151 protein-coding genes, 1 tRNA gene, 8 pseudogenes and 1 riboswitch are annotated in these 167726 nt (G+C 61.4%); of the genes and pseudogenes, 70 read left to right on the top strand and 90 right to left on the bottom strand.

What is annotated here, in order from left to right:
• Positions 1 to 298: 298 nt before the first annotated feature.
• Positions 299 to 487, top strand: coding sequence for a CsbD family protein (locus FVF58_RS26590; protein WP_149672816.1), 189 nt, complete (start codon positions 299 to 301; stop codon positions 485 to 487).
• A gap of 325 nt (positions 488 to 812) precedes the next feature.
• On the opposite strand, the gene FVF58_RS26600 is transcribed toward FVF58_RS26590, so the two are convergent.
• A complete protein-coding gene (locus FVF58_RS26600; RefSeq protein WP_149672818.1) occupies positions 813 to 1412 on the bottom strand; it encodes a short chain dehydrogenase in 600 nt (199 codons plus the stop codon).
• A gap of 559 nt (positions 1413 to 1971) precedes the next feature.
• On the opposite strand from FVF58_RS26600, the gene FVF58_RS26605 reads away from it, so the two are divergent.
• Both FVF58_RS26605 and FVF58_RS26610 read left to right on the top strand, forming a co-directional pair.
• Complete coding sequence (locus FVF58_RS26605; protein ID WP_149672819.1) at positions 1972 to 2499, top strand: Uma2 family endonuclease; 528 nt, start codon at positions 1972 to 1974, stop codon at positions 2497 to 2499.
• A 247-nt stretch (positions 2500 to 2746) separates the two neighbouring features.
• The gene (locus tag FVF58_RS26610) at positions 2747 to 3160 is read left to right on the top strand and encodes a hypothetical protein (protein ID WP_149672820.1); all 414 of its coding nucleotides are present in this window, start codon (positions 2747 to 2749) and stop codon (positions 3158 to 3160) included.
• Positions 3161 to 4251: 1091 nt separating this feature from the next.
• Here FVF58_RS26610 and FVF58_RS26615 read toward each other — a convergent pair.
• The gene (locus tag FVF58_RS26615) at positions 4252 to 4716 is read right to left on the bottom strand and encodes a hypothetical protein (protein WP_149672821.1); all 465 of its coding nucleotides are present in this window, start codon (positions 4714 to 4716) and stop codon (positions 4252 to 4254) included.
• Between the two features lie 692 nt (positions 4717 to 5408).
• Here FVF58_RS26615 and FVF58_RS26620 point away from each other — a divergent pair.
• Positions 5409 to 5606 (top strand): hypothetical protein, encoded by a 198-nt coding sequence (locus FVF58_RS26620; protein ID WP_149672822.1) that lies wholly within the window; start codon positions 5409 to 5411, stop codon positions 5604 to 5606.
• Between the two features lie 231 nt (positions 5607 to 5837).
• On the opposite strand, the gene phaP is transcribed toward FVF58_RS26620, so the two are convergent.
• The 9 genes and pseudogenes from phaP to merR form a co-directional block, all read right to left on the bottom strand.
• Complete coding sequence (gene phaP, locus FVF58_RS26625) at positions 5838 to 6410, bottom strand: TIGR01841 family phasin (RefSeq protein ID WP_149672823.1); 573 nt, start codon at positions 6408 to 6410, stop codon at positions 5838 to 5840.
• Between the two features lie 650 nt (positions 6411 to 7060).
• A complete protein-coding gene (locus FVF58_RS26630) occupies positions 7061 to 7279 on the bottom strand; it encodes a hypothetical protein (protein WP_149672956.1) in 219 nt (72 codons plus the stop codon).
• 211 nt (positions 7280 to 7490) lie between these two features.
• Positions 7491 to 8021, bottom strand: coding sequence for a phasin family protein (locus FVF58_RS26635; protein ID WP_149672824.1), 531 nt, complete (start codon positions 8019 to 8021; stop codon positions 7491 to 7493).
• 164 nt (positions 8022 to 8185) lie between these two features.
• The gene (locus tag FVF58_RS26640; protein ID WP_149672825.1) at positions 8186 to 8392 is read right to left on the bottom strand and encodes a cold-shock protein; all 207 of its coding nucleotides are present in this window, start codon (positions 8390 to 8392) and stop codon (positions 8186 to 8188) included.
• A 1835-nt stretch (positions 8393 to 10227) separates the two neighbouring features.
• A pseudogene (locus tag FVF58_RS53040) lies at positions 10228 to 10472 on the bottom strand (hypothetical protein).
• 7 nt (positions 10473 to 10479) lie between these two features.
• Positions 10480 to 10800, bottom strand: coding sequence for a hypothetical protein (locus tag FVF58_RS53045; protein WP_246217209.1), 321 nt, complete (start codon positions 10798 to 10800; stop codon positions 10480 to 10482).
• Between the two features lie 212 nt (positions 10801 to 11012).
• Entirely contained in the window at positions 11013 to 11741 is a 729-nt protein-coding gene (locus tag FVF58_RS26665; RefSeq protein ID WP_149672828.1) for a cytochrome c biogenesis CcdA family protein, read from the bottom strand.
• Positions 11741 to 12127 (bottom strand): thioredoxin family protein, encoded by a 387-nt coding sequence (locus FVF58_RS26670; protein ID WP_149672829.1) that lies wholly within the window; start codon positions 12125 to 12127, stop codon positions 11741 to 11743. The genes FVF58_RS26665 and FVF58_RS26670 overlap by 1 nt, the downstream gene beginning before the upstream one ends.
• A 34-nt stretch (positions 12128 to 12161) precedes the next feature.
• Entirely contained in the window at positions 12162 to 12728 is a 567-nt protein-coding gene (gene merR, locus FVF58_RS26675) for a mercury resistance transcriptional regulator MerR (protein WP_149672830.1), read from the bottom strand.
• A gap of 67 nt (positions 12729 to 12795) precedes the next feature.
• Between merR and FVF58_RS26680 the strand changes: the two genes are divergently transcribed.
• Genes FVF58_RS26680 through FVF58_RS53050 form a run of 3 tightly spaced genes read left to right on the top strand, consistent with a single transcriptional unit; the run spans position 12796 to position 13655 of the window.
• Positions 12796 to 13146, top strand: a complete 351-nt coding sequence (locus tag FVF58_RS26680) for a mercuric transporter MerT family protein (RefSeq protein WP_149672831.1) — start codon at positions 12796 to 12798, stop codon at positions 13144 to 13146.
• Positions 13147 to 13155: 9 nt separating this feature from the next.
• Positions 13156 to 13443 (top strand): mercury resistance system periplasmic binding protein MerP, encoded by a 288-nt coding sequence (gene merP, locus FVF58_RS26685; RefSeq protein ID WP_149672832.1) that lies wholly within the window; start codon positions 13156 to 13158, stop codon positions 13441 to 13443.
• A complete protein-coding gene (locus FVF58_RS53050) occupies positions 13443 to 13655 on the top strand; it encodes a GDCCVxC domain-containing (seleno)protein (RefSeq protein WP_149672833.1) in 213 nt (70 codons plus the stop codon). Before merP ends, FVF58_RS53050 begins: the two co-directional genes overlap by 1 nt.
• A gap of 52 nt (positions 13656 to 13707) precedes the next feature.
• On the opposite strand, the gene FVF58_RS26695 is transcribed toward FVF58_RS53050, so the two are convergent.
• The gene (locus FVF58_RS26695) at positions 13708 to 14322 is read right to left on the bottom strand and encodes a class I SAM-dependent methyltransferase (protein WP_149672834.1); all 615 of its coding nucleotides are present in this window, start codon (positions 14320 to 14322) and stop codon (positions 13708 to 13710) included.
• A gap of 219 nt (positions 14323 to 14541) precedes the next feature.
• On the opposite strand from FVF58_RS26695, the gene FVF58_RS26700 reads away from it, so the two are divergent.
• From FVF58_RS26700 to FVF58_RS26755, 10 genes and pseudogenes are all read left to right on the top strand, one after another.
• A complete protein-coding gene (locus tag FVF58_RS26700) occupies positions 14542 to 14817 on the top strand; it encodes a metal/formaldehyde-sensitive transcriptional repressor (RefSeq protein ID WP_149672835.1) in 276 nt (91 codons plus the stop codon).
• Positions 14818 to 14825: 8 nt separating this feature from the next.
• Positions 14826 to 16121: a CDF family Co(II)/Ni(II) efflux transporter DmeF gene (dmeF, locus tag FVF58_RS26705; RefSeq protein ID WP_149672836.1), complete on the top strand. Its 1296-nt coding sequence runs from the start codon at positions 14826 to 14828 to the stop codon at positions 16119 to 16121.
• A 3-nt stretch (positions 16122 to 16124) separates the two neighbouring features.
• Positions 16125 to 16343, top strand: a complete 219-nt coding sequence (locus tag FVF58_RS26710) for a DUF1289 domain-containing protein (protein ID WP_149672837.1) — start codon at positions 16125 to 16127, stop codon at positions 16341 to 16343.
• A gap of 172 nt (positions 16344 to 16515) precedes the next feature.
• A pseudogene (locus tag FVF58_RS26715) lies at positions 16516 to 16948 on the top strand (MFS transporter); the annotation flags it as partial.
• Between the two features lie 757 nt (positions 16949 to 17705).
• Positions 17706 to 18401 (top strand): glycine zipper 2TM domain-containing protein, encoded by a 696-nt coding sequence (locus FVF58_RS26725; protein WP_149672838.1) that lies wholly within the window; start codon positions 17706 to 17708, stop codon positions 18399 to 18401.
• 150 nt (positions 18402 to 18551) lie between these two features.
• Positions 18552 to 18836, top strand: coding sequence for a hypothetical protein (locus FVF58_RS53055; protein WP_149672839.1), 285 nt, complete (start codon positions 18552 to 18554; stop codon positions 18834 to 18836).
• A gap of 196 nt (positions 18837 to 19032) precedes the next feature.
• On the top strand, positions 19033 to 19320 hold the full coding sequence (locus FVF58_RS53060) for a hypothetical protein (protein ID WP_246217210.1): 288 nt from the start codon (positions 19033 to 19035) through the stop codon (positions 19318 to 19320).
• A gap of 912 nt (positions 19321 to 20232) precedes the next feature.
• Positions 20233 to 21927 (top strand): hypothetical protein, encoded by a 1695-nt coding sequence (locus tag FVF58_RS26745; protein ID WP_149672840.1) that lies wholly within the window; start codon positions 20233 to 20235, stop codon positions 21925 to 21927.
• 123 nt (positions 21928 to 22050) lie between these two features.
• Positions 22051 to 22212, top strand: coding sequence for an H-NS family nucleoid-associated regulatory protein (locus tag FVF58_RS54465; protein WP_342802414.1), 162 nt, complete (start codon positions 22051 to 22053; stop codon positions 22210 to 22212).
• The gene (locus tag FVF58_RS26755) at positions 22139 to 22642 is read left to right on the top strand and encodes an H-NS family nucleoid-associated regulatory protein (protein WP_149672841.1); all 504 of its coding nucleotides are present in this window, start codon (positions 22139 to 22141) and stop codon (positions 22640 to 22642) included. Before FVF58_RS54465 ends, FVF58_RS26755 begins: the two co-directional genes overlap by 74 nt.
• A gap of 70 nt (positions 22643 to 22712) precedes the next feature.
• On the opposite strand, the gene FVF58_RS53065 is transcribed toward FVF58_RS26755, so the two are convergent.
• Together FVF58_RS53065 and FVF58_RS26765 are read right to left on the bottom strand one after the other, a co-directional pair.
• On the bottom strand, positions 22713 to 22961 hold the full coding sequence (locus tag FVF58_RS53065; RefSeq protein WP_149672842.1) for a hypothetical protein: 249 nt from the start codon (positions 22959 to 22961) through the stop codon (positions 22713 to 22715).
• A gap of 53 nt (positions 22962 to 23014) precedes the next feature.
• Positions 23015 to 23326: a hypothetical protein gene (locus FVF58_RS26765; RefSeq protein WP_149672843.1), complete on the bottom strand. Its 312-nt coding sequence runs from the start codon at positions 23324 to 23326 to the stop codon at positions 23015 to 23017.
• A gap of 326 nt (positions 23327 to 23652) precedes the next feature.
• Here FVF58_RS26765 and arsN2 point away from each other — a divergent pair, with 326 nt between their 5' ends.
• Positions 23653 to 24120: an arsenic resistance N-acetyltransferase ArsN2 gene (arsN2, locus tag FVF58_RS26770; RefSeq protein WP_149672844.1), complete on the top strand. Its 468-nt coding sequence runs from the start codon at positions 23653 to 23655 to the stop codon at positions 24118 to 24120.
• 9 nt (positions 24121 to 24129) lie between these two features.
• Here the strand turns inward: arsN2 and FVF58_RS26775 are convergent, their stop codons facing one another.
• The 3 genes from FVF58_RS26775 to FVF58_RS26785 all read right to left on the bottom strand — a co-directional run bounded on the left by FVF58_RS26775 (position 24130) and on the right by FVF58_RS26785 (position 25035).
• Positions 24130 to 24330 (bottom strand): glycoside hydrolase family 32 protein, encoded by a 201-nt coding sequence (locus tag FVF58_RS26775; protein ID WP_149672845.1) that lies wholly within the window; start codon positions 24328 to 24330, stop codon positions 24130 to 24132.
• A gap of 31 nt (positions 24331 to 24361) precedes the next feature.
• Positions 24362 to 24643 carry a hypothetical protein gene (locus tag FVF58_RS26780; RefSeq protein ID WP_149672846.1) on the bottom strand — a complete coding sequence of 94 codons (282 nt, stop codon included), beginning with the start codon at positions 24641 to 24643 and terminating at the stop codon, positions 24362 to 24364.
• A gap of 74 nt (positions 24644 to 24717) precedes the next feature.
• Entirely contained in the window at positions 24718 to 25035 is a 318-nt protein-coding gene (locus tag FVF58_RS26785; RefSeq protein WP_149672847.1) for a hypothetical protein, read from the bottom strand.
• An 800-nt stretch (positions 25036 to 25835) separates the two neighbouring features.
• On the opposite strand from FVF58_RS26785, the gene FVF58_RS26790 reads away from it, so the two are divergent.
• Both FVF58_RS26790 and FVF58_RS26795 read left to right on the top strand, forming a co-directional pair.
• Positions 25836 to 26921 (top strand): helix-turn-helix domain-containing protein, encoded by a 1086-nt coding sequence (locus tag FVF58_RS26790; protein WP_149672848.1) that lies wholly within the window; start codon positions 25836 to 25838, stop codon positions 26919 to 26921.
• A 710-nt stretch (positions 26922 to 27631) separates the two neighbouring features.
• A complete protein-coding gene (locus FVF58_RS26795) occupies positions 27632 to 28579 on the top strand; it encodes an NHL repeat-containing protein (RefSeq protein WP_188130936.1) in 948 nt (315 codons plus the stop codon).
• 1501 nt (positions 28580 to 30080) lie between these two features.
• Here FVF58_RS26795 and FVF58_RS53070 read toward each other — a convergent pair.
• Both FVF58_RS53070 and FVF58_RS26805 read right to left on the bottom strand, forming a co-directional pair.
• Positions 30081 to 30282 (bottom strand): annotated as a pseudogene (locus tag FVF58_RS53070) (hypothetical protein).
• 73 nt (positions 30283 to 30355) lie between these two features.
• On the bottom strand, positions 30356 to 30574 hold the full coding sequence (locus tag FVF58_RS26805; protein ID WP_246217211.1) for a hypothetical protein: 219 nt from the start codon (positions 30572 to 30574) through the stop codon (positions 30356 to 30358).
• Positions 30575 to 31772: 1198 nt separating this feature from the next.
• Between FVF58_RS26805 and FVF58_RS26825 the strand changes: the two are divergent.
• Both FVF58_RS26825 and FVF58_RS26830 read left to right on the top strand, forming a co-directional pair.
• Positions 31773 to 32219, top strand: a pseudogene (locus FVF58_RS26825) (SOS response-associated peptidase family protein); the annotation flags it as partial.
• A gap of 78 nt (positions 32220 to 32297) precedes the next feature.
• Positions 32298 to 32681 carry a PRC-barrel domain-containing protein gene (locus FVF58_RS26830; protein ID WP_149672851.1) on the top strand — a complete coding sequence of 128 codons (384 nt, stop codon included), beginning with the start codon at positions 32298 to 32300 and terminating at the stop codon, positions 32679 to 32681.
• Between the two features lie 203 nt (positions 32682 to 32884).
• Here the strand turns inward: FVF58_RS26830 and FVF58_RS26835 are convergent, their stop codons facing one another.
• Positions 32885 to 33598: a TetR/AcrR family transcriptional regulator gene (locus FVF58_RS26835; protein WP_149672958.1), complete on the bottom strand. Its 714-nt coding sequence runs from the start codon at positions 33596 to 33598 to the stop codon at positions 32885 to 32887.
• A 112-nt stretch (positions 33599 to 33710) separates the two neighbouring features.
• Between FVF58_RS26835 and FVF58_RS26840 the strand changes: the two genes are divergently transcribed.
• From FVF58_RS26840 to FVF58_RS26850, 3 genes are all read left to right on the top strand, one after another.
• On the top strand, positions 33711 to 33983 hold the full coding sequence (locus FVF58_RS26840; protein WP_149672852.1) for a hypothetical protein: 273 nt from the start codon (positions 33711 to 33713) through the stop codon (positions 33981 to 33983).
• Positions 33984 to 34932: 949 nt separating this feature from the next.
• Positions 34933 to 35331, top strand: coding sequence for a hypothetical protein (locus FVF58_RS26845; RefSeq protein WP_149672853.1), 399 nt, complete (start codon positions 34933 to 34935; stop codon positions 35329 to 35331).
• Between the two features lie 53 nt (positions 35332 to 35384).
• On the top strand, positions 35385 to 35678 hold the full coding sequence (locus FVF58_RS26850; protein ID WP_149672854.1) for a GYD domain-containing protein: 294 nt from the start codon (positions 35385 to 35387) through the stop codon (positions 35676 to 35678).
• 117 nt (positions 35679 to 35795) lie between these two features.
• Here FVF58_RS26850 and FVF58_RS26855 read toward each other — a convergent pair whose 3' ends face one another.
• Together FVF58_RS26855 and FVF58_RS26860 are read right to left on the bottom strand one after the other, a co-directional pair.
• Positions 35796 to 36251 (bottom strand): hypothetical protein, encoded by a 456-nt coding sequence (locus FVF58_RS26855; RefSeq protein WP_149672855.1) that lies wholly within the window; start codon positions 36249 to 36251, stop codon positions 35796 to 35798.
• 296 nt (positions 36252 to 36547) lie between these two features.
• A complete protein-coding gene (locus FVF58_RS26860; protein WP_246217212.1) occupies positions 36548 to 37045 on the bottom strand; it encodes a hypothetical protein in 498 nt (165 codons plus the stop codon).
• Between the two features lie 237 nt (positions 37046 to 37282).
• Between FVF58_RS26860 and FVF58_RS26865 the strand changes: the two genes are divergently transcribed.
• A complete protein-coding gene (locus tag FVF58_RS26865; protein ID WP_188130937.1) occupies positions 37283 to 39187 on the top strand; it encodes a sensor domain-containing diguanylate cyclase in 1905 nt (634 codons plus the stop codon).
• A 440-nt stretch (positions 39188 to 39627) separates the two neighbouring features.
• Here FVF58_RS26865 and FVF58_RS26870 read toward each other — a convergent pair whose 3' ends face one another.
• The 3 genes from FVF58_RS26870 to FVF58_RS26880 all read right to left on the bottom strand — a co-directional run bounded on the left by FVF58_RS26870 (position 39628) and on the right by FVF58_RS26880 (position 41316).
• Positions 39628 to 39879: a hypothetical protein gene (locus FVF58_RS26870; protein WP_149672857.1), complete on the bottom strand. Its 252-nt coding sequence runs from the start codon at positions 39877 to 39879 to the stop codon at positions 39628 to 39630.
• An 846-nt stretch (positions 39880 to 40725) separates the two neighbouring features.
• A complete protein-coding gene (locus tag FVF58_RS26875) occupies positions 40726 to 40956 on the bottom strand; it encodes a hypothetical protein (protein ID WP_149672858.1) in 231 nt (76 codons plus the stop codon).
• Between the two features lie 90 nt (positions 40957 to 41046).
• On the bottom strand, positions 41047 to 41316 hold the full coding sequence (locus FVF58_RS26880; RefSeq protein ID WP_149672859.1) for a DUF1488 family protein: 270 nt from the start codon (positions 41314 to 41316) through the stop codon (positions 41047 to 41049).
• A gap of 857 nt (positions 41317 to 42173) precedes the next feature.
• Between FVF58_RS26880 and FVF58_RS26885 the strand changes: the two genes are divergently transcribed.
• The 6 genes and pseudogenes from FVF58_RS26885 to FVF58_RS26910 all read left to right on the top strand — a co-directional run bounded on the left by FVF58_RS26885 (position 42174) and on the right by FVF58_RS26910 (position 48272).
• Positions 42174 to 42926, top strand: coding sequence for an RDD family protein (locus FVF58_RS26885; RefSeq protein ID WP_246217215.1), 753 nt, complete (start codon positions 42174 to 42176; stop codon positions 42924 to 42926).
• Between the two features lie 180 nt (positions 42927 to 43106).
• The gene (locus FVF58_RS54250; protein WP_188130939.1) at positions 43107 to 44525 is read left to right on the top strand and encodes a DUF2339 domain-containing protein; all 1419 of its coding nucleotides are present in this window, start codon (positions 43107 to 43109) and stop codon (positions 44523 to 44525) included.
• A complete protein-coding gene (locus FVF58_RS54255; RefSeq protein ID WP_149672862.1) occupies positions 44432 to 45562 on the top strand; it encodes a DUF2339 domain-containing protein in 1131 nt (376 codons plus the stop codon). Before FVF58_RS54250 ends, FVF58_RS54255 begins: the two co-directional genes overlap by 94 nt.
• 170 nt (positions 45563 to 45732) lie before the next feature.
• Positions 45733 to 46044 carry a hypothetical protein gene (locus FVF58_RS26900; RefSeq protein WP_149672863.1) on the top strand — a complete coding sequence of 104 codons (312 nt, stop codon included), beginning with the start codon at positions 45733 to 45735 and terminating at the stop codon, positions 46042 to 46044.
• Positions 46045 to 46335: 291 nt separating this feature from the next.
• Positions 46336 to 46512: pseudogene (locus FVF58_RS54835) on the top strand (SOS response-associated peptidase family protein); the annotation flags it as partial.
• A gap of 1022 nt (positions 46513 to 47534) precedes the next feature.
• A complete protein-coding gene (locus FVF58_RS26910) occupies positions 47535 to 48272 on the top strand; it encodes an H-NS family nucleoid-associated regulatory protein (RefSeq protein WP_149672865.1) in 738 nt (245 codons plus the stop codon).
• Positions 48273 to 48589: 317 nt separating this feature from the next.
• Here FVF58_RS26910 and FVF58_RS26915 read toward each other — a convergent pair whose 3' ends face one another.
• The 3 genes from FVF58_RS26915 to FVF58_RS26925 all read right to left on the bottom strand — a co-directional run bounded on the left by FVF58_RS26915 (position 48590) and on the right by FVF58_RS26925 (position 51681).
• Positions 48590 to 49462: an HNH endonuclease gene (locus FVF58_RS26915; protein ID WP_149672866.1), complete on the bottom strand. Its 873-nt coding sequence runs from the start codon at positions 49460 to 49462 to the stop codon at positions 48590 to 48592.
• Positions 49459 to 51072 (bottom strand): AAA family ATPase, encoded by a 1614-nt coding sequence (locus FVF58_RS26920; protein WP_149672867.1) that lies wholly within the window; start codon positions 51070 to 51072, stop codon positions 49459 to 49461. The genes FVF58_RS26915 and FVF58_RS26920 overlap by 4 nt, the downstream gene beginning before the upstream one ends.
• Before the next feature lie 165 nt (positions 51073 to 51237).
• A complete protein-coding gene (locus FVF58_RS26925; protein WP_149672868.1) occupies positions 51238 to 51681 on the bottom strand; it encodes a site-specific integrase in 444 nt (147 codons plus the stop codon).
• Between the two features lie 778 nt (positions 51682 to 52459).
• Between FVF58_RS26925 and FVF58_RS26930 the strand changes: the two genes are divergently transcribed.
• The 5 genes from FVF58_RS26930 (at position 52460) to FVF58_RS26950 (ending at position 60911) form a co-directional block, all read left to right on the top strand.
• Entirely contained in the window at positions 52460 to 54298 is a 1839-nt protein-coding gene (locus FVF58_RS26930) for a type I restriction-modification system subunit M (RefSeq protein ID WP_149672869.1), read from the top strand.
• Entirely contained in the window at positions 54295 to 55635 is a 1341-nt protein-coding gene (locus FVF58_RS26935; protein WP_149672870.1) for a restriction endonuclease subunit S, read from the top strand. Before FVF58_RS26930 ends, FVF58_RS26935 begins: the two co-directional genes overlap by 4 nt.
• 100 nt (positions 55636 to 55735) lie before the next feature.
• Positions 55736 to 58855: a type I restriction endonuclease subunit R gene (locus FVF58_RS26940; protein ID WP_149672871.1), complete on the top strand. Its 3120-nt coding sequence runs from the start codon at positions 55736 to 55738 to the stop codon at positions 58853 to 58855.
• 335 nt (positions 58856 to 59190) lie between these two features.
• Positions 59191 to 59997 carry a HipA family kinase gene (locus tag FVF58_RS26945; protein WP_149672872.1) on the top strand — a complete coding sequence of 269 codons (807 nt, stop codon included), beginning with the start codon at positions 59191 to 59193 and terminating at the stop codon, positions 59995 to 59997.
• On the top strand, positions 59994 to 60911 hold the full coding sequence (locus tag FVF58_RS26950; protein WP_149672873.1) for a hypothetical protein: 918 nt from the start codon (positions 59994 to 59996) through the stop codon (positions 60909 to 60911). The genes FVF58_RS26945 and FVF58_RS26950 overlap by 4 nt, the downstream gene beginning before the upstream one ends.
• A gap of 126 nt (positions 60912 to 61037) precedes the next feature.
• Here FVF58_RS26950 and FVF58_RS26955 read toward each other — a convergent pair whose 3' ends face one another.
• Both FVF58_RS26955 and FVF58_RS26960 read right to left on the bottom strand, forming a co-directional pair.
• On the bottom strand, positions 61038 to 61556 hold the full coding sequence (locus FVF58_RS26955; protein WP_149672874.1) for an ImmA/IrrE family metallo-endopeptidase: 519 nt from the start codon (positions 61554 to 61556) through the stop codon (positions 61038 to 61040).
• Positions 61557 to 61559: 3 nt separating this feature from the next.
• The gene (locus FVF58_RS26960; RefSeq protein WP_149672875.1) at positions 61560 to 61910 is read right to left on the bottom strand and encodes a helix-turn-helix domain-containing protein; all 351 of its coding nucleotides are present in this window, start codon (positions 61908 to 61910) and stop codon (positions 61560 to 61562) included.
• Positions 61911 to 62076: 166 nt separating this feature from the next.
• On the opposite strand from FVF58_RS26960, the gene FVF58_RS51620 reads away from it, so the two are divergent.
• The 3 genes from FVF58_RS51620 to FVF58_RS26975 all read left to right on the top strand — a co-directional run bounded on the left by FVF58_RS51620 (position 62077) and on the right by FVF58_RS26975 (position 64121).
• Positions 62077 to 62481, top strand: coding sequence for a hypothetical protein (locus FVF58_RS51620; RefSeq protein WP_188130941.1), 405 nt, complete (start codon positions 62077 to 62079; stop codon positions 62479 to 62481).
• Complete coding sequence (locus FVF58_RS26970; protein WP_246217216.1) at positions 62481 to 62834, top strand: hypothetical protein; 354 nt, start codon at positions 62481 to 62483, stop codon at positions 62832 to 62834. Before FVF58_RS51620 ends, FVF58_RS26970 begins: the two co-directional genes overlap by 1 nt.
• 489 nt (positions 62835 to 63323) lie before the next feature.
• Positions 63324 to 64121: a HesA/MoeB/ThiF family protein gene (locus tag FVF58_RS26975; RefSeq protein ID WP_149672876.1), complete on the top strand. Its 798-nt coding sequence runs from the start codon at positions 63324 to 63326 to the stop codon at positions 64119 to 64121.
• A gap of 284 nt (positions 64122 to 64405) precedes the next feature.
• Here FVF58_RS26975 and FVF58_RS26980 read toward each other — a convergent pair whose 3' ends face one another.
• From FVF58_RS26980 to FVF58_RS27015, 8 genes and pseudogenes are all read right to left on the bottom strand, one after another.
• Positions 64406 to 66664, bottom strand: coding sequence for an ATP-dependent DNA helicase (locus FVF58_RS26980; protein ID WP_149672877.1), 2259 nt, complete (start codon positions 66662 to 66664; stop codon positions 64406 to 64408).
• Entirely contained in the window at positions 66661 to 67104 is a 444-nt protein-coding gene (locus FVF58_RS54840) for a VPA1267 family protein (RefSeq protein WP_149672878.1), read from the bottom strand. The genes FVF58_RS26980 and FVF58_RS54840 overlap by 4 nt, the downstream gene beginning before the upstream one ends.
• A gap of 35 nt (positions 67105 to 67139) precedes the next feature.
• On the bottom strand, positions 67140 to 67805 hold the full coding sequence (locus FVF58_RS26990; RefSeq protein ID WP_149672879.1) for a hypothetical protein: 666 nt from the start codon (positions 67803 to 67805) through the stop codon (positions 67140 to 67142).
• Complete coding sequence (locus FVF58_RS26995) at positions 67802 to 71125, bottom strand: VPA1269 family protein (protein WP_149672880.1); 3324 nt, start codon at positions 71123 to 71125, stop codon at positions 67802 to 67804. The genes FVF58_RS26990 and FVF58_RS26995 overlap by 4 nt, the downstream gene beginning before the upstream one ends.
• Entirely contained in the window at positions 71122 to 72513 is a 1392-nt protein-coding gene (locus FVF58_RS27000; protein ID WP_188130942.1) for a site-specific integrase, read from the bottom strand. The genes FVF58_RS26995 and FVF58_RS27000 overlap by 4 nt, the downstream gene beginning before the upstream one ends.
• A 306-nt stretch (positions 72514 to 72819) precedes the next feature.
• Positions 72820 to 74058 (bottom strand): annotated as a pseudogene (locus FVF58_RS27005) (FMN-binding glutamate synthase family protein); the annotation flags it as partial.
• Positions 74059 to 74338: 280 nt separating this feature from the next.
• Positions 74339 to 75499 carry a tRNA 2-thiouridine(34) synthase MnmA gene (mnmA, locus tag FVF58_RS27010; protein ID WP_149672882.1) on the bottom strand — a complete coding sequence of 387 codons (1161 nt, stop codon included), beginning with the start codon at positions 75497 to 75499 and terminating at the stop codon, positions 74339 to 74341.
• 78 nt (positions 75500 to 75577) lie between these two features.
• Positions 75578 to 76069, bottom strand: a complete 492-nt coding sequence (locus FVF58_RS27015) for an NUDIX hydrolase (protein ID WP_149672883.1) — start codon at positions 76067 to 76069, stop codon at positions 75578 to 75580.
• Positions 76070 to 76272: 203 nt separating this feature from the next.
• Between FVF58_RS27015 and FVF58_RS27020 the strand changes: the two genes are divergently transcribed.
• The 3 genes from FVF58_RS27020 to FVF58_RS27030 are packed head-to-tail and all read left to right on the top strand — an operon-like array spanning position 76273 to position 79223.
• Positions 76273 to 77415 (top strand): Re/Si-specific NAD(P)(+) transhydrogenase subunit alpha, encoded by a 1143-nt coding sequence (locus FVF58_RS27020; protein WP_149672884.1) that lies wholly within the window; start codon positions 76273 to 76275, stop codon positions 77413 to 77415.
• A 27-nt stretch (positions 77416 to 77442) separates the two neighbouring features.
• Entirely contained in the window at positions 77443 to 77769 is a 327-nt protein-coding gene (locus tag FVF58_RS27025) for an NAD(P) transhydrogenase subunit alpha part 2 (RefSeq protein ID WP_149672885.1), read from the top strand.
• Positions 77769 to 79223, top strand: coding sequence for an NAD(P)(+) transhydrogenase (Re/Si-specific) subunit beta (locus tag FVF58_RS27030; RefSeq protein WP_149672886.1), 1455 nt, complete (start codon positions 77769 to 77771; stop codon positions 79221 to 79223). The genes FVF58_RS27025 and FVF58_RS27030 overlap by 1 nt, the downstream gene beginning before the upstream one ends.
• A 70-nt stretch (positions 79224 to 79293) precedes the next feature.
• Here the strand turns inward: FVF58_RS27030 and FVF58_RS27035 are convergent, their stop codons facing one another.
• From FVF58_RS27035 to FVF58_RS27070, 8 genes are all read right to left on the bottom strand, one after another.
• Positions 79294 to 80034, bottom strand: a complete 741-nt coding sequence (locus FVF58_RS27035) for a helix-turn-helix transcriptional regulator (protein ID WP_149672887.1) — start codon at positions 80032 to 80034, stop codon at positions 79294 to 79296.
• A gap of 97 nt (positions 80035 to 80131) precedes the next feature.
• Complete coding sequence (locus FVF58_RS27040; protein WP_149672888.1) at positions 80132 to 80515, bottom strand: VOC family protein; 384 nt, start codon at positions 80513 to 80515, stop codon at positions 80132 to 80134.
• A gap of 215 nt (positions 80516 to 80730) precedes the next feature.
• Complete coding sequence (locus FVF58_RS27045) at positions 80731 to 82026, bottom strand: THUMP domain-containing class I SAM-dependent RNA methyltransferase (RefSeq protein WP_149672889.1); 1296 nt, start codon at positions 82024 to 82026, stop codon at positions 80731 to 80733.
• A gap of 118 nt (positions 82027 to 82144) precedes the next feature.
• Entirely contained in the window at positions 82145 to 84295 is a 2151-nt protein-coding gene (locus FVF58_RS27050; RefSeq protein WP_149672890.1) for a site-specific recombinase, read from the bottom strand.
• Positions 84296 to 84828: 533 nt separating this feature from the next.
• Positions 84829 to 85560 (bottom strand): PqiC family protein, encoded by a 732-nt coding sequence (locus FVF58_RS27055; protein ID WP_149672891.1) that lies wholly within the window; start codon positions 85558 to 85560, stop codon positions 84829 to 84831.
• The gene (locus FVF58_RS27060) at positions 85557 to 87218 is read right to left on the bottom strand and encodes a PqiB family protein (RefSeq protein ID WP_149672892.1); all 1662 of its coding nucleotides are present in this window, start codon (positions 87216 to 87218) and stop codon (positions 85557 to 85559) included. Before FVF58_RS27060 ends, FVF58_RS27055 begins: the two co-directional genes overlap by 4 nt.
• Entirely contained in the window at positions 87211 to 87861 is a 651-nt protein-coding gene (locus FVF58_RS27065; protein WP_149672893.1) for a paraquat-inducible protein A, read from the bottom strand. The genes FVF58_RS27060 and FVF58_RS27065 overlap by 8 nt, the downstream gene beginning before the upstream one ends.
• A 7-nt stretch (positions 87862 to 87868) precedes the next feature.
• On the bottom strand, positions 87869 to 88660 hold the full coding sequence (locus FVF58_RS27070) for a paraquat-inducible protein A (protein WP_149672894.1): 792 nt from the start codon (positions 88658 to 88660) through the stop codon (positions 87869 to 87871).
• A gap of 432 nt (positions 88661 to 89092) precedes the next feature.
• Between FVF58_RS27070 and FVF58_RS27075 the strand changes: the two genes are divergently transcribed.
• The 4 genes from FVF58_RS27075 (at position 89093) to FVF58_RS27090 (ending at position 92446) form a co-directional block, all read left to right on the top strand.
• A complete protein-coding gene (locus FVF58_RS27075) occupies positions 89093 to 89653 on the top strand; it encodes a cytochrome b (protein ID WP_149672895.1) in 561 nt (186 codons plus the stop codon).
• 8 nt (positions 89654 to 89661) lie between these two features.
• Positions 89662 to 90225, top strand: a complete 564-nt coding sequence (locus FVF58_RS27080; RefSeq protein WP_149672896.1) for a YceI family protein — start codon at positions 89662 to 89664, stop codon at positions 90223 to 90225.
• Between the two features lie 85 nt (positions 90226 to 90310).
• Entirely contained in the window at positions 90311 to 90877 is a 567-nt protein-coding gene (locus tag FVF58_RS27085) for a YceI family protein (RefSeq protein WP_149672960.1), read from the top strand.
• A gap of 291 nt (positions 90878 to 91168) precedes the next feature.
• On the top strand, positions 91169 to 92446 hold the full coding sequence (locus tag FVF58_RS27090; RefSeq protein ID WP_149672897.1) for an MFS transporter: 1278 nt from the start codon (positions 91169 to 91171) through the stop codon (positions 92444 to 92446).
• Between the two features lie 87 nt (positions 92447 to 92533).
• Here FVF58_RS27090 and secF read toward each other — a convergent pair whose 3' ends face one another.
• The 5 genes from secF to queA all read right to left on the bottom strand — a co-directional run bounded on the left by secF (position 92534) and on the right by queA (position 98571).
• On the bottom strand, positions 92534 to 93484 hold the full coding sequence (secF, locus tag FVF58_RS27095) for a protein translocase subunit SecF (RefSeq protein ID WP_149672898.1): 951 nt from the start codon (positions 93482 to 93484) through the stop codon (positions 92534 to 92536).
• A gap of 18 nt (positions 93485 to 93502) precedes the next feature.
• Entirely contained in the window at positions 93503 to 95563 is a 2061-nt protein-coding gene (gene secD / locus FVF58_RS27100) for a protein translocase subunit SecD (protein ID WP_149672899.1), read from the bottom strand.
• Between the two features lie 118 nt (positions 95564 to 95681).
• Positions 95682 to 96011: a preprotein translocase subunit YajC gene (gene yajC, locus FVF58_RS27105; RefSeq protein WP_149672900.1), complete on the bottom strand. Its 330-nt coding sequence runs from the start codon at positions 96009 to 96011 to the stop codon at positions 95682 to 95684.
• Between the two features lie 197 nt (positions 96012 to 96208).
• On the bottom strand, positions 96209 to 97402 hold the full coding sequence (tgt, locus tag FVF58_RS27110) for a tRNA guanosine(34) transglycosylase Tgt (protein WP_149672901.1): 1194 nt from the start codon (positions 97400 to 97402) through the stop codon (positions 96209 to 96211).
• 113 nt (positions 97403 to 97515) lie between these two features.
• Positions 97516 to 98571 (bottom strand): tRNA preQ1(34) S-adenosylmethionine ribosyltransferase-isomerase QueA, encoded by a 1056-nt coding sequence (gene queA, locus FVF58_RS27115; RefSeq protein ID WP_149672902.1) that lies wholly within the window; start codon positions 98569 to 98571, stop codon positions 97516 to 97518.
• 148 nt (positions 98572 to 98719) lie between these two features.
• Between queA and recG the strand changes: the two genes are divergently transcribed.
• The 7 genes from recG to ubiA all read left to right on the top strand — a co-directional run bounded on the left by recG (position 98720) and on the right by ubiA (position 106098).
• The gene (gene recG, locus FVF58_RS27120) at positions 98720 to 101092 is read left to right on the top strand and encodes an ATP-dependent DNA helicase RecG (protein ID WP_149672903.1); all 2373 of its coding nucleotides are present in this window, start codon (positions 98720 to 98722) and stop codon (positions 101090 to 101092) included.
• 150 nt (positions 101093 to 101242) lie between these two features.
• Complete coding sequence (locus FVF58_RS27125; RefSeq protein WP_149672904.1) at positions 101243 to 102202, top strand: LysR substrate-binding domain-containing protein; 960 nt, start codon at positions 101243 to 101245, stop codon at positions 102200 to 102202.
• 199 nt (positions 102203 to 102401) lie between these two features.
• The gene (locus FVF58_RS51625; protein ID WP_188130943.1) at positions 102402 to 102542 is read left to right on the top strand and encodes a hypothetical protein; all 141 of its coding nucleotides are present in this window, start codon (positions 102402 to 102404) and stop codon (positions 102540 to 102542) included.
• 85 nt (positions 102543 to 102627) lie between these two features.
• Entirely contained in the window at positions 102628 to 104082 is a 1455-nt protein-coding gene (locus FVF58_RS27130) for a catalase (protein WP_149672905.1), read from the top strand.
• A 100-nt stretch (positions 104083 to 104182) separates the two neighbouring features.
• Complete coding sequence (locus tag FVF58_RS51630; RefSeq protein ID WP_188130944.1) at positions 104183 to 104344, top strand: hypothetical protein; 162 nt, start codon at positions 104183 to 104185, stop codon at positions 104342 to 104344.
• A 153-nt stretch (positions 104345 to 104497) separates the two neighbouring features.
• A complete protein-coding gene (locus tag FVF58_RS27135; protein ID WP_149672906.1) occupies positions 104498 to 104992 on the top strand; it encodes a Dps family protein in 495 nt (164 codons plus the stop codon).
• A 242-nt stretch (positions 104993 to 105234) separates the two neighbouring features.
• On the top strand, positions 105235 to 106098 hold the full coding sequence (ubiA, locus tag FVF58_RS27140) for a 4-hydroxybenzoate octaprenyltransferase (protein WP_149672907.1): 864 nt from the start codon (positions 105235 to 105237) through the stop codon (positions 106096 to 106098).
• A gap of 231 nt (positions 106099 to 106329) precedes the next feature.
• Here ubiA and proC read toward each other — a convergent pair whose 3' ends face one another.
• The 6 genes from proC to FVF58_RS27170 form a co-directional block, all read right to left on the bottom strand.
• Positions 106330 to 107145 carry a pyrroline-5-carboxylate reductase gene (proC, locus tag FVF58_RS27145; RefSeq protein WP_149672908.1) on the bottom strand — a complete coding sequence of 272 codons (816 nt, stop codon included), beginning with the start codon at positions 107143 to 107145 and terminating at the stop codon, positions 106330 to 106332.
• A 48-nt stretch (positions 107146 to 107193) separates the two neighbouring features.
• A complete protein-coding gene (locus FVF58_RS27150; RefSeq protein WP_149672909.1) occupies positions 107194 to 107892 on the bottom strand; it encodes a YggS family pyridoxal phosphate-dependent enzyme in 699 nt (232 codons plus the stop codon).
• A gap of 39 nt (positions 107893 to 107931) precedes the next feature.
• The gene (glcF, locus tag FVF58_RS27155; RefSeq protein ID WP_149672910.1) at positions 107932 to 109158 is read right to left on the bottom strand and encodes a glycolate oxidase subunit GlcF; all 1227 of its coding nucleotides are present in this window, start codon (positions 109156 to 109158) and stop codon (positions 107932 to 107934) included.
• A gap of 8 nt (positions 109159 to 109166) precedes the next feature.
• A complete protein-coding gene (gene glcE, locus FVF58_RS27160; protein ID WP_149672911.1) occupies positions 109167 to 110255 on the bottom strand; it encodes a glycolate oxidase subunit GlcE in 1089 nt (362 codons plus the stop codon).
• A gap of 138 nt (positions 110256 to 110393) precedes the next feature.
• On the bottom strand, positions 110394 to 111887 hold the full coding sequence (locus FVF58_RS27165) for an FAD-linked oxidase C-terminal domain-containing protein (protein ID WP_149672912.1): 1494 nt from the start codon (positions 111885 to 111887) through the stop codon (positions 110394 to 110396).
• Between the two features lie 117 nt (positions 111888 to 112004).
• Positions 112005 to 113420 carry an FAD-linked oxidase C-terminal domain-containing protein gene (locus FVF58_RS27170; protein ID WP_149672913.1) on the bottom strand — a complete coding sequence of 472 codons (1416 nt, stop codon included), beginning with the start codon at positions 113418 to 113420 and terminating at the stop codon, positions 112005 to 112007.
• Positions 113421 to 113646: 226 nt separating this feature from the next.
• On the opposite strand from FVF58_RS27170, the gene FVF58_RS27175 reads away from it, so the two are divergent.
• Complete coding sequence (locus FVF58_RS27175; protein ID WP_149672914.1) at positions 113647 to 114201, top strand: cob(I)yrinic acid a,c-diamide adenosyltransferase; 555 nt, start codon at positions 113647 to 113649, stop codon at positions 114199 to 114201.
• 38 nt (positions 114202 to 114239) lie between these two features.
• Here FVF58_RS27175 and FVF58_RS27180 read toward each other — a convergent pair whose 3' ends face one another.
• The 6 genes from FVF58_RS27180 to FVF58_RS27210 all read right to left on the bottom strand — a co-directional run bounded on the left by FVF58_RS27180 (position 114240) and on the right by FVF58_RS27210 (position 123346).
• Positions 114240 to 114572 (bottom strand): helix-turn-helix domain-containing protein, encoded by a 333-nt coding sequence (locus FVF58_RS27180; RefSeq protein ID WP_149672915.1) that lies wholly within the window; start codon positions 114570 to 114572, stop codon positions 114240 to 114242.
• Positions 114573 to 114575: 3 nt separating this feature from the next.
• Entirely contained in the window at positions 114576 to 114914 is a 339-nt protein-coding gene (locus FVF58_RS27185; RefSeq protein WP_149672916.1) for a type II toxin-antitoxin system RelE/ParE family toxin, read from the bottom strand.
• Positions 114915 to 115109: 195 nt separating this feature from the next.
• On the bottom strand, positions 115110 to 116183 hold the full coding sequence (gene aroG, locus FVF58_RS27190) for a 3-deoxy-7-phosphoheptulonate synthase AroG (protein WP_149672917.1): 1074 nt from the start codon (positions 116181 to 116183) through the stop codon (positions 115110 to 115112).
• A gap of 403 nt (positions 116184 to 116586) precedes the next feature.
• Positions 116587 to 118053: a metalloprotease TldD gene (gene tldD, locus FVF58_RS27200; protein WP_149672918.1), complete on the bottom strand. Its 1467-nt coding sequence runs from the start codon at positions 118051 to 118053 to the stop codon at positions 116587 to 116589.
• A gap of 89 nt (positions 118054 to 118142) precedes the next feature.
• Entirely contained in the window at positions 118143 to 119006 is an 864-nt protein-coding gene (locus FVF58_RS27205) for a carbon-nitrogen hydrolase family protein (protein WP_149672919.1), read from the bottom strand.
• Positions 119007 to 119149: 143 nt separating this feature from the next.
• Positions 119150 to 123346 (bottom strand): YhdP family protein, encoded by a 4197-nt coding sequence (locus tag FVF58_RS27210; RefSeq protein WP_246217213.1) that lies wholly within the window; start codon positions 123344 to 123346, stop codon positions 119150 to 119152.
• 132 nt (positions 123347 to 123478) lie between these two features.
• Here FVF58_RS27210 and glnE point away from each other — a divergent pair, with 132 nt between their 5' ends.
• A complete protein-coding gene (gene glnE / locus FVF58_RS27215; protein WP_149672921.1) occupies positions 123479 to 126328 on the top strand; it encodes a bifunctional [glutamate--ammonia ligase]-adenylyl-L-tyrosine phosphorylase/[glutamate--ammonia-ligase] adenylyltransferase in 2850 nt (949 codons plus the stop codon).
• Positions 126329 to 126448: 120 nt separating this feature from the next.
• Here glnE and recN read toward each other — a convergent pair whose 3' ends face one another.
• Positions 126449 to 128119, bottom strand: coding sequence for a DNA repair protein RecN (gene recN, locus FVF58_RS27220; RefSeq protein WP_149672922.1), 1671 nt, complete (start codon positions 128117 to 128119; stop codon positions 126449 to 126451).
• A gap of 80 nt (positions 128120 to 128199) precedes the next feature.
• On the bottom strand, positions 128200 to 129186 hold the full coding sequence (locus FVF58_RS27225) for an NAD kinase (protein WP_342802413.1): 987 nt from the start codon (positions 129184 to 129186) through the stop codon (positions 128200 to 128202).
• Between the two features lie 261 nt (positions 129187 to 129447).
• Between FVF58_RS27225 and hrcA the strand changes: the two genes are divergently transcribed.
• The 8 genes and pseudogenes from hrcA (at position 129448) to FVF58_RS27265 (ending at position 139189) form a co-directional block, all read left to right on the top strand.
• Entirely contained in the window at positions 129448 to 130467 is a 1020-nt protein-coding gene (hrcA, locus tag FVF58_RS27230) for a heat-inducible transcriptional repressor HrcA (protein ID WP_149672924.1), read from the top strand.
• A 173-nt stretch (positions 130468 to 130640) separates the two neighbouring features.
• Entirely contained in the window at positions 130641 to 131711 is a 1071-nt protein-coding gene (gene hemH / locus FVF58_RS27235; protein ID WP_149672925.1) for a ferrochelatase, read from the top strand.
• An 8-nt stretch (positions 131712 to 131719) separates the two neighbouring features.
• A complete protein-coding gene (locus FVF58_RS27240; RefSeq protein WP_149672926.1) occupies positions 131720 to 132127 on the top strand; it encodes an RNA-binding S4 domain-containing protein in 408 nt (135 codons plus the stop codon).
• 509 nt (positions 132128 to 132636) lie between these two features.
• Positions 132637 to 133218, top strand: coding sequence for a nucleotide exchange factor GrpE (gene grpE / locus FVF58_RS27245; protein WP_149672927.1), 582 nt, complete (start codon positions 132637 to 132639; stop codon positions 133216 to 133218).
• Positions 133219 to 133271: 53 nt separating this feature from the next.
• Positions 133272 to 133624: pseudogene (locus FVF58_RS27250) on the top strand (YbbN family protein).
• 213 nt (positions 133625 to 133837) lie between these two features.
• The gene (dnaK, locus tag FVF58_RS27255) at positions 133838 to 135790 is read left to right on the top strand and encodes a molecular chaperone DnaK (RefSeq protein WP_149672928.1); all 1953 of its coding nucleotides are present in this window, start codon (positions 133838 to 133840) and stop codon (positions 135788 to 135790) included.
• 269 nt (positions 135791 to 136059) lie between these two features.
• Positions 136060 to 137199, top strand: coding sequence for a molecular chaperone DnaJ (gene dnaJ, locus FVF58_RS27260; RefSeq protein ID WP_149672929.1), 1140 nt, complete (start codon positions 136060 to 136062; stop codon positions 137197 to 137199).
• 25 nt (positions 137200 to 137224) lie between these two features.
• Positions 137225 to 139189: a chorismate-binding protein gene (locus tag FVF58_RS27265; protein WP_149672930.1), complete on the top strand. Its 1965-nt coding sequence runs from the start codon at positions 137225 to 137227 to the stop codon at positions 139187 to 139189.
• Between the two features lie 101 nt (positions 139190 to 139290).
• On the opposite strand, the gene panB is transcribed toward FVF58_RS27265, so the two are convergent.
• The 7 genes from panB to FVF58_RS27300 form a co-directional block, all read right to left on the bottom strand.
• Positions 139291 to 140106 carry a 3-methyl-2-oxobutanoate hydroxymethyltransferase gene (gene panB, locus FVF58_RS27270; RefSeq protein ID WP_149672931.1) on the bottom strand — a complete coding sequence of 272 codons (816 nt, stop codon included), beginning with the start codon at positions 140104 to 140106 and terminating at the stop codon, positions 139291 to 139293.
• A gap of 36 nt (positions 140107 to 140142) precedes the next feature.
• A complete protein-coding gene (locus FVF58_RS27275) occupies positions 140143 to 140823 on the bottom strand; it encodes a deoxynucleoside kinase (protein ID WP_149672932.1) in 681 nt (226 codons plus the stop codon).
• The gene (gene folK, locus FVF58_RS27280) at positions 140820 to 141362 is read right to left on the bottom strand and encodes a 2-amino-4-hydroxy-6-hydroxymethyldihydropteridine diphosphokinase (protein ID WP_149672933.1); all 543 of its coding nucleotides are present in this window, start codon (positions 141360 to 141362) and stop codon (positions 140820 to 140822) included. The genes FVF58_RS27275 and folK overlap by 4 nt, the downstream gene beginning before the upstream one ends.
• A gap of 48 nt (positions 141363 to 141410) precedes the next feature.
• A complete protein-coding gene (gene pcnB, locus FVF58_RS27285; protein WP_149672934.1) occupies positions 141411 to 143009 on the bottom strand; it encodes a polynucleotide adenylyltransferase PcnB in 1599 nt (532 codons plus the stop codon).
• Complete coding sequence (locus FVF58_RS27290; RefSeq protein WP_149672935.1) at positions 143006 to 143692, bottom strand: histidinol-phosphatase; 687 nt, start codon at positions 143690 to 143692, stop codon at positions 143006 to 143008. Before FVF58_RS27290 ends, pcnB begins: the two co-directional genes overlap by 4 nt.
• Positions 143685 to 144467, bottom strand: a complete 783-nt coding sequence (gene hda / locus FVF58_RS27295; RefSeq protein ID WP_149672936.1) for a DnaA regulatory inactivator Hda — start codon at positions 144465 to 144467, stop codon at positions 143685 to 143687. The genes FVF58_RS27290 and hda overlap by 8 nt, the downstream gene beginning before the upstream one ends.
• 74 nt (positions 144468 to 144541) lie before the next feature.
• Complete coding sequence (locus FVF58_RS27300; protein WP_149672937.1) at positions 144542 to 145618, bottom strand: AI-2E family transporter; 1077 nt, start codon at positions 145616 to 145618, stop codon at positions 144542 to 144544.
• A gap of 95 nt (positions 145619 to 145713) precedes the next feature.
• Here FVF58_RS27300 and purM point away from each other — a divergent pair, with 95 nt between their 5' ends.
• Positions 145714 to 146769 carry a phosphoribosylformylglycinamidine cyclo-ligase gene (purM, locus tag FVF58_RS27305; RefSeq protein ID WP_149672938.1) on the top strand — a complete coding sequence of 352 codons (1056 nt, stop codon included), beginning with the start codon at positions 145714 to 145716 and terminating at the stop codon, positions 146767 to 146769.
• Between the two features lie 91 nt (positions 146770 to 146860).
• Here the strand turns inward: purM and miaA are convergent, their stop codons facing one another.
• Entirely contained in the window at positions 146861 to 147811 is a 951-nt protein-coding gene (miaA, locus tag FVF58_RS27310; RefSeq protein WP_149672939.1) for a tRNA (adenosine(37)-N6)-dimethylallyltransferase MiaA, read from the bottom strand.
• A gap of 43 nt (positions 147812 to 147854) precedes the next feature.
• The gene (gene mutL / locus FVF58_RS27315) at positions 147855 to 149927 is read right to left on the bottom strand and encodes a DNA mismatch repair endonuclease MutL (protein ID WP_149672940.1); all 2073 of its coding nucleotides are present in this window, start codon (positions 149925 to 149927) and stop codon (positions 147855 to 147857) included.
• Positions 149928 to 150132: 205 nt separating this feature from the next.
• Between mutL and FVF58_RS27320 the strand changes: the two genes are divergently transcribed.
• Entirely contained in the window at positions 150133 to 150804 is a 672-nt protein-coding gene (locus FVF58_RS27320; RefSeq protein WP_149672941.1) for a VTT domain-containing protein, read from the top strand.
• Positions 150805 to 150975: 171 nt separating this feature from the next.
• Here FVF58_RS27320 and FVF58_RS27325 read toward each other — a convergent pair whose 3' ends face one another.
• The 6 genes and pseudogenes from FVF58_RS27325 to FVF58_RS27350 form a co-directional block, all read right to left on the bottom strand.
• Positions 150976 to 151788: a mechanosensitive ion channel family protein gene (locus FVF58_RS27325; protein WP_149672942.1), complete on the bottom strand. Its 813-nt coding sequence runs from the start codon at positions 151786 to 151788 to the stop codon at positions 150976 to 150978.
• A gap of 318 nt (positions 151789 to 152106) precedes the next feature.
• Positions 152107 to 152481, bottom strand: a complete 375-nt coding sequence (locus FVF58_RS27330) for a hypothetical protein (protein WP_149672943.1) — start codon at positions 152479 to 152481, stop codon at positions 152107 to 152109.
• A gap of 516 nt (positions 152482 to 152997) precedes the next feature.
• A pseudogene (locus FVF58_RS54845) lies at positions 152998 to 153192 on the bottom strand (hypothetical protein); the annotation flags it as partial.
• A gap of 1216 nt (positions 153193 to 154408) precedes the next feature.
• On the bottom strand, positions 154409 to 155335 hold the full coding sequence (locus FVF58_RS27340) for a methyltransferase domain-containing protein (RefSeq protein WP_188130945.1): 927 nt from the start codon (positions 155333 to 155335) through the stop codon (positions 154409 to 154411).
• A 306-nt stretch (positions 155336 to 155641) separates the two neighbouring features.
• Entirely contained in the window at positions 155642 to 156022 is a 381-nt protein-coding gene (locus FVF58_RS27345; RefSeq protein ID WP_223191176.1) for a DUF1353 domain-containing protein, read from the bottom strand.
• The gene (locus FVF58_RS27350) at positions 156019 to 156447 is read right to left on the bottom strand and encodes a hypothetical protein (RefSeq protein WP_149672946.1); all 429 of its coding nucleotides are present in this window, start codon (positions 156445 to 156447) and stop codon (positions 156019 to 156021) included. The genes FVF58_RS27345 and FVF58_RS27350 overlap by 4 nt, the downstream gene beginning before the upstream one ends.
• Positions 156448 to 157111: 664 nt before the next feature.
• On the opposite strand from FVF58_RS27350, the gene FVF58_RS27355 reads away from it, so the two are divergent.
• Positions 157112 to 157588: a hypothetical protein gene (locus FVF58_RS27355; RefSeq protein WP_149672947.1), complete on the top strand. Its 477-nt coding sequence runs from the start codon at positions 157112 to 157114 to the stop codon at positions 157586 to 157588.
• Positions 157589 to 157796: 208 nt separating this feature from the next.
• On the opposite strand, the gene FVF58_RS27360 is transcribed toward FVF58_RS27355, so the two are convergent.
• The 9 genes from FVF58_RS27360 to ydfG all read right to left on the bottom strand — a co-directional run bounded on the left by FVF58_RS27360 (position 157797) and on the right by ydfG (position 164378).
• A tRNA-Lys gene (locus FVF58_RS27360) sits at positions 157797 to 157872 on the bottom strand.
• 181 nt (positions 157873 to 158053) lie between these two features.
• Positions 158054 to 158803: a tol-pal system protein YbgF gene (ybgF, locus tag FVF58_RS27365; RefSeq protein WP_149672948.1), complete on the bottom strand. Its 750-nt coding sequence runs from the start codon at positions 158801 to 158803 to the stop codon at positions 158054 to 158056.
• Positions 158804 to 158823: 20 nt separating this feature from the next.
• On the bottom strand, positions 158824 to 159333 hold the full coding sequence (pal, locus tag FVF58_RS27370; RefSeq protein WP_149672949.1) for a peptidoglycan-associated lipoprotein Pal: 510 nt from the start codon (positions 159331 to 159333) through the stop codon (positions 158824 to 158826).
• A 32-nt stretch (positions 159334 to 159365) separates the two neighbouring features.
• A complete protein-coding gene (gene tolB / locus FVF58_RS27375; RefSeq protein ID WP_149672950.1) occupies positions 159366 to 160658 on the bottom strand; it encodes a Tol-Pal system beta propeller repeat protein TolB in 1293 nt (430 codons plus the stop codon).
• Between the two features lie 139 nt (positions 160659 to 160797).
• The gene (tolA, locus tag FVF58_RS27380) at positions 160798 to 161805 is read right to left on the bottom strand and encodes a cell envelope integrity protein TolA (protein ID WP_149672951.1); all 1008 of its coding nucleotides are present in this window, start codon (positions 161803 to 161805) and stop codon (positions 160798 to 160800) included.
• Complete coding sequence (gene tolR / locus FVF58_RS27385) at positions 161802 to 162248, bottom strand: protein TolR (RefSeq protein WP_149672952.1); 447 nt, start codon at positions 162246 to 162248, stop codon at positions 161802 to 161804. Before tolR ends, tolA begins: the two co-directional genes overlap by 4 nt.
• A 10-nt stretch (positions 162249 to 162258) precedes the next feature.
• Positions 162259 to 162936 (bottom strand): protein TolQ, encoded by a 678-nt coding sequence (gene tolQ / locus FVF58_RS27390; RefSeq protein WP_007179119.1) that lies wholly within the window; start codon positions 162934 to 162936, stop codon positions 162259 to 162261.
• A 157-nt stretch (positions 162937 to 163093) separates the two neighbouring features.
• A complete protein-coding gene (gene ybgC / locus FVF58_RS27395; RefSeq protein WP_149672953.1) occupies positions 163094 to 163573 on the bottom strand; it encodes a tol-pal system-associated acyl-CoA thioesterase in 480 nt (159 codons plus the stop codon).
• Positions 163574 to 163631: 58 nt separating this feature from the next.
• Positions 163632 to 164378 (bottom strand): bifunctional NADP-dependent 3-hydroxy acid dehydrogenase/3-hydroxypropionate dehydrogenase YdfG, encoded by a 747-nt coding sequence (ydfG, locus tag FVF58_RS27400; RefSeq protein WP_149672954.1) that lies wholly within the window; start codon positions 164376 to 164378, stop codon positions 163632 to 163634.
• A 247-nt stretch (positions 164379 to 164625) separates the two neighbouring features.
• Positions 164626 to 164734: riboswitch (ZMP/ZTP riboswitch) on the top strand.
• A gap of 166 nt (positions 164735 to 164900) precedes the next feature.
• Between ydfG and glyA the strand changes: the two genes are divergently transcribed.
• The 3 genes from glyA to FVF58_RS27420 all read left to right on the top strand — a co-directional run bounded on the left by glyA (position 164901) and on the right by FVF58_RS27420 (position 167374).
• Positions 164901 to 166148: a serine hydroxymethyltransferase gene (gene glyA / locus FVF58_RS27410; protein WP_149672955.1), complete on the top strand. Its 1248-nt coding sequence runs from the start codon at positions 164901 to 164903 to the stop codon at positions 166146 to 166148.
• A 6-nt stretch (positions 166149 to 166154) separates the two neighbouring features.
• Positions 166155 to 166637 (top strand): transcriptional regulator NrdR, encoded by a 483-nt coding sequence (nrdR, locus tag FVF58_RS27415; RefSeq protein ID WP_091796645.1) that lies wholly within the window; start codon positions 166155 to 166157, stop codon positions 166635 to 166637.
• A 197-nt stretch (positions 166638 to 166834) separates the two neighbouring features.
• Complete coding sequence (locus FVF58_RS27420; protein ID WP_425468974.1) at positions 166835 to 167374, top strand: GspH/FimT family pseudopilin; 540 nt, start codon at positions 166835 to 166837, stop codon at positions 167372 to 167374.
• Between the two features lie 9 nt (positions 167375 to 167383).
• On the opposite strand, the gene FVF58_RS27425 is transcribed toward FVF58_RS27420, so the two are convergent.
• On the bottom strand, positions 167384 to 167726 hold a 343-nt coding region (locus FVF58_RS27425), incomplete at its 5' end, for an IS4 family transposase (protein WP_281291289.1).

The following is a 167726-nucleotide window of genomic DNA, read 5'->3' on the forward strand; positions in this document are numbered from 1 at the left end:
GGCGGAACAGCGCAGGCGTTGTGTTGGTGAAGGGGCGCGCGGCGCGACGGCAGGGCTTGGCGCGTCTCGCGTTTATGGAGCGCACCTAGAACGTCATATTGCTTCAACCGCCCGGCGTCCCCAATACGCATGTCGCAAGCGCTAGCTTCCGGGCGTCGTGTCGCCGGCGATTTACCATACGCGAATCGTGCAACCTGGCTCGTTCGCGCCCTCTGCTTCATGAAGACCCCGCTTTTCCTATACTGTTTTTGTCGCAATCTGGTAACGCGACGCGGTCGCATACTTGGAGGAAGGCATCATGAACAAGGACCAGGTCAAAGGCGTTGCTCAAAAGATGAAGGGCAAGTTTAACGAGGCCATGGGCAAGGTCACGGGCAGGCCGGCCCGGGAACTGAAAGGCGATGTTGAGCAAGCCGCGGGACAAGCCAGGAAAGACGTCGGGGACGCCAGGGAAGCGACGAAGGACCGCACGACGCGTCACCATTAACCGCATGCCTCTGGGGCTGGGTCAATGCATTGACCCAGCCCCAGAGGCCTTATCAGGCGGCCGACTGGGGAAGTTGGTCGCCGGTGCCGGCGGTGGATGGGGGCCTCATTGCGCCCGGCGCAACCCCGACCTGATTCGCTTCCTCCGCGGCATCGTGCAACGGCTCGGCCTCCGCATCCCTCGGTATCGAGCAGTTCCTTTGGCCACACGAAGAACGCGCTGGCGACGCGTGCACTGAGGTCGGCCACCGTCATCTTGGGGGCAAGCGCCCGGAGGTACCCGGAGTCCTGCAACGATTCCTGTTGCGTCGCAAGTTGCCCTGCTTTCACGACTTCTTGACTGGAATGACCTGTCCCGTGATGTGCTCGACGAGGCTTCGCTTGTACGCTTGGGCCACCACCGCGGCGGGAGTACCTGCCGAATAGGCCTGCCCCATCGCGGCAAGTGTTTCTGAAACCCATCCTGGGCTGACGACGTTAACCCGTGCCTTGCCCCGCAATTCGAGAGCTGCGGACCGGACGAACGCCTCGACCCCTGCATTCACGATACCCACTACGGCACTCCCTGTGACCGGATGCAGGGAGAGAATGCCGCTGGTTAGCGTCAGGGACCCGCCTTGTGCGATGTGACCGACCGAGCACCGGACGAGATTGACCTGTCCCATCAGCTTGTTCGTCAGACTGAACGCAAAGTCTTCGTCGGTCAGCAATTCAAGCGGTGCAAATTTCGCAGCACCTGCGACGCAAATCACGGCATCAACGGTTCCGAGTTGCCGGTACATTGACACGATGGACGCCTTGTCTGCGAGTTCCACTGACAGGTCCGGGCCATTGCGGCTCGCGCCAATGACCTGGTGGTCGGACGAGAGCAGGCGAACGATTTCCTTGCCGAGCAGTCCGGTTGCGCCAACTATCAGCACGCGCATAGGTCCTCCTTATCCGGAAGGGTCACGCCACCGCGGAGCGACGCATCACGCTCGGCGTGCAGACGAGCGAATATCGTACTACCGTTCGAGTGGGGGAGAGTCGACTGGATGACGCTGACCGAGCTACGAGCTATGCCTTGAGTTCAACCCCTCCTACGCTGATGCGCATCGTAGCCTTGCCTGCTTCAGGACAAACCTGGTGACAAGCAGGGCTTCGTGTGTCATTTGGGCGCCGTTCGGCGGCTGAGCAGCTGACCATCCCATGCTCGTCGTGGGACCGTACGGTCTTGGATGAGCGCGCGCGGCCAACCGGCATGCTCACCCGCCGTCGCGAAGTGTAACGGTGTTCGCCGATGGTCTGACGCTGGCGGCTGTGGGCTCAGCGAGGTACCCCCTGTATCCGATGAGCGCCACGTTCATATGGGGCCGGTGCCCGTTGGCCGTTGGAGTGGACGCTGCACTCTGGTCGTCCGGGTATCCGCAACGTTGAGGCAGTCGACCTGGACTCAATGCTTCCGCGAGGGTATACACTGGGCTTGTCTCTTTGGCGGAGAGCATCATGAAAGCGCAAAATCTCTCGGGCCCAGACAGGCTGTTGGCAGCATGGCGAAACCTGAATGCTCAAGCGGCCAGCGACGGACGGGTCGGATACGAAGTCGACCAGCTGGGACGAGTCGTCGACCATCGACGGGTGTGTCCCTGGCATCAACTCCTGGTCACCGACATGTTCTGCCAGCTAGCCTCGCAGTTGGGGCCTCGCGTGGCGATGCGTCAGCCGGTATCAACCCGGTCGTTCGGTATCCGCATTGCCGACGTCGTGTGGATGCCCGAGGAGAAGTGGCCGGAAATCGATTCGGACGCCCCGTTACCTTCCGTTCCCGACCTGTGCATCGAGGTGCTCGGGGACGACAATGACGCCGACCAGGTTGAGCGCAAGGCTGACGCCTACCTCAACAGCGGTGCGCAGGAAGTCATCATCGTCGGCCCCCTCGGGAAGGTTGAATTTCGAGGGCTAGACGGTCCGCGTGCGTCATCCTTGTTCCGCGTGACCCTCGAACCGGACCCGATGTTTTTCGCGTGGGCGTGACGTACATCGGCATTGCTCGAAACATCTCTCCTGAAAGCAGCGGTGAAAATCGGACCTGGTTTCAGAGGCGGTACCGGTCAAAGTTGTCGAAATTTCGATTAGCGAGGAGTTTCTGACCTCGCGGCGCTGCATGTGCTGACGCCAACACAATATTGACCCGCTCGCCAACATTAGACTGACCAGCCAGGTTGGGTAGCGAGTTGTCGATGGCGGAGTTGTTTTCCCAATTGTCAAGCTGGTCAGTTCGATGTTTGCCCTCGTGCTCTCTTCTCGCCGGTACCAGTTTCACCCAATGTTGGAAGCAGCGTTGGACAGTGTGCACGCGGCGTTGATGGGCTTTGCAGTCCAGCACGACGCGCTCTTTTCGCTGTTGCTGGTCGCTCCTGCGGCCGTCGCCTGTTTTTTCGCATATTTAATCGTCCGCTACCATGTGCGGGTTGCCCCTGCCTTCAGGCACGGGCGCACGGCTGTGTCGACTGGACTCTTCGCGTTGTTCCTCACGGCCTGTGACCAGTATGCATTGCCGCGTGTACTGCGCGCACTCTCGTTCGACGCGATGTGCGCCGCCATTCCGTTCATGATGCTAGTCCTTGGCGCGTGCTGGGGCGTATTCCTGGCAAGCGTCATGGCGTGGTGGCGTACCCGACTGGTTGCCCACTGAATCAGGTTCTAAAAAGTCCAACTGACAACTTGAACCCGCTCCCTGCAATGCTGAAGAAGGTACTCCGGTCGCCTTCGTTCATGGCGCGTGGGCGATTGGCGTAGACCGAATCCCGCTGCGCGAAGCGTCTGCGAGAATCGTTACGCTCCAGGCCGGGCTTATCGTCGACGCCTGAACAGGCCGGTCGGCTGTCGCGACTGATACCCGACATTTTCTCGTTTTGGCTGACGTGAGCGTGGTTCGAGCGCCAACCTGCGAGCTTCGTCTGCCTGCGGCGAACTTTCCGACAACTCGTCGTTGTTCCACATTCAGAGGGGCAGAACTGTAATGACAGCGCAGTTAGCGATGTCCTGCACGACGACATAACAGCGGTCGTCGACTTTACTGTAGATGAGGTAGCAGCGCCGGTTGGGCGGAACCTCCCCAAGTGACACGCATCGACCTGCGTCCACGATTTCTCGAACAGAGGTTGCCGACAAAGTAGACCGTTGACTCACTCGTTCCTTTGCGTGAGGTGCGACCCACGACCGTCGATTGCTGGACCGTCTCTTCGAGAAATGCATCTTCGCCTCCCACGCATTGCTGCGGCAGTCCGGCAATCCTATTCCGTGTCGGGGCGCATCGCAACGCGGCAATGGATGTTCTGACGAGCTGGTCCGCGGATGCGCTGCGCCACTCGGTAGCGGCGACCGGCCATGCTGCTTGACGCTATCTATGAAGGCTGCAACGAAATCCAGGAACGTCTTGACGACCAGGGCTACAAGGTCACGGCACTTGGCAACATGTGTAGAGCGAAGCGCGCACCGCCGTGCTCGAAAACATCACGCTCGCCGCGCTTGACCGTTACTTCGAGATGAATGAGAAGGAATCTGAGACCGTCTCACAGGTAAACGCATCAAGCCTGGTTTGACACAGCGAGCACGTACGAGACTTCAGCCAAATCCGATTCGAAGCCCCACCGCGCTTATGCCTAGTGCAGCCTTCTTGTTGGCCGGCTCACGCACCTGCGCGCGGTTCGAGGGCGGGAAGAATCCTAAAACAAGGCTTGTCGGCAAGGTTCGAGAGACCCGAAAACATGTTTCTGGCTCTCCTTAATCGTCTTCGTTCTTAGGTATCGGGGGATTTTTCGGCGGTATCTGATTGGACTCGCCAGGGAGTCCGGTGTCGATAGTCGGCGCGCTTGCAGGCGGCCCGAGGTCACGGAGCCGGAAGTCAGCCTCTTGCTCTGGTGTAAGTGGCCCGCCGAAGATGTCGTCAAACGGGCCGCCAGGACTATTGCGCAAGAGGAAAATCGCGGCCTGAATCTCTTTTACCGCTCTCTCAAAATCTCCGCATGCCTCCAGGCGCTGGGCGTTCATGCCAGCCGTAGCCAGCAACATTCGGTCGCGGTCTCGAAGCAAATCGTAACCCCATGAGCGAAGGCGCTTCTTTGTATCGTGGAGCGCCCAGCCGCACTTGAATGCCTGGGTTTTGAATGGCTCCGGCGCATTGTTCCAGATGCTTTCCGTCGCGCGTTCAAGTTGCTCCATCGCCTGCAGATATTGAGAAACGTTCATCTGCCGCTCCTTGGTCTGTCCCGCAACCACGAGCCTCAAGGGCCGCCAGTTTGCTGACGCGCTCACGCGTAGGCGGCAGCCCCCATCGGCGCAATCAGCGAACGGTGCCAACCCTCAAATTGGTCCCTGCGCACGCATGTCCATTGGCGCGTACACCTTTGAGAATCCGAGCAGAGAAGGAAGAAGAAACTCCACATCGCGCGTCGTCCGCGAATTTGAGATGTCCGGAAATTGGCTTCTGGTTCTCTTCAGGCGTCCTCTTTCTTCGGCATAGGAGGTGTTTTCGTCGGTATTTGATTGGACTCGCCAGGCCGTCCGGTGTTCATCGTCGGCGCGCTTTTCGCTGACGTCGGTGACGCAACGTCGGAAGCAACCGCTCGGACAAAACGACGGCGCACGAATCGCGCCGCCATGCCACCTCTACGAGCGAACACGGGTGCCGCGCAGGGTCCAGAAAAACCGTTCTTGCGAGCAGTAACGAACGAACGTCCGCATTTCCTCCTGCCACAGTGGGGGCGCGGCGAATATGCTCTGGCTGCTTCTGGCCCTGTTCGACGCGCCGACCCATTAGTCTTGCAAGCGCGTGAGTGTCTTGCTTCGACAGTCCTGCGGAGCCGGCTTACTGGCAACGCAGAGGGGATGGTAGGTACACGCCTCCACATTCGCTGAAGGGAGATGTTTCGTGGCTCGGTGTGAGTCTGCCGTTGGTGACGGCTGGCGAGGAGGTGCGTGCTGATTTGACTGATGGCGACCCCGAAAGCGTGCAGGCGAACGAGGTTGCGGCCGCGGGCGATGTCGAGCGCAATGGCGGACAAGCTGCGGACCATCCGGAGAGTGTTGAAACCATCGAACTTATTGACCCCGTGGCGTGTAAGTCGCGAGGCCGGTGAAGTCAGCAAGTACAGCGCACCGTCTGCTCGCAAGACTCAATGGTTCGATGCCGAAGCTGAACAACCGTGCCGGGTAACAGAGGGCGAAGTGGCGGACATGGCGTGCGCCGGATAGAACGACCAGCGCACACGACAGGTGGACTTGTCCGGTGGCGGCCACATCGCCGCGTGGCCAAACGCGTCGGCTTGCCACGCTGGGCCACCACGCGGGTTCAGCACTCCTTCAAATGATTACTTCACCGCCTTCGACTTCGTCGCATTCTCGACTGCCTGGTCAGATGCCTTGGTCAACTCTGATGCGGCCTTCGTTGCGACGTCCAGGTTAGTTTGCGCGACTTCGACTGCCTGCTTTGTACCCTTTTGCACGCTTTCCTGAGCGGTGTTGGCCAGCGTGATAACCTGTTTCAGAAATGCGATTGCGGCTTCCGAGCCGACCGGGGCGTTTTGCGCGAGATTCTCGGCGAACGATTGAACCTCGCGGCTGACCTCCTGGTACCGGGTATTGACGACCTCGGCCAGCTGCGCTTGCGTAGCCGACGCAATCTCGGCAACCTGGCGTTCGTACGTCAGGACCTTCTCGGTCGGCAGCGCCAGCGCGTCTCGCAAATCACCAACTTCCAGCCTGTCCTTTTTCGCCATCCCGTCCTGCACGCGTTGGTACCAATCGGCAAACGTCGTTTTCGTCATATCCAGATTCAGTCGGACGAGCTTTTCCTCGCCTTCCAGCATCTTGCCGGCCAGGCCAAAGAAGAAGTCAAGATTTGCCCGTTGGGCTACCGCGGCTTGCTCCTGAAAATCAGTCATGTTCGCCTCCTGAAGACGTATGTCCAACGCTCACCATGTTCGGCAACGGTGACCAGGTGATGAAGCGCGTCGTCTGGAAGTCACCGTGTCGGCGTACATTTTCGAACCCGCCTCCGCAGGCGTGTTGGTCGCAGCCGCGATTGCCTGTCCAACTTCCTCAGCGCTGGGCTGCGCGATGGTGCTCGCCGAGCGTCGACAGCTGTAGGGGCTGCAAAACGATGAAGGTTCAATTACAGGACGGTGACGGTCGGGATACCATTGAATCGGCCTATCACGGAGCACTTTGTGAAGAAACATTTTTTTCCTCGCGGCGACCCACTGGATTCGTTTGCGCCCTCACTGCGACCATAACGAATCGGTGTCCTGCAACGCAGGTGACACGCACAATCCGGAGTCAATGCGCTTTTGCTAAATTTTAGGTTTCGGTCCGGGTAAAGTAGTTAGCTAGATATGTCTTTACTTCGTCTTCAATCCAAGAGTTTCTTCGACATATAAAGCCATAAGTTGGATGAGACTCTTTTTGCGCAAGACGCCCGCAAGAGTGCAGGTCTTCGGACGGATACGTCACAGGGGAATGAAGCGCTATGCGCCACGGAGACCCGTATAAGGAAACTTTCGAAGCATCCGGGCTTCCGCCGACTTGGTTCTGACTACCCATGACTATCTATCCACGCGTGTGCCCACGCAAGTCCAGCGACCTGGGCATCTTCTTCGGTCTCAAAGCTTCCAAGAACACCTGAGGCTTCGACGAATTTTGAGCCTATTGTGATTGTCCCGCTGCCAGCATATCGCTCCGACTGCAGGATATCTCCATGCTCTCGGATGGCGTGCCCCCAGATGGCATACCCTTTGTAGACTTCAGCTTCCATGCGCGCCTTGCAACGATAGTGGAACGACGCGCCAAAAATCTGTAGCACCGGGATATCTGCGCCAGCTTTCTGCAGCGGGCGCATCTGGGATGCGTCCGCATTTCAGTCTCTTCGCCTCGGATTGCAATTTCCCGGATGTCCGGTCGAGTCGGCCATCTGCGGACGGGACAATGACTGCGCTCCTCTCCGCACATGAGAGGTGCCTGGCGCTTTAAGCCTTGGCCACCGACTTGCGGGCTTTGTCGATGACGTCCACAGCCTCCTTCGCCGCAGCCTTGGTCTGCTCATGCCATGCGTTACCTGCGTCCCACATTGCCCCAAAGCCCTTCGACCAGAAAGCGATAATCGCTTCATTTCCCGCCGGCAGGTTTTGGGCGAGACTATCGATGATTACCTGAGTCCCACGAACGTACTCGCCGGCCAGCTTTTCATTTGACGCTAGCAGTTGATTTCGCGTCTCTGCGGCAATCTCATTCACATGTTGCCAGTAGGCTTGCGCCTTCTTCGTGGCCGCTTGCGACTGCCGGGACTGCAGTTCGAAGAATGACTGAGGGTCACTGGTGGAAAGGGCAAGGGCCTCCGATGCGAGGGCCTCGTTCTCAAGTATTGAAGCTTTCGTTGCCTGCAGGTTCAATGCGACGAGCCTTTCGTAAGTCGCAAAACCAGTACTAAAAAATCCGTAAAGGGCCTCAACGCAGACCTTCTGTGCAGTAGCTACCTGCTCGGGAACTTGCGTGTTCATCGGTTTCAACTCCAGTGTAAATAGAGGCGTTTCGACTGATTCGGCCGGTCTTGAGCCGTGTCCTGCCCGTCGGCTGGATTACGTGGGCCTGGATGCGAGAAGCGAAACTTGTTGCGGAGCGTGACTTTTCATGCCGCACGCAGCGTGCGGCATGAACGAGCATGTTAATAGAGCGGCTGGATACTTGCGGCCTGCTTGCCCTTTGGTCCCAGCTTGACCTCGAAGCTGACCTTTTGCCCATCGCTAAGGGACTTGAAGCCTTCCGACTTCACTTCGGAAAAATGGGCAAACAGGTCTTCTCCACCATCGTCCGGCGCGATGAAACCGAAGCCCTTTGCATCGTTGAACCACTTCACTGTGCCCGTCTGCATCATCTGATTCCAAGGAGGTTAAAAAGAGTCATTGACCCGCCGTAAAAACTCTAAAACTTGCGCTGAAGGCGCTGTTGCACGCGTGCGAAGGCCTGCGGAAAAGACTATTACCGATTCCCGGTAAAACAGTATCTGGGCTTGCGAAGGGTTATTCGGTTTGCAAGCAAGTCCGCCGCTCTAAGCCTGTGTCCGTCAGATGCCCGCTAGGTGAGGGAGTAGTCTCGGGCGGCCTGCATCCGACGTCTCGAGTCTGCGGGAGCGTTGGCGACACGGTCGAGCAATCGCTGTAGCCGCTCCCGTTGTCGTTGCAAGAGTCCGTTCGTCGCATACGCTTGAAGAACCCGACCGCGCCAGTAAGTCTGGGCGAACAACGAATCGGCACCTTCTGCGCACAGGACCCGCTCAAGATGTGTAACTGCAGCGTCAAGGTTTTGAGGCGTGTAGGGGCTCACCCAAGTGCCTGCTTTGGTGGCAACGTTCACTGTGTTCTCTCTCAGTCATATAGCTTTCTGACTAACGGCAACCTGCACAAGGTGCATCGGACTCTCTGCCCACAATGCTATTAGTCAGATGTTTATTACGTTTTGCTAACGTAATGAAAAAGATACAGGAAACATGGCCCCCCATAAACCGGGTTTACCCGTCAATGCGCAAACCTCTTGCCATTCAAAGTCTGGCGCCACATTTATTTGATGTATCGAGGCCTCTACCGTCGCTGGAAACGAGTCTGGCAATTGGCTTCTGGTTCGTACGACATTCGACGTCATTGTGGCTGCCAGACGACGAAGATTCCATTACAGGACGGTAGTGGTCGAGGTGGCAATTGAATCGGCCTAGCTGAAGCATCCTTGAAGAAGTGTTTTTCTCTCGCCGCCCCCCACTGCGTCTGCGCCCCTTATTGCAATGGCGCTTTCGCCGACCATCATCGCGATGTGTGACAAGGGTCGTGGAACAGCACGTCGCCCGTTTCCACGCAAGTCGATATTCCGCCAGTGGAACTTCCCGGGCCCGCTGGCGACAAAAGCGGGTGATGCCAAACAGGACTTTCGAACACGTTTTCAACAGACTATTTGTCGTATGGGAGTTTTCATTGCGCTCCTGCTTAGATAGCGACGGAGTGACTTCGGGATAGCGAAAACGGCATCCGTGTTGATTAAACCGCGCATTTAAAAGACGCGGACGACATGCCAGCCCGGGTGATGGCGTTCAACTGCAACCATCAGCATCGAAGTCGTGTCACACCTTCGTAGCTTGAATTACATAGGTTTGGTCAGGATGAATTACACGGAGCGTTGCACGCCATGCATAGTCGTCTGAGTCTTGATGTACATTTGCGAAGCACTCTCGAACACAACGGCTCCAGGCGGGCCTTTGCAGCTCGGCTGGACATGACCATCAAGCGCGCAAAGGTGACCTCCGGTCGGGTGGCCAGGTCACTCGGCGTCCCCGAACACGAGGTGACCCTTTGGCGCGCGGGAGTAACCGTTCCGAAGAGTGCGGATTGTGAGCGTCTTTCACAACTTCTCGACGTGGACGTCGCCTGGCTATGCGCAGGTCAAGCGTAAGCCACAGCATGTCATCGCAGTTCTCTTCGGACGCGGCCTCGCAAGTGGTTCGGCTTGTCGCCATTCACGGCCACCTCACAGGGCGAGAGCATTAATTTTTTCGAAGCCTCACGCACTTCGAGGACCGGGGCGCAGTGGTCGTCTTCGCTCCTGCATAGACTCAGAAAGGCAAGCCGGACACATACCGGATGCTTATGGCAGAGCGGCGGCAGACTGGCGGCGGGCCGATGTGCTCGGTGAACCCGTTCTACGGGGCGGCATAGGTGACGTTCAAGTCGGGTAGCCATGGTTATCGACCCACGCGCGAGCCCATGCGAGGCCAGCCAATTCCGCTCCTCTTCGGTGTCGAACGCGCCGAGCACGCCGGAGGCTTCAACGACTTTCGTATCCCTGATGATTGTGCCGCTCGCTGCGTATCGCTCGGCCTGCAGAATGCCTTCCTGCTGGAGGATAGCGTGACCGCAAAGGACATAACTTCTGTACTTTTCGCTCTGCTCAGCGTTCGACGTCGACACAGCTATCTCATGTCCGGCAGGGAGAGTGCAGCACCAAAGAGGACGATGCGTCTCCTGAAAGGGTGACGGTGGTCACCGGCCCGAGAGAGTGCCCTACGGTCGACTTCCGCCTGTCGGAAGTAGGCGGGAACACGGACCAACTGCCGTCATCGTGCCTGAAGAAGAACAACGCGCGCACTCCGGCTGGTGACGACGTCTCGACGCACACATAGCGATGCCCGCCCGACCCTGTGCGACTGAATCTGGTCACATGAACCGGTGTCGCCGGAGCTGGTGCGAGCCACTTTTCCACCTGCCAGCGCAGGGACTGGTCGTTCCTGTTTTTCATGGTCCGCTCCAGCTAGTTTCGCGTTCGGGCGATGGGGTGGCTTGACGCCGTACATCTCCTCAACGTCGCAGACGCCGGGATGGATGACCATGGATTCGTGAATTCTGCAACCGAAAATTACGGCTTGAATGGGCTTCAGATTATTGCGGAGGTGGAAAGGTGAAGGCGAAGTCCGCTCCGTGCGCGGACCATTGAAAACCGCCTCTGGTTGCTCAAAGCGACGTTGTGAATGTCGTCAACCACGCCGGGCTCGCAGACAGCAGCGCCGTCTCCAGCGTCTTGTCCAGCCCCGTGAGCACCAGCAGGCCGATGGCGACGAACACCGTCCCCAGAACAGCTTTCCCGGTGGTTCCCGCAGAGCGCAGTCGACCTCGAAGCCGTAATATCGAGGCACGCGAAAGGGAGCCGAATAGGGCCAGCGGAAGGCTCGCCCCGATGCCGAAGATGCCCATCAGCATTGCAATATTGCCGAGATTCCGGCCTTGAGCGGCGAGCGTGGTTGCGGCGCCCAGTGTCGGGCCGACGCAGGGGCTCCAGACGGCTCCCAGAAGCAGTCCGACCGCGAACTGGCCAGACAGGGTGTTGTCCTTTATCCGGCTCAGCCAGCGCTGGCTGGGACCACCTATCCCAGCGGCCACGCGATTGAAAGCGGCCTGCAGCCGTTGGGAAAACATCGCGAGCCCAAAGAGAATCATCAGCACGGCCGCCACGCGACGAAACACGTCGTTATCCAGTCCCAACGACATACCTACTGCCGCTACAAAAATGCCGATACCCGAGAAGGACACACCCAATCCAGCGGCAAGTGCAACAACCCCCAGCCGATGTGTTGCCAGTGCCGACGCAACGAGTATGGGAATGAGTGCGAGTGCGCACGGTGACAGCGTCGTCAGGGCTCCCGCCAGGAACCCGAGCGCGTACGTACCCGGAGTGAAATCCATTACAGGGCTTTGGCAAACGTGTTCTTGATGTCCTGCTCGCGCGTCTGCCCCGTTGAACGCGCGACCTCGTGGCCGCCCTTGAACACGACGAAGGTCGACTGCTGGGTCACTTTCATCGCCCGCTTCAGGGCAACTTCCTTGTCGTAGTCGGCCACGAAAATGGTCACGTCTTTCATTTCCGGGCTCGCTGCCAGGCGGTCCACAATGGGTTGCTGGACCTTGCAGGTGGGGCACCAGGTCGCATGAAAGTAGACGATGTTCGGCCTCCCGTCGGCGTTCAGCCTGTCAAACTGGGCCTGATTGAACGCCTGTTCGCCGGCGAAGGCGCTACCGACGGTCAGTAACAGGCTTGAAGCGAGCAGATATCTGCGAATGAGTTTCAGCATTGCGTTCTACCCGGAGATAAGTGCAGCCTTGTTGTTAGACGTCCCGGTGACGAAAAGATTGCACCTCACGCGTCGCGGTTGCCGGTATGGCTCGGGCGGGCTGCTGAGCGCCAAACTCGTTACACTCGTTTGCTCTATCCCGGTTGTGTGGCGCAGGCGTGTGCTGCGCCGGCACACCCGGACTGATGTGTTCACGGGTCAGCTCACCGCCGTCCATGAGCGTATCGATGAGCGGGCACGACATCTTTCCTTTCGATGTCGAACAGCGGTGCACCAGGGTCGTCAGAGCGGCCTCCAGCCTCGACAAATCCTGCATGCGCTGGCGCACGTCGGCGAGCCTGTGTTCCGCGATTGCGCGTGCAGCCCTGCACGTCTGACCGTCGTGCAGGGACAACAGCGCTTCCACCTCATCCAGCGAAAAGCCGAGGGGCTGCGACCGCTTGATGAAGCGCAGTCGCCTCAGCACATGTGCCGGATATTGCCGGATGCCGCCGGTGGGACGGCGCGGCACCGGCAGTAACCCTCGGCGTTGGTAGTACCTCACGGTTTCGACATTGACCTCTGCCGCTTCGGCCAGCCGTCCGATGGTCATTTCCTGCATGGTGCGCTTGACTCCGTACTTAGGTACGCACCTAGACTAGACTCAACCAGTCCGAAACGGAAGTGCCATGCGACCCCGCTGGACCACCACCGGCTCCCTGCTCGCGGGAGCGGCTGCCGCGCTCGGAGCATCCGCGTGCTGTGCGGGCCCCTTGTTCCTTGTCGTGCTGGGAGTGGGCGGCGCCTGGAGTTCGCGCCTGGTCGCGCTGCGGCCATTGCAACCCCTATTTGTCGCCATATCCATTGCCTTTTTCGCGGTCGCTTTCCGCAGGCTCTGCGCCAGGTCCGAAGAATGTACGGTGGGCGAAGCCTGTGCGGCGCCATCGGTGCGGCACAGCCAGCGCGTCGTTTTCTGGGTTGTTGTGCCGGCCGGGCTCGCCTTGATGTCGTTCCCGCTGTATGCGCCGCTCTTCTATTGAGACTCTGTCATGAAGAAACTGATTACAGCGTTCGTTGCGACGGCGCTGACAGCGTCCTCGGCATTAGCCGAGGGGTTTCGCACGGTCACCCTTGATGTCACAAACATGGATTGCGCCGTGTGTCCGATTACGGTTCGCAAGGCACTTGAAAAAATACCCGGCGTGACCTCGGCCAAGGTCGACTTCGCAAGCAAACGCGCGGAGGTGGTATTTGACCCGAAGATGGCTTCGGTCGACGAGTTGACGAACGCCACGGCGGACGCTGGCTATCAGTCTCACGTAAAGCAGGTGCAGTGATGGCTGCAGTCGTGCTGGATTCGAGTATCACGTGTCCGGCGTGCGGGCACAGGAAAGAAGAGACGATGCCCACCGACGCCTGTGTGTGGTTTTACGAATGCGAGCATTGCAAGACTGTGCTCAGTCCAAAATCCGGGGATTGCTGCGTGTACTGCTCGTACGGCACGAACAGATGCCCGCCGATGCAGCAGTCCGGTTCCTGCTGCGCCTGACCAGGCTCACGTAATAGGCGAGGCGCGACGCCGAGTCGGGGCAACCCGACAGTCACAGTTTCCGGAAACTGCAGTAAAGAAACTGCTGGCTGGAACCAGCCGGCGTGTTGTGGTCCTCGAGTGTGCTGGTGACCAGTTCAAAACCTGGACCAAACTCGTCGGAGAGCTGCTGAACGTCGTATCGCATTACGTCCAGCCCGCTGCACCTGTTTGGTCCCAGTGGTCCGAATGTGGCAATTACAACGCGGCCGTCCGGCTTGAGTGTTCTCGTCAGCAGGCGGGTGTAGGCGTCTCGTTGCGATGGTTCCGTCAGGAAGTGGAAGACGGCGCGGTCATGCCACACGTCGTATCGATGCTCAGGCAGGTCGACCACGATAATATCGGATTCGACCCACGTTACCTGCCCGGCGATAGAGCCCAAACGCTGTTTCGTCGTATCGAGAGCGACGGCGGACACATCGAGAACGGTCAGGCTTCGATATCCACGCTGAAGTAAATCATCGACCAGCGTCGATTCTCCTCCACCCACATCAATAATGGCTGCGTTCCGGTCCGACACGGCTTCGCAAATCAGCGTCAGCGAGATGTCAAGGTGCGGGCGATACCAGCTGACTGCGTTCGCCGCCTTATTGCGATACACGCCTTCCCAATGCTCTTTGCCGTCCATTTTTGCGTCCGCGGTTCTGCACTGTATGCAGTTTCATGGTAGGGCAAGTTTTGATGCCCGGCACGAAGGTGCGAGCTAGACGCAGTATCGGCGTTCGACCGTCAGTTTATCCAGTGAAATCCGCGAGCGAGGAGAGTTTTGCGTAACCGGTTATACCCCCGCCCCCTATGGTAGACTACGAACTTATTGTATACCCGGTGGGGGTATGTGGAGAACGCGATGAGTCACACGGTTCAGGAAAAACAGAAGCTTCTCAACAGGATTCGCCGTATCAAGGGGCAGGTTGAGGCCATTGAGCGTGCACTCGAGGAAGAGCACGGCTGCTCAGACGTCCTGCAACGAATCACGAGCTGCCGCGGGGCGATGAATGGCCTGCTCGCCGTCGTTCTGGAGGACCACATCAGGAATCATCTTGTCGATGCGGAGAGCGGCGAAGAGCCGGGTGACAGCGCGACCGAACAGCTCATCGAGGTTGTTCACAGCTATTTCAAGTAGAGTCAAAAATGAGTGAGTTCAAAGACGCCGCGTTCGGCGCAGGGCATGACCACATTTTTCTGGGTGCCGGTCACGAAAAGAACGAGCGCAAGACGTGGGCCGTGATTGCGCTGTGCAGCGCAATGATGCTGATTGAAATCGTCGGCGGCAGTATGTTCGGGTCGCTCGCACTCGTCGCCGACGGCCTGCATATGTCGACGCACGCTGGAGCAATGCTGATTGCGGCCCTCGCGTACACATACGCGCGCAAGCACGCCACGGACGCACGCTTCGTGTTCGGTACCGGCAAGCTCGGTGACCTCGCAGGGTTTTCGAGTGCCATCGTGCTTGCGATGATTGCGGTGTTGATTGGCTACGAGGCAGTTTCGCGCTTTCTGTCGCCGGTACCGATTCACTTCGGCGAAGCGATTCCTATCGCGGTGGTCGGCCTGCTGGTCAACCTGGTAAGCGTGTGGCTGCTGAGCGGCGGTGACCACAGCCATAGTCATGGTCATGGTCATAGCCATGGACACGGACACGGACACGGACACGGACACGGTAACCATGCTCATGAAGACGAGGTGCAGAAGATTTTCGCGCCGTCCGGTGTGTTTGCCGTTTCCATCTTCGAGGATGGGGTTCCCCCCGTTTTCCGGATTACGCCGGCGACGGAGGGTTCGCGACTGGACGCTTCAGCGGTGTCCGTTACGACGCTGCGACCCGATGGGACGCAGCAGGTATTCGCGCTGGCTGACCGTGGCACCTATCTGGAATCGAAGGAAGACATTCCTGAGCCGCACGCCTTCAAAGCCATCGTGCGGATGCCGGACGGCGAGCACGAAGTCGAATTCGAAGAACATGAGCACCACGACGACGCGCATGAAGCAGCGACCCGGGACCACAACATCCGGTCCGCGTACATTCACGTGATGGCTGATGCGGCTGTCTCCGTGTTGGCTATCATCGGTCTCTTGCTGGCACGCGCATTTGGCTGGCTATGGATGGACCCGCTCGCAGGTGTCATCGGCGCGCTGGTGATTGCAAACTGGTCGTACGGCTTGATGCGGGACACCGGTGCAATCCTGCTCGACATGAATCCCGACCGGCGCATGGCAGAGAACGTCCGCCATGCTATCGAGGACCGTGGCGACAAGGTTGTCGACCTGCACGTATGGCGGGTGGGTCCGGGTCACATGAGCGCCGTGGTGTCGGTGGCAACAGGTGAACCCCAGCGTGACTCGCGCTTCTATCACGCAGTGCTCAGGCGCTTCAAGGGGCTGTCGCATGTCACCGTTGAAGTGCAACCTTCACACGCGGCAGCCTGAACCATGGCAGTCAAGTCACCGTGCATCGATGTCTGTGCCTTCGATGGCAAGACCAAGCTTTGCGTCGGGTGTTTTCGGACGCTCGACGAAATTCGGGCGTGGAAGAAGATGACCGACCACCGGCGCCATCAGGTGATTAACGACCGGGCGCGGCGGCAGGCCAAGTTGCACCGTGAATCGCCAGCGTTGTCGACCGGGCAACCGCGAACGCCGGACACCTGAATCGATAAGGAGCGCCGTCACCGCTTCATTCTGGTGACTGGCTTCAATCCCCTGCGCGACAGAATCGCGCCGGCTCATTGGGGAGTATGGATTCCATGCGTACCGACAGCGAGTCAGCCTTCTACGGCAAATTCCACACAGCGTCTGGGTGCTCGGCTGCGTCAGCCTGTTCATGGATATCTCATCCGAAATCATCCATAGCCCGTTGCCCATGTTCCTCATGGCAAGTCTCGGTGCCAGTGCAACGACGATTGGCCTAATCGAAGGCATCGCCGAGGCGACAGCCCCCATCGTCAAGGTGTTCCCCGGGACCCTCAGCGACAACCTTGGCAATCGCAAGTGGCTTGCAGTCGCCGGGTACGGGCTGGGTGCGCTAAGCAAACCGTTATTTGCCGTGGCGCCGACCACCGGTATCGTGGTGACGGCGCGCATCATGGACCGGGTGGGTAAAGGCATCAGGGGAGCGCCGCGCGATGCGCGTGGCTGATGTCACGCCACCACATCTGCGAGGTGTTGCATTCGGACTTCGTCAGTCTCTGGACATCGTTGGCGCGTTCCTTGAGCCACTGCTTGCCGTTGTCATCATGCTGGTGTGGGCAGATAGCCGCTCTTGTGCTGGTCGCGTTGTTGTGCACTTCGTCTGTCGGTAGCGTACGTTCAGGTCGCTGGCGCTCGTCGCCGGTGGACTGCATATGTCAACGCACCTCGGCGCATGCTGATTGCAGCGCTCGCCAACGCTTACGCCCGCAAATCTAAAGCCAACCCTTTATCTCTGCAATCCGCCAAAGCACAAACATCAACAGCGCCACTGATGCAGTGGTCGAAAGAAAGACATCTATCGGGCGCATAAAGTTTGTGTCAGAGCTGTCTGAGGCGACCGTCTAAGCGAGAAATGCAAGTCCTTGTGCCTCGCCTCCTGAATTTGCCAAGCCTGGCAAGCCGTTACGAAGGAACAACCCATTGGCCAAGTTTGGCGAAGCTTAGAGGGTCGCCTAACGCCTTACCTTGGGCACAAGTTTTCCGACCGTCTGCCGACAAGAGCTGTCCACATTCTTGCGGCGATTATCTTTGTCGAACTCGGTGGATTGGCCCTGAGAACGGCGCTTTATCCGGCTGCGCATCCGATGTTTTAACCGGACGGCTGGGTGGAGGCACTTATTCCGGCGTCGCCTTAGCTTCGAGCCTAACCAGCGGACGCTCGGCACATCCATCGTCACTGTCATGTTCTGTGGGCGTCTGAGCTTTCAGGCGCGCCGGATTGCGAGGCCAGGACGGTACAAATGCTTACAAAGCATTGTGCTTGCCGGTGCACCATCCTCGCTGCTGTGACGTTATTGCATGTACATCCCAGTGGAGCTCGCAATGAACACGAACGTCGCCTCGAACATGCCGCCGCGCGGTCGCATCCATCCCCTGGTCGCGGGTGCGGCCGTGGCCGTTATCCTCGCCAGTGCGACCGGCATTGCGGCGATGACGACCGGAATGCTGCCCACTTCACGCGCTGTTACGACGCCTCCGACGCAAGCTATTGCGGCCGCCGCCCCCGTCGCCAGCGCGCCGGTCACGTCGCCGCAGTCGTACGTCGAACAACGTGCGGCGCAGGAGGCACCAGCCCAGCCGCGCGTCCATCACCACCGTAGCGCTCCGGTTGAGCAGGCTCCGAGGTATGCGAACAACGATACCTATCAACGCCAGGCTCAACCCGCTCCAAGGCCAGTAGCAGTTGACCCGAATGCCGGGGAGGTTGTCGCCGTCAACGCTGTCCAGGAACCCGAGCCGACGACGGGGCTCGGAGCCGTAGGCGGCGCTGTCGCTGGCGGGCTGTTGGGAAATCAGGTCGGTGGAGGACGTGGTCGTGTTCTGGCAACGATTGCTGGCGCGATTGGTGGCGGGTTTGCCGGCAATGGCATCGAGCATGCGGTGCGCAAGGCTACGACCTACCAGGTGCAGGTCAGAATGCAGGACGGCAGCTACCGGAATTTCGCCTACACGACACAGCCTCAGGTTCAGGTCGGTGAACGTGTCCGTGTCTCGGGCGACTCCCTGACCGCGTCGTAGGCATGGTCGGTACTGGCAGCATCACAGCGGGTTACTGCCGGATACAGTTTTGACATTTCCTCCGCACCTGCTTCCGCGCGCCACCCCTAAAATCCGCGTCGTTCGCCATCGTTTGGCGCTCGCCGGAAACGAGCAGGACAGGAGAACTCCATGAAACACGCTACCCTTTTTCTGGCAGTGGGACTTTCCGCTGCGTGCGCATCCAGCGCGGCTCTCGCCCACGCTGACATCGGAGTTTATCTGGGGGTGCCAGGGCCCGTCTATGTCGCGCCACCCCCAGTCGTATACGAGGCTCCCCCACCGGTGGTCTACGCACCCGCTCCGGTCTACGGCTACGGTTACCGCTATGAAGGGGATTATGACGAGCGCAGGTGGCATGACCACGGTCGCCACCGTGGATGGGAACGGCATCATCATGGCGACGATGACGACTGATTCACCGATGGCTGCGTCCGATAGCGACTGAATGCTCGCGGACGTGATTCGACGCACCCCAAATCGGGGGTTCATCCGGGTCAGCCCAAGCTCTAGCGCGTTCGAATCCCCCTTGATGTGCGTTCGGCGCCGTTGACACAGGCAGTCACTTCCAGCCGTGTTTCGCCTGCAATCTCGGGACAAAACCGATTCCGTCGTGCCAGGCGTCAATGATGTTTTTGGCCAGCCGCTTCAGCTCGGAAAGTCATGCGGGCGCAACGTACCTGTTTCTGCTGTCTGCCGCCGCACGCAAGCGAATACCAAAAAGCTACCTCGGCGCGTGGAGAGACAGGTCGACACCGTGCTGCATGATGATGTGTATCGTGGCACTGACGACAAACGCGATGAACGACGCTATACCGAGGGAGGAGGTGTCTCTCTGATTTTCATCGCCAATGTGATGAAGCACACCCGCTATCGCTATCCATGCCACGCCGAAGCTTAGGCCCACGAGCACGTCTGAGAACCAGTGAGCGCCCAGGTAAATCGTCGCAACTGTCTGACCGGCCAGCAGGATGTGCAACTGGGAAAAAAGCTGCGCCGGCGTGATGTCGTGGAGCGCAAGGCCGTCAGGATTGGGTGTAATTCGCAGTTCGGTGATGGGACAAAGGGTGCGGTCAAGAAGGCGTCGAAGGCGGAGGGTGCGCCCTCTGGCAAGGGCCAGCGGAAAGGTGACGCTTTACCGGAGCATTCTCTTAACCTACACAGTGCAGGTCATTAGGAATGGTGCGCGAGGTCTTCAGCCAATAGCTCGACGAATGCCACAACGTGCATGGTAATTCGGAGATGACGGGAACAGGTGACGCCAAGGTTGGCGCTCGCGGCCCGATATTCCGGCAATACAACGACGCGGCATTTAAATTTTAGACGCCGGGTCGGCTAGACGCACAAGAAGACGTTCCGAATCGTTGACTCCTTCGGCGGTGGAAATGTCAAACACTCCCTTGTATGTCTCCACGACTTCCTCCACGTTACCTTCAGACATCTCAGTTGAATCACAAACCTTCGACTGCCGCCAGCGAAGGAGTCGTTAAGTATCCTGTCGGGGAGTCGATACTTCGCAACAGAGAAGCCATCCACAGCGCCGCGGGACGAACCCCGGGGGCTCTCTCAAAACGGGCGCGATACCATGCGTCGAACTTGTCGTCCTCCGGGACTACGTATCGAGAACGGCAATAAGTGGTTTGAGGTCGGAAACGTCTATATGGTTGACGGGTGCTGACGGGTGCTCCACGCTGATGTCCGCACTTTTACCGTGGGTTATCACACAGACGGCTGGTACCTACGAGCGTAGACCATCTGCACAAACTTGCGCTTTATTTGCTTGTCGGTTCCTTTTGGCCGATTGGAGACAACTATGAAGGCAGTCTCGGTTTTATTGGCTCTTCTAGTCGTCTGCGCCCCGAACGCTCGTGCCGATGGTGCCACACCGCCTGCGGGCGCAAGCGAAGCCACGCCTAAACTTGGGGCGCTCGTACCGGCTGACACGGGGCGCGGGAAGCAAGTCAATCTCGACGGCGAGAATCTGCCTGTTATTGCAACCGTCGAATTATGCGAGGACATCGACGAAAAATGTGGCAGGCCCCACGCAGTCTTCACCGAGGAGTCGACAAGTAAGTCTGTGAAGTTTTTCGTGCCTGCCACCCTCACGCCCGGGTCGTATCGAGTGCGACTCACCGCCGACAGGAAAACCTATTTCTACTCGACGTCAGAGCTTGTAGTTAGGCGGGCCGCTCCCGTCATAACGACGCTATCAAAGTCCGCACTTTACCCGGAAGGGAAGGACACTTACGCTGCCCTTCAGATATACGGGACTGGATTCGCGAGGAGCGCCGGGACGCCTGCAGCGATTAGCGAGCAACCCGCCGAAGAGAATGTAATTCGCGTCGATGGGGTTCCACTTAGCAACTGCGACCCCGACAAAAGTCGCTACTGTGCTCCGAAGCTCTCTATCTCTGGGACTGAAACTACTATTACGGTCGAGGGGCTACCGCAAGCTCTATCTGGCAAGGTGAAGTTGGATGTGCAAGTGGAGAACGTGGTTTCCAACCCAGTGACCTTGTTGATGTCCCCCTTTGGAAGGTGGACGCCGCGCACATTCGCGCTGGCCGTACTCGCGGTCGTGCTTGGCATTTCCTACTTCGGCAATAGGAAACAGGTCGATGTGCCGTCCACTCCGACTGAGAGAATTCGTGGATGGAGAACCATTTACATCGACTTCGACTCAAATACCTACAGCTTGTCCCGGCTTCAACTTGTAATCTGGACCTTTGTCGCATTATTCGGGTGGGTGTATCTCAGCGTCGCCCGTAGTTTGATTCAGGGTATGGCGACATTTTCGGATATCCCCAACGGCCTGCCGGGCGTTCTTCTAATCTCCGTCGGGACGAGTGTCGCCGCCGGAGGTGTAGCCGCGGTGAAGGGAGGCAAATCGGCTGGCCCTTTTTCTCCTTCCTTCCGCGACTTTTATTCTGTGGGAGGCATCGTTGCTCCGGAGCGCGCCCAGTTCTTCTTGTGGACGCTAGTCGGCGCGGTGGGCTTCATCGTGTACACCCTTGCGCTTGACCCTGCAACGATTGAAACGCTGCCGAAATTGCCCGAGGGATTCCTTCAGTTAGCGGGAATCAGCGCTGCGGGTTATGTCGGCGGGAAGATAGTCCGCAAGACTGGTCCCGTGTTGACCGACGTAAAAGCCGAATTCTCAACCGTGAAAAATGAGGCTACGTGGACCCTTACAGGGAGCGGCCTTGCGAAAAATGCAACCTTTTCCTTCAAAGAAGGAGATGGTACGCAGGTGCCCACGGAAAGCCCCCTTGTTGGCGCGACCGCAGAAGCAGCCTCGGCTGACCAAGACGGAGACGCTACGCTCTTTAAAAAATTGACTGTGAAAATGCTAAATGCGCCGAAAGAAGCTTTCGCACCAGCGGCACCACCCCCACCGGCCTCGGCTGGTGCGGGTGGTGCCGCTGGTGCGGCGGGACAACCAACGTTTCACAAGCGCCTGTTCGTCATCGTAAATCCCGACGGTCAGAGAGCGGAGTGGCCTTACTGAGCCGGCTATGCTTGCGTCGGCAAGTGTCGCGAAGAAACTGCGGCCGCGTATCGGCTTCTCACCACATACGGCGGCCCGGCCGCCGCCCTCGCAGGGGGAAGGCACCGCTGTCTGCCCAAATACATCAATCCCAAAACTGGCGAAACGTGGAGCGGTCACGCCCGCCCGCCGGCTTGGATTAAAGACGTCAAAGACCGCAGTAAATTTTTGATTGCAAGCAGCGCTGAAGGCGACCGGTGCGGCGAACGCAGGCGTTGTGAGCAAGGCGAAGACTGCGGCCAATAAGACGGCGAAAGCGGTGGGCGCAACCAGCGGCAAGGGGCAGCGGAAAGGGCCACAGCCGTCGCTTTATCTTGACCCCAAGACCGGTGCGACATGGAGCGGTCGTGGGCGGGCTCCGGCGTGGTTGGCTAGTGCCAAGGACCGGACAAAGTTTCTGATTGATGGCGCCAGTGCGGCGGCCGATGTGAGTGCTTCGACCGAGACGAAGCCTTCGACCAAAAAGGCAGTTGCCAAGAAAGCCGTCGTCAATAAGGTCGCAGCGACAAAGACCGCACCGACGAAGAAGGTTGCGGTCAAGAGAGTGGTTGCTAGGAAGGCCGTGAGCGCGAAGGTGCCGGCTAAGAAGAGGCCGACGAGAAAAGCGCCGCGCAAGAGCGCGGCCGTGCCCGCTCCGGTGGCCACAGTCGAGTCTGGCGCCGAGTTGACGACCTGAACGTAGTTGTCAGGTGCCCGGTGGACCAGCGATTTTCCGGTTCCACCGGGTACACCAGGCCGACGACGTTTTATTGCGCCTGTAATGCTTGACGTTGGGCAGCTTGCTGTTGAGCCTGCTCTTGAGCGTGCTGCTTCGCAAGGTGCCTGCCGACCATGCAGCCACCGACAGCACCAACGACAGCGTGGTGCCCCGCGTAATGCCCAGCGACCCCGCCTACCACCGCGCCCTTGAGGCAGCCTGCGGCGTTAGCCGTGCCTGCCGTTGCAAAGACCAGCGTCGTTGTAATCAAGGCGATTCGTATCGGGCTAGCTTTCATTCAAAGATACTCTGCGGTTGGATTTCTCGGATGTGGCGCTTTCCGGCGTCGGTTCAATACCCGCGCCAATCACGATGCTCGCGCCACTCGTGCTCACGCCATTCCTGCCGGCGCCATTCACGTTCACGCCACTCGCGACGTTCGCGCCATTCGCGGGCTCGCCAGTCGTCATCACCGCCGTACGCGACGGCGACAGGTGCGGGAGCGTACATGACGGGAGGTGGCGGTGCGTACACTGGCTCTGCCGGCGCATACACGGCGCCGGGGATGCCCAATCCGATGGCGACGTCGACGTGTGCCGATGCTGCCGTTGATGCTGCCAGTACTGCCAGACCGAGCGCTGCACCGAGAATCTTCTTGTTCATCTTCGCTACTCCTCACACATTGAGTGCAATGTCAGTGACTACGGCTCGGAGTGTAGGAGGGGATGTAAGACACAGGTGAAACGACGGTGCGAGATTGGTAACACGACATTACTGGCGTCGGCGCCACGCGTGCGGTGAACTCCGTGCTCGTAGCCAACCATGACGCTCTTCGGGCTGGCTCGGGCTGCCGCTTGAGCTGCTGGCTCACTTTCGACGAACGGTTGATGTAAGTAGGAGTTGTTTGTAGCTGTTTGTGGTAGCCGCTACGAGCGGACTAGCGTAGCCTGCTATTTCCTTCCGCCGGGTCCAGCACTCATACATTCGCCATGAAGATACGTTCCGCACGAAGTGATGACCTTGATGCCATCAAAGCATTGCTCGCAGAGAACGGGCTGCTGGCGGTCGACATCACCGCCCTTGCACTCAACGACTTCTTGGTCGCAGAGGACGCAAACGGAGATTTCATCGGCTGCGTTGGTCTCGACAAATTCGGGACAAGTGCGCTGCTGCGGTCACTGGTAGTAGCGAACAACGCTCGCGAGAAAGGGTTGGGTCGCCAATTACTGGCTTACGCCGAGAACGTTGCGCGGGCCGATGACATTTCTGAATTGTGGTTGCTGACGACGACCGCCGCTGAGTTCTTTCAACGGGCCGGCTATGTCGTGTCAGACCGGACCACTGCGCCAGCTGAAATCCGAGCAAGTACACAGTTTGCAATGTTGTGCCCAGCATCGGCGAATTGCCTGAGGCGCGTGCTGGAAAGTGTTCCTACAGAGCGCGTCACGCGCTCTTAAAACTGAAGGTTAGCCGTGGGTGTCCACCCACGCGCGCGCCCAATTGACGCCAATGCTTCGTGCTTCATCTTCTGTTCTACACGCCGCGAGCACACCCGAGCTCTCGACGAGCTTCGTACCCTTCGTGATGGTTCCGCTCGCCGCATAGCCGTCATGCTGAGGAATCGCGTGGCCCCAAATGCTGTATCCCTTGTATGTGTCCGTTTCCATATTCGGTCTGTGCTTGGAACGAATCCGCGCGTCAATTTGAGACTGCACTGTTACATCGCCTCCAGATTTTGGCAACAACGGGAGATGCGTATTGAACCGTCATTGCAGAAGTGAAAAGCTGCTCGGGCCGCGCATCCCCTTCATCCTTGAGTTCATGCTCTACGACCGCGCGAGCGATTTCACGCGCCTCGGCGACAACTTCAATCCGCTCCAGCCAGCTTGCCGTCAACGCGTTCCGTTGCAGCCAGATACGGGTGGACTCCACAAGCTGGTCATTGCTGAGCCAGTCCCCTTGCAGCGAAAGGGCTGCCACGTCGCTGACTGCGAGGTAGCAGCGAAGCACTCCTTCGTCATACCGGCATTGTCGAAAAAAACAGCGTCGATGTTTCAGTGCAGCAGTCTACGGGTGTTCGTTAAGCCCAGTTGCTGTGCGCGTTCGGCCTTTGGAATATAGACCGATACGATACGTCGACGAAATGAGTCGGCTTTTTCGTGCCTCATTTCAATCTCGTAGCCTACGACCGCTCCAGTACGCCGGGACACAGCAAACATGACAGTTGCGAAAACGTTCTGCCGCTTGCCACCAATCATTGCAGCCACTGGAATCTTGGCAATGAAGCCATTGACGTCGACCACTTCGAGGTTGAAGCCGAATGTCATCCAGCTCGCATGACCAGTTCTCGACTTCGCGTATTGCTGCGTCAAACGCGGTCCATACCTTTTTCGCTCAGCATCATTTTTCTAACGAAGATGCTTCTGCAGTAGTACAAAAACTGATGCTCGCCAGGAAGTAGTCTTTTGGGGTTGTATGCGAGAGCATGGGGCAAAACGATTGCATGCGTCTCAGCATGAGGGAGGCCAATCGATGTCGAACCAGCTTCCGACCACGTTGGAACTCCCGCGCAACCCCTCGCATTCAAAAACAGCTTCCGGGAAATGCTGAAGGTCTGAATCGGCCTGGCTTGCTCAAAAAACGGCCGCTGGAACACTGCAATTAAAGAGGTTGCTAACGAAAAGGCTGCTGCGGTGGACGATAAGATGGTCCAAGCCGAAATTCTGTCCGATGCCCGGTACTGGTGCGCTTCTCAGCCGCCGCCCAGTCCCGCCTGTGGGGCCAAGGTTGGGAAGAAGCAAACGAGCAGATGATAAGTAAATGTGCCGGCGGTGGAAGCCGAACCTAGAACAGTAACGGCCGACGGCGGTAAGAGGGCGGCAAGGTGAGGCGAAACACGCCGAACGGCTGCTGGGTCAATAATCGGCCTGGCAAAGGTTGCGGTCTCGGGACGTGGCAACCCGGGGGAGATGCTGCGCTCGGCAAGCATCCGGCTAGTGGGACCGCTCCGCGAAGGATGTGTATAGAGATGAATTCGCCGTCTGTTCCATCGGCGCGAGCGCGCGGTGGACGAAAAACGCGCTCTGTGCGGTAGATAACACGGAGAATCATTGTTTGTTTGTTGTAATCTGTAAGCAAAATCCCATGTCCCCTCTGACCGTCGAGGTGGTACTTGAATAAAAGAGCTGCTTTCAGGAATGCAATGGAGGTAGTCCAGCACCTCGGCGATGAAACACCACCGTGGGAAGCGTTTCTCCAGTCCTCGCGGACCCTGCTGGGGGCGGACGCGGCTGCTTTTTTGATGTTTGACGGAGCGCAAAATCTCGACGAGCTAAGGCATTCCGACATCGACAGCTCGGCCGCGCGTGAATACCTAGAGCACTTTTCCAAAGACGACGCTATCGCGCAGTCCTCCCGCACGAGCCCGGCCGGAAAGTGGTGGGACAGTGTCGAGCTCGCCAGCGCGCCGGACGCTCAAAGACTGCCCTTCTACGCCGACTTCATGCCCCGACACAGATTGGGCCAGGTTATTGCGCTGATTCTGCTAGCACAGCCGGGCAGACAGATGGCAGTGAGCTTTCACCGAACTTCGGCTCGAGCGAACGCTATCGAAGAATTCTCACAGGGTAACGTCCGCGTGTTCACAGAATGCCTTTTGCGTGCCGTCGGCGCCCGAGTGGCCCATGCGGAGATGCGTATTGGAGCGGTCGAGGCGGCGTTAGCTAGTATTAACGAGGCCGCCTTCCTGACCAACCGCACGGGCGAGTTAGTTCACTGTTCGATGGTCGCATACAAACTCCTTGGCGAAGCACAAATGCTAACGCGGTCTCAGCGCGCACTGAGCCACCCATGTCCACAAATCATCCAAGGATTGCTGCAAGCAATCACCTTGGTTCTCTCGTCGAATCGACCTCGGCAATACTGCGTGCCGCTTTCTTGGGGAGAAGGTGTCCGCTTTGACATTACCATCGCACCTCAGAACCTTCGAATGGCGAACGAGTCGCTCCTGTTAGTCCGCGCCCGAAAGACATCTGCGTTTGATGTCCCTGGAGTCGCGGAACTGGGAACATTCTTCGGTCTGTCTGTGGCGGAATCCCGGGTCCTCCTCTTGCTCATCGAAGGTCGCTCACCCAAGGAGGTCGCGATTGCCAACAACGTTGCAGAACGAACTGTCCGAAATCAAGTCGTCGCCCTCATGAGGAAAATGTCGTGCACTAGACTGTCGGAATTGGTCCGATTGGGGTCCCTTCTCAGGTAGTCCTGACCCTCGTCGGAATCCACCGAACTAACTATCTTTCTCGCTAACGCAACCAGTCCCCTACAACTTCGTCGCTAGGGTTTGTCTCAAAGTACCCGACTAGCACACGCAGTTCCATAGTAATTCTTTACTATGGATTTGTGCGGACCTCGTTCCTACCATCTCCGATACAAAACACTGTTTTGCGCGAGCTGACGCCGAGTGTTGGAAGCATCAACGCCCTGTCGTTTTCGGAGACCAGCATGCACAACCACTTGGATAGGGTGGCTCTGAGAAGAGTCCGAATCGCCGGTTTGTGGGCGGCTCTCATGTTATCGGCATGCGGAGGCAGTGGCGGAGGCTCTGACAACACCCCCGGCACGAGCACGGCGTCGACACCCCCTACGATAAGTAACCAGCCTGCCGACACTACAGTAGCTGCCGACAGCACGGCTCGACTCTTCGTCGTTGCATCAGGCAATGGCCCTTATATCTATCAATGGCGCAAGAATGGCGCTCCAATCGCAGGGGCTACGTCATCGACGCTGACGACAACTCCTGTGGCTGTTGCAGACACCGGAGCAAGATTCGATGTCATCGTGACGAACGCGGGGGGCTCTGTCACAAGCCGGAGCGCGACCCTTGACGTTACATTGCATGCGGGGGCGAACCGGCTCGTTGGACAGCCCAACGATGCAGGCACTACAGATGGCGCGGGTGCGGACGAAGCCTTGTTCAATCAACCTCACGGATTAGCGGTAAATAGAAGTGGCGAAATCTATGTGGGAGATACAAACAACTTCACTGTCCGCAAGGTTGCTAAAGACTATTCGGTGAGTCTGCTCGCTGGCGTCCCTGGGACATCTGGGTACGAGGACGGGCCCGGCGTCACAGCACTCTTTGGAGGTGTGGGAAAGACGGTTTCTCTCCTGCAGCCAGCCACACCAGGTGCTCCCGTTGAATACACAACAGACGCTTTCGTCAGTGGGCCTTCGTCGCTCGCGCTTGACTCGGCCGGCAACATTGTGCTGACCGACCATGCTAACAATGTCATTCGCAAAATTACTCCACAAGGTGTTGTAAGCACCCTGTTTGGCAAGGCAAGAACACCGGGCATGCTGGCGGGACCACCAGCCACCGCGCTAATTAACCGAACCTCTGTCTTGACAGTAGAAAAGGTCAGCGGTTGGGTGTACTTCGATGACTTTCAGTACCCTCAAAGCTTCATCAGGCGAGCCTCGTCATTCGACGTCGACTCAGGACGCCCCACGTCGTCATCAACCGTCGACCCACTCGTATCTGGACTCGCCGTCGACAGCCAAGAGAACGTCTTTTTTATTACACAGAGCTCGAATCAGCTTCTGAAACTCGCCGTCGATGGCAGCACCACTATCGTGGCCGGCTCAGGCATCTCGGAGTCCGTCGACGGCCAAGGGAGAGCGGCATCACTTTGTCACCCCAGTGCGCTTGTGAGAAATGAGGACGGTTCTTTCTTTGTGTATGACGGCTGCTCACGAAGAATCCGGAAGGTTAGCGCGACAGGGGCCGTTACCACGGTGGTTGATTTAACGGAGACGCTAGGCATAGAGAGCCCCGTTCTCGGCATGGACATCTATGCAGCCGGTCAGACGTTGGTCATCTCTGCAAGAAATGCCCTTTACTTAGTCCCAGTCAATTGAGCTAACCAAAACGCAGAGGCTGTCGAGTTTCATCCCTAGACGTCCTTTTCCATCCGTCTTCGACTAAAACGTTCGACGAGATGATTTTTGAGGCTCGCAACTCATCAAGAAGTCACCGACCGAGAGGGAACATCATGCTCACCGTGAACGAAAACAGAGGTCAAAATTCTCTGCTCTGCTGCATCGTTAGCGCTGCCATAGAATCTACCGTGGTCGGGAGCCGTGGGATAGGCTCGTCCGACGAAACAACCGATACCGGGACGCCTACTGTCGGCTTCGTGGTGACTGGCGACGTACTGGATAACAACGAAAATGGCAGGGCGGCCGCAGGTGTTGGAGTGACTATGCGCTCCGCGAGTATGAAGGCCGATATTTCTATAATTTCGAGGGCCGCCTTGCATTCGGTTCCGAACGTGAAGGACGGCCTAACTCTTCAGGACGACAGGATGGAGACAGCGCAAAAGTGCCCACGTCACAAGCTGTTCTTCTTCACGATTGCAGTTTGCGCCGCCGCGCTGTCCGGGTGCGGGGGTGGTAGCGACGGGTCAAGTGGACCTGCGCAGTCGACATCTAATGCTCCGACACCTGCGAGCTCTCCCGCCCCTGCATCCGGTACGACGGTCAGCGGAAGCAATAGTCATATCGACAATTCATACGCCGCAATTCAGTGCGTTAGTCTCACTGGCCCTGGCGATACGACTAAGGACATTCTTGCCACCAACACCTGTTCGGCTCCTATATATATTTCATGGTGCTCCGCCGACGCAGACAGCAGCGGATATGCCGGACGCCAGTGCAGTGCAGTGGCACAAGACTGGAGCCCTACCGGATTTATCTATGAGAAGTCCGCCTGGACTCTACAGCCAGGCGAATCAAAAGGGCTTAGTTCTTCTTCGGGAAGCGGCAATAAGGTATTTGTCGCCGCCTGCGCGCAACCAGCAGACGCCCATATCGCGAAATTCGATACAGCAACGATTGGAATCAATTCCCATTCCTCATTCTTTTGCTATAAAGGCTAAAAAACTGTTGCCAATTTTGAGTTTAAGATTTCGCGCCAAAACTTGTTGCCTCGTGCGGAATCTAAGCGCGTATCGCCGGGTCGTTGGCTGACGCCTCCGCGGGAGCAACACGCTACCAGCTGAAAAGACCGATGTTGACCGGGCGGGCTGAAGCCGGCGCTTGCGAAGATTCCTTTGGGTCGCATCGCCTAGCTAGGGAGCGTAGGATGGTTCCAGAGCTCATCCGAGACACCCGGTCACGAGTCTCAGTAGTTTTCGATAGTAAGTGCCGACGCGCTGAAGAGCCATTCCCGCGGGATGTATAAGGCTTGGTACCTAATTAGTTAAAAAAAAGAAATTAATTTTGGTCTACTCAGGCTTTGTCAAAAACAAAAGAAAGAAGCCACTTATCGACAAGCGGGTGGGTGCGTCCTTGCATCGGAGTCATCTGTCACTCACAGTGTGCTCGCGATAGTTGTATTAGCCGAGCGTGACGCACTGCGCTACCCGTGGCTATCGACCCAGGTACGACACCACGAAAGGCCCGCCAGCTCGGCTTCTTCACCGGTATCAAAGCTCCCGAGGACCCCAGACACTTCCACAACCTTCGAGTCGCGCATGGAACCGTTCCGATTGCGGGATGTCTTCCTGCTGCAGGATGGAATGACCCCACAGCGTGTATCCACGATATTTCTCAGTTTGCATCTGCTGACCTCTAAAGGTCCTCCACATCGATTCCCATCAATAGTTGCCTCGACTTGAGCGCCTCGACAAGTTTCTACTGCTTGAAGCGCCGGGTGTCGATTCCAGCCATCTTCAACGTGGCGTCGAGCATTTTCAACTCCTGCTCGAAATCGAGTGGCCATTCCTCGCCGTCACAGCGCACGGTCATGCCGTTGTGCATCGAAATCAGATTGCGCGCCTTGTACCAGGCGTCGACAAGCTTTGATTCCCGTTCGGCTTGGTGCTTAGCTATATCGGGCTGTCTTTGGACCACGTGCTTCGGGTGAACACGCAGAAAACCGCAGATGCGTTGTGGTCAGCGGAGCGAATTCTTCGGGCCGGGACTTGCGGTGCGCTGATTTTTTGGGCGCAATATGTCCAGCCTTCGTCGTTGCGTCGCCTGCATCTGACAGCCTGTCGTCGCAGAGCTTCTTCGTCATGGTGCGTCCAATGGTGACTGCGCAGGATGCATCTCCCGTAGTACCCCGTAGTACCGCGGCTCGCGCTGCGGCCGTCGAGTGATGGACTGACTGTCGATGTCGTTAAGCGACGGGCCTGTTATGCGCGCAGGATTCATGCTACGCAGCGAGGCGCTCCAGGGTCATCTCTGGCAACGTCGGAGCAGGAGGAAAAACCCTCCAGCAGCCATCGTCGTGACGAAAGAAGAACAGCGCGACCTTCTCACTGTCGTGAGTGGTCTCAACGCAGACGTAGCGGCTTCCCTCCGAGAGCGTACGGCCACACGCAGTGACCCTTGCGGCGCTGAGGGCGTTGAACTCAAGCCATTTCTCCGCTACGACACGTAAGGATTGCTCTCCGGTCCTGGCCATTTTTGTCCTCTCGGTCCAGTGAAAAGGCGCACTCAGATTTGCCGCCCCTCGTTGCGCTTACCGACGCAACGTGCGTGCCAGCGACTTTTCCTGAAAAGAGGTGCAAAGGCGGAGTGCCGCCGGTTTGCTTTGCAGCTCTTTGCAAGCTACGGCCGAAAAGCTCCCCCAGTCAGACCTGAGCAACCTGATTGGCGCCTCACGGCAGGTGCGCTTGCCGACAAGCACAAATGACTGACATGGAACTAGGGGCTCCCGTACCAGCGCCGCGCAGATGAGGCGCCGGAACTACGGCGAGCAGAAATTTTTGCCACCCCGGCACTATGATGAGACCGGCGCCTCAAAACGATTCGGCGCTCGCCTCAAGCGCGGAAGCAGATGGCCCGCTGATTACTTCGTCCCGCCGTGCCGGTGCTCTCGATGAGTTGCGTGTTCTGTCAGCAGCCGCCGCATTGTGGTCAGTAAAATTTGCCCATCCACGGGCTTGCGAAGGAAACCATCGTAGCAGACGAACGCGGGTGGGCTTGGCTCTCCTGCAATCAGTAGAAGACAACATCGGCTAGTCCAGGGAGAGTACGCGGTTGGTGGCAGAGTTCGCTTCCCCCCGAAATCACCGGCATGCGCCAGTCGGCAACCACAATGGTCAAATATCCTGGCACATATAACGCAAGGCGCGACAATTTAGAGGACTTTTGGAAACCTCTGTTTGGGTACACGCATGGCATCATGCTTGTCGACGTCTTCTACGAAAATGTGAGCAGAGCCAAGATGGAGGGAACGCTACTCGAGACACACGAGCGTGACGAAAATGTTGTGCTGGAGTTTCGCCCGAGTTACGGCGAGCTGATGCATGTCGCATGCTTGTGGTCGCGCTGGTCAGCGCCGGGAGAACCAGACTTGCTCTCATTCGCGGCCATTACGGACGAATCGCCGCCGGAGGTTGCAGCGGCAGGTCACGACCGGTGCATCATTCCAATCAAGGAAGAACACGTGGATGCATGGCTGAATCCGGATGCTTCTGATTTGGCGGCACAGTACGCGATACTTGATGACAGGGACGGGCCGTACTACGAGCATCGACTGGCTGCGTGACCGCTCGCTGTGATAGAGCCGTTATCATGGAAGAATGGTTTGTAGGGAGTCAGGCACAGGGGTTGCGCGGGGCCCGGACTGGCGGTGCTGGCAGCGACCACGCTCAATGGCGACAGGGTCGTGTCATCCGACGGCGAACACGTGGGCAAGATAGCCGACATCATGCTGGACGTGCGAAGCGGACGGATTGCCTATGCCGTCCTCTCCACCGGGGGATTCCTCGGCATCGGGGATACGCTGCACGCCATCCCGTGGAGCGCACTGACACTGGATGCAATTGACCGGTGTTTCGTCGTGGACATCCCGGCCCAGCGGCTCAAGGATGAGCCGGGGTTCGACAAGGACCACTGGCCTTCGATGGCGGACGAGAAATGGGGCGCCACGGTCCATACCTATTACAACCGCGAACCATATTGGACCGCCACCCGTGACATCAGCGAACGACGCGAGACCGACATCTAGTCGGCCACCACGTGAAAACTAAGGGCATGCGAAGCGTGGGGGAGATGATGGCCGACGGCAACGAAAGCTCGAACGGCACGGCACCGATAGCATGACCGCCGGTGACGGCAATCTCCCTGTCACGGGAGTGTTTTAACGACCGGGCACCGACCAATGGTTATGGTCGACTACGTGCATAAGCCCTGCCGACCCAAGCACAACCTTTATGGCGTGCTCCTCGACAAACGGAGTCCGCTTGCTGCCTGGAAGCCTTCAGCGCTCGCAGCATAGAGTGGTGTGGCTGCCGATGCTGGCCTCAAAAACGAAAGCAGCATCTCGACATGCATCGTGGACACTGCCTCGATGACAGCTGGCTGCGAGTAGTCTCGCCCGACGAACGCTTTGAGCGTGAACCGATTGGACACGACGTAATAGCCCATGCCGACCAGGGTCACATAGAAATCCTGCGCGTCCACATCGGCCCGGAATTCTCCGGCAGCTGCGCCACGCGCCAAGGTCGCGCTCAACAGGCTAATCACCGGGGAAATGGCCTCTCGCAGTTTTGGCGAGCGTGCGAGATATTGCCCTTCGTGCAGATTTTCGTTGTTGATGAGGCTCAGCCACCGGGGATTTGCCCTCAGGTAATCCCATACGGAGCGCGCGAGCGCACGAATGGCGTCTGCGGGTTGCAGTCCCGACAGGTCCAGGCTCACTTCATGATTCGCGAACTCCACGTACATGGCCTCGAGGACGGCGACGTACAGCCCTTCCTTGCTCTCGAAATAGTAATAAAGCATCCGCTCGTTCGTGCCGGCGGCGGTGGCAATTGCGTCAACGCGCGCCCCAGCGAGCCCGAGCGTTGAGAACTGTTGCGTCGCGGCCTCCAGAATGCGCCGGCGCGTGCCCTCGGGGTCTCTTTTCAATTTGGGTTCGTTCATTGTCGGCGGCTCCATCTTTGAGTGGAAAGCTTCAGTGACGCCGCCATTATGCGCGTCTCCCGTCGTCGATTTCCACGGACGGTAAAATGTCGCTTTCGAGGAGAGAGCGCCAATGGACAAACGGAATTACGCTAGCCACGCAGACGCGGTCTTCACGGTGTTCGAGATGCTGCGGAAGGAGCTTGCGGCAGAGTGTGATGACTCGGCTGTGCTGGGCCGGTTGCATGAGATTGCTTCGCTTCCAGCGGCCGACTTCTTCGCCGCGCCTGGTGACCTGGCAGCAGGCCTGCCTACCCAGGCTGACCCATCAGTCGCCCTGTCACGCTGCGTTCCGCTGCCGTGCGCATTCGCGAAGCCGTTAGCCATTCCGCGAGCAGCACGCTGACTCAGTCATGGAGCAATGGCGCGCTAGCGGTGTGAAACGCTGGCTGCGAGTTACCCAGCTCGGCGAACGCGCTTCTACTGGAGAAACACAAATGTCGCGGTCCTTAAGCGTTTCTTAAGGACTGCGACCAGTTACATTGCCCAAACCAGTTCCTTGAACTACATCAATCACTGTTTCAACGCGTGCGACCTGCTCATGGGCGAAAGCGGTCGGCCGGTTTCATCAAGAGCCAGCGATTCTGTCATATGCCCTCGAGAAATTTATATGCCTCGTGGGTTGCAAACAACCAGCCCCTGCCCTAGGCTTTAGCCAGATATTGAAAGAATACCCCTCGCCTCATCGTAGGCTTGTTGTGGTGTCCGGGGCGATGTAGTGAATCAAGACGAATTGGCGACTATGGACACTGACTTCCAGCACGTACTCACGATACCCCGTCAGTAGCGCGCTGGCGCGCCCTTTCCGGTGTACGCGTGCGCTTGTCTCTGTGACTGATTAACAAAGAGCGTGGGCGATTACGTTCGCTCGCTTCTGGTCCCTCCGGAGACGGACGTCGCATGGCGCGACGTGTGAAGTCCGTTGTCACTCATCAATTCGCCTCAATAGCTGTTTCCCAACTTCTGCGGCCAACTTGTTGCGCCATTGCCGTCCGGCATCGCGTTGGCCGTTGCCCGTCGCCATTCGAACCGACCACGCGATTCCGGCCCACCCGGAAACACGCCTGGGCCCATCGGAGGTCACATGAAAAACATCGCCTCACTCATCAAGAGAGCAATGCAGGCATCAAGCATCACAGCAGTCGGGAACGCGTTAGCCGGTATAACCTCGCAAGGCAGAATCATAAGCATGCGCAGGGTCGCAGTGTTGCTCTCCATCTGCTGCGTGGCACTGCTTGCAAGCCCGGCCGCGTGGTCACAGGCTGCGCAGCGGACGAATATAGCCTTCGAAGTGCATGAGCAGAATTCGAACTACACCCAGCAACACGATACGGCTTTTCGAGCTTCATCGAACTTTTCCGGACGACCCGCCTGCCTTTGCTGGTGTGGCAATTAAAGACTACTGGTCTCGCGGCGAAAGTGAGAGCTTGGGTGGCAATGGCCCGGTTTTCACTTACTCAGTCTTCAACATGGCCAATGGGGACAAGATATTTGGCCGGTTTGACGGCGTAGCGCAGGCAACGGCCGGTCAATCGGCCGACAAGAGGACGGTCGTGGGTAACCTCGTGCTCACGGGCGGGACGGGAAAGATGCGGGGCATCCGAGGCACGTTGCACGTTTTGACCAACGTCGACCTGTCAAAAGGTTTGAATGACACTTGGTACGAAGGCGAAAACTGGATGGAAAAAGATTGACACCCTGCGCATTTGGCGCGGGAAGCAACCAACTGTGGAATAGGAGATACATCATGGCAACCTATATCAGCCTGTGGAATTTCACGGACCAGGGCATCCGCACGGTGAAGGACACCACGAAGCGAGCCGACATAGTGAAAGAGACGGCGCAGAAAGCCGGCGTGACCGTGAAAGACATCTATTGGACTTTGGGAGCCTACGACGGCGTGTCCCTTTTCGAGGCCCCGAACGACGAAGCCATTGCCGCTCTTGGACTGGCGGTTGGCGCGCTGGGCAGCGTGCGCACGCAAATTATGCGTGCTTTCTCTCTTGACGAAATAAAGGGCGTCCTTAGCAAACTGCCTTGAGCGCAATATTGGGGCGCGTCGGATGACGGGGCGTGCGGACGTCGCTCGCACGGGGCGAGCCACACCAGCGGTTCTGCGACTGGCTGGGACGGAATGCGTTGCGAAGCACCTGTTTCGCTAGCGGCCTATCAGCAGGCGCAGCCATGAACCGCGAGGCGCGCGGGTCGCGTGCTTGTAGGCCGCCCATAGCCTGGGTGACGGCCAGGTCGAGGTCGCCGGGAGCAGCTCGAGCATGGCCGCACGGATATGAGGCATGTCGTTGAGCGCCCACTGCTCGGCGAAATCGCCAAACCATTCGTCCATCGTGTAGGTGCTGTCGTACCCGCGCAGGTTGACGGTTCCCGTGTAGCCGTCGCGGGCTAAGTCGAGGACGTCCGGCAGTTCGTTGAGCGTCTGCTGATAGGCGGTTTCCAGGTCGAGGACCGGCCAGCGCTCCTGGATGGGATAGCTTACGCAGAACACGCGAACGCGCGCGTCGACGCTTGCCCGCACCGCCGACGTGTCCACGAGCGGACTGACTTTTTGCGCCCGGAGTGCATCAAAGAACTCCTGCACCGTCAACCGGTCGGCCATCGGTTGCCCCTATAAAAGAGCCGCGCGCCCAGTTCCGTCAGCATGTCCTTTGGGATGTCCCGCAGGTGGAAGAGGAACTGGAATTGCACTGGCATCCTGACTCTTCACATGGTCCGGTGATTTCATCGGTGAACCCCTCGGGGCCAGCCCGCATCAACCCTTTCCCAGGAGCCCACCTTCCGCGAACCGTGTAAATCTTCTTTTCGCGCTCGGCATGGTCTGCGCCCCCATACGGACGATAGTACTGCGACGAGTGCCATATGGCAGCTTTCGCGCCGTTCGCATGTGCGGTGGCCTCATCCCGGCCGCGCCTGCTGCAGGAATGCAGGAGGGGGCGGCAATACATCAGGGTGACTAATCGGAGTGAGTGCCCGACGCCTCGCGTTTGCGGGCGGCGGAGCCGAGGCATCCGCGGAGGCCGGTTCCGAGGATGCAGGTGCGCATTCTCGCACCAGCATCCAGCACGCGGCCTCGTCGAGGTCGGCTTCGAAGTCGGGCGCATCGGCTTTATCGAAGTGGCTCAGCGCGGCGGCCACACAACTCTCCGCGGCATTGAAGGCCCGGCGGTCCAGCGGCCGGCCGTGCAGCTTCGTGTGCGCGAGGTCGGCTGCATCGAACTTCCAGTCCACGCCCGCCGGCTTGCCGGCGTGCCGCAGCGCCTCGCCCAGTACCCGTTCGGCCGCGCTGGCCAGGGTGATGGCCGAGGCGAAGCGATGGCGCTCAAGGAACGCGACGAGCGCCATCTCCAGCTGCTCGCGCGCAAGGTCGATGCGGTTGCAGGTACGCGAGGTCATGCCCCGGACTCCGGGACGGATGTTGAGGTTCCAGTCTATCGCCGCCGTGGCGCGTGCAAGAGAAATACTGCTGCGTCCGCCGCCACACCGTAAAGTTTCCGCGCCCCGGAGCTGATAAACAACCTCGTAGGGCGGCAAGGCGCCCTTGTTCGACGCGCCATCGAAGCGATGCCCGCGGTGCGGGACTCTTCCGGCCGGCAGGTTGCACTGGCAAATAACCAGATAACTGAGAGAAAAATGGAGAATCCGGCTGCTCACCGCTCGCCCAGATTGCGAGCAGCCTCACTGTCATTGTGCCTCACCGCGGGGGATGTCTGGCACCTGTTGCTTGCGCTCATGGTTACGACGCTGACCTGCCTCGCCAGCGGCGCGTTGAAAACGATGGCGGGCGAAATCACGCCGATATGGCTGACCAACGCGGTGCTGCTGTCACAGCTGATGGCCGCACCGCGACGGCAACGATACTGGGTCTTCGCTGGCGGGGTCCTCGGGAATCTGGCGGCCAATCTCTATGTGGGCGAAAGCCTCGGGGTATCGGCTTCGTACTCGTCGGCCGATATCGTCGAGGTCCTGATTGCGTTCGCCTTTACACCACGCGTCTCGACTGTCTCCGAGCTGGTCCGACTGAAACCGCTGGTGAGATTCGTGACGGGCGGCGTGCTGCTTGCGCCCGCCGTATCCGGGGTCCTCGCCACGACGCTGCTGCGCGGGCAGCTGAACTGGCATCTGCTGCCCAGCCTGGCCAACTGGTATGTGTCGGATGCGCTGAGCCTCGCCATCTTCACGCCCGCCGCCCTGGTGTTCTGGACCGGCGAGGTCGCGCATCTCCTGCGTGCTGGCCAACTCCGGAAGACCGCCTTCCTGTTGCTGCTGGTTTGCATTGTCACGGCAGGCGTATTTGGTCAAAGCCGGCTTCCGCTCCTGTACTGGGCGCTGCCGCCCATCGTGCTGCTGGCGTTTCAGGCGGACCTCGCGGGCGTCATGGTCGGGCTGCTGCTGTGTCTCGGCATCGCCGTGTCGTTCACAATGCGCGGGTCCGGGCCGCTCTGGGTTTTTCCCTACGAAACCATGCAAGGCCGCATCTTCGGCCTGCAGCTCTTTCTGGTTGCCGCACTCGGCATTGCCGTGCCCATCAGTGCCGCCCAGGCGCTGCGAAACCGGCTGTTCAGGCTGCTGCGCGATGGTGAACGGCGATATCGTGTGCTCGCGGAAAACGCGAGCGATATCGTCATGAGCCTGGGGCTCGACGGCCGGCTCACCTATGTATCGCCGCGGATTACCGCATTGCTGGGCCACACCGTCGACCAGGTGATGGGCTTGTACCTGCCCGACCTGGCGCTGTCCGACGACCGCGGTGCCCTGGCGGTGGCCCTGGAAAAAGTGGCGTCGGGCGAATCTGAAGCTTCCCAGACCAGTCGCCTCCTGCACAGGAACGGTGGTGCCGTCTGGATGGAGACGCACCTGCGCTGCGTCATCGACCCGTACTCGGGCAATCCGGACTCCCTGACCGCCACCATGCGCAACATTACGGAGCAAAAGCTGGCGGACGAGCGTGCCGCCCACGAGCGCGCGGAGTTGCAGGGGCTCGCTTTCCGCGACGGGCTGAGGGGGCTCTTCAACCGGCGTCATTTCGACCGCGAGCTGGGACGTCACTGGCAACAGACGTCCCGGGCCGACAAGCGCGGGAATCTGGCGGTCATCATGGCCGACGTGGACGCCTACAAGAGCTATAACGACTGGTTTGGCCACCAGCGGGGTGACGAATGCCTGCGCACCGTTGCCGCAGCAATTTCGTCTGCCGCTTCGCGTGCGACTGATACGGTAGCCCGGTATGGCGGGGAAGAGTTTGCCCTCATATTGCCGGGTATGGACGGCGCGGGCGCGCTGATTGTGGCCGAGCGAATCCGGCGGGCTGTGGAGTGCCTTGGCATTCCACACGAGGCAACCAGTCCGGGCATCGTCACGATTAGCGTGGGCGTCGCTGCGACGCAGGCCGGACAGGACAGCGACCCTGCAATGCTCGTCGGAGCCGCCGACCGCGCACTGTATGCTGCCAAACAGCAGGGCCCGAATTGTATATGCGTTGCAGACGTCGATGAGCAGGAGCCGACAGAGCCTGAATTGCGCGTCATGCGAGGCTAATCGTCGTCGACCGCGAACGGGACAGCGGTCACCACCTCCCCATTCACCTCTACGGCCCCTCAACGTGGGGTTGAGGCGTGATGGTGAGCGTCGCACTGACTGATTTTGTGGCGTCGCCCCAGGCCATCGCTGTGCCGTTCAACACGATGTATCCGCCCAGCGTGCCAATGTTTTTGAACACAATTGCAGGTCGTAGCCTGGCGTCGATAGCGAGGCGTTGAATGCCTATAGTTCGAATCCCGTCGTCGACAGGTTAATGCTGTTTGCAGTGTACGAGAAGTTATCAATGCAGCGTGTCTGCTTAGGGCCGTCGTTGTTATAAATTGGGACGACCCTCGGGGGCTTCCCGCCGACACGATAACTGATAGTGCTTCAGGGAGCCGGCGGCCTGGAGCACCTACAGGTCTACTTGATGAGACGATGCACAGCGCAGAAATCGCTCAGCTACCGAAGAAGATATTGCATTGCGGGTCCAACCTGCACTTCTCTGCGGCGCGCCTGCCGCTTTGTGTGTTTGTGGCGGGCACTCCACCATACGACTGCGAGTTTATGTCAGAGGACGCGGCCGGAGTAGTGGGGCTCTGCTGCTGCTGCTGGGCCTGCGGCGCCGGCATCGTGTCCTGGGCGTTTGCGAGCCCCGGCATGACCAGCAATCCGCCAGCAGCAAGCACGACCATCAACTGTGATTTCATGATTCACTCCTTGCAACCACCTTCTGTCTTCCCCGAGGGTTTGCGTTATTCGCGCACCCTGCCATCGCACTCGCGCCCTGGGAGGCATCGAATACGGTTGGTGCGGACGCTATCTGGAAAATGACGCGCGGTGCGCCGAGCCGGGGTACGGAGCGCAGCTCATCGGGGCGAAATCGCGATATCGATGGAGCTTGTGAACCCGCCGATGCATCTCGCACCTTTGGGCTTTGTTATAGGGCGCGGGGCTGACAAACCGCCTGCTACACAGGGTGTACTGCGAAAATACCTTGCACTGCCCGGCCCGAACGACGGCGGGATAACCGGCCCGGAACCGATATGTAACTGGCTACCGGCTACCTGCGGCTGAAAGGTGTCGCGCTGGTCGCCAACCAGGAAGGCGCTCAAAACATCAGGTCCTTCGTGGAAGCGATAAGGCGGAGCGAGTCGATGTTATACGAAAGAAGACGCTTCGGTTCACCCGTTTGCGCCGAACGGGCTGGCTGAGAATTGCGTGCAGGAAGTCTTGAATTCGTCCGCTATTGTGCAACCGTCAAGTGGCGACGCCGCCGCGGTCGGCGAGCGTCACTTCGTGATTACTTTCGAGGATTCGACGTTTGAATGCATCGCCGCGGATTGCGTCGTTGCGGGCATATACGGTGGGAGCGACGTCGCGGCTCGTGAGGCGTTCATGCTCTGCCAGTACCGGCCGACGAAAGATGTGCGACTGGCTCAACCGTAGCGAAACCGACCGCAGTCGGCGCTCGCCAGCGAAAGTCTGGGACCCAAGGCGCGAAGGCTGCAAAAGCATTGCGCGAGGCCCATCGCAGACGGGCGCATGGGACTCACTTAGGACTGTGGTGAGTCTCTTTTCTCGAGCAATGCATCGAAAGCTTCCCGCGCATCCTTCAGTTCCTGCATGGCAGCAGCAAACCGCGCCAACTCGAGTGTCGACGGTTGTTCATTGGGAGCCTGCGCGTAGTGCACTTCCAGCCGTTGCGATGCTGCCTGTACTTCGCGCGCGGCGCTCACCACGCGCTCAAGGGCCGATGCTTCGGCCGAGACCTTCTTTTCCTTCATCTGCGTTCCTGCGAACAAACACACTGCAAACCTACGTTGAGTTCGGTCACTACACAACCTCGCGGGTCGTGTGCGGCGACAGTTGCATCATTACCTCGCAAACTCCGCTGCCGTCAAGGCTACCGCCACCCCGGCCGACCTGAGCGTCCGCCGTTCTGCCGCGGCCGAAATGCGCCGTCGCCCGTCGGCGAATGCCTTCAATGTGCGCGCGTCAATCGCGCCGGCCGGCAACCAGAAATGCCGCTCGAGAGCCTCGCGGTTGATTGAACTCTGCACCGACTGGTTGCGGGCAGAAATAACGACGAGGACGAGCTTTCCATCGGCGGAAAGGTTGACGTCGGCGGCGAAGGTGGAGTCCATGGTTCGTGCGCTGCAAGGGTACGGTGATGCCGACGGTACGAATGGGGATATCGTCTCGCGTTGTGCGCTCGCCTGATAATAAGTGAGAGCGCGCTAACAGGTGTCCCACGCCGCCTGTTGTGCGGCCTATCGTGTTGGCATACCGGCGATTGTGGTTCGATGGTGGCTGCACAATCAATTCTTTCTGATTGGGCCCAACGACGCTTCTGGACCCGGCGAGCCTGGTTGCGGCGATGAAGGACAGCGAAAAGAGGGGCAGCGGGGACACAGCCAGGCTCCGAGGTCGACAACTTCAGCGGTTTCAACGGGCGCACACGAACTGAGCGGGCGGAAATGTACTGGTTGACGAAAAGGAACAAACTTGTGCGCCTGGGCTCGATAACTCGCACAGTCTAACGCGGTACGTCAGTAACCACATACTCTCTGAAAGAATGCGCCAAGCTGCACGGCAAGTATCTTTGGCGCCGGCGACAAGCGAAGGACTCGACTCGTCACTTGCGATGCTGCATCGAGACCACCTACGTCTAGTATCCGCAATCGTTTGCTCACTGTGCGTTTGGGTGATATCACACACAAGTCCGCTGGACGGTCACAATCGGCGGCAGTAAAGTCGGGAATACTTCTGACAGAATACGGGGGGCGACATGACTCACGGGTCATGGACCGTCAGGGCACTTGCTGTGCCATCTGCAATCTGGCTGGCATTCGGCTGCGGCTTGGCGGCACATACTCTCAATCCGCTATACGCGCTGTTAGCAATCGCGATTTTCCCACTCGCCATGCTATGGGGCATTTTCTGGCTCGGCGCCACTCTTCTCAGGAAGGACCGGGACCCGCCCGTTCGCGCACCTACGACCATGTCCGGATTGGAGCCATCGGCTGGCAATGCAACGGGGACAGACACCGGTGAACTGCAGCAGTCTCACATAACGGAAAGCAATGCTCTCCTTGGTGCTCCCGGGTCATGGAGGCGTTACGCGGCGCGAAGCCTGGACCTGATACTGTGGAGTTTCGTTCTCGGATTGGCAGTGAGTATTGTCAACGCAACAACGGGTGCCCACCTGATGCAATTCCGGTGGAGTCACTTTGTTTCGGTGACGGTATCGACTTCCATTTACCTGCCTCTCGCAATGTTCGTCGACGCCGTTGTGTGTGCCGCGTGCGGAAATAGTGTAGGTAAGGCAATTCTCGGCGTTCGAGTGATTGAATGCGACGGCACCCGTCCGTCGTTCCGCCGCTACTTGAAAAGAAACTGCGCCATATGGGCACGCGGTCTTGCGTTTGGGTTTCCTGTCGCCCGGCAACTGACGATGATTGTGAGTTGTATGGTCCTGAAGCGGGAGGGTGTGACCGCGTGGGATGCGAAGCTCAAGTTTCGTGTTGTCAGAGAGACTTGCACCATTGCGCATTACGTAGTGGCGGTCCTGCTTGCGCTTGCTCTTTTGTCGGTGAATGCGTATCAGCACGCGAGGCATTCTCGCATCGACAGAATTTCTCCGGCTGTAAGCAACCAACGAGAAGCGAATCGTGCGGCAGCATCGCCAGCGGCCCATTGGCAGAAGGATTCCGACTCAAAAATAGCAAACTCGCACAGTGGCGGAATTTCCTAGATATGTCCTTTCGCGAACAAGGCAGCCGAGGTTGACAGGGATGGCAGTAGACAGTGCTGGAACTGGCAACGCGGGCGTGCCATTCCAACCTGGCTGCCGTTTTCCGCTATGGCCTGGCAACTCGGACGCCGGGTAGCGGACGAAACCGCCGCTGCATGGCAAAACTTTGGGTGGCCTCGCATGTTCACACTCGTCCTGCTTCTTTTGCTACTTGGTATCGGCGGCTACGCGCTGAGCCTCCAATCAGAGCTTCGCCGCCTCTCCGGCCTGTTTGCACAGTTGCAAGCCCGCGTCGCGAAGCTTGAGGCGTCGCCAACCACATCGGCCACGGAGGCACCCGGTGCAGGCCTTCTGCCACCGGCAAATGCAAGTGCAAGCGCCGAGCCCGTGGCGGTGAGTCCCCCAGCCGCTGCCGGTATGCCAGAGATTCAATCCGTCTCAAAGAACGCCGAAGTTCAGGCAACCAGCACTGGGCTCGAGCCTGCGATGTCGCCAAAGTACACACCGGAGCCCGTTGCTTTGCCGCCGATTGCCGACAAGTTGTGGACGGTGCTCAAGCAAAACTCATTTGCGGCCGTGGGCGTGGCCCTCGTATTGCTCGGATGTTCGTTCCTCTTCCCCATGCTGGTGCTGCACGGTCTGTTTCCGCCGGCGCTGCGACTCGCGCTCGCTGCATTGCTTGGCGTCGGCCTGATGACGGCTGGGCTGAGACTGTCGAATCGCAAGCCCGACTATGCTCACGTACTGCAGGGAGGCGGCGCGGGCGTGCTCTATTTGACCACCTATGCCGCCATGGCCTTCTATGAACTTATCGCGGCGTGGTCGGCATTCGCCATCTTCGCGGTATTTTCCGCGGTAGTGGTCGCACTGAGTCTTCGGCAGGCCGCCAAGCCGCTCGCTTTCCTCGGCTTTGCCGGCGCTTACCTGGCACCGGTTCTGACGGTCCGAGGCACGGTCCATCTCGACGTCGTGCTCGTCTTTGGGCTGCTCGTCCACAGCGTCAGCCTGTATGTCGGTTTGCGTCAGCGCTGGATAGAGATGGGCCTCCAGGCGTTCATCTGGTCGTTGCTGCTCGGATTCGGGGTGTACACGGGCCACGCACAGGCGTTGCCCCTCTGGATGCAGCACACATTTCTCGCTGCGTATTTTGCGCTCTTCGCGTCTTATTCCCTGCTGTACGTGAACGGTGGGGAATCGACGCGGGCAGACGCCTTCAGCTTGCAGATGATGACCGGACTGCTAACGCCAGTGGTACTCGGCCTGGAATACTGGATAGGGGGCAAGACGGGTTTGACGGTCGCGGCGTCGCTCGCTGCTTTGGTTCACTTTGGACTGTACTTTGTGCTCTGGAAAGACGCTCCAGGGTTTTATGCCGTGCACGCCGCGTTGGCGATTCTGTCCGCAATGGTCGCCATTCTGGCTCCAGGCCTCGGTTCAGCGCTGACCCCGTTGCTCGCCGGTGCGGTGGCGGTCTGTGCATACCTGAGCCTACCCGGCCGACTGCGATGGTTGGGGACAGTGCCGGGAGCGGCGGCACTGGGCATCGGCCTCTCGCCACTCGACGCACCGCCGCATTGGTGGCAACCGCCCTGGCTGTAGTCGTTGGGTACGTTGCGGTGATGCGTCGGAATGCAGCGGATGCCTGGGTCATCCACATGCTGTCGGCTGTGCTCTCGTTGGTCTCGGGCTACGCACTGTTTCGTCATGAGCCGGGCGGGTCCGTGTTCGCTTATACGTTGCCGGGTACGCTTGCCTTGGCAACTGGGCTTGGGTGGTGGTATCGCCGCGAGGGTAATTTCAGCGCACTCGTGTGCCACTCAGCGGCCGTTGCAACGGTGATGCTCTTGTCCTTGCTCGTCCCACCCGTCGGAGTTGCCGCAGAGATAGTGCAGGTGGCTGGCGTCATTACAGCGTGCGCGCTGAGTGGTATCCTGGTGCACGTCTATGCGACTCCGGTTGGCGTGAATAGCCGTCTTGTCTTTCTCATCACGGCGCCCGTGATTCTGGGTGCGCTGGCGCATCAGCATGTGCCCATGGCAGACTCATTCGCCAACCAGTGCGCGCTGGCTGGCTGGGTCGTACTCTGCATCGCTGCGGTCCTCAACGCGTCCCCGTTGCAGTCGTGGATTCCCGATACGCCCGCGCTTCCAATGGTTCGCAACTGTGCCACCCGGCTCGTCTTGCCCTCCGCGTTTGCGATTCAATGGCTGTACTCGGTCGTATTCAAGGCGTACCCGGGCTCGACCGCTTTGCAGGCGCTTTGGATGACGTTCGCCGTCGTACTGGTCGCGCATGCCACCGCGCGTCCGTTTGCCCGAGCGGTCGTTGCTGTCGGCATCGCGTTGCTGGTTGCGTATCTTCTGGCGCTCACTGACCTGCGTGCGGCCATCACGCTCGCGTGGGCAGTAACCGCATTGGCTGCGCTGGTGGTTGGCTCCCGGGTGAATGACCGGGCCCTTTGGATAGTTGGGGCCGTTATCAGTGCGTTTGTCGTGGCGAAGCTGATTTTGCTGGATATGAGCGCCGCGAGCCCTATCTGGCGCGTACTCTCCTTTATCGGCAGCGGCTTGCTGTTTGTGCTGGCGGGCTACCTGGCTCCGGCGCCGACCAGGCGTGGGGAGGGGGTGGGGCTGTAGCGAGTGGAAAGTAACGACCGATGCTGGGACGTATGCCGTACCCACTCAAGACCGTGCGCAATAACGCAGTGTCTTTGGCAAACGCGTGAAACATGACGCGCCGTTAGCACGAGGGCTCGGGCCTTTCGCTTTGCTGCTATGAGGACAATAGTGCGGGCGGCGATAGCGCGTTGGACTTTTCCGTCTGCTGGCCCACAACTCAAACACAATTCGGCAGTCTTAACGGCCATCTGAATTGTGATTTACGTTTGACGGAAAAAGCTGGGGGAGTGAATGGTTACCTTGGAACAAGTACAGAGCCGAATCACCAAGTTGCAAAAGCAGGTGGAAGAAATCCTCCGGAAGAAGAATGCCTCCTCATCGCCAATATCAAAGCTCTGCTTGCAGAACACGGTCTGACGACTGAAGCCGTCGACTCCTATACCGGCGCGGCGAAAGGGACACTGGAAAAATTCTGTACTGCACCAGTTTCCGAATGCTGACGGTGTCGTACAGGATTTGATGGACGAGATGTTCAAGCAGACCGGCGAACCCACTGCTGTTAGGACCAAAGCGGCTTCGAACTAGAAGGTTCAAGCAGGGTGTGACGCCGGATGAAGCGCCTGCCCTGCCTGCAGCCAAAGAGCAAAGCCCAAGTCCCTCAAGTACTTGCGACGAATGCAAGCGGGTTGTCCACAACCTTGCTAACAAAATCTGTGGACAAGCCGGCTGCCGAGGGCGCGGGAACTTCCGGGCCATTAGGGTCGAGCTCAACGCTGTCACTTTTGGGTTGCATTACGGACGAGCCACCGCCGGAGGTCGCCGCTGCTGGACACGACCGCTGCATTGTTCCCATAAAGCGTGAAAACATTGACGCTTGGTTGAGTCCAGACGCGTCTGACCTGACGACATTGCACGCGATACTTGATGACAGGGACAGGCCGTTTTATGAGCGCAGGTTGGCGGCCTAACGGGTAATGTTGCCCCCCAGCTGAAGGGACTTAGCTGCGGGACCGCGTAAAAGAAAACTCTATCGCCGTAACCTGTGACCGCTCGCGGAGCATCTGGGTCATCCCGCGGCTTACTTTTCGGCATGTGAAATTGATGATTGGCCCAGGGTATGAGAGACTTAAGCTCAAACTGACTCAACGATGACGCAGATACACTCACGCAGACAGACTTGAGGAGCTGACACCTTGGCGCAACTTGTACAGTCGTTGTCGGAGCTGGCGTATCTTATTGTGCACCTATTCAGCAGGTAGTCGTGGCTCATTCTGCTGGTCGAAGATGCCTGCGATTCCTACGTAGCTCGTCACGTCGAGTTCAGCATTGCCCAGCTTTCTGAGGGCATTGTGGTGACGGTCGTTGGGCCATCGGTCACCGCCCGCGTCTCGTAGGACATGGCGGAACGCGCGCATCTTCCTTACTTGCAAACAACTGTTCGACGTATTGCTCTGCATCGAGTCTCCCCGCTTCAGAGGCCGCCGCCATGCTATCCAGCTCCCAATGGAGCGCGGGGTTGTGGGGCATTGTCAACAGCTGGGCCACTCTGATTGGCGTCAGAGATTTGTTCTTCGAGACACCCGCTCGCCATTCGTCGTCCTTCTTCAGATTCAAACATAAGTGGGGTGACCTGCGGGATGTATCCGCTAACCGTTGCCATCAAAGTCCTCGATTTCAATGGTTGTTTTCTACCGGACTGAGCGGCCGGCTAGCGTTGATTACGGCATCAACGTAGCGGTCCTTGAGCGACAAACGTGAATGGCGGTTTCTATGCCTGGAATGCGCCGTGCAAAGCATCGACTTGGATGCATCACAAGTCATAGCGCCTGCGAAACTATCTCGTCCAGTTGGGGACGTTGCGTGCGTCGACCCTTGAAGACAGTTCCGCTATTTGAACCTTCCGCCAATGCTCCTCAAGACGTAATCGACAACAGCTAGCGGACGGCCGATACGCATGGCATAGTGCGGACATCTCAAAGGGAGAGAAAAAATGACAACTTTGGAATCTATGCAGGCAAAAATTAAAAAGCTTGAGCAGCAAGCCGAGGCTCTGATTGCGAAACAGTCATCGGGTGTCATCGAGAAAATTCGCAAGCTGATGGCAGAACACGGCCTGAAGGCTGCGGATATTGAGGGGCATGCTAGCGGCAAGCGAGGTGCGAAGAAGGTTGGAGCGAAGACTGCCGATAAGACGCGTGATGCCGCTGCGAAATACCGTGACCCAAAGAGCGGAGCTACGTGGTCAGGCCGTGGCCGCGCCCCCGGTTGGATTGCGACGGCAAAGAATCGCGACAGGTTCTTGGTTGACGGAAATACAGCAGCGGCGAAGGTAACTCCCGTCAGCAAAGGGAAGACTGCTGGCAATTACGTCCGCGGCCCGCAGCCGGCGATGTACCAGGACCCAAAGTCGGGCGCGACGTGGAGTGGACGCGGCCGCGCACCGGCGTGGATTGCCGAAACCAAAGACAGGAGTAAGTTCCTGATTGCAGGCGGTGCTGAAGCGACTGTTGCGGCGAACGCGGGTGTTGTGGGTGCTGCGAGCAAGGCGAAGACTGCGGTCAAGAAGACTTCGAAGTCGGTTAAAGCGACTGCGGGCATGGGACAGCGGAAAGGACCGCAACCGGCGATGTACCGCGACCCGAAGAGTGGTGCGACTTGGAGCGGTCGCGGGCGCGCGCCGGGGTGGTTGGCAGCAGTGAGTGACCGCAAGAAGTTTTTGATAGATTGAGCGGGGGCTGCGCCGACAGCGGTAGTGCCGACTGCAGCCATCGAGAAGGTACGCGAGGTCTTTTGAACGTGCCATCATGGCGTTGCCCAGACCAACAATGCGAGCGGTCTGGGCAATTGTCAGTGACCGCATAAGTGCATTGCGATAGGACCTCTCAAAAGCCATACCGCCGACCATCGAGCCATCCACCGCTTCTACAACCGAGAAGTCACGCATCGTTGTCAGCAGCGACAAAGTCGTCTTAAAGCTCGAGAGACCGGAGCGGCTTCATGGAGATACCGCTACTTGCTGGCAAGCATCTGACAATGCAGCAAGCGTCAGAGCATCTCTGTTTCGCCGCTTCGCCGGGCGTTTACCCGACGGAGGATATAGGCGGTAGCTCCTTCGTAAAGCTGTATCCCCCAGAGGAACATGGAATACCAATTGTTTGACGTTTCGTACTCGGCATCTACGGCTTTGCATCGTGCGCGGATTGCGTCACGGATGTCATGCTCATTTAGCTCGCTCTGGGGAAGGCTGAACAATATCGATTCGGGGTCTCTCTGAAACTTCGCCCATTTTTTCGAAGCCCAGACCAAGAGAGCTGTCTTCGCCAGAACCGTATCGATGTGAAACTTCAGCGACGGATAGATATTATTCGCGATACCATCATGTGTTACCTCAATGCGGGTAGTCGGATTATCGAAATTCCCGCCAAAGCGAACGTATACGAGTCGTTTCCCCAAGCTGCTGTCAAAATAGGGGTGAAGGGTTCGAGCATCGCCGGATTTACCTTGATAGCGCTCACCTCTTAGTGAATTGCAGCTGCACGCCGGTACAAGATTGCGGCTAAAGAGCGCGAACTCTGGATAGACGCTCTTCGGCAAGACATGGTCCAAAGTGCTCGTTCCAAAGCTGCCGCACATTGGACACACGTCTGGCGACGCTTTGTAGCGCATATGCGCAATGAATTCCAAGCCTGTTGGGGCTGTGTCGTAGTGAGCGCGCATGGCGTCACCAAGCGTGGGCGGAAGGGGAAGCGGGCCGCCCAATGCCCATGGATTGCCGGCGGACTCCGTATATTCGCCATAGCGCTTCGTGATAGCGCTAAGATGCGAGGATAGTAGTGGATAGCTCTTTAATCGGTGATTGACCGATAGAACGTGCGCGGCGGCGGCGTCGTCATGCAATGGTAGGTCCAATTTCTTCATTGTAGACGCCCGCTACGTCTCTCGATTTCCCGGCGCAGATGCATTGTCGCCTCGGTGGACAGTTCTTCCTTCACACTTTCGAGCCACCGGATTGCGGCATCGGTGCTCTTATCGAGCTCGGCTTCAAGGTCATTTATTAGCCGGTTGACGATGCTGTCACCAAAAACGAACTGTGAAATTGCGCCAACGTCCGCGCCGAAAGTCTTCAGACGTGGCTGCACTACTGTCACCCGCCCAGGGTCGCTTATACTCACAATGTGAACCTGACTTCGCGTAACCTCGCGCACTAGATATGCCGAATGCGTTGCCGCGATTGCGATGGAGCCGCTCAGGTATAGTATTCGGTCGATAATAGCCACCAAATCTGTTATCAGATTTGGATGTAAATGCGTTTCCGGCTCGTCGAGTAGTACGAGTGTGCCGTTTTCAATGAAAAGGCTCATCTGGGCTGCCAGCCGGATGAATGAGATTTGTCCGCTGCTTAGTGGTACCGGATTGCCGTCAATCAGTCGATAAAGCGTGCCGGTAGAGTCGACCATCTGAATGCTATTCGCGCTGGCTTGTTCCCCCCTGGAACGTAGGTGTCGAAGTGGTACCACGCCAGACGAGGCGAGTGAATCAATTCGGGCTTTCAGGCACAGGTCGTCAAAAGGGAGCACTTTCTCCACAGCGTCTTCGAAGATAGACCAACGCTGCATTGTCCCGAGATTCTCACGGTCCCGGGAAAGCCGGATGAGAATGTTTGGTAAAGAGTCTTCACTTCGGGTCTCTAGCGCGGCCAGTCGATAGTACGGCGTCGTCTGACCTGGCGAATAGGCTTGAGGGAAAGTGTGCTCAGCTTCCCCCGGAGTACCGATGGCGAGGAGACGGCTAATTTGTGGACGACCACCTCGACCGTCATGCAAGGTGCGCCTGTCTTCGAGCACGGAGGACGCAATTTCGTGTAGAGCGCGGCTCTTGCCGACTCCATTATTCCCGATAACGACAGCAAATCGTTTGGCCGGGCTCGAGTCGGACGAAAATCTGAAGTTGAAAATATGCGGCGACGGGAAGCCTGCGAGCTCGAAGCTAAGTGTTAGTGCGCTGGGCGCTGTCTGGAAGCTCTCGTACTCTAATCCGTCGAGTACCGGTGCCGCATGGTAGTAGGCAAAAAAAGTATCGGACGCCCGAAGGAAGGACTTGTGAAAATGTTCACTGCCCAATGCTGCATCAAGCCACTTTGGTGCGGGGGAGGTTCTGTTAAGAGCTACGAGGTCATGCAAGTTGCTCAAAAGCTCCTTCGCGCCGCTGGGACCGCGTTCCTGGACTATGCTCCTATATCTTTCCATTCCCGTCTGAATAGAAAAGAAAGGCGAAAACTGGGAGGCGGGAGCAGCGTTACCAGATTTGACTTGTCTCGCGATGTCTTCGTGTACTTCCTCGCCACCATTAACGAATGCGAGGCGAAAGGTTCCGCTCGTCGTCTTACCCTGTTCAGAAAGCACATATTCACATAGCGTTTTAAAACCAAAATCATTCCAGCTATCGGTAGACGGATACACAAGAATGGAGCCTTCTGGAACCATCCGTGCAGCATCGGGACCAAGCCCGAAATAAACGCGTTCTGACAAGCTACACCTCAATGTTGTTTTTTGCCGGCGCGACGGGACATATGGTCGTCCCTATAGTGGAACTTAGGCCGTATCTGTCGCATATTTGACCACGCGCTACCAGGCGGGTCAGAGCGCCCGCGTCCACGTGCGATTACAACCATGACCGAGGTCATGCAAGTATCTCTAGAGATGTCTAGACCACGGCTTATCGGCAACAAATTGCGTGACTTTAGGATGCGGGTCATACATCGCGCCAAATTTTGCCTCCTCGAGGCGCATACCTATGAATAGAGCAAGCTGGGGCAGCCAGAACGCGGCATCGCAACCGCCTTTTGCTGGGCGCAGTCCACCCAAGTGCACGGGGTCATCGAATAACGCCTGTAGTTGATTGATAGAGAACGGCTGGTACGAGCAGACGGCCTTCTCCGACACCTCAATTTTCACCGATTCAAACGCGAGACTTACGCCAAGCGGTATCCGGTTTTCGGCCGCAGCAGTCTTCAGTATCGACCGGACTAACGAGAAGCTCGACTTGGCCCGCGCGCGCGATAGCTGAGCGAGTAGCGTGGACCGAAACAGCATTCCATCTGTGAGCGTAAGGTCGCACGGCTTTTGTCGCCAGTGCATTCGCGTAATCTTTTTACTGCAAGGGCGGCCTCGTATCGGCTAGCAGGCTTGGGTAGGCGCGCCGCTTCCCATGTTGCTTGCATAACGGCCCATTCGTCGTCGTCCAGAGCGCCGGCGGGCACCTTGGGAAACGGGATATCGGCGCCGTTCAGCCGAGCTTGCCTAATCCGCATGAGGTCAAGCTCTTCGCGAAGCAAGCGCTCTACGAACGACACCATTATGGGCACTGATGTTTGCGACCAGTCGACGCTTTCCTTTTGCAGTAGCGTGCATGCAGCGGCCCACGCGCTTCCGAGATTGTTCAAGGCGATTTGGTCAATGAGAGCCTGCTCGGGGTTCACGAGGTCGGTTCTACTCAGAGCGAGGGTGTCCGGCTCCAGTGTGCGGCGCCATGCATCATCGCGTGCGAGCACGGCAGCTCGATGCCGACCAAGCGGGCGGGCAGCCATTGATGGCGCAAGATATAGCGCGTGCGGCTTGAGTTTCTGGCAGGCGCACCATCTCTCACGACGCGTGGCTGCTCGAACTCATTTTACCTGCGCGGAAGGGGTGACCGCATGGCCGGGTCGTTGTTTGCGCCACCGAGGGTGCCACGTCCCGGAATCGCCGCGACTGACCAAACCGTTCTCGCAACAGCCTGTGCGATATCTGCCTTCAGTTTGCCAGGTCGGGATGTAAAATCTCCGACGTTCTGTGCCGATAGATACGGCAACGCCAAAAGCACCGTCCCAGTCGGGCGGCCGGTAAGCAATTTGTAGCGGGTATAGGCTCCGAAAAAATGAACCACCAAACCCTCTCATCCTTCATCTGGTCCGTAGCTGATTTGCTACGTGGGGATTACAAGCAGTCGGAGTACGGACGCGTCATCCTGCCATTCACCGTGCTGCGCCGCCTCGATTGCGTACTGGAGCCGACCAAGTCAGCGGTACTTGCTGAATTTGATGCCAAGACCAAAGCGGGGCTGAACCCAGACCCCTTCCTCACCCGAAAAGCCGGGCAGTCGTTCTACAACACATCACCGCTTGACCTCGTCAAGCTGCTCGGCGACCAGGACCATATTCGGCAGAACCTTTACGCATATATCCAGGCGTTTTCCCCTGCTGCACGCGACATCTTCGAGCGCTTCGATTTCTACACGCAGGTGGAACGACTAGCGAAAGCCAGCCTGCTTTACCTGGTCACAGAGAAGTTCGCAAACATCGACCTGCATCCGTCTGCTGTCGACAACGCGCAGATGGGTCTGGTGTTTGAGGAGCTCATTCGCAAATTCGCGGAAATCTCAAATGAGACCGCCGGGGAGCATTTCACCCCGCGCGAGGTCATCCGGCTGATGGTAAACCTGCTCTTCATTGAAGACGACGACGTGTTGACGTCTGGCAACGCCGTGGTGCGGACCATCTATGACCCGACCGCAGGCACTGGCGGCATGCTCTCGGTGGCGGGCGAATATCTGCTTGAACACAATCCGGCCGCGCGGCTCACCATGTTCGGGCAGGAGTTGAACGACGAATCGTACGCCATCTGTAAGGCGGACATGCTCATTAAGGGGCAGGATGTCGCCAATATTATCGTCGGCAACACGCTCTCGGACGACGGTCATGGTGGCCGGAAATTTGACTACATGCTGTCCAATCCTCCGTTTGGCGTCGAATGGAAGAAGGTCGAAAAAGCTGTTCGCAAGGAGCATGAAGAGAAGGGCTTCGATGGCCGCTTCGGGCCCGGCTTGCCGCGCGTCTCGGACGGCTCCATGCTGTTCCTGATGCACCTGCTTTCAAAGATGCGCCCAGCCGCAGACGGTGGGAGCCGCTTCGGTATCGTGCTGAATGGGTCGCCGCTCTTCACCGGCGGTGCCGGGTCGGGTGAATCCGAAATCCGCCGTTACGTGCTGGAGAACGACCTGGTTGAAGCTATCATCGGGTTGCCGACCGACATGTTCTACAACACCGGCATCGCGACCTACGTGTGGATTCTGTCGAACAAGAAGCCGAAAAACCGCAAGGGTTATGTGCAGCTTATCGACGCGTCCGGTTTCTGGCAGAAGATGCGCAAGAGTCTGGGCAGCAAGCGCAAGGAAATGTCGGACGAGCAAATCGCGACCGTTACGCGGCTCTTCGGGGATTTTGTCGAGGCCGAAATGTCGACGGTGTTCGATGCTGATGGGAAAGAGCTTTCCCGCTGGGTTGTACCTGCAGGCGGCCATGCGCCGGAAGTACCTGCTGGCGGCAAGTTGAAGTCCGTACCGATTTCACGCGTCTTCCGGAACGAGGAGTTTGGCTATACCACCATCACAGTAGAACGGCCGCTGCGCGACGAGCTAGGCGAGATTGTGAAGGTCCAGAAAGGCAAGCAGAAGGGGTCGCCGCAGCCCGACAGCGCGTCGCGCGACACGGAAAACGTACCGCTGACCGACGACATTCAGGCTTACTTTGAGCGGGAGGTACTGCCGCACGCTCCAGATGCGTGGATAGACCTCGACAAGAGCAAAGTCGGCTACGAAATTCCGTTTAACCGCCATTTCTATGTGTTCGAGCCACCGCGTGACCTGCACGCCATCGACGAGGACTTGAAAGCGGTCGCCGCGAACATCATGAGCATGCTCGGGGAGCTGGCGGAATGAGCTTGCGGCGCTATTCAAAATACAAAGAAAGTGGAGTGGAGTGGCTGGGCAAGGTGCCGAGCCATTGGACAGTGATGGCTATCAAACTGCTCTCGCCAGTCCAGCGCGGGGCCTCACCACGTCCTATCGACGACGCGAAGTTCTTTGACGACGAGGGTCAATATGCATGGGTGCGTATTGCCGACGTTTCAGCTTCAAACGGAACGCTTAGGGAAACCACTCAGCGTATGTCCGAGTTGGGTTCCAGCCTAAGCGTAAAAATTGAACCTGGAGAGTTGTTCGTAAGCATTGCCGGAACTGTCGGTAAGCCGTGTATTTCTTCCATCAAAGCATGCATTCACGACGGTTTCGTTTATTTTCCGCGCTTAAGAATTCCCCCGGAGTTCTTATACCGAGTCTTCGAAGCTGGTCAATGCTACGCAGGACTTGGGAAATGGGGAACACAACTGAACCTAAATACCGACACAATCGGTTCAATTCGTATCGCCGTTCCACCTTCTGATGACCTGTCAGGCATTCTGAATTTTCTCGACCGTGAGACCGGCAAGATTGATTCGCTGATTGCCGAGCAGGAAAAGCTCCTCATCTTGCTGGCAGAAAAGCGACAGGCCACCATTTCGCAAGCTGTGACTCGTGGCCTCAATCCGGACGCGCCGATGAAAGATTCGGGCGTCGCCTGGCTGGGTGAGGTGCCGGCGCGATGGCGAGTCATGCCGGTCAGATATGTGGCAAAGATAGGGAATGGTTCCACGCCAAATCGCGACAACCCCGGATATTGGACAGAAGGGATATACCCTTGGTTGAACAGTTCGGTAGTTAACCAAGACGTAGTGCTGGAGTCCGAGCAATTTGTAACGGCTTCTGCGTTGCAAGAGTGTCATTTGCCAATCATCGAGCCACCAGCGGTCTTGTTGGGGATAACGGGGCAAGGGCGTACACGCGGGATGGCCGCGACGCTGATGTTTGAAGCGACGATAAATCAGCACGTCGCCTACATTAAGCCCGAGGAGAGGATTGTTCGCGTCGAATTTCTGAGGCGCGTCTTTGATATGGCATATCAGTATCTGCGGACGGAGAGCGACGGTGGTGGCAGTACCAAGGGCGCTATCACTTGCGAACAGGTAGGTCGGTTGTCAATTCCGATTCCGGAAATCGATGAGCAGTTGGCTATCACGGCTTTTCTCCACGCTGAAACTAACAAGCTGGACATCCTTAAAGCCGAATCCGAACGCGCCATCGACCTGCTAAAAGAGCGCCGTAGCGCCCTGATTGCCGCCGCCGTTACCGGGAAAATCGATGTGCGTGAACGCTCGTCCGTGATGGAAGCCGCAGCGTGAGAGATGGTGGCCAGTCTTGCCTTCCAGGCAACGTCGAGCCGACGACTCGCGAGGTTTGCTAGCCCATTGCAGAAGACCAACAGACCAATTCGGGTATCGCATGAGCAACCTGCACCAGGAACACCACTTCGAAGCGGAAATGTGCCAGCACCTGGGCGCCAACGGCTGGCTGTACGCCGAAGGCGATTCCGCGCACTACGACCGCGTCAACGCGCTCTTCCTGCCCGACCTGCTGGCATGGATTGAATCGACGCAGCCCGACACCTGGCAGCGCCTGACCAAGACCCACGGCTCCGCGCTCAACGACCGTCTGGCCGAACGGGTACGCAAGAGCCTGAACGAGCGTGGCACCCTTGACGTGTTACGCCGTGGCGTGGAAATGCTGGGGCTCAAGGAGCCGCTCTCCCTGGTGCAGTTCAAACCCGTGCTGGCCATCAATCCGGTCATCCTGCAACACTACGCCTCCAACCGGCTGCGCGTGGTCCGCCAGGTGCGGCATTCGCCAAACCACCTGCAAGACGCACTGGACCTAGTGCTGTTCGTCAACGGCATCCCGGTCGCCACGGCCGAATTGAAATCGGACTTCACGCAGGGTGTGCAGGACGCGGTCGACCAGTATCGCTTTGACCGCCATCCCGAGCCAAAGGGCGGGCAGGCAGAGCCGCTCCTCAGCTTCCCCGGCGGTGCCCTCGTGCACTTCGCGGTGAGCCAGACCGAAGTCATGATGACCACGCGGCTCGCAGGTCCTGCTACCCAGTTCCTGCCGTTCAACCGTGGCAACCACGGTGCGGCGGGCAACGCGCCGAATCCGGATGGCTTCGCCACAGCTTATTTGTGGGAAGAGGCGTGGGCGCGAGACAGCTGGCTCGACATCGTGCACCGCTACCTGATTGGCAAGCGTGACGACAAGAAGCAGCTCAAGGCCGTCATCTTTCCGCGATACCATCAGCTCGACGCGACACGGAAGCTGGTTGCTGATGTCCTGGCGCAGGGTCCCGGACAGCGGTACCTGATTCAGCACTCGGCAGGTTCGGGCAAGACCAATTCCATTGCCTGGACGGCGCACTTCCTCGCCGACCTGCACGACGCCGACCATCGCAAAATGTTCGATAGCGTGCTCGTCGTGTCCGACCGGACCGTGCTCGATTCGCAGTTGCAGGAGGCCATCTTCGACTTCGAGCGTACGACAGGCGTCGTGGCTACCATCACCAACGAGCACGGGAGCAAAAGCGCGCAGTTGGGGCAAGCCCTCAAGGACGGAAAGAAAATCATCGTCTGCACCATCCAGACGTTCCCGTTTGCCCTGCAGGCAGTGCAAGAACTTGCGGCAACGGAAGGCAAACGCTTTGCGGTCATAGCCGATGAGGCGCACAGCTCACAGACGGGTGAGGCGGCGGCCAAGCTCAAGCAACTGCTGTCGGCCGAAGAATGGGCAGAACTGCAAGATGGTGGGGAACTTGATACCGAAGTGCTGCTCGCCGCGCAGATGGGCGCACGCACCGGCCGCGAAGGGCTGACCTACGTGGCGTTTACCGCGACGCCCAAGCAGAAGACGCTGGAACTGTTCGGTCGCCCCGGTCCCGACGGTCTGCCGCAACCTTTCCATGTTTACAGCATGCGCCAAGCCATCGAGGAGGGTTTCATCCTCGACGTGCTAAAGAATTACACGACCTACAAGCTTGCGTTCCGGCTCGCTAACAACGGTCAGGAATACGACGAGAAGGAGGTTGAACGCAGTGCGGCGATGAAAGGCATTATGCAATGGGTCCGCCTGCATCCGTACAACATCTCGCAGAAGGTGCGCATCGTCGTCGAGCACTATCGTGAGAACGTGCAGCCGCTTCTGGATGGCAGGGCGAAGGCCATGGTCGTTGTCGGCAGTCGTAAGGAGGCCGTGCGCTGGCAAAAGGCTATTCGCGCGTACATCGAAAAGCAGAACTATCCGCTCGGGGTACTGGTTGCGTTCTCCGGGGAAATCGACGACGCGGAGAGCTTTCCGACGCCCGTTACGGAAACCAGTAAGGAACTGAATCCTGGCCTGAAGGGGCGTGATATCCGCGACGCATTTGCCGAGCCGAACTATCACCTGCTGCTGGTTGCCAACAAATTCCAGACGGGTTTCGACCAGCCCTTGCTGTGCGGAATGTACGTGGACAAGATGCTCGGGGGCATCCAGGCGGTGCAAACGCTGTCTCGTCTGAACCGCGCCCACCCCGGCAAGGATACGACCTACATCCTTGATTTTGTCAACGATGCCGCCGAGGTTCTGAAGGCGTTCAAGACCTACTACGAGACCGCCGAGCTCGAAGCCACCACCGACCCGCACCACGTCTTCGACCTGCGCGCCAAGCTTGACACCAGTGGCCACTATGACGACTTTGAGGTCGACCGCGTGGCCAAGGTTGAGATGGACCCGAAGGGGACGCAGGCGCAACTGAGCGCAGCGATTGCGCCCGTCGCAGATAGACTCCTCAAACGGTACAAGGCTGCGCAGCAAGAGAAGATAACGGCCGAAGCACAGCATGACGACAAGGCCGCGCAGGCAGCGAAAGATGCGCTCGACGCCCTCGCGCTCTTCAAAAACGATATGGGTGCATTCATCCGCCTGTACGCATTCCTGTCGCAGATTTTCGATTACGGCAACACGGACATCGAAAAACGCTTCCTGTTCTTCAAGCGGCTGATACCGTTGTTGGAGTTCGGCCGCGAGCGCGATACTGTCGACCTGTCGAAGGTTGTTTTGACGCACCACAACCTGAGAAACATCGGCCGACAAACATTGAGCCTCGGTCAGGGTGACGCGCCGAAGTTGCCGCCAATGGATGCAGTAGGTAGCGGCACCGTTCAGGAAAAGGAAAAGGCACTTCTGGAACAAATTATCCAGAAGGTCAATGGGCTCTTCGAGGGAGAGCTATCGGACGAGGACCAGCTTGTGTACGTGAACGGGGTGCTGAAGGGCAAGCTACTGGAAAATGACACACTCATGCAACAGGCGATGAGTAACAGCAAGGAACAGTTTGCGAACTCACCAGACCTGCGGCAAGCACTCGTGCATGCAATCATGGACGCGTTCGAGGCGCATAGCGCAATGAGTACGCAGGCACTTGGTTCGGAGCGCGTGCAGGAAGGCCTGACAGAAATCCTGCTGGGGCCGGCACAGCTATATGAAGCGCTGCGGGCGCGGTCGGGCGGACGCGATTCAGCGAATTCGTCGAGATAAATGACAGTAGTCGCCGTTTAGTGCAGACGGTCTGGTTCTTTTGGTGTCGAGCATCATCCGTCCTGTTGTCGCAAGCGTGCTGCTAAATTGGGAAAAAAATGCCGGACAACCCGATTTGGTCAGATGCACTGAAGGTGCAGCGGTGGTGAGACGGAGGGCGATGCTCGCCGCAGTTGACGGATGTACAATTCCATGCGCAGAGCGATGGTTCCGCCAAAGCCGGGACGGCGCCCCAAAGGGCGCAGCACAAAGTCGGCGTGGGGACACCTGCTATAAAGAGTCGGCGGCAGCAGCCGTAATCTGCAGAGAAGAACAAAAGAGACTGAGGGCACTACATGATTCCAATTCTGCCGGCTGATGCCTGGCGGGAGTTCCGTGGCGCGGCCGCCAACAAGGGGCAGAACCACACTACCCACCAAGCGGTCATCGCCGACGCAAACGGGAGCTTGCATAAATGCTTTGTCAAAGCTGCCCCGCTCGGCAACCCCATGGTGCTCACAGAGAGCATTGCATGGATGATAGCTGCTGCCCTCGACCTGCCTCGGCCGGAGTTCGCAGCAGTTGTTCTGCTTCCCGTTAGCAGGCTTCGTCAGAGCATGCCGCTGGACCAGCATTGGATGAAGTACAAAGAGGTACCAGCCTTCTGCACCTCAGCTGTTTCTGGCAAGCACATCTCCGCGCGGTGGAAGTGGCTCCAAGCAGCTCGAAAGGCAACTGCGTTCAAGCATCGCGACATCGCCAGAATCGCGGCCTTCGACCACTGGGTCGAAAATCAGGACCGCCATACTGGGAATTTCCTCCGCACGAATGGTGGCGACTATATCCCCATCGACAATGAACTGATTCTCTATACGTTAATCTGGGTAGCAAGTGGCCTCCAATATGCGCACAATAGTTTGCGAAAGGAGGCCCGGAACCTCCTTAAACAGGCAGGCTATACGAAGTTTGAAGCGTCGATGGCGGTGGCATCCTTGCAGCATGAACAGGCTCTCGTGCAGGTCGCGCCTTCACTGGAGCAGTTCATTTCAAAGGTGATTTCCGACTCGACGGAGGCCGCAACGTTGACAGCAAACGTCCTGCAGTTCTTGGGGCAACGCGCTCAACGCGATTGGCTAGCCGATGAATTGGGGTGCATCGTATGAAGACCTTATTCATGTCGACGGACACAGACCCTCTTGCGCATGTTAGACGCCATGCGCTCGCTGTGCCTGCAGCTGAGTTCGAGGGCGTCTGGGCCACCATCGAACTGCAACCGGATGCTTTCGCGCCTCAACGTTACACCATTGGGGTGATTGTCGGCACACCAGGCGGACCGTTCAGCTTCCGTTTGCTCGATGACCTTTCAAAGTTTGAGTGTATCTATGGCCGAGATGACCTCGGTCAAATTCGCGAACTCATGGACGCGGCCGAGCAGGGCATGCTGCGTGCGCAGAAGAATGTCGTCGGCCTCGACGACGTACCATTCGAGACTGACGCTATCTCAATCGGAAGTCAATGGGCCACGTCAGGTGTGTCGGTTGATGCTGTTTTGAGCCGACTCTATCACGACGTTGTCCCTCTAGTTCCTCGCGAAGAGAGGAAGACCCGCGAGTTCGTCACTCTCGACAACGCCGCAGTGCGCCGTCTTGTCGATGATGAGCTGAAAAGAATTGCCGGATTGTCGTTTGAGAGAATCAGTACTGAACCACAACGAGCGCTCCTCGATGAATCGACCGGCCAGTCTCATTGGCTGGATTTCAATCTTGCACCTACAGGCAAGGCTGGAAGTGTCATCTCAGCCGTGTATAAGACTCCGACCAGCGTTGAGCTGAATTTCCTGCGAGCTTCGCGAGACCTGACTACTTATGCTCGGGTGAACCGGCTTCAGGACCGAGGTCTCGGGCTTTTCGTCATGACACCGGCAACCGACAGCATGCCCGCGCTTGACCGTGAGAGGATTGAGAATATCCTTGGCGAGCAAAGTTGGAGCCTCGAACAACAGGGCTTCGTCGTATCAGCTCATGATGACCCCGCCCCATTGGCACGCGACGTCTATGAATGGGCGTCGGTCGATTGAGAAGTCTATCTGACAGCTCACGCGATTGAGATGTGCCGAGAACCTGACGAGGAAGGCGAGCCTGGCGGCCGCTAGTATGTTTTGATGCGCCAAGACCTCGCACGGTCTTGCGTGGCGGGTCTATATCTAGTCAGGGATAAGGCACCCTAGGTTTGCTAACCGGATACCCATAGCTTGTGGGCTGACTTCAAATTGGGCCGCAAGTGCAGTTGTCATTTCTTCCGCAGAGCCGTTGGGGGACTGTTTCCGGTTTTCAGCCAACTTCTCATAAACCCAGTCGGAAGGCATTAACAATGCGGCTGCAAACTGGTTGGCTGCAATTTCCTGTGGGTCTATTGCTCGGCCGCTGTTCTCGTCTCTGCGAAGGACCGTCCCGTCAACGAACATGTCTCCTTTGTGCTGTAGGACGAGATGCCCGAGCTCGTGCGCAATCGTAAATCGTTGGCGAGTCTTGCTTTGATTAGAGTTGACTCCAATCAGACAGTTTCCTGGCTTATTTACGAGAAGTCCCGATAAGTCAGATTTCAAGGTCTGAAACATCACCTTGCAGCCCATTTTTTCCGCGACAAGTTCGACGTTAACTGGCGCTTCAGTCACACCAGCTGTCTCAAGTGTCTCTTTTGCTGTCTTTTCTGGGTTTGCCATGTTTTAGCGTTTGGCCTCGAGAGAAGCGAGAACCTCAGGCGAGTCTAAGAATTCTCGAGCCCACTGTCTTTCCGTCTCATCATCAAGCTTGGCCAGCGAACTTTCCAATTCTGCAGGAAGCTCCGACTTCTCCTTGGCCTCAATCCTTGAAGGTAGGAGAGATGAGGGTTCTGCGTCAACGGCATCAGCCAGTTGATAAAGCATGTGTAAAGAGACTTGTTGTCGTCCCTTCTCGATATTTGTGACGGACGTGCGCCCAAGCCCCACCTTCGACGCCACGTCATCCTGCGTCAGGTTGGCTTTAATTCGGCGCTCTCGCAGCGCCCGCCCGAACTCTTCATAGAACTTGTCCATGTTCGGCAGTATAACTTGTGCCTCGTATATGTCAATATTGATGACTTGTCAAGATGGCTGACGTTTACCCGAAAAGTCATCACAGTTGACATATCGATTCCTCTGAAGGACAATTTGGCTGACATTGAATGGTTCGATGTCATTGGTGCAAACTTTAGAGGTAATCATGCACAACCCTGAGCAAACCCCGGGCAGACACGCCCACAGCGACCATGGCGAGCAGCCGGGCCACTCCCTGACGGGCCATGAAGGTCATGGTGGGCAGCATGCGCATCCTGAGCCGAATGGCCGCCACGAGCAGCACGGCCACCACGAGCATCATGGCCATCACCACGACCACCATCCGGCGCCGCATCTCGTCACCGTCAAAATCGACAATAACCCGGTCGAGATTGAGGCCGGGACGTATCTGGTCGCCGAGCTGAAGAAGAAATTGGGTGTTCCGGCCGACAAGGTCCTCGAAAAGGTCCTGGGCCCCGGTGACTTTCCGCCGCTCGACGATAACTCGCACATTCACGTCATTGGCGGCGAAGAGTTTCTCAGTGCAGTCCGCACCGGGAGCTCGTCGTGATGGAGGGGATTGACGACGAACGACTGCGGCCGTTGCTGGCCGTAGTCCCTGGCGCCAAGGCTTTCATGGATGGACCAGACGTTTTCATTTATCTGCCATCACTGCGGCTCCAGGTCGGGGACAAGAACTACACCCTTGATGGGCTCCTGGCGCCGAACGGAGTCGGGGGCTATGCGAGCCGTCTTTATCTGTCTCAGCGGATTGCCGAACGCGAGCAGATTGCCGGCCAGCCGGCAAACTGGACGGACCGAACAGTCGCAGGTCGCGTATGGTACGTCTGGTCCTGGCAGGGTGTTCCGCCATCGTTGCCACTACTGGACATGCTGGGTGCACACATGGTGGCGCTTAAATGACATCCATCACGATAAGTCCGTCGCTGGTCGCCGAGCTTCACCGCGACCTCGACCGCCCACATGCGTTTGCCGCGGAACGGGTGGGGTTTCTCGTCTGCGAATCGACGACGGCAAACGGCACGTGGTCCATCACGGCGAAGCGGTACATCGCGATTCCGGACGATGAGTACGAGAACAATCCGAGGGTTGGGGCGTGTGTTTCTTCGAGCGCCTTTCGTCGCTTGCGCGCAGCGGCGCACATGAGCCCCGTGAGCATCTTCCACGTGCACCGGCATGACCACCACGGCACGCCCGGGTTCAGCACGGTAGATGCGCGCGAAAACGGGCGCTTCATCCCTGATTTTGTCAACGTTCGCCCTGAGCTACCTCACGGTGCGATTGTCTTCAGCCTTGATTCCGCGAGCGCGGTTTCTCTGGTGCCGGGACAGGCGCAGCTCGCAAAGGCTGGCGTAAATCTGCAGCAACCTCTCTCGCAAACGGAGTTGCATCATGGACAACCGACACAGTCGTCAAAGCTTCCTCGGGGAAACGTCGGAAGCGACCATCAAGAAAGCGGCCGTAGCAGTCATTGGATTATGCGGTGGTGGCTCGCATGTGTCGCAGCAGTTGGCGCATATTGGCGTCGGTAAGCAAGTCCTGGTCGACTGTGACTTTGCGGAGGACTCCAACCGCAACCGCATGGTCGGCCTGACCTATGCCGAAGCGCAGGCAGAAGCGCGCAAGGTCGACGTCATCAGCGCACGCGTAGCAGCGGTCAGCCCTGAGACGCAAATCGTCAAGCACGACGGCCCGTGGAACCGCGCTCTCGACGACCTGAAAAAGGTTGACTACATCTTCGGATGTGTTGACACGATGGGCGCGCGCGACGAGCTCGAACGGTTCGCGCGTCGCTATCGCATTCCGTACATCGACGTCGGAATGGACGTCCACGGCGAAGAAGGGCGCTACTTCATCAGCGGTCAGGTCATCGCTTCGCTCCCGGGTCAGCCGTGCATGCGTTGCATGGGGTTCATCACGGATGCTGCTCTGGCTGCAGAGAATGCGCGTTACGGCGCTGCCGGGGGCCGCCCTCAAGTCGTCTGGCCAAACGGCTTACTCGCCTCGACTGCCGTCGGAATATTCATGGCGCTGCTTACCCCGTGGAACGACACGACGCCCCCGCCGATTTATGTCGAGTACGACGGCAACCGGTGCATGACCGCGCCGAGCCCGAAATTGCGCTACCTGTCGTCCGGGCTCTGTCGCCACATGGATGGAACCGAAGGTGCGGGCGACATCTTCTTCTAGAGGCGATTGCATCGTGGACTTGCGCCGTTCAATTCCTGTCTCGTTCAAAGCAGCCACGATGAGGTACGTGAGGCGCGTCAGCAATCGCGCCCGCGGCGGAGCGCATGCCTGTGTTGCTCATAGGGGGGGCGCCAATTGTCGTCGACGTCGCGTGCAAGCCGCGCGTTGGCTCGATACGCGGCAACTCTCCGAGGAAGGCATAAATCAACGACGCCCTCGAACGCCGATTTCCGCGATGGTTCATATGTCCCATCGTCTAACCGAGGCTTGGCGTCGTTGATGCCTCAAGCGAGCGCACGTGCCAGATTTGCGGCCAACCCCGTGTTTCTGGAGTTCGCGCGCGGAGCCGACAGTACAGCGCGGCGAGCCGCATCCTCATCTCCTACAAGAATGACCTGACGTCGCGCTCGAGTGAGCGCGGTATAGAGAAGCGTCCTGTCGAGGAGGCGGTGTCTGGTAACTGGAATAATGATTCGCTCCCACTGCGAACCCTGCGCCTTGTGAACGGTGAGGGCGTACGCGAGTTGCAGGTCGTCGAGGAGACTTTCGAAAACCGGACGGATTTCGCCGTCATCCCATTCAATCCATGCGATAGCATGACCAGCAAGATTGCCGTTCCGGTCAAAGACTGCGCGCGGTTCGCGTTCAACCCCCGTCAGTCGTCCGAGTGACCCGTTCTGCAATCCGGTATCCCACAGGTTCCGGGTACATACGACCGGGTCGCCCAGTCGGAGGCCAGTGTCAATTTGACATTGAAACTCTTCGCTCCGGACAATGAGCTTTTGCGCGTCTGCTGCGAGTGTCGTCTGACAGAGGGCATTTAGCGCATTGACGCCAGTGGGACCGGCTTTTCTGGGAGACAGAATCTGGCTGCAGTCGGGCGCAAGTCGGTACAGCCGCAGCACCGTTTCTGCCAAAGGGTCCTCTGCGTAGCGGCTGGCGTCCCGCAACGGCCGGTGACGAATGAATGCGACCGGCGCTGTCTCGTCTTCGGGCATCGCCGGCCAATCTCCCTCGCGTATGGCGGCAGCAGCGAAAGCGATTTCGCTACCGAACCTCTTCGCTACCTTCAGATGGATGCGGGGAATCCGCGGTTCATCGACCACAGCGTGCAGTACCAAGCCTGGACCCACAGGCATCAGTTGCAAAGGGTCTCCGACAAGGACGAGTCGGACGTGAGATGGGAGTAACGTGCACAAGCCGTACATCGTGATGATGTCGACCATGCTCGCTTCGTCGACTACCATCACACACGGCTCTTCGAACTGCGCTGGAGAGGAGCTTTTCAGCAACGTCGCCAGCGTTCGCGAGGGCTTCCCGGTTGCCTCTTGCATGTGCTTCGCGGCGCGGCCGGACAGCGCCGCCTGGACCACAAGGAGCCCTGCGCGGTCATACATTTTGCGGAGAGCCTTCAGCACTGTGGTCTTGCCAACACCGGCTCCTCCGGTTATCACCACGAGTCGGCGGCTTGCTGCGGCCCGAATCGCGTTGCGCTGCTCGTCATTGAGTGAAATCTGCTCGGCTTCCTCGTACGATTCGACGATGTTCTCGATGTCCTTCTGGTCGAGCAAAAAGTGTCCATCAAGTTCGTCTTGTCGCAGTCTGCTGGCAAACGCGGATGCGACCGCTGTCTCCATAACGTAGGCACCGAGCGGTTGAATCAGGTCGTCCACTTGGACGTGGCTACCGTTAACCAAACCACTATCAAGTGCTGCCGTTGCAAGTGAGCGCCACGGCGACTCGCTTTCGTCGTCAAACAGGACGGAGGAGAGGCGGGTCATGGCCATCGCTCTGGTCGCCGCTGTGTGGCCGTCCGCGAACAGGCGGTACAGGGCTTCCTCTATCGCGCCCTGAAGGCGTCTCGGGTCGTCGTCAGCAACATTGAATTGTCCTCGCGCGAGCTGGTCAGTTGTACTCCAACTGGCGCAGAAGCTGAGCAATCTGTACGGGTCGCTTTCGATGGCCTGCGGCGTCTGCGCGCCAAAAAACGCAAGTAGCCTCTTTCCGAGCGCCACGTCAATGCCTTGCGTGTGCAGCCAATGAAGGGTTCGCGTGTCTCCGAACTGTCGCCAGCCTGATAGCAAGGATTCGGCGCTATCGTGAGACACGACCGTGGTGAGCGTTGACATGTCGCCTTCGTCAAGGATGCTATAAAGGCGCTCGCCAAACGTCTCCCACAATCTTCTTGCTTTCACGACGCCGATGCCGTGAAAGGCGTCGTTCTCGGCAAAGAGTGAGACCAGGTGCTCGCCTGAAGGCAGGACGAGTTCAAGCGCCTCGGCGTTCACCTGCTGTTCCGTGACTCTATAGCCGTTGATATCCCGGACTCTAGGCTGTGCGTCTCCCAACACTCTCCACCATTGGCCAATTTCGACAGCAACTGCGCCAAGCGCGGAGCCTGGCGCTTTGACAACGAAATGCTCCTTTGCGTCTAATACGTCACCGGTGCTGTCGATTTCTGGACCGTAGAAGATGCACCCACCGAACCCGTGCGGGTTGTCGCTGCGTATCGAAGACACGCGTATCAGATGAACTTCGCTCATCGCGGCACTCTACCTGTTAGCAACAGCGCGGTGTGCAAACTCTCATACTTGGAGAGACGCTGCTTCAGCAAGTCGTTTTCAGCCTTGAGCGAAGCATTCTCGATTTCGAGTAGACGGCGGTCAGGGTCAGTGTCTGTGCTGTGGCGCTTTCGCTGCGACAACACCGGCATCTGATTGTTATCGGTGGAGTCACTGTCGACCAACGCAATCGGTGGTAGGACCCCTCGGTCTCGAAGACCGTCCTCGAGCACCCGAAGCGCTTCCTTGACTCGGGGGTTCTGTGCTAGAACCGATTTAGCAAACTGGCACTCGCGTGCAATCTCCGTCCTCGATAGAACACCACGTCCGACTAGCTGACGAAAGTCGGAGTCTGTCTTCGAGGCCGACCAGTTTGAGAAAATCGAAAAATTGCGGTCTGACGGGCTTTCACTGTTCGACATGTTGGTTGCTCAACTAGGATTCGCGTAGTGAACATTCAGGAGTCGACCTCATCTTTTGCTACCTCATCGAGGAACTTTCGGATGGCTTCAACTTGGGATTTTTCCAACAACACACTCTTACTGATAATGGCGCGCACTCGGTCTCGGTAAAGTTGCAGCCCGCAACTGGCCAGATGAGCCTCATCTAACAGGTTAGACATAGCAAACCGCAAGTCATTATTCGGATGGCGAGGGGCCTTGACTTGCTTGTTCGGCGTAGCAGTGAAGCCAATGCGGATAATCTCGTCGAGGCTTACTCCAGGGATTGTTCGCAGCGCGGCTTCAATGCGGTGGCGCGCCGCGATAGCCAAATCCCGTTCCTGCTCGATGAGCGCTACATACGCGCGCAGCGTTTCGTCGGCGATGGCTGGCTTGTATTCCTTACGCGGCGATGCCCGGTCCACCGTTTGATTGGCTTGTCGGCGTAGGAGGTATCGGTACAGGACATCCCGCGAATTGCGAATGGATTGTCCCTTCGGACCTTCCCACTGATGGTCGAGGCAGTATCGTTCAACTGTCGTCGGCGAAATCTTTAGGCCGTTCTGTTCCAGATAGTCGCATGCTCGTTTCAGGCGAGTAAGTGATTCTCTCTCTCGCGAGTTCCTGGAGGCCTCATAGAGTCGGTCGAACTCATCGTCTGGCTGTTTCGGGGCCGTCGTCATGCGAAAGCCCCCTCGCCTTGAGAGGTACCTCTATGCGCTGACCTCATTGTATTCAGGAGCTTCGCAAGCTTGGCAGACAAGAACGGCGCGTCGTCAGTGCTGGAGTTCGCTTCGTCGGCCATCATGTTGATAGCTCCGGAAAGTGCCGGATAGTCGGAGAGAGGTCGATGTCCGGTCAGAACCTCATCGAGGTCTTGCCCTTCGACCTGCCGGAGAATCATAGAAGACAGGAGATTTCCTGCTTCGTGAGCTTGCTCCTCCGTGAGTTGAAGCAAGAACGGGCGTACACCGTTCTCCATCATGAGCGTGCTGAGCACGGAGCGCTTTTCCAGTTCAGCTTCATTGTTGCGGAAGCCCGTGGTGAAGTCTGCCATCTGCGTGATGTGGTCGAGGAGCGCGAATTCGTGAGCCGACTCGAGCGTGACCTTGAGCTCAGTGGCCGTGGCCGACGTTAGGGCGGGCACCTTTTTGCCTTTGCCGACTACCTTGCTCTTCGTAGCAAGATAGTCGTTCATGAGCTCCATTGACTGCTCGGCATATCTATACCGGGCGAACCATTCATTGACATCAATGGCGAGCTCGCGGCTTAGCAGCTCGACCTTGTCATTTAAGGCCCGAGCTTCACGCTGATTTCCCTGGTCTTCTGCGTCAAGGCGTTTATCGTTCAGCTCAGCAACTTCCAATCCCTTCTTGCGGATTTTGTAGGCAAGGTTGTTGACAGCGGCGACTTGTCCATGCAGGTGGGGCGGTCCTGTAATCCAGAAGCGGCAAAGCCCGCAACGTTGGCCGCCCGGAACCGGACCGTAACTGTCTTGTGCCTTGGAAATGAGCGGCCCTCCGTTATCGCACGAGGTGCCAGGGCAGATTCCTTCGGCATTGATGGTAAAAATCCCAGTTGCCTCCTTCAGTGCAATGAACCCAGCGCCCGCACCTGGGCCATTCTGTCCAAGCAGGTACGGAGCCAGTTCATCGAGGTTAGTCTGGAATTCGGGAGAAGCAGCGAAGTCCACATCATTTATCATCTGGTCATACGCGACTTTAAGGCGTGCGTGAAGCTTAGAAGGCGCGTATTTGATGTAGTGGATTGTCATCATCAGTGTGTGATGGCCAGCTATGAAGCGGGAAACAATTTCTAGCGGTACTCCCGCCTCTATAAGGGCTGTGATGCCACTGACGCGAAGCGTATGCAAATCGACAAGCCATCGAACGTTGTCGCCCACCGTGCGAACAAGCTGAATCTTGCGGCCGTACTTCTTCTCGATTCGCTGCTGAGTTTCTGCCAACAAGCTGGTATAGAAAACTTTGAGTCTGTCATAGGCAAACGGCCGATTCTGGTCTGCGCTTCTCGAATCTCGAAAAAGGGGAGCGAAACTCGGAAGTTTCTGTGCAGTACGGGTCAATTCCTTTGTGTCATGCCTGTACTCGGTGTACGGAACCAGTTTCTGCATTGGCGGTAGGTACCGACGCTGCCAACTCCTCTGCATAATGAGAAGTTCCTGGAACTGTGAAGACACATACGGATATGGATAGCCAATTTCCTTGCTGTTGAATCGCGCCGTTTTGTTTGTGTTGACCCACATTGAAAGCCACGGTTCCTGTCCCGCAGAGTCCGAAGTGAGCCGCAACGCGCCTTCCTTTCGTCCTTTTATGGCGAGCTTGGACGGATTGTTCACGAGTGCGTGCTTGGTTTCATCGTAGACTTTCTCGTCGAATTCCCCTGAATCGAGCCATCGCATCTGATGACTTCGAAGCGGAGTTTCCAACAGCCCATACATGCAAACTGTCATGCCGGGGTCCCACACGGTCACTGACTTCCCCGTCGTATTATCCATCACTGGAACATGTTGATGACCTATAGACTTAGAGAATTTGAAATCGTCTTCAAGGAGAATCTCCTTCATGGTGTTGATGATGTAATTGTCGAGCCGAGGCCGATGTGTGCCGCTGGGCCTGGTGCGGTAGCCAAAGTTGTCGCTGCGATGGATGGGATTCGTGAAGCTTTGAGCTGCTTTGTGCCCTTGGAGGAGAAGCTGGTCTTTCACGAAGTCGAAGAAATCGAGGCATTTCCCCAACACATCATTCTTGCGCTTAGGGTCATCGCTCGGAAACCTGTCGGCGAGATATTTGAGGTATGTCAGACGTTCAGGGTCCGTTGGGCTCAGAACAGCCTCTCGCGTCATTTCCCATGGAGTGCCTGGCGGGTCTTGTATAAGGCATAGAAAATCGGCAAGGATGTTCAGTTTCCCCGCCGGAGCTTCTATCCGCACGGCTCCAGATTCTACGAGGTACCCGCGGAAGGAATCAGCCCACACCTTCAAATCAGGTCTAAGTGTGGACAGCCATTTGAAGTCGCCAGAAGTACGCTGCTCAGCCGTTCCTCGTTTCTGATGTGGGGGTCTTGAAATAACAATTGGGTGCTGGGGATTTTCCCTGTTGTAGCATTGCCGAAGCCATACCATGCCGGTTCTTACCGAACCACGCATTGCACTCCATTTGTCGGAATTTTTCTCTTTTGGGAACTGTTCTTCTATCTGGCTCACGAACACTTCCTCGAATGAATTTATCAACTCTGGCGAAAGGTCCTGGCCATTTTGGAAGTTCGACGATGCGAATGCATTACAAGCGCAACTGTAGGAAGGGGGGGCACTGAGACTCATACTCTTTGACACTACCGAAGACAGCAAATCGGCCTTAGACGAGTAGATAGGATTGAAGAATGGGTCGTATTTGATTGACCTCCAATGCCGCATGTTTGTCGGATACAGCAGGAGGCCTTTTGACCAAAGCAGTGTCAGGAACTCAGCGTAGCGCGTTGGGCAATACTGCGGTTGCTCACCGAGGCGAAGATGAGAGAAAAGTTTGGCAACGAAGGATTCCGACGTACGTTCCTCAGAAAGCATCAGGGCAAAGTCTGGTCCGACCGCCGCTTGCGAGCGATATAAAACGTGCCTTAGTTCATTTAGGCTGTTCGGTCTGATTGATTCAAGGAGTGCTTTTTGTTTACTGAGCGGAAATCTGCGAAGGTGGCCCCATAGTGCTTGACCGCGGAGACTGACCTCGGTCAACTGCTGCGCAGCTCTAGCGGTCAAATGTGTGAGCTTAGGTCCGTATGAGTCGAAGCCTTCGAGCCATTTTCCCTTCTTCGAGCGCCGGAGAATCTGTGTGTCCCAGTACTCTTTGATACGTAGTCGCTCGTACTCAGCAATCAATTCCAGCATACTTTTCTTGGAAATCTTCTGAAGCAAAACGGGCTCCGTACTATTTGCGTTAAAAGTGATTGTGCGCCCCGATGTCGGCGCGACGAAAGTCAGGAGCGTCATGCCAGCACCGGATGAAAAAGAGGGTCAAGGCATAGCATTTCAGGGAAGTCTCGAGAGATTGTCTCCCAAGCTTTCTGAAGTTCAGCTCGCGCCGTCTCCTTGGTGACGTTGTAGTAGACCTTTGTTGACTCAATCGAGACGTGATGCATATACATTTGCAAATGTTCCAGTTGGGTCTTGTAGACGTTCGCGTGGAAGTATCCGTAGTAGTGTCGTCCGCCGTGAGGATTCACACCGTCTTCAGAAGGGCTCAATCCAACACGAGCGGCAGCGCGATAGAAGGATTTGTTCATGTTCGAAAGCGTGACTGGATTGCCGAAATCCGAATCCAGTGAAGTGTTCACAAGGTAGAACGGGTGGTTATCCGCAACGCGAGAGCGGATAGTCTTCATGTACTCGATGTGAAGTTTGGCAAAAAGGCGGCCCGCGTCAGGCCTTAACCAGTAGACCTCCGTTTGGAAGCGGCTGACGTCGAACCGCATTCCCTTCCACCCAGAGTGAAGCGGATGCTTTGCTGCAAGCCGATTGCGAGGCCCAATTCCATACCGTTCCGAAAGGAACTGAGCGCGGTTGGTCAGGCGCTCTCGGCCATGTGCATCGAACCAACGGTACGAATCCAGTTCAGGGTGACCTACGACCACCCGAGCGATGCCGTCGGGCAAAATTGTGATGTCGCGGGCGAAAATATGGAGCGGTTCGGACGCGCGTAGGCCGCCGAAGAAGAGAAGTAGAAAATACAGTGCGTCTCGCAGATTCAGGGTCTTTATAAACGCTCTGACGCGTTCGGGCGGGAAGTATTTCTTTGGATAGTCGGAAGACCCTACATGACGGTCTTGCGGGTCGAACTCCTGAACGTCGGCAAATCCTTTGCCGGCTGGAGTCGCCGGTGCAAGGTGACTTAGTTTGTCCCAGTTGCGTCTGTGCTGTTGCGCGCGCCGAAAGGTCTGCTGGCTTCGAAAATTCAGGCTAGTGACAAGTTTCAGTTCGGTGGGGTTCAGTCTGGGCACTCCGAGATTCTCTGCACACCATTCGTTGAAGCGCGTAACTGCTTCTTCGTCGACCTTCGCGGTCTGTGGAGTGACAGGTTCCCAGTTCAAAACGGGCAACCCATACCTCCGCGCCTGATAAAACTCCTCCAATACGACTAGCATCGCGTTTCTGTGTACTTTCTTTCCGCCTTTCACAAGTACAAAGAAATCATAGAAACGACCAATCCCACATACCTTGGTCCGGAGGCTTTCTGCGCTGGCAATGTCGTGGAGCATCAGATGCTTTGCCCATAGCATCACAACAAAACTAATGCTGCCGTCTTGGAGAACCAACAACGGTATGCTGTTGCCGATTGCTCCTTCGGTGATATTTAGCTCGATGACAGAATGAGCGGTCACGTGCATCTCGGCAGACCCTCAGTAAACCGACGCGATGAGCGTCAGACTAAGACGATAAGGAGCCCTAATTAAAGACGTGAAACACTCAACTACAAATTCGAAGGGGCGACGGGGAACAAACGCCTCGTACGCAAAGCCCCGAGAAGTTAAATAGTTGGGGTTCTTTCCAAACTAGACCATGCGAGCGCGGAATTCAAGGGCGAAATCTTCGTTCCGAACCGCAGTATTCGTCTAATAAATGAATCGAACGACGGCGAAACGCCGCGCGTGTCTAGCAAATAGTTGGTCGAGTACGGGGGCGATAACCACCGCGAACATGAAGCCGCGCGCCGCGTTGACCCAATCCGCGCCGATCGCCAGCGTCTTCGTGACATCGAACGCGGTGATCATCTTGCCGCTCGCGCCGATGCGGATGCGTTGCCGCAAGCCGACGCCGACCAGCGTGTTGTGCACCAGCAGCAGGCCTTCCTGCAGCGGCACGCCGACGTGATCGGTGAATTCCAGCGGCGCCGCGCCGGTGCCGCCTTCGGCGCCGTCCACGACGATGAAGTCCGGCAGGATCCCCGTCTCCAGCATCGCCTTCGCAATGCCGAAGAATTCCCACGGATGCCCGATGCACAGCTTGAACCCGGTCGGCTTGCCGCCCGACAGCGTGCGCAGACGGTCGACGAATTCGAGCAGACCGCGCGGCGTCGAGAACTCGGAGTGCGTGGCGGGCGAGATGCAGTCGCGGCCCATCGGCACGCCGCGCGTTTCCGCGATTTCCGGCGTGATCTTGGCGGCCGGCAGCACGCCGCCGTGGCCGGGCTTCGCGCCTTGTGAGAGCTTCACCTCGATCATCTTCACTTGTGGCTCGGCGGCCTGCTTCGCGAACTTCTCGGCGCTGAAGGTGCCGTCGTCATTGCGGCAGCCGAAGTAGCCCGACGCGATTTCCCAGATGATGTCGCCGCCATGCTCGCGGTGATACTTCGACATCGAGCCTTCGCCGGTGTCGTGCGCGAAGTTGCCCTTCTTCGCGCCGAGGTTCAGCGCCATGATCGCATTCGCCGACAATGAGCCGAAGCTCATCGCCGAGACGTTGAAGATCGACATCGAGTAAGGCTGCGCGCGGTCCGGTCCGACGACGATGCGGAAGTCGTGGTTGTCGAGCGTGGTCGGCGCGAGCGAGTGGCTGATCCACTCGTGCGCGATCGCTTTGACATCGACTTCGGTCCCGTACGGGCGGCTGTCGACGTCGTTCTTCGCGCGCTGGTAGACGATGCTGCGCTGCGCGCGCGAGAACGGTTTTTCGTCGGTATCGTTTTCAACGAAATACTGGCGGATTTCCGGGCGGATGAACTCGAACAGGAAGCGGAAGTGACCCCACAGCGGATAGTTGCGCAGAATCGCGTGCCGCTGCTGCGTCAAATCGAACAGACCGAGCGCGACGAGCGCGAGCGGCACGATGAGCCAGAACCAGGCGAGGTGATGCGTGACGGCGAGCGCGGCGCAGATGGCGAGCAGCACCACTGCGCACCACATGGCGAGATAACGTCGAGAGAACATGGGGACTCCAGTGCAGTGAAGGTCGTCGCGGAGGGATCGCCGGCGCCGGCGGCGCAGACGGAATCCACCGCGAAGGAAAACAGACGGCTGCTTGTTATGGCGAACAGCGTGAAGCTCGCGTCGGCTGTGTGAGCCGGCGCGTGGGTGCGGCGTGGCAGCCGCAACGTGCAGGCGCGACCTGAAGATGACGTTTGAAGGCACAGCGCACCGCGCAAGCGTGGAGGTGAAGCAGGCGCGCCGTCGAGTGAGGCTGCGTGCACGGCTCGCCTGCGCCTGTCGCTTAGCGCGCGCTCAGCAGCGCCGCCTTTTGTTGCTGGCGCGCGGCCGGCTGCCCGGTCACCGCATGTTCGATGATGCCGCCGCCCAGACATACGTCGCCATCGTAGAGCACCGCTGATTGCCCGGGTGTGACAGCCCATTGCGCGGTGTCGAAAGTCAGTTCGAAGAGGCCTTCGTTTTCGCCCGCCGCACGGTTGCCCGCCGCACTAAACGTGCACGCCGCATCCGCTTGCCGATAACGCGTTTTCGCGCCGCACGCGAACCCTTGCGCCGGCGGCTCGCCCGCGACCCAGCTCGTATTGCCCGCACTCAACGTATGGCTGAGCAGCCACGGATGATCATGGCCCTGCGCGACATACAGCGTGTTCGACGGGATATCCTTGCCGGCCACGAACCACGGCTCGCCGCTGCCGTCCTTGCTGCCGCCCAGGCCAATGCCCTTGCGCTGGCCGAACGTGTAGAACGCGAGGCCGATGTGTTCGCCGACCACCTTGCCGTCGGTGGTCTTCATCGGGCCTGGTTTGGTCGGCAGATAGCGGTTCAGAAAATCGCGGAACGGCCGCTCGCCGATGAAGCAGATGCCGGTCGAATCTTTCTTCTTCGCGTTCGGCAACGCAATCTGCTCGGCGATTTCGCGCACTTTCGTTTTGGGAATCTCGCCCAGCGGAAACAGTGTCTTCGACAGTTGCGCCTGGTTCAGCCGGTGCAGGAAATACGACTGGTCCTTCGTATGGTCGAACGCCTTCAGCAATTCGAAGCGGCCGTTGTTCTCGCGCACCCGCGCATAGTGGCCGGTTGCGATGGTTTCCGCGCCGAGCGACATCGCGTGGTCGAGGAACGCCTTGAACTTGATTTCGGCGTTGCACAGCACGTCCGGGTTGGGCGTGCGGCCGGCCGAGTATTCGCGCAGGAATTCGGCGAACACGCGGTCTTTGTATTCCGACGCGAAGTTGACCGCCTCGACGTCGATGCCGATCAGGTCCGCCACCGACACCACGTCGATCCAGTCCTGCCGCGTCGAGCAGTATTCGCTGTCGTCGTCGTCTTCCCAGTTTTTCATGAACAGGCCGACCACGTCGTAGCCCTGTTCCTTCAGCAGCCACGCGGTGACCGACGAATCGACGCCGCCCGACATGCCTACTACGACTTTCTGCTTGCTCATAAGGTGCTCACTGGGTGCTGCATCACTGCATGGATCATTGAATCGTGAAATAGCCGCTCGTGACGGCTACCGCGATGTTTACCGTTTGGGCCCGACCGAATGCGTCTGCACGAAGTCGAGCGGGAAACGCCGGCCTGCGAGGTAATCGTCGACACATTGCATGACGAGCGGCGTGCGGTGCCGTTCGGGGCAGGCGCGCAATTCGTCGGCGCTCAGCCACAGCGTGCGGACGATATCGGGGTCGAGCGCGCGGGCCGCGTCGGGCGCGCCGCTCGTGCCGCAATAGGTGAAGCGCAGATAGGTGACACCCGCGGTCACGCCCTCACTGCCGGTCCGCTCGAAGTGGGTCATGTACATGCCGACCAGCGCCTCGGGTGCGAACGGATGGGCGGTTTCTTCGAGCGTTTCGCGGATCACCGCCTGCAGAAGCGTTTCGCCCGCCTCCAGGTGGCCGGCGGGCTGATTCAGGCGCAAGCCGTTGGCGGTATGTTCCTCGACCACGAGAAAGCGCCCGTCACGCTCGACGATCGCCGCGACGGTGACGTGCGGCAGCCAGGTTTCCGGTTTCATGGCTGCGCATTTTACCGGTTATGGGCCTGGGCTGCCGGGGAAGGGCACAGAGCGGGCCGCACGGGCACTCCGGATTGTCCCCGATTTTTGCGTCCCGCCCTGTTTCGGTTAAAGTGAGGCGTTAGCCGTTGCAGTTGCAGTTGCAAGCCGGCGTGCCTCGTCGGCCGCTCTGTCGTCAAACAGGAAGTCGAGGAGAAACCACGATGCACATCGGAGTGCCAGCCGAGACGCGCGCGTACGAAACCCGCGTTGCCGCCACGCCCGAAACGGTCAAGAAATACGTGACCCAAGGCCACCGGGTCACGATCCAGAGCGGCGCCGGCGCCGGCGCGAGCTTTCCTGACGACGCCTTTACGGCCGCCGGGGCGGAGATCGTCGACCCGGCCACCGCCTTTGGCGCCGATCTCGTCCTTAAAGTCCAGTCCCCCACCGATGCCGAGCTGCCGCTGCTCAAGCGCGGCGCGACCCTGGTCGGCATGCTCGATCCGTTCAACGCCGACAACGCGCAGAAGCTGGCCGAGGCCGGCGTCACCGCGTTCGCGCTCGAAGCCGCGCCGCGCACCACGCGCGCGCAAAGCCTCGACGTGCTGTCGTCGCAGGCCAACATCGCCGGGTACAAGGCGGTGTTGCTGGCCGCCACGCTCTATCCGCGCTTCATGCCGATGCTGATGACCGCCGCCGGCACTGTCAAAGCCGCGCGGGTGCTGATTCTCGGCGCAGGCGTGGCCGGTTTGCAGGCAATCGCGACCGCCAAGCGCCTGGGCGCGGTGATCGAGGCGTCGGACGTGCGGCCGGCCGTGAAAGAGCAGATCGAATCGCTCGGCGCCAAGTTTCTCGACGTGCCCTACGAAACCGACGAGGAGCGCGAAGCTGCGCAAGGCGTCGGCGGCTATGCGCGGCCGATGCCGCCGTCGTGGCTCACGCGCCAGTCGGCGCTGGTCCACGAGCGCGCGAAGCAGGCGGACGTGGTGATTTCCACCGCGCTGATTCCGGGGCGGCCCGCGCCGACGCTGATCTCGGTCGACACCGTGCAGGCGATGAAGCCGGGCTCGGTGCTGGTGGATCTCGCGGCCGGCCGCGGCCCGGAGTACGAAGGCCAGCGCGGCGGCAACTGTCCGCTGACCGAGGCGGACAAGGTGGTCGTCAAGCATGGCGTGCAGATCGTCGGCTATACGAACCTGGCTTCAATGGTGCCCGCGGACGCGTCGTCGTTGTACGCGCGCAACCTGCTCGACTTCCTCAAGCTGATTATCACGAAGGAAGGCACGTTGAACATCGATCTCGCGGACGACATCGTCGCGGCCACGCTGCTGGCCCGCGACGGCGCAGTCACACGCAAGGCCTGAAGCGAATAACTACCTTGGAGAACGGCGATGGAAGTCATCAACCACACCGTCATTAACCTGATCATCTTCGTGCTGGCGATCTACGTCGGCTACCACGTGGTCTGGAATGTCACGCCCGCCTTGCACACGCCGCTGATGGCCGTGACCAACGCGATTTCGGCAATCGTGATCGTCGGCGCGATGCTCGCGGCCGGGCTGACGCTCGGCGGCCCCGGCAAGTTCTTCGGCACGCTCGCGGTCGCGCTCGCGGCGGTCAACGTTTTCGGCGGCTTTCTCGTCACGCGGCGAATGCTGGAGATGTTCCGCAAGAAGGAACCTAAGAAGCTGCCCGCAGCCGCCAAGGAGAATGCGTAATGAGCCTGAACCTCGTCACGCTGCTTTATCTGGTCGCGTCGGTCTGCTTCATTCAGGCGCTCAAGGGGCTCTCGAATCCGAAGACGGCGCGCGTCGGCAATACCTTCGGCATGGTCGGGATGGCGATCGCGATCCTCACGACCATCGCGCTGATCGCCAAACAGGCTGCGGCGCTGGGCTCGAACCTCGGTCTGGGACTCGGTCTGCTGCTGGTCGCGCTGGTGATCGGCGGCGCGATCGGTGCGTTTGTCGCCGCGCGCGTCGAGATGACCAAGATGCCCGAACTGGTCGCGGCAATGCACTCGCTGATCGGTCTCGCGGCAGTCTGCATCGCGTATGCGGTGGTGTCGGAGCCGGCCGCGTTCGGCCTCGTCGATCCCGAGTATCCGATTCCGGGCTTCCTGCCTTTCGGCAACCGCATCGAGCTGTTCATCGGCACGTTCGTCGGCGCGATCACGTTCTCCGGTTCGGTGATCGCGTTCGGCAAGCTGTCGGGCAAGTACAAGTTCCGCCTCTTCCAGGGCGCGCCGGTCGTGTACGGCGGCCAGCATCTGATCAACCTGATGCTGGCGATCGCGATGCTCGGCTTCGGCATCATCTTCTTCCTCACGCAGTCGTGGCTGCCGTTCATCATCATGACGATCATCGCGTTCGTGCTCGGCGTGCTGATCATCATTCCGATCGGCGGCGCGGACATGCCGGTGGTCGTGTCGATGCTGAACTCGTACTCGGGCTGGGCGGCGGCGGGCATCGGCTTCTCGCTGAACAATCCGATGCTGATCATCGCGGGCTCGCTGGTGGGCTCATCCGGTGCGATCCTGTCGTACATCATGTGCAAGGCGATGAACCGTTCGTTCTTCAACGTGATCCTCGGCGGCTTCGGCAACGAGCCGGGTGCGGCGGCGGGCGGCGGGTCAGCTGAGCAACGTCCGGTGAAATCGGGTTCAGCAGATGATGCGTCGTTCATGCTCGGCAATGCGGAAACCGTGGTGATCGTGCCGGGTTACGGGCTCGCGGTGGCGCGTGCGCAGCATGCGTTGAAGGAGCTGACCGACAAGCTGGTCGAGAAGGGCATCGAGGTGAAGTACGCGATTCACCCGGTGGCCGGCCGGATGCCGGGGCACATGAACGTGCTGCTCGCGGAAGCGGAGGTGCCGTACGACATGGTGTTCGAAATGGACGACATCAACGGCGAGTTCGGCCAGGTCGACGTGGTGTTGGTGCTCGGTGCGAACGACGTGGTGAATCCGGCGGCGAAGAACGATCCGAAGTCGCCGATTGCGGGCATGCCGATCATCGAGGCGTATAAGGCGCGCACGGTGATCGTCAACAAGCGCTCGATGGCGGCCGGGTATGCGGGGCTCGACAACGACCTGTTCTACATGGACAAGACGATGATGGTGTTCGGCGACGCGAAAAAGGTGATCGAGGATATGGTGAAGTCAGTGGAATGAGTGCGCGGGGATCGCGGGTCGCGCGATGGCGCGCCCGCGATTTTCAATTGCTTCGCTCTCTTCACCCGCTTCACTTCGGCTTCGCATTCACGTGCCGCAGCAGGTCCGCAAGCCGCCGGCCTTCCTGGTCCGGATACGGTTCGAGCACCTGAAGTTCTTCGATCTTCTCCAGACTGAAATTGCGGAAGTCGCCGCGCAATTCGCACCACGCGCCAAGCGTCCAGCGCGCGCCCCAATAGGCGAGCGCGAGCGGCCAGACGCGGCGCTCGGTCGCCGCGCCGTTCGCATCGATGTAGGCGAAGCCCACTACGTGCCGCGTATCGATCGCGCGATGCAGCGCATCCAGTTGCGCCGAAAAATTCCCTTTGATGTGAAACGACGGCGCGAAGATCGCCAGCCTTTCGAGCGTCGCGCGTTTGTCGGCGGGCATCGCCGAGGCGATCTTGGCGAGCGCCCCGCGCGCTCCGCTCGCGAAGCCCGCGCCGCCCCACGATTCAAGCATGCGCGCGCCCGCGGCGAGCGCGGCGAGTTCGTCGGCGGTGAAGGTGAGCGGCGGCAGGCTCGCCGTGCGGCTCAGCCGGTAGCCGATGCCGGCCTCGCCTTCGATCGGGACCCCTGACAATTGCAGATCGCGCACGTCGCGATAGACGGTGCGCAGCGAAATGTTCAGCCAGTCGGCCAGTTGTTGCGCGGTGGTCAGACGCCGTCCGCGCAGCAGTTCGGCGATCTGGAACAGGCGGTCGGCGCGGCGCGTCATCGTGGGCGTCTTGTAGAAGAGGACGGGAACGGTCCCGCGATGATAGCGCCGCATGCCGCGCTCCGCTCGAGGTTCGCCGTGGCGCGCGCTGCCGCGTCGCGCGCCGCGTTGCGGTTGTATTGCGCGGTATTGCGCCGCGCTGCGTCGGGCTTCAGCCGTTGGTGCGCGAATGCAGGCCGAGGCGGTTGCCTTCCGTATCGGTGAAGAACGCGATGTAGCCGATGTCCTGCGGCAGCTTGATGACGGGGCCATCGACCTTGCCGCCGGCTTGCTCGACGCGCGCGAGAGCGGCATCGACGGTCGGCTCCGCGGTCAGATAGACGAGCACGCCGTCGCCAGTCGGCGTCATCGACGGGCTGTGGACGATCGCGCCGCCGGTGGCCGGTTCTTCGTAGCCGAATACGGCGATCGGCTGGCCGCCGATTTCCTGGCGATTGAGTTTGACGTCGAGCGCGGCTTCATAAAAGCGGACGGCGCGATCGAAATCGACGGACGGAATCTCGAACCATGCAACAACCTTGGATGACGTGGACATGACACTCTCCTGTGGGTGGCGGGTAAGCCGTGCAAAGCGCCGGATGGCGTGAGAAGGAGTGTGCGGGGGGGCTGCTGACAGCGTGGTGTCAGTAGGGTGTGGCAGTAGCGGGACGACGAGCGGCGAGCGCGCGGGTCGCGACGGCGAAAAAAAACCGCGCAACCAAAAGGTCCGCGGTTTTCATTGCCGTGCTACGGCGCGTATCAAGTGCCCGCTCAACCCGCCGGCGTATCGCCCGGCTGCGGACGCTGACGCACGCTGCCCGCGATCAGATCGAAGCGGAACAGCCGGCATTCGAGCGCGCCGTTAAAGAGCGGCGTCTTGGTCGATTCGCGCAGCCGCAGCTGCCCCGGCAACTTGCGATCCGATGTCAGGATGAACGCATGCCAGCCGGTGAAGCGCTGCTTCAACGCATCGCCGAGCGACTGGAAAAACTCGCTGTCCGGCGTTTCTTCCTGCGCGCGGCGGAAGCTGTCGTCGTCGCGGCTCTCGCGACTGGCGCGGCCTTCGCGCAGTTCGCCTCGCGCGTTGCGGCCGCGCACCTCGATCCGCTCGCCATACGGCGGATTCGCGACGAGGATGCCCGCCGCCGACGTCGGCGGCGTCATACCGCGCGCGTCGACCTGCTTGAGCGGGATCGTCGGCAAACCGGCGCGCTGGAAGTTCGCGCGCGCCTTGTCGAGCATGTCGCCGGAAATATCGCTGCCGAAAATTTGCAGATCCTCGCGCGAGCTGCGCGCGGCGTGCTTCGCGTCGAGCGCGGCGGCCTTCAGTGTCTGCCAGGTCTTGGCCTCGTATTGCTTGAGCTTCTCAAAGCCGAAGCGGCGTTCCGCGCCCGGCGCGATATTCAGCGCCACTTGCGCGGCTTCTGCGAGGAACGTGCCGCTGCCGCACATCGGATCGTACAGCGGCGTGCCGGCGCTCCAGCCGGTCAGTCGCAGAATGCCCGCCGCGAGGTTCTCGCGCAGTGGCGCCGCGCCTTTGTCCAGACGCCAGCCGCGCTTGAACAGCGGGTCGCCGGAGGTGTCGAGGTAGAGCGTGCAGTCGGTGGCGGTGAGAAACGCGAACACGCGCACATCGGGCATGCCGGTGTCGATGTTCGGCCGCGCGCCGCTGACTTCGCGCAGACGGTCGCAAATTGCGTCCTTCACACGCAGCGTCGTGAATTCGAGGCTGCGCAGCGGCGACTTGATCGCGGTGACATCCACGCGCAACGTTTCATTCGCCGAAAACCACTGTTCCCAACGCTGTTCGACCGCAAGTGCGTAAATGTCCTGCTCGCTGCGATACGGCCGATGCGCGATCTTCAGCAGCACGCGGCTCGCAAGGCGCGAATGCAGGTTGGCGGCCATGCCGGCGGCCCAGCCTCCGCGGAAATGCACACCGCCCGGCACTTGTGCGCCGGCCGTGAACGGCGCGCCGTTCAGGTGTTTGGCGGCAATTTCGGCGAGTTCGGCCGCGAGCGAGGCTTCAAGGCCGCGCGGGCAAGGTAGGAAGAAGTCGAAGGACATTGAGGTTGCCGGAAGGCGTTGGATAAGGCGCTATTGTACGCGGTCGGGGTAGGCCGCCATGCGCGATTGCATGGCGGCTCCGCCGCGCGCGCTGGCAGGCTCGCGCGGCGGGCCGTCGTTAGCCGGCTTCGCGCGACGTTTTCGCCGGCCACACCAGTTCGAGCGGATGGCGGCGCACGCGCTGCCAGATCGCGCCGCGCAGCGAGCGCACCGCGTTGCGCCGCAAGTCGCGCGACTTCACGGCCATGTAGAACGCGAGCGCGAAACTCACGGTGACATTGAGTATCGCCATGCTGGCGACCCCCGCTACCGCCCACCACAACTCCGGCCATTTCAACGCGCTCTCGCCGAGCACGCCGAGCGCAATGCCGATCGAGCCGGCGCTGAGCGTCACGTGACGCACTTCGAACGAGAACGCCAGCGCGCTGACGATTGCCGGCACGAGGCCGAGCATCAGCCCGAGCGTCACATTGCCGACCACCCCGGCCACGTTCGAGCGGCACCAGTGCGCGAGGCGGTTGGCGGCCGCCGCGCCGAGCGTGAGGCGCAGGCGGCGGTTATAGGCGAGCGCGTCGGCCACGCGATGCAGCACGAACCAGTTGTCCGCCCAACCCGCCAGCAGGCTCGACGACCACAGCAGCACGCCGGTCAACGCGGCGTAGAACGGCGTCGGCCCCAGCAGCGAGAACGAGACCAGCGTCGCGTGCGCCTTCTGCGGCGAAATGATGTCGGCGTGAAACAGCACGTGCCACAGCAGCTGCACGCCGAGGCACACCGGAAACACCAGCAGAACGTTGCCGAGCACGGCGGCGGCCTGGGTGCGCATCAGCGCGGTCACCGAACTCACGAAACTGTCGACGCCCGCTGGCGTGCCGACGCCGTCGAGTTCGCGTGCGAGGGTGGGCGCGGTCATCGCGGGCTGCTTGGTGGCGAGCGAGAAATGCAGGAAGTGCATCAGCAGGAAACTGGCTGCGTAGTTGATGCCGGCCAGCACGCCTTCGAGCATCGCTTGCAGATGCGCGCCGGTGATCGCGAACTTCACGCAGACCGTGACGACGGTGACGAGTCCGCCGCCGGCCGCCATGCGCAGCATCTTCAGATATTCGGCGCGATCGCGGGCGATGTAGTGCTCGCCGGTATCCGCGCTGTACTCGACGACCTTGCGCGCCAGTAGCGAGAAATTGCTGCGCATCAGATACGCGACGCTCTGGCTCGCGTGATTCGCCCTCACGAGTTCGGCGGTCAGGCGCGCGCTGGCGTGCGGATCGTCGTGCGCCATCCAGGCGTTCAGCAGATTTTCGGCGCGCGCGATGCGCATGCGCATCCGCTCGACCTGGAACACGATGTCGACGCTCACGCCGTTGCGGTAGAGATGCGCGAACACGTTGTCGGTGGCGGCGCGGCAATCGTCGAGCAGGAGCCGCAGGTAGTTGACTTCGCGCAGCAACTGATCTTGCGGCGCGCCGGTCTCGAACGCGTGATGCGCGGCTTCGACGGCCAGCATCGCGCGCGTGAGCCGGTAGAACGGCTGCTTTTCCATCGCGACGCGCACATCGCTGGCGTCGTGGGTGCCGCTGTCGCCGGCGTCGTCGGCGCCGCCGAGGCGGCTGCGGACCGTTTGCGACAGCCCGGTCGAACTGATCTGGCAAGTGAGGTTATGCAGCGCGGCCAGCAGGTCGAGCGAGAACGGCGTGCTCTCGCGCGGCTGGTCTTCGTGCGCGGCGTAGTCGAACAGTGCGTGGATGCGGATCAGCAGGTCGGCGGGCAGCGTGGCGATCCAGTCGGCGTCGCGCTCCGACTTGAACATCAGCGTGACGATCGCGGTGAGGTCGCGCCGGTTCGGTGCGGGCGGGATCAATGACGCTTCGATGCGCTCGAACAGCGCGCCGAAGAAGCCCGAATGCACCGGCATGCCGGCGTCGCACAGAAGGGAGAGACCGTCGCTTTCACGCAGCAGCGCGCGCAGGGTGCCGGCGACGTTGACCTTCCACGCGGGGTTGCGATCCAGCACGTGCAGCAGGTAGCGGATTCGCTTATGCGCCGCAGGCGAGCGGGATGCGGCGGGTTCGGCGCCAAGGTTGCCAGCATCGAGCGCGCCGGGCTGCACCGTGCGGCCACGGCGAATCCAGTGGGCGAGTTCGATCAGCCATTCGCTGCGCTCCGGATACGGGGCGCTCTGGTCGGCGATGGCGAGCAGCGCGTCGAGCTGATGGCCGCCGTCGCGTGACGCGCGCCATTTCTTGATGAATCGTTTGAGCGAGTCGAACATTTTTATCCTGCGGGACGTGTGCGACGTGTCAAAGAATCGCTTAGTTTTCCCTGGCTTTCCCTGATGACGCCAGTCCGAGTGTTGATTATGACTTGGGGGCCGAGTTCGGGAACGGTGTCGTCGTTTTCAGCTTGCCGGTTGTCGTTCTGCGAATTGCCGATGCGGTTTTGCCTGGCGCGGCGCTTGAGCCGCCGGCGACGCGTGGTCTGAATGTGCAGCTGATGAAAGCGAGACGCAACGGATCAAGCTATACGGCGAAACTGAACGTGCGTGAGCGCGGGGTGGGAAGGAGGCCGTGGTGTCGCTGGAATGATTGCACGAGCCAGGCGGCGGGCGCGCGAGACTGCGGGTTTGTCGCTTGCTCGTGCTTTTGACGACGGGCTCGCGTGGACGATTCGGTGTGTTGGCGACGCGCGAGGGCGGACTCATCGACTCTCCCTGTTTGGCGCGTCATTGCTCCCGCGGTTTGCTGCGTGGAGGCGGACACGTCGTCTTTGCGCCGCTACTCGCCCCACTCAACCCCCTCAGCCCCTTCAGCCGCCAGCCGCCGCCTTAGTTGCAGCCGCAGAAGGACACGCCGGCACAACCACGCTGGTCCCCTTGCCCGAGGCGCCACTTGCCGCACGGGCAGGATTTGCCGCCGCCATGGCCTGCACCGCCGACGCAATCTGCGCGGAAATCTGCGCCAACGCCTGCCGATGTCCTTCGACCAGCACGTCATACCCGCCGCCGACCGGCTCGCTCACCACGCTGCGGCACGTCATCACCGCGTTGCTGCGCACGGCCCGCACGCTCCACACCGCATCCATCAGCGCATGCGAGCCGGGCCACGACTCGAAGCGCTGCACGTTCATGCTGACGCGATACACCGGCGTCGCATCCGAATGCGCAGTGCCGTACACGTCGATGGTGCGAAGCTGCTGCGTCAGAGTGGTCGACAGCGCGCGCCGGATTTCGTCGCCGGGCAGCGAGGCCCAGCGTTCCTCTTCGAGCACCTTGACCTGGGTCGGCCCCGTCTGCACGACCAGCTGATTCTTCGCCACTTGCGGCGGCACGTCGATCGGCGCGACCTCGATCAGCCAGGCCGGCGCCGCCGTGCTCGCGCTGACCGGCGCGGCGGACCCGGCTGTATCGGCGCCCAGCGTATAGAAGCGGCTCGGCGGCGACGCACACGCCGCGAGTGCCACCGCCGCGGCCAGCGCGCCGGCGTACACAGCGCCGCGCAGCAGCGCGCGCGGCGGGCGGGGGAGCCGGGCAAACATCATGGTTTATCTCCTGATTTACCGCGCAACAACGATTCGGGATGACGCTCCAGATAATCCGACAGCGCGTTCAACGACTGCAACGTGCGCGTCAGTTCCTGCAACGCCTGATGAACATCCGACTGCATCGGCGAGTCCTGCTGCAAGGTCGCCTCGGCCGAGCCGAAGGTCTGCTTCGCCGCCACGAGGGTGTCGCGCGCTTGCGGCACGACTTCCTTGTCGAGACGCGTGAACAGCTGATCGGCGTTCTTCAGCGCGTTGTTCAGGTTGTCGCCGATCTGGTCGAACGGCACCTTGTCGAGCTTCTTCGCGATGTCGGCGACCTGCACCTGCAACTCGTCGAGCGTGTTCGGGATCGTCGGCAGTTCGAGCGGATCGCTCGCCACGTCGACGGTTGCCGGCGGCGCCTTCGGGAAGATATCCAGCGCGACATACAACTGGCTCGTGATCAGATTGCCGGTGCGCAACTGGCCGCGCAGCCCATGCTTGACCAGTTGCTGCAACAGGGTCTGGCCGGCGAGGCTGCCCGGCTGTGGCGCGGTTTCGCGGAAGCGCTTGCCGAGGCGGTCCGGGTAAAAGTTCATCGTCACCGGCATCGTGAAGCTGCGCGTCGTCGGATCGTAGTCGATGCCGATGTTGGTCACCTGGCCCAGCACGATGCCGCGGAAATCCACCGGCGCGCCGACCGACAGCCCGCGCAGCGACTGATTGAAGTTCATCACCACGCGCAGCGGTACGCCGTCCGGGTCGCGCATCGCATCCGCTTCATCCGACGCGAGGCGGAACGTCATGTTGTTCGGCGCCTGCGCGCCCACGCCCTGGCCGGGCGGCGACTGGAACGACAGGCCGCCGACGATCACCGTCGCGAGCGACTGCGTGTTCAGCTTGAAGCCGCTCGAATCGAGCCGCAGGTCGACGCCGCTTGCATGCCACCAGCGCGAGTTGGTGCCGACGTACTGGTCGAACGGCGCGGACACGAACACCTGCATGGTCACGCCTGTGCCGTCCTTGTCGAGCGAGAAGCGGACCACCTGGCCGACCTGCACGCGCCGGTAGAAGATCGGCGAGCCGATGTCGATCGAACCGAGCGAGTCGCCGTGCAGGATGAACTGATGACCCTTCTGGTCGCCGGTGATCGGCGGCGGCGTTTCGAGACCGACGAAGTTCTCCTCGGTGTCCGTCGAGCGGCCGGCGTCCGCGCCGATATACGCGCCCGAGAGCAGCGTGGTCAGACCCGACACGCCGCTCGCGCCGACGCGCGGCCGCACCACCCAGAAGCGCGAATCCTTGACCGCGAATTTTCCGCCTTCCTTGGTCAACTGCACCTGCACCAGCACGTGCGAGAGATCCTGCGACAGCGTAATGGTCTTCACCGAACCGACGTCGACGTCCTTGTATTTGACCTTGGTCTTGCCCGGTTCGAGGCCTTCGGCGCTGATGAAACTGATCGTGATGGTCGGGCCTTTCTCGGTCACCGACTTGATCACGAGCGCGACGCCGATTAGCGCGGCGATGAGCGGAATCACCCAGACGAGCGAAGGCAGCCAGCGGCTGCGCGGCTCGATCTCGGGGTCGGGGAGTTGCGGCGGTAGTCTGGGTCCGTTCGAATCGTTGCGCGGCGCATCGTTGGAAGCGGGCGTCGGTCCTTGCGGGCTATTCATGTTCAAGATCCTGAGTATTTTGAGTGTTGCCGTCCACGGGATCCCAGATGAGCCGTGGATCGAATTGCATCGACGCCATCATGGTCAGAATCACCACCGAGCCGAACGCGATCGCGCCCGGTCCGGCCGTGATCACGGCAAGCGATTTGAAGCGCACCAGCGCGACCGTCAGCGTGACGACGAACACGTCGAGCATCGACCAGCGGCCGATCCGCTCGACCATCCGGTACAGCGTGATGCGCTGGTCGGGCCGCCAGCGCGAGCGGCGCTGCGCCGTGATAGTGAGCAGCACGAGCACGCTCAGCTTGAGCATCGGCACCATGATGCTGGCGATGAACACGATCACCGCGAGCGGCCAGTCGCCCGAGGTCCAGAAGTACACGACGCCGCTCATGATGGTGTCGTCTTCGGAGCCGAGCAGCGACGAGGTGTGCATCACCGGCAGCAGGTTCGCGGGAATATACAGGAGCGCGGCGGCGATCAGCAGCGCCCACGTGCGCATCAGGCTGTCGGGGATGCGCGAGTGAAGCCGTGCGCCGCAGCGTCCGCAGTGCTGCGGCGTGACCGAGCGGATGCGCGCTTCGACGCGGCCGCACGCATGGCAGGAGACGAGACCCGCGCGTTTCGCGGTGACGTATTTCATCGTCGGCTCATCCCTGACGCGGCGCGGGCGGCACGCCCGGCGGCAACGCGGGCTGCGTCGCGGGTTGCGCTGCACCCGACAGTGGTGTCGGCACCGCCGCCTGCACGTCGGACGGCGCGGGCGGGCCGGCCTGCGAGCCGACCGCCGCCGCCGCGCTATCGGCGGAAGTGCGCGGCAGCGGCCGCTGGTCGAGGCCGCCGAGTTCGTCGGCGAGATCCCACAGCACGCGCGGATCGAACGTCACAACCACCGCGAACATCAGCGTCAGCGTGCCGAACGCGAACAGCGCGGCTTCGGGAATCACGCGCGCGAGGCTGACCATCTTCACGATCGTGATCAGCACGCCGAGCATGAACACTTCGATCATGCCCCACGGGCGCACGAACTGGATCGCGCGCAGCACGCGGTTGAACGCGGTCGGCACGTAGCCGGCGCGCAGCGGCACCAGCACATAGAGCAGCGCGACCAGTTCGGTCAGTGGGAACAGGATGGTCGAGCAGAACACCATCACCGCGACGATCTGCATGTCCTCGCCCCATAGTGCGACGAGCGCGCCGAACAGCGTGGTCTGCGAGGTGATGCCGTTGGTCTCGAGTTCGACGATCGGAAAGCCCTGCGCGATCACGAAGGTGATCAGCGCCGCCAGCGTCATTGCGCAGATGCTGTCGAGCTTGCGCGACACGCCGCTATAGAGCGTCGCGCGGCAGCGCGGACAGCGCGCGGCCGTGCGTCCGACAAGCCGTGGCTTGCGGAACAGCGTATCGCATTCATGGCACGCGATCAGGTTGTCATGTTCCATACGGCAGAAGGGCTAACGGAGTGAGAGGCGGCGGGTAACGTCGAATCTTGGGGCTGGTGCGGCGAAGAGTGGACCAATAGTACCAAACGCGGCTTCGGGGCCGCGCCGGTCAGCGCACGGGACGCGCCGCGAACCGCGGACCACGAGCTCCGATCTGGACGGCCTCGGCATCCGGAAGTCTTACACGAATTGGCATAGTTCTGACAGACTCCGTCCCTTATTGTTCAATGGCGGTCGGCACTGATGCAAAATTCGGACCCGCCTCGCTCAACACCACCGCAGCCAGCTTTGCGCGCATGGGGTAGCATGGCGGCCTTGGCGTGTACCGCAGCGGACATGTCCTGGCCAGAAGAGCGATGCCGGTCGCATCGAGGCCCGGGAATAGCTCGGCAAGCTGCGCCGTTAACCTCTCTTAGCTTGCGTTGATCTGTCATGGCACTCAATCCTTCATTCGGCAGTCGGGAGTCGTACACGCGCACTGCGATTGCCTTTCATTGGCTGATCGCGCTCCTGATCGTGTGCGGCTTCGCGCTCGGCTGGGTGATGACCGATATCCCGGGCTTCACGCCCACCAAGCTGCGCTATTTCTCCTGGCACAAATGGATCGGCGTGACCGTGTTCGCGCTCGCGATCGTGCGCATTCTGTGGCGCGCGACTCACGGGGCCCCGGCAATGCCGCGCCGTATGCCGGCCTGGCAGCGCGGCGTCGCGCATCTCGTGCATCTGCTGCTGTACGTGTTGATGATCGTGATTCCCGTGTCCGGCTACCTGTATAGCTCGGCGGCGAACGTGCCGGTGGTGTATCTCGGGCTGATTCCGCTGCCGCGTCTGATCGCGCCGGACCCGCACCTGAAGGAACTGCTAAAGAACGTGCATATCGCGCTGAATTACACCTTGCTCGTGCTGGTCGCGCTGCATGTGGCCGGTGCGCTCAAGCATCAATGGCTGGATCGTGACGGCCTGCTGTCGCGCATGCTCCCTTTCCTCAAATAAGGACAAACATGAAGGTCTCGTTTTATCGCTACATGCTCGCCGCGTTCGCCGCGGCCTCGCTGACCGCGGCCGGCAGCGCGCTTGCGCAAGTGGACGTCGCGAAAAGTTCGGTGACGGCCACTTCGAAGCAGATGAACGTGCCGGTGGAGGGCAAGTTCGGCAAATTCACCGCGCAGGTCAAGTTCGATCCGGCCAAACCCGCCGATGGCAGCGCGCAACTCAGCATCGACGTGGCGAGCTACGATCTTGGCGACGAGAGCTACAACGACCAGGTGCGCGGCAAGGAGTGGTTCGACGCGAAGACCTATCCGAGCGCCACCTTCGTGTCGAGCGCGATCGCGCCGGCCGGCGGCAATCAGTTCAAGGTGACCGGCAAGCTGACCATCAAAGGCAAATCGCAGACGGTGGTTGTGCCGGTCACGGTGAGCCAGCAGGGCGCGACGCAAACCTTCGACGGCTCGTTGCCGATCAAGCGCTCGCAATTCGACATCGGCACCGGCGAATGGAAAGACACGTCGGTGGTCGCCGATGATGTCGTGATCAAGTTTCATATCGTCGCCGCGCAAAAGTGACGCGTGCGACGATCTTGATGTCCGCCGCGCCGCTCGGGCGCGGCCATATTTTCAACGGAACCAGGAGCATGAATTGAAAACGTCCATGTTGATCGCGGTTGGCGCATTGGCTTCTTCTTTCTCGCTCGGCGCGTTTGCCGCCGACACCTATCAGCTCGACCCGGCCCACACGTTTCCGAGCTTCGAGGCGGATCACCTCGGCGGGCTGTCGACGTGGCGCGGCAAGTTCACGAAAAGCTCCGGCACGGTGACGCTCGACCGCGCGGCGAAGACCGGCACCGTGGACGTGACGGTCGATCCCGCTTCGGTCCAGACCGGCAACACCAAGCTCGACGAACATCTGAGAACGGATGCGTTCTTCGACGTCGCCAAGTATCCGGCGGTGACCTACAAGGGCACTGACGTCAAATTCGACGGCGACAAGCCGGTGGAAGTGATCGGCAACCTGACGATGCGCGGCGTGACGAAGCCGCTGAATCTGAAGATCGAGTCGTTCAAGTGCATGCAGCACCCGGTGCTCAAGCGCGAAGTGTGCGGCGTCGAAGCGAGCGCGCAATTCAACCGCGCCGACTACGGGATGGATTTCGGCACCAAATACGGCTTCAGCATGGAGACGAAGCTGCATATCCAGTCCGAGGGCATCAAGCAATAAGCGCTTGAGTGTGTCTCGCGTCTTCGAGTATTGATATCGAATCGCGTAAGGGCGTTGCGCCTGCAACGAAAAAACCGCTTCGTTCGCTTTGCGACGAAGCGGTTTTTTCTTGCGCGCGCGTGATACGCCGGACTCCTTATGTGGCACCGCATCCAATTTGTCGCTCGCGTCGAATTTATTTTCCAGTTAAATAGAGCGCTGGCATCGTACCGGCTATGCGCGCATCCGGTCCGGCAATATCGGGCGCACCAAGCCCGCATCAATAATATTTCGCGCGAACTGGAGATCTGGATGAATGCAACGACAGCAGCAGGCATCGTGGGAAGCCGGCGCAATTCATGGCGCGCGGTGATCGCCGCGTCGATCGGCAATGCGCTCGAATGGTTCGACCTGGTGGTGTACGGCTTTTTCGCGGTGACCATCGCGAAGTTGTTCTTTCCGGCCGGCAATGACACGGTCTCGCTGCTGCTGACGCTCGGCACCTTCGGTGTGTCGTTCTTCATGCGGCCGCTCGGCGCAATCGTGATCGGTGCGTATGCGGACCGCGCCGGGCGCAAGGCGGCGCTCACGCTGTCGATCCTGCTGATGATGAGCGGCACGCTGATCATCGCGATCTTGCCGACCTATCAGAGCATCGGCCTCGCCGCGCCGGTGATCCTCGTGATCGCGCGTCTGATGCAGGGCTTTTCGGCTGGCGGCGAGTTTGGCAGCGCGACCGCTTTTCTGGCGGAACACGTGCCGGGGCGGCGCGGCTTCTTCGCGAGCTGGCAGGTGGCGAGCCAGGGTCTCACGACGCTGCTGGCCGCCGGCTTCGGCGTGTTGCTCACCGGCGGCCTCGCGCCGGAACAGATGGCGTCGTGGGGCTGGCGCGTGCCGTTCGTCTTCGGTCTGCTGATCGGGCCGGTCGCCTGGTACATTCGCACGAAGCTCGACGAGACGCCTGAGTTCCTCGCGGCGGAAACCACCACGACGCCGTTGCGCGACACCTTCGCGAGCCAGAAACTGCGGCTTCTGATCGCCATCGGCGTGGTGGTGCTCGGCACCGTGTCGACGTATCTGGTGCTGTTCATGCCGACCTATGGCGTGAAACAGTTGGGACTGGCGCCGTCGGTGGCGTTCTCGGCGATCGCGCTGACCGGCGTGATCCAGATGGTGTTCTCGCCGCTGATCGGTCATCTGTCGGACCGCCATGGGCGCACCACGATCATGCTGGTGCCGGCGCTGCTGCTGCTCGTGCTGATCTATCCGGCGTTTCTTTATCTGATCGCGCATCCGAGCTTCGGCACGCTGATGGCGATGCAGATCGTGTTCGGTTTCCTGATGACGGGGTACTTCGCAGCGCTGCCGGGTTTGCTGTCCGAGATGTTCCCGGTGCAGACGCGTACGACCGGCATGTCGCTCGCGTATAACATCGCCGTGACGATCTTCGGCGGCTTTGGGCCGTTCATCATCGCGTGGCTCATCAGCGCGACGGGTTCGAAGGCCGCGCCGAGCTACTACCTGATTTTTGCCGCGGTGGTGAGTCTCGTGGCGTTGATGGCGGCGCGTCGCAAGCTTGGGTTTCGCTGACGCAAGGCGAAGGCGGCGGTAAACGCAAAAGGCCGGTTCAGAAGAACCGGCCTTTTGCATTAGCGTGAGTCCGCTGCTACAGCAGAATCAAACTTGCGCACCCGCATTCGGATCGTTCGGATCGGTGCGGTCCTTCTTGTCCTTCAGCAGATCTTCGCGCTTCACGCCGAGCCACATCGCGAGCGCGGCGGCAACGAACACCGACGAATAGATACCGAACAGAATACCGACCGTCAGCGCCAGAGCGAAGTAGTGCAGCGTCGGGCCGCCGAACAGGAACATCGACAGCACCATCATCTGCGTACAGCCGTGCGTGATGATGGTTCGCGACATCGTACTGGTGATCGCGTGGTTGATCACCTCGATCACGGTCATCTTGCGTTCGCGGCGGAAGGTCTCGCGAATCCGGTCGAAGATAACGACCGACTCGTTCACCGAATAGCCGAGCACCGCGAGCACCGCGGCCAGCACTGACAGCGAGAACTCCCACTGGAAGAACGCGAAGAAGCCGAGAATGATCACCACGTCGTGCAAGTTCGCGATCACGCCGGCCACCGCGTACTTCCATTCGAAGCGGAACGACAGGTAGATCACGATGCCGATCACCACGCACGCGAGCGCGAGCAGGCCGTCGGTGGCGAGTTCCTTGCCGACCTGCGGACCGACGAACTCGACGCGCTGCAACTGCACCTGCGGGGTCTCGGCCTTCAGCGCGCTCATCACCTGATCGCTCTGTTGCGCGGACGTGTAGCCCTGTTTGAGCGGCAGACGGATCAGCACGTCGCGCGAGGTGCCGAAGTTCTGCACCTGGGCGTCCGCGTAGCCGAGCTTGGCGAGCGTGCCGCGCACCGGGTCCAGCGGCGCCGCGCCCGGATACTGCACTTCGATCACGGTGCCGCCGGTGAATTCCACCGACAGATGCAGCCCGCGATGCACGAGGAAGAACACAGCGGCAAGGAACGTCAGCAGCGAGATGGCGTTGAAGATCAACGCACGCTGCATGAACGGAATGTCTTTGCGAAAACGGAAAAATTCCATGGTCTTGTTCTCCGGGACTCAGCGGGATGAACCCGGTTTCTGCGGCGTGTTCGATGAACCCGACGACGAACCCGACGCATTGCGGCGGCGTACGGTCGGCTTGCCGGCACGCGCCTGCGCGCCGGCCGGGGCCTTCGGCTTGGCCGCAGCCGCTGCGACGGCTTGCGCGGTGTCGGTTGCGGCGTCGTTGCTGCCGAGGTAGGCGGAGGAGCCCGCGGGCGCCGTTTCCGGGCGCCACACCTGGCCGATCGCCAGCGTCTTCAGCTTCTTCTTGCCGCCATACCACCAGTTGACCACGCCGCGCGAGAAGAACACCGCCGAGAACATCGACGTCAGAATGCCGATACAGTGGACCATCGCGAAGCCGCGTACCGGGCCGGAGCCGAACGCGAGCAGCGCGAGACCGGCGATCAGCGTGGTGACGTTCGAGTCGAGAATCGTCGCCCATGCGTGCGCGTAGCCGTTCTGGATGGCCAACTGCGGCGGCGCGCCGTGGCGCAGTTCTTCACGCACGCGTTCGTTGATCAGCACGTTCGCGTCGATCGCCATACCGAGCGCGAGCGCGATAGCGGCAATACCCGGCAAGGTGAGCGTGGCCTGCAGCATCGACAGCACCGCGATCAGCAGCAGCAGGTTCACGGACAGGCCGATCATCGAGATCACGCCGAACAGCATGTAGTACGCGATCATGAAGACGGCGATTGCCGCGAAGCCCCACACCACCGAGTGGAAGCCCTTCTTGATGTTGTCGGCGCCGAGGCTCGGGCCGATCGTGCGTTCTTCGATGATTTCCATCGGCGCGGCGAGCGAACCCGCGCGCAGCAGCAGCGCGAGGTCGGCGGCGGCCTGCGGCGTGGGCTGGCCGGTGATCTGGAAGCGGTCGCCCAGTTCCGACTGGATGGTCGCCACCGTCAGCACTTCGCCCTTGCCGCGCTCGAACAGCACCATTGCCATCGGCTTGCCGATGTTGTCGCGCGACACGCTGCGCAGCGCACGGCCGCCGGCCGAGTCGAGGCGCAGGTTGACCGACGGACGCTGATGTTCGTCGAAGCCCGCCGACGCGTCGATGATTCGGTCGCCCGTGAAGATGACCTGCTTGCGCAGCAGCACCGGCGTCTGGTTGCCTTGCGTGAACAGTTCGTCGCCCGGCGGCACCGGGTCGGACGGATTCGGATGCGTGTTGACCGGATCGGCGAGGCGCGCTTCGAGCGTTGCCGTGCGGCCGATGATGTCCTTCGCCTTGGCCGTGTCCTGCACGCCCGGCAGTTCGACCACGATGCGGTCCGCGCCTTGCTGCTGGATCACCGGCTCGGCCACGCCGAGTTCGTTCACGCGGTTATGCAGCGTGGTGATGTTCTGCTTGAGCGCGGCGTCCTGCACGGCGCGTTCCACCGCCGGCGTGAACGTGCCGACCAGTTGCAGACCGCCGTCCGGGGCAGGTTGCGTGGCCCACTGGAGTTCGCTGATGCTACGGCCGAGCAGCTTGAGGGCCGCGTCCGCCGTGGCCTGATCGGCCAGATTGACCACCACCGACTGGCCCACACGATTCACGCCGCCGTCGCGCACGTTGTTGTCGCGCAGCAGGGTGCGCACGTCGGAGGCGTCCGAGTCGAGCTTCTTGTTGAGCGCGCCGGCCATGTCCACTTGCAGCAGGAAGTGCACGCCGCCGCGCAGATCCAGGCCGAGATACATCGGCAGCGCGTGCAGCGCGGAGAGCCAGCCCGGCGACGCGCTTTGCAGGTTCAGCGCGACGACGAACTGCGGATCGGTCGGATCGCTGTTGAGCGACTTCTGCAGCAGGTCCTTCACGCGCAATTGCGTGTCGGTGTCCGTGAGCCGCACGCGAATGTTCGCGTTGGTCGCCGAGTTGTCGAACGTGACGGCGGTGGGCTTGATCTGATTGGCGGCAAGCGCGGCTTCGACTGCGGCCAGCGTGGTCGAGTCGAGCTTCACGGTTGCCTTGCCGCTCGACACCTGCACCGCCGGCGCTTCGCCGAACAGGTTAGGCAGCGTGTACACGAGGCCGATGACCAGAGCCACCAGCATCACGGCGTATTTCCAGAGGGGGTAGCGATTCATGAGTGGTCCAACGGGAAGGTTGGCTTGGAAGCGATGCGTCCGGCGATGAGCGCGGGCGATTCAGCAGCGGATTGCGTGGATCGCCGGCGAGGCCGCGCCGGACGCGAGAGAGCAGGCCTTACAGCGACTTGATCGTGCCCTTCGGGAGAATCGTCGTGATCGACGCTTTTTGCACGGTGATTTCCGTGCCTTCCGAGATTTCGACGCCGACGTAAGCTTCGCCCACCTTGGTCACCTTGCCGACGATGCCGCCGTTCGTCACCACTTCGTCGCCCTTGGCCATGGCGGAGAGCATGTTGCGGTGCTCCTTCTGGCGCTTCATTTGCGGGCGAATCATGATGAAGTACAGCACGCCGAACATCAGGATCAGCGGCAGGAAGCTCATCAGGTTCGATTCAATGCCACCTGTTGCTGCGCCTTGGGCAAAGGCATTGGAAATGAACGACACGTTGGTCTCTCCGTTATCAGTCAAACGATCAAAAAAATCAGCCGGTTATTCTACCACCGGCCAGACGCGCGTCGACGCGGCGAATCGGCTTTGCGATCAACCGTTTAAAGCCTTTTGCGCCGGGCCGCGAAAGTAGATTGTAAGGTTTTGGTCGCGAGGCGCGCGGATTCTTCGGTTGAATCCGCCGCCGGAGCCCGTCACGGCGCCTGTTCGACGCCGCGCGCGCGGTTCTCGTGGAAGCGTTTGCGGAACGGCTCGAACATTTTTGCGTCGATCGCGTCGCGGATTTCCTGCATCAGTTCGAGGTAGTAATGCAGATTGTGGATCGTGTTCAGCTGCGCGCCGAGGATTTCGCCGACGCGGTGCAGGTGATGCAGATAGCCGCGCGTGAAATTGCGGCAGGTGTAGCAGCCGCATTGCTCGTCGAGCGGGCGCAGCGAATTCTTGTGCGTGGCGTTACGGATCTTGATGTCGCCGAACCGCGTGAATAGCCAGCCGTTGCGCGCGTTGCGAGTGGGCATCACGCAGTCGAACATGTCGACGCCCGCCGCCACGCCCGCCACCAGGTCTTCCGGCGTGCCGACGCCCATCAGGTAATGCGGCTTGTCGGCCGGCAGCTTCGGGCCGATGTGGTTCAGCACGCGCATCATGTCTTCCTTCGGCTCGCCGACCGACAGCCCGCCGATCGCGAGGCCGTGGAAGTCTTTTTCCGCAAGGCCCGCCAGCGACTCGTCGCGCAGGTCCTCGAACATGCCGCCCTGGACGATGCCGAACAGCGCGTTCGGATTGCCGAGCCGCTTGAACTCGTCGATCGAGCGCTGGGCCCAGCGCATCGACATGCGCATCGAATCGGCTGCTTCCTTGTGCGAGGTCGGCACGTTGTTGGTCGCGTACGGCGTGCATTCGTCGAACTGCATCACGATGTCCGAGTTCAGCACCTTCTGAATCTGCATCGACACTTCCGGCGACAGGAACAGCTTGTCGCCGTTGATCGGCGACGCGAACGTGACGCCGTCTTCGGTGATCTTGCGCAGGTCGCCGAGCGAGAACACCTGAAAGCCTCCGGAGTCCGTCAGGATCGGCTTTTTCCAGCCCATGAAGCCGTGCAGGCCGCCATGCGCCTCGATGGTTTCCAGACCCGGGCGCAGCCACAGGTGGAAGGTGTTGCCGAGGATGATCTGCGCATGCATTTCGTCCAGCTCGCGGGGCTGGACCGCCTTTACCGTGCCGTAGGTGCCGACCGGCATGAAGATCGGCGTTTCCACCACGCCGTGATTGAGCGTGACGCGGCCGCGGCGCGCCTGGCCGTCGGTGCCGAGCAGTTCGAATTTCAGGCCGTTGGCGGGGCGCTCGGTGGTCGTTGTTTGTTGCGATTGATGACCGAGGGTCATGGGATAACTCCTGGGCTACCGGAAAACAGTCCGGCGCAAATGTTGAAACGCCGCCGGAAGGGTTCGCGGCGGCTGAGGGAACTGCAAAAAGTTGAAACGGCTTATCGGGCGGCTCAGACGTCGCGCCGCGTGAGCAGCATCGCGTCGCCGTAACTGAAGAACCGGTAACGCTGCTCGATCGCATGACGATACGCCGCGCGAATCGTCTCGACGCCGGCAAACGCCGACACCAGCATCAGCAGCGTCGACTTCGGCAAATGGAAATTGGTCACCAGCCGGTCGACCACGCGGAACCGGTAGCCCGGCGTGATGAAGATGTCGGTTTCCGTGCTCGCCGCGGCAAGCGGGCGGCCGGCGGCTTCGGCATCGCGCGCCGCGGCTTCGAGCGCGCGCATCGAGGTCGTACCCACCGCGATCACGCGGTTGCCGCGCGCCTTCGCCGCGGCGATCTTGTCGGCGAGCGACTGCGGCAGGTGATACCACTCACTATGCATCTTGTGTTCGGCGAGATTCTCGACCCGCACCGGCTGGAACGTGCCCGCGCCTACGTGCAGCGTCAGCGTCGCGCGCTCCACGCCACGGGCGTCGAGTTGAGCGAGCAGCGCGTCGTCGAAATGCAGGCCGGCGGTGGGCGCGGCCACCGCGCCGGGGTTCTGCGCGAACACCGTCTGGTAGCGGGTCTCGTCGGTCGAGTCGGGATCGTGCTCGATATACGGCGGCAGCGGCAGGCGGCCGAATTGCTCGATCAGCGTCAGGCAGTCGTCCGGGAAGTGCAGCGTGTAGAACGGTTCGACCCGCTCGCCGACCGTGACGTCGAACGCGTCCGCGAGACGGATCGTGGTGCCCGGCTGCGGGCTTTTGCTCGCGCGGATCTGCGCGAGCGCCGTGCGCTCGCCGGTGAGGCGCTCCACCAGCACTTCGATCTTGCCGCCACTGGCCTTCTGGCCGAGGAAGCGCGCCTTCAGGACTTTGGTATCGTTGAAGACCAGCAGATCGCCCGGCGCGATGCACTCGGGCAATTCGGCGAAGCGGCGGTCGATCAGACGCGCGGCGTCGGTGTCGCCGGTGTTGCCCACTTCGAGCAGGCGGCTGGCGCTGCGCTCGGGCAGCGCGACTTGCGCGATCAGCTCGGGTGGCAGATCGAAATCGAAATCGGAAAGCGTAAACATGCGAACGACTGGAAGCGAATTGAGACTGAATTGAGCCGAAGCCGGAGCCGGGCGGCTATGATTGCGGGACGCCAGAGCGGCCCGCACGCCCGCGCGCTGTATGGCGGCGATACCTTTGACAGCCGATATTGTACTTGCGAAGCAGCCCATGCCTTTGTCCGACCGCCGATTGTCCTCCGCCACCGATGAAGGGGGCGCCGAACCCAAGCGCCGCGTCGCACGGGGCAGCGCGGCGGCGCAGGTGAGCGAGGCCGGCGCGAACGTGGTGGCGACGCAAAGGGCGAGCGCCGCGGCTGAAGGTGAAAACGCGGGCGAAAGCGTCGGTGAAAACTCCGATGGAAACCTTGGCGACAAGCCCGCTGACCCCTTCGGTGACAAGCCCGCCGGCAAAGCCACCGGCAAATCCGCTGGCAAAGCCACCGCGAAGCCGGCCGTCAAAACTGCCGACAAACTCGCCAAACTCGGCCTCACGCGCGACATCGACCTCGTGCTGCATCTGCCGATGCGCTACGAGGACGAGACCTCGCTGACGCCAATCGGCCACCTGCTGCCGGGCGGAATCGCGCAAACCGAAGGCGTCGTGTTCGACAATGAGATCGCGTACCGGCCGCGCCGTCAGTTGCTGGTGAAGCTGCACGACGACGCCGGCGACGAACTCGTGCTGCGCTTTCTGAATTTCTACGGCTCGCAGGTCAAGCAGATGGCGATCGGCGCGCGGCTGCGCGTGCGCGGCGACGTGCGCGGCGGCTTCTTCGGGATGGAGATGGTGCATCCGGCGGTGCGCGTCGTCGACGAAGACACGCCGCTGCCGCAGGCGCTCACGCCGGTCTACCCGAGCACCGCGGGCGTCACGCAGGCGTATCTGCGCAAATCGATCGACAACGCGCTCGCGCGCACGTCGCTGCCGGAGTTGCTGCCCGAGGCGGTCGCGCACGCGTTCCTGGAGCCGCTCGGCGTGCCGTCGCTGATGGACGCCGTGCGTACGCTGCATCACCCCGGCGTGCAGTCCGACGAGACCGCGCTGATCGACGGCACGCATCCGGCGTGGGTGCGCATCAAGTTCGAGGAGCTGCTCGCGCAGCAGATGTCGCTCAAGCGCGCGCACGAAGAGCGCCGCACGCGCGCCGCGCCGGCCATGCCGCGCCGCAAGCTGGGCGACGAGTCGGCGCTGGTGGCGCGCTTGCTGAAGGCGCTGCCGTTTTCGCTGACGGCCGCGCAGGAGCGGGTCGGCGGCGAGATCGCGCTGGATCTGACGCAGCCGCATCCGATGCAGCGGCTGCTGCAAGGCGACGTCGGCAGCGGCAAGACGATCGTCGCGGCGCTGGCCGCCGCGCAGGCCATCGACGCCGGCTACCAGGCCGCGCTGATGGCGCCGACCGAAATCCTCGCCGAGCAGCACGCGCGCAAGCTGCGCGGCTGGCTGGAGCCGCTCGGCGTAAGCGTCGCGTGGCTGGCGGGCAGTCTCAAGACCAAAGAGAAGCGCGCCGCGATCGAAGCCGCCGCGCTCGGCACCGCGCAACTTGTGATCGGCACGCACGCGATCATCCAGGACACGGTGGAGTTCGAGCGCCTCGGGCTCGTGATCGTCGACGAACAGCATCGCTTCGGCGTCGCGCAACGGCTCGCGCTGCGCGCCAAGGCGCGTCGCCCAGGGGGGCTGCCTGCGGGGCAAAGCGCTGTCGACGGCGCGCCCGACTTCCAGCCGCATCAGCTGATGATGTCCGCGACGCCGATTCCGCGCACGCTCGCGATGACCTATTACGCCGACCTCGACGTGTCGACCATCGACGAATTGCCGCCCGGCCGCACGCCGATCCTGACCAAGCTCGTATCCGACGCGCGGCGCGACGAGGTGATCGGGCGCGTACGCGAGGCGGCGCTGACGGGGCGTCAGGTGTACTGGGTGTGTCCGCTGATCGAGGAAAGCGAGACCTTGCAGTTGCAGACCGCGGTCGAAACCTACGAGACGCTGGTCGCCGCGCTGCCCGAGCTGAACGTCGGCCTCGTGCACGGGCGTCTGACGCCTGCCGAGAAGGCGTCCGTGATGGACGGGTTCACGCGCAACGAAGTGCAGCTGCTGGTCGCGACCACGGTGATCGAAGTGGGCGTCGACGTGCCGAATGCGTCGCTGATGGTGATTGAACATGCGGAGCGCTTCGGCCTCGCACAGCTGCATCAATTGCGCGGCCGGGTGGGGCGCGGTAGCGCGGCGTCGGTGTGCGTGCTGCTTTACACGGGACCGTTGTCGATGACGGCGCGCGCGCGCTTGCAGACCATGCGCGAGACGACCGACGGCTTCGAGATCGCGCGGCGCGACCTCGAGATTCGCGGACCGGGGGAGTTTCTGGGCGCTCGCCAGTCGGGCGCGGCGATGCTGCGATTTGCCGATCTCGAAAACGACCGGTGGTTGATCGACCCTGCGCGCGAGGCGGCCGCGGTTCTGCTCGACAAATATCCCGACGTGGTGCTACGGCATCTGGCGCGCTGGCTCGGCGCGCGTGAGCAGTATCTGAAGGCGTGATTCTGGTTTGATGTCGGCCAGCGCGCGGGCGGGTGTCGGAATAATCTTCTTCTGCGTCAGCCCATCAGCCAACAAACCAGAGGTTGGCGAACCGACCCTATCGGTGTATAACTAGAACCTATCAAAATCATTGCACTGATTGGTCCCCGAATGACGCTCACCGAATTGAAATACATCGTTGCGGTTGCCCGCGAGCGGCACTTCGGCCGGGCTGCCGAAGCGTGCTTCGTCAGCCAGCCGACTCTGTCGGTAGCGATCAAGAAGCTCGAAGACGAGCTGAACGTGCAGATTTTCGAGCGCGGCACCAGCGAAGTTAGTGTCACGCCGATCGGCGAGCAGATCGTCACGCAAGCCCAGCGCGTGCTCGAACAGACGCTCGCCATCAAGGAAATCGCCAAACAGGGCAAAGACCCGCTGGTCGGGCCGCTGCGGCTCGGCGTGATCTACACGATCGGGCCGTACCTGCTGCCCACCCTCGTCAAGCAGATGATCAAGCGCGTCCCGCAGATGCCGTTGATGCTGCAGGAAAATTACACGCTCAAGCTGATCGAACTGCTCAAGCAGGGCGAAATTGACGTGGCGATCATGGCGCTGCCGTTCCCTGAAACGGGTCTGATGCTGCGTCCAATGTATGACGAACCGTTTGTCGTCGCGCTGCCGTCCGGCCACGCTTGGGAAAACCGCCTGAAAATCGACGCCGACGATCTGAAGCAGGAAACCATGCTGCTGCTCGGCAGCGGTCACTGCTTCCGCGACCATGTGTTGGGCGTGTGCCCGGAACTGATGCGTTTTTCGCAGAACGCGGACGGCATCCAGAAGACTTTCGAAGGGTCGTCGCTGGAGACCATCCGCCATATGGTTGCGAGCGGCGTCGGGATTACCGTGCTGCCGCGCATGTCGGTGCATGAAGTCAAGCCGCATGCGGGCGGGATCGACGCCGGCCTGCTCAGCTACGTCGCGTTCGACGAACCCGTGCCGGATCGCCGCGTCGTGCTGGCGTGGCGCAAGAGCTTCACGCGCATGCCTGCAATCGACGCCATTTGCGACGCGATCAGCGCCTGCGAACTGCCGGGCGTCAAGAAACTCGATCTGCCTGTCGCGGTCAGCTGAGGTTTCACATCTTTTGTAGTTAGGCTGGCTGCGGACGCGGACGCCCGCAGCCAGCTTGGCGCTTGTCCCGCGCATGCGGAAAAGTCCGAAGACTATTGAATAGATAAATTTAATCAACAACGACTATTTAATAGCATTGTTATAGTTTCCTCCATGGATCGCCCGATCCCTTATTTAATCGATAAGACCGGAGGACATCATGACGCAGCCCCATTCACAGCAAATCCTTGCGTTCGTTGCTCAGCCGGCTGGCACTGTTGTCGGCGGCTTGAGCGCGTCGGCGCCGAGCGTGCGCACCGTCGCGCTGTCCCTGCTGATCGATCGGGCCTTGTCCGCATAGGGCGTCGGTCCGCATCAATCTGCGGCCGCCGCGTGCCGCGCCTCTTTCCCCATTCGTTTCGATAAAAACTACGCAGGAGTGACGCATGTCCGAACCTAAGCTCACCAATGCTGCCGGCGCACCCGTCGCCGACAATCAGAATTCGATGACCGCCGGCCCGCGCGGCCCGGTTGTCCTGCAAGACGTCTGGCTGCTCGAAAAGCTCGCCCACTTCGATCGCGAAGTGATTCCCGAACGCCGCGTGCACGCCAAAGGCTCGGGCGCCTTCGGCTCGCTGAAGGTCACGCACGACATCTCGCGCTACACGAAGGCCAAGGTATTCGCGCAAGTCGGCAAGGAAACGCCGCTTTTCATGCGCTTCTCGACGGTGGCCGGCGAGCGCGGCGCGGCCGACGCGGAACGCGATGTGCGCGGCTTCTCGATCAAGTTCTACACGGAAGAGGGCAACTGGGACGTGGTCGGCAACAACACGCCGGTGTTTTTCATTCGTGATCCGCTGAAGTTTCCGGACTTCATCCACACGCAAAAACGTGATCCGTACACCAATATGCGCAGCAATGTCGCCGCGTGGGATTTCTGGTCGCGTCATCCGGAGTCGTTGCATCAGGTGACGATTCTGATGAGCGACCGCGGCATTCCGCGCAATTACCGGCAGATGCACGGCTTCGGTTCGCACACGTACTCGTTCATCAACGCGAACAACGAGCGCTTCTGGGTGAAGTTCCACTTCAAGTCGCTGCAAGGTGTCGAGAATTTCACCGATGCCGAAGCGGCGCAGGTGGTCGCGCAAGATCGTGAAAGCGCGCAGCGCGATCTGGTCGGCAACATCGACGCGGGCGACTTCCCGAAATGGCGCTTCGCGATTCAGGTGATGCCCGAAGCGGAAGCGGCGAACTATCGCTTCAATCCGTTCGACATCACGAAAGTGTGGTCGCAAAAGGACTATCCGCTGATCGACGTCGGCACGATCGAGCTGAACCGCAACGCGGCGAACTATTTCGCGGACGTGGAGCAGGCGGCGTTCACGCCGGCCAACGTTGTGTCCGGCATCGGCTTCTCGCCGGACCGTCTGTTGCAGGGGCGCCTGTTCTCGTACGGCGACACGCAGCGCTATCGCCTCGGGATCAATCACCACCAGATTCCGGTGAATGCGCCGCGTGTGCCGAGCCCGCATTCGTTCCATCGCGACGGCGCGATGCGCTCGGACGGCAATCTCGGCGGCAACGTGAACTACGAGCCGAACCGCTTCGGCGACTTCGCGCAGGACCCGAACGCGTCGGAGCCGCCGCTCGCGGCGGGCGCGGTGGAACGCTACGATCATCGCGCGGATGACGACTACTACACGCAGCCGGGCATGCTGTTCGCGCTGTTCGACGCGGCGCAACGGCAGCGTCTGTTCGGCAACATCGCGCGGCATATCGACGGTGTGCCGCAGCACATCGTCGCACGGCAGATCGAGCATTTCCGCCGCGCCGATCCTGCTTACGCGGACGGTGTAATCGCCGCGATGGCCGAGTTGGCCGAAGGTCGCAAGAAGTAATCGACCGGCGGCTGAAGCTGGTTGAAGTGCAACAGCCAAGCGGGGCGCGACCGCGTCCCGCTGGTAACGATACGAAGCGATACGACCCGGGAGTACGATCATGATCCAGACGATCCTTGCGTCGCCAGGAGGTCCGACGGCCGCACGCGGTGCGCAACGGCAACAGGCGTTCATGCTGCGCAAGGCGGTCGGTTTCGCGATCGTCGCGAGCGGCGTGGCGGTGCTTGTCACGCAGGCGTTACAGCACGCGCTGGGCGGCTGATCGCAGCCCGTCCGTCCATGCGGCGGGCGGGCGCACGTCACGCGAACGCTGCGGATTCCAGGCTAAACTGTCGATCGTCCGATGTTTCGAGTTTGCCATCCGCAAGACCGTCACCTTGCCGACCGGTTCGTATCACTCTTCAAAGGAGTCATCATGGCCAAGAAAGAAGCCGCTGCCGTACAACACGTCAACATCGGGATCAGCGACAAGGATCGCAAGAAGATTGCAGAAGGTCTGTCGCACTTGCTCGCCGACACCTACACGCTGTACCTGAAGACCCACAACTTCCACTGGAATGTCACGGGTCCGATGTTCAATACGCTGCACCTGATGTTCGAAACGCAATACAACGAACTCGCGCTGGCAGTCGATTCGATCGCCGAACGCATCCGCGCGCTGGGCGTGCATGCGCCGGGCAGCTACAAGGATTTCGCGAAGCTGTCGTCGATTCCGGAAGCGGACGGCGTGCCGGCCGCGGAAGAAATGATCCGCCAGCTGGTGGAAGGCCAGGAAGCCGTGGTGCGTACCGCACGCGCGATTTTCCCGTCGACGGAAGCCGCCAACGACGAGCCGACCGCCGACCTGCTGACGCAACGCATGCAGACGCACGAAAAGACCGCGTGGATGCTGCGCTCGATGCTGGCTTGAGCGTCAACGCTCATTCAGTGTGCCGCTTCGTGCGGACGCTGCTGTCGTACTGAAGCTGCGTTGATGAAGCCGCAGCGAAACAGAACCAGGCCTCCCTTTGCGGGAGGCTTTGTTTTTTGCGGCGGCAACTGGCGAGTCGGTCGCGACGCCGCCTTTTTTCAGACCGCGTCCGCGCGAAAGCGGGCCGCCGCCGGCATCCCGTAAAATAGCCGGACCGTCTTCGCACTTCATCGAATCCGCCCATGTTCGCCCGACTGCCCCTATATCTGCGCCTCGTGCGCATGGACAAGCCGATCGGCAGCCTGCTGCTGCTGTGGCCGACGCTCAACGCACTGTGGATTGCATCCGACGGTCATCCGTCGTGGCCGTTGCTGGTGATCTTCATCGTGGGCACGGTGCTGATGCGCTCGGCGGGCTGCGCGATCAACGACTACGCGGACCGTGATTTCGACCGCTACGTGAAGCGCACGGAAAATCGTCCGATCACGTCGGGCAAGATCAAGGCGTGGGAAGCGGTCGCGCTGGCGGCGGGATTGTCGCTCCTTGCGTTTCTGCTGATCCTGCCGCTGAATACGCTGACCAAGGAGCTTTCGGTGGCGGCGTTGTTCGTCGCCGGTTCGTATCCGTTCACCAAGCGTTTCTTTGCGATTCCTCAGGCGTATCTCGGCATCGCATTCGGCTTTGGCATTCCGATGGCGTTCGCTGCGATTCAGGACCACGTGCCGATGCTTGCGTGGGTGATGCTGCTCGCCAACGTATTCTGGTCGGTCGCGTACGACACCGAATATGCGATGGTCGATCGCGACGACGACATCAAGATCGGCATCCGCACGTCGGCGCTGACGTTCGGCCGCTTCGACGTGGCCGCGATCATGCTGTGCTACGCGGTGACGCTGGGGATTTACGTCGGCATCGGCGTGATGCTCGGTTTCGGTGTGCTGTACTGGGTGGGCTGGGCGGTGGCGGCGGGCTGCGCGGTCTACCACTACACGCTGATTCGCAACCGCGAGCGGATGGCGTGCTTCGCCGCGTTCCGGCATAACAACTGGCTCGGCGGCGCGTTGTTTGCGGGGATCGCCGCGCACTACGCGGTGGCTTCGTTTTAATTCTCGCAGCGTGGCGGCGGCTGCCGGCCTACGTTCGCGTTCGCAGCGGTTTGTGGCGTCACGCTGCGTAGCCTTAATCCTGTTGCGCGGCATGCGCGCTTTTCTGCGCCGTAGGCGCCGGCCCGATTCGAACTCGGGCGCCGCGTCCTACGGCGCACTTCCTTTCCCGCCAGGCGAAAGCGTGATCAGGCGTAGTCGCAACTCAAGCTAAAAGCGCCGCGTCGAACGTGCTTACTGCTTGCCGAACTCGTCGCCCATTTCGCGCGCGCGCGCATCGGCAGCGAGCGCGCCGCGCACGATCGCATCCTTGATGCCGCTCGCGTCGAACGACGCCAGCGCCGCGGCCGTCGTGCCGCCCTTCGACGTCACCCGTTCGCGCAGCACGCCCGGCGGCTCGTCGGAATTCGCCGCCAGTTGGGCCGCACCCGTGAAGGTCGCGACAGCGAGCGCGCGGCCTTGCGCTTCATTCATGCCGAGCTGGCGCGCGGCTTCCTGCAACGCTTCGATGAAATAGAACACGTAGGCCGGCCCGCTGCCCGAGATCGCGGTGACGGCGTCGATCTTCGCTTCGTCGTCGAACCAGACCGTTTCGCCGACCGCGCCGAGCACCTGCGACGCGAGCGCGCGGCCTGCTTCGTCGACGCTGCCGGTCGCGACCAGACCCGTCACGCCCATGCCGATCAGCGCCGGCGTATTCGGCATCACGCGCACGATGCGGCCGTGGCCGTTCAGCCAGCGCGACATGTCATCCATCCGAATGCCCGCGACGATGCTGATCGCCAGTTGCGACGCGTTCAGATGCGGCGCCAGCGCTTGCGCGACGCTCTTCAGGATCTGCGGCTTCACCGCCAGCACGACGGCGTCGTAGTCGGCGAGCGCGGCGTCGGCGGCGGCGCCCGTGCGGATGCCGAACTGCTGCTCATTGCGCTGGCGTGCCTCTTCGTTGGGGTCGATCGCGTAGAGGTCTGCGGCGGCGACGCCACGCTTGATGAGGCCGCCGATCAATGCCGCGGCCATGTTGCCGCCGCCGATAAAAGCAATTTTCATGATGTTCCGAATGAGGTTCGGTGAAGAGCCGGCCAAGGCCCGGATAGGTCAGTGAGAGTAATCGCGCGTGCCGAAGATCGCGGTGCCGATGCGCACGATCGTCGCGCCTTCGAGCACAGCCGCTTCGAGGTCGCTCGACATGCCCATCGACAGCGTGTCGAGTTCGAGTCCGTCGGCACACAAGCGCTCGAACAGCTCGCGCAACTGGCGATGCGGCACACGTTGCGCGTCGGTATCGCCGGCCGGCTCGGGAATCGACATCAGACCGCGCAGCGTGAGCTTCGGCAATGCGGCGATCTGCTGCGCGACTTCGACCGCCTCGGCAATGCCGATGCCGCTTTTCGACGCCTCGCCGCTGATGTTGACCTGCAAACACACGTTCAGCGGCGGCAGATTGTCAGGGCGCTGCTCCGAGAGCCGCTGTGCGATCTTCAGGCGATCGACCGAATGCACCCAGTCGAAATGCTCGGCGACCGGCCGCGTCTTGTTCGATTGCAACGGACCGATGAAGTGCCATTCGAGCGACGCGCGCAGATCGGCGAGCGTCTCGATCTTGGCAAGGGCTTCCTGCACGTAGTTTTCGCCGAACGCGCGCTGCCCGGCGGCGTGCGCGGCGCGCACGTCGTCGGCGGGGAAGGTCTTCGAGACCGCGAGCAGCGTGACCGAGCGCGCGTCGCGCCCGGCCGCGTGCGCGGCCGAGGCGATGCGTTGCCGCACCGCTTCGAGGTTGTGAGTCAGATCGGGCATGGAACGGAACCGGTAGGTCAGCGAATGGCGATCACCGGATTATACGGACAGCATGTGCTCGACCAATTCGATCCAATGCGCGACCGGCGTCGACGTGCCGCTTTGCAGATGCGCAATGCAGCCAACGTTCGCCGACACGATCAATTGCGGCTCCTGTGCGTGCAGCCGTTCGAGCTTCTGATCGCGCAGCGCGTACGAGAGTCTCGGCTGCGTGAGCGAGTAAGTGCCGGCCGAGCCGCAGCACAGGTGACTGTCCGCAGGCAGGCGCACTTCGACGCCGAGTGCGGTGAGCAGATGCTCGACCTGGCCGCGCACCTGCTGACCATGCTGCAGCGTGCAGGGCGGATGAAACGCCACCGTATGAACCGAGCGGCGGCGCGTGACCGTGGTCAGCGCTTCTTCGAACTCCGGCAGAATCTCCGCGATGTCACGCGTCAATTCGACGATGCGCCGCGCCCTGTCCGCATACGCCGGATCGTGGCGCAACAGGTGCGCGTATTCCTTGACCGTCGCGCCGCAGCCGGACGCGTTCATCACGATCGCCTCGACGCCCTGCTCGACATACGGCCACCATGCGTCGATGTTGGCGCGCAGGTCGTCGAGCGCTTCGTCGTTGTAGCCCAGATGCAGGCGGATCGCGCCGCAGCAGCCGGCATCCGGCGCGATCACGGTTTCGACGCCGAGCGCATCGAGCACCCGCGCGGTCGCGATGTTGACGTTCGGCATCATCGACGGTTGCACGCAACCCGCGAGCATCAGCATCTTGCGCGGATGTTTCGCGGTCGGCCATTCCAGTGGACGCTGCCGCGCGGGCACCTTGTCGCGCAGTTTCTTTGGCAGGACGCGGCGGAAGTGCTGGCCGATGCGCATGGTCGGCGTGAACACCGCGCTGTTCGGCACGAAGGTCGCGAGCAGCCGGCGCGTGAGCCGCTGACGCAGCGGACGCGTGACTTTTTCTTCGGTGAGCTTGCGGCCGATTTCCACTAGCCGGCCGTATTGCACGCCGGACGGACAAGTGGTTTCGCAGCTGCGGCAGGTAAGGCAGCGGTCCAGATGGACCTGGGTGCTGCGCGTGACCGGCGCGCCTTCGACCATCTGCTTGATCAGATAGATGCGCCCGCGCGGGCCGTCGAGTTCGTCGCCGAGCAACTGGTAGGTTGGACAGGTGGCCGTGCAGAAACCGCAATGCACGCAATTGCGCAGAATGGCATCGGCTTCGTTGCCATCGGGCGTATTGCGAATGAAGTCCGCGAGGTTGGTTTGCATCGCGTCGCTCAGAAGTCGGGGTAGAGACGGCCGCGATTGAAGATGCGGGCTGGATCGAAAGCGTTTTTCAGACCGCGATGGATTTTCATCAGCGGCGCGGGCAGCGGGGTAAACACGCCGGCGCTGCGGTCATAGCCGTGGCCGGTGCGAAAGATCGTGGCATGACCGCCGGCCTGCTTCGTGCTGATGCGCACGGTTTGCGCGTCGGTGTCGGTGATCCACCAGCGCTGGCCGCCGCCCCATTCCATCAGTTGCGCGCCGGGCAGTTGCATCGGCTCGGTGATGGACGGCAGCGCGAGGCGCCAGAGCGCCGCTTTCGGCGGGATGGTCGCGAAGAACGAATCGGTCTGCTCGCGCAGGCCGGCCCAGAAACGTTCCGCCTCGACCGCATCGACCACTTCGCCGCCGAGCGACGTGCGCGCCGCCTTGACCGCGGCTTCGGCCCCCGCGAGGCGCACTGCGAGCGTTCCGTGACGCCACGCGCTCGCGGAGATCGGCAGCGGCCGGCCGCCCCATTCGTTCAGCTTACGAACCGCATCGGTGCCGCTCATGTCGAACTTGAGCGTGGCTTCGGCCTGCGGCAGCGGCAACACCTTGATCGACAATTCGAGGATCAAACCGAGCGTGCCGAGCGAGCCGGCCATCAAACGCGAAACGTCGTAACCGGCGACGTTCTTCACCACCTGACCGCCGAAATACAGCTTCTGCCCCTGGCCGTTCATGATGACCGCGCCCAGCACGAAGTCGCGCGCCGCGCCAGCCGCGGCGCGGCGCGGGCCGGCGATGCCTGCGGCGATGCAGCCGCCGAAGGTGGCCTGCGGTCCGAAGTGCGGCGGCTCGAAGGCGAGCATCTGATCGTGATCGGCGAGGGCGGCTTCGATTTCCAGCAGGGGCGTGCCAGCACGCGCGGTGATGACCAGTTCCGCCGGATCGTACGCGATGATGCCGCGATAAGCGCGCGTGTCGAGGACCTCACCTTCCAGCGTCTGACCATACCAGTCTTTGGTGCCGCCGCCACGGATGCGCAACGCGCGTCCCTCGGCGCTGGCCGAACGCACGCGTTCCGACCATACGGCGACGATGTCGTCCTCTTCCATGGTGTCCTGCTTCGTTGTGTTTCGTTTGATTGTACCGGGCGGGGGCTCGCTGGCAACCAGGAGCGGACCCGCATCGGGTAATCAGGGTAGGCACCGTGAAACGCCGCTGGAGCGGCCTGGCCATGCGCCGTGGGTACGCTAGAAACGCGGCAGTTCGGGGTGAGGCAGCAGGCCGGCACGCACGTGCATCTTGCCGTATTCGGCGCAGCGCGCTCGCGTGGGAATGCCCTTGTCGGGGTTCAGCAGGCCGGGTGCGTCGAAGGCTCGCTTGACCGCGTGGAACGCGTCGCGCTCTTCGGGCGAAAACTGCACGCACATCGAATTGATCTTCTCGATGCCGACGCCATGCTCGCCCGTCACCGTGCCGCCCAGCTCGACGCATGCTTCGAGGATGTCGCAACCGAACGCCTCGGCGCGGTGCCACTCGTCCTGATCGTTGCCATTGAAGAGGATCAACGGGTGCATGTTGCCGTCGCCGGCGTGGAACACGTTGATGCAGCGCAGGCGGTAAGTTTTCTCCATCGTTTCGATACGCGCGAGCAGCGGGCCGATACTGCGGCGCGGTACGGTGCCGTCCATGCAGTAGTAGTCCGGTGAAATGCGGCCGGCGGCCGGAAACGCATTTTTGCGGCCGGACCAGAAGCGCAGCCGTTCGGCTTCCGAGCGGGAAATCTGGATGCGTGTGGCGCCCTGTTCGCGCAGCACCGCGGTCATGCGCACGATTTCGTCGGCGACTTCTTCGGGCGTGCCGTCCGACTCGCATAGCAGGATGGCGGCCGCGTCGAGGTCGTAGCCCGCCTTGACGAATTCCTCGACGGCGCGCGTGGCGGGCTTGTCCATCATCTCCAGGCCCGCCGGGATGATGCCCGCGGCGATGATGCCGGCGACCGCGTCGCCGCCTTTCACGACGTCGTCGAAACTGGCCATGATGACCTGCGCGGTTTGCGGCTTCGGGATCAGCTTGACGGTGACCTCGGTGACGATCGCGAACATGCCTTCGCTGCCGATCAGCACCGCGAGCAGATCGAGACCGGGCGCGTCCGGCGCGAGCGAGCCGAATTCGACGATCTCGCCTTCCATGGTCACGGCGCGCACGCGTAATACGTTGTGCACGGTAAGGCCGTACTTGAGGCAATGCACGCCGCCGGAGTTCTCCGACACGTTGCCGCCGATCGTGCAGGCGATCTGCGACGATGGGTCGGGCGCGTAGTACAGCCCATATGGCGCGGCCGCTTCGGAAATCGACAGATTGCGCACGCCCGGCTGCACCGTGGCGGTTCGCGCATACGAGTCGACTTCGACGATCTTGCGAAAGCGCGCGAGCGACACCACCACGCCGTGACGGATCGGCATCGCGCCGCCGGACAAGCCGGTGCCCGCGCCGCGCGGCACGATCGGCACGTCGAGCCGCTGGCAGATCTGCACGATGCGCTGCACCTGCGATTCCGTTTCCGGCAACGCGACCGCGAGGGGCAGACGCCGGTAGGCCGCGAGGCCGTCGCATTCGTAAGCGACGGTGTCTTCCTCGCGATACAGCAGACAGTGGGTCGGCAACACGGCCATCAGCGCCTGCACGACTTCGCGCTGGCGCTGGGCGAGTACTTCAGCCGTCAGTTCAGCGGGTGCGTTCATGTGACTTGTCTCCTCGTGCCTTTCGCCCATCTTGCTCTTCTTATTACGAGCTGCTCTATTTCGAAGGCGGCGCGGGCCGCGCTGCCACGTCGCAACGCCGCCGCGCCCGACAATGCATCAAGCCGCCCAGGCGAAGATCTTGCCCGGGTTCATCAGATTGCGCGGATCGAGTGCGTGCTTGATGGAGCGCATCGTGTCGACGGCGACGTCGCCGTGTTCTTCGAGCAGGAAGCCCATCTTGTGCAGGCCGACGCCATGCTCGCCGGTGCAGGTGCCGTCCATGCGCAGCGCGCGTTGCACGATGCGATGATTCAGGCGCTCGGCTTCTTCAAGCTCTTCGGGCTTGTTCGGGTCGATCAGGATCGCGACGTGGAAGTTGCCGTCGCCAACATGGCCGACGATCGGGCAGGGCAGCGGCGATGCTTGCAGATCCTGCTCCGTTTCCACCACGCACTCGGCAAGGCGCGAAATCGGCACGCAGACGTCGGTCGTGACCGCGCGGCAGCCGGGCTTCAGTTGCAGCATCGCGAAGTAGGCGTTGTGACGCGCGTTCCACAGGCGGCTGCGGTCTTCCGGCCGGGTCGCCCATTCGAAGCCTTCGCCGGCATTCTGCGCGGCGATCTCCTGGACCAGTTCGGCCTGCTCTTTCACGCCCGCTTCGGTGCCGTGGAATTCGAAGAACAGCGTGGGCGCTTCACGCAGCGTCAGATTCGAGTGGCGGTTGATCGAGCGGATCGCGAGCGAGTCGACAAACTCCACGCGCGCAATCGGCACGCCGATCTGGATCGTTTCGATGACCGCGCGCACCGCGTCGCCCATCGACGGAAACGCGCACACGGCGGCGGAGACCGCTTCCGGTTGCGGATACAGACGCACGGTGATTTCGGTGATCACGCCGAGCGTGCCTTCCGAGCCGACGAACAGCCGCGTAAGGTCGTAACCCGCCGACGATTTGCGCGCCCGCGTACCGGTCTTGATCACGCGGCCGTCGGCCAGCACGACGCTCAGGCCGAGCACGTTCTCGCGCATGGTGCCGTAGCGCACGGCGTTGGTGCCCGATGCGCGCGTGGCCGACATGCCGCCGATGCTCGCGTCCGCGCCGGGGTCGATCGGGAAGAACAGGCCCGTGTCGCGCAGCACTTCGTTCAACTGCTTGCGCGAGATGCCGGGCTCGACGGTGACGGTGAGGTCTTCGGCGTTGATCGACAGCACGCGGTTCATTTCCGACAGGTCGATCGACACGCCGCCTTGCACCGCGAGCAGATGGCCTTCGAGCGACGAGCCGTTGCCGTACGGAATGATCGGCACGTTGTACTGGCCGCACAGTTTGACGGCAGCTTGTACCTCTTCGGTGTTGCGCGCGAACACGACCGCGTCGGGCAGTTGGGGATCGAACGGCGATTCGTCGCGGCCATGGTGGGCGCGCACCGCTTCGGCAACCGACACGCGCTCGCCAAAGACGCCTTTGAGCGCGTCGAGCAACTCAGCGGGAAACGGCCGGCGCAGCGGGGCCGGCGGCACGGGATGGTTCACGCATGTCTCCTGATATTTGGGGCATAGCTGGTTTGCAGCAGGTGTTCCATTTTACGCCGGTCGCCGGTGGGCCGGCGTCGGGCCGGCCGTCGCTCCTATAATGGCGGCGACTTCACGATGCGCGCAATATGGATAAACGCGGTGGCCGAAGGGGCGCTTGGGCTGCGGCTCGCTGTTTCACGCCAGGTTGGCTGGACGCATCGTCACTGAAAGCTTGGGAGATATCATGGGCAACCGCTTGAGCAAGATCGCAACCCGTACCGGCGACGACGGCACCACGGGTCTCGGCGACGGCCGCCGCGTGCGCAAGGACTGCGCGCGCATTGCCGCGATTGGCGACGTCGACGAACTCAATTCGAATCTGGGCGTGCTGTTGTGCGAAGCGCTGCCCGACACGGTGCGCGCGGCGCTGGTAGCGATCCAGCATGATTTGTTCGATCTTGGCGGCGAACTGTGCATTCCCGGCCACACGATGATTACCGACCGGCATCTCGCTCAACTCGACGACTGGCTCGCCGATTACAACGCCGCATTGCCGCCGCTGAAGGAGTTCATTTTGCCGGGAGGCTCACGCGCAGCGGCGCTCGCGCACGTGTGCCGCACAGTCTGCCGGCGTGCCGAACGGGCGATTGTTGCGTTGGGAGAACACGAGCCGGTCAACGCGGCGCCGCGTCAATATGTGAACCGGCTATCCGACCTGCTGTTCGTGCTCGCGCGCGTGCTCAATCGCGCTGATGGCGGCAGCGACGTGCTGTGGCAACACGAGCGCAGCGCAGGCTAGAACGCGCAGTGTTTATTCACGTTAGTCAACGCCCCGCGTTAACCGACGGCCAGCGTGACCGGTTTGCCGATCCGGCTCATCATTTCGACCAGCGTGTCGATAGTGAACTTGGTGGTTTTCTTGTTGACCACGTCGGATACGCGCGGGCGCGACACCATGAGAATTTCGGCGGCTTCGGCCTGCTTCAGGTGATGTTGCTCGATCCAGCTGGACAACTCTGTCATCAGTTGCTCTTTGAGCAGCCGCGTGTCGTTGATCTGCTTTTGTGAGGCGGCGTAGAGACGCTTTGCTTCGTCGGCGGAAAAGCCGAGTTCAAGGAACAGATTTGCACCGGGCTTTGTTACGTGCCGGACTTTGGTGTCGACGGTCATTTGTTAAGTTTTCCTATCATTAACGATGGCGCGGTAGCGCGTTGCGGCGATCGTTCTGTCGTGCGGCGTCAGCTTTTGAGTTTTCTTCTGGAAGCAGTGCAGCACATACAGCGCTTCGACGTACTTGGTCACATACATCACGCGAAAAATGACGTCAGGGTCTCTGATGCGGATTTCGCGCGTTCCCGCGCCGATCGAGTCAAATGGCTTCCAGTCGTCAGGGTCGAGTCCTGCCTGGATCTTGCCGAGCTGAAACCCTGCGCGACGACGCGGTTCTTCGGGAAAGGCGAGTAAATCTTGATAACTGGAACCCAGCCAGCGAATTTCTTTTTCGTACTCCATAAGCGCCCTTCATGTACAAAATATTATACGTAACGTTCGCACCCGTCAAGTCATTCGCGACGGGGTGATGAGTCGTTACGGTACAGAGAGGCTCAATGAAGCACCATTCGTCCGTTTGGCTAAAAAAAACCCGGCTCGACTGCCGGGTTTTTCTACTGACCACTAAGAACGCACTGTGAACAGCCGGGCAGGGTATTAATTGCCGCTGCCGCGCGCGACCCGGCGTTGCTTGACCGCGTCGGCGAGACCTTCGAGCACGGCGACGCTGTCGTCCCAGCCGATGCACGCGTCGGTAATGCTCTGGCCATACGTCAGCGCGCAGCCTTCCTGCAGATCCTGGCGCCCCGCCACCAGATGCGATTCCACCATCACGCCGACAATCCGTTCGTCACCCGAAGCAATCTGGCGGCCGATGTCCGCGCACACCGGAATCTGGTTCTCGTGTTTCTTCGAACTGTTCGCGTGGCTCGCGTCGATCATCAGACGCGCCGCGAGACCCGCCTTGCCGATGTCCGCGCAAGCGGCGTTGACGCTGTCCGCGTCGTAGTTCGGCGTCTTGCCGCCACGCAGGATGATGTGGCAGTCCTCATTGCCCGCAGTCGACACGATCGCCGAGTGGCCGCCCTTGGTGACCGACAGGAAATGGTGCGGCTGCGAGGCGGCCTTGATCGCGTCGACGGCGATCTTGACGTTGCCGTCCGTGCCGTTCTTGAAGCCGACCGGGCACGACAGTCCCGAAGCGAGTTCGCGGTGCACCTGCGACTCGGTGGTGCGTGCGCCGATGGCACCCCACGAGATCAGATCGGCGATGTATTGCGGGCTGATCATGTCGAGGTATTCGGTGCCGGCCGGCAGGCCCAGCTCGTTGATGCGCAACAGCAATTCGCGCGCGGTGCGCAGGCCGTCGTTGATCTTGAAGCTGTTGTCCATGTGCGGGTCGTTGATGAGACCCTTCCAACCCACCGTCGTGCGCGGCTTTTCGAAGTACACGCGCATCACGATTTCGAGCTCGCCGGCGAAGCGCTTGCGCTGCTCGATCAGACGTCCGGCGTATTCCATCGCCGCCTTCGGATCGTGGATCGAGCAAGGCCCGATGATGACGATCAAACGATCTTCCATGCCGTGCAGAATGCGATGCATCGCGTTGCGCGAGTTGTAGATCACGTCGGACACCGTTTCGTCGCAGGCGAATTCGCGGATCAGGTGGGCGGGCGGCGTGAGTTCTTTCAATTCGCGAATGCGTACATCGTCGGTATTGTGCGGGGGCATGCTGTTCTCCTGAATCGGTTCGTAGCGTGTTCGCGCGGGCAACGAAGGCTGTGATGAGGCAGCGATGCCAGAGCGGACAACAATCAAAAAATGTTCAACGACAAAGTTTCAAATGCGGTTTCAAAGGCATGAGGCGAAAAAAAACCGCCAGGCTAGCTGGCGGTTTTTCGGGAATTCTCGGTGTCCTGCGTGCACTAACACCCCTCTCGATCCGCCAGCGGTCTGAGATACCAAAAAAAGTAAAAGTAAAACTTGGCGGACATGGCGAAATGAGGTCGCTGGTCAAAAAGGGTGAGTGACTTTATAACCCGCTCAGGCTCGGCTGACAAGCTTGGCAGAGCAAAAATGCGGAAAACCCGCATACTTCGCACATTCCGTGCACGAAGTATGCGTTTCATCGAGATCAGGCCGTGCCGCCCACCGTCATCCGATCGATGCGCAGCGTCGGCTGGCCGACGCCCACCGGCACGCTCTGACCTTCCTTGCCGCACACGCCGACGCCCGAATCGAGCTTCATGTCGTTGCCGATCATGCTGACGTACTTGAGCGATTCCGGACCGCTGCCGATCAGCGTCGCGCCCTTGACCGGGTAGGTGATCTTGCCGTTCTCGATCATGTACGCCTCGGACGCCGAGAACACGAACTTGCCGTTGGTGATGTCCACCTGGCCGCCGCCGAAGTTCACCGCGTACAAGCCGTTCTTCACCGACTCGAGGATTTCCTGCGGGTCCCGGTCGCCGTTGAGCATGTATGTGTTGGTCATGCGCGGCATCGGCAGCGCCGCGTACGACTCGCGGCGCGCGTTGCCGGTAACCGGCATCTTCATCAGCCGCGCGTTCAGCGTGTCCTGGATGTAGCCCTTCAGGATGCCGTCCTCGATCAGCGTCGTGCACTGGGTCGGGTTGCCTTCGTCGTCGATGTTGAGCGAGCCGCGGCGGTTCGGCAGCGTGCCGTCGTCGACCACCGTGACGCCCTTCGCGGCGACCTGCTCGCCGATCCGGCCCGCGAACGCCGACGAACCCTTGCGGTTGAAGTCGCCCTCCAGGCCGTGGCCGATCGCCTCGTGCAGCAGCACGCCGGGCCAGCCCGGTCCGAGCACGACGGTCATCGCGCCGGCCGGCGCCGGACGGGCGTCGAGGTTCACCAGCGCCGCGTGCACCGCGTCGTCGACATAGCGCGACAGCACTTCGTCGGTGAAATAGCCGTAGTCGAAGCGTCCGCCGCCGCCGCCGCTGCCGATTTCGCGGCGGCCGTTCTGCTCGGCGATCACCGTGACCGACACGCGTACGAGCGGCCGGATGTCGGCCGCGAAGCCGCCGTCACTGCGCGCCACGAGCACCACGTCGTATTCGCCGGCGAGGCCGGCCATCACCTGCTGGATACGCGGGTCGCGGCCGCGCGCCATCTGTTCGATGCGCTCGAGCAGCTTGACCTTGGCGGTGGCGTCGAGCGAATGGAGCGGATCGGACGGCAGGTACAGATCGCGCCCGGCAATGCCGGTTAGCGACGACGCCACCTTGATCTTCTGCTTGCCGCCGCCCGCTTTGGCGATGGCGCGCGTGGCAATGGCCGCCTGGCGGATCGCTTCGGGCGACAGGTCGTCCGAGTACGCGAAAGCGGTGCGGTCGCCCGACACGGCGCGCACGCCGACGCCCTGGTCGATGCTGAAGCTGCCCGACTTCACGATGCCTTCTTCGAGACTCCACGCTTCGCTGCGGGTGGCCTGGAAGTACAGGTCCGCGTAGTCGATGCGGTGCGTGAAGATTTCGGCGAGCGTGCGGGTGAGCAGGGATTCGTCGAGACCGTAGGGCGTCAGGAGGATGTCCTTGGCGGTGGCGAGATTACGGATACCGGGTTCGATGATGTTCATGCGAAGTATGTTCTGCTCGATACGAAGGATTCGGTTAGCGCCCGAGTCACTCTACTTGAGTGCGGGGCGCCGCAGTTTCAATGCCGGCTTCAACTGAGCACACGATGACGCCAGGCGGGCAGGCTTTGCCGCACTTCGTCGATGCGTGCACGCTCGAGATTGCCGGCGACCACGCCGGCGCCTTCGTCGCGCACCGCGACGATTTCGCCCCATGGGTCGATCAGCATGCTGTGGCCCCACGTACGGCGGCCGTTTTCGTGTTTGCCGCCTTGCGCCGCGGCCAGCACGTAACACTGGTTTTCGACAGCCCGCGCGCGCAACAGCATTTCCCAATGCGCGCGGCCGGTGGTGTAGGTGAAGGCGGACGGCACCACGATCAGCGCGCAGTCGCCCATGCGCCGGTACAGCTCCGGAAAGCGCAGATCGTAGCAGACCGACAGGCCGACACGGCCGAACGGCGCCTCGAAGCTGCGGACCTCGCCGCCGGGGCAGATGGTGCGCGCCTCGTCGAACGATTCTTCGCCCTTCTCGAAGTTGAACAGGTGGATCTTGTCGTAGCGCGCGGCTTCGTTGCCTTGCGGGTCGAATACCAGCGTGGTGTTCAGCACGCGCGACGCTTCCGGCGCGGTGATCGGCAGCGTGCCGCCGATCACCCAGATCTGGTGACGGCGCGCGGCGTCGGCGAGAAAACGCTGGATCGGCCCGTCCCGATAGGGTTCGCGCACAGCCAGCTTGTCCGTGTCCTTGAAGCCCATGAAGCAGAAATATTCGGGCAGCAGCACGAGTTGCGCGCCGTCGGCGGCGGCTTCGGCGATCAGACGCTGCGCGTCGGCCAGATTGCGTTCGCGATCCGGCGTGCTCACCATCTGCAGCGCGGCGACCCGGAACGTGCTTGCTGAGGGACCGCTGGACGCCGCGGCGGACGGAGAGGAGAAGACGTGTGTTTCGCTCATGAGCGTTTCGGAAAACTCCCGGCAAGGCGGCGACGCGAACCACTGGCGCCGCTGACGTCGTTCAGGGTTGGCTGGGGCCGCCGTTGCGGCGCTGGGCTGTTCCGGACGGGTAAAGGTGCAAAGGGCAAAGGGCCGGATAAAACTCAGTGCGCTTCCACGGTCGAAGCCGGAACGTCCATCTTACCGCGATCGCCCGTCACCCGCTCGACGTGCGGTTTCGACCACGACCCGGTGATCGCATAGTCGCGCGCGAACATGTGCGAAACCGACTGGCTGAAAGCCAGATCGGCCAGGAACGCACCCAGGCCGAGCAGTGGATTGATGACCGCCGTGGCGATCACCGCGGCGCCGGCGCTGATGGTCGGCATGACGTGCAGGTGCACGTCCTGGGTTTTTTGTGCGAGATCGACCGAGCCCGCCATGTCGACGCGTGCCGGCGCGGTCACCATCCTGAAGTTATCCGTGCGGCCGATGCCGTTGTGGATCTGCACGGAGCCGGTGACGCTCGAGAACGGCAGCCCTTCGCCGATCACATCGCGGAAATCCAGCGTGGCGATGCGCGCGAGACTTTGCAGGCTGAGCACGCCCAGCAGCGTGGCGACACCCGGGTCGATCTTGAGAATTTGCCCATGGTGCAGGTCCATGGTCAGGTTGCCGTTGAGCGTCGGGTAGTCGATCGTCGCGGGGCCGCCGCGCCACACCACCTTGCCCGCCAGCGAGCCGCTGCCGCCCTTGATCGTACGCGGCTGGCCCAGCTGTTCGAGCAGCGCGCCGGCGTCCTTGACGTCGAGCTTGAAATCGAACACGGTGCGGCGCGGCGTGATTTCGCCGGCGCCGCCGCCCAGTTCCGACGAGGTGCGCCAGTTCGCGGTGGCGGTCAGCGTGGCGGCGGGGTTCGTGATGTCGAGTTTGTCGAGTTGCCAGACCGGCACGCCGTCTTGCTCGAAGTTGTGCGCGTCGACTTCGAGGCGGCCGATGTTGCGGTCCCGCACGATCAGCTCGTTGACCACCAGATCGATCGACGGCATGTTCTGCGCGGGCGCCGACATCGCCGGGCCTAGCAGGTCCTTGTCCGCCACCGACGGAATCACGACGCGGGCAAAGCGCGCCTGCAGCGTGCCCGGCGAGTCGCGGGTGGCACCCGGCAGCCACGAGACGTGGCCGGACACCTGGTTCGACGCGACGTTCGCCTGCCATTTGCCGTCCGCGTGCGACGCGCCGACGATCACGTCATCCCAATGGCGCTTGAGCAGCGTCAGCGTGTCGATGTGCAGCGCGAAGCGGTTCGGCAGGAATTGTGTGACGGCGGGATTCGGCGCGGCCGGCGGTGTGGCCGTTGCCGGTGCTGTGGCCGCGCCCTGGTTGCGCATCTGGGTGACGACCGCGCGCCATGCGTCGGCGTCGAACTCGGGCACGTCGACGGCGGCGACCACGCCTTCGGACGGCAGGTCGGCGGGCCTGTTCACGCCGATCGCGCCGCGCACGACCGTCGGCGGCGCTTTCGGCTGGTAGCGCAGCAGATACGCGGCGGCAATCGGCCCAAAGGTGAGATCGGCGCGTTCGAGGCTCGCTTCGCCCGGCGCCGCGGACGGGCTGACGGCGAAGCGCAGCGGCATCGGCGTGCCGACCTGCTTGTTGAACGGCGCGGGGAAGTCGAGCGCGAGGCCGGTCAGATCGGAGTTCGCGGTTATTTCCGGCAAGCGTCCCTTCGCGCCGCGCACGTTCAACGCGTACGGCGCGCTGCCGCTCATGCGCGTGAGCACCTGCGCGGCCGGGCCATGCAGATCGAGGCCGCGCGCGGCCTCGACGGCGATATGGCCGCCGAGCGCCAGCGCATACGTGCCGTCCTGACGCAGCCCGCCGTTCGCATGGATGTCGCCGCCAAGGAACTGCCCGGAGAGCCGGTCGACCTGGGCGGTGCGCTCGGTGAAACGCACTCTGCCGTTCAGTTGCGACAGCGGCGGCACGTGCGGGACGCTCAAGCGGTTATTCAGGAAGCCCACCGCGGCCTCCACGCCGATATGCGGTTTCGGCGTGCGCGGCACCGTCAGCTTGAGCGCGAGCGAGGCGGGCCCCTCGGCACGGATCTTCTCGGTCTGATGCCGGGCCATGATGCCGAGCGAACTGTCGTTCACGTAGTCGAGCATGTCGGCGAGCGGCCCGCGCCCGTTGCCCTGGATCACGAGGTTCGAGCCCCGGTTGCCGAGGTCGTCGATCTTGCCGTTGACGCCCGTCAGCGCGACGCGCTTGTAACGCCCGCGGTCGATATCGAAGCGCAGCACGTTCTGCTTGAGCTCGAACACGCCGTCGATGCCGTCGAGCGGCGGCCACACGTTCGGCGTGCCGTTCCTCATATTGCGCGGCGGATAGGGCGAAGGGTCGAACTTGCCGCCTTTGAACGGCGCGACGATATGGAAGAGACCGGCGTCGGGATCGCGCGAGTAGGGGAATTTGGTAAGGTCGCCATGCACTTCGATCGTCGCGCCGTGCGACATGCCGGCCTGCAGCCCGTGGCCCAGATAGATGCGCAGCTTTTCGCTGATGCTGGTCGGCAGATAACGGGCGATGCGCGTTACCTGCGCACGCTGGAAATCGGCTCTGAGATCCAGCGAGCCGCGGCCGTGTCCGGGGTTGCTGTAGTCGACGCTGGCGGTGGCCGCGACATCCGCGTTCGAGACGCCGAAATCGGCCAGCTTCACGGTGAAGGGCCGATGGTTTTCGCCTGGCACCTTCGGCTTCACGGTCCAGTCGGCGCGGCCACGCAGGTGGTCGAGCTTCAGACGCGGATCGTCGAATACGCCCGGCAACGTGATCGCCACATTGGAGGTGTCGAGGAGCGCGGTGCCGTGGTTCTCGTCGGCGTCGACGCGGCCCCACAGGTTTTCGATGCCCGGTATGCCCGCGCGCGGGTGATTGCGCAGCGTGAGCCCCGGCGGCGGTTCCTGGGCGGCCACGCTGATGCCTTGCAGGTCGCCGTTGAAGCGATAGTGCTCGATCGGCTCCGCGCCGCTCGAGCGACGGTCGCTGCCCGCCTCGCCGGACTCCGGTTTGCCGCGCTCGACTTCGATCACATAGTTGGCGACGAGGCCACGCGGGTTGAAGCGCACGAGACTGTTCAGCAGACGCCGCGGCAGCGGCAGCGCCCGGCTGAATTCCGCGAGAATGCCGAGGTCGACGCGATCGCCGTTGACGCTGAAGAGCTGCCCATTCTGCTGCGACGTGGTCCGGTAGCGGGCGTTCAGCGTGGAGAACGTCAGCGTGCGTGTGAGCGGCGTGCCGTCCTCGAGCGGCGGCTGGCCCAGCTCGGCGCGCAGGTCGGTCAGCTGCAGCCGGTAGTCGCCCTGGCCGGCGTCGAGGCGCCATGAGAAATGGGTGATCGGCAGCAGCAGTTTCGGCTGTGTGGGACGCACTCGCAGCGCGACGTCCGTGCCGGCCAGTTGCCCGTTCGCCGTCTTCATCTGGCCGTCGGTAAAGTCGATCCAGATTGCATTGTCGATGCGGCCGGCAAACGTCTCGATCGGGAAGTTGACGTAGCGCGCGAGCATCGGCAGGTCGACCGGACCCGTCGACACGTACACCTGACCGGTCCAGTTGATCGGCTTGCCGATCGCGGAGAGCGGCGCGTGCCGGAAGTGCGTGCGGAAATCGATCGGGCCGTGCAGCACCTGACCGTCGGCGGGCGCTTGCATCGCGAGCCGGTGGTTGTAGCCGTCGTTGAGAACGGCGATCCGGATGTCGCGCAGCGCGAGTTCCGGCGCGTCGTGCATCGCGTCACGCCAGCGCAGCACGCCGCCGCGCACCACGATCGCCTGCTGGCGCAATAGCCAGGTGGATAAGGTGTCGTTGCCGCTGTGGCGGGTCGGCACCGGCACGCCCGCCACGGACAGCACGCCGTCGTCGCTGCGTGAGACCAGCACGTCGGGCTGCTCGACGATCAGGCTGGAGAGCGTCGGATGAAATTGCCAGAGCGAGCGCCACGAAACCGTGGCGGTGGCGCGCGGGATCGTCAGCGCGGCTTTGCCTTCGTGATCGCGGATGATCAGATTGGTGACGTCGACGCCCGGTTGAAAGCCGCTCCAATGCGGCGCCAGCCTGCCGATGGTGAACTGCGTATGCAGCTTGTCGGAGATGGCGGCTTCGATCTGCGGGCGGAACGAGTCGACGCGGGGCAGCACCACGTAGCGCAAGCCGAGAAACAAACCCGTCGCAATGAAATAGAGGACGAGCGCGAGCGTCAGGACGACGCGCAAAATCCGACGCAGCACGATGTGGTCGTTTCCGCTCACAGGCCGGACCTGCCCGGTTTCGTGCGGGTCGGCGGATTCGTTTCGCTCGGACATGCTGCGGCGGGTGGGCGTATGGTAGTTTTGCGAATTAACGACGAAATGTAACACACGCGATAGCGTCGGCGGACTTCCTGCAAACCCTGTCTGCATGCCGCCTCACGGCTTGCGCCGGGGCGCCGGATCGTGGTGTTACAGCGAACTGAACAACGCCATTCAAGCAACGAGCGAGCCAGACCCTTGATGACTGACGCCACTCTACTGAGTTCCCACTATTCACACTACGCCGCACGCGCCGCGGCGGCCCGTCCGCAACTCGTCGCGCAGGTAGCGGCGCTTGCGTCCGCGCCGCTGACCCGCGAGCGCCTCGACGCGCGCCTCGACGCGCTGTGCGCGCAAGCCGCCGGCGCGGCCGGCGCGCCATTGAGCGAGGATGCACTCAAACGGGCGTTGCGCCAACTGCGTACCGAGGTGTTTTGCGCGGTGATGGAGCGTGATCTGGCGGGCGAGGCGGACGTCGCCGAAGTCACCGGCGCGATGACCGATCTGGCGGAGGCGACCATCCAGCGCGCGCTCGCGGTTCTGTCCGCGGAATTCGAAGCGCTGTACGGCGAGCCGCGCGGTCCGCACGGCGAACGCCTCGTGCTGGGCGTGGTAGGCATGGGCAAGCTGGGCGGGCGCGAGCTGAACGTGTCGTCGGACATCGATCTGATCTTCGTTTATGAGGATGATGGCGAGACCGCGGGCGGCCAGCGTTCGCCGATCGCGACGCAGGACTTCTTCACGCGGCTCGGCAAGCGCCTGATCGGCGCGCTCGCCGAAGTGACCGCCGACGGCTACGTGTTCCGGGTCGACATGCGCCTGCGGCCGAACGGCGACTCGGGGCCGCTCGTGTGCAGCCTTGGGATGCTGGAAGAGTATTTCTACGTGCAGGGCCGCGAGTGGGAGCGCTATGCGTGGATCAAGGGCCGCCTCGTGTCCGAAGGTGCGAGCGACGCCGCGCAACGGCTGCAGAAGCAACTCGACGCGATCGTCACGCCGTTCGTCTACCGCCGCTATCTCGACTTCGGCGTGATCAGCGCGATCCGCGCGCTGCATCTGCAGATTCGCCAGGAGGCGCAGCGCCGTGCATCGATGCGGCCCGACAAGGCCGACGACATCAAGCTCGGACGCGGCGGCATCCGCGAGATCGAATTCAGCGCGCAGGTGTTCCAGCTGATTCGCGGTGGGCAGGACGCGGGCTTTCGCGTGCGGCCGACGCTCTCCGTGCTACGGCACGCGGCCACGCACGGGCTGCTGGATTCGTCGGTGTGCGTGAAGCTCTCGCAGGCCTACCGTTTCCTGCGCGAGCTGGAGCATCGGCTGCAATACCGCAACGATGCCCAAACCCACGCGATGCCGGTCGATCCCGAAGAGCGCGCGGCGCTCGCTCAGGCGATGGGTTGCGACGACTACGCCGCGCTGATGGAAAAGCTCGACGCGCATCGCGAATTCGTCGAACAGCAGTTCGACCAGATTTTCGCCGATAAGGTGAGCGGCCGCGACGGCTGTGGCGCGCCCGAAGACGGCGCCGCCGCGTGGGTCTGGAGCAGCGCGCTCGCCGACGACAGCGCCGGCGACGCGCTGCGCGCGCGCCTGATCGAACTCGGCGTGGCCAAGCCGGACGACCTGCTCGCGCGCTTGCGCGCAGTGTGGCAATCGTCGCGCTACGCGGGGCTCGCGGAGCGCAGCCGGCAACGTTTCGACATCGTCGCGCAGCGCGCGCTGGAAGCCGCGCGCACGCTCGAGCCGCCCGAGCGGCGCGGCGACACGGTCGCGCGCTTCTTCGATCTGCTCGAAGCGGTGAGCCGGCGCGGCGCCTACCTCGCGCTGCTGACCGAGTATCCGCAGGCGCTGCATCAGGTGCTGTCGGTGCTGGGCGGCTCGCGCTGGGCGGCCGGCTATCTGATTCGCCATCCGCAACTGCTCGACGAACTGCTGGACGCCGAAGCGATCAACAGTCCGTTCGACTGGCCGGAGTTCAAGCGCACGCTGCGCTTGCGGCTGGCCGCTGCCGACGGCGTCGAGCAGCAGATGGATCTGCTGCGGCATGCGCATCAGGCCGAGGTGTTCCGCATTCTGCTGATCGATCTCGCCGGCAAGCTGAGCGTCGAACATGTGAGCGACCGGCTGTCCGAACTCGCCGACGCCGTGCTCGACGTCACGCTCGAAGCCGTCTGGAACCAGCTGTCGAAACGCCACCGCGAGGCGCCCCGTTTCGCGGTGATCGCCTACGGCAAGCTTGGGGGCAAGGAACTGGGCTACGCGTCCGACCTCGACGTGATCTTCCTGTACGACGATCCCGATGACGCCGCGGCCGACGTCTACGCGACCTACACCCGCCGCCTGATCACCTGGCTGACCACCGCGACCGGCGCCGGCACGTTGTTCGACGTCGACCTGCGCCTGCGGCCGAACGGCGAGTCGGGACTGCTCGTCACCGACCTCGACGCATTCCGCCGCTATCAGTTGCGCGAAGGCGACGCGGCCAACACCGCGTGGGTCTGGGAGCACCAGGCATTGAGCCGCGCGCGTTACTGCGCGGGCGACGCCGAGATCGGCGCGAAGTTCGAGGCGATCCGCGAGCAGGTGTTGACCACGCCGCGCGAAGCGGCGCCGCTCGCCAAGGAGATCGTCGAGATGCGCGAGCGCGTCGAGGCCGGGCACCCGAACCACACGCCCGCGCTGTTCGACCTGAAGCACGACCGCGGCGGCATGGTCGATATCGAATTCACCGTGCAGTACTGGGTGCTGTTGCACGCGGCCAGCGATCCCGAGCTGATCCGCAATACCGGCAACATCGCGTTGCTGCGAGAAGTGTCGCGCTTTGGTCTGATGAGCGAGGCGGAAGCGGAGACGGTGGGCGCCGCCTATCGCACCTACCGCAAGTTGCAGCACACGCTGCGTCTGGACGGCATGGAGAAGGCGCGGGTCGATCCGGCGCTGGTCAGCACCGAGCGTGAAGCGGTGCTGGCGCTGTGGAAGCGGGTGTTCGGGTGACGGGGTGTTGCTTGAGTTGAGCGTGAAGAAGGCAGGTGTCAAGCCTGCCTTCTCCGTTTTCCCATGGTGGATCGACCTATTCCCGATGGCCCGGACGATCGGTTCGCCGGCCACTTCACGCTAGGCGGCCAGCATTTCCTTCGCGTGCTTGCGAGTCGTCGCGGTGATTTCCAAACCGCCCAGCATCCGTGCAACTTCCTCGACGCGGCTCGCCTTGTCGAGCGAAATCACGCTGCTCACGGTGCCGCCCTTGCCGTTGCCGGCTTTCGCCACCTGGAAATGGTGGTCGCCGCGCGCGGCGACTTGCGGCAAGTGAGTCACGCACAACACCTGGCGCGCTTGTCCGAGCTGATGCAACAGCCGTCCGACTACTTCGGCCACGCCCCCGCCAATGCCCGTATCGACTTCGTCGAAGATTAGCGTGGGGGTTGGGCTGGCGGCGCTGGCGATCACCGCGAGCGCGAGACTGATACGCGCCAGTTCGCCGCCCGAGGCGACCTTGGCGAGCGGCCGCAGCGGGACACCGGCATGACCGGCGACGCGGAATTCGACCTGTTCGAGCCCATGCGCGCCGCCTTCGGGCAGCGGCACCAGCGCGACTTCGAAGCTGCCGCCTTTCATCGACAACTCCTGCATCCCGGTGGTGACCGCCGCGCCCAGCGCGATGCCGGCCTTGGCGCGTGCCTTCGAGAGTCTTTTCGCGTCGGTCAGGAATGCTTCTTTGGCCTTGGCTTCGGCTGCGTGCAGACTGTCGAGATCGGCGGCGGCATCGAGCGCGGCCAGTTGCGCGCGCCGCGCCTCGTGTTCGTCAGGCAGGGTTTCGGGTTGCAGACGGAATTTGCGCGCGGCCGAATGTAACGCGTCGAGGCGCTTTTCGACCTGCGCGAGCCGGTCCGGATCGAGTTCGAGCTTTTGCGCGTAATGACTCAGCGAATACACCGCTTCCTGCAACTGGATTTCGGCCGGTTCGAGCGCGGCCAGAACGTCGTTCAGCGCCGGGTCGATCTCCGCGAGGTCGCGCACCTTCGACACGATCGACGCGAGGTGCGTGATCATCGCTTCGTCCGACTCGGACAGCGCGCCGAGCGCGCCTTGCACGCCATCGATCAGATTGGCCGAGTGCGACAGCCGCCGGTGCTCGCTATTGACCTCTTCCCATTCGCCCGGCTGCGGCGCGAGCTTGTCGAGTTCGGTGAGCTGCCACGCGAGCCGCTCGCGTTCGAGCTGCAACTCGCGGTCGCGCGTCTGCGCGTGCTCGACTGCCTGCACTTTCTCGCGCCACGCGCGCCACGCCCGCGTGACGTTGGCCGCGACGTCCGAAAGGCCGGCGTGGGTATCGAACAGTTCGCGTTGCGCGTCCGGGCGCATCAGCAACTGGTGCGCGTGCTGGCCGTGAATATCCACCAGCATTTCGCCGACCTCGCGCAACTGCGCGAGCGTCGCCGCCGTGCCGTTGATGAAAGCGCGCGAGCGGCCGTTGGCGTCCACCACGCGCCGCAGCATGACCGTGCCGACGTGCTCGTCGTTCTCGGCGGTGGCGCCGAGCGCCTGCTCGTCGAGCCATTGTTCGACCTGCGCATGGGTCTCGAATTCGGCGGTGATGTCGGCGCGGCTCTCGCCGGTGCGCACGACGCTCGCATCGGCGCGAGCGCCGAGCGCAAGCGCCAGCGCGTCGATCAGGATCGACTTGCCGGCGCCCGTTTCGCCCGAGAAAACACTGAAGCCGCTGTCGAATTCGAGGTCGAGCGCGGCGACGATGACGAAGTCGCGTATCGAGAGGTGGCGAAGCATGGAGGTCGTCTGATGAGCTTGAGATTCAGGGTTCGGCAGCGGCGGCCTTTGTCGTTAGCGTTCCAGCGTTGCCGCGCCGCTCAGGTCTTGGGATCTTCTTCGTGCGACGGGTATTCGTGCCAATGAAGCTTTTTGCGCAGCGTGGCGTAGTAGCTGTAGCCGACCGGGTGCAGCATCGGCACCGTATGACGCGAGCGGCGCACTTCGATCGTGTCGCTCAACTCCAGCGAGGTGAACGACTGCATGTCGAAATTGACGTTCACTTCGCGCCCGGAGACGATCTGGATGCTCACCTTCGAGTCGTCCGGCAGCACGATCGGGCGGTTCGACAAAGCATGCGGCGCAATCGGCACCAGCACGATGCCTTGCAGTTGCGGATGCAAAATCGGCCCTTGCGACGACAGCGCGTAAGCGGTCGAGCCGGTCGGCGTGGCGACGATCAGGCCGTCCGAGCGCTGGTTGTACATGAAGCGCCCGTCCACCGAGACGTGCAGTTCCGCCATCCCCGAAAAGCCGCTGCGGTTGACCACTACGTCGTTGAAGGCCAGCGCGTGATAGATCGGATTGCCGCCGCGCATGATGCGCGCTTCGAGCAGCACGCGTTCTTCGCGCTCGAAATTGCCAGACAGCATTTGCGGCACGATCTCGCTCATGTGCGAGATCGGAATGTCGGTGATGAAGCCGAGCCGACCGTGGTTGATGCCGATTAGCGGCGTGCGGTACGGCGCGAGTTGGCGGCCCAGGCCGAGCATCGTACCGTCGCCGCCCAGCACCACCGCGACGTCGGCGCGCGCGCCGATCTCGGCGGGACGCAGCGCCGGATAGTCGGTGATGCCGATTTCGGCGGCGGTGTCGGCTTCGAACACGACCTCGAAGCCGCGTTTCGCGATGCACGAAGCGAGCGCGGTCAACGGCTCGCTGATGCCTGGCGTGTTGCTGCGCCCAACGAGCGCGACGGTCTTGAACTGGCTGGTCACTTGCATGCCGGCATTACACCATAGGTAGGGCGCGAAAAGAACCGCTGACAGACCCGGTAGCGGGCCGGCGCACGCGGGCCGCAAGCGCATGCGGCGATTATCGTTAGAATGGTGAAGCCTTGATGACCTATGCGCCGATTAAAGTGTGGCGGCGATCTGTCGGTCGACGCTCGCTGGCCGTGGCTTGCGGGATGCCCAGGAAGATGAGCGGTGAGGCGCCGGGCCGAATGCCGGGCGCCTCGCCAGCACCCGACCACGGAGCAGGCGTCCCGGCAAGCAGTCGCGTTTTCGTCAGGGCCAGGTATTGTTAGCGCTCGCGGTAGTTCCGTCATTGAGCTAAAATTTTCCGTCATGCTAGATCCTCGCGCACAAACCCTCCTCAAAACGCTGATTGAGCGCTACATCGCCGAAGGTCAGCCGGTCGGCTCGCGCACGCTGTCACGTTATTCGGGCCTCGAGTTGAGTCCGGCAACCATCCGCAACGTGATGTCCGATCTCGAGGACCTGGGGCTCGTGATCAGTCCGCATACCTCCGCAGGCCGCATTCCCACGCCGCGCGGCTACCGGCTGTTCGTGGACACGATGCTGACGGTGGAATCCGCCGCGGACGAAGAAGCCGTGATGCGTACCGTCAAAACCACGCTGCAGGCAGGCGAGCCGCAGAAAGTTGTCGCCGCGGCGGCCAGCGTGCTGTCCAACCTGTCGCAGTTCGCCGGCGTAGTGCTCACGCCACGGCGCAGCCACGTGTTCAAGCAGATCGAGTTCATGCGTTTGTCCGACAAGCGCATCCTGCTGATCATCGTGACGCCCGAAGGCGACGTGCAGAACCGCATCATGGCGACCCAGCGCGATTTCTCGCCGTCGCAACTGGTCGAGGCCTCCAATTACATCAATGCGCATTTCGCGGGCCTGTCGTTCGACGAGGTGCGCCGCCGTCTGCGCGAGGAAATCGACGAGTTGCGCGGCGACATGACCACGCTGATGCATGCCGCCGTCACGGCCAGCACCGACGAGTCCGACACCGGCGAGACCGTGCTGATATCCGGCGAGCGCAACCTGCTCGAAGTCGCCGACCTGTCGTCGGACATGGCGCGCCTGCGCAAGCTGTTCGATGTGTTCGACCAAAAGACCAGTCTCCTTCAATTGCTCGACGTGTCGAGTCACGCGGCGGGCGTGCAGATTTTCATCGGCGGCGAGTCGAATCTCGTGCCGATCGAGGAGATGAGCGTCGTCACCGCGCCGTACGAGGTGAATGGCAAGATTGTCGGCACGCTCGGCGTGATCGGGCCCACCCGCATGGCCTACAGCCGCGTGATTCCGATTGTCGACATCACCGCGCGTCTGCTTTCGCTGACCTTGAGCCAGCAGTAACGGTGCGTCGTCCCCGCTGCGGCAGGCCTTGCTGGGCATGATGCGCGAGCGCGCGCAGCTTGCCAATCGGCCGAACGGCCAGGGGTGAGTGGCGGACCCGGCCATGGACCGCGCCGCTATAATGAATTTCCACTGAATCGACTCGCCGCGTGAAGCGGTGACTCCTGCTGCCTATGCGCTTCGACCTCGAGCGGCCTTCACAGAACGCTGCGTCACATCGCGTCGCCGTGCTGCTGATCAATCTCGGCACGCCCGACGCGCCGACGCCGCGTGCGGTCCGCCGCTATCTCGCGCAGTTCCTGTCCGATCCGCGAGTGGTCGAGATTCCGGCGCTGCTCTGGCAGATCATTCTGCGTACCTTGATCCTGCCGTTTCGCGGCCGCAGCTCCGCGAAAAAGTACGCCGCGGTCTGGATGCCCGAAGGCTCGCCGCTGCGCGTCCATACGGAAAAGCAGGTGGAGGGCTTGCGCCACCTGCTGCAATTGAACGACTACACGGTGCTGGTCGATTACGCCATGCGCTACGGCACGCCGGGCATTCCGGCCATGCTGAACCAGCTGAAGCTGGCGGGCGCCGAGCGTGTGCTGCTGATGCCCATGTACCCGCAATACTCATCGTCTACCACGGCTACCGCGTTCGACGCCGCCTTTTCGGCGCTCGAGCGCATGCGCAACCAGCCGGAAGTCCGTACGGTGCGCCAGTACGCGGATCATCCGGCGTACATTGCGGCGCTCGCCGCGCAGGTGCGTCACTATTGGCATCATCACGGCCGGCCGGATTTCGCGGCGGGCGACAAACTGGTGCTCAGTTTTCACGGCGTGCCCAAGCGCACGTTGGACCTCGGCGACCCGTACCACGAGCAATGCCAGCAGACCGGTGCGTTGTTGATGCAGGCGCTGGAACTGACCCCGGTGGAATGCCGGATCACCTTCCAGTCACGTTTCGGCAAGGCCGAATGGCTGCAGCCGTACACCGCGCCCACGCTGAAGGAGCTCGGCGCGGCGGGGGTGCGGCGCGCAGACGTGTTCTGTCCCGGCTTTACCGCCGACTGCCTTGAAACAATTGAAGAAATCGGCATGGAAGTGCGCGACGAATTCCTGCATGCAGGCGGCAAGGAGTTTCACCGGATTGCCTGCGTGAACGCGTCGCAGCCGTGGATTGCCGCGCTCGGCGAAATCGTCGCGCAGAATCTCCAGGGCTGGCCGGTGCAGGCGGCGGCTGTGCCGCACACCACAGGAGCTTGAACAGGCTCATGAACTACCGGATTTCAACCGAAACGGGCGCGAAACTGCGCATCGACAAATGGTTGTGGGCGGCGCGCTTCTTCAAGACGCGTTCACTTGCGGCCGACGCGGTCGACAAAGGGCATGTGCGGATCGGCGGAGCCAGCGTCAAGCCAGCCAAGGACGTGCGGGTCGGCGACCTGGTCGAGATCGAGATCGAGCGGATCGTGTGGCAGGTGCAAGTGCTGGGCGTGTGCGACGTACGCGGCCCCGCGAGCGTTGCACAAACGCTCTATGCGGAGACCGAGGAGAGCAAGCTGAAGCGGCAGGTGGAGCAGGAGCGGCGCAGGACGTATCGCGAGCCGGCCGCAGAGTTGCAGGGGCGGCCGACCAAGCGCGACCGGCGCATCATCGACAGATTTTCGGGTGGGAACTGAATAGCTGTTCCATGGTCGCGTGCACGCCACCGTACTCGGTGGTGTGATCGTTGACCGCTCCGGACATGCAGATGGTGGTGGTGCCCGCAACCAGTACCAGTGCGACCACTCCTATTGCAAAGGTCAGTTTCACGGTACTCCCTTCAGGAAGATTCGGGACGAAACGGGCGAATCAGGTGGAAATGGTTAAATCGGTAAGGGATACGTCAGATTAGGGTTAACGTGTCTTTTCCGATGCTTTATTGGAGCATAGGCCACTTGTTCGCCGCACTCAATCTCAATCTGATTGGGTGGCAAAAATGGTTGTAACGGCGCATTTCGACTGCCCGCGGACGGTGCGAAAAGAACGCGGCGCGCCGCTTGAAACGGGTCTGTCCGGCCCCATCTGCCGTTTTGATATGCGGTTGCGCGCCAACGCGCAGGTCGCGATTTGGCAGCGCACAAATCGCCTCACGCTTAGTGCGCTGTCGCCACCATTGGTTTTTACTTTCTAACGACTTTTCAGCGACATGGAAAACACGCAAGAGAACCCGACGAGCCAGAATCCCACGCCCGCGGACGAAACCGCGCGCCAGGCCGCCGAGGCGGCGGCACCCCAGGACACGGCTGCAAGCGCCGCCGAGCAGACGCCTGTCGCCGCCGAGCAGGCCGCGCTGGCCGAAGCTCAGGCGAAGATCGCCGACTTGCAGGAAAGCTTCCTGCGCGCGAAGGCGGAAACGGAAAACGTGCGCCGTCGCGCTCAGGAAGACGTCGCCAAGGCACACAAGTTTGCGATCGAGAGCTTCGCGGAGCATCTGCTGCCGGTGGTCGACAGCCTCGAAGCGGCCGTCGCTCACTCGTCCGACGACCTGCAGAAGGTGCGCGAAGGCGTCGAACTGACGCTGCGTCAGTTGACCGGCGCGCTGGAGAAGGGCCGCGTCGTCGCGCTGAACCCGGTCGGCGAGAAGTTCGATCCGCATCGCCATCAGGCCATTTCGATGGTGCCGGCCGATCAGGAGCCGAACACCGTCGTCGCCGTGCTGCAAAAGGGCTTCGTGATTGCCGATCGCGTGTTGCGTCCCGCACTCGTGACCGTCGCCGCGCCGAAATAGCGCGGCACGAGGCTTCGTAAGCCGTTTCATCGGGCACGCACAGCCGCACCGCCATGGCCAACATTTCCGTCGACGCCACCGCGTTTGCCGTCTTCGACATGCAGAAGTTGAGCGCCGAATCGTTCGACGCGGGCTTGGCCGGCGCCGGAGACGATCTGGCTGTGGTCTTTTTTCGGGGTCTCGACTGCTTCAATTGCGAGATCGCCAGGAAGGCCACGCCGGCGCAGCCGGACGCGATCCCCGTTGGTTTCACAGCAATGTCAACGAGCATCGCGAATTAGGCCAGCGCTTCATGCTGCACGGCGTGCCCACGTGGTTGTTCTTTCACTGCGGCAAGCGGCTTGGCCGGGCAACCGGCTGACACGGCCTTGGGCAGTTCGAGGCGGCGATTGCCCGCTGCACGTGAAAGATCCGGGCCGCCCCGCAAGCAGATGGTACGGATGCAGGAAGAAGTTCGACCGATTGAAAAAAATTAAAGACCGCATCGCAAAAGAGGTCTTGAAAACGATGCAGACGCACTTATGTTGAGTGCAGGTATGAATTGAGGGCGGATCGCCTGACCGCCGGATGGGCAAACCGGGCGATTCCCGCAGCGATCAAAGTTAGGAGATTAGAAAAAATGGGCAAAATCATCGGCATCGACCTCGGCACGACCAACTCGTGCGTGGCGATCATGGAAGGCAATTCGGTCAAGGTGATCGAGAACTCGGAAGGTGCGCGCACCACGCCGTCGATCATCGCTTACATGGAAGACGGCGAGATCCTGGTCGGCGCGCCTGCGAAGCGTCAGTCGGTCACGAACCCGCGGAACACGCTGTACGCGGTCAAGCGCCTGATCGGCCGCCGCTTCGAAGAAAAAGAAGTGCAGAAAGACATTGGCTTGATGCCGTACAAGATCATGAAAGCCGATAACGGCGACGCATGGGTCGAAGTGCGCGATCAGAAGCTGGCTCCGCCGCAAATCTCCGCGGAAGTGCTGCGCAAGATGAAGAAGACCGCTGAAGACTACCTCGGCGAGTCGGTCACGGAAGCCGTGATTACGGTTCCCGCGTACTTCAACGACAGCCAGCGTCAGGCGACCAAGGACGCCGGCCGCATCGCCGGTCTGGAAGTGAAGCGGATCATCAACGAACCGACCGCAGCCGCTCTGGCATTCGGCCTGGACAAGGCTGAAAAGGGCGACCGCAAGATCGCCGTGTTCGACCTCGGCGGCGGCACCTTCGACATCTCGATCATCGAAATCGCCGATGTCGACGGCGAAATGCAGTTCGAAGTGCTGTCCACGAACGGCGATACGTTCCTCGGCGGTGAAGACTTCGACCAGCGCATCATCGATTACATCATCGGCGAGTTCAAGAAAGAGCAAGGCGTCGATCTGTCGAAAGATGTGCTCGCGCTGCAACGTCTGAAGGAATCGGCTGAAAAGGCGAAGATCGAGCTGTCGTCGAGCCAGCAAACCGAAATCAACCTGCCGTACATCACGGCCGACGCATCGGGTCCGAAGCATTTGAACCTGAAGATCACGCGTGCGAAGCTGGAAGCGCTGGTTGAAGAACTGATCGAACGCACGATCGAGCCGTGCCGCGTGGCCATCAAGGATGCGGGCGTGAAGGTCGGCGAAATCGACGACGTGATTCTGGTCGGCGGTATGACCCGTATGCCGAAGGTGCAGGAAAAGGTCAAGGAGTTCTTCGGCAAGGATCCGCGCCGTGACGTGAACCCGGACGAAGCCGTCGCCGTTGGCGCCGCGATTCAAGGTCAGGTTCTGTCGGGCGACCGCAAGGACGTTCTGCTGCTCGACGTGACCCCGTTGTCGCTCGGCATCGAAACGCTCGGCGGCGTGATGACGAAGATGATCAACAAGAACACCACGATCCCGACCAAGCACGCACAGGTCTACTCGACGGCCGACGACAATCAGAGCGCCGTGACGATCAAGGTGTTCCAGGGCGAACGCGAAATGGCAGCGGGCAACAAGCTGCTCGGCGAGTTCAACCTGGAAGGCATTCCGCCGGCACCGCGCGGCACGCCGCAGATCGAAGTGAGCTTCGACATCGACGCGAACGGCATTCTGCACGTCGGCGCGAAGGACAAGGCGACCGGCAAGGAAAATCGCATCACGATCAAGGCTAACTCGGGTCTGTCCGAAGCCGAAATCGAGAAGATGGTGAAGGACGCGGAAGCGAACGCGGAAGAAGATCACAAGCTGCGTGAGCTGGCCGATGCCCGCAACCAGGGCGATGCGCTGGTCCACAGCACGAAGAAGGCGCTCACCGAATACGGCGACAAGCTGGAAGCCGGCGAGAAGGAAAAGATCGAAGCCGCGCTGAAGGACCTCGAAGAAACGCTGAAGAGCGGGTCGAGCGACAAGGCCGCGATCGAAGCCAAGATCGAAGTGGTGGCGACCGCGTCGCAGAAGATGGGCGAGAAGATGTACGCCGACATGCAGGCTGCGCAAGGTGCCGAAGCAGCGGCGGCAGGTGCGGCGGGTGCGGGTGCATCGGCGGCCGGCGCGACCCAGCAGCAGGACGACGTGGTCGACGCCGAGTTCAAGGAAGTGAAGAAGGACTAAAGCCAGGTCGCATTTCGACCGTAAAGCCGCGCACAGCGATGTGCGCGGCCCGGCTGCACAAGGAACCGCGTCCACCTGGAACGACGAACGTGCAAGAGCGGTTATCACGCCTGGCGAGCCTTTTGGGGCTCTCCGGGCACATTTGTTTTATGGAGGGCGTTGTTTTGAACCCTGTCGAAGCGGGTGAAAACAGCGGCCGGACGAGTCGTGAGACTCCAGCATTCAAGAGGAGCCACCGCGTCGCATTGCGCGAGTGGCGTTGAACCGATATGGCGAAACGGGATTACTACGAGGTTCTGGGCGTCGCAAAGAACGCGAGCGACGACGAAATCAAGAAGGCTTATCGCAAGCTCGCGATGAAGCATCACCCCGACCGCAATCCGGGCAACAAGGATGCGGAAGAGCATTTCAAAGAGGTGAAGGAAGCCTATGAAATGCTGTCGGACTCGCAAAAGCGTGCCGCGTACGACCAGTACGGTCACGCGGGCGTCGATCCGAACATGGGCGGTGCCGGTGCGCAAGGCTTCGGCGGTTTTGCCGACGCATTCGGCGATATTTTCGGCGACATCTTCGGCCAGGCGGCCGGCGGCGCCGCACGCGGCGGCGGACGTGCCGGCCCGCAGGTGTATCGCGGCGCCGATCTGCGCTACAGCATGGAAATTACGCTGGAACAGGCCGCGCACGGCTACGACACGCAGATTCGCGTGCCGAGCTGGGTCTCGTGTGAAGTCTGTCACGGTTCGGGCGCGAAGCCCGGCACCAAGCCGGAAACCTGCCCGACCTGCAGCGGGTCCGGTTCGGTGCGGATGTCGCAAGGCTTTTTCAGCATTCAGCAGACCTGCCCGAAGTGCCACGGCAGCGGCACCTACATTCCCGAGCCGTGCGGCCATTGCCACGGCGCGGGCAAGGTGAAGGAAACCAAGACGCTGGAAGTGAAGATTCCCGCAGGTATCGACGACGGCATGCGCATCCGCTCCGCCGGCAACGGTGAGCCGGGCATCAACGGGGGTCCGTCGGGCGATCTGTACGTCGAGATTCACATCAAGCAGCACTCGGTGTTCGAGCGCGACGGCGACGACCTGCATTGCCAGATGCCGATTCCGTTCACCACGGCAGCACTCGGCGGCGAAATCGAAGTGCCGACGCTCGCGGGCCGCGCCAGCTTCACCGTGCCGGAAGGCACGCAGTCGGGCAAGACGTTCCGTCTGCGTGGCAAGGGCATCAAGGGGCTGCGTTCGAGCATTGCCGGCGATCTGTACGTGCATGTGCAAGTCGAAACCCCGGTCAAGCTCACCGAGTCGCAGCGTGATCTGCTCAAGCAGTTCGAAAAGGCGCTGGTGGAAGGTGGCTCGCGGCATAGCCCGCAAAGCAAGAGCTGGTTCGACCGGGTGAAGAGCTTCTTCGATTAATGGCAGTTGGAAGTTGGCGGTGAGCATGACGACTGACAGGCGCGGCGCGGTGTTCGCGTTGCTCGACGATTGCGACGCGACGGCGGCGCGCCGTTCGAGTCGTCTGTACACGGGTTTCGCGCATGAACGGGTTTGCGCGGACGCCGCGCGACTCGAGACCGTCTGCGACAGTGTGGCGGCGGACATCCGGGGCGGCTTGCATGCTGTCGTGCTTGCCGACTATGAATTTGGCCGGACGCTTCTCGATATCAGGGCGGTACGGTCTCCGAAAACGCAGCGTGGCAATGCCACGCTGCGTTTTTTATTGTTCGAGCGCTGCAGCAGGCATTCACGCGAAGAGGTCGATGCGTGGCTCGCGCAAGGCGACGAGGGCGCGGCCGAGCCGTCGGTGGCGGGCACGGCTAACGTGTGCGGGAGCGTCGATCGCGCGCAATTCAATTCGGCAATCGATGCGATTCATGCCGCGTTGCGCGCGGGCGATTCGTATCAGGTCAACTACACGTACCGGCTCAATTTCGACGTGTTCGGCTCGCCCACTGCGTTCTATCGGCGCCTGAGGGCTCGTCAGCCGGTTCCGTTTGGCGCGCTGATCGCGTTGCCCGGCGATAACTGGGTGTTGTCGTGCTCGCCGGAGCTTTTCGTCGAGAAGCAGGGCGAGAAGTTGCGCGCGCGGCCGATGAAAGGCACCGCGCCGCGCTCGGACGATCCAGTCGCCGATCGTCGCACTGCCGAATTCCTCGGCAGCGATCCGAAAAACCGTGCCGAAAACGTGATGATCGTCGACCTGTTGCGCAACGATCTGTCCCGGGTCGCGCAGACGGGGTCGGTCAAGGTGCCGGCGCTGTTCGCGGTCGAACCGTATGCGTCGGTCTGGCAGATGACGTCGACGGTAGAAGCGGCGTTGCGACCCGGCACGTCGTTCGCGGGCATCCTGCGCGCGCTGTTTCCGTGCGGCTCGATTACCGGCGCGCCGAAGCATCGCACGATGCAGTTGATCGACGAGCTCGAGAGCACGCCGCGCGGGCTTTATACCGGGGCGATCGGGTGGCTCGACGGGTCTTCGGATTCGACGCGTGCCGGCGCTGAGGACACATCGGCAGATGCCGATGCCGCTGGCGCGCCAAAGACTCCTGCTGTAGCCGCCACCTCAAACGAATCCCCCTGCGGCGACTTCTGCCTCTCTGTCGCCATCCGGACATTGACGTTGAAGCGGTCCGCGCAAACCGGCGGGCTGACAGGCGAGATGGGCATCGGCGCCGGCATCGTCCTCGACAGCGTGGCCGCCGACGAATACGCGGAGTGCAACTTGAAAGCGCGTTTCCTGACCGGCGCCGAGCCGGGTTTCGAACTCTTCGAAACGATGTATGCGACGCGGGAAGAGGGTGTGCGGCATCTGGCGCGTCATCTCGAACGACTGTTGTCGAGCGCGACGACGCTCGGCTTCAGGCTCGACGATATTGATGGGATTCGCGCGCAAATCGCCGCGAAGTGCGAGACGCTACCGACGCAAACTCCGCATCGCATGCGGCTCGCGCTGAGCAAGGACGGCACGGTGCAAATCATCGCCGCAGTCCTGGCACCGCTCGCGGAGTCGACCGTCGGCGTGCTGCTCGGTCCCGATCAGGCCTTTCCCGCGACCGAGGCCGCCGACCCGCTGCTGCGCCACAAAACCACCCGCCGCGCGCACTTCGACCGCGGCTGGCGCGAAGCCGAAGCGCAGGGCGCATTCGATACGCTGTTCTTCAACGAACGAGGTGAGTTGACCGAAGGCGGCCGGTCGAATGTGTTTGTGAAGCTGGCGGGGCGATGGTGGACGCCGCCGCTCGCGTCGGGCGTGCTGCCCGGTGTGATGCGCAGTGTGCTGCTCGAAGAAGCGTCGGACCTGCAAGCGGCTGAAAAAGTCCTGACGCAGGCGGACGTGCTGAACGCCGAAGCGCTGCTGATCTGCAACGCGTTGCGCGGCGCGCTGCCGGCGCGGATCGTCCGTTAAAACAATGAAGCGAGCCGCACGCGCGCATCAGCAAAAAAGAACCGCCCGCGTGCGCAAACACAAAACAGCGCCCGGCTAAACACCCAAGCGCTTCAAGCTCATCAGAACGTGTGCTCCGGCCCGGGGAACGAACCGTCCTTTACCGCGCGTACATACGCTTCCACGGCGGCCAGAATGCTCGGCTGCCCCTGCATGAAGTCCTTGACGAAGCGGGGTCGCTTGCCGGGGAAAATCCCCAGCATGTCGTGCAGCACCAGCACCTGACCCGAGCAATCGAGACCCGCGCCGATCCCGATCGTCGGAATGCGCAACTGCTTCGTGACGTCGCTGGCGAGTTGCGTCGGAATCGCCTCCATCACGATCAGCTGCGCGCCGGCCGCCTGCATCGCGAGCGAGTCGCGCAGCAGTTGGCTCGCGCCCGCCTCGGTTTTGCCTTGCACCTTGAAGCCGCCGAACGCATGCACCGACTGCGGCGTGAGGCCCACGTGCGCGCACACCGGAATCGACCGGTCGACCAGAAAACGCACCGTATCGGCGAGCCATTCGCCGCCCTCCAGCTTCACCATCTGCGCGCCGGCGCGCATCAATTCCACCGAGCTTCTGAATGCGTCCTCCGGCGTGCCGTAGGTGCCGAACGGCAGATCGGCCACCACCAGCGCCGAGGTCCGCGCGCGCGCCACGCTGGCCGTGTGATACGCGATGTCGGCGAGCGATACCGGCAGCGTGGTCGTCTGGCCTTGCAGCACGTTGCCGAGCGAGTCGCCGATCAGCAGCACGTCGACGCCCGCGCGGTCCAGCAGCGCGGCGAAGCTCGCGTCGTAACACGTGAGCATGGCGATTCTTTCGCCGGCGTCGCGCATTGCCTGCAGTTTCGGCACGGTGATAGCGCTCCGGCTCGCTTCCTGCAAATAGGTCATGGGTCAATCCATTGGAAAAAGAGGTGGCCGCGCCGCTCAGAGCGACGTGCCTTTGACAAAGAATTCCTTGCGGCCTCGCATCGTTTCGATACGTTCGGCGAGCAGCGCAAGGTCCGCGTCGGAGTCGAGCGGATTCAGGTGTTCGGCGTTGACCGTCAGCACGGGCGTGCGGTCGTAGTGATAGAAGAAGTCGTTGTACGCGTCGCACAGCGCGCGCAGATACGCGTCGGAAATCTGCAGCTCCATCGGCACGGCGCGCTTCTGAATGCGGGCGAACAGCACCTCGGGACTGGCCTGCAGATAGAGCACGAAATCCGGCGCCGGCGCGCTGGTTTCGAGTCGCGCGGCGAGCGCGCGATACAGTTGCCACTCGTCTTCCTGCAAGGTCAGACGCGCGAAGATGTCATTCTTCTGCGTCATGAAATCGGCGATGAGTGGCGTGCCCGAACCATACGCGGCGCTCACGTCCTGAGCCTGCTGCGCGCGCTGCAATGCGAAGTGCAACTGCGTGGGCAACGCGTAACGCGCGGTGTCGCGATAAAAACGTTCGAGAAAGGGATTGTCTTGCGGCCGCTCGAATAGTTCGTGCATCGACCAGCGCTGCGCGAGACGCCGTGCGAGCGAGGTCTTGCCGACGCCGATCGGCCCTTCGATCGCGAGATAGCCGAACGGTGGACGCAAGTGCGGCGCGGTGACCGTGAGGGGCGGCGAACTCATTCGCAGCGGCCTTTGTCGGCGCTGCCGGCCGTCAATGCATTGAGCATTGGACACTGACAGGGCGACTTCACCTTCTCGATGCGTTGATGGCTGACGCCGGCGAGCAGTGTATCGGCGCGGCCGTGTTGCGGGATGACGAGCGCCGCGTCGATTTCGACGAGCGGCACCAACGCGAACGCGCGTTCGGCGAGGCGCGGATGCGGCACGGTCAGGTCGGCTTCGTCGATCGACTGATCGCCGTACAGCAGGATGTCCAGGTCGAGCGTGCGCGGTGCGTTGCGAAACGGCCGTTCGCGGCCGAACTGATGCTCGATTTTGTGGCACAGCGCCAGCAGATGCCGCACGGGAAGCGTCGTATCGACCTTCACGACGCAGTTGAAATAATCGTCACCGCCCGCGTCGATCGGGGCAGTGCGATACAGGCTCGATTTCGCGAGCACGGAGATGGTGTGCTGTTGTGCCAGGCACACCACTGCGTCTTTCAGGGTCTGGCGCGCGTCCCCGAGATTCGCGCCGAGGCCAAGATAAGCAACCGTCATGGCATAACTTCCTGCAACTGTCGTTCGACGGCTTCAGCGAACGCGTCGTCAGTCGTCGTGCGAGCCGTCGTGGCCCGCGTCGTTGTCTGTGCGTTCGGCTGGCGTGCCGCCCTCCAATCCGTCGCCCGCTTTGCGGTTTCTGGCGCCACTGCTGCGCCGCCGTCGTTTTCTGGGACTCCGGTCCTTCCCGCCCTGCGTGAGCAATGCCTCGCGCGCGGCGACGTCTCCTTCGATGAACTCCGTCCACCACGCACCGACCGACTCGTCGAGTTCGCCCGATTCGCAGCGCAACAGGAGGAAATCATACCCCGCTCTAAATCTTTGGTGTTCCAGCAGCTTCAGCGCGCTTCTTCCCGACCGTTTTTCGAGGCGCAGTTGCAGGCCCCAGATCTCGCGCATATCCGACGAAAAGCGCTTGTGGATCGCGAGTTTCTCGGTTTGCGTGTCGAGGACTTCGTCCATCGCGCGATGCAGCGCGGGCACCGGATATTCACCGTCCGCTTCGAATTTCTGCCAGCGCTGCTGCACGTCGTGCCACAACAGCGTGGCGAACAGAAAGCCCGGCGACACCGGTTTGCCGGCGCGCACGCGGGCATCGGTGTTGGTCAGCGCCAACGTGATGAATTTTTCGCCGGTGGGCTGCTCCAGCACCACGTCGAGCAGCGGCAGCAGGCCATGATGCAGGCCCTCGTCGCGCAAGCGCTTCAGGCAGGCGAGCGCGTGACCCGACAGCATCAGCTTGAGCATCTCGTCGAACAGACGCGCGGCGGGCACGTTGTTGATCAGATCGGCCATTTTGACGATCGGCGCACGGGTGCCGTCTTCGATCTCGAACTCGAGCTTCGCGGCAAAACGCACCACGCGCAGCATGCGCACCGGATCTTCGCGATACCGCGTGGCCGGATCGCCGATCATGCGCAACAGACGCGCGCGCATGTCGGCCATGCCGTTGTGATAGTCCAGCACGGTTTGCGTGGCCGGATCGTAGTACATCGCGTTGACCGTGAAGTCGCGGCGCGTGGCGTCTTCGTGCTGCTCGCCCCACACGTTGTCGCGCAGCACGCGGCCGCTTGCGTCCACCGCGTGAGTGCGGCGGTCGAGCTCGTCGCGCTTCAGGCGCCGCGCCGGCGCGGCGTCCGCTGCGGGCGGATCGACCAGTGCGCGGAACGTCGAGGTTTCGATGATCTCCTGGCCGAACTGCACGTGCACGATCTGAAACCGCCGGCCGATGATGCGCGCGCGGCGGAACAGCTTCTGCACCTGTTCGGGGGTGGCGTCGGTGGCGACGTCGAAGTCTTTCGGCTTGATGCCGAGCAGCAGATCGCGCACCGCCCCGCCGACGATGAACGCGCGATGCCCTGCCTGCTGCAAACCTTCGGTCACGCGAATCGCGTTCCTCGAGATCAACGCGGGATCGATGCCGTGCACGTCGTGCGGAATGATCACCGGCACGTCCGGGTCGGGCACGGCCTGGGCGGCCGCGCCGGCACCGGTGGATTTGCGGCGTGGCTTGGCTGTGCCCGCGGTGGTGGACTTCGCGCGTGTGCGGGCGCCGCTAGTTGAGTCTGCTTCGGCTTCGGCGGGCAGGGTGTCGTCAGCGGGCGCCGCGTCCTGGCCGAATAGCTTGCGGATGAGTTTTTTGATCACGAGGGTTGAAAGAGTTCGAGGATGCGCCAGCCTTTGGCTTGCGCATGGGCGCGCAATGTGTCGTCCGGATTGGTCGCGATAGGGTCGGTGACTTTCTCTAGCAACGGAATGTCGTTGTGCGAATCGCTGTAGAAGTAGCTGTGCTCGAAGTCGCTCCAGCTCTTACCGAGCGACGCGAGCCACGCTTCGGTGCGGACGATCTTGCCTTCCTTGTAGCTCGGCGTCCCGGTGGGGCGGCCGGTGTAGGGCCCGTGCGGGTCGCCGTCGACGGTTTCCACTTCGCAGGCGATCAGCGTATCGACGCCGAAGGCTTGGGCGATCGGGCGCGTGATGAATTCGTTGGTCGCGGTCACCACGCAGCACAGGTCGCCGGCTTCACGGTGCTGCTTCACCAGCTCCAGCGCGGTCGGGAAGATGGCCGGCGTGATCACTTCGTGCATGTACTGCGCGTGAAGGTCGGCGAGTTCGGCGCGCGTGAACTTGGCGAGCGGCGTGAGCATGGCCATCAGGTAGGCGTGAATGTCGAGCTTGCCGGCCTTGTAGTCGGCGAAAAAGCGGTCGTTTTCACGGGCGAAGTTTTCGGCGTCGACCATGCCTTGTTTCACCATGAAGCGGCCCCATTCGTGGTCGCTGTCGGTGGGAATGAGCGTGTGGTCGAGATCGAAGAGTGCGAGATTAGCCATGGGGGCCTATTTTACTTGAAGCGGATGAAGCGGCGTGCGAACCCGCCGCCGAGCCTGATGAGCCGGGCACGGCGCGCCGTTCGTCGACGTCGGGCGAAGCCAGCATGGTGCGCAACAGCGGCAGCGTGACCGCGCGTTTCTGTTCGAGCGAAAAGCGGTCGAGCGCGTCGAGCAGCGCCATCAGGCTGGGCATGTCGCGGCGAAAGTGTGTGAGCAGGTAGGCGGGCACGTCGTCGGCGAGCATGAGGCCGCGCTCGCGCGCCGCGTGCTTGAGTACCGCCGCCTTGCCTTCGTCCGGCAGCGGCGCGAGATGGAACACGAGGCCCCAGCCGAGGCGGGTGCGCAAATCCTCGCGCACCGTCATGCCGATCGGCGCCGCATTGCCCGCGGCGACCAGCGCGCTGGTCGGATGCGCGCGCACTTCGTTGAACAGGTTGAACACGGCGATCTGCTGTGCGGCCGACAGCGCGTCGCAGTCGTCGATCGCGTACAGCGCGACGCGCGGGTCGAAGCTGAACGCAGCGAGGCTGCTCTGCGGACCGGCGAAGCGCGCATGACCCGGCGGCGCTTCGTGCACGAGCGCCTGCAACAGGTGGGTGCGGCCGCTGCCGGATTCGCCCCAGAGGTAGAAGGTGCGGTCGGCCACCGGTCCGGCGGCGAGCGCATTGTCGAGCTCACGCAGCCGCGTGACCAGCTCCGCGTTCGCGCCGGCGAAGAAATTGTCGAATGTCGATGGCGGCGGGGTGCCGAGATCGAGCGTCAGTTGACGAAGCACAGTAGGTGAATGCCGAAAATGAGGCTAAGGCCGCAAGCGGCCCGGACCTCGGGCCCTGAAACGTCAGTAAGCAGTTAGTTGTTGTAAAGCGTGCTGGTCAGATAGCTTTGCCGCAACTCGCGGATCGCCACCGACAGGATCGCGCTGACCGGCAACGCAAGCAACACGCCGAAAAAGCCGAACAGCTGGCCGAACGCGAGCAACGCGAAGATGACCGCGAGCGGGTGCAGCCCGATCCGTTCGCCGACCAGCCGCGGCGTCAGATAAAAACTCTCGACGATCTGCGCGAAGCCGTAAATCAGCGCGACCGCGCCGAAGCCGTACCAGTCGCCGAACTGTAGCAGCGCCGCGAGCAGCGCCAACACCAGACCCGTTGCAAAACCCAGGTAAGGGATGAATACCGCGAGCCCCGTGAAAATGCCGACCGGCAACGCGATCTCGAAGCCCGCCAGACTCAGTGCGACCGAGTAGTACACCGCCAGCACCGCCATCACCAGCAACTGGCCGCGCAGGTATTGCGACAGCATCTGGTCCATGTCGCGCGCCAGTTGCAGCGTCTTGTCGAGCCAGCGGCGCGGCACCACGATCTGCATGCGCGCGAGCATGCGGTTCCAGTCGAACAACAGATAGAACAGCACGAGCGGCACCAGCACGAGGTTGCCCACCACCGTCATCATCAGGTTGCCGCTGGTGCGCAGCGAGGTCCACGCGTACATCACGACGGTTTGCGCGCTGCCTTCCAGTTGCCCCATCGCGAGGTCGCGGATGCTGGCGAAATCGAACGAGTCGGCCAGACCCATCATCGCGAGCTTGGGTTGCAGCCACGCGCTCACATGCGCGAAGAACACCGGCACCTGCTGCCGCAATTGCGGCCCTTCCTTGTGGATCACCGCGAGCACCAGCAGCACGAGCATCGTCATCAGCAGCGTGAAAAACAGGATCATCAGCAACGCGGCGAGGCCGCGCGGCACGCGCCGCCGTACCATCCACGCGACACCCGGCTGCAGAATGTACGCGAGAATCGCGCCGAGCAGAAACGGTGTGAGGACCGGGCTGAGCAGCCACAGCAGGATGCCGACGCCCAGCGCGATAGCCAGCCAGATGAAGGCGCGGCGCTGAACCGGAGTCGGAATCGGTGAGTTTTGTTGCAAAGTTGGTTTCCCAGGTGTCGTCGGAACGCGTGAATTCCAGCCAACCGGCCGGCATCGGGTAAAATCGCATTTTACCGACCTTCTCGCTCTTCCCCATGAATCAACCGAAATCCGCCCCTGACGCCCAAGGTTTGTCGTATCGCGACGCCGGCGTGGACATCGACGCGGGCGACGCCCTCGTCGACGCGATCAAGCCCTTTGCCAAAAAGACGATGCGCGACGGCGTGCTGGGTGGCATCGGCGGGTTCGGCGCGCTGTTCGAAGTGCCGAAGAAGTACAAGGAGCCGGTGCTCGTGTCCGGCACCGACGGCGTCGGCACCAAGCTGCGCCTCGCGTTCCAGCTGAACAAGCACGACACCGTCGGTCAGGATCTGGTGGCGATGAGCGTGAACGACATTCTCGTGCAGGGCGCCGAGCCGCTGTTCTTCCTCGACTACTTCGCGTGCGGCAAGCTGGACGTCGGCACGGCGGCCACGGTCGTCAAGGGCATCGCGCATGGCTGCGAACTGTCGGGTTGCGCGCTGATCGGCGGCGAAACGGCGGAAATGCCGGGCATGTATCCGGACGGCGAGTACGACCTGGCCGGCTTCGCGGTCGGTGCGGTCGAAAAGAGCAAGATCATCGACGGCAGCACGATCGCCCCCGGCGACGTGGTGCTGGGCCTCGCGTCGAGCGGCATTCATTCGAACGGCTTTTCGCTGGTGCGCAAGATCATCGAGCGCGCGCAGCCCGATCTGAATGCGGACTTCGACGGCCGAACGCTCGCCGACGCGCTGATGGCGCCGACGCATATCTACGTGAAGCCGTTGCTGGCACTGATGCAGCAGATCACCGTGAAGGGCATGGCGCACATCACGGGCGGCGGGCTGGTCGAAAACATTCCGCGCGTTCTGCGTGAAGGCCTGACGGCCGAGCTGGATCATCGCGCATGGCCGATGCCGCCGTTGTTCTCGTGGCTGCAAAAGCACGGCGGCGTCGCGGACGCGGAAATGCATCGCGTGTTCAACTGCGGGATCGGCATGGCGGTGGTGGTTTCGGCAGCCGACGCCGATGCGGCGATCGGCATGTTGTCGGCGGCCGGTGAACTGGTCTGGAAGATCGGCGCGATTCGCGAGAGCGCGGCCGGTGAAGCGCAGACCATCGTGATCTAACGGTTGATATGTTCCGCGCGGCGTGCGGATCGCACAACGCCGCGCGGGATCGGTGCTTCGACGCATCACATCAAAGCTTCAATTCAACGCTTCAAATCAACGCCTCGATCTGATCGAGCACCCGCGCGGTAGCGCGCGGATCGCAGCAGTCCACCACCACCCGCTCAGTCATGCTCCGCAGCCATGTGAGCTGCCGCTTGCACAACTGCCGGGTCGCAAACACGCCCTTGTCGCGCATGGTCGGATAATCGACCGCGCCATCCAGATACTCCCAGACCTGCCGATAGCCGACGCAGCGCATCGACGGCATCTCGGGCTGCAAGTCACCGCGTTCGCGCAGCTTCACCACTTCATCGACGAAACCGCCCGCCAGCATCGCGTCGAAGCGCTTCTCGATGCGCGCATGCAACACGCTGCGATCGGACGGCTCCAGCGCGATCGGCACGAAGCGCCACGCGGCGGCGGCGTCGTCGGAGCGCGCGGGAGCGGCCAGCAATGTCGACATCGGCTGCCCGGTCAGCAGAAAAACTTCGAGCGCGCGCTGAATCCGCTGCGAATCGTTCGGCGCGAGCCGCGCGGCCGTCACGGGATCGACGGCCGTGAGCCGCGCATGCATCGCCGGCCAGCCATCTTGCGCGGCGTCGGCATCGAGCGTAGCGCGCACGTCCGGGTCGGCGGCGGGCAAGTCGTTGAGCCCCTGCGTGAGCGCTTTGAAGTACAGCATGGTGCCGCCGACCAGCAACGGCAGCCGCCCGCGGGCGTGGATTTCGCCGGTCAGCCGCAGCGTGTCGGCGCGAAACTGCGCGGCCGAATAAGCGTCGGTCGGGTCGACGATGTCGATCAGATGATGCGGCGCCACCGCGCGCTCCTGCGGCGTCGGCTTCGCGGTGCCGATATCCATCTCGCGATACACCAGCGCCGAATCGACGCTGATGATCTCCACCGGCCGCCGCGCGGCCAGCGCCAACGCGGCGGCGGTCTTACCGGAAGCGGTCGGGCCGAGCAGGCAGGGGATCGGCGTGGGGGAAGGGCGTGACGTCATGGGCGAGCCGGCGCGCGTCGAAACAATGTCATCGAGCGCACCGTCACTGCCCGCGCATGAACAGCCGATCGAGATCGGACAGCGTCAGTTGATACCACGTCGGACGCCCGTGGTTGCATTGATCGGCGCGCTCGGTCGCTTCCATCTGACGCAGCAGCGCGTTCATTTCATCGAGCGTCAGACGGCGGTTCGCCCGCACCGCGTGATGGCAGGCGAGTGTGCCGAGCAGTTCGTGCTGACGCTCGGTCAGCACGCGCGAGCCGCCGAACGCATGCAGGTCGGAGAGGACCGCGCGCGCCAGCGCCTGCAGATCGGCGTCTTTCAGCAATGCGGGCACGGCGCGGATCGCCAGCGTGGTCGGCGAGAGCACGGCGAGGTCGAAGCCGAGCGCGTCGAGCGTGTCGCGCTCTTCTTCCACGGTGCCGATTTCGATCGGATCGGCCTGCATCGTCTGCGGGATCAGGAGCGGCTGCACGGCGATCGCGCGATCGGCCAGCGCGTTCTTGAACTGTTCGTACAGAATGCGCTCGTGCGCGGCGTGCATGTCCACGATCACCAGTCCGTGCGCATTTTGCGCGAGCACGTAGATGCCGTGAATCTGACCGAGCGCGAAGCCGAGCGGTTGTTCGTCGGCGGCGTTGAAGGCGGGCGGGTTGTACGGCGCCGATACCTGATAGGGTGCCGGCGTTTCCGCGGCCGAGTCGCGCGCTTCGAAGAGCGTGGCGCCTTCGGCGGTGCCGGCGTGGGTGTCTTTGCGGCCGAACAGCGCGTCGTAGAACGCGAGCGGTTGGGCGACCGGCAGCGTGCCTTGCGTCATACGCGCCTGGCGCATCCAGGTCGTGCCGGATTGCGACGAGCCGAATCCACCGCTCGATCCGCGATCCAGGCTGCCTCCAAGGCCGCCCGAGCCAATGCCTGAGCCGAAACCGCCGCTGCCCACTCCCGCATTTGCGCCCGCGCCGCCCAACGGCGTCGCACCGAACGAAGCCGGCCCGCCTGCCGCACGTTCCAGATGCGCCGCATGGCCGCCCGCCGTCGTTTCCGGCGATGCGCCGGCATGCCGCGCCAGCGCGCGCTGCACCGCGTGAAACACGAACTGGTGAATCGAGCGCGAGTCGCGAAAGCGAACCTCGATCTTCGACGGATGCACGTTCACATCGACCCCTTCGGGCGGCAGATCGAGGAACAGCACGTACGACGGATAACGGTCGCCGTGCAGCACGTCTTCGTAGGCCGCGCGCACCGCGTGCGTGAGCAGCTTGTCACGCACGAAACGGCCGTTGACGAAAAAGTACTGCTGATCGGCGCGGCCGCGGCTCGCGGTCGGCAGCCCGGCGCAGCCGTAGACGGCCAGCGGTCCGGCGGATTCGTCGAGCGGCAGATGGGCCGTCGCGAAGGTGTCGCCGAGAATCTTCGCGACCCGCACCGGTGGTTCGCTCGCGTTCCAGTGTTCGACCGCCTTGCCGTTATGCAGCACCGAAATCGCGACGTCCGGCCGCGCCAGCGCCGCGCGCCGGACCTGTTCAAGGCAATGGCCGAGTTCGGTCTGCTCGCTTTTCAGGAATTTGCGGCGTGCGGGCGTGTTGAAGTACAGCTCGCGGACTTCGATGGTCGTGCCCTGAGTGCCGGCCGCGGGGCTCAGCACGCCGGTTTGCGCGTCGACGCGCACGGCATGCGGCGCGTCGGCGGTGCGGCTCGTGATGGTCATTTCCGCAACCGACGCGATCGACGCCAACGCCTCACCGCGGAACCCGAGCGTAGCAACCGCTTCCAGTTCGGCGAGCGAGCGGATCTTGCTGGTCGCGTGGCGCATCAGCGCGAGCGCCAGTTCGCTCTCGGGGATGCCGCAGCCGTCGTCGGTGATCGAGATGCGCTTGACGCCGCCTTCGTCGAGCAGAATGCGCAGCGTTTGCGCGCCGGCATCGAGCGCGTTCTCCAGCAGTTCCTTGACCACCGAGGCCGGCCGTTCGACCACTTCGCCGGCGGCGATCTGGCTGATGAGCTGATCGGGAAGGGGCTGGATCGCGCGCAACGGACGTGGCGCGGACGTGGGCGCGGCTGCTGGGGCCGTGGCGGCCGTGGCGGAGCCGTCAGGCGTTTCGGAGAATTCGGACATGGCGAAATTATAGCGATTCGGCACACGGGTCCGCCGCCGCACACAGCGGCGGCAGATTTTTAATCGCGGCGGGGCACTTTCGGTATCATGACGCGGTCAATTTCCGGCTGTCGGCGTGGGCTTGCGTGTGCTCGCCGCTGTCGTTCGCAGGCTTGCCGGCAAAGCCGTTTCGCCATACTCTCAATCGTTTAACAGAGGACGCTCCTTGGATACGCTGCTACATTTCGTCAACCTCGTCCTGCACATCGATAAGTTCCTCGGAGACTTCATTCACGTGTACGGCGCCTGGGTCTACGCGGTGCTGTTTCTGATCGTGTTCAGCGAAACCGGGCTGGTGATCCTGCCGTTTTTGCCCGGCGACTCGCTGCTGTTCATCGGCGGCGCGTTCTGCGCGACGGGCCAGTTGAACCTGGGTCTGCTGATCCTGCTCCTGCTGATTGCGGCGATCGCGGGCAACACCGTCAACTACATGATCGGGCGGGCCATCGGGCCACGGGTGTTCAATTCGCACATTCCTTTCCTCGAACGCTTCCTCGATCGCCGCGCCCTGCAGAAGACCCACGACTTCTATGAGAAGCACGGCGGCAAGACCATCGTGCTCGCGCGTTTCATTCCGGTGGTGCGGACCTTCGCGCCATTCGTGGCGGGCGCGTCGTCGATGACGGTGAGCCGGTTCCAGATGTTCAATATCGTCGGCGCGTTGCTGTGGGTGTTGCTGCTCGTGTTGCTCGGCTACTTCTTCGGCAACATTCCTTTTATCCGTCAGTACCTGAATGTGATCGTGCTGGTGGGTATCGGCGCGGCCATAGTGCCGGTTGTGCTCGGCGCACTGTGGAAGATGTTCCGCAAGGATGCCGCGAAGGCCGGCGGCCGCTGACGCGCCGGCGCGGCCGCGCGGCCGCTGATGTCGGAATACGAAAAGGCGCCGCGAAGTCTCGCGGCGCCTTTGTTATTTTGCGAAGCTTGAGTCTGCTGTGGCGGGCGGCTCTACGTCGGTGTCGCGGCGCAAACCCTGCTTCCTTCTGGTGCGCCGCGATCCCAGCCGCGCTTACTGAATCACGCGCGGCGCCAGCGGAGTTTCCGGCGTGGGATAGCCCGCGTCCTTGAAGGTCTGAACGATCGCGCGATTCGTGTCGAAATAGACCTGCCAATAATGGTCATTGGCCGTATAGGGCCGCACGCAGAGTAGTGGTCCTTCCGGCGTGAAGCTCAGCACTTCGATGTCGGGCGCGGGGCTCTCTGCCACGTTGGGAATCTGCACGACGGCCGCTCGCAAGCGGTTCATCGCATCGGTCGGATCGACGCCGTTGGCGATCTTCGCGGTTAGCTCGACACGCCGCACCGGCAAGATGCTGAAGTTGGAGATCGTGTCGGAGAAGATCTTGTTGTTGCCGACGATGGTCGTCACGTTGTCCGGCGTCACGATCGTGGTGCCGAACAGGCCCAGCTCCGAGACCGTGCCGGTGACGCCGCCCGCGGTGACGAAATCGCCTACCTTGAACGGCCGCAGCACCTGCATGAAGACGCCCGCCGCGAAATGGGCGAGCAGGCCGCCCCACGCGGTGCCGATCGCGAGGCCGAGACCGGCGAGCAGCGCGGCGAACGAAGTCGTCTGGACCCCGAACACCTGCAGGATCGCGAGGATCAGCAGCAGGTTCAGCAAGGCGCCGAGAATCGAGCCGAGATAGTGAGCCAGTGTGGGATCGACCCGGCCATTGCGTCCGAGCACCTTGCGCAGCAAACCGGTGATCAGGCCGATGATCCAGCGGCCGACGATCCACAAGACGATTGCCCCGAGGACCTTGGTGCCGAGGTCGATGCCCCGGGTCATGATGAACACGCGTACGGTATCGAGATCCAAGATGTTCCTCGCTGGATAAGTTGCCTTCTACTGATTGAACGGTGGCGGCGCAATACAGCGGCAAATGCCCGACGACGGGCGCAAACGGTCACACTCGGCTTCGGGAGTTATAGGCGACGGCGCGCGCATTCGCAAGGACCGTTCCTGCTGACTGAGGGGCAGGCCTGGCGGGAAAGAGCGGGCGCTTTGGTGGGCGGGGTCCAGGGTGGGGCTCGGCGCGTTCGCGGTGCGCGGGGTAGTGTAATCGTGGCCTGGGGGCGCGCGCTGTCGGCGTGGCATTGGGGGATGCCAACTGGTTGTGCTTACATGCGCATTGGCTCACATGCGCAGATGCGATTCAGAATAGGGCGACGTGCGAATAACCAGCGCCTCGTCGGCGCGCATTCTCGTGGCGCGTTTGCGGCGTGCGAGGGACTGCCACGTGAAAGCGGCAACGATGGAGAACAGATACGCGCCCGCACGCTGACAAAACACGGCTGGCGCGCTGAACTGGCCGTAGCGGTTTTGTGCGTCGGCGAACACAAGGAAGGTCAGCGCCGCATCGAGCGCCAGCGCAGCAGATGCCAGCGCCGCGAATACACGCGCGCCATTGACTGCTGGGCCGGCGGTGAGCCGGTTGTACAGGCCGCATGCGAGCAAAACGGTCGCGAGTAACGCGAGGTTCGAGACGACATCGAACAGAAAATTGGCCATATCGATTCAATGAAAGCGCAGGGCGCCGCAGGGTTGCCGAAGCGTCTGCTGACGCGAGGGCCCGGTAGGTTCTCCCGGGGCGGGGGCGATCATTGCATATCTTTGTATCTCGATAAATGGGCCGGTTTTGAAGACGCTTGGGGGGATGCCGACATGGCGGAGTGGTTGTGTGAAAAAGCTTGATCGTTCTCTGCGATGTGGTGAATTTCGGTGCGGGAATGTGTCGATGAAATTGTGAGGAATGCTGTAGAACGAAGTTGAACGAGGGAAGTTTCCCCCACGCCCTTCGACGGGGACGGGGATGGAGTTTGTGCTGCCGAAAACCGATGAGACACAGCGCGTCAGCGAATCACGTTCGGATGCGCATTCCTGCCACCAGCCCGGTTATATGTGATTGTGATGTAAATCGCCGTCGCCGCCGACCGGCCGCTCAGAAGGGATACGAAATGCCGATCTGCAACGTCGGATACCATCGATACGGCGACGTCTTATCGCTACTCAGTTGAACATCTAAACGCCGTTCGTCGAAATGGAATTGCCGGAGAGTTCGTTGTCCGTAATACGGACACCGGTCGTGACGCGAAAGCCGCTATTCGCCCACGGGAAAAAATCGCCATTCAGGTCGCGCAGACGCAGATCGTCCTCATAGCGATTGCCGCCCAGGGTGAAGTCGTGCGATAGCGTGATCGCGTTGAAGTCCGCATGCACGCCGCGTTGAGGGATGTCGAACTGTTTTGGGGAATGAGCGAAGGGGACGCCGAAGCATGAAGCGCATGCAAAGCGACTTGCGAGGTCTATGAGTGCAAGCGTGGGACTCTCTTGTCGGGCGGATTGAAATTTGCCGCTGTCCGAATGCGCGGTTTCGCACGCCGGGCGGGCCATGCAGTTATGTAGCCCTGCGTTGGATTGCGATCGCCTGGATGGGGATGGCTCTCTTTGATTGCACGAATCGACTTGGAGGCAATCGGCGCGCAGCGGCTAAACGGAAACGGGCGCTGGAAATGAAAAAGGGCTTGCGACGCTGACGCGTGCAAGCCGTTGAACCTTTTGGTAGGCCGTACGGGATTCGAACCTGTGACCAACGGATTAAAAGTCTCGACAAGAATTCAATAAAATCAAGCACATGGGTGTCGTTTCCGTTCCGCAAAACGCGCGAAAATGCGCGCCGGAAACCAGCATCGTACCGTTGCCCAATGGTCGATTACGGAACCAGGCCTATATTTCATCTAACACGATTTAAACCCGCATAGGGAGCACTTGCTGCTTAGAGTCCAGGATTGTGATTCCTGTTGTCGTGGGTTCGGGCCCCATCAGCCATCCCAAAGAATTTCTAAGCAGTTCAATGATTTACCGAGCGGCACTGTGAATTTTCACAGTGCCGTTTTTGTTTTAGATTCCCGCGAAAACTCCCATTTTGGGAATCGAGAGACCCTTCCTCGACATACGCCAAACGACATACACTGTGCATCTATACAGGTTGGGGAGGCGCGATGGGACTACTCAACGACTCGAGCACCGACCGCCCCGGTCGATTCTGTGAGCATTGGGGGGGCGGCGTTGCGGACGGATCGCATGCTCTATGCTTGCAAGGCGATCACCGGCAGGTCAGAGCGAATCCGGAAAGAGGCTGCGCCTTCTGGGCCAGGGCGGTCGGCGCCGATGACGAGCCTTTGCGGGATGCCACAGTGGATGAACGACCGAGGGACGGATAAGCGTGTACTGCCCCTCTGTGATTGATAAGTGGAAGGCCGAGGACCACTACGAAGCCCATGGCGCCGTGCCAAGGTACAAGGGGTGCGACCGCCGGGTGAATCGGTGGGGCGATGAGTATGAGGTGCCGGATCCGGCTGCAGACGCGCCGCAGACTGCGGGCTGATTGCCGGTTCTGATTAGCGATTGACTGCCAGCTCCGAGAGACGGAGCAGCCCTATTTCGCCACACGCGCCCCGCGTAAGCGCGAGGAAATCGCTCGCAGAGGATTCTGGAGCGCCCGAGACGCCCTGGCGCGTAGAGTAGCAACCTTATGCGAGGGGAGAACTGACACGGCCTCCCTCGCTTCAGATGCAATCCTCTGCCAGCTCGCGACCACCTTTTCGGTATCAGTTTCCGGTCTTAGCGACACGAAAAATTCAATTGTATTGAATTCAGTGTTAATGAAACGATCGCACGCAAACTGGACAAGTTCTAGCGCGGACAATTGCTCCATAAGATTCGCAAATGAACGGGGCGTAAAAACCCAGCAATGTGCATCATGGTACGTCCCGTTGATCGCGGCGTCGCGCGCCATCGCCATCGCCGGCTCGAAATTATTGGGACGCTTGACGTTGCTTTCGTTAAGCTCGCCCCGCCACGCAGCCATTGGATCGACCGGGGTCGCGTTCAGATAATAGTCAAGGATCGCGTGGGGCTTGGGCACGCGTGCGGACGTGACGTACGAATCGAGAACGTCGCTAAGCTCTGTTTCTCGGCGCAGTAGATCGAATGTGAATCGCTTGTCCGGAATGGCAAGACGAACCTGCCCATCGGCCGTCAGCGCATCTCGGAGTTCACGTAACCAGGTGATCAGATCCGGCACATGTTCGATCACGTGTGAGGCTACGATAAAGTCAACTGGACGCTTCAATGTTTCTGCGAGGGTTTGTTTTCCCCATATCGCGTCCGTTTCAACTATCTTATCGACGTCAACTGAGGGGTTGCCCGCATAATGCTTGCGCAGACTATCCGCGTCGGCATAGTCGACGTAAATAATGTCGCCATCGTCTTTTGTCACAAGCGGATTGCACAGCGCGCCGATTTCGGCGCCGACCGACCTAGTCAAGTCTATGCCGGCAAGCATTTTCTCTCTGCGGTCCATACGGTTCTCTCTTCTTGGCATCCGTTACAAGTACATTCACCAATAATAATTATGTAGAGCCGACAGTTTAGACGATGCCGAAAAAATAGTTGCGTAAATCCCATGAAGGATCGTGCACGGGTCTACGTTCCAGCTGGATGGTAGCCTGACAGGCAATCCGCCTTACGCGTCGCTGGACGCTGCTCACGATCGCGCGAAGCGCAGTTCGGTACGCAATCCAATCGGCCGGCAACTGGACGCCGTGCTTGAAGCAACGAAGAACCGTAATGTCGGAATCTGATTGCGCTGCAAACCGCGGTTTGTTCTTCATGCTGTGATAGGCTGCTCGCCCCAATGCGAGCCGCCGCCCACGCGCACGCCGACCCACATCAGCCACCGGCGCCACGCCGGGACGCCAGTCACCGCCGATGCCTCCTTGAGAACAGCATCGGCGGTTGCGCGGTCCACCGGGTGTGTGCTGTAAAGGAAGTCATGCACGACGCTCGCCTCGTTCGACGTTCCGCCGGCGAGCAGATACGCGATCGGAATCCGCGGCACCGATGCGAGGTCGGTCACGAACCCGGTCGGAACCGTGAAGGTCATCTTCGCGACGTCGGACTGATAGATCAGCGGCGCTGTGAGACGCCACAGACCATCATCGCGCGGCGTCGCGTTCTCCATCTGCAATTCGGTCAGGAACGCGCTCACGATGCCACCGTTCCACTGGCAGCAACAGGGGCGGCCGCCGGCGGTGCCGAAACGTAGTCCGCAAGCGCAGTCGATACAGTGAGCTGCGCAGCCCTCAAGGCGATCTCCGCGGCACTCTTCTGGTCTTTCGTCCAATTGGACGCGTCGATGACCTTGACGAGCGCCGGGACGCCTTCATTGACCAGCGCCGTGACATCGGCCGTCGAGAATGGCGTAGCGCTCGCGCTGGCGAGCGTCTTGCACGCCGTATTGACCTTGTCCGACGCGCGAGATCGTCTTGCGCATCCGCGGACAGCTGCGATTTCATGGCGGTCATCGAAGCGAGGAATGGAACACCGCCCCCTCAGCCGGAAGACGTGGAGCGCCTGAAGAAGGAGCTGAACCTCGACGGCACAGATGGCCGAGTTGTTCGGTGTGGTCGGCAATCGAGCCTTCCGTCGATATACGTCCAAGTCGGACGATCCCAAGAACAAACGGGAAATCGGCGATCCAATCCCGTGCCGGGCCCGGCGTTCGCAGAGAAACAGGAATGAGGTATACAGGTGAACGGCGGCGCCGCGATGACCGACCAATCAATGGTGCGCACTTTGCGGCCGGACCGTCGCAAAGTGAGCCCGCTCCAAAGCATGGTCCGGGATTCGTCGGCGACAGTGGTGAGCAGCGCGGGCTGATAGTGAGGCGAACGATGGCGATGCGCAAGCGCGACGACAGTGTCGAGGTTTTCCCCAACGCGGCGGGGATCGATGGCAGATTGTACAAAATGGCGCCAATGTAATTACTGCAAAGTCAACTGCGTTGGACCCTGATCGATTCGGCTATCTTTCGGTTCACTATGTTTTGACGAATAACGCAGTTCGTAACGGTTTGGGAGAATGTAGGAAGTTAAACGGTTTGAAAGCGGAAATATAGATTAGATCGATTTTGCAGCATGCGTGGGCTGAGATTGAACATGATCTTGGGTACAAATCGCGAAGCGGTATTCCGCGTGACGTACGCCGACGTTTCTCGCGGCTCGCGGGACTGCTGGAGTTGGCGGATCAAGAATTTAGCACCATCCGCGACGAGTTGGGATCGTACTCCGAGAGGGTCGTGGATCAGCTGAAAGCAGAGCCGTCGCTTGTTGAGCTTAACGCGCCATCTTTGCAGGCACTTTTGAACTCGAATGTGGAAATGATGGTGTTGGATGTTTCAATTGCGAAGTCTGGCTGGTGGAAATTGATGGAGCCTACCATCGAGCATTGCGGTTCCGAGGTTGATCGATTTGCTTATTTCGGAATAAATACGGCTAAGGAATTGGAAGATAAAACGAGCAAGTATTATTCTGTGATAGAGCGGTTTGCCAGAGCTTGGCTGTCAAGAAGCAGTCAACACGATGAGTCAAACGAAGTCTCTGGAAGCATCCAAAAGGGAATCTTCATATTTTATCCATGCTACGTGCTCGCTGTGTTGCAGTCTAAACCAGACGCGCCGGTGGAGTATTTAGAGTATTTTAATATTGGGTCTGACTATCAGGGCGATGCCGAGCAACTTGTCTCAATATTTCAAAGCGTTGAAACGGCAGACTGAGTGTCGATCCGTATTGAATGACGCTAGACCTAGTCGGCGCACCGCCATCACTTTGCAGGCGGTCGCAATTTGGGACCCGCTGGCGCGCTCCGGCTTCGAGTGGCTCGCCCAGCTAGCTTATTAACGGTAAGCCTCGAATTTGCGGAGTATTGCCCCTATTGCGGAGCAAATAAAAAGGGCCCAGCTTGCGCTGAGCCCTTCGTATCTTTGGTAGGCCGTACGGGATTCGAACCTGTGACCAACGGATTAAAAGTCCGCTGCTCTACCAGCTGAGCTAACGACCCAAAAGAGAAGCGAAATTATAGCGACGCCCTCTGGGGCTGTCAACACGTGGGTCCGCTACAGCTATCGACACGTCAGATAGTGAAAAGCCCGGGCATCACTGCCCGGGCTTTTCAGCGAGAGGCGCGCGTGGCTATGAAATCGGGCACTGCGCGTTACTGCCAACAACTCAACCTGATACGGCTACTTGATCTGCGACAGCTTGCTTTGAGCCGACTGCGCAACATCCGAACCGGCGTATTGCGCGAGGATCTGCTCGAGCGTCTTTTTGGCCGCAGCCTTCTGACCTTGCTCGAGCTGATTGTTCGCAATCGCCAGCAGCGCTTCCGGCGCACGCGGATGCTGCGGGTAGTTCTTCACCACACCTTGCCAGACAGCCGTCGAACCCTTGTAATCGCGCAGCGCATACAGCGCGTTGCCGAGCCAGTACTGCGCGGTCGGCTGGTAAGGGCTGTTCGGAAACTTGGAGATGAAGCTGCGGAACGACGCCGCCGCGTTCTTGAAATCGCCGCTGCGGAACTGCTGCGAAGCCGCATTGAACGAATCGGTTTCGCCCGGCTGCACCTCGCCCTGGACGCCGTCCACCGTCTGTTGCTGCGGCTCGAATTTCTTCAGGCGCGTGTCCAGATCGGTGTAGTAGTCCTTCTGCTGTTTTTGCAGCGTGGTGAGTTGATTCGCCATGTCCTCGTTCTGCCCGCGCAGCGTCGCGACCTGCTGATTGAGCTGGTCGAGACGGTTGGACTGATCGAGGATCGTGCGTTGTGCGGCCGACAGCTGGCTCGACAAACTATCGGTCTTCGAACGCAGATCGAGAATGGCCTGGCGGGCCTGATCGTCGTCGAAGATGCCCGCATGCGCGGGCACAGCCGCGAAGGCCGTGCCTGCGACGCAGGCCGCTGCGGCAAACCGCAGCCAGGAGAAACGATGCGTCATGCGGCTCATCACCTGTTGACTTACTGTTGATACACGAGGTCGGCGCGGCGGTTTTGTGCCCACGACGCTTCGTCATGACCCGTAGCTTGCGGCTTTTCCTTGCCGAGGCTCACGGCTTCCATTTGCGAGTCCGTCACGCCCATCAGCGACAGCGAACGGCGCACGGCTTCAGCACGCTTCTGGCCGAGTGCCAGGTTGTATTCGCTGGTGCCGCGCTCGTCGGTGTTGCCCTGGATCAGCACGTGACGCTGCGGATGGCTCTTCAGGTATTGCGCGTGTTGTTGCAGCAGCGACTGGTAGTCGTCCTTGACCGAGTAGCTGTCGAAATCGAAGTAGATGCTGCGCTTGGCGAGCGGGCTGTTCGGATCGTTCAGCGGGTCGACGTTGACCGTCGCGACATCGTTCGGGTTCGGCTGCGCCGAGCCTGCACCACCCTTGTTGGCATTTTCGTCGAGCTTCACGCCCGAATGGCACGCGGCCAGCGCGCCGATCATCAGTACAGCAAATGCGAAACGAAATTTGGACATCATTTGACTACTCTCCTTGTGTTATTGCATCAACGTTATTGCATAAACGGGCCCCAGGACGGCTCGCGTACGCTGCCGCCCTGAACGGACAGGACCTGCCGAGTGCGACCATCGGTCGATACTGCGGCCAACACGCCACGGCCGTTCACCTGTGTGGCGTAAAGAATGTACTGACCGTTCGCCGCGAAGCTCGGCGATTCGTCATGTGTCGTGTCCGTCAGGCCCGTGGCTGATCCGCCTTGCAGGTCCTGGATATAGAGCTTGAACCCGCCGCCGACGCGCGAGATATAGGCGAGTTGCTTGCCGTCCGGGCTCACGCGCGGGCTGGTGTTGTAGTTGCCCGTGAACGTGACGCGTTGCGCGGCGCCTGCGTTTTCGCCCTGGGCCGGCATCTTGTAGATTTGCGGTGCGCCGCCGCGGTCGCTGGTGAAATAGATCGACTGGCCGTCAGGAGAGAAGGTCGGCTCGGTGTCGATCGAGCTGCCTTGCGTGAGACGACGCAGGCCGCTGCCGTCCGCATTGACGGCGAAGATCTGCGTGTTGCCGGTGCGCGAGAGCGCGACGGCGAGCGTGCGCCCATCCGGCGACCACGCCGGCGCACTGTTGTTGCCCTTCTGATCCGACACGACCACGCGGCGGCCCGTGGGCAGGTCGTGGATGTAGACGATCGGCTTTTTCTTCTCGAACGAAACGTAGGCGACCTTGGTGCCGTCAGGCGACCACGCCGGCGAGATGATCGGCTCGGGGCTCGACAGCGCGATGTGCGCGTCCTGGCCGTCCGAGTCGGAGATCTGCAACTGGTAGCGGCCACCCGTTTTGATGACGTACGACAGGCGCGTGGCGAACACGCCGCGGCCGCCCATCAGCTTCGCGTAGATGTAGTCCGCGACCTTGTGCGCGCTCATGCGCAAGCCGCTTTCGGGGCTCACCAGCACGAGGCCGCCGAGGCTTTCGCCCTTGACGGTGTCGTACAGCTTGAAGCGCACTTCGTACTGGCCGTTCGGCAGGCGGTTCACGCTGCCCGCCACGAACGCGTTGGCGCCCTTGGCCTTCCACGCGCCGAGGTCGACGGAATCCGATTCCGACACCGGCGTGGAGCCCGCGTCGATGTTGGTGAATTTGCCGCTGCGCTGCAGATCCTGACGCACGATCGTGCTGACCTGCTGTGGCGAGTTCGCCTCATTGGCGAAATTCGCCGTGGCGATTGGAAACTGGGTGGACCCGACGCCTGTCACGAGGACGTTCAGTTGTGCGTTGGCGGTACCGCCAACGGCGATCAGGCACGATGCTACGAGTGTCCGCAGGCCTAGCTTGGTCATCAAACTCATGCTGTATGGATTCCCCAAAAACGGTTTTACTAACACTTCACGACAGCAGACAGACCGGAAAACGCCTGATTCGTTCCCGAGCGCGTCTCGCTGGGCGAGGCGCGGCGTCTGCCGTCAACCGATAGTCAAGATGCTGCAATCAACCTGCCGGACGCAGCGTAATCAGGAAGCTTTCCGGCGCCTTGCCATTGGTGTCCAGAGGCATCGGATCGGAGCGCTGGACGGCCCGCAGTGCAGCGGCGTCCCACGCGGCGTTGCCGCTGCTGCGGGAGACTGACGCGCTCAGCAAGGTGCCGGTCGGCGAGCAACGCACGGAGATCACGGTTTCCAGACCCTCGGTTTCGCCACCCCACGAGATGTTCGGGCGCACCACGCGACGCACCTTGTCCGCGTAACCCGGCGATGCCGCTGTGCCACCCGAGCCGCTGCCCGTGCCGCTCTTGCCGAGCCCATTGCTGGTCGAGCCTGTGCCGCCGGCCATGCCCTGCATCTGCGCGAGACGCGCACGACGTTCCGCATCGAGCTTCTTCGCTTGTGCCGCAGCGTCGGCTTGCGCCTTGGCCTTCGCCGCTTTCTGCGCGTCGGCCTTCTTCTGCGCTTCAGCTTCGGCCTGCTGCTGCTGCTGTTCTTTCAGTTGCTGCTGCTTCTGCTGGTCGGCCAATTGCTGTTGCTTCAGCTTCTCAGCTTGCTGCTGCTGTTGCTGCTTCAGTTTGGCTGTCGCGGCTTTCTGCGCGGCGAGCTGCGCCGCCTGGTCCGCCGCCAGTTGCTGCTGGCGCTTCGCCTCGGCTTCCTGCTGTGCCTGCAGTTTCTGCTGGCGCTGCTGTTCGGCCAGTTGCGCTTCGCGAGCCGCCTGCTGTTGCTGGCGCTTCTTTTCCTGCAGCGCGATGTCGGCCTGCTCGTCGCGCACCGGCGGAGCAGGGGCGACCGGCACGGGTGGCGGCGGCGCGACCGGATGCGGGATCGCCGTGTCCGGCACCTCGGTCCAGAGCTCGGCTTCAGCGCCTTCGGGCGTGCTGTTTTGCCACTGAATGCCGTGATACAGGAAGAACCCGAGCAGCGCATGCATCACCAGCGCGAACGCAAAGGCTCGCCCGGTGCCGCGTTCACGCGGTGGCTGGAGCGGGTATTCGGAGTTCTTGCGGATCATTGCGATTTGACGAGCAATCCAACGCGCTTGACGCCCTGGGCTTTCAGCTCGGACATCACGTTCATCACGACTTCGTACTTCACGGTTTTGTCGGCGGCGATCACGACGGGCTGGTCAGGATGCGATTGCGCCCGGTCAGCGATGAAACCGTTCAAGCCGGCCTTCGTCATGTTTTCCTGCTGCTGTGCGCCGGAATCGTCCTTGTACTTGACGCTCATGTTGCCGTCCGCGCGAATATTCACGATGACCGGCGGGGTTTGCTGCTGCGGCGCGGCGCCGCCGACGGTCGGCAGATTGACGATCGACGGAGCGACGAGCGGCGCGGTCACCATGAAGATCACGAGCAGCACGAGCATCACGTCGATGTATGGCACGACGTTGATGTCGGCCATCGCGCGGCGCGAGCGCGAGCCGCGCATGCTGGAGGAGCGGGAGCCTGCCATCGTGGCCTCCTTACTGTGCCTGGCGCTGCAGGATGTTCGAAAACTCTTCGATGAAGGTTTCGAAGCGGATCGCCAGACGGTCGATGTCGTGCGCGTAGCGGTTGTAGGCGACCACCGCCGGAATCGCGGCGAACAGGCCGATTGCCGTGGCCGTCAGCGCTTCGGCGATGCCCGGTGCGACGTTCGCCAGCGTAGCCTGCTGGACGTTGGCGAGGCCGCGGAACGCATTCATGATCCCCCACACCGTGCCGAACAGACCGATATACGGGCTGACCGAACCGACCGACGCGAGAAACGCGAGATTGGCTTCGAGCACGTCCATTTCACGCTGGAACGCGGCTCGCATGGCGCGCCGCGCGCCGTCGAGGATCGCGCCCGGATCGTTCAGGCGCTTTTCCTTGCCCTTCAGAAATTCGCGCATGCCGGACTCGAAAATCCGCTCGAGCGCGCCGATCGTGTGACGGTTGTTCGCTGCGCTCTGATAAAGCGCCTGCAGGTCGCCGCCCGACCAGAAATCGCGTTCGAAGCGTTCAGTTTGCGCGCGCGCGCGGCGGATCGCAAACCACTTGCGGAAGATGAAAGTCCATGACAGCAGCGACAGCAACAGCAGGAGGGCCATGACGGCCTGTGCCAGCAGGCTCGCGTTGAGTACTAGTGAAACGATCGACAGATCTTGTGTAGTGTTCATAAAGATTCGTTTTAACGTCCCGGGACGGGGGCGTCCGACTGCAAGGTCGTTCGAGGCTTGCCGTTGGCAAAACGGAAGCATCGGCGATTATCGCGAGCCGAACCATGCTTTGTGCTGCTTGATCGGTATGAGTTCACTGGCCCCGTAACAACGGGGTTCAGACTTCGTTCGTTGACATGCCGCCGTGGTTTACCCCCGGACCACCCCGCAAGGCGGCCAGAACCGGCGGCGGAATCGCGGCCGGCCGCAGCGCAACGCGGTCGACGCAGCCAATCCGGATCGAACCGGTAGCAAGCAGCGTGCCTTCACGCCACGCTTCCTGGGCGAAGTCTACCGAAGCCCTGCCAAGACGCTCGATCCGGCTGACGATTTTGACGACGTCGTCAAGCCGGGCGGGCGCCCGATAGTCGAGTGCGGTGCTGCGCACGATGAAAATCGCACCCGTTTCGTCCGCGAGGCGGCGCTGGTCAACGCCGCATGCGCGCAGCCATTCGGTGCGCGCCCGCTCGAAAAATTTCAGGTAGTTGGCGTAAAACACGATGCCGCCGGCATCGGTGTCTTCGTAGTACACGCGGATTGGCCACGTATAGCCGATTTCCGTGCCAGGCTGGCTGGTCGACATATTCATGCGGCGCATTTTACCGGAACGCACACCCGGGGGTCTGTTTCAAAGTGTGCGCCTTATCTGGCGGGCGTTAGCCGCGATGAATCGTCAATCCGGCGAACGATTGGGCGACCGGCATCAGTTCGATCGTGTTGATGTTGACGTGCGCCGGGCGGGTGGCGATCCAGTAGATCGAATCCGCGATGTCTTCGGCCGTCAGCGGCTGGACGTTTTCGTACACCTTGTCGGCTTTTTCGTCGTCGCCGCGAAAGCGCACGTTCGAGAATTCGGTGCCGCCGCACAGGCCCGGCTCGATGTCGGTGACGCGCAGCGCGGTGCCAGCCAGGTCGGCCCGCAGGTTCAGACTGAACTGGCGCACGAATGCCTTGGTCGCGCCGTATACGTTGCCGCCCGCGTAGGGCCAGCGGCCGGCCACGGAGCCCAGATTGAAGATATGGCCGCGATTGCGCTCGATCATGCCGGGCAGCAGCGCATGCGTGACCTGCACGAGACCCGTGCAGTTGGTCTCGATCATCGTGTTCCATTCGTCGAGGCTCGCCTTTTGCGCCGGCTCGACGCCGAGCGCGAGGCCGGCGTTGTTGACCAGCACGTCGATCGCGGCGAATTCGGCCGGCAGCGCGGCGGGCGCCGCTGCGACGGCGGCGCGGTCGCGCACGTCGAGTTCGTACGGCAGCAGCGCGTCGCCGAGTTCGTCGGCGAGTGCCTGCAGGCGGTCTTTGCGGCGCGCGGTGGCGACGACGCGATGGCCGCCTTTGACGAAGGCGCGAGCGATAGCGGCGCCGAATCCCGCGGACGCTCCGGTGACGAACACAATCATTGCAGTTCCCTGGTCGGTAAGAGAGAAAGGCCCCAAGCCTACTTCCAATGCCGCGCTGCGGCAAGGATGAACCAGCCGTATCAGCGGCTGCGGCAGCGGCGCGCTGCGGATTCCCGGCGCATTGCCGGCCGGCGTTCTCACGCCGCGCGGGGTGGCGTGGCGGCAGGTTCCGCCAGGATGGCCGACGCGCGCCGGGGCGCCGGCAAGCCGGTTGCCTATTCGACCCTCTTCCAATAAACTAACGCGCTCGACCCTGCGTGACTGGCGATAGAACCGATTCATCCGATCGGGTTCAAGGTGGAACAACCCACCGTGAAGCGCAGGGTGCCGTTTTGCCGTTCGCCTGGGCAGCCGTGATCCGCGCGCGTTTATCTGCGCTGACGGTGGCTGTCCTGCCTCGCGTGTGCGGCGACTCTCCGTTCGCCACGTCAGGGCTGGCTCAGCCGCCAGCAGCGCTGCGTACCCTCTACGCAAGATTCGGCGCATGATCCGGTCAACCTGAACACACTCAACGGAATCCGTATGTTTGACAGAGCCCAAAGCACCATCGCCAACGTCGATCCTGAACTCTGGAAGGTCATCGAGCAGGAAAACCGCCGTCAGGAAGAGCACATCGAACTGATCGCGTCGGAAAACTACACGAGCCCGGCTGTGATGGCTGCGCAAGGCTCGCAACTCACCAACAAGTACGCCGAAGGGTATCCGGGCAAGCGCTACTACGGCGGCTGCGAATACGTCGACGTGGCCGAGCAGCTGGCGATCGACCGCGTGAAGCAACTGTTCGGCGCCGAAGCCGCCAACGTGCAGCCGAATTCCGGTTCGCAGGCGAACCAGGGCGTGTTCTTCGCGATGCTCAAGCCGGGCGACACGATCATGGGCATGAGCCTCGCGCACGGCGGCCACCTGACCCACGGCTCGCCGGTCAACATGTCCGGCAAGTGGTTCAACGTGGTGAGCTACGGCCTGAACGAAGCCGAAGACATCGACTACGACGCCGCTGAGAAGCTGGCTCAGGAACACAAGCCGAAGCTGATCGTGGCGGGTGCGTCGGCATTCGCGCTGCGCATCGATTTCGAACGCATGTCGAAAATCGCCAAGTCGGTCGGCGCGTACTTCATGGTCGACATGGCGCACTATGCCGGTCTGATCGCCGCCGGTGTCTACCCGAACCCGGTGCCGCACGCCGATTTCGTCACCACGACCACGCACAAGAGCCTGCGCGGCCCGCGCGGCGGCGTGATCCTGATGAAGGCCGAGTTCGAAAAGCAGATCAACTCGGCCATCTTCCCGGGCATCCAGGGCGGTCCGCTGATGCACGTGATCGCCGGCAAGGCTGTCGCGTTCAAGGAAGCGCTGTCGCCGGAATTCAAGGCATATCAGCAGCAAGTCGTCGAAAACGCTCGCGTGCTGGCTGAAACGCTGGTCAAGCGTGGTCTGCGCATCGTCTCGGGCCGCACGGAAAGCCACGTGATGCTGGTCGACCTGCGCGCGAAGAAGATCACCGGCAAGGCAGCGGAAGCGGCGCTCGGCGCGGCGCACATCACGGTCAACAAGAACGCGATTCCGAACGATCCGGAAAAGCCGTTCGTGACGAGCGGCGTGCGCCTGGGCTCGCCGGCCATGACCACGCGCGGCTTCGGCGTCAAGGAAGCCGAGCTGGTGGGTAACCTGATTGCCGACGTGCTGGACAACCCGGAAGACACCGCCACGATCGACCGCGTGCGCGCGCAGGTCGCCGAGTTGACGCAGCGTTTCCCGGTCTACAAGTAAGCCGTCATGCATTGCCCCTTCTGCCGCCACGCCGATACGCAGGTCGTCGACTCGCGCGTATCCGAAGACGGCGCGACGATTCGCCGGCGCCGCCGCTGCCCGGCCTGCGACAAACGTTTCACGACGTATGAGCGGGTCGAGCTGGCGTTGCCGTCGGTCGTCAAGAAGGATGGCAGCCGCACGGAATTCGACCGCCGCAAGATCGTCGCGAGCATGCAACTGGCGCTGCGCAAGCGCCCGGTGGCTGCGGACGCGATCGACGCGGCGGTTGCCCGCATCGAGTATCAGTTGCTCGGCAGCGGTGAGCGCGAGGTGCGCAGCGAGCGGCTTGGCGAACTCGTGATGAACGAGTTGCGTGCGCTCGACACAATCGCCTATGTTCGTTTCGCCTCCGTCTACCGGCGCTTCGAAGATGTCTCCGAATTTGAAGACGTGATCGAAGAATTTCGCCGCGCTTCTTCTCCGCCCAAGCCTCCACGCAAGCGCTGACCGCAGTCGCGCCGCGGGTTGCTTTTCGATCTCCGCTGCTCCACGCGCTGTTTCTCGCATGAGTATCTCCCGCTCGATGATGGTTCGTCGCGTGCATTCTTACGCGGGATAGCGTCCGAGTGCCACCTGGCCATCCGGCCGATTGTCGAGCCGTTTTCAAGCCGCTAGATTGACTGCGTTCTTCGAAATGATCAGGGATGCAGATGAAATTCGATGTGGTCTACCGGCCGCCGGGTAGCGGCTTCACGCTTGTTGAAACGCTGGCCGTGGTCGCGCTGCTGGCGGTGATCGCGGTGATGGCGACACCATCGTTCGTGGCGTGGCGCGTGCGCGATCAGGTCGACGCGCGTGCGAAGGCGCTGGTGTCGACGCTCGTCTATGCGCGCAGCGAGGCGCTGCGGCGCGGTGCACGCGTCACCGTATGCCGCATCGATGCGGCGCGAGCGTGCCTTGCAGCGGGACAGCCCTGCGCCAACGGCGTCACCGACTGGTCCTGCGGCTGGGCTGTGCTGGCCGAACGTGGCGGCACGTTGTCACTGCTTCGCGCGCAGTCGCTGCTGGCGGCGGTGAGTATCACCGGCGTGCAGACGAATCTCACGTTCACGCCGCCAGCGGGGCAATTGATCGGCACGTTTCGCAGTTTCGATGTCGCGCCGCATGCACCCACTCAGGCGACTCAAGGCAGCAAGTGGCGACGCTGCATCCGTATTGCGGCCTCAGGATTACCCGCAAGTTAGCTGATCATGCTATTCGTTTTGCCTGAAGAGGCGATACATCTTCGTAATCTCATGCAGTATCAGGAACCCGCGCCACATGACTGTGGGGCCGGGCGGGTGGTCATGCTTGCGATTCAGATAACCGCCGAGCATGGCGATCCACAGGACGGCCTGCCCCAGCGACGGAATTTGCTTTGGCGGTTTCGTGGTGCCATGTGTGTGGCTGTACAGTGCTTGCCATTCGACGGGTTGCAACAGTACTTCGCACGACAGGTCTGCGTCGGTCCGTGCGAGCAGGGTCGCATACAGGATGCGCCAGGCGATGACGGCAAACAGCGCGGTCGCGCGTACGAAACGATCGAGATTGCCGAAT

It is taken from the genome of Paraburkholderia panacisoli, assembly GCF_008369935.1.
Taxonomy (GTDB): domain Bacteria; phylum Pseudomonadota; class Gammaproteobacteria; order Burkholderiales; family Burkholderiaceae; genus Paraburkholderia; species Paraburkholderia panacisoli.

Bases quoted from the DNA above. Each gene is read 5' to 3' on its own strand.
- FVF58_RS53045 (WP_246217209.1), bottom strand. From the start codon at position 10,800: ATGAAAAACAGGAACGACCAGTCCCTGCGCTGGCAGGTGGAAAAGTGG.
- FVF58_RS27020 (WP_149672884.1), top strand. From the start codon at position 76,273: ATGCACATCGGAGTGCCAGCCGAGACGCGCGCGTACGAAACCCGCGTT.
- FVF58_RS26725 (WP_149672838.1), top strand. From the start codon at position 17,706: ATGAACACGAACGTCGCCTCGAACATGCCGCCGCGCGGTCGCATCCAT.
- FVF58_RS27340 (WP_188130945.1), bottom strand. From the start codon at position 155,335: ATGGACCGCAGAGAGAAAATGCTTGCCGGCATAGACTTGACTAGGTCG.
- FVF58_RS26610 (WP_149672820.1), top strand. From the start codon at position 2,747: ATGTTTGCCCTCGTGCTCTCTTCTCGCCGGTACCAGTTTCACCCAATG.
- merR (WP_149672830.1), bottom strand. From the start codon at position 12,728: ATGCAGGAAATGACCATCGGACGGCTGGCCGAAGCGGCAGAGGTCAAT.
- tolR (WP_149672952.1), bottom strand. From the start codon at position 162,248: ATGGCAGGCTCCCGCTCCTCCAGCATGCGCGGCTCGCGCTCGCGCCGC.
- proC (WP_149672908.1), bottom strand. From the start codon at position 107,145: ATGAAAATTGCTTTTATCGGCGGCGGCAACATGGCCGCGGCATTGATC.
- FVF58_RS27180 (WP_149672915.1), bottom strand. From the start codon at position 114,572: ATGACCGTCGACACCAAAGTCCGGCACGTAACAAAGCCCGGTGCAAAT.
- phaP (WP_149672823.1), bottom strand. From the start codon at position 6,410: ATGACTGATTTTCAGGAGCAAGCCGCGGTAGCCCAACGGGCAAATCTT.
- FVF58_RS26975 (WP_149672876.1), top strand. From the start codon at position 63,324: ATGGACAACCGACACAGTCGTCAAAGCTTCCTCGGGGAAACGTCGGAA.
- FVF58_RS26945 (WP_149672872.1), top strand. From the start codon at position 59,191: ATGATTCCAATTCTGCCGGCTGATGCCTGGCGGGAGTTCCGTGGCGCG.
- FVF58_RS27185 (WP_149672916.1), bottom strand. From the start codon at position 114,914: ATGGAGTACGAAAAAGAAATTCGCTGGCTGGGTTCCAGTTATCAAGAT.
- FVF58_RS27045 (WP_149672889.1), bottom strand. From the start codon at position 82,026: ATGTCCTTCGACTTCTTCCTACCTTGCCCGCGCGGCCTTGAAGCCTCG.
- FVF58_RS26960 (WP_149672875.1), bottom strand. From the start codon at position 61,910: ATGGACAAGTTCTATGAAGAGTTCGGGCGGGCGCTGCGAGAGCGCCGA.
- FVF58_RS26855 (WP_149672855.1), bottom strand. From the start codon at position 36,251: ATGGCCGACCGGTTGACGGTGCAGGAGTTCTTTGATGCACTCCGGGCG.
- dmeF (WP_149672836.1), top strand. From the start codon at position 14,826: ATGAGTGAGTTCAAAGACGCCGCGTTCGGCGCAGGGCATGACCACATT.
- tolA (WP_149672951.1), bottom strand. From the start codon at position 161,805: ATGATCCGCAAGAACTCCGAATACCCGCTCCAGCCACCGCGTGAACGC.
- FVF58_RS26925 (WP_149672868.1), bottom strand. From the start codon at position 51,681: ATGCACTGGCGACAAAAGCCGTGCGACCTTACGCTCACAGATGGAATG.
- FVF58_RS26630 (WP_149672956.1), bottom strand. From the start codon at position 7,279: ATGGAAGCTGAAGTCTACAAAGGGTATGCCATCTGGGGGCACGCCATC.
- FVF58_RS26845 (WP_149672853.1), top strand. From the start codon at position 34,933: ATGAGCAGAATTCGAACTACACCCAGCAACACGATACGGCTTTTCGAG.
- tldD (WP_149672918.1), bottom strand. From the start codon at position 118,053: ATGAACATCATCGAACCCGGTATCCGTAATCTCGCCACCGCCAAGGAC.
- FVF58_RS26665 (WP_149672828.1), bottom strand. From the start codon at position 11,741: ATGGATTTCACTCCGGGTACGTACGCGCTCGGGTTCCTGGCGGGAGCC.
- dnaK (WP_149672928.1), top strand. From the start codon at position 133,838: ATGGGCAAAATCATCGGCATCGACCTCGGCACGACCAACTCGTGCGTG.
- ybgC (WP_149672953.1), bottom strand. From the start codon at position 163,573: ATGCGCCGCATGAATATGTCGACCAGCCAGCCTGGCACGGAAATCGGC.
- glyA (WP_149672955.1), top strand. From the start codon at position 164,901: ATGTTTGACAGAGCCCAAAGCACCATCGCCAACGTCGATCCTGAACTC.
- FVF58_RS51630 (WP_188130944.1), top strand. From the start codon at position 104,183: ATGATCCAGACGATCCTTGCGTCGCCAGGAGGTCCGACGGCCGCACGC.
- purM (WP_149672938.1), top strand. From the start codon at position 145,714: ATGAATCAACCGAAATCCGCCCCTGACGCCCAAGGTTTGTCGTATCGC.
- FVF58_RS26600 (WP_149672818.1), bottom strand. From the start codon at position 1,412: ATGCGCGTGCTGATAGTTGGCGCAACCGGACTGCTCGGCAAGGAAATC.
- FVF58_RS27135 (WP_149672906.1), top strand. From the start codon at position 104,498: ATGGCCAAGAAAGAAGCCGCTGCCGTACAACACGTCAACATCGGGATC.
- merP (WP_149672832.1), top strand. From the start codon at position 13,156: ATGAAGAAACTGATTACAGCGTTCGTTGCGACGGCGCTGACAGCGTCC.
- FVF58_RS26950 (WP_149672873.1), top strand. From the start codon at position 59,994: ATGAAGACCTTATTCATGTCGACGGACACAGACCCTCTTGCGCATGTT.
- FVF58_RS27065 (WP_149672893.1), bottom strand. From the start codon at position 87,861: ATGAAATACGTCACCGCGAAACGCGCGGGTCTCGTCTCCTGCCATGCG.
- FVF58_RS26990 (WP_149672879.1), bottom strand. From the start codon at position 67,805: ATGACGACGGCCCCGAAACAGCCAGACGATGAGTTCGACCGACTCTAT.
- secD (WP_149672899.1), bottom strand. From the start codon at position 95,563: ATGAATCGCTACCCCCTCTGGAAATACGCCGTGATGCTGGTGGCTCTG.
- FVF58_RS27265 (WP_149672930.1), top strand. From the start codon at position 137,225: ATGACGACTGACAGGCGCGGCGCGGTGTTCGCGTTGCTCGACGATTGC.
- FVF58_RS26640 (WP_149672825.1), bottom strand. From the start codon at position 8,392: ATGCAGACGGGCACAGTGAAGTGGTTCAACGATGCAAAGGGCTTCGGT.
- FVF58_RS27070 (WP_149672894.1), bottom strand. From the start codon at position 88,660: ATGGAACATGACAACCTGATCGCGTGCCATGAATGCGATACGCTGTTC.
- FVF58_RS26935 (WP_149672870.1), top strand. From the start codon at position 54,295: ATGAGCTTGCGGCGCTATTCAAAATACAAAGAAAGTGGAGTGGAGTGG.
- FVF58_RS27060 (WP_149672892.1), bottom strand. From the start codon at position 87,218: ATGAATAGCCCGCAAGGACCGACGCCCGCTTCCAACGATGCGCCGCGC.
- FVF58_RS27015 (WP_149672883.1), bottom strand. From the start codon at position 76,069: ATGAAACCGGAAACCTGGCTGCCGCACGTCACCGTCGCGGCGATCGTC.
- FVF58_RS26980 (WP_149672877.1), bottom strand. From the start codon at position 66,664: ATGAGCGAAGTTCATCTGATACGCGTGTCTTCGATACGCAGCGACAAC.
- FVF58_RS27330 (WP_149672943.1), bottom strand. From the start codon at position 152,481: ATGGCCAATTTTCTGTTCGATGTCGTCTCGAACCTCGCGTTACTCGCG.
- FVF58_RS26860 (WP_246217212.1), bottom strand. From the start codon at position 37,045: ATGACCTCGCGTACCTGCAACCGCATCGACCTTGCGCGCGAGCAGCTG.
- FVF58_RS53065 (WP_149672842.1), bottom strand. From the start codon at position 22,961: ATGAAAGCTAGCCCGATACGAATCGCCTTGATTACAACGACGCTGGTC.
- ybgF (WP_149672948.1), bottom strand. From the start codon at position 158,803: ATGACGCATCGTTTCTCCTGGCTGCGGTTTGCCGCAGCGGCCTGCGTC.
- FVF58_RS26670 (WP_149672829.1), bottom strand. From the start codon at position 12,127: ATGCTGAAACTCATTCGCAGATATCTGCTCGCTTCAAGCCTGTTACTG.
- panB (WP_149672931.1), bottom strand. From the start codon at position 140,106: ATGACCTATTTGCAGGAAGCGAGCCGGAGCGCTATCACCGTGCCGAAA.
- FVF58_RS27085 (WP_149672960.1), top strand. From the start codon at position 90,311: ATGTTGATCGCGGTTGGCGCATTGGCTTCTTCTTTCTCGCTCGGCGCG.
- FVF58_RS26915 (WP_149672866.1), bottom strand. From the start codon at position 49,462: ATGAAGAAATTGGACCTACCATTGCATGACGACGCCGCCGCCGCGCAC.
- FVF58_RS26615 (WP_149672821.1), bottom strand. From the start codon at position 4,716: ATGAACGTTTCTCAATATCTGCAGGCGATGGAGCAACTTGAACGCGCG.
- FVF58_RS51620 (WP_188130941.1), top strand. From the start codon at position 62,077: ATGCACAACCCTGAGCAAACCCCGGGCAGACACGCCCACAGCGACCAT.
- miaA (WP_149672939.1), bottom strand. From the start codon at position 147,811: ATGACGTCACGCCCTTCCCCCACGCCGATCCCCTGCCTGCTCGGCCCG.
- FVF58_RS26605 (WP_149672819.1), top strand. From the start codon at position 1,972: ATGAAAGCGCAAAATCTCTCGGGCCCAGACAGGCTGTTGGCAGCATGG.
- FVF58_RS27030 (WP_149672886.1), top strand. From the start codon at position 77,769: ATGAGCCTGAACCTCGTCACGCTGCTTTATCTGGTCGCGTCGGTCTGC.
- mutL (WP_149672940.1), bottom strand. From the start codon at position 149,927: ATGTCCGAATTCTCCGAAACGCCTGACGGCTCCGCCACGGCCGCCACG.
- FVF58_RS26970 (WP_246217216.1), top strand. From the start codon at position 62,481: ATGGAGGGGATTGACGACGAACGACTGCGGCCGTTGCTGGCCGTAGTC.
- hemH (WP_149672925.1), top strand. From the start codon at position 130,641: ATGCGCTTCGACCTCGAGCGGCCTTCACAGAACGCTGCGTCACATCGC.
- FVF58_RS26765 (WP_149672843.1), bottom strand. From the start codon at position 23,326: ATGAACAAGAAGATTCTCGGTGCAGCGCTCGGTCTGGCAGTACTGGCA.
- FVF58_RS26880 (WP_149672859.1), bottom strand. From the start codon at position 41,316: ATGGACTCCACCTTCGCCGCCGACGTCAACCTTTCCGCCGATGGAAAG.
- FVF58_RS27165 (WP_149672912.1), bottom strand. From the start codon at position 111,887: ATGAACGCACCCGCTGAACTGACGGCTGAAGTACTCGCCCAGCGCCAG.
- tolQ (WP_007179119.1), bottom strand. From the start codon at position 162,936: ATGAACACTACACAAGATCTGTCGATCGTTTCACTAGTACTCAACGCG.
- FVF58_RS26635 (WP_149672824.1), bottom strand. From the start codon at position 8,021: ATGAACACGCAAGTTCCCGAGCAGGTAGCTACTGCACAGAAGGTCTGC.
- FVF58_RS26850 (WP_149672854.1), top strand. From the start codon at position 35,385: ATGGCAACCTATATCAGCCTGTGGAATTTCACGGACCAGGGCATCCGC.
- pal (WP_149672949.1), bottom strand. From the start codon at position 159,333: ATGATGTCCAAATTTCGTTTCGCATTTGCTGTACTGATGATCGGCGCG.
- FVF58_RS26710 (WP_149672837.1), top strand. From the start codon at position 16,125: ATGGCAGTCAAGTCACCGTGCATCGATGTCTGTGCCTTCGATGGCAAG.
- FVF58_RS26930 (WP_149672869.1), top strand. From the start codon at position 52,460: ATGAACCACCAAACCCTCTCATCCTTCATCTGGTCCGTAGCTGATTTG.
- FVF58_RS26870 (WP_149672857.1), bottom strand. From the start codon at position 39,879: ATGAAATCACAGTTGATGGTCGTGCTTGCTGCTGGCGGATTGCTGGTC.
- FVF58_RS27205 (WP_149672919.1), bottom strand. From the start codon at position 119,006: ATGAGCGAAACACACGTCTTCTCCTCTCCGTCCGCCGCGGCGTCCAGC.
- FVF58_RS27080 (WP_149672896.1), top strand. From the start codon at position 89,662: ATGAAGGTCTCGTTTTATCGCTACATGCTCGCCGCGTTCGCCGCGGCC.
- FVF58_RS26885 (WP_246217215.1), top strand. From the start codon at position 42,174: ATGTCCGGATTGGAGCCATCGGCTGGCAATGCAACGGGGACAGACACC.
- arsN2 (WP_149672844.1), top strand. From the start codon at position 23,653: ATGAAGATACGTTCCGCACGAAGTGATGACCTTGATGCCATCAAAGCA.
- grpE (WP_149672927.1), top strand. From the start codon at position 132,637: ATGGAAAACACGCAAGAGAACCCGACGAGCCAGAATCCCACGCCCGCG.
- FVF58_RS26835 (WP_149672958.1), bottom strand. From the start codon at position 33,598: ATGAACGAACCCAAATTGAAAAGAGACCCCGAGGGCACGCGCCGGCGC.
- tolB (WP_149672950.1), bottom strand. From the start codon at position 160,658: ATGAGTTTGATGACCAAGCTAGGCCTGCGGACACTCGTAGCATCGTGC.
- recN (WP_149672922.1), bottom strand. From the start codon at position 128,119: ATGCTTCGCCACCTCTCGATACGCGACTTCGTCATCGTCGCCGCGCTC.
- nrdR (WP_091796645.1), top strand. From the start codon at position 166,155: ATGCATTGCCCCTTCTGCCGCCACGCCGATACGCAGGTCGTCGACTCG.
- FVF58_RS27055 (WP_149672891.1), bottom strand. From the start codon at position 85,560: ATGATGTTTGCCCGGCTCCCCCGCCCGCCGCGCGCGCTGCTGCGCGGC.
- FVF58_RS27125 (WP_149672904.1), top strand. From the start codon at position 101,243: ATGACGCTCACCGAATTGAAATACATCGTTGCGGTTGCCCGCGAGCGG.
- FVF58_RS27210 (WP_246217213.1), bottom strand. From the start codon at position 123,346: ATGTCCGAGCGAAACGAATCCGCCGACCCGCACGAAACCGGGCAGGTC.
- FVF58_RS27050 (WP_149672890.1), bottom strand. From the start codon at position 84,295: ATGTTCGACTCGCTCAAACGATTCATCAAGAAATGGCGCGCGTCACGC.
- FVF58_RS27035 (WP_149672887.1), bottom strand. From the start codon at position 80,034: ATGCGGCGCTATCATCGCGGGACCGTTCCCGTCCTCTTCTACAAGACG.
- FVF58_RS26995 (WP_149672880.1), bottom strand. From the start codon at position 71,125: ATGACGCTCCTGACTTTCGTCGCGCCGACATCGGGGCGCACAATCACT.
- glcF (WP_149672910.1), bottom strand. From the start codon at position 109,158: ATGCAAACCAACCTCGCGGACTTCATTCGCAATACGCCCGATGGCAAC.
- FVF58_RS27420 (WP_425468974.1), top strand. From the start codon at position 166,835: ATGCAGATGAAATTCGATGTGGTCTACCGGCCGCCGGGTAGCGGCTTC.
- FVF58_RS27040 (WP_149672888.1), bottom strand. From the start codon at position 80,515: ATGTCCACGTCATCCAAGGTTGTTGCATGGTTCGAGATTCCGTCCGTC.
- hrcA (WP_149672924.1), top strand. From the start codon at position 129,448: ATGCTAGATCCTCGCGCACAAACCCTCCTCAAAACGCTGATTGAGCGC.
- FVF58_RS26775 (WP_149672845.1), bottom strand. From the start codon at position 24,330: ATGGAAACGGACACATACAAGGGATACAGCATTTGGGGCCACGCGATT.
- FVF58_RS26940 (WP_149672871.1), top strand. From the start codon at position 55,736: ATGAGCAACCTGCACCAGGAACACCACTTCGAAGCGGAAATGTGCCAG.
- aroG (WP_149672917.1), bottom strand. From the start codon at position 116,183: ATGCCCCCGCACAATACCGACGATGTACGCATTCGCGAATTGAAAGAA.
- FVF58_RS53055 (WP_149672839.1), top strand. From the start codon at position 18,552: ATGAAACACGCTACCCTTTTTCTGGCAGTGGGACTTTCCGCTGCGTGC.
- FVF58_RS54255 (WP_149672862.1), top strand. From the start codon at position 44,432: ATGGTTGGGGACAGTGCCGGGAGCGGCGGCACTGGGCATCGGCCTCTC.
- FVF58_RS27130 (WP_149672905.1), top strand. From the start codon at position 102,628: ATGTCCGAACCTAAGCTCACCAATGCTGCCGGCGCACCCGTCGCCGAC.
- FVF58_RS26875 (WP_149672858.1), bottom strand. From the start codon at position 40,956: ATGAAGGAAAAGAAGGTCTCGGCCGAAGCATCGGCCCTTGAGCGCGTG.
- folK (WP_149672933.1), bottom strand. From the start codon at position 141,362: ATGACGGTTGCTTATCTTGGCCTCGGCGCGAATCTCGGGGACGCGCGC.
- FVF58_RS27225 (WP_342802413.1), bottom strand. From the start codon at position 129,186: ATGCGCTTGCGGCCCGCGTGCGCCGGCCCGCTACCGGGTCTGTCAGCG.
- recG (WP_149672903.1), top strand. From the start codon at position 98,720: ATGCCTTTGTCCGACCGCCGATTGTCCTCCGCCACCGATGAAGGGGGC.
- FVF58_RS27025 (WP_149672885.1), top strand. From the start codon at position 77,443: ATGGAAGTCATCAACCACACCGTCATTAACCTGATCATCTTCGTGCTG.
- FVF58_RS26745 (WP_149672840.1), top strand. From the start codon at position 20,233: ATGAAGGCAGTCTCGGTTTTATTGGCTCTTCTAGTCGTCTGCGCCCCG.
- FVF58_RS27150 (WP_149672909.1), bottom strand. From the start codon at position 107,892: ATGCCCGATCTGACTCACAACCTCGAAGCGGTGCGGCAACGCATCGCC.
- FVF58_RS51625 (WP_188130943.1), top strand. From the start codon at position 102,402: ATGACGCAGCCCCATTCACAGCAAATCCTTGCGTTCGTTGCTCAGCCG.
- FVF58_RS53050 (WP_149672833.1), top strand. From the start codon at position 13,443: ATGGCTGCAGTCGTGCTGGATTCGAGTATCACGTGTCCGGCGTGCGGG.
- glcE (WP_149672911.1), bottom strand. From the start codon at position 110,255: ATGGAAGAGGACGACATCGTCGCCGTATGGTCGGAACGCGTGCGTTCG.
- FVF58_RS54250 (WP_188130939.1), top strand. From the start codon at position 43,107: ATGTTCACACTCGTCCTGCTTCTTTTGCTACTTGGTATCGGCGGCTAC.
- tgt (WP_149672901.1), bottom strand. From the start codon at position 97,402: ATGACCCTCGGTCATCAATCGCAACAAACAACGACCACCGAGCGCCCC.
- FVF58_RS26695 (WP_149672834.1), bottom strand. From the start codon at position 14,322: ATGGACGGCAAAGAGCATTGGGAAGGCGTGTATCGCAATAAGGCGGCG.
- FVF58_RS26700 (WP_149672835.1), top strand. From the start codon at position 14,542: ATGAGTCACACGGTTCAGGAAAAACAGAAGCTTCTCAACAGGATTCGC.
- ydfG (WP_149672954.1), bottom strand. From the start codon at position 164,378: ATGATTGTGTTCGTCACCGGAGCGTCCGCGGGATTCGGCGCCGCTATC.
- FVF58_RS27090 (WP_149672897.1), top strand. From the start codon at position 91,169: ATGAATGCAACGACAGCAGCAGGCATCGTGGGAAGCCGGCGCAATTCA.
- FVF58_RS27240 (WP_149672926.1), top strand. From the start codon at position 131,720: ATGAACTACCGGATTTCAACCGAAACGGGCGCGAAACTGCGCATCGAC.
- queA (WP_149672902.1), bottom strand. From the start codon at position 98,571: ATGTTTACGCTTTCCGATTTCGATTTCGATCTGCCACCCGAGCTGATC.
- FVF58_RS27275 (WP_149672932.1), bottom strand. From the start codon at position 140,823: ATGAGTTCGCCGCCCCTCACGGTCACCGCGCCGCACTTGCGTCCACCG.
- FVF58_RS26590 (WP_149672816.1), top strand. From the start codon at position 299: ATGAACAAGGACCAGGTCAAAGGCGTTGCTCAAAAGATGAAGGGCAAG.
- FVF58_RS54840 (WP_149672878.1), bottom strand. From the start codon at position 67,104: ATGTCGAACAGTGAAAGCCCGTCAGACCGCAATTTTTCGATTTTCTCA.
- FVF58_RS27175 (WP_149672914.1), top strand. From the start codon at position 113,647: ATGGGCAACCGCTTGAGCAAGATCGCAACCCGTACCGGCGACGACGGC.
- ubiA (WP_149672907.1), top strand. From the start codon at position 105,235: ATGTTCGCCCGACTGCCCCTATATCTGCGCCTCGTGCGCATGGACAAG.
- secF (WP_149672898.1), bottom strand. From the start codon at position 93,484: ATGGAATTTTTCCGTTTTCGCAAAGACATTCCGTTCATGCAGCGTGCG.
- FVF58_RS27290 (WP_149672935.1), bottom strand. From the start codon at position 143,692: ATGGCTAATCTCGCACTCTTCGATCTCGACCACACGCTCATTCCCACC.
- FVF58_RS26840 (WP_149672852.1), top strand. From the start codon at position 33,711: ATGGACAAACGGAATTACGCTAGCCACGCAGACGCGGTCTTCACGGTG.
- FVF58_RS26955 (WP_149672874.1), bottom strand. From the start codon at position 61,556: ATGGCAAACCCAGAAAAGACAGCAAAAGAGACACTTGAGACAGCTGGT.
- FVF58_RS26680 (WP_149672831.1), top strand. From the start codon at position 12,796: ATGCGACCCCGCTGGACCACCACCGGCTCCCTGCTCGCGGGAGCGGCT.
- FVF58_RS27075 (WP_149672895.1), top strand. From the start codon at position 89,093: ATGGCACTCAATCCTTCATTCGGCAGTCGGGAGTCGTACACGCGCACT.
- FVF58_RS26910 (WP_149672865.1), top strand. From the start codon at position 47,535: ATGACAACTTTGGAATCTATGCAGGCAAAAATTAAAAAGCTTGAGCAG.
- dnaJ (WP_149672929.1), top strand. From the start codon at position 136,060: ATGGCGAAACGGGATTACTACGAGGTTCTGGGCGTCGCAAAGAACGCG.
- mnmA (WP_149672882.1), bottom strand. From the start codon at position 75,499: ATGAGCAAGCAGAAAGTCGTAGTAGGCATGTCGGGCGGCGTCGATTCG.
- FVF58_RS26865 (WP_188130937.1), top strand. From the start codon at position 37,283: ATGGAGAATCCGGCTGCTCACCGCTCGCCCAGATTGCGAGCAGCCTCA.